Source organism: Nocardia sp. NPDC047654, from assembly GCF_043205035.1.
Taxonomy (GTDB): domain Bacteria; phylum Actinomycetota; class Actinomycetes; order Mycobacteriales; family Mycobacteriaceae; genus Nocardia.
Genome location: NZ_JBIDDF010000016.1, coordinates 1 through 180,406 on the forward strand (window position 1 = coordinate 1; position 180,406 = coordinate 180,406).

At 69.1% G+C, this 180,406-nt stretch carries 166 protein-coding genes, 1 tRNA gene, 1 other RNA gene and 2 pseudogenes; 82 read left to right on the forward strand and 88 right to left on the reverse strand.

The window, feature by feature from the left end; all coding sequences use genetic code 11:
* The 4 genes from ACGF7Y_RS29370 to ACGF7Y_RS29385 form a co-directional block, all read right to left on the reverse strand.
* Window positions 1-680, reverse strand: a 680-nt coding sequence (locus ACGF7Y_RS29370) for a cytochrome bc complex cytochrome b subunit (RefSeq protein WP_393239332.1), incomplete at its 3' end; no start/stop codon positions are given.
* Window positions 677-1,852 (reverse strand): ubiquinol-cytochrome c reductase iron-sulfur subunit, encoded by a 1,176-nt coding sequence (locus ACGF7Y_RS29375; RefSeq protein ID WP_393239696.1) that lies wholly within the window; start codon window positions 1,850-1,852, stop codon window positions 677-679. The genes ACGF7Y_RS29375 and ACGF7Y_RS29370, both read right to left, overlap by 4 nt.
* Window positions 1,853-1,948: 96 nt before the next feature.
* Complete coding sequence (locus tag ACGF7Y_RS29380; RefSeq protein ID WP_393239335.1) at window positions 1,949-2,812, reverse strand: c-type cytochrome; 864 nt, start codon at window positions 2,810-2,812, stop codon at window positions 1,949-1,951.
* Window positions 2,813-2,897: 85 nt separating this feature from the next.
* Complete coding sequence (locus tag ACGF7Y_RS29385; RefSeq protein ID WP_393239338.1) at window positions 2,898-3,509, reverse strand: heme-copper oxidase subunit III; 612 nt, start codon at window positions 3,507-3,509, stop codon at window positions 2,898-2,900.
* A 201-nt stretch (window positions 3,510-3,710) separates the two neighbouring features.
* Between ACGF7Y_RS29385 and ACGF7Y_RS29390 the strand changes: the two genes are divergently transcribed.
* The 3 genes from ACGF7Y_RS29390 (at window position 3,711) to ACGF7Y_RS29400 (ending at window position 5,718) form a co-directional block, all read left to right on the forward strand.
* Window positions 3,711-4,142, forward strand: coding sequence for a hypothetical protein (locus ACGF7Y_RS29390; RefSeq protein ID WP_393239341.1), 432 nt, complete (start codon window positions 3,711-3,713; stop codon window positions 4,140-4,142).
* A 68-nt stretch (window positions 4,143-4,210) separates the two neighbouring features.
* A complete protein-coding gene (trpD, locus tag ACGF7Y_RS29395; RefSeq protein ID WP_393239344.1) occupies window positions 4,211-5,272 on the forward strand; it encodes an anthranilate phosphoribosyltransferase in 1,062 nt (353 codons plus the stop codon).
* A gap of 155 nt (window positions 5,273-5,427) precedes the next feature.
* Window positions 5,428-5,718: a hypothetical protein gene (locus tag ACGF7Y_RS29400; protein WP_393239347.1), complete on the forward strand. Its 291-nt coding sequence runs from the start codon at window positions 5,428-5,430 to the stop codon at window positions 5,716-5,718.
* Window positions 5,719-5,724: 6 nt separating this feature from the next.
* Here ACGF7Y_RS29400 and ACGF7Y_RS29405 read toward each other — a convergent pair whose 3' ends face one another.
* Both ACGF7Y_RS29405 and ACGF7Y_RS29410 read right to left on the reverse strand, forming a co-directional pair.
* Entirely contained in the window at window positions 5,725-6,000 is a 276-nt protein-coding gene (locus ACGF7Y_RS29405) for an Lrp/AsnC family transcriptional regulator (RefSeq protein ID WP_040865888.1), read from the reverse strand.
* Between the two features lie 5 nt (window positions 6,001-6,005).
* Window positions 6,006-7,802 (reverse strand): DEDD exonuclease domain-containing protein, encoded by a 1,797-nt coding sequence (locus tag ACGF7Y_RS29410; protein WP_393239350.1) that lies wholly within the window; start codon window positions 7,800-7,802, stop codon window positions 6,006-6,008.
* 595 nt (window positions 7,803-8,397) lie between these two features.
* Between ACGF7Y_RS29410 and ACGF7Y_RS29415 the strand changes: the two genes are divergently transcribed.
* The 14 genes from ACGF7Y_RS29415 to ACGF7Y_RS29480 all read left to right on the forward strand — a co-directional run bounded on the left by ACGF7Y_RS29415 (window position 8,398) and on the right by ACGF7Y_RS29480 (window position 22,498).
* On the forward strand, window positions 8,398-8,967 hold the full coding sequence (locus tag ACGF7Y_RS29415; protein WP_357038085.1) for a C40 family peptidase: 570 nt from the start codon (window positions 8,398-8,400) through the stop codon (window positions 8,965-8,967).
* Between the two features lie 217 nt (window positions 8,968-9,184).
* A complete protein-coding gene (locus ACGF7Y_RS29420) occupies window positions 9,185-10,249 on the forward strand; it encodes an NlpC/P60 family protein (protein WP_393239353.1) in 1,065 nt (354 codons plus the stop codon).
* Between the two features lie 156 nt (window positions 10,250-10,405).
* Window positions 10,406-11,398: a hypothetical protein gene (locus ACGF7Y_RS29425; protein WP_393239356.1), complete on the forward strand. Its 993-nt coding sequence runs from the start codon at window positions 10,406-10,408 to the stop codon at window positions 11,396-11,398.
* Between the two features lie 897 nt (window positions 11,399-12,295).
* Window positions 12,296-13,423 (forward strand): glycosyltransferase family 4 protein, encoded by a 1,128-nt coding sequence (locus ACGF7Y_RS29430; protein WP_393239359.1) that lies wholly within the window; start codon window positions 12,296-12,298, stop codon window positions 13,421-13,423.
* A 29-nt stretch (window positions 13,424-13,452) separates the two neighbouring features.
* On the forward strand, window positions 13,453-13,836 hold the full coding sequence (locus tag ACGF7Y_RS29435; RefSeq protein WP_391469806.1) for a polyketide cyclase / dehydrase and lipid transport: 384 nt from the start codon (window positions 13,453-13,455) through the stop codon (window positions 13,834-13,836).
* Between the two features lie 37 nt (window positions 13,837-13,873).
* Window positions 13,874-14,311: an SRPBCC family protein gene (locus ACGF7Y_RS29440; RefSeq protein WP_357132001.1), complete on the forward strand. Its 438-nt coding sequence runs from the start codon at window positions 13,874-13,876 to the stop codon at window positions 14,309-14,311.
* A gap of 23 nt (window positions 14,312-14,334) precedes the next feature.
* Window positions 14,335-15,618, forward strand: a complete 1,284-nt coding sequence (locus ACGF7Y_RS29445) for an ArsA family ATPase (protein WP_393239699.1) — start codon at window positions 14,335-14,337, stop codon at window positions 15,616-15,618.
* Window positions 15,608-16,024 carry a hypothetical protein gene (locus ACGF7Y_RS29450; protein WP_393239363.1) on the forward strand — a complete coding sequence of 139 codons (417 nt, stop codon included), beginning with the start codon at window positions 15,608-15,610 and terminating at the stop codon, window positions 16,022-16,024. The genes ACGF7Y_RS29445 and ACGF7Y_RS29450 overlap by 11 nt, the downstream gene beginning before the upstream one ends.
* Entirely contained in the window at window positions 16,021-17,031 is a 1,011-nt protein-coding gene (locus ACGF7Y_RS29455) for an ROK family protein (protein ID WP_393239366.1), read from the forward strand. Before ACGF7Y_RS29450 ends, ACGF7Y_RS29455 begins: the two co-directional genes overlap by 4 nt.
* 178 nt (window positions 17,032-17,209) lie before the next feature.
* Window positions 17,210-17,941 (forward strand): lysophospholipid acyltransferase family protein, encoded by a 732-nt coding sequence (locus ACGF7Y_RS29460; RefSeq protein WP_393239369.1) that lies wholly within the window; start codon window positions 17,210-17,212, stop codon window positions 17,939-17,941.
* Between the two features lie 48 nt (window positions 17,942-17,989).
* Window positions 17,990-18,649, forward strand: coding sequence for a phosphoribosylanthranilate isomerase (locus ACGF7Y_RS29465; RefSeq protein WP_393239371.1), 660 nt, complete (start codon window positions 17,990-17,992; stop codon window positions 18,647-18,649).
* Window positions 18,650-18,757: 108 nt separating this feature from the next.
* Complete coding sequence (locus ACGF7Y_RS29470) at window positions 18,758-19,522, forward strand: sporulation protein (RefSeq protein WP_393239373.1); 765 nt, start codon at window positions 18,758-18,760, stop codon at window positions 19,520-19,522.
* Between the two features lie 74 nt (window positions 19,523-19,596).
* On the forward strand, window positions 19,597-21,162 hold the full coding sequence (locus ACGF7Y_RS29475) for an alkaline phosphatase D family protein (RefSeq protein ID WP_393239375.1): 1,566 nt from the start codon (window positions 19,597-19,599) through the stop codon (window positions 21,160-21,162).
* A gap of 52 nt (window positions 21,163-21,214) precedes the next feature.
* Complete coding sequence (locus ACGF7Y_RS29480; RefSeq protein ID WP_393239378.1) at window positions 21,215-22,498, forward strand: FAD-binding oxidoreductase; 1,284 nt, start codon at window positions 21,215-21,217, stop codon at window positions 22,496-22,498.
* A 149-nt stretch (window positions 22,499-22,647) separates the two neighbouring features.
* Here ACGF7Y_RS29480 and ACGF7Y_RS29485 read toward each other — a convergent pair whose 3' ends face one another.
* Entirely contained in the window at window positions 22,648-23,064 is a 417-nt protein-coding gene (locus ACGF7Y_RS29485; RefSeq protein WP_040865876.1) for a cytochrome c oxidase subunit 4, read from the reverse strand.
* 14 nt (window positions 23,065-23,078) lie between these two features.
* A complete protein-coding gene (locus ACGF7Y_RS29490; RefSeq protein WP_357038051.1) occupies window positions 23,079-24,170 on the reverse strand; it encodes a cytochrome c oxidase subunit II in 1,092 nt (363 codons plus the stop codon).
* Window positions 24,171-24,534: 364 nt separating this feature from the next.
* Between ACGF7Y_RS29490 and asnB the strand changes: the two genes are divergently transcribed.
* Entirely contained in the window at window positions 24,535-26,478 is a 1,944-nt protein-coding gene (asnB, locus tag ACGF7Y_RS29495; protein ID WP_393239702.1) for an asparagine synthase (glutamine-hydrolyzing), read from the forward strand.
* Window positions 26,479-26,535: 57 nt separating this feature from the next.
* Here asnB and ACGF7Y_RS29500 read toward each other — a convergent pair whose 3' ends face one another.
* Window positions 26,536-27,504 (reverse strand): carbohydrate kinase family protein, encoded by a 969-nt coding sequence (locus ACGF7Y_RS29500; RefSeq protein ID WP_393239381.1) that lies wholly within the window; start codon window positions 27,502-27,504, stop codon window positions 26,536-26,538.
* A gap of 191 nt (window positions 27,505-27,695) precedes the next feature.
* Entirely contained in the window at window positions 27,696-28,046 is a 351-nt protein-coding gene (locus tag ACGF7Y_RS29505) for a HesB/IscA family protein (RefSeq protein ID WP_393239384.1), read from the reverse strand.
* A 210-nt stretch (window positions 28,047-28,256) separates the two neighbouring features.
* Here ACGF7Y_RS29505 and ACGF7Y_RS29510 point away from each other — a divergent pair, with 210 nt between their 5' ends.
* The gene (locus ACGF7Y_RS29510; RefSeq protein ID WP_040865872.1) at window positions 28,257-28,928 is read left to right on the forward strand and encodes a DUF3043 domain-containing protein; all 672 of its coding nucleotides are present in this window, start codon (window positions 28,257-28,259) and stop codon (window positions 28,926-28,928) included.
* Window positions 28,929-29,339: 411 nt separating this feature from the next.
* On the opposite strand, the gene ACGF7Y_RS29515 is transcribed toward ACGF7Y_RS29510, so the two are convergent.
* Complete coding sequence (locus ACGF7Y_RS29515) at window positions 29,340-29,501, reverse strand: hypothetical protein (protein WP_393239387.1); 162 nt, start codon at window positions 29,499-29,501, stop codon at window positions 29,340-29,342.
* 85 nt (window positions 29,502-29,586) lie between these two features.
* Between ACGF7Y_RS29515 and ACGF7Y_RS29520 the strand changes: the two genes are divergently transcribed.
* From ACGF7Y_RS29520 to ACGF7Y_RS29540, 5 genes are all read left to right on the forward strand, one after another.
* On the forward strand, window positions 29,587-30,555 hold the full coding sequence (locus tag ACGF7Y_RS29520; RefSeq protein WP_393239390.1) for a helix-turn-helix domain-containing protein: 969 nt from the start codon (window positions 29,587-29,589) through the stop codon (window positions 30,553-30,555).
* Window positions 30,556-30,781: 226 nt separating this feature from the next.
* A complete protein-coding gene (gene cobU, locus ACGF7Y_RS29525) occupies window positions 30,782-31,339 on the forward strand; it encodes a bifunctional adenosylcobinamide kinase/adenosylcobinamide-phosphate guanylyltransferase (RefSeq protein WP_393239393.1) in 558 nt (185 codons plus the stop codon).
* A 328-nt stretch (window positions 31,340-31,667) separates the two neighbouring features.
* A complete protein-coding gene (cobT, locus tag ACGF7Y_RS29530; RefSeq protein ID WP_393239396.1) occupies window positions 31,668-32,747 on the forward strand; it encodes a nicotinate-nucleotide--dimethylbenzimidazole phosphoribosyltransferase in 1,080 nt (359 codons plus the stop codon).
* A 199-nt stretch (window positions 32,748-32,946) separates the two neighbouring features.
* Window positions 32,947-33,702: an adenosylcobinamide-GDP ribazoletransferase gene (locus ACGF7Y_RS29535; RefSeq protein ID WP_393239399.1), complete on the forward strand. Its 756-nt coding sequence runs from the start codon at window positions 32,947-32,949 to the stop codon at window positions 33,700-33,702.
* Window positions 33,703-33,836: 134 nt separating this feature from the next.
* On the forward strand, window positions 33,837-34,550 hold the full coding sequence (locus ACGF7Y_RS29540; RefSeq protein ID WP_062975155.1) for an MBL fold metallo-hydrolase: 714 nt from the start codon (window positions 33,837-33,839) through the stop codon (window positions 34,548-34,550).
* A gap of 1 nt (window position 34,551) precedes the next feature.
* Here ACGF7Y_RS29540 and ACGF7Y_RS29545 read toward each other — a convergent pair whose 3' ends face one another.
* The 3 genes from ACGF7Y_RS29545 to ACGF7Y_RS29555 form a co-directional block, all read right to left on the reverse strand.
* Complete coding sequence (locus ACGF7Y_RS29545; RefSeq protein WP_357038030.1) at window positions 34,552-35,649, reverse strand: branched-chain amino acid aminotransferase; 1,098 nt, start codon at window positions 35,647-35,649, stop codon at window positions 34,552-34,554.
* A gap of 102 nt (window positions 35,650-35,751) precedes the next feature.
* Window positions 35,752-36,852 (reverse strand): glycine cleavage system aminomethyltransferase GcvT, encoded by a 1,101-nt coding sequence (gene gcvT, locus ACGF7Y_RS29550; protein WP_393239402.1) that lies wholly within the window; start codon window positions 36,850-36,852, stop codon window positions 35,752-35,754.
* Between the two features lie 43 nt (window positions 36,853-36,895).
* Window positions 36,896-37,498: a GNAT family N-acetyltransferase gene (locus ACGF7Y_RS29555; protein ID WP_393239405.1), complete on the reverse strand. Its 603-nt coding sequence runs from the start codon at window positions 37,496-37,498 to the stop codon at window positions 36,896-36,898.
* A gap of 108 nt (window positions 37,499-37,606) precedes the next feature.
* On the opposite strand from ACGF7Y_RS29555, the gene ACGF7Y_RS29560 reads away from it, so the two are divergent.
* Window positions 37,607-38,413: a TetR/AcrR family transcriptional regulator gene (locus ACGF7Y_RS29560; protein WP_393239407.1), complete on the forward strand. Its 807-nt coding sequence runs from the start codon at window positions 37,607-37,609 to the stop codon at window positions 38,411-38,413.
* 9 nt (window positions 38,414-38,422) lie between these two features.
* A complete protein-coding gene (locus tag ACGF7Y_RS29565) occupies window positions 38,423-39,934 on the forward strand; it encodes a leucyl aminopeptidase (RefSeq protein WP_393239410.1) in 1,512 nt (503 codons plus the stop codon).
* Window positions 39,935-40,081: 147 nt separating this feature from the next.
* On the opposite strand, the gene ACGF7Y_RS29570 is transcribed toward ACGF7Y_RS29565, so the two are convergent.
* Window positions 40,082-40,444, reverse strand: a complete 363-nt coding sequence (locus ACGF7Y_RS29570) for an oxidoreductase (RefSeq protein ID WP_393239412.1) — start codon at window positions 40,442-40,444, stop codon at window positions 40,082-40,084.
* 259 nt (window positions 40,445-40,703) lie between these two features.
* Here ACGF7Y_RS29570 and sucB point away from each other — a divergent pair, with 259 nt between their 5' ends.
* From sucB to ACGF7Y_RS29605, 7 genes are all read left to right on the forward strand, one after another.
* Window positions 40,704-42,479, forward strand: coding sequence for a 2-oxoglutarate dehydrogenase, E2 component, dihydrolipoamide succinyltransferase (gene sucB / locus ACGF7Y_RS29575; RefSeq protein WP_393239415.1), 1,776 nt, complete (start codon window positions 40,704-40,706; stop codon window positions 42,477-42,479).
* A 19-nt stretch (window positions 42,480-42,498) separates the two neighbouring features.
* Entirely contained in the window at window positions 42,499-43,407 is a 909-nt protein-coding gene (locus tag ACGF7Y_RS29580; RefSeq protein ID WP_393239417.1) for a TIGR01777 family oxidoreductase, read from the forward strand.
* A complete protein-coding gene (locus ACGF7Y_RS29585; RefSeq protein WP_393239420.1) occupies window positions 43,404-43,940 on the forward strand; it encodes a GNAT family N-acetyltransferase in 537 nt (178 codons plus the stop codon). The genes ACGF7Y_RS29580 and ACGF7Y_RS29585 overlap by 4 nt, the downstream gene beginning before the upstream one ends.
* A gap of 616 nt (window positions 43,941-44,556) precedes the next feature.
* On the forward strand, window positions 44,557-45,303 hold the full coding sequence (lipB, locus tag ACGF7Y_RS29590; protein WP_393239423.1) for a lipoyl(octanoyl) transferase LipB: 747 nt from the start codon (window positions 44,557-44,559) through the stop codon (window positions 45,301-45,303).
* A gap of 10 nt (window positions 45,304-45,313) precedes the next feature.
* On the forward strand, window positions 45,314-46,354 hold the full coding sequence (gene lipA / locus ACGF7Y_RS29595) for a lipoyl synthase (protein WP_393239426.1): 1,041 nt from the start codon (window positions 45,314-45,316) through the stop codon (window positions 46,352-46,354).
* Window positions 46,355-47,288: 934 nt separating this feature from the next.
* Entirely contained in the window at window positions 47,289-47,873 is a 585-nt protein-coding gene (locus ACGF7Y_RS29600; protein WP_393239429.1) for a transglycosylase SLT domain-containing protein, read from the forward strand.
* 655 nt (window positions 47,874-48,528) lie between these two features.
* Window positions 48,529-49,047, forward strand: coding sequence for a DUF5666 domain-containing protein (locus ACGF7Y_RS29605; protein WP_393239432.1), 519 nt, complete (start codon window positions 48,529-48,531; stop codon window positions 49,045-49,047).
* 15 nt (window positions 49,048-49,062) lie between these two features.
* Here the strand turns inward: ACGF7Y_RS29605 and ACGF7Y_RS29610 are convergent, their stop codons facing one another.
* The gene (locus ACGF7Y_RS29610; protein WP_393239435.1) at window positions 49,063-52,512 is read right to left on the reverse strand and encodes a phosphotransferase; all 3,450 of its coding nucleotides are present in this window, start codon (window positions 52,510-52,512) and stop codon (window positions 49,063-49,065) included.
* Window positions 52,513-52,660: 148 nt separating this feature from the next.
* On the opposite strand from ACGF7Y_RS29610, the gene ACGF7Y_RS29615 reads away from it, so the two are divergent.
* Both ACGF7Y_RS29615 and ACGF7Y_RS29620 read left to right on the forward strand, forming a co-directional pair.
* Window positions 52,661-54,085, forward strand: coding sequence for a WGR domain-containing protein (locus ACGF7Y_RS29615; RefSeq protein ID WP_393239438.1), 1,425 nt, complete (start codon window positions 52,661-52,663; stop codon window positions 54,083-54,085).
* A gap of 578 nt (window positions 54,086-54,663) precedes the next feature.
* Complete coding sequence (locus ACGF7Y_RS29620; RefSeq protein ID WP_393239441.1) at window positions 54,664-56,859, forward strand: elongation factor G-like protein EF-G2; 2,196 nt, start codon at window positions 54,664-54,666, stop codon at window positions 56,857-56,859.
* A 60-nt stretch (window positions 56,860-56,919) separates the two neighbouring features.
* Here ACGF7Y_RS29620 and ACGF7Y_RS29625 read toward each other — a convergent pair whose 3' ends face one another.
* From ACGF7Y_RS29625 to ACGF7Y_RS29640, 4 genes are read right to left on the reverse strand one after another with little or no spacing between them, the layout of a single operon-like run.
* Window positions 56,920-59,001 (reverse strand): hypothetical protein, encoded by a 2,082-nt coding sequence (locus ACGF7Y_RS29625; protein ID WP_393239443.1) that lies wholly within the window; start codon window positions 58,999-59,001, stop codon window positions 56,920-56,922.
* The gene (locus ACGF7Y_RS29630; RefSeq protein ID WP_393239446.1) at window positions 59,001-61,001 is read right to left on the reverse strand and encodes a type VII secretion target; all 2,001 of its coding nucleotides are present in this window, start codon (window positions 60,999-61,001) and stop codon (window positions 59,001-59,003) included. The genes ACGF7Y_RS29625 and ACGF7Y_RS29630 overlap by 1 nt, the downstream gene beginning before the upstream one ends.
* Window positions 61,002-61,035: 34 nt before the next feature.
* Window positions 61,036-61,425 (reverse strand): hypothetical protein, encoded by a 390-nt coding sequence (locus ACGF7Y_RS29635; protein ID WP_174371799.1) that lies wholly within the window; start codon window positions 61,423-61,425, stop codon window positions 61,036-61,038.
* Window positions 61,426-61,435: 10 nt separating this feature from the next.
* Entirely contained in the window at window positions 61,436-62,473 is a 1,038-nt protein-coding gene (locus ACGF7Y_RS29640) for a hypothetical protein (protein WP_393239449.1), read from the reverse strand.
* A 377-nt stretch (window positions 62,474-62,850) separates the two neighbouring features.
* Between ACGF7Y_RS29640 and ACGF7Y_RS29645 the strand changes: the two genes are divergently transcribed.
* On the forward strand, window positions 62,851-63,789 hold the full coding sequence (locus ACGF7Y_RS29645) for a hypothetical protein (protein ID WP_393239452.1): 939 nt from the start codon (window positions 62,851-62,853) through the stop codon (window positions 63,787-63,789).
* Between the two features lie 245 nt (window positions 63,790-64,034).
* Here the strand turns inward: ACGF7Y_RS29645 and glnA are convergent, their stop codons facing one another.
* A complete protein-coding gene (glnA, locus tag ACGF7Y_RS29650) occupies window positions 64,035-65,471 on the reverse strand; it encodes a type I glutamate--ammonia ligase (protein WP_040865778.1) in 1,437 nt (478 codons plus the stop codon).
* Window positions 65,472-65,723: 252 nt separating this feature from the next.
* Here glnA and ACGF7Y_RS29655 point away from each other — a divergent pair, with 252 nt between their 5' ends.
* The gene (locus ACGF7Y_RS29655; protein ID WP_393239455.1) at window positions 65,724-66,179 is read left to right on the forward strand and encodes an RDD family protein; all 456 of its coding nucleotides are present in this window, start codon (window positions 65,724-65,726) and stop codon (window positions 66,177-66,179) included.
* A gap of 112 nt (window positions 66,180-66,291) precedes the next feature.
* Here ACGF7Y_RS29655 and ACGF7Y_RS29660 read toward each other — a convergent pair whose 3' ends face one another.
* From ACGF7Y_RS29660 to ACGF7Y_RS29670, 3 genes are all read right to left on the reverse strand, one after another.
* Window positions 66,292-67,026 (reverse strand): DUF4191 domain-containing protein, encoded by a 735-nt coding sequence (locus ACGF7Y_RS29660; RefSeq protein ID WP_063049043.1) that lies wholly within the window; start codon window positions 67,024-67,026, stop codon window positions 66,292-66,294.
* 61 nt (window positions 67,027-67,087) lie between these two features.
* Window positions 67,088-67,531, reverse strand: a complete 444-nt coding sequence (locus ACGF7Y_RS29665) for a hypothetical protein (protein ID WP_393239458.1) — start codon at window positions 67,529-67,531, stop codon at window positions 67,088-67,090.
* 355 nt (window positions 67,532-67,886) lie between these two features.
* Window positions 67,887-68,054: a DoxX family protein gene (locus tag ACGF7Y_RS29670; protein ID WP_393239461.1), complete on the reverse strand. Its 168-nt coding sequence runs from the start codon at window positions 68,052-68,054 to the stop codon at window positions 67,887-67,889.
* A 218-nt stretch (window positions 68,055-68,272) separates the two neighbouring features.
* Between ACGF7Y_RS29670 and ACGF7Y_RS29675 the strand changes: the two genes are divergently transcribed.
* Genes ACGF7Y_RS29675 through ACGF7Y_RS29690 form a run of 4 tightly spaced genes read left to right on the forward strand, consistent with a single transcriptional unit; the run spans window position 68,273 to window position 72,653 of the window.
* Window positions 68,273-69,940, forward strand: a complete 1,668-nt coding sequence (locus ACGF7Y_RS29675) for a CocE/NonD family hydrolase (protein WP_393239464.1) — start codon at window positions 68,273-68,275, stop codon at window positions 69,938-69,940.
* Entirely contained in the window at window positions 69,937-71,307 is a 1,371-nt protein-coding gene (locus ACGF7Y_RS29680) for a M20 family peptidase (protein ID WP_393239467.1), read from the forward strand. The genes ACGF7Y_RS29675 and ACGF7Y_RS29680 overlap by 4 nt, the downstream gene beginning before the upstream one ends.
* A complete protein-coding gene (locus ACGF7Y_RS29685; protein ID WP_393239470.1) occupies window positions 71,304-72,191 on the forward strand; it encodes an alpha/beta hydrolase in 888 nt (295 codons plus the stop codon). The genes ACGF7Y_RS29680 and ACGF7Y_RS29685 overlap by 4 nt, the downstream gene beginning before the upstream one ends.
* A 9-nt stretch (window positions 72,192-72,200) precedes the next feature.
* On the forward strand, window positions 72,201-72,653 hold the full coding sequence (locus ACGF7Y_RS29690) for a 6,7-dimethyl-8-ribityllumazine synthase (RefSeq protein ID WP_393239472.1): 453 nt from the start codon (window positions 72,201-72,203) through the stop codon (window positions 72,651-72,653).
* A gap of 3 nt (window positions 72,654-72,656) precedes the next feature.
* Here the strand turns inward: ACGF7Y_RS29690 and ACGF7Y_RS29695 are convergent, their stop codons facing one another.
* Both ACGF7Y_RS29695 and ACGF7Y_RS29700 read right to left on the reverse strand, forming a co-directional pair.
* Complete coding sequence (locus tag ACGF7Y_RS29695; protein ID WP_393239475.1) at window positions 72,657-74,096, reverse strand: metallopeptidase; 1,440 nt, start codon at window positions 74,094-74,096, stop codon at window positions 72,657-72,659.
* Window positions 74,097-74,247: 151 nt separating this feature from the next.
* Window positions 74,248-75,192 carry an endonuclease/exonuclease/phosphatase family protein gene (locus ACGF7Y_RS29700; protein WP_393239478.1) on the reverse strand — a complete coding sequence of 315 codons (945 nt, stop codon included), beginning with the start codon at window positions 75,190-75,192 and terminating at the stop codon, window positions 74,248-74,250.
* A 110-nt stretch (window positions 75,193-75,302) separates the two neighbouring features.
* On the opposite strand from ACGF7Y_RS29700, the gene ACGF7Y_RS29705 reads away from it, so the two are divergent.
* Window positions 75,303-75,629 (forward strand): hypothetical protein, encoded by a 327-nt coding sequence (locus ACGF7Y_RS29705; RefSeq protein ID WP_393239481.1) that lies wholly within the window; start codon window positions 75,303-75,305, stop codon window positions 75,627-75,629.
* Between the two features lie 76 nt (window positions 75,630-75,705).
* On the opposite strand, the gene ACGF7Y_RS29710 is transcribed toward ACGF7Y_RS29705, so the two are convergent.
* Window positions 75,706-76,353 carry a cysteine hydrolase gene (locus ACGF7Y_RS29710; RefSeq protein WP_393239705.1) on the reverse strand — a complete coding sequence of 216 codons (648 nt, stop codon included), beginning with the start codon at window positions 76,351-76,353 and terminating at the stop codon, window positions 75,706-75,708.
* Between the two features lie 2 nt (window positions 76,354-76,355).
* On the reverse strand, window positions 76,356-76,682 hold the full coding sequence (locus ACGF7Y_RS29715; RefSeq protein WP_040865768.1) for a hypothetical protein: 327 nt from the start codon (window positions 76,680-76,682) through the stop codon (window positions 76,356-76,358).
* A 106-nt stretch (window positions 76,683-76,788) separates the two neighbouring features.
* Here ACGF7Y_RS29715 and ACGF7Y_RS29720 point away from each other — a divergent pair, with 106 nt between their 5' ends.
* Complete coding sequence (locus ACGF7Y_RS29720; protein ID WP_393239484.1) at window positions 76,789-77,124, forward strand: winged helix-turn-helix transcriptional regulator; 336 nt, start codon at window positions 76,789-76,791, stop codon at window positions 77,122-77,124.
* A gap of 33 nt (window positions 77,125-77,157) precedes the next feature.
* On the opposite strand, the gene ACGF7Y_RS29725 is transcribed toward ACGF7Y_RS29720, so the two are convergent.
* The 3 genes from ACGF7Y_RS29725 to ACGF7Y_RS29735 all read right to left on the reverse strand — a co-directional run bounded on the left by ACGF7Y_RS29725 (window position 77,158) and on the right by ACGF7Y_RS29735 (window position 83,324).
* Window positions 77,158-80,220: a bifunctional [glutamine synthetase] adenylyltransferase/[glutamine synthetase]-adenylyl-L-tyrosine phosphorylase gene (locus tag ACGF7Y_RS29725; RefSeq protein WP_393239487.1), complete on the reverse strand. Its 3,063-nt coding sequence runs from the start codon at window positions 80,218-80,220 to the stop codon at window positions 77,158-77,160.
* A gap of 57 nt (window positions 80,221-80,277) precedes the next feature.
* Window positions 80,278-81,615, reverse strand: coding sequence for a glutamine synthetase family protein (locus tag ACGF7Y_RS29730; RefSeq protein ID WP_393239489.1), 1,338 nt, complete (start codon window positions 81,613-81,615; stop codon window positions 80,278-80,280).
* 164 nt (window positions 81,616-81,779) lie between these two features.
* On the reverse strand, window positions 81,780-83,324 hold the full coding sequence (locus ACGF7Y_RS29735; protein WP_393239491.1) for an alpha/beta hydrolase: 1,545 nt from the start codon (window positions 83,322-83,324) through the stop codon (window positions 81,780-81,782).
* Between the two features lie 181 nt (window positions 83,325-83,505).
* Between ACGF7Y_RS29735 and panB the strand changes: the two genes are divergently transcribed.
* The 5 genes and pseudogenes from panB to ACGF7Y_RS29760 all read left to right on the forward strand — a co-directional run bounded on the left by panB (window position 83,506) and on the right by ACGF7Y_RS29760 (window position 87,622).
* On the forward strand, window positions 83,506-84,363 hold the full coding sequence (gene panB / locus ACGF7Y_RS29740) for a 3-methyl-2-oxobutanoate hydroxymethyltransferase (RefSeq protein ID WP_357126856.1): 858 nt from the start codon (window positions 83,506-83,508) through the stop codon (window positions 84,361-84,363).
* A 77-nt stretch (window positions 84,364-84,440) separates the two neighbouring features.
* Entirely contained in the window at window positions 84,441-85,238 is a 798-nt protein-coding gene (locus ACGF7Y_RS29745; protein WP_393239493.1) for a phosphotransferase, read from the forward strand.
* Between the two features lie 91 nt (window positions 85,239-85,329).
* Complete coding sequence (locus tag ACGF7Y_RS29750; protein WP_393239496.1) at window positions 85,330-85,779, forward strand: hypothetical protein; 450 nt, start codon at window positions 85,330-85,332, stop codon at window positions 85,777-85,779.
* A 13-nt stretch (window positions 85,780-85,792) separates the two neighbouring features.
* Window positions 85,793-86,740: pseudogene (pip, locus tag ACGF7Y_RS29755) on the forward strand (prolyl aminopeptidase); the annotation flags it as partial.
* Window positions 86,741-86,761: 21 nt separating this feature from the next.
* The gene (locus ACGF7Y_RS29760) at window positions 86,762-87,622 is read left to right on the forward strand and encodes a CHAD domain-containing protein (protein ID WP_393239710.1); all 861 of its coding nucleotides are present in this window, start codon (window positions 86,762-86,764) and stop codon (window positions 87,620-87,622) included.
* A 156-nt stretch (window positions 87,623-87,778) separates the two neighbouring features.
* On the opposite strand, the gene ACGF7Y_RS29765 is transcribed toward ACGF7Y_RS29760, so the two are convergent.
* Both ACGF7Y_RS29765 and ACGF7Y_RS29770 read right to left on the reverse strand, forming a co-directional pair.
* On the reverse strand, window positions 87,779-89,230 hold the full coding sequence (locus tag ACGF7Y_RS29765) for an RNB domain-containing ribonuclease (RefSeq protein WP_393239499.1): 1,452 nt from the start codon (window positions 89,228-89,230) through the stop codon (window positions 87,779-87,781).
* Between the two features lie 15 nt (window positions 89,231-89,245).
* Window positions 89,246-89,560 (reverse strand): hypothetical protein, encoded by a 315-nt coding sequence (locus tag ACGF7Y_RS29770; protein ID WP_245660131.1) that lies wholly within the window; start codon window positions 89,558-89,560, stop codon window positions 89,246-89,248.
* A 453-nt stretch (window positions 89,561-90,013) separates the two neighbouring features.
* Between ACGF7Y_RS29770 and ACGF7Y_RS29775 the strand changes: the two genes are divergently transcribed.
* Window positions 90,014-90,409, forward strand: a complete 396-nt coding sequence (locus ACGF7Y_RS29775) for a hypothetical protein (protein WP_393239502.1) — start codon at window positions 90,014-90,016, stop codon at window positions 90,407-90,409.
* 53 nt (window positions 90,410-90,462) lie between these two features.
* Here ACGF7Y_RS29775 and rnpB read toward each other — a convergent pair.
* Window positions 90,463-90,878: RNase P RNA component class A (gene rnpB, locus ACGF7Y_RS29780), an RNA gene on the reverse strand.
* Window positions 90,879-90,914: 36 nt separating this feature from the next.
* Here rnpB and ACGF7Y_RS29785 point away from each other — a divergent pair.
* The 4 genes from ACGF7Y_RS29785 (at window position 90,915) to ACGF7Y_RS29800 (ending at window position 93,156) form a co-directional block, all read left to right on the forward strand.
* A complete protein-coding gene (locus tag ACGF7Y_RS29785) occupies window positions 90,915-91,802 on the forward strand; it encodes an alpha/beta hydrolase (RefSeq protein WP_393239504.1) in 888 nt (295 codons plus the stop codon).
* Window positions 91,803-91,894: 92 nt separating this feature from the next.
* On the forward strand, window positions 91,895-92,044 hold the full coding sequence (locus ACGF7Y_RS29790) for a hypothetical protein (protein ID WP_393239507.1): 150 nt from the start codon (window positions 91,895-91,897) through the stop codon (window positions 92,042-92,044).
* 32 nt (window positions 92,045-92,076) lie between these two features.
* Window positions 92,077-92,646: an NUDIX hydrolase gene (locus tag ACGF7Y_RS29795; protein WP_393239510.1), complete on the forward strand. Its 570-nt coding sequence runs from the start codon at window positions 92,077-92,079 to the stop codon at window positions 92,644-92,646.
* A gap of 48 nt (window positions 92,647-92,694) precedes the next feature.
* Window positions 92,695-93,156 carry a GNAT family N-acetyltransferase gene (locus ACGF7Y_RS29800; protein WP_393239513.1) on the forward strand — a complete coding sequence of 154 codons (462 nt, stop codon included), beginning with the start codon at window positions 92,695-92,697 and terminating at the stop codon, window positions 93,154-93,156.
* 6 nt (window positions 93,157-93,162) lie between these two features.
* On the opposite strand, the gene ACGF7Y_RS29805 is transcribed toward ACGF7Y_RS29800, so the two are convergent.
* The 3 genes from ACGF7Y_RS29805 to ACGF7Y_RS29815 form a co-directional block, all read right to left on the reverse strand.
* The gene (locus tag ACGF7Y_RS29805; RefSeq protein ID WP_393239516.1) at window positions 93,163-93,912 is read right to left on the reverse strand and encodes a hypothetical protein; all 750 of its coding nucleotides are present in this window, start codon (window positions 93,910-93,912) and stop codon (window positions 93,163-93,165) included.
* Complete coding sequence (locus tag ACGF7Y_RS29810; RefSeq protein ID WP_393239519.1) at window positions 93,909-94,496, reverse strand: GNAT family N-acetyltransferase; 588 nt, start codon at window positions 94,494-94,496, stop codon at window positions 93,909-93,911. The genes ACGF7Y_RS29805 and ACGF7Y_RS29810 overlap by 4 nt, the downstream gene beginning before the upstream one ends.
* A 330-nt stretch (window positions 94,497-94,826) precedes the next feature.
* Window positions 94,827-95,234, reverse strand: a complete 408-nt coding sequence (locus tag ACGF7Y_RS29815; protein WP_393239522.1) for a hypothetical protein — start codon at window positions 95,232-95,234, stop codon at window positions 94,827-94,829.
* A gap of 129 nt (window positions 95,235-95,363) precedes the next feature.
* On the opposite strand from ACGF7Y_RS29815, the gene ACGF7Y_RS29820 reads away from it, so the two are divergent.
* Entirely contained in the window at window positions 95,364-96,179 is an 816-nt protein-coding gene (locus ACGF7Y_RS29820; protein ID WP_393239525.1) for a helix-turn-helix domain-containing protein, read from the forward strand.
* Window positions 96,180-96,186: 7 nt separating this feature from the next.
* On the opposite strand, the gene ACGF7Y_RS29825 is transcribed toward ACGF7Y_RS29820, so the two are convergent.
* From ACGF7Y_RS29825 to cobC, 7 genes are all read right to left on the reverse strand, one after another.
* The gene (locus tag ACGF7Y_RS29825) at window positions 96,187-103,428 is read right to left on the reverse strand and encodes an amino acid adenylation domain-containing protein (protein WP_393239528.1); all 7,242 of its coding nucleotides are present in this window, start codon (window positions 103,426-103,428) and stop codon (window positions 96,187-96,189) included.
* 173 nt (window positions 103,429-103,601) lie between these two features.
* Complete coding sequence (locus tag ACGF7Y_RS29830; RefSeq protein WP_393239531.1) at window positions 103,602-106,073, reverse strand: FAD-dependent monooxygenase; 2,472 nt, start codon at window positions 106,071-106,073, stop codon at window positions 103,602-103,604.
* A gap of 307 nt (window positions 106,074-106,380) precedes the next feature.
* Window positions 106,381-107,568 (reverse strand): bifunctional RNase H/acid phosphatase, encoded by a 1,188-nt coding sequence (locus tag ACGF7Y_RS29835; protein ID WP_393239534.1) that lies wholly within the window; start codon window positions 107,566-107,568, stop codon window positions 106,381-106,383.
* Between the two features lie 31 nt (window positions 107,569-107,599).
* Window positions 107,600-108,337 (reverse strand): zinc ribbon domain-containing protein, encoded by a 738-nt coding sequence (locus ACGF7Y_RS29840; RefSeq protein ID WP_393239537.1) that lies wholly within the window; start codon window positions 108,335-108,337, stop codon window positions 107,600-107,602.
* A gap of 72 nt (window positions 108,338-108,409) precedes the next feature.
* A complete protein-coding gene (locus tag ACGF7Y_RS29845; RefSeq protein ID WP_393239540.1) occupies window positions 108,410-109,054 on the reverse strand; it encodes a hypothetical protein in 645 nt (214 codons plus the stop codon).
* Between the two features lie 136 nt (window positions 109,055-109,190).
* Window positions 109,191-110,300, reverse strand: coding sequence for a Nif3-like dinuclear metal center hexameric protein (locus ACGF7Y_RS29850; RefSeq protein WP_393239543.1), 1,110 nt, complete (start codon window positions 110,298-110,300; stop codon window positions 109,191-109,193).
* Between the two features lie 234 nt (window positions 110,301-110,534).
* The gene (gene cobC, locus ACGF7Y_RS29855) at window positions 110,535-111,575 is read right to left on the reverse strand and encodes an Rv2231c family pyridoxal phosphate-dependent protein CobC (protein ID WP_393239546.1); all 1,041 of its coding nucleotides are present in this window, start codon (window positions 111,573-111,575) and stop codon (window positions 110,535-110,537) included.
* Window positions 111,576-111,619: 44 nt separating this feature from the next.
* Between cobC and ACGF7Y_RS29860 the strand changes: the two genes are divergently transcribed.
* Window positions 111,620-112,138, forward strand: coding sequence for a low molecular weight protein-tyrosine-phosphatase (locus ACGF7Y_RS29860; protein WP_393239549.1), 519 nt, complete (start codon window positions 111,620-111,622; stop codon window positions 112,136-112,138).
* On the forward strand, window positions 112,138-113,031 hold the full coding sequence (locus ACGF7Y_RS29865; protein ID WP_393239552.1) for an SURF1 family protein: 894 nt from the start codon (window positions 112,138-112,140) through the stop codon (window positions 113,029-113,031). The genes ACGF7Y_RS29860 and ACGF7Y_RS29865 overlap by 1 nt, the downstream gene beginning before the upstream one ends.
* Window positions 113,032-113,085: 54 nt before the next feature.
* Here the strand turns inward: ACGF7Y_RS29865 and ACGF7Y_RS29870 are convergent, their stop codons facing one another.
* Both ACGF7Y_RS29870 and ACGF7Y_RS29875 read right to left on the reverse strand, forming a co-directional pair.
* On the reverse strand, window positions 113,086-113,484 hold the full coding sequence (locus ACGF7Y_RS29870) for a VOC family protein (protein ID WP_393239555.1): 399 nt from the start codon (window positions 113,482-113,484) through the stop codon (window positions 113,086-113,088).
* A 108-nt stretch (window positions 113,485-113,592) separates the two neighbouring features.
* On the reverse strand, window positions 113,593-114,510 hold the full coding sequence (locus ACGF7Y_RS29875; RefSeq protein ID WP_393239558.1) for a cobalamin biosynthesis protein: 918 nt from the start codon (window positions 114,508-114,510) through the stop codon (window positions 113,593-113,595).
* A gap of 146 nt (window positions 114,511-114,656) precedes the next feature.
* Here ACGF7Y_RS29875 and sigJ point away from each other — a divergent pair, with 146 nt between their 5' ends.
* A complete protein-coding gene (gene sigJ, locus ACGF7Y_RS29880) occupies window positions 114,657-115,610 on the forward strand; it encodes an RNA polymerase sigma factor SigJ (RefSeq protein ID WP_393239561.1) in 954 nt (317 codons plus the stop codon).
* On the opposite strand, the gene ald is transcribed toward sigJ, so the two are convergent.
* Together ald and ACGF7Y_RS29890 are read right to left on the reverse strand one after the other, a co-directional pair.
* Window positions 115,611-116,720, reverse strand: coding sequence for an alanine dehydrogenase (gene ald / locus ACGF7Y_RS29885; protein WP_393239564.1), 1,110 nt, complete (start codon window positions 116,718-116,720; stop codon window positions 115,611-115,613).
* 129 nt (window positions 116,721-116,849) lie between these two features.
* On the reverse strand, window positions 116,850-117,617 hold the full coding sequence (locus tag ACGF7Y_RS29890) for an MBL fold metallo-hydrolase (protein WP_393239567.1): 768 nt from the start codon (window positions 117,615-117,617) through the stop codon (window positions 116,850-116,852).
* Between the two features lie 71 nt (window positions 117,618-117,688).
* On the opposite strand from ACGF7Y_RS29890, the gene ACGF7Y_RS29895 reads away from it, so the two are divergent.
* The 3 genes from ACGF7Y_RS29895 (at window position 117,689) to ACGF7Y_RS29905 (ending at window position 119,527) form a co-directional block, all read left to right on the forward strand.
* Entirely contained in the window at window positions 117,689-118,636 is a 948-nt protein-coding gene (locus tag ACGF7Y_RS29895; RefSeq protein ID WP_393239570.1) for a GlxA family transcriptional regulator, read from the forward strand.
* A gap of 23 nt (window positions 118,637-118,659) precedes the next feature.
* Entirely contained in the window at window positions 118,660-119,175 is a 516-nt protein-coding gene (locus ACGF7Y_RS29900; RefSeq protein ID WP_040865743.1) for a gamma carbonic anhydrase family protein, read from the forward strand.
* 166 nt (window positions 119,176-119,341) lie between these two features.
* Complete coding sequence (locus tag ACGF7Y_RS29905) at window positions 119,342-119,527, forward strand: hypothetical protein (RefSeq protein ID WP_040865840.1); 186 nt, start codon at window positions 119,342-119,344, stop codon at window positions 119,525-119,527.
* 24 nt (window positions 119,528-119,551) lie between these two features.
* Here ACGF7Y_RS29905 and ACGF7Y_RS29910 read toward each other — a convergent pair whose 3' ends face one another.
* Both ACGF7Y_RS29910 and ACGF7Y_RS29915 read right to left on the reverse strand, forming a co-directional pair.
* Window positions 119,552-120,547 (reverse strand): GAF domain-containing protein, encoded by a 996-nt coding sequence (locus ACGF7Y_RS29910; RefSeq protein WP_393239574.1) that lies wholly within the window; start codon window positions 120,545-120,547, stop codon window positions 119,552-119,554.
* Between the two features lie 107 nt (window positions 120,548-120,654).
* On the reverse strand, window positions 120,655-121,467 hold the full coding sequence (locus ACGF7Y_RS29915; protein ID WP_393239577.1) for an SDR family NAD(P)-dependent oxidoreductase: 813 nt from the start codon (window positions 121,465-121,467) through the stop codon (window positions 120,655-120,657).
* A 341-nt stretch (window positions 121,468-121,808) separates the two neighbouring features.
* Here ACGF7Y_RS29915 and ACGF7Y_RS29920 point away from each other — a divergent pair.
* A pseudogene (locus ACGF7Y_RS29920) lies at window positions 121,809-122,165 on the forward strand (TetR/AcrR family transcriptional regulator); the annotation flags it as partial.
* On the opposite strand, the gene ACGF7Y_RS29925 reads toward ACGF7Y_RS29920, so the two are convergent.
* Window positions 122,133-124,070: an Eco57I restriction-modification methylase domain-containing protein gene (locus ACGF7Y_RS29925; RefSeq protein WP_393239580.1), complete on the reverse strand. Its 1,938-nt coding sequence runs from the start codon at window positions 124,068-124,070 to the stop codon at window positions 122,133-122,135. The pseudogene ACGF7Y_RS29920 and the gene ACGF7Y_RS29925 sit on opposite strands and share 33 nt — an antisense overlap.
* Before the next feature lie 174 nt (window positions 124,071-124,244).
* On the opposite strand from ACGF7Y_RS29925, the gene ACGF7Y_RS29930 reads away from it, so the two are divergent.
* Entirely contained in the window at window positions 124,245-124,931 is a 687-nt protein-coding gene (locus tag ACGF7Y_RS29930; RefSeq protein ID WP_393239583.1) for a nitroreductase, read from the forward strand.
* An 82-nt stretch (window positions 124,932-125,013) separates the two neighbouring features.
* On the opposite strand, the gene ACGF7Y_RS29935 is transcribed toward ACGF7Y_RS29930, so the two are convergent.
* The 7 genes from ACGF7Y_RS29935 to aceE all read right to left on the reverse strand — a co-directional run bounded on the left by ACGF7Y_RS29935 (window position 125,014) and on the right by aceE (window position 134,107).
* Entirely contained in the window at window positions 125,014-125,499 is a 486-nt protein-coding gene (locus ACGF7Y_RS29935) for a winged helix-turn-helix transcriptional regulator (RefSeq protein ID WP_393239586.1), read from the reverse strand.
* 189 nt (window positions 125,500-125,688) lie between these two features.
* Window positions 125,689-127,122, reverse strand: coding sequence for an acyl-CoA carboxylase subunit beta (locus ACGF7Y_RS29940; protein WP_040865737.1), 1,434 nt, complete (start codon window positions 127,120-127,122; stop codon window positions 125,689-125,691).
* A gap of 122 nt (window positions 127,123-127,244) precedes the next feature.
* Window positions 127,245-128,495, reverse strand: a complete 1,251-nt coding sequence (locus ACGF7Y_RS29945; RefSeq protein WP_393239589.1) for a KasA/KasB family beta-ketoacyl-ACP synthase — start codon at window positions 128,493-128,495, stop codon at window positions 127,245-127,247.
* Between the two features lie 10 nt (window positions 128,496-128,505).
* Complete coding sequence (gene acpM, locus ACGF7Y_RS29950) at window positions 128,506-128,805, reverse strand: meromycolate extension acyl carrier protein AcpM (RefSeq protein ID WP_040865735.1); 300 nt, start codon at window positions 128,803-128,805, stop codon at window positions 128,506-128,508.
* Between the two features lie 120 nt (window positions 128,806-128,925).
* Window positions 128,926-129,840: an ACP S-malonyltransferase gene (locus ACGF7Y_RS29955; protein WP_393239593.1), complete on the reverse strand. Its 915-nt coding sequence runs from the start codon at window positions 129,838-129,840 to the stop codon at window positions 128,926-128,928.
* Window positions 129,841-129,968: 128 nt separating this feature from the next.
* Window positions 129,969-131,303 carry a PucR family transcriptional regulator gene (locus ACGF7Y_RS29960; RefSeq protein ID WP_393239595.1) on the reverse strand — a complete coding sequence of 445 codons (1,335 nt, stop codon included), beginning with the start codon at window positions 131,301-131,303 and terminating at the stop codon, window positions 129,969-129,971.
* An 11-nt stretch (window positions 131,304-131,314) separates the two neighbouring features.
* Entirely contained in the window at window positions 131,315-134,107 is a 2,793-nt protein-coding gene (aceE, locus tag ACGF7Y_RS29965) for a pyruvate dehydrogenase (acetyl-transferring), homodimeric type (protein ID WP_393239713.1), read from the reverse strand.
* Window positions 134,108-134,443: 336 nt separating this feature from the next.
* Between aceE and ACGF7Y_RS29970 the strand changes: the two genes are divergently transcribed.
* The 4 genes from ACGF7Y_RS29970 (at window position 134,444) to ACGF7Y_RS29985 (ending at window position 136,181) form a co-directional block, all read left to right on the forward strand.
* The gene (locus ACGF7Y_RS29970; RefSeq protein ID WP_062969634.1) at window positions 134,444-135,001 is read left to right on the forward strand and encodes a hypothetical protein; all 558 of its coding nucleotides are present in this window, start codon (window positions 134,444-134,446) and stop codon (window positions 134,999-135,001) included.
* A 126-nt stretch (window positions 135,002-135,127) separates the two neighbouring features.
* A complete protein-coding gene (locus ACGF7Y_RS29975; RefSeq protein ID WP_063049243.1) occupies window positions 135,128-135,550 on the forward strand; it encodes a DUF3052 domain-containing protein in 423 nt (140 codons plus the stop codon).
* A 77-nt stretch (window positions 135,551-135,627) separates the two neighbouring features.
* Window positions 135,628-136,092: a peroxiredoxin gene (locus tag ACGF7Y_RS29980; RefSeq protein ID WP_040865836.1), complete on the forward strand. Its 465-nt coding sequence runs from the start codon at window positions 135,628-135,630 to the stop codon at window positions 136,090-136,092.
* A 17-nt stretch (window positions 136,093-136,109) separates the two neighbouring features.
* Window positions 136,110-136,181, forward strand: a tRNA-Val gene (locus tag ACGF7Y_RS29985).
* Window positions 136,182-136,346: 165 nt separating this feature from the next.
* On the opposite strand, the gene ACGF7Y_RS29990 is transcribed toward ACGF7Y_RS29985, so the two are convergent.
* Both ACGF7Y_RS29990 and ACGF7Y_RS29995 read right to left on the reverse strand, forming a co-directional pair.
* Complete coding sequence (locus tag ACGF7Y_RS29990; RefSeq protein WP_393239598.1) at window positions 136,347-136,874, reverse strand: hypothetical protein; 528 nt, start codon at window positions 136,872-136,874, stop codon at window positions 136,347-136,349.
* 104 nt (window positions 136,875-136,978) lie between these two features.
* A complete protein-coding gene (locus ACGF7Y_RS29995) occupies window positions 136,979-137,455 on the reverse strand; it encodes a hypothetical protein (protein ID WP_063049092.1) in 477 nt (158 codons plus the stop codon).
* A gap of 116 nt (window positions 137,456-137,571) precedes the next feature.
* Between ACGF7Y_RS29995 and ACGF7Y_RS30000 the strand changes: the two genes are divergently transcribed.
* Together ACGF7Y_RS30000 and ACGF7Y_RS30005 are read left to right on the forward strand one after the other, a co-directional pair.
* Window positions 137,572-138,153, forward strand: coding sequence for a GNAT family N-acetyltransferase (locus tag ACGF7Y_RS30000; protein ID WP_393239601.1), 582 nt, complete (start codon window positions 137,572-137,574; stop codon window positions 138,151-138,153).
* A 93-nt stretch (window positions 138,154-138,246) separates the two neighbouring features.
* Window positions 138,247-138,969: a hypothetical protein gene (locus ACGF7Y_RS30005; RefSeq protein WP_393239604.1), complete on the forward strand. Its 723-nt coding sequence runs from the start codon at window positions 138,247-138,249 to the stop codon at window positions 138,967-138,969.
* A 131-nt stretch (window positions 138,970-139,100) separates the two neighbouring features.
* On the opposite strand, the gene ACGF7Y_RS30010 is transcribed toward ACGF7Y_RS30005, so the two are convergent.
* A complete protein-coding gene (locus ACGF7Y_RS30010) occupies window positions 139,101-139,919 on the reverse strand; it encodes a class I SAM-dependent methyltransferase (protein ID WP_393239607.1) in 819 nt (272 codons plus the stop codon).
* A gap of 335 nt (window positions 139,920-140,254) precedes the next feature.
* Between ACGF7Y_RS30010 and ACGF7Y_RS30015 the strand changes: the two genes are divergently transcribed.
* Window positions 140,255-141,097 carry a methyltransferase domain-containing protein gene (locus tag ACGF7Y_RS30015; RefSeq protein ID WP_393239610.1) on the forward strand — a complete coding sequence of 281 codons (843 nt, stop codon included), beginning with the start codon at window positions 140,255-140,257 and terminating at the stop codon, window positions 141,095-141,097.
* Window positions 141,098-141,109: 12 nt separating this feature from the next.
* Here ACGF7Y_RS30015 and ACGF7Y_RS30020 read toward each other — a convergent pair whose 3' ends face one another.
* The 6 genes from ACGF7Y_RS30020 to ACGF7Y_RS30045 form a co-directional block, all read right to left on the reverse strand.
* Window positions 141,110-141,451 (reverse strand): hypothetical protein, encoded by a 342-nt coding sequence (locus tag ACGF7Y_RS30020; protein WP_393239613.1) that lies wholly within the window; start codon window positions 141,449-141,451, stop codon window positions 141,110-141,112.
* Entirely contained in the window at window positions 141,448-141,684 is a 237-nt protein-coding gene (locus ACGF7Y_RS30025) for a hypothetical protein (RefSeq protein WP_393239616.1), read from the reverse strand. Before ACGF7Y_RS30025 ends, ACGF7Y_RS30020 begins: the two co-directional genes overlap by 4 nt.
* Window positions 141,685-141,951: 267 nt before the next feature.
* Window positions 141,952-143,127 (reverse strand): helix-turn-helix domain-containing protein, encoded by a 1,176-nt coding sequence (locus tag ACGF7Y_RS30030; RefSeq protein ID WP_393239619.1) that lies wholly within the window; start codon window positions 143,125-143,127, stop codon window positions 141,952-141,954.
* A gap of 45 nt (window positions 143,128-143,172) precedes the next feature.
* Window positions 143,173-143,397: a hypothetical protein gene (locus tag ACGF7Y_RS30035; protein WP_062969653.1), complete on the reverse strand. Its 225-nt coding sequence runs from the start codon at window positions 143,395-143,397 to the stop codon at window positions 143,173-143,175.
* Window positions 143,398-143,493: 96 nt separating this feature from the next.
* Entirely contained in the window at window positions 143,494-144,027 is a 534-nt protein-coding gene (locus ACGF7Y_RS30040) for a DUF3145 domain-containing protein (RefSeq protein ID WP_040865831.1), read from the reverse strand.
* A 95-nt stretch (window positions 144,028-144,122) separates the two neighbouring features.
* Window positions 144,123-144,956: a serine hydrolase domain-containing protein gene (locus ACGF7Y_RS30045; protein ID WP_393239623.1), complete on the reverse strand. Its 834-nt coding sequence runs from the start codon at window positions 144,954-144,956 to the stop codon at window positions 144,123-144,125.
* 42 nt (window positions 144,957-144,998) lie between these two features.
* Between ACGF7Y_RS30045 and ACGF7Y_RS30050 the strand changes: the two genes are divergently transcribed.
* Window positions 144,999-146,192, forward strand: a complete 1,194-nt coding sequence (locus ACGF7Y_RS30050) for a serine hydrolase domain-containing protein (RefSeq protein WP_393239625.1) — start codon at window positions 144,999-145,001, stop codon at window positions 146,190-146,192.
* Between the two features lie 108 nt (window positions 146,193-146,300).
* A complete protein-coding gene (locus ACGF7Y_RS30055) occupies window positions 146,301-146,648 on the forward strand; it encodes an iron chaperone (protein WP_393239628.1) in 348 nt (115 codons plus the stop codon).
* Window positions 146,649-146,654: 6 nt separating this feature from the next.
* Here ACGF7Y_RS30055 and ACGF7Y_RS30060 read toward each other — a convergent pair whose 3' ends face one another.
* The 3 genes from ACGF7Y_RS30060 to ACGF7Y_RS30070 form a co-directional block, all read right to left on the reverse strand.
* Window positions 146,655-147,785 carry an NDMA-dependent alcohol dehydrogenase gene (locus tag ACGF7Y_RS30060; protein WP_062969657.1) on the reverse strand — a complete coding sequence of 377 codons (1,131 nt, stop codon included), beginning with the start codon at window positions 147,783-147,785 and terminating at the stop codon, window positions 146,655-146,657.
* A 144-nt stretch (window positions 147,786-147,929) separates the two neighbouring features.
* Window positions 147,930-148,460 carry a DinB family protein gene (locus tag ACGF7Y_RS30065; RefSeq protein ID WP_393239631.1) on the reverse strand — a complete coding sequence of 177 codons (531 nt, stop codon included), beginning with the start codon at window positions 148,458-148,460 and terminating at the stop codon, window positions 147,930-147,932.
* A 72-nt stretch (window positions 148,461-148,532) separates the two neighbouring features.
* Window positions 148,533-149,588: a phosphotransferase family protein gene (locus ACGF7Y_RS30070; RefSeq protein ID WP_393239634.1), complete on the reverse strand. Its 1,056-nt coding sequence runs from the start codon at window positions 149,586-149,588 to the stop codon at window positions 148,533-148,535.
* A gap of 89 nt (window positions 149,589-149,677) precedes the next feature.
* Between ACGF7Y_RS30070 and pabB the strand changes: the two genes are divergently transcribed.
* On the forward strand, window positions 149,678-151,894 hold the full coding sequence (gene pabB / locus ACGF7Y_RS30075; RefSeq protein WP_393239636.1) for an aminodeoxychorismate synthase component I: 2,217 nt from the start codon (window positions 149,678-149,680) through the stop codon (window positions 151,892-151,894).
* Between the two features lie 19 nt (window positions 151,895-151,913).
* On the opposite strand, the gene ACGF7Y_RS30080 is transcribed toward pabB, so the two are convergent.
* A complete protein-coding gene (locus ACGF7Y_RS30080; protein WP_393239639.1) occupies window positions 151,914-152,414 on the reverse strand; it encodes a hypothetical protein in 501 nt (166 codons plus the stop codon).
* 85 nt (window positions 152,415-152,499) lie between these two features.
* Here ACGF7Y_RS30080 and ACGF7Y_RS30085 point away from each other — a divergent pair, with 85 nt between their 5' ends.
* Window positions 152,500-154,536 (forward strand): TerD family protein, encoded by a 2,037-nt coding sequence (locus ACGF7Y_RS30085; protein ID WP_393239642.1) that lies wholly within the window; start codon window positions 152,500-152,502, stop codon window positions 154,534-154,536.
* 7 nt (window positions 154,537-154,543) lie between these two features.
* On the opposite strand, the gene ACGF7Y_RS30090 is transcribed toward ACGF7Y_RS30085, so the two are convergent.
* The 5 genes from ACGF7Y_RS30090 to ACGF7Y_RS30110 all read right to left on the reverse strand — a co-directional run bounded on the left by ACGF7Y_RS30090 (window position 154,544) and on the right by ACGF7Y_RS30110 (window position 160,176).
* On the reverse strand, window positions 154,544-155,269 hold the full coding sequence (locus tag ACGF7Y_RS30090; protein WP_357037744.1) for a TetR/AcrR family transcriptional regulator: 726 nt from the start codon (window positions 155,267-155,269) through the stop codon (window positions 154,544-154,546).
* 8 nt (window positions 155,270-155,277) lie between these two features.
* Entirely contained in the window at window positions 155,278-156,507 is a 1,230-nt protein-coding gene (locus tag ACGF7Y_RS30095; protein ID WP_357129020.1) for a cytochrome P450, read from the reverse strand.
* Window positions 156,508-156,684: 177 nt separating this feature from the next.
* On the reverse strand, window positions 156,685-158,091 hold the full coding sequence (locus ACGF7Y_RS30100; protein WP_393239645.1) for a DUF1254 domain-containing protein: 1,407 nt from the start codon (window positions 158,089-158,091) through the stop codon (window positions 156,685-156,687).
* Window positions 158,092-158,256: 165 nt separating this feature from the next.
* Complete coding sequence (locus ACGF7Y_RS30105) at window positions 158,257-159,666, reverse strand: DUF1254 domain-containing protein (protein ID WP_393239648.1); 1,410 nt, start codon at window positions 159,664-159,666, stop codon at window positions 158,257-158,259.
* A 216-nt stretch (window positions 159,667-159,882) separates the two neighbouring features.
* Window positions 159,883-160,176, reverse strand: a complete 294-nt coding sequence (locus tag ACGF7Y_RS30110) for a hypothetical protein (RefSeq protein WP_040865713.1) — start codon at window positions 160,174-160,176, stop codon at window positions 159,883-159,885.
* A 294-nt stretch (window positions 160,177-160,470) separates the two neighbouring features.
* Between ACGF7Y_RS30110 and ACGF7Y_RS30115 the strand changes: the two genes are divergently transcribed.
* On the forward strand, window positions 160,471-160,746 hold the full coding sequence (locus ACGF7Y_RS30115; protein WP_040865712.1) for a hypothetical protein: 276 nt from the start codon (window positions 160,471-160,473) through the stop codon (window positions 160,744-160,746).
* A 110-nt stretch (window positions 160,747-160,856) separates the two neighbouring features.
* On the opposite strand, the gene ACGF7Y_RS30120 is transcribed toward ACGF7Y_RS30115, so the two are convergent.
* The 3 genes from ACGF7Y_RS30120 to ACGF7Y_RS30130 all read right to left on the reverse strand — a co-directional run bounded on the left by ACGF7Y_RS30120 (window position 160,857) and on the right by ACGF7Y_RS30130 (window position 164,741).
* Window positions 160,857-162,152 carry a VWA domain-containing protein gene (locus tag ACGF7Y_RS30120; protein ID WP_393239651.1) on the reverse strand — a complete coding sequence of 432 codons (1,296 nt, stop codon included), beginning with the start codon at window positions 162,150-162,152 and terminating at the stop codon, window positions 160,857-160,859.
* A 96-nt stretch (window positions 162,153-162,248) separates the two neighbouring features.
* Complete coding sequence (locus tag ACGF7Y_RS30125) at window positions 162,249-162,929, reverse strand: hypothetical protein (RefSeq protein WP_393239654.1); 681 nt, start codon at window positions 162,927-162,929, stop codon at window positions 162,249-162,251.
* Between the two features lie 345 nt (window positions 162,930-163,274).
* Complete coding sequence (locus ACGF7Y_RS30130) at window positions 163,275-164,741, reverse strand: SDR family oxidoreductase (protein WP_393239657.1); 1,467 nt, start codon at window positions 164,739-164,741, stop codon at window positions 163,275-163,277.
* A gap of 128 nt (window positions 164,742-164,869) precedes the next feature.
* Here ACGF7Y_RS30130 and ACGF7Y_RS30135 point away from each other — a divergent pair, with 128 nt between their 5' ends.
* From ACGF7Y_RS30135 to ACGF7Y_RS30145, 3 genes are all read left to right on the forward strand, one after another.
* Window positions 164,870-166,012 (forward strand): AI-2E family transporter, encoded by a 1,143-nt coding sequence (locus ACGF7Y_RS30135; protein ID WP_393239660.1) that lies wholly within the window; start codon window positions 164,870-164,872, stop codon window positions 166,010-166,012.
* An 84-nt stretch (window positions 166,013-166,096) separates the two neighbouring features.
* A complete protein-coding gene (locus ACGF7Y_RS30140; protein ID WP_393239663.1) occupies window positions 166,097-166,612 on the forward strand; it encodes an OsmC family protein in 516 nt (171 codons plus the stop codon).
* Window positions 166,613-166,660: 48 nt separating this feature from the next.
* Window positions 166,661-167,956: a bifunctional o-acetylhomoserine/o-acetylserine sulfhydrylase gene (locus ACGF7Y_RS30145; protein ID WP_393239666.1), complete on the forward strand. Its 1,296-nt coding sequence runs from the start codon at window positions 166,661-166,663 to the stop codon at window positions 167,954-167,956.
* A 99-nt stretch (window positions 167,957-168,055) separates the two neighbouring features.
* Here ACGF7Y_RS30145 and cutA read toward each other — a convergent pair whose 3' ends face one another.
* On the reverse strand, window positions 168,056-168,388 hold the full coding sequence (gene cutA, locus ACGF7Y_RS30150) for a divalent-cation tolerance protein CutA (RefSeq protein ID WP_393239669.1): 333 nt from the start codon (window positions 168,386-168,388) through the stop codon (window positions 168,056-168,058).
* A 345-nt stretch (window positions 168,389-168,733) separates the two neighbouring features.
* On the opposite strand from cutA, the gene ACGF7Y_RS30155 reads away from it, so the two are divergent.
* The gene (locus ACGF7Y_RS30155; protein ID WP_393239672.1) at window positions 168,734-169,552 is read left to right on the forward strand and encodes a hypothetical protein; all 819 of its coding nucleotides are present in this window, start codon (window positions 168,734-168,736) and stop codon (window positions 169,550-169,552) included.
* A gap of 203 nt (window positions 169,553-169,755) precedes the next feature.
* Window positions 169,756-169,929 (forward strand): CsbD family protein, encoded by a 174-nt coding sequence (locus ACGF7Y_RS30160; RefSeq protein WP_040865702.1) that lies wholly within the window; start codon window positions 169,756-169,758, stop codon window positions 169,927-169,929.
* A 216-nt stretch (window positions 169,930-170,145) separates the two neighbouring features.
* Here the strand turns inward: ACGF7Y_RS30160 and ACGF7Y_RS30165 are convergent, their stop codons facing one another.
* Window positions 170,146-172,260 (reverse strand): MMPL family transporter, encoded by a 2,115-nt coding sequence (locus tag ACGF7Y_RS30165; protein WP_393239675.1) that lies wholly within the window; start codon window positions 172,258-172,260, stop codon window positions 170,146-170,148.
* An 86-nt stretch (window positions 172,261-172,346) separates the two neighbouring features.
* Between ACGF7Y_RS30165 and ACGF7Y_RS30170 the strand changes: the two genes are divergently transcribed.
* Window positions 172,347-172,841 carry a MarR family winged helix-turn-helix transcriptional regulator gene (locus tag ACGF7Y_RS30170; protein WP_393239678.1) on the forward strand — a complete coding sequence of 165 codons (495 nt, stop codon included), beginning with the start codon at window positions 172,347-172,349 and terminating at the stop codon, window positions 172,839-172,841.
* Between the two features lie 16 nt (window positions 172,842-172,857).
* Here ACGF7Y_RS30170 and ACGF7Y_RS30175 read toward each other — a convergent pair whose 3' ends face one another.
* The 4 genes from ACGF7Y_RS30175 to ACGF7Y_RS30190 all read right to left on the reverse strand — a co-directional run bounded on the left by ACGF7Y_RS30175 (window position 172,858) and on the right by ACGF7Y_RS30190 (window position 175,353).
* Window positions 172,858-173,667, reverse strand: coding sequence for an RNA polymerase sigma factor SigF (locus ACGF7Y_RS30175; RefSeq protein ID WP_393239680.1), 810 nt, complete (start codon window positions 173,665-173,667; stop codon window positions 172,858-172,860).
* On the reverse strand, window positions 173,660-174,097 hold the full coding sequence (locus ACGF7Y_RS30180; protein WP_062969679.1) for an anti-sigma factor: 438 nt from the start codon (window positions 174,095-174,097) through the stop codon (window positions 173,660-173,662). Before ACGF7Y_RS30180 ends, ACGF7Y_RS30175 begins: the two co-directional genes overlap by 8 nt.
* Before the next feature lie 229 nt (window positions 174,098-174,326).
* Complete coding sequence (locus tag ACGF7Y_RS30185; protein WP_393239683.1) at window positions 174,327-174,818, reverse strand: DUF4254 domain-containing protein; 492 nt, start codon at window positions 174,816-174,818, stop codon at window positions 174,327-174,329.
* 109 nt (window positions 174,819-174,927) lie between these two features.
* On the reverse strand, window positions 174,928-175,353 hold the full coding sequence (locus ACGF7Y_RS30190; RefSeq protein ID WP_393239716.1) for a VOC family protein: 426 nt from the start codon (window positions 175,351-175,353) through the stop codon (window positions 174,928-174,930).
* Between the two features lie 108 nt (window positions 175,354-175,461).
* Here ACGF7Y_RS30190 and ACGF7Y_RS30195 point away from each other — a divergent pair, with 108 nt between their 5' ends.
* Window positions 175,462-176,466 carry a GlxA family transcriptional regulator gene (locus ACGF7Y_RS30195; RefSeq protein ID WP_393239685.1) on the forward strand — a complete coding sequence of 335 codons (1,005 nt, stop codon included), beginning with the start codon at window positions 175,462-175,464 and terminating at the stop codon, window positions 176,464-176,466.
* Between the two features lie 130 nt (window positions 176,467-176,596).
* Entirely contained in the window at window positions 176,597-178,477 is a 1,881-nt protein-coding gene (locus tag ACGF7Y_RS30200; RefSeq protein WP_393239719.1) for a potassium transporter Kup, read from the forward strand.
* Between the two features lie 43 nt (window positions 178,478-178,520).
* Here ACGF7Y_RS30200 and ACGF7Y_RS30205 read toward each other — a convergent pair whose 3' ends face one another.
* From ACGF7Y_RS30205 to ACGF7Y_RS30215, 3 genes are all read right to left on the reverse strand, one after another.
* Window positions 178,521-179,726, reverse strand: coding sequence for a fatty acid desaturase family protein (locus ACGF7Y_RS30205; protein ID WP_393239688.1), 1,206 nt, complete (start codon window positions 179,724-179,726; stop codon window positions 178,521-178,523).
* Between the two features lie 69 nt (window positions 179,727-179,795).
* A complete protein-coding gene (locus ACGF7Y_RS30210) occupies window positions 179,796-179,969 on the reverse strand; it encodes a hypothetical protein (protein ID WP_393239690.1) in 174 nt (57 codons plus the stop codon).
* Window positions 179,970-180,058: 89 nt separating this feature from the next.
* A partial coding sequence (locus ACGF7Y_RS30215) for a TetR/AcrR family transcriptional regulator C-terminal domain-containing protein (RefSeq protein WP_393239693.1) occupies window positions 180,059-180,406 on the reverse strand: 348 nt, incomplete at its 5' end.

A 180,406-nucleotide genomic window follows, 5' to 3' on the forward strand; every position in this document is an offset into this window, starting at 1 on the left:
CACACCAGCGCCACGTGCGCGGCGATCAACGCCAGGATGATGCCCGGGAACAGCAGCACGTGCGCGATGTAGAGCCGCGGGATGATGATCTCGCCGGGGAAGTCACCACCGAAGATCAGCCAGTGCATCCAGGTGCCGATGATCGGGATGCTCATCGTGATGCCGCCGAACGCGGCCCGCAGGCCGGTGCCCGACAGCAGGTCGTCGGGCAGCGAGTAGCCGAAGAAGCCCTCGAACATCGCCAGGATCAGCAGCAGCGAACCGATCACCCAGTTCGCCTCACGCGGCTTGCGGAACGCGCCGGTGAAGAAGATCCGGAACAAGTGGATGATGATCGAGGCCGCGAACAGCAGCGCCGCCCAGTGGTGGACCTGCCGTACGAACAGACCGCCGCGGACCTCGAAGGTGATGTTCAGGGCGGTCTCGTACGCCCGCGACATCGTCACACCGCGAAGCGGCTGATAAGCGCCGTTGTAGACGACCTCGCTCATCGACGGGTCGAAGAACAGGGTCAGGTACACGCCCGACAGCAGCAGGATGATGAAGCTGTAGAGCGCGATCTCGCCGAGCAGGAACGACCAATGGGTCGGGAAGACCTTGTTGATCGACCGCTTCATGAACGCGGCGGCGCGGTACCGCTCGTCCGCCTCGCTGGCTTGGGCTGCGACTGAAGGACTCATGAACGGCGCTCCCAGTAGGCCGGGCCGAGCGGCTCGATGAAGTCGCCGTTGGCGACCAGGAAGCCCTCAGCGTTGACGGTGATCGGCAGCTGCGGCAGCGCGCGAGCGGCGGGACCGAAGACCGGCTTGCCCCACTCGGTCGCGGAGAACTGCGACTGGTGGCAGGGGCACAGGATCCGGTTGGTCTGCTGCTCGAACAGCGAGGTGGGGCAGCCGAGGTGGGTGCAGATCTTCGAGTAGGCGAAGTAGTCGCCGTAGTTGAAGCTCTCCTGGCCCTTGCGCTTGATCGCCTTCTGCGCGTCTTCGGTGCGCAGACGGATCAGCATGACGGCGTTGCGGATGCCGCGCAGCGACTGCAACGTCGCGTGCTCGTCACCGCGCCACTTCTCCTTCCACGGGAACACCGTCTCCATGGCGCCCGCGTCCAGGTCCTCCGGACGCACCAGCACCACGTCCTCCGGGCGACCGGTGTCGCGGCGGATGTAGATGGTCTCGCCCGGGAAGTCCGGAGTCCAGCCGGAGACCCACAGCGGCGACTTGTCGCCCTTGGCCCACGGGTTCTTGATCATGCCGCCGACGAACACCAGCAGCGCGCCGATGCCGAGCACGCCGACACCCGCGCCCGCGGTGCGGGTGATCATCTTGCGGCGGCCCAGGGTGGAGGTGTCCAGCGCGTCCTGCAGCTCGGCGACCAGGGTGCGGCGCTCGACCTCCGGCGACGGACCGTCGTGCCGCTGCTGGATGGACAGCTCGGCGGGGATGAACAGCTTGCGGATCAGCACCACCGCGACGCCGATCACCAGCACCGAGATGCCGAAGGTCAGGCCGACCAGCGGGGTGAACAGCGAGTAGAGCCCGTGGCCCTCCTCCTCCTTGCCCTTGAACTCCCACGGCCAGAACAGGAACACGCCGACCAGTGCCGCGGCCGCGATGCCGGAAACGGCGAACCAGAAGGTGACCGCGCGCTCGGCGCGCTTCTCCGCCCGGGTGCCCGGGATCGGGAAGCGCTCGCGGCGGTAGGCGACGTCGACGCCGTCGCGCTCGGTGCCGAGCTTGACCAGTTCGTCGCGCGACAGCTTGTCGAGCTCCGCCTCGGTGGGCTCCACCGGAGTGGCGTTCACCGCGTGCTCGTTCGACGGTTGCGCGTCGTGGCCCTCATCCGGGCGACCCATGTCGTCTCGCTCCTTACTGCTCATGACCTGTGTCCTTTCGGCATGGCCGGGCGCCATCCGTGGCCACGCTAGCTACCGCCTCGAGGCGCTGACCGGTCATGACCGGGATCCGATCCACATCGCGGCACCGACCACGAGCGTGATACCGACCACCCAGATGGCCAGGGCCTCGGTCGCGGGACCGAAGCCGCCGAGATCCCAGCCGCCGGGGCTGTGCTCCTCGGTCGCGTTCTTGACGTAGGCGACGATGTCGCGCTTCTCCTCCGGGCTCAGCTGGCGGTCGGAGAACTTCGGCATGTTCTGCGGGCCGGTGAGCATCGCGGCGTAGATCTGCTGCTCGCTGGCCGGTTCCAGCGGCGGCGCGAACTTACCGGAGGACAGCGCGCCGCCGCGTCCGGTGAAGTTGTGGCAGGACGCGCAGTTCATCCGGAACAGCTCCGAACCGCGGGCGATGTCGTCACCGCGCAACGACTCCTGGGCGATCTCGCCGTCGGCGTCGCGGATCACGGTCGGGCCGCCGCCGTTGGCCGCCACGTACGCGCTCAGCGCGTCGGTCTGGTGGGCGTCGAACTTCGGGGGCTTGCGCTGCGCCTGGGCCTCGTTACGCGCCATCGGCATGCGCCCGGAGGACACCTGGAAGTACACCGCGGCCTCGCCGACGCCGATCAGGCTGGGACCGCGATCGGCGACACCCTGCAGGTTCGCGCCGTGGCAGGTGATGCAGGACGTGTCGTAGAGCTGCTGACCCTCGCGGATGAGCGCGGACTGGTCCTCGTGCGCGGTCGCGCGCTGCGGGTCCGGCGTGAGGGCCGATGCCAGGAAGCCTGCTCCGACGAGGCCCACCAGCAGCGCAAGCCCGCCCGCGATGCGACGGCGAACGCGGCGCTGCCTGCGCGTCTTGCTGGCCTGGCCGTTCCCGGGGCTGGCGGGCTCTGGCGCTGACGGGGGAGATGAACTCATCTGTGTCCCTTTGGAGTAGACGGAACCGACTTCTGCGAAAGATCCTGGGTCGCACCGCGCGCGTTCGGCAGCGCGGCGGCCACGATCAGCGGACGAAGTAGATCGTGGCGAACAGCCCGATCCACACGATGTCGACGAAGTGCCAGTAGTAGGAGACGACGATCGCCGCGGTGGCCTGCGCCGGGGTGAACTTGCTGACCTTGGTGCGCGCCAGCAGGAACACGAACGCGATCAGACCGCCGATCACGTGCAGGCCGTGGAAGCCGGTGGTGATGTAGAACACCGAGCCGTAGGAGCTGCCCGCGATCGACGTGCCCTCGTGCACCAGGTTCATGTACTCGTAGCCCTGGCCGCCGACGAAGAACGCGCCCATGATCAGCGTGACGACATACCAGCGGCGCAGGCCGAACACGTCGCCCTTCTCCGCGGCGAACACGCCCATCTGGCAGGTGAACGACGACGCGACCAGCACGGCCGTGACCGGCACCGCGAGCTTCAGGTTCAGCTCGGTCGGCTCCGGCGGCCAGTTACCGTGCGCCTGGGCGCGCGCGACGAAGTACATCGCGAACAGGCCTGCGAAGAACATCAGCTCGCTCGACAGCCAGATGATGGTACCGACGCTGACCATGTTGGGCCGGTTCAGCGAATGCACACGCTGGGTAATGGCCGATCCTGGGGTCCCTACTGCGGTCGTCACGGGGGTAAGTATGACTCGTCGTAGTACGACAGCCGAACCCGGGTACGAAACTCGTTCCTCCGTGTCCGAAAACGCAGGAAGGGACAGGCTCTCGACCAGGCGGGGGCAGGGGGCGAGCGGGGTCGGCGACCCCCGGAACGGGTCGCATAGCGCGGACGAACGCCCGGCCAGCATGGCAGGCGAGGGTAAGGAGAAGCTGAGATGAAGACGAATATGGGACCGCGGCTGTGGCGGCGGCTGTTCCGGCGGGACCGGCCCGCCGCACTGGACCCGGCGCGAGCGGATCTGGTCGTGGTCGCGGCCTGCTTCGACGACACGGAGGCGTGCTCGGCCGTGCTGGCGCGCGCGACCGGTCTGACGCCGGACGCGCCGGCGGTGCTGCGGCACCACCTGCGTATCCCGCCGCGGCACGTGCCCACCGTCTGCGCGATCGCCGCACAGGACGGCTACTCCCCCGCGCCGCAGGTCGGCGGCCCGGGCAGCGACGAACTCGAGACGGTGATCCTCCAGCGGGTCCAACTGCTGGACGCCCTGCACTGCTCCCAGGAACGCTCGCGCATGGCCGGCCTCGCCCAGCGCCACGACGGCACCGCCGACGGCTGGGACGCCCTGCAACCGGGCCCTTCGGCATAACCGGTCGCGCACTAGGCTGCGTGCGGACAAACTGGTGCGTGGAACCGGTGTGACGGGAGAAGTGTGGAATGAGCGTGCGCAGCTGGCCTCAGGTGCTCGGAGTCCTCGCCGACGGTGGCGACCTGGCCGCGGACGACACGTCGTGGGCCATGAACGAGATCATGTCCGACAACGCCACTCCCGCGCAGATCGCCGCATTCGGCGTCGCCATGAAGATCAAAGGCCCGACGCCCGCCGAACTGACCGGCTTGGCCGCGGGCATGCTCGACCACGCCCGGCTGGTGCGCATCGATGGCGACGCGGTGGACATCGTCGGCACCGGCGGTGACCGGTCCGGTTCGGTGAACATCTCCACCATGTCCTCGATCGTGGTGGCCGCGGCCGGTGTTCCCGTGGTCAAACACGGCAACCGGGCCGCGTCGTCGAAGAGCGGCGGCGCGGATGTGCTGGAAGCGCTCGGCGTGAAGCTCGCGCTCGGTCCCGAGGCGGTGGCGCGCTGTGTGCGCGAGGTCGGCATCGGCTTCTGCTTCGCGGCCGTGTTCCATCCCGCCCTGCGCTATGCGGGGGCGGCCCGCAGCCAGATCGGCATACCGACGGTGTTCAACGTGCTCGGACCGCTGACCAACCCCGCGCAGCCGCGCGCCGGACTGGTCGGCTGCGCGTTCGCCGACCTGCTGCCCGTCATCGCGGGGGTGTTCGCCGAACGCGGTGCGAGTGCCCTGGTGGTGCGCGGCAACGACGGGCTCGACGAGATCACCACCTCGGACACCACCGAGGCGTGGATCGTCTCGGGCGGACGGACGCGTCGGACCACCATCGACCCCACCCGCGTCGGCATCCCCCGGGTCGAGTTGGACGCGCTGCGCGGCGGCGACGCCGAGGTGAACGCGGGCGTGGCGCGCGACGTGTTCGCCGGTCGCGGTGGAGCGGTCCGCGACGCGGTGCTGCTGAATTCGGCGGCGGCGATCGTGGCCTACGACTGGTCGCGCGGCGCGGGCGATCCGGACGCGGATCTGCACGCAGCGCTCGCCGCGGGCATCGACCGTGCCGCCGAGGCGATCGATGCGGGCAACGCGGCCGCGCTGCTGGAGCGCTGGGCGAAGCTGACGCAGACACTCGGTGACAACTGACGCGGGTCGGTCGATGCGTGCGGGTCGACACGCTGACCTGAACGAAGGCCCTGATCGGCGCTGTCGCGGCCGGTAACGTTCGAGGCGGCAATCCGGCGCATCGCCGAGTTCGTCGGGCACCGCGCCGGCCGGTTCGACCGACGAGGAGCACAGATATGCGACCCACCGTTCCGGCGCTACTCGCTGTCCTCGCCACCGCGGGTATCGCCGCCGCCGCGCCAGGAGCGAACGCGGCCGAAGGCGCCTTGTTCGCCGCGGGCCTCAGCTACGAGAACCCGGCGGGCTGCCTCGATGTCGGCGACGGGTCCGATGTGGAGGTCCGCAACCGCACCGACGGCGTCGTGCACCTGTACGACGTGCCGGGCTGCTCGGGCGATGTCGTCGAAGTGCTCGCGCCGAACGACGCCGCCTATTTCGCGGTGCTCAGCGTCCGGATCGAGGACTGAACGGGACTAGTCGCCCAGCGAGAACGCGGCCTCCACTTCGGCCCGCGAGTACGACTTGAACGCGATGTGCGTCGTGGTGCGCAGGACACCGGGCGTCTTGTCGATCCGGGCGGTCACCACCTCGGCGATCTGCTCGTGGTCGCGCACCCGCACGATCGCGATCAAGTCCACGTCGCCCGCGCAGGAGTAGACCTCGGCGACGCCCTCGGTGTCCGCGACCGCCTGCGCGGTCTCGGGGATGCGGCCGTTGTCGGCGTGAATCAAGACGATCGCGGTAATCATGACGCTCAGCCTAAGCGGTCGAGATAGCCCTGCTCGGTCGGTTGCGCGCGGACCGCCGCGTCGGCCAGTTCCGCCCAGCCCAGCCACCGCGCGGCGCCGAACAGCGGCTCTCGATACCCCTCGGTGGTGCGCACGATCCGCACTCCCGGCCGGGCCAGCCAGCGCGCGACCAACGCCACCTCTTCCGGTGAAGCGCCCCGCAACGGCGGCGCGTCTTCCGTGATCGGCGCTTCCCCCTCCCGCAGCGGATGCTCGGCGAGAATCCCCGTCGGAATCACCGTTTCGGCGGCGGCGACGATCTGTTCCACGAGGGGCATCGGCGGCACACCGCGCCGTGCCGTGCCGGAACCGGCCAGGCGGCCGTACCGGATGACCGCAAACTCCCACCCGCCGTCGCCGTCGGGATGCGCGGCGATCAATTCGGCTATGCGTGCCAGCGCGGCCAGCCGTTGCGTACGGCGCAGCGCCCGCACCACCCGCGCCGCACGATCGCGCAGCCGCGCGGCCGCCTCGAAATGCTGTGCACGCGCGTGGTTTTCGATGCGATCGAGGATGGACCGGATCGGCGCGTCGCTGTGCCCGGCGAACAGTGAACGCACGAGCGCGGGCGCAGCGGCGTACTGCGCCATATCCAGCGGGTTGCCCGTGGACCCCGCCGGACACCCACCGACGAGGGCGGGCGGGCACTCGTGCACCGCCCTGCGCGACAGCCGCGTCGTGCAGGTGCGCAGTCCGGTGAACTCGGCGATGATCACGCCGAGGTCGGCGGCGTCGTTGCGGGAGCGGAACGGCCCCAGCGCGTCCCGAGTGGGTTCGCGCACCACCGAGAACCGCGGGAACGGCTCGTCGGTGAGGGTGAGCCACCAGGCCCGCTTCGGGAATTTCGACCGGCGATTGTACGGCGGAGTGTGCGCCACCAGCAGCCGCAGTTCGCGCACCCCCGCCTCGAGCGCGTGCGCGCACACCACGTGGTCGACCCGAATCGCCAGGGACACCATCTCTTTCATCCGGCCCCGGGTCTCCGAACCGGTGAAGTAATTACGGACACGACGGCGCAGGTTCACGGCCGTACCTATATATAGGACTTCGTCGGAAGGACCGCGGAACAGATACACACCGGGAGCAGCGGGGAGATCGGCCGCGAGGACGCGCTTGGAGCGCTGCCGGGGCGTGACGTCGGGCAGATAGTCCAGCAGCTCGGTGAGGCTGTGGACGCCCTGGTTCCCGACTCGTCCGATCAGCGCGTGCAACACGTCGACGGTCGCCCTGGCGTCGTCCAGTGCGCGGTGGGTCGGTTGGGTGGAGGCGCCGAGCAAGCGCGCCAGCGAGCCGAGCCGCACGGAGGGGGCCTCGTCGCGCCCGAGCACCCGTCGCGCCAGTTTCACGGTGCACAGCACCTGCGCGGCCGGCCACGGGGTGTCGCACTGCGCCGCGGCGGCGCGCAGGAACGCCATGTCGAACCGGGCGTTGTGCGCGACCAGCACGGCGCCCGCGGCGAATTCCAGGAAGCCGGGCAGCACCGCCTCGATCCCCGGCGCGGCGTACACCATCGCGGTGGTGATGCCCGTGACGTGCACTATCGCGGGCGGAATCGCGCGTCCCGGGTTGACCAGCGTCGCGAATTCGCCGAGCACCTCCCCGCCGCGCACCTTCACCGCGCCGATCTCGGTGATGCCGTCGGCTCCGGGACTGGTCCCGGTGGTCTCCAGGTCCACGACCACGAAGGTGGTGTCGTACAAGGGGGTGTCGAGCTCGTCGAAAGCCAGCTGCTGGACGGCCGGGCGCGGCGCGGGGTCGGACACGGCGAGCAGCGTAGGGCCACGGTCCGACAGGAACCGGGCACGCGAATCCGCCACGAAATGTCCGAATTACACCGTGGGGATTCTCGGGCGATACCCGGGAAATGATCTAGGAATGCGGAAAAGAGACTCAGATCACAAAAGGAACAAAACTGTATCAAACATTGCCGCGAGTCTTGCGAAGCGCAGTCGATCACCAGCAGGCGAGCCCGCCACCCTCGGCTCTACAGTGTACGAACGAGCGACCATGCCGTGCCCTACGGTGTTTTAGGGCCACCTACCTGGCAAAACGCTGGTCGAGGCAATCCAGGGTCGCCGACCGGTCCGACCCGCTCCAGCAGACGGCCGAAACCGGACTTTTCCTGGGATTTCGGCACCGTTATCTTTTCGTGATTCCGTGGGACGTATCTCACAGCCTTTGGACCGCGCAATTGTTGAGCAGACGCTTTTCGCATTGCCCGGCCTTTACAAATCACCGTGATGTGTTCGTAACCTTTTCGAGACCTCACGGAGTCCGCCGCGCCAACCGGTGCGGCCCAGACGAAGTCCGCGGCACCACCGGGTGCGGCGTCGTGAGGCAGATTGGGAGTTCCGCATCATGACGACCAACGCCGTCAAGCGTCACGCACAGCGCGCTGTTGCCGCCGGGGCCGTCGGCGCTGCCACTCTCGGCGCGTTCCTGCTGCCCGCAGCCCCCGCGTCGGCCCAGCCGGTGACCATCCCCGGCGTGGGAACCTTCGACGTTCCCAACGAGATCCCGGTCCCGCAGGCCCTGCCGGGCCTCGAGCTGCCCGGTCCCGCTCCCCTTCCTTTCGCCGCCCCCAAGAGCTCCGGCGAGATCGCCTTGGACGCCGCCATGAGCAAGGTCGGCTCCCCGTACGTCTACGGCGCCGCGGGCCCCAACTCGTTCGACTGCTCCGGCCTGGTCCAGTGGTCCTACCGCCAGGCGGGCGTCGAACTGCCCCGCACCAGCGGCGCGCAGCTGTCCGCGGGCAGCCCGGTGTCGCTGAACGATCTGCAGCCGGGCGACCTCGTCTCGTTCTACGGCGGCAGCCACTCCGGCCTCTACGCCGGTGACGGCAATGTCGTGCACGCGTCCACCTCGGGCCAGCCCGTGAAGGTCGCGCCGATCTCCTCCATGCCGGTCGCGGGTGCTCGCCGCTTCTGAGAAGCAGCTGGTCGGGCCGCTGTATCGCGGCCCGACCGCACCAACGGCCCGTGATCGTTCCGTGCTCTACTGGACATCGATGCGGGCCGTTCCGTAACCTAACCGAGACCTTCCACCGATTACCCGCGGTTCGCCGGCGCAAACCTCGGTTTCGGCGAAGGACTCTGCGTCGGTTTCACGAGAGATCGCTTCACGAGAGAACGGGGCACCGCGGGCTGTGGCTGAACATCACCGGAGACAGCAGACCAAACGTCTGGTGGGCGGGACGCTGGCAGCCGGAATCCTGGCCGCGGGCCTCTACGGCGGCGGTCCGGCCGGAGCCGATCCGGTAGCACTTCCCTCGACGGCCACCGAAGCCGTGCAGCGGATGATCGATCTGTCTCATCAGTCCGAGCAGCTCAACCAGCAGGCACTGGGAGCGGAGGCCGAGCTGGAGGCGAAACTCGCCGTGCAGCGCGACGCCGACGCCCGGCTGGCCGCCAGTACCGACATGGTCAACCGTGCCCGTGACGAGGTCCGCCGGTACCAGCCGGTCATCGACCGGACCGCGATCGCCGCCTATCAGGGCGCCCGCACCAACCGCCTGTTCGCGGTGCTGGTCAGCGACTCACCGCAGCAACTGCTCGACCAGATGTCCACGCTGGATGTGGTATCCGCGCAGACCTCCGAGCAGCTCGACCACTACGAGAAGGCCACGGACGCCGCCACCGCGGCCGAATCGGCGGCCCGCGCCGCCTCCGACGCGGCCCGCTCCGCCGCGCAGAAGGCCGAGGCGGTGCGCATCGATCTGGAACACAAGCGCAGTGATCTCGGTGGCGCCATCGCGCAGGTGGTGCAGGCCTGGGGCACGCTGTCGGCGAAGGACAAGTCCGCTCTCGCCGGCTCGCCGTTCCCGCCCGGATTCGACCGCGACACCCTTTTGCAGGGTCTCGTTCCCGGCAGCGGCACCAGCGCACTGGCGGCGGGACTCACGCGGATCGGCGACCCCTACGTCTGGGGCGCCACCGGCCCGAACCAGTTCGATTGCTCCGGCTTGGTCCAGTGGGCCTTCAAGCAGGTCGGCAAGAACGTGCCACGAACCAGTTCGCAGCAGGCCACCTACGGCACCCCGGTGGCCAAGGACGATCTGCAGCCCGGCGACGTCGTCTTCTTCTACTCCGACATCTCGCACGTCGGCATCTACGCGGGAAACGGACTCATGTTGCACGCCTCGACCTTCGGCGTGCCCGTCGCGGTCGCGCCCATGGGCTCGACACCGTTCCATTCGGCTCGGCGATACTAGACCCTGTGAGCGAGCCAAACAGCGGCACCGCACTACTCCAGGCACGACCGACCGGCTACGGACGACCGTGAGCGACCTTCGCGGTCGACACGGCGCCTCAGCCACCGCACGGCACCGCGGCGCCATGTCGCCGGACGGCGTGCGCCGATGACGGGCATGCGGAAATCGCGCGACTGGTGGTCGGCGCGGCGGCGATTCGAGTTCTGCCTCACCGTCGCGATGGTGGTGGCGCTCACCGGGGTGTGTGTCGCACTGATCATGTTGCCGAACACGGTGCTACCGAAACTGCGAGCCGCCGAACCGGGGACGACCGAGGCGGTGGGTCAGGCGGCGGCCACCGATCCCAGGCTCGCCGAGGTGCGGCGCATCGTCGAGCCGTTCGGTTCCATCGTCGCCCGCCAGGTGCCGACCGGCGACGGACGGCAATCCCTGGTCGTCGGCCATTCCGACCAGCGGATCGAAATCGACGTGCTGGAGCGCGAACTCGCCGACGCCACCGCCGCGGTGACCGATGTCTGGGGCCCCGGCTGGGCGCAGTCCGCGCTCGTCGTCGTCGCCTCGTCGCCTTCGGAGTTCGCGGCTCTGCTGCGTTCGCCCGACCTCCTGCCCGCCGAAGTCGCCGCCGCATCGGTCGCCGACCCGTTCACCCAGGGCAGCAGCCCTACCGGCCAGCGTGTCGTCTTCGGTCCCGACACCGGACGCCGCCTCGATCCCGAAGGCATGGCCACCCTGCTGCGGCACGAACTCACCCACATCGCCGCGCGTGCGGACACCGTCGACGGCGCACCGCTGTGGATGCTGGAAGGCTTCGCCGACTACACCGCGCACCACGGCGAAGGCCAGCGGTTCGCCGACATCGCCCCCACCCTCACCGCGCATGCCCACGCCGGGCAGATCCCCGCCGATCTACCCGCCGACGCCGAGTTCTCCGGCCACGACGCCGCCTTCACCTACGAAAAGGCCTGGTCGATCTGCGCATTCGTCGCCGAGAAATACGACCGTCCTCACCTGGTGCAGCTCTACCACCGCATCGCGGCGGGCAAACAGGACCCGACCACCGAAGACGGCATCCTCCGCGAAGTCCTCGGCACCACCCGCACCGAGTTCGTCGACGACTGGCGCGAGTGGGTACGAGCCCGGACCGCCTGACCCTCCCTCCCCAACCCGCGAATCGCGCGCTGCTTCTACGCCGCGCCCCGCCGTTAGGCAGGGTCGGCGGACGGCATAGGCAACGGAAGGCGCCGTGTCGAGCTGGGACTGGTCGGCCGAGCCACCCGCCCGAACCGACCCGCCCCTGCGCAAGCGTTGACCAGCGAATACCGCCAACTGGAAAGACAGCCGCCCCAACCCGCGTGCACTATGCCGGCGAGCCCCAATGCCGACGCACCCAGCTCCCCGTTTAGCGAAGCATGCGCCGTTCGCGGCCCGCCCCGTTCGCACGGCCGTCGCGGATCGGTCCTCAGGACGACCACTGCGAGCCGCGTACACGATGTCCAGCGCTCCCCCCGACGCGCCCAGCGCACCCCGACTCCCGGTTCGAGCGAAGCGAGACCGAGCATCCGCCATCCGCGGCCCGGCTCCCGTTCGCGCGCCCACCACGTACCCGGCCGATCACCGGTCACATACGACCACCCACCACTGCGAGCCGCGTACACGATGCCCAGCGCTCGCCCCCCACGCGCCCGCCCAGCGCACCCCAACTCCCGGTTCGAGCGAAGCGAGACCGAGCATGTTCCGTTCGCGGCCCGGCTCGCGTTCGCGCGGCCGCCACGTACCCGACCGATCACCGGTCACATACGACCACCCACCACTGCGAGCCGCGTACACGATGCCCAAGCTGGCGCCCCCACGCGCCCAGCGCACCCCAACTCCCGGTTTTGAGCGAAGCGAGACCGAGCATGCGCCGTTCGCGGCCCGGCTCGCGTCCGAGTGGCCGCCGCGTACGCGACGAAGGAGCAAGCGGCGGTCACTCGGACGCGAGCCACAAAGGGGCCGCGAACACGCCGCGACGCAGTCGCGGCCAGAAGACACAGTATTTTGTTGCGCATGGCCCGAACTTTGCTGGTTACCAATGATTTCCCGCCGCGGCCGGGCGGTATCCAGTCGTATCTGCAGGCGTTGGCCGGTGAGCTGCCGCCGGATGACCTGGTCGTCTACGCTCCGCGCTGGCGCGGCGACAGTCATCTGAAGTTCGACGCCAGGCAGAAGTTCCAGGTGATTCGCCATCCCACCACGCTGATGCTGCCGACTCCGCTCGTGCTGCGCCGCGCCGCGCGACTGCTGCGGAGCGAGCAGTGCGACACGGTGTGGTTCGGGGCGGCGGCACCGCTGGCGCTGATGTCGCCCGCGCTGCGTCGCGCCGGCGCCGAACGCATCGTGGCCAGTACGCACGGCCACGAGGTCGGCTGGTCGATGCTGCCCGGAGCCAGGCAGGCGTTGCGGGTGATCGGCGAGCAGACCGACGTCGTCACGTATGTCAGCCGCTATACCCGCCGCCGGTTCGCGTCCGCGTTCGGGTCGAACGCGGCGCTGGAGTATCTGCCGCCCGGGGTGGACACCGAGGTGTTCCGCCCGGATCCGGGGGCGCGTGCCGAGCTGCGCGAGCGTTACGGCTTGGGCGACCGTCCGACCATCCTGTGCCTGTCGCGGCTGGTGCCGCGCAAGGGGCAGGACGCACTGATCCTGGCCATGCGCGATATCCGCGAGCGAGTGCCCGGAGCGGTCCTGGTGATCGCGGGTGGCGGCCCCTTCGAGGACAAGCTGCGCGCCCTCGCGGTCGCCGCGGGCGTCACCGAGGACGTGGTGTTCACCGGCCGCGTCCCGTCCGGTGAGCTGGCCGCGCATCACACGCTGGCGGACGTCTTCGCGATGCCCTGCCGGACCAGGGGCGCCGGCTTGGACGTGGAGGGGCTGGGCATCGTCTACCTGGAGGCCTCGGCGTCCGGCGTCCCGGTGGTGGCGGGCAATTCCGGCGGCGCGCCGGAGACCGTGATCGAGGGCAGGACCGGGCGGGTGGTGGACGGCCGCTCCGTGCAGCAGATCGCCGACGCCCTGGTGGAGATCCTGTCCGATCGGGACGCGGCCGCGCGGATGGGCGTGGCGGGCCGGGCGTTCGTCGAGCAGCAGTGGCGCTGGGACACCCTGGGCGCGCGCCTGCGACAGCTGCTGCGGTGATCCGCGTCGCATCTACTACGCTCAGCGGAGTGAGCAGTATCCAGGTCGCAGATCAGACCTTCGTCGCCGCATCGGGGGCCGCCGTGGCCGACCTGCTGGCCGGCCCGAACCAGTGGCGCCGCTGGTGGCCGGACCTGGACTTGGAGGTCCGGGAGAACCGGGGTGAGAAGGGCATCCGCTGGTCGGTGTCCGGGGCGCTGACCGGAACCATGGAGGTGTGGCTGGAGCCCTCGCTCGACGGGGTGATCCTGCACTACTTCCTGCACGCCGAACCGCAGCCCGCGCTGCCGGTGGGCAAACTCGCCGCCGCCAACCGGGCGCGCCGGGTCGCGGGCAAGAACATGTCGTTCGAAGTGAAGTCCCGACTGGAGTCGGGTCGCCCGGCCGGCGTCGCTCCCGCGGCCCTGTCTTGATCTACCAGCACCGACGCCGAAAGGAATCGCTGTCCGCATGGCCGACAGGACCCAGAGATCAATCGTCATCGAGGCCCCGTCGCAGCAGGTGATGTCCGTCATCGCCGATCTGGAGTCCTACCCGGAGTGGGTATCGGCGGCGAAGTCGGTGGAGGTGCTGGAGACGGGACCGGACGGCTTGGCCGAGACCGCCCGGTTCGTGCTGGACGCCGGGGTGGTCAAGGACACCTACGTCCTGTCCTACGACTGGCGCGCCGACCGTAAGGCGGTCAGCTGGCGGCTGCTCAGCGGCGAGTTGCAGAAGGCCCAGAACGGCACCTACGAGTTGATCGATCGGCCGGACGGCGGCACCGAGGTGGTCTACACGCTGACCGTCGATCTGAACATCCCGATGATCGGCATGTTCAAGCGCAAGGCCGAGAAAGTGATCACCGACACCGCGCTGAAGGAACTGAAGAAACGGGTCGAAGGCTGACCGCGCACAAGACCCGGGTCGAACTGTTCATCGGCAAGGGTGGGGTGGGCAAGACCACGCTCGCGTGTGCCACCGCCATGGCCGAGGCCAGATCGGGCCGTCGCGTGCTGATCGCCTCGCTCGATCAGGCGCATTCGCTGGGCGACGCGCTCGGCTTCCGTTTCCCGCACGATCCCGGCACTGTCACCGGCGTCGCCACCGTGCTGCCGGGCTTGGACGTGATCGAGATCGATTCGCTCGCGCTGCTCGAGGACAGGTTCCGCGATGTGGTGCGGTTGATCTCCACCGGCCGCGGGCACGAGCACGGTTTCGACCTCGCCGCGCTGGAGCCGGCGGAGCTGACCGGATTGCCCGGCGTGCAGGAACTGCTGATGCTGGTGGAGATCACCCAGTTCGTCGCCGAGGACGACTGGGATCTGATCGTCGTCGACTGCCCGCCATCGGCGGACATGCTGCGCCTGGTCACCGCGCCCGCCACCCTGCTCGGTTACCTGGAACGGATGTGGCCGCCGCACGCGCGGACGATGAGCGCCATCGGCACCGACCTGCGCCGCGCCGTGCTCGCGGCCACGGTCGAACGGATCGTCAAGGCGGTCACCGAGGTTCGCGACCTGCTCACCGACCACCGGCGCACCGGGGCGCGGCTGATCACGGTCGCCGAGCGGGTGGCGGTGGCCGAATCGGAGCGGGTGCGTTCCGCAGCGGCGCTGCTGGGCCTGCGACTGGATGCCGTGGTGGTGAACAAGGTGCTGCCCGATCTCGCGCCGCTCGCCGAACCGAGTTCGGCCGAACATCCGGCGGTGCACTGGTATTCGAACCGGCGCGGTGAGCAATCGGACGTCATCGCCGATTTGCGGCGCAAGATGCCGGGTATCCCGGTGGTGATCGCGCAGCACACCGGCGCCGAGCCGATCGGGCTGAACTCGCTGGCCGCGCTGTCGTACGCGATGGACTCGGCGGGCGACACCGGTGACGCTGCGCTTATGCTGAGCGACAATCAGACGGAGGTCGACGCGAGTTCCGGCGAACCGCTGGTTCTGCGGGAATCCGGCACCGGATTGCAGTCGGTGTACGCGCTGCGCATGCACCTGCCGGTGGTCGACGCCGCCACGTTGCGCCTTGGCCGAGTGGAGGACGATTTGATCGTGGGAGCGGACGGTGTCCGGCGGCGGGTGCGCCTGGCGCCGGTATTGCGGCGGTGCACGGTCGACGGCGCCGAGCTCGATGACGGGTATCTGGTGGTCCACTTCCGGCCCGATCCGCGGGTGTGGGCGCAGGCGTCCGAAAGCCACGACCATGACCGGTGATCCGCACCCGCCCGAGGGACACGAGGCAGGCGGCCACAGCGCGCCGGACGGCATCAGCGAATTCGCCGAGGAGTTGAAGCTGCTGGCCAAAGCGGTACTGGAAAGGGTCGAGCCGGTGCTGCGGCGCGCTGCCGACGGCCAGGCCGAGTGGGCCGGCTGCAGCTGGTGCCCGGTGTGCGCGGCCGCGGCGCTCGTGCGCGGGGAGCACCACGACGTGCTGGCCGCGGTCGCCGAGCACGGCACCGCGATCGTCACCGTGCTGCGCGAGGCGCTGGCGGGGGTGCCGGTCGAGCCGGTCATGCCCACCGACGCCGACCAGGAAACCGGTGCGCCGCACCGGCACGGTCCGGGCGAGGACGGCGATGGCCCCCGTTACGTCGACATTCCCGTGACGATCAAGGTATGACGCAGCAGATGGCCGGTACACGACCGCTGACCGTCGGAATAGACGTCGGCGGCACCAACATTCGGGCGTCGGTGATCGACGACAGCGGCGAGGTGCTCGACACGGTCCAGGCGCCGACGCCGCATTCCGCCCGCGCGCTGGAAGACGCGCTGGACCGGGCCGTGCGCGACCTGTCCGGCCGGCATTCCATCGGCGCGGTCGGCTTGGCGGTCGCCGGGTTCATCAACGGTGATCGCTCCACCGTGCGGTTCGCCCCGCACCTGCCCTGGCAGGACGCGCCGGTCGCCCAGCGACTCACCGAACGGCTGGAGTTGCCGGTGATCCTGGAACACGACGCCAACGCGGCGATGTGGGCCGAATACCGGTTCGGCGCCGCGGCGGGCGGGCACAACGTGGTGCTGATCGCGATCGGCACCGGCATCGGCGCCGCCTTGTTGATCGACGGCCAGTTGTACCGGGGCACGCACGGTGTCGCGCCGGAACTCGGTCATCTGCAAGTCGTTCCGCAGGGGCGGCCCTGTCCGTGCGGCAAGCACGGCTGCTGGGAGCGCTATTGCAGCGGAACCGCGCTGGCCGAGACCGCGATCGAGATGCTGGCCAGCGACACGGTGCACTCCGTGCTCGCCAGGGACGTGGCGCGCGATCCCGGCTCGCTGACCGGACGGCGGGTCGCGGGCGCCGCGCAGGACGGCGATCCGCTCGCGGCGCGGGTGATGGCCGACTTCGCGCGCTGGCTCGGCCTCGGGCTGGCGTTCGTCAGCGACATCTTCGATCCCGACCTGGTGGTCATCGCGGGCGGGGTCAGCAGTTCGGCGCCGCTGTTCCTGGACGAGGCGCGTGAGGAATACGCGCGCACGATCACCGGTGCGGGTCACCGGCCGCTGGCCCGCATCCGGACCACTCAGCTCGGCGAGGCGGCGGGCATGATCGGCGCCGCCGATCTCGCCAGGGCCGCCCTGCCCTCCGGCGCGGGCAAATCCGCCCGCATCGCGCGGACCGGCCGTTGACACCGCAGGCCACGAGGATCGTGGTCCGGCGCGACACGCCGATGCTCGCCATCGGTCGGCGTCGGCGCCGAAGTGCGGTGAGATTCGCCGCTGCGGTTGGATGTGATCTTGTACCAGCGGTAAAGTCGGGATTTGAAGCAGGTGCCCGCAACTATCCCGGTCCCGGGGGAAGGACGTCATGTTCTACTGGCTGCTGAAGTTCGTGCTGCTGGGACCGTTCATTCATCTCTACAACCGGCCTACGGTCGAGGGTGTGGAGAACATTCCGGCGGACGGGCCGGCCATCATGGCGGGTAACCATCTCTCCTTCGCCGACTGGCTGTTCGCTCCGTTGCTGAGTCCGCGGCGGATCAACTATCTCGCCAAGGCCGAATACTTCACCACCCCGGGCATCAAGGGCCGGTTCCAGAAGTTCTTCTTCAGCGCCTCGGGTCAGTACCCGATCGACCGCAGCGGAGCCGACGCCGCCGAGGACGCGCTGAACGCCGCCCGCAAGCTGCTCGACGAGGGCCGTCTGGTCGGCCTCTACCCGGAGGGCACCCGTTCCCCCGACGGCAGGCTGTACAAGGGCAAGACCGGCTTGGCCCGCTTGGCGCTGGAGACCGGCGTCCCCGTCATCCCGGTCGCCGTCATCGGCACCGACGAAGTCAGCCCGCCCGGACCGTTCCGCTGGCGCCGCAGGAAGGTGACGGTCAAGTTCGGCAGGCCCATCGACTTCTCCCGCTACGAAGGCATGGGCGGCAACCGATTCGTCGAACGCGCCGTCACCGACGAGGTCATGTACGAGCTCATGCAGCTCACCGGCCAGGAATACGTCGACGTCTACGCCCACAGCCTGAAGAAGGGCGTCCCCAGCGGCAGCCGCCCCGAGGCCGTGCCCGTCCGTATCCCGGACACCGCCGCCGGCTGATTCCGCCCTGATCCCCTCGTAAACACCAGGCCTTCCTTCGTGCGCCCGATGACCATGCGGTCGAAGATCTGTGGCATCCGGTCGGAGGCCGATCTGCGCGCAACCGTCGCCGCAGGCGCCGACGCGATCGGATTCATCTCGGGTGTCACACATGTCAGTGAGGACGCGCTCGATCCGCACCGTGCCGCCACACTGTCGGCGGCCACCCCGCCATTCGTCACCCGCGTGCTGGTCACCCATGTGACGGAGGCTACGGCGATCATCGATCTGGCCGACCGGATCGGCGTCGACGCGATCCAGATCCATGGGCTCGTTTCCGTCGATGTGCTGGCGCGGGTGCGTGAGCGTGCCGCCGAACGGCCGATCCTCGCCGCCGTGCACGTGACCGGCCCGGAGGCCGTCGACGCGGCACGGGCGGTGGCTCCGTATTGCGATGCCGTGCTGCTCGATTCACGGACTTCGGACCGCCTGGGCGGCACCGGTCGCCCACACGACTGGTCGATCAGTGCCGCCATCGTGGACGTGCTGGCCGGGTTCGACCGTCCCGTCGTGCTCGCCGGCGGCCTCACCCCCGCCACGGTCGCCGCGGCGATCCGGCAGGTGCGCCCGTACGCCGTCGACGTCAACAGTGGTGTGGAAACCGCAAGCGGCGACAAGGATCCCGCTGCATGCGCCGCTTTTGTCGCCGCCGCTCGATCCACGCCTTGACCGGAGCGGCGCTGCTTCCGCCGGCCGGTGCCATACACTCGGCCGAGTCGTCCAGGGCGACAAGATAATGACAAGCCTTCGGTAAGACGGCGCGGCGAAAGTACGAGCATGTTCAAGAAGTTGCTGGCGGCGGCCGGGGTCGGTGGGGCCGAGGTGGAGACCGAGTTGTTCACGCCGGGTGTGCAGCCCGGGGGCACGGTCGAGGGTGTGATCCGGTTGCGGGGTGGGGCGGTCGCGCAGGAAATCGCTCAGGTTGCGGTCGAGTTCGTGACCAGGGCCGAGCAGGAGTACGAGGATCACGAAGGCCTGCGCGACATCGCGTTCGGCCGTATCGGGGTGCACGGGCCGTTGCATCTGCCCGTGGGTGCGGTGCCGGAGTTCCGCTTCGCGGCCCGCGCGCCGATGGAAACGCCGATCACGTTCTACAACGGCAGGCACCTGCCCGGCACGGTGGTGTCGCTGCGCACGGTCGTGGAGATCCACGGCGCGGTGGACGCCGCCGACACCGACCCGATCGGCGTCGGCGCGCTGCCCGCCCAGCACGTGCTGCTGGAAGCGGTGGAGCGCTTGGGATTCCACCTGCGCAGCGCGGATGTGGAATCGGGACGGGTGCACAACACACCTCAGACGCTGCCGTTCTACCAGGAGATCGAGTTCGCCGGTTCGCCGCACTACCCGCGCCTGAACCAGCTCGAGGTGACTTTCGTCCCGACCGAGACCGGCATGAGTGTGGTCCTGGAGGCGGACAAGCGCGGCGGATGGATCTCCGAGGGCCGCGACGTCTTCGACGCGCTCTGGGTGGACTACCAGCACCTGGGCGGCGTCGACTGGGCGGGCGAGCTGCACCACCGGCTGGAGCGACTCGCGCACTGAGGTCCCGTTGCTTGTTGGCCGCGCGGACCCGACGAGTTCATGTGACGTTGACGTAATTGCGCCAGAGTTTCCTCATGAGCGGCTCGGCCTCAGGACCCTCCCGGCGCACCGTCTTACGCGCCTGCGCACTCGGACTCGTGGCGGCCCCTGCGCTGGCGGCCTGCTCGCCGGGCAACGGCCCGGCGCTGATCCGGCAGCGGCCGGTGCTCACCCACGGCGTGGCGGTGGGTGACCCACGCACCGACGGCGCGCTGATCTGGGCCCGCGCCGATCGCCCCGCCACGTTGCTCGTGGAAACCGCCGCGACGGAATCGTTCACCGATCCCATGCGCTTCACCGGGCCACTGCTCACCCCGGATTCCGACGGCACCGGCCGGGTGCGGGTCAACGGCCTGCCCGCGGGACAGCAGGTGCACTACCGGGTGACGCTGCGCGGCGAGGACGGCGCCACCTCCCAACCGGTCACCGGCGTCTTCCGCACCGCGCCCACCGCCGCGGCGGACATCCGGCTGCAATGGTCCGGCGACGTCGCGGGTCAGGGCTACGGCATCAACCCGGAACTCGGCGGCATGCGGATCTTCGCCGCGATGGCCGCCCGCGACCCGCATCTGTTCCTGCACTCCGGCGACTCCATCTACGCCGACGGACCGTTGAAGGAATCGGTCACGCTGCCCGACGGCCGGGTCTGGCGCAATCTGGTGAGCGAGGCGAAAAGCGCTGTCGCGCAGACCTTGGATCAGTTCCGCGGCAACTACGCCTACAACCTGACCGACGAGAACTACCGCCGGTTCAACAGTTCGGTCGCCCAGGTGGTGCAGTGGGACGACCACGAGACGGTGAACAACTGGTACCCGGGCGGACTCGTCGCCGAGTCCAAGGGCTACACCGAACGCCGCATGGACACCCTCGCCACGCGCTCCTGGCAGGCATTCCACGAGTGGATGCCGCTGGAACCGAGAGAAGCGGTGGACGGCCGCCTGTATCGCAAGATCGCCTACGGTCCGCTGCTGGACGTCTTCGTGCTCGACATGCGCGCGAACAAGGACGCCAACGACGTCAACAACGGGCCCAACGGCCGCATTCTCGGTCCGGCGCAGACGAAATGGCTGATCGACGGTCTGCGCGAATCCACCGCCACCTGGAAGATCATCGCCAACGACCTGCCGCTCGGCGTGATCGTCCCGGACGGCGAACAGAAGAACGCCACCGCCTACGAAGGTCCCGCCAACGGCGATCCCGGCGCGCCGTCGGGCCGGGAACGCGAGATCGCCCAGGTGCTGTCGTCGATCCGGGCGAACAAGGTGGCGAACGTCGTCTGGCTCACCGCCGACGTGCACTACACGGCCGCCCACCGCTATTCGCCCGAGCGCGCGGTCTTCACCGACTTCGACGAGTTCTGGGAGTTCGTCTCCGGTCCGCTCAACGCGGGCGCGTTCGGCCCGAATCAGCTGGACGGCACGTTCGGCCCGGAAGCGGTCTACGTCCACGCGCCGCCGGTGCACAACAGCTCGCCGCTGGACGCCTTCCAGCATTTCGGCGAGGTCCGCATCGACGGAAAGTCGAGGGAATTGACCGTCGACCTGTGCGATGCCGCCGGATCCGTCCTGTTCGGCAAGAGCCTTGCGCCCGCGTCGCGGTGACTCCCGGATTCGGGGAAGCGGGGCGGGCCGCGCTGTGGTTAGCTTTTGGGCCATGAGCACGCCGCAAACTGTCTCCAACGCCGAGGAATACCTCCCGCGCGATACCGCCGATGTCGTTCGCACGGTGCGGGATTCACGCGGGCGAACGGAACGGCTGATGGTACGCGGCGGCGAGCTGCTGGACGAGGGGCTCACGCTGCCCGCCCAGCCGACCGTGGTGTCGCTGCGCCGGATGAACCAGGTACTGGACATCAACCTGGGCAGGCGCACCGTCCGGGTGCAGGCGGGCGCCAAATTGTCCGACATCGACCGCAGGCTCGGCGCCCACGGCCTCGGCCTGCCGATCGTCGGCGACCACCGCGACATCACCGCGGGCGGCTTCGCCTCGGTCGGCGGCGTCAGCGCGGCGTCGCACAAGCACGGCCTGTTCATCGACCAGATCGTCGATCTGGAGTACGTGGACACCGACGGACGTATCGGTACCTGCGGGCGCACCCACCACACCGAGCGATTCCAGCGCATCCTCGGCGCGGGCGGTCGCGCGGGCATCATCACCGCGCTCACTTTGGACGCCATCGAGATCGACAAGGAGCGCACCTGGCTGACCACCGACGCCGACCGGTTCCTCGACTTCGATTCCTTCGTCGAGCACGCCTACGCCGAGATCACGCGGCCCGGCAATGCCGAACTGCAGGTCGGCCGCTGGGTCGACACCGCGCCGCTGAAGGTGGCGCGTCCGGTCGGCACCGGCCACGTGCAACTGGGCACCGTGCGCTTCGGGCAGTGGTCGAGCCTGTACCCCACCGCGCCCACCCGGGGACTGCGTGCCCGGCGCGAGGTCGGGTCGCGGGCACGGAAATCGCTGGGCGCCATCGCCTCGGCCGCGCCCGGCAAGGCGGGCATGCCGGTGCGCAACGCGGCCGCGGGCGCGGTGCTGTTCGCGCCGAAGGTACAGACCCTGCGCGATGCCGAGTATCTGGCCGATACAGCGCTCAGTTCGTCCGAGCGTGGTCCTGCCTACCGGGTGGGCGTTTTCGCGCCCCTGTCGAGCTATGCGTCGGTGTTCTACCGCCTGCACGACCTGTTCTCGGGCCACCGGGAACGCACCGGCTGCTTCACCGTCATCTCAGCGATGACCTACGGCGTGCGCTCACGCTACCTGCGCGCGGAATCCGCCGCCCGCGGCCTGCCCCCCGAAGACCACGGCCTGATCACCTTCACCTGCCGCCTGCGCCCCGCCGCACTGCCCTCGGAACTGCTGCGCGACATCGTCTCCGGCATCGAGGAGATCTGCCGCTCGGAGAACGCGCTGCGGTACGAGGGCGGCAACGGCTGACGCGGGCCGCGCGCCGCGATCCCTCGCCACGGATCCGTAGCACCGCACCCTGCGTGGCAACGCCGGTGCTACGGAGATCCGGGCCGCCGAGTCCCCCATACGCGAAACGCCCCACCGGATTCCGGTGGGGCGTTTCGCGAGTCGACAGGTCAGTGCTTTTCCGGCCCGAGGTAGTACTCGAACACCAGACCGGCGGCGGCCGCGAGCACGCAGACGACGCCGATGCCGATCAGCCAGAACTGGAAGAACGCCAGGCCGAGGGCGGTCACGGAACCGGCGGCGGCCAAGGTGATCGGCCAGAAGCTGCCGGGTGAGAAGAAGCCCAGGTCGCCGGCGCCGTCCACGATCTCGGCGTCCTCGTAGTCCTCGGGGCGCAGGTCGAGACGACGGGCGACGAACCGGAAGTAGGTGCCGATGATGAGCGACAGGCCCGCGGTCAGCACGGTGGCCGTGGTACCCGCCCACTCGACGCCGGTGCGCGACTGGCCGGTGAAGAAGCCGTAGACCACCGCCACGATGATGAAGAACACCGTGAGCAGTTCGAAAATCCGCGCTTCGATCTTCATGTCAGATCAAATCCTCACTTGCTCTCGGCCGAGGCCGCGCTCTTGGTGTCGCGCCTGGTGTTGAACGGCGTGGTGGACGTGGCGACAGGGGACTCACCGATGGCCTCCAGCGCCTCGGCGTTGGTCTTGCCCGCCTGGCGCGCGTCCAGGTACTTGGTGAACTTCTCCGGCGTGACCGCGCGGACCTCGAAGTTCATCATCGAGTGGAAGGTGCCGCACATCTCGGCGCAGCGGCCGACGAACGCGCCCTCCTTCTCGATCTTGGTGATCTGGAAGACGTTGTCGGAGTTGTTTTCCTTCGGGTTGGGCATCACGTCGCGCTTGAACAGGAACTCCGGCACCCAGAAGGCGTGGATCACGTCGGCGGCGGCGAGCTGGAACTCGATGACCTTGCCGGTCGGCAGCACCAGCACCGGGATCTCGTTGCTCGAGCCGATCGTCTCGACCTTGTCGTAGTGCAGGTAGGACAGGATGTCGTTCTCCGGCTTGCCGTGCACCGGGCCCGGCTGCGGGTGGCCGTCCTTGGTCCGCTCCTCGTACTGCTCGAGCTGTTCCTGGTTCACCGTCTCACGCGCGGTGTCGATGCCGTCGAACTTGTAGCCGTCCTTGAAGTCGACTTCGCGGTAACCGAACTTCCAGTTCCACTGGAAGGCGGTCACGTCGACCGTGACATCGGGGTCGGCCACCTTCTCGTGCACGTAGTTCTGCACGACCACGGTGAAGTAGAACAGCACGGCGATGATGACGAACGGGATCGCCGTGTAGGTCAGCTCCAGCGGCACGTTGTAGCCGGTCTGGCGCGGGAACTCCGGGGAGTCCGCCTTCTTGCGGTGGAACGCGACGGTCCAGAAGGTCAGGCCCCAGACCAGCACGCCCATCGCCAGCGCGGCGATGACCGACCAGGTCCACAGTTCCCGCATCCGGGTGGCCTGCGGCGTGATACCCGACGGCCAACCGAACCGCAACCAAACATTGTCGATCGAGCAGCCCGAGACGAGCAGCGCGGTGATCCCCAAGGACACCGCCAGCCCGGCCCGCCGAAGGATGCGGCCCTGCCGACCCCGGGCGGGTCGTGCCCCGATCTCTTCGCTCGCCTTGTGCGCCACGCTCACGCCTTCCTGGTCGCCACACATTCCGACAGTGCATCGTTCGGGGCTGCGATAGGCCCCGACGATACGTCCTAAGCTCGTTCAGGACGCCCTCCGGGCCAGCGCGTTGCGCGCGGGTCGCCTGAGAGAGACCTGAGTACTACGCAGCGTAGACCAAACGCACCCCCGGTTCGTCGTCGGGTCGGCTTCGGCACCTCACCGAGCGCGCACCGATCACCGTCACCAGCGATTCCGTCCCGGACGTGGTGCGCACGACGCGCGGATCCCGTGGGTGCGGCATACTCGGACACTAGATTTCGCCCCCTTGCGCCCCATCCGGTGCGCGCGTATCCCGACTGTGAGAAATGAGGTTGCCGACGCCGTGTGTGGACTGCTCGGATTCCTGGCATCTGACGAGGCGGCACCTGGCACGGTGGAGCAGGTCTACGAAGCCTTGCACTGTGTACGTCACCGCGGCCCGGACGAGCGCGGCACCTGGCACGACGACCAGGTGATCTTCGGCTTCAACCGCCTGTCGATCATCGACATCGAGCACTCGCACCAGCCGCTGCGCTGGGGCCCGCCCGAGCAGCCCGACCGCTACGCGCTCACCTTCAACGGCGAGATCTACAACTACCTGGAGCTGCGCGCCGAACTCGCCGAGGCGCACGCCGCCGAGTTCCCGGACGGGAAGATGTTCCACACCGAAGGCGACAGCGAGGCCATCGTCGCGGCGTTCCACTACTGGGGCCCCGAGGCGGTGCGGCGGCTGCGCGGCATGTTCGCCTTCGCGATCTGGGACACCGAGACCAAGGACCTGTTCCTCGCGCGCGACCCGTTCGGCATCAAGCCGCTGTTCCTGGCCACCGGGCCGGGCGGCACCGCGTTCGGGAGCGAGAAGAAGAGCCTGCTGGAGCTGCTGCCCGCGCTGGAGCTGAGCGACGCACTGGACCCGCGGGCGCTGGAGCACTACACCGTGCTCCAGTACGTGCCGGAACCGGAGACGCTGCACAAGGACGTGCGCAGGCTGGAATCCGGCAGCTACGCCACCGTGCGGCCCGGTGCGGCTCCGGTCATCACCCGGTATTTCACCCCGAAGTTCCCGGTGCGCCCGTTCACCCCCGGTTCGGCGACGGCGCGCTACCGCGAGATCGCCGCGGCGCTCGAGGACTCCGTCGCCAAGCACATGCGCGCCGACGTGACGGTCGGCTCGTTCCTGTCCGGCGGCATCGACTCCACCGCGGTCGCCGCGCTGGCCATGCGGCACAACCCGAAGCTGATCACGTTCACCACCGGGTTCGAGCGGGAGGGCTACTCGGAGGTGGACGTCGCCGCCGAGAGCGCCGAGGCGATCGGCGCGCGCCACGTGGTGAAGGTGGTCTCCCCGGCCGAGTTCGCCCAGGCGATCCCCGAGATCGTCTGGTACCTCGACGACCCGGTGGCCGATCCGGCGCTGGTCCCGCTGTATTTCGTCGCCAAGGAGGCGCGCAAGCACGTCAAGGTGGTGCTCTCCGGTGAGGGCGCCGACGAGCTGTTCGGCGGATACACCATCTACCGCGAGCCGCTGTCGTTGCGGCCTTTCGAGAAGCTGCCCCGCGGCCTGCGCAGGCTGGCGGGCAAGCTGTCGGAGCGGATCCCGGAAGGCACCAGGGGCAAGAGCCTGCTGCACCGCGGCTCGCTCACCCTGGAGGAGCGCTACTACGGCAACGCGCGCAGCTTCAGCGACGCCCAGCTGCGCGCCGTGCTGCGCGAGTTCCGGCCGGAGTGGACCCATCAGGACGTCACCGCGCCGCTGTACGCCCAGTCGCGCGGCTGGGACCCGGTGGCCCGGATGCAGCACCTCGATCTGTTCACCTGGCTGCGCGGCGACATCCTGGTCAAGGCCGACAAGATGACCATGGCGAACTCGCTGGAACTGCGCGTGCCGTTCCTGGACACCGAGGTGCTGAAGGCGGCCGAGGGGCTGCCGTTCGATCAGAAGATCACCAAGGAGACCACGAAGTACGCGCTGCGCCAGGCGCTGGAGGGCATCGTGCCCCCACACGTGCTGCATCGCGCCAAGCTCGGCTTCCCGGTCCCGCTGCGGCACTGGCTGCGCGGCACCGAGCTCTACGACTGGGCACAGCAGCAGATCGCCGAGTCGCAGACCGGCCACCTGCTGAACAAGGCCGCGATCAGCGAGATGCTGGTCGCGCACCGGGCCGGAACCGCCGATCACAGCCGCAGGCTGTGGACCTTGCTGGTGTTCATGGTGTGGCACGGCATCTTCGTCGAGGACCGGATCAAGCCGGAGATCCAGGAACCCGCGTACCCCGTTTCGCTGTAGCGCGCGAACATGCGAAAGGCGCGCACCCGGCCGGGTGCGCGCCTTTCGTCGTGACGATCAGAGCAGGGTCTTGATGTCCGCGGCGGACTCCGGGCCGTAGGCCTGCGTGAGGCGCTCCAGCGCGGACTCCTTGCTCAGCGTCCACTCCTGGGTGCCCATGGTCTCCAGGACGAGCACGGCGATCAGTGAGCCGAGCTGCGCGGAACGCTCCAGGCTCAGTCCGGCGGTGTGCGCGGTGAGGAAGCCGGCGCGGAAGGCATCGCCGACACCGGTCGGCTCGACCTTCTCGACCTCGGGTACGACGCCGACGGTCACCTCGGTGCCGTCGCGGTCGACGATCCGCACGCCTTCCGCGCCCAGGGTGGTGACGCGGACGCCGACCTTCTTGGCGACCTCTTCCTCGCTCAGACCGGTCTTCTGCAGCAGCAGCGCCCACTCGTACTTGTTCGTGAAGAGGTACGCGGCGCCATCGATGAGCTGCACGGACTGGTCACCGTCCAGCCTGGCCAGCTGCTGGGAGGGATCGGCGGCGAACGGAATGCCGAGTTCGCGGCACTCGGCGGTGTGCCGCAGCATCGCCTCGGGGTCGTTGGCGCCGACCAGGACGAGATCCAGATCCCTGGTCTCGGCGAGTTCGGCGATGGAGATGTCGCGGGCCTCGCTCATCGCGCCGGGGTAGAACGACGCGATCTGGGCCATGTCGTCGTCGGTGGTGCAGACGAAACGCGCGGTGTGGGCACGCTCGGAGACCAGCACCGTGGAGCAGTCGACGCCGTGCTTCTCCAGCCAGGCGCGATACTCGCCGAAGTCGGCGCCGACGGCACCGACGAGCAAGGGGGTGCGATTGAGCAGGCCCATGGCGTAGGCGATGTTGCCGCCGACGCCACCGCGACGGATCTGCAGATCATCGACGAGGAAGCTCAGCGACACGTGGTCGAGCTGATCGGCCAGCAGTACGTCGGCGAACCGTCCGGGGAAGCGCATGAGGTGGTCGGTCGCAATGGACGCGGAAACGGCTATGGACACGTGGCTGGGCCCTTCAACTGTAGGCGGCAGGCGGTCAAGACCGGGACGACAAAGGTCCCGGTCTCACCGTAGCGGATCCGCCGCACCGATCCGGGCGCAGCCGCGCACCTACATGTCCGGACGGGACAACCGATTTCGCGAGCCCACGTCACCCGACTCGCACGGCCCGAAAGCCAGGAGCGGTGGCAGCCTCAGTTGAAGGAGTCGCCGCAGGCGCAGGAGCCGGTGGCGTTCGGGTTGTCGATGGTGAAGCCCTGCTTCTCGATGGTGTCGACGAAGTCGATCGAGGCGCCCTGCACGTACGGCGCGCTCATCCGGTCGACGGCCAGCGTGACGCCTGCGAAGTCGACGGTGAGGTCGCCGTCGAGCGAGCGGTCGTCGAAGAACAGCTGGTAACGCAGGCCTGCACAACCACCCGGCTGCACCGCGATCCGCAGCGCCAGGTCGTCGCGTCCCTCCTGGTCCAGCAGTGCCTTCGCCTTCGTGGCGGCGGCGTCGGTCAGAGTCACACCGTGGGTGGCGGTCTCGTTCTGCACAGTCATGAACTCTCCTCGAGGAACCTGTGGTCTACCCGAACTGGTCTACCCGAACAGCGCACGGGGTCGTGTCGGTCAACACCACTCGGCCGGCTGCTATTCCTCCATCTTGCCACCACCCGCTCCGCGGCGACACGCAACCTGCGTGACACCGCACACTCCGGGCGAATCGGACCGCATTTCTCGCCGCGCTACCCATCGAATAGCCTGGTCTGTGTGAAGTTGTTCCGTCGCGGCGAGTCCAGCAGCACCGACGCGACCGCCGAATCGACGGTGGTCACGGACGGTGGCTCGGCCGCGGGCACCACCCGCGCGGCGGCCACGGCCACCGCGGGCAAGGGCCGCCCCACCCCGAAACGCCGTGACGCACAAGGCAAGCGCCGTGGTCCGATAGCGCCCGCTCCGCTCACCGCGAAGGAGGCCCGCGCCCGCCGCAAGGCCGCGCGGGGCACCAGAGCGGAACGCAAGGCCGCCTCCGCCAGACGGCGCGAGGCCGCCGCGGATCGACGGGAACGCATGCTCGCGGGCGAGGACAAATACCTGCCGCCCCGCGACCAGGGCCCGGTCCGGGCGTTCGTGCGCGACATCGTCGACGCCCGGCGCAACCTGGTCGGCCTGTTCATGCCGATGGCGCTGGTGCTGATCCTGTCGATGTTCGTCGCGCCCGCGCTGCAGACGATCGTGACCCTGGCCATGCTGGTGATGATGCTGTTCATGGGCGTCGAGGGCGTGCTGCTCGGCCGGGTGGTGAACAACCGGGTCAGGGAGCGTTTCCCGGAGACCACCGACGGCGGGTACCGGCTGGGCTGGTACGCATTCGTCCGCGCCTCACAGATCCGCAAGATGCGCGCCCCCAAGCCGCGCGTCAGCCCCGGCGACGCTGTGTAGTTTTTCCAGCGCCTGCGGCGCTGGGTGTTCGCGGCCCCCTTGTGGCTCGCGTTCGAGCGACCGCCGCTTGCTCCTTCGTCGCGGACGCGGCGGCCACTCGGACGCGAGCCGGGCCGCGAACGGAACATGCTCGGTCTCGCTTCGCTCGAAACCGGGAGTCGAGGTGCGCTGGGCGCGTAGGTGTCGAAGCTCGATCTCGCGTCCTTGGTCGATAGACGCGGCTGTCGACTCGAGCCGACAGCCGCTTGCGTCCCTGTCACCAACGCGGCAGCCGCTCCGACGGGCGTCGGGCCATGCTCGATCCTGCTTCGCCCGGACAGCTGTGGTTGAGCCCGGGCGGTGCACGGTCGCCCTTCGTCCGACTTGCCTGGGTGGGCCGCTGCGCGATGCCGGAGGGAAGCGCGACGTTGCTCAGCGGTGATGGGTGTCGCGGCCGAGCATCGCCGTCAGTTCGGAGTGCAGGCGCTGCGCGTCGCGGTCGACCACGTTCGAGGAACCCGCGCGAGCCGTTCCGCGGGCGACGAGGGTGGCGAAAGCCACGATGACTGCCAGGGAGACGAGGAAAGTAACCATGGCAGTAATTTTTCGTTCAGTTATTTACGGCCGAAAGTGGCGGTGCTGACATTGTTCGTAAAAATACGGCCACTAGACTGACGGCATGTTGTCGAAGGTCGCCGTGGTGCTGTCCGAACGCATGGCCATGTTCGAATTCGGGGTCATCTGCGAGGTTTTCGGCCTGGACCGCACGGCCGACGGGCTGCCGGGCTTCGATTTCCGGGTGTGCGGGGCCGAGCCGGGCGTCCCGCTGCACTCGACCAGCCCCGGGATCACGGTCACACCGGAGTACGGGCTCGCGGAGCTGGCGGCGGCCGATCTGGTGGCCATCCCCGCCGCCGCGGCCGACCAGGGATTCGATCCACGGGTCGTCACGGCCGTCCGGGAGGCGGCGGCAGCCGGGGCGACCGTGCTCACCGTGTGTTCCGGCGCCTTCCTGGCCGGGGCGGCCGGGCTGCTCGACGGCCGCAAGTGCACCACGCACTGGCGTCATGTGGAGCAACTCGCCGCCGCGTACCCGGCGGCGACCGTCGATCCGGACGTGCTGTTCGTCGACGAAGGCGATCTGATCACCAGCGCGGGCACCGCCGCGGGCATCGACGCCTGCCTGCACCTGGTGCGGCGTGAACTCGGCAGCGGCGTGGCCAACGCGATCGCGCGGCGCATGGTGGTCCCGCCGCAGCGCGACGGCGGGCAGCGGCAGTTCATCGAACGCCCCGTCGCCGCCTGCACCTCCGACAGCCTCATCCCCACTCTGGAGTGGATGAACGAGCACCTCGACCTGCCACACACGGTGGAAGACCTCGCCACGCGCGCCAACATGTCCACCCGCACCTTCGCGCGCCGATTCGTCGCCGAGACCGGAACCACGCCCGTGAAATGGCTCACCAACCAGCGCGTGCTACTGGCCAAGCATTTGCTCGAGGACACCGACCTCGGGCTGGAGCACATCGCCGCCCTCTCCGGCTTCGGCTCCGGCGCACTCCTGCGCCACCACTTCCAACGCCTCGTCGGCATCGCCCCCACCGAATACCGTCGCCGCTTCGGCCGCAGCCCGGAAGCCTCGATTTGAACGGGGAAACGAGACAGTTGTAACCGCGCCGCCGAGCCTCATCCATGGCCACCCCCACACCAATCGGCGAGCCCGCATCGGATGCCGACCGGCCTACCGCAGCCACTCAGAGGTCTCCCGGTCGGCGCGTCGCAGTTCGGTGCGGGACGCATCCGCCTGGGCGGCCCTCGAGCGCGGATCCGCAGACACGCGTGGCGGTGTGCTCTTCGATTGATACCGTGCACCCGTGTCACAAACTTCCTCGTCGGCAGCGCCACGCAGCACCCTCGTGCTCGGTGGCGCGCGGTCAGGGAAGTCGGCGTTCGCCGAGGACATCGCGGTCCGGGCGGGCGGTCCGGTGCGTTATCTCGCCACCGCGGTGCCCGACCCCGCCGACCACGACTTCGCCGAACGCATCGCCACGCACCGCGGCCGACGCCCGGCAGGCTGGTCGACCGTCGAGAGCGCCGATCCGGCCACAATTCTCGCCGAACCCGCGCCGCCGCCCGCCCTCACCCTGATCGACGACATCGGCACCTGGCTGACCGCCCGCATCGATGCACGCGACGCGTGGGATGCCCCGCGCGGCACGGTCTGCCCCGACACCGACGCACTGGTGGCAGCCGTCGCCGCCTACACCGGCGATCTGGTGATCGTCAGCCCGGAGGTCGGCATGGGCGTCATCCCCGCCACGCGCTCCGGCCGCCTCTTCCGCGACGAGATCGGCATCCTCAACCAGCGCCTCGCCCAGGTCTGCGACGAAGCCTTCCTCGTCGTCGCGGGGCTCCCGCTGCGCCTCAAATAGCGCCACGCGCTGCACTGCCGCCACCGCGCGGGGGCGCGAGGCCCGCTCGAAGAAATCCGACCCACTGTGCGGGTGGGTCGTAGACCCCTACTGCCGCCTGCGCGAGGAGTGGCGCGGCTGACAGGTTGCTCGCAAGCGGCGCGGACGCGGCCGCTCATCCGGAGGACGGTATATGCCGTGAACCGGGGATGCGCTCGGAGGCGCAACGAGCGGGCGAGCACGCGCGGGCCACTGCCGCGAGACAGGTCACGGGCGGACGGCGCGAAGGGGGCAATGGCAAGATTGGGCGGCGTAGTCGGCGTAACCGCCATGACCGAAAGGCTCGATAGTGACGCACGAATTCGGACCGGTAGCGCCTCCGGACACACGGTTTCGTGCGGCCGCCGAGCAGCGGCAGGCGCAGCTGACCAAACCCGCCGGGGCGCTGGGCCGGTTGGAGGAACTCGGCAACTGGGTGGCGGCTTGCCAGGGCACGTGCCCGCCAAAGCAGTTCGAGCGCGCCAGAGTCGTGGTCTTCGCCGGGGATCACGGCATCGCACGGCACGGAGTATCGGCGTACCCGAGCGAGGTCACCGCGCAGATGGTCGCGAACTTCATCGGTGGCGGCGCCGCGGTCAACGCGCTCGCGGCCGTTGCGGGCGCGACGGTCCGGGTGGCGGACATCTCCGTGGACGCCGACACCGACCCGCAGGTGTCCAAGCACAAGGTGCGTCGTTCCAGCGGGGCGATCGATCGCGAGGACGCACTCACCGCGGAAGAGGTTCGCGCGGCGCTGGAGGCGGGTCGCGCCATCGCCGACGAGGAAATCGATGCGGGCGCCGATCTGCTGGTCGCGGGCGACATGGGCATCGGCAATACCACCCCGGCCACGGTGCTCGTCGCGAGCCTCACCAACACCGAACCGGTGGCCGCCGTCGGCCGCGGCACCGGCGTGGACGACGCCGGATGGATCCGTAAGGTCGCCGCGATCCGGGACGCGATGCGCCGGGCCCGCCCGGTGGTGAAGGAGCCGGTCGAACTCCTTCGTGTCGCGGGCGGCGCCGACTTCGCCGCGATGGCCGCTTTCCTCGCCCAAGCCGCCACCCGACGCACGCCCGTCGTCCTCGACGGCGTCGTCGTCACGGCGGCGGCGATGGTCGCCGAGGATCTCGCCGCGGGCGCGAGCGCCTGGTGGCTGGCCGGTCACCGCTCCACCGAACCGGCCCACGATCTCGCGCTGCGTCACCTGCGCCTGGACCCTCTGATCGATCTGACCATGCGCCTCGGCGAAGGCTCAGGAGCCCTGACCGCCCTCCCCATCCTCCGCTCGGCGGTGGCCACCCTCGCGGAGATGTCCACCTTCGGTGAAGCGGGTGTCAGCACCGCCGACCGGGAACCGGCAAGCCCCGCACCGAACCTGCGCAAGTGACGCCGTCCCGCACGACAGGCCGACGGCGGATCGTCCGCGCTTCCGAGCAGGCGCGGGCGGATCTCCCTCACCACGTCCATCCACCTGCGGGCTGTATTCATCAGCCGTCGACGGTACGCAGGCGGAACTCGACGCCGCAGCCGGTCATCTCCCATATCGTCAACCCGCGCGAAGCACCGGTCGCCGCCCGAGGTCCGGCATGAACGGTGTCCGGTTGGCGATTTCCTGGCTCACCGTGCTGCCGGTCCGCGGGCCGGATGCCGTGGATCGACCGGCGGCGGGGCGCGCGATCTCGCTGGCGCCACTGGTCGGGGCCCTGCTCGGCGCCGGGGCGGCGGCCCTGCTCGGGGCGCTGTCCCGGGCCGGAGCAAGCACCGCGCTTGCGGGGCTACTGGTGGTGGGCGCGCTGGCGTTGATCACCAGAGGCATGCACCTCGACGGCCTGGCCGACACCTTGGACGGGCTCGGCAGCTACGGGCCGCCGGAGCGGGCCAGGGAGATCATGAAGAGCGGCGGGGCCGGCCCGTTCGGTGTCGCGGGACTCGTCTTCACCATCGGGGTCCAAGCGTTTTCGTTCGCGGCCCTCGCCGATTCGGGCAGATGGCTCGCGGTCGCCCTCGCCGTGGCGACCGGCCGGATCGCGGTAATCCTCGCCTGCCGAGGTATCCCGGCCGCGCCCGGCACCGGTTTCGGCATTCTGGTGGCCGACACGCAGTCGGCCCTCGCCGGGGCCGCCTGGTCCGCGATCGCGATCGGCCTCGCTGTACTCGCCGTCCCGGGCTGTGCGTGGCTCGGCCCCCTCGCTGTGGTGCTCGGTCTGGCCGCCTCGGCGATTCTGGTCCGGCACTGCGCCCGTCGCTTCGGCGGACTCTCCGGTGACATCCTCGGCGCCGCGGTCGAGACCACCGTCGCGCTCACGGCGGCCGTGCTGTCGCTCGCCGTCCACACCGGCTGACCCGCCCGCGGCGGCAGGCCCGGCATGGCGATTTGAACATTGGTCCAGTTCGAACGCGGGCGAGAGTCTGGGTCACTGGAATTTTTCCGGCCGTGCCGCGCGGATCGTCTGGGTCGGGCAATAAGGTGTGCGGTATGTCTTCTGAGCGCCTGTATTTTCGCCAGCTGTTGTCGGGACGCGACTACGCCGTGGGCGATCCGATCGCGACGCAGATGCGCAACTTCGCGTATCTGATCGGCGATCGGGAAACGGGCGAGTGCGTGGTGATCGATCCGGCCTACGCGGCGGGTGATCTGGTGGACATCGCCGAGGGAGACGGCCTGCGACTGAGTGGCGTGCTCGCCACCCACCATCACCCTGATCACGTGGGCGGCACGATGCTCGGCTTCACCCTGCGCGGAGTGCGTGAGCTCCTCGAAAAGACAAGCGTCCCAGTGCATGTCAACGCCAAAGAGCTGCCGTGGGTAGCCAACGTCACCGGGATCGCCGAGAGCGAGCTGACCGGCCACGAGCACGGCGACAAGGTCGGCGTCGGGACCTTCGAGATCGAGTTACTACACACGCCCGGCCACACACCGGGAAGTCAATGCTTCCTGTTCGACAATCGCCTGATCGCCGGCGACACCTTGTTCGTCGACGGCTGTGGCCGAACCGATTTCCCGGGCGGCGATTCGGACGAAATGTTCCGCAGCCTGCGCTACCTGGCCGGACTCGCCGGCGATCCGGTCGTCTACCCGGGCCACTGGTATTCGCAGGAACCCAACGCCGCACTGTCCACTGTCCGGGACAAAAATTACGTCATGCGTCCACAGACGCTGGAGCAGTGGCACATGCTGATGCCGGGCTGAGTCACATCGGCCGCATCCACCCGTGCTTGTCGGCGAAGGTGCCGCGCTGGATGCCGGTGAGGGTGTCGCGCAGGGCCATGGTGACCACGCCGGGCTCTCCGCCGCCGATGGTGAATTCGCCGTCACCGGAACGGACCCAGCCGACCGGGGTGATCACCGCGGCGGTGCCGCACGCGAAAACCTCGGTGATCTCACCGGATTCGGCGCCCTTGCGCCATTCCTCGACCGAGATCTTGCGCTCCTCGACCGGGAAGCCGGAATCGGCGGCGAGGGTGAGCAGCGAGTCACGGGTGATGCCCGGCAACAAGGAGCCGGACAGTTCCGGCGTGACCAGCCGCGCCTCGGAGCCGGAACCGAAGACGAAGAACAGGTTGTTGGTACCCATTTCCTCGACATAGCGGCGCTCACACGCGTCCAGCCACACCACCTGGTCGCATCCCTTGGCCGACGCCTCGGCCTGCGCGAGCAGCGACGCCGCGTAGTTGCCCGCGACCTTCGCCTCGCCGGTGCCGCCCGGCGCGGCGCGCACGTATTCGGTGGACAGCCAGACCCGCACCGGCTTCACGCCACGGGGGAAGTACGCCCCCGCCGGGGAGCCGAGCAACAGGTACTTGTACGCCGCGGCGGGCTTCACCCCGAGCCCGGCCTCGGTGGCGAACATGAACGGCCGCAGGTACAGCGATTCCTCGCCGCCCGCCGCGGGGACCCAGTCCCGGTCCACCTCCAGCAGTTGCCGGACCGACTCGATGAACAGCTCGTCCGGCAGCTCGGCCATCGCCATCCGGCGAGCCGACCGGCGGAAACGCGCGGCGTTGGCATCGATACGGAAACAGGAGACGCTGCCGTCGCTCTGCCGGTAGGCCTTGAGTCCCTCGAAGATGGCCTGGCCGTAGTGGAACACCATGGTCGCGGGATCCAGCGCCAGCGGTCCGTACGGCTCCACCCGCGCGTTCGTCCACGTGCCGCCGGCGTAGTCGATCGAGACCATGTGATCGGTGAAGTGGCGCCCGAACCCCGGCTGCGCCAGTACCTCTTGTCGCCGCTGCGCTGCGAGTGGCGCGGGATGCGGAACACGGGTGAACTGTGCGGCAGCGGTCATGCCGACGATCCTATCCGGCCCCATCCGCGCCATTTCGCCACGGTCCGCGCCCTCCCGCGCCGCGCCGATCTCAGCCGATGCCGGCGTCCGGGCGCTGGGCGGTCACTTGGTGTTGGTCCGGACGAACGGCGGACGGACGGTCTCGCAGCGCAGGCGGCGGCCGCGCACGTCGACCTCGACCTCGGTGCCGGGTTCGACGTCGGCCGAGGTGTCCAGCAGGGCCAGCGCGATGCCGACCTTGAGGGTGGGCGAGAAGGTGCCGGACGTGGTTTCGCCGACCGGTTCGCCGTCGCGCAGCACGGTTTGCCCTTGCCGGAGCACACCGCGGTCGAGCGCCCGCAGGCCGAGCAGGATTCGGCGCGGACCGTCCGACTTCTCCTGTTCCAGAGCGGCCTTCCCCCAGAACTCCGGTTTCGTCCAGCCGACCGCCCAGCCGCAGCGCGCCTGCACCGGCGAGATGTCCGGCGAGAGTTCGTGTCCGTGCAAGGGATAGCCCATCTCGGTGCGCAGGGTGTCGCGGGCGCCGAGCCCGGCCACCTGCCCTTCGGCCGCGCGCACCCGCTCGGCCAAGGCGCGGAACAGCGGCTCGGCGTCGTCCCAGCGCGGCAGCAACTCGTAGCCGTGCTCGCCGGTGTAGCCGGTGCGGCAGACGCGGACGGGGCGGCCGCCCCAGTCGGCGTCGGCGTAGGCCATGTACTCGAGGTCGGTGGGCAGACCGAGCGCGCTCAGCACCTCGGTGGAGCGCGGCCCTTGCACGGCGAACACGGCGAAGTCGCGGTGCTCGTCGGTGACCGTGACGCCTTGGGGCGCCGCCTCGCGAAGTTCGGCGACCACCGCCGCCGTGTTGGCGGCATTCGGCACCAGGAAGATCTCGTCGTCGGCGACGTAGTAGGCGATCAGGTCGTCGATCACTCCCCCGTCCGGGGCGCAGCACAGCGTGTACTGCGCCTTACCCGCTCGGATCCGGCCGAGATCGTTGGTCAGCGCCGAGTTCACGAACGCCGCGGCGCCCGGACCGCGCACCGTCGCCTTGCCGAGATGACTGACGTCGAACAGCCCCACCGTCGTGCGAACCGCCTGGTGCTCGGTCACCGTGCCCGCGTACGACACCGGCATCTCCCAGCCCCCGAACGGCGCGAAGGTCGCGCCCAGCTCGACGTGCACGGCGTGGATGGGTCCTTGCAGGAGGCTCGTCTCGGTCACCAGCCGAGCTTATCCGGGACCGATGCCCAGGTCCTCGCCCCGCTCACGCCCCGAGACCGAACCACATCGGGATCAGGGTCGGACCGTTCTCCGGCAGCGTGTGCGTCGTTCCGGTCGGGACGAACCCGCACCGGCCGTAGAGCCGAGCGGATCGTTCGGTGCTCGCTTCGAGAAACACCGGGACGACCGATTCCTTCAGCCGGTCGGCGAGGATCGCCGCACCGGCTCCTTTGCCGCGATGCTCCGGCCTGGTCACGATCACTTGCAGGTACCGGTGCGGGAACTCGCGGGGATGTTCGCGGGCGAGCAGGTCGGTGACGATCGCGGCGCGTCGCAGCGCCCGCACACCGGGCGCCTGTTCCACCATGGCCCGCGCCTCGGCGGCTTCCGCGGCGAATCGCTCGATCGAGGTGACCTGCTGCCAGATCGAGATCGACCAGATCTCCGCGCCCGCGCCCGCGACCCAGATCTCGTCGTCCCGCAAGGCGCGATCGACCAACCCCGGCACGAACGCGGTGCGGAACCCGGTGTCGGGTTGATCCTCGAGGATCCACGCCGTCACCACCTCGTCCGCACTGGCCGCGACGAACGCCTCGATCAGCGGGTCACGGTCGCGCCCGGTCGCCCGGCGAACAGTGATCTCCATTGCGCTCCCTTTCGATGTGAACACCGTATCCGTCCGAAAATTTATGCAGTTCAGCGCCATCTGGCTACAATTTCGTCACACCTGTTCGTGTGTCGAAATGGACTTCCGATGACGTGCGCGATCTGCCGGAACGAACTCGCCCAGCCCGCCAGGGGCCGACGGCGCAAGTACTGCTCGCGCTCTTGCCGAGCCCGCGCCTACCGCGCCCGCCGCACGGCCGTTCCGGTGCGCCGCGCCGGCCGCCCGACCCGGCTCACCGCGGTCGGCATCGCCCGCGCGGCGGTGGAGCTGGCCGACCGCGACGGGCTCGACGGGCTCACCATGCGCCGCCTGGCCAGTGCACTCGGCGTCGCGACCGCCGCGCTCTACCGCCACTTCCCCGACCGAGAAGCGCTCCTGGCGAGCATGGCGGAGCTGGTACTCGGCGAGATCCCGCCCCCGGCCGCCTCCTGCGCCGGCTGGCGCCTTCGGCTGCGGCACGAGGCGCACGAGGAGTGGCGCCTCTACCGCAGGCATCCGTGGATGCTGCCGCTGCTGGCGCGCACCCGCCCGCCGCTGGGCCCCGCGCTGCTGGACGTGCTGGAACGGAATTTCGCCGCCCTCGATCACCCCCGCCTGTCCCGGCAGACGGGATTCGCGATCTACCTCGCACTCTCGGGCCTGGTCCAGGGACTGGCGTTGCTGTGGAGTTCCGAGCGCGCCGACCGCTTCGGCGATCCCCGCGAGGCCGCCGAGGCGACCGCACTGCGCCACGAGTTCGCCGAGTTGCTCGACCCGCGGACCCGTCCCGTCCTGCACCGCTTCCTCGCCGAGCTGGGCTCCGGCTTCGAGATGAACTTCGACGAGCTGCTGCGCGACGCGGTGGAACTGCTGCTCGACGGCGTCGCGATGCGATATCCGGAACGGACCGAATAGCCTGTGCCCATGACCGCTGTTGCAGATCGCTCGCTCGGACCGGAACTGGCACGCACCGAGACCATCGGCGCGGACACCGATGTGCTCGTCATCGGGTTGACCTCCTCGGAGGAGGGCCCCGCCATCGTGCCCGAGGACCTGTTCGGCGACGTGCTCACCGCCGACGTGCGCGCGGAACTGCTCGATCAGCTGGGAGCGGTCGGCGCGAAGGGCAAGGCCGAGGAACTGACCCGGATACCGGCGCCGCCCGGACTGGACGGGGTGACCAGCGTGCTCGCCGTCGGCCTCGGCTCCGCCGACAAACTCGACGCCGAGCAGATCCGCCGCTCGGCCGGTGTGGCCGCCCGCTCGCTGTCCGGCACCGAACTGGTGGTGACCACGCTGTCGGGACTGGACATCGGTGCCGCCGCGGAAGGCTTCTACCTGGGCGCCTACTCGTTCACGCCGTTCCGTTCGGACAAGTCCGCGCCCAAGCCGGACGAGCGCCCCGTGGCCCGCGTCGAGTTGCTGGTGCCCGAGCCCGGATTCGGCGAAGAAGCCCTGTTCCGCGCGCAACTCACCGCCGAGGCGGTCGCCACCGCACGGGATTTCGTGAACACCCCGCCCAGCCACCTGTTCCCGGCCGAGTTCGCCGCGCGGGCGGAGGAACTCGCCGAGGCCGCGGGCCTCACCGTGGAGGTGCTCGACGAGAAGGCGCTGGAAGCGGGTGGTTACGGCGGCGTCCTCGGGGTGGGCAAGGGTTCCTCGCGCCCGCCGCGCCTGATCCGGATCACCTACGCGGGCGGTCCGAAGAAGGTGGCGCTGGTCGGTAAGGGCATCACGTTCGACACCGGCGGCATCTCCATCAAGCCCGCGCAGAACATGGAGAACATGACCTCGGACATGGCGGGCGCCGCCGCCGTGATCGCCGCGACGCTGCTGGCCGCGCGATTGAGTCTGCCGATCACGGTCACCGCCACGGTGCCGATGGCGGAGAACATGCCCTCGGCCACCGCGCAGCGCCCCGGCGACGTGCTCACCCAGTACGGCGGCACCACCGTCGAAGTGCTCAACACCGATGCCGAGGGCCGGTTGATCCTGGCCGACGCGATCGTTCGCGCGAGCGAGGACGAGCCGGAGTACCTGATCGACGTGGCCACCCTGACCGGCGCGCAGATGGTCGCGCTCGGCACCCGCACGCCCGGCGTGATGGGCACCGACGAGTTCCGCGACCGGGTGGCCCGCATCTCCCGCGAGGTCGGGGAGAACGGCTGGGCGATGCCGCTTCCCGCCGAATTGCGCGGTGACCTGAACTCCAAGATCGCCGACCTGGCCAATGTCGCGCCGCACCGCTGGGGCGGCATGCTCTCGGCCGGACTGTTCCTCAAGGAGTTCGTCCCGGAGGACGTGCAGTGGGCCCACCTCGACGTGGCCGGTCCGGCCTACAACACCGGCGGCCCGTTCGGCTATATCGGCAAGGGCGGCACCGGCGTGCCGGTGCGCACCCTGATCGCCGTGTTGCAGGACATCGCCGCGGAGTGAGTGCCGAGCGCGTCGTCCGGGGTGACTCCCGGCCGACGCGCTCCATGCGACCTGGGCGGATCAGAAGGCGGCCGACCGCTCGGAAGGACGCGTCGTCACAGACCCGCACACACCATCGAAAACCGGACGGAACGGACGATTCGACGCTCAGAGGTCGTACAGATCCCGCTCCATCTCGCGTTGACGCTCCACCCGCTTGCGAGCGTCGTAGTCGCGCATCCGCTGCGGATATCCGGTCTTGCGGACGTCGTAGACGGGGATGTGCAAATCCTTGGCAAGCCGCTGCGCCCCGCGCTCGCCGACGATCCGCCGCGTCCATTCACCATCCGCGGCAATAAGGACAACTGTGACATCTGTCACCGTGGTCTTCGGTTCGATGTAGCCTTCGGCGCCCACGTGCGTGCGCACCCAGTCGGCCAGGTAGCGAGCATCCCGCCCATCCACCGAACGCCCACGTAGAGTGCCGCCACCCCGGGTCGCGCCGCCGCGGAAACGATCCAGCAAACCCAACGACGCCGACCTCCTTTCCTGCACCGGAGAATGTTCACCGCCGGTCTTCCCATACTGCCAGCTCCGCGCAGTACGCCGCCCTGTGCTACATGGCTTGCGCGCGAGTGCAAGGATGGACCGCGGTACAAGAACCACACGGATCTCCGGCGCCACCACAATGATCGGTGGCTTACGGACTCCCGGCGCGACCCGCGGCGGGCGTCCGCAGCGAGATCAACTGTTGTAGAACCCCGTCGAGCAGTCAGAGGAGTCAACGGACATGGCCTTCTCCGTCCAGATGCCCGCTCTTGGTGAGAGCGTCACCGAGGGAACGGTGACCAGGTGGCTGAAGCAGGAAGGAGACACGGTCGAGGTCGACGAGCCGCTGCTCGAAGTCTCCACCGACAAGGTCGACACCGAAATCCCGTCCCCCGCGGCGGGTGTGCTGTCGAAGATCGTCGCGAACGAGGACGACGTGGTCGAGGTCGGCGGCGAGCTCGGCGTCATCAGTGAGGCCGGTGAGGCGGAATCGTCCGCTCCCGCGCCCGCTCCGGAAGCCGCCGCGCCCGCGCAGGAGACTCCCGTCCCCGCGGAGGAGGCGCCCGCGGCTGAGCCCGAGGCCGCTCCGGCCGAGGAGTCCGCGCCCGCCGCCCAGGCCGCGCCCGCGTCGTCCGGTGACGGCACGCCGGTGAAGATGCCGGAACTCGGCGAGTCGGTCACCGAGGGTACCGTCACCCGCTGGCTGAAGTCGGTCGGCGACGAGGTCGCCGTCGACGAGCCGCTGCTCGAGGTCTCCACCGACAAGGTCGACACCGAGATCCCCTCGCCCGTCGCGGGCACCCTGCTGGAGATCACCGCCCAGGAAGACGACGTCGTCGCGGTCGGTGGACAGCTCGGCGTCATCGGCAGCGGTTCCCCCGCGGCGGCCGCCCCGGCTCCCGCGCCCGCCCCGGCTCCCGAACCCGCGCCTGCTCCCGAGCCCGCACCGGCCCCGAAGCCGGAACCGGCCCCGGCCGCCGCCGCGCCTGCTCCGGCAGCTGCCCCCGCTCCGGCGCCCAAGCCCGCTCCGGCCCCCGTGCCCGCCGCCGCTCCGGCTGCCGAATCCTCCAACGGCGCAACCCCTTACGTCACTCCGCTGGTCCGCAAGCTGGCCGAGGAGAACAAGGTCGACCTCGCCGCGATCACCGGTTCCGGTGTCGGAGGCCGCATTCGCAAGCAGGACGTGCTCGCCGCCGCCGAGGCCAAGAAGGCCCCTGCTCCGGCCGCCGCGCCTGCCGCTTCCGCTCCTGCCGCGGCGAAGGCGCCCGCGGTGGCGAGCCCGGAACTGGCCCACCTGCGCGGCACCGTGCAGAAGGCCAACCGCATCCGCCAGATCACCGCGACCAAGACCCGCGAGTCGCTGCAGACCACCGCGCAGCTGACCCAGGTGCACGAGGCGGACGTCACCAAGATCGCGACGCTGCGCAAGCAGGCCAAGGCGGCGTTCAAGGACCGCGAGGGCGTCAACCTGACGTTCCTGCCCTTCTTCGCCAAGGCCGTGGTCGAGGCGCTCGGTGTGCACCCGAACGTCAACGCCAGCTATGACGAGTCCAGCAAGGAGATCACCTACCACGCCTCGGTGCACCTCGGCATCGCGGTCGACACCGAGCAGGGCCTGCTGTCCCCGGTGATCCACAACGCCAGCGACCTGTCGCTGGCCGGCCTGGCGCGCGCCATCGGCGACATCGCCAACCGTGCCCGGACCGGCGGACTGAAGCCCGACGAGCTGGCCGGTGGCACCTTCACCATCACCAACATCGGCAGCCAGGGCGCGCTGTTCGACACTCCGATCCTGGTGCCGCCGCAGGCGGCCATGCTGGGCACGGGCGCGATCGTCAAGCGCCCGGTCGTGGTGACCGACGAGACCGGCAACGAGTCCATCGGCGTCCGCTCGATGTGCTATCTGCCGCTCACCTACGACCACCGCCTGATCGACGGCGCCGACGCCGGACGCTTCCTGACCACGATCCGCCACCGGCTCGAGGAAGCGGCGTTCGAGGCCGATCTCGGTCTGTGAGGAAGGTCCCGCGGCACCTATGAAGGTCGTGATCGCCGGCTCGTCCGGGTTGATCGGGACAGCGCTCGTCGCGGCACTGCGCCGCGACGGGCACGAGGTCGCCCGGTTGGTGCGCAGAAAAGCGGCGGGCGCGGACGAATTCGCCTGGAACCCGGCTCGTGCCCACCTGGACGAGCGGGCGCTTCGCGGCGCCGACGCCGTGGTCAACCTCTGTGGTGCGAGCGTCGGGCGGCGCCGCTGGACCGGCAGCTTCAAACAGGAGCTGCGCGACAGCCGCATCACACCGACCGACGTCCTGGCCGGTGCGGTGGTCGCCGCGGGCGTACCCGTGCTGCTCAATGCCAGCGGCGTCCATTACTACGGCGGCGACACCGGCGACCGAGTGGTGGACGAGACCTCCCCCGCCGGTTCGGGTTTCCTGGCCGCCCTGTGCCGGGACTGGGAGAAGGCAACCGAACCCGCCGCCACGGCCGGTGTGCGCACGGTGCTGTTGCGCAGCGCCGCGGTGCTGTCCCGGACCGGAGGCGTGCTCGGCGTGCTGCATCCGTTGTACGCGCTCGGCTTGGGCGGGCGGCTGGGCAACGGCCGCCAGTACACGCCATGGATTTCGATGGCCGACGAGATCGGCGCGATCGTCTTCGCGCTCACCCACGACACGGTCTCCGGCCCGATCAACGTGGTCGGCCCCGCACCGGTCACCAACGCCGAGTTCAGCCGCGCGCTCGGCCGGGCGCTGCATCGCCCCACTCCCCTCGTCGTCCCGGCATTCGCGCTGAATGCGCTGGTCGGCGAGATGGCGCAGGAGGCGATCCTGCGCGGGCCGAGGGCCCTCCCCACCGCCCTCGAGGAAGCGGGTTACCAGTTCCACCATCCCACCATCGGCGCCGCGCTGACCGCCGCGGTGGGGCGACCCGGAGATGCTCGATGACCGACCGACTCGACACCAGGCCCGACACGGCCATCCGCGACGCGACCACCGATGATCTTCCGGCGATCCTCGACATCCACAACGCGAATATCGCCGCGTCCACCGCGATCTGGGACACCGAGCGGGTCGGCCTGGACGAGCGCCTCGGCTGGTTCCGGGCCCGCACCGGGGCGGGGCTGCCCGTGCTGGTCGCCGAGATCGACGGTGCGCTGGCGGGTTACGCGAGTTACGGCCCGTGGCGTACCAAATCCGGCTACCGCTACACGGTCGAGAACTCCGTGTACGTCGATGACCGCTTCCAGCGTCGCGGCATCGCCACCGCCCTCCTCACCGAGCTGATCGAACGTGCTCGTCGCGCGGGCACGGTGCACGCCATGATCGCCGCCATCGAATCCGGCAATGCCGGTTCGATCCTCCTGCACGAACGCTTCGGCTTCCGCACCGTCGGCGTCCTGCCCGAGGTGGGGCACAAATTCGGCCGCTGGATGGATCTGACGCTCATGCAACTCACCCTCCCCGTCGACGTCGACTGACGCACTGCCCCGGTCGCCGATGTACCGCGTTCCCCACTCGCGGACGTACCGGGTGGTGGGACCTACGCGGGTCTACGCAGTGGAGGACCGTGCCGCAGTCGGATGCTCGGATGACGGTTGCTCGACGCCCTTACGGGGCTGGGCGTATCCGGGGTGACGCGGTGCATTTCAGCACGTGACGCCAGGTCGTTCCGAGGAACACGATCGACGCGAGCACTCTTCGACGTCCGCCCGAAGCGGTGAGGCCTTCAGCTCGGCATACGGCGATCGGACAATCGACGCCATGGAAGACGTCGCACTCTTCGCGCCGGAAACGCGCGCTCGCGCCGTACCTCACATCGGGCAAGACCGTCCGACGAGGCGGTGTGTGGATGCTCGCGCCGTATCTCCCAACCGGGGCAAGACCGTCCGGCGCGGTGGCTCACGAAGGCGGCGTGGGTGCTCGCCGCCGCTACCGGGCTCCGCTCACGCCGGTGACCCACGCGACGCGGGGACGTGCCCACGGTTCGCGACCGCGCAACCTTCCAGCTCTCCCCCTGGCTATCCGTTCCGCCCGTGCGAATTCCCCCATCGAGGTGCTGGAACGGGCTGCCCCCGTGGGCGTACCGTCATCGCTGTGAACGACACGCGCACCACCCTGTCCGCCCGATTCGACACGACCCCGGTCATGGTCGAGGATCTCGGACTCATCGACTACCACGCTGCCTGGGAGCTGCAGCGCAGCATCGCCGAGCAGCGCGCCGAGGGCAACGGATCCGATCATCTGCTGCTGCTCGAGCACCCGTCGGTATACACCGCGGGCCGCCGCACCGAGACCGACGATCTGCCGATCGACGGCAGCCCGGTGGTGCAGGTCGATCGCGGCGGCAAGATCACCTGGCATGGTCCCGGCCAACTGGTCGGCTACCCCATCGTGCGGCTCGCCGAGCCGGTCGACGTGGTCGGCTACGTGCGCCGCCTCGAGGAGGCGTTGATCACCGTCTGCACCGGGCTCGGCCTCGTCTGCGGCCGCGTCGAGGGCCGTTCCGGCGTCTGGCTGCCCGCCACCGAGCTGTACGCCGAACGCAAGATCGCCGCGATCGGTGTGCGTGTGCAGCGCGGCGTGGCCCTGCACGGCCTCTCGCTCAATTGCAACGCCGCCATGGACGGTTTCCAGGCCATCGTTCCGTGCGGCATACGCGACGCGGGCGTCACCACGCTGACCCGCGAACTCGATCGCGAAGTGACCGTCGCCGAAATCAAGCCGCTGGTGGCCGACGCCCTCCTCCGCGCGCTGGACGGCGACCTGCCGGTCGCCGAGCACAATATTCCGCGTGTCACTCCTGGTGACACCACCCCGCAGTCCCCGAGCGCGACGGCGTAAGGTCGATCGAGTGACCTCAGTCGACACCCCGACACCACACAACGCCGCCGCACCCAGCGGCCGCAAGCTCTTGCGCATCGAAGCCCGCAACGCGGAAACCCCCATCGAGCGCAAACCCAAGTGGATCCGCACCCGCGCCACCATGGGCCCCGAGTACTCCGAACTCAAAGGCTTGGTGAAGCGCGAAGGCCTGCACACCGTGTGCGAGGAAGCGGGTTGCCCCAACATCTTCGAGTGCTGGGAAGACCGCGAGGCCACCTTCCTGATCGGTGGCGAACAGTGCACCCGCCGCTGCGATTTCTGCCAGATCGACACCGGCAAGCCCGCCGCCCTCGACCGTGACGAGCCCCGCCGCGTCGCCGAAAGCGTCCAGGCCATGGGCCTGCGCTACTCCACCATCACCGGCGTCGCCCGCGACGATCTGGACGACGGCGGCGCCTGGCTCTACGCCGAAACCGTCCGCGCCATCAAGCGTTCGAACCCGCACACGGGCGTGGAACTGCTGATCCCCGACTTCAACGCCGACCCCGATCAGCTCGCCGAGGTCTTCTCCGCCCGCCCGGAAGTGCTGGCGCACAACCTCGAAACGGTCCCCCGCATCTTCAAGCGCATCCGCCCGGCTTTCCGCTACGAGCGCTCCCTCGCGGTGCTGACCGCCGCCCGCGAAGCAGGCCTGGTCACCAAGTCCAACCTCATCCTCGGCATGGGCGAAACCCCCGAGGAAGTCACCCAGGCCATGCGCGACCTGCACGAGGCGGGCTGCGACATCCTCACCATCACTCAATACCTGCGCCCGTCCCCCCGCCACCACCCGGTCGACCGCTGGGTGAAGCCGGAGGAGTTCGTCGAGCACTCCAAGACGGCGGAGGAAATCGGCTTCGCAGGCGTGATGGCCGGTCCGCTGGTCCGCTCCTCCTACCGAGCGGGTCGGCTGTACGCCCAGGCGATGGCCCACCACGGCCGCGAGATCGCCCCGGAGATGGCCCACCTCGCCGAGGAAGGCACCGCCTCCCAGGAAGCCGGCGCCGTGCTGGCCCGCTTCGGTAGCTAGTCGCTCACCGAACGAATTCGGCCCTCGCCCGCATCGTCGTCGGCGAGGGCCGATGCATGCCACCGAGGGTTTTCGGGCTGATCACGCTCCCCGGCGGGTCACTCCACTGAGTGGCACGTGAATCTGCGGCCGTGGCGATGTCGCGCTGAATCGAACGGTCATGGCGTGGACGTTCTGTCGAACCGTTGATCCGAGAATCCCTCATGCGCCTGCTGCCCGATGAGCAATGGCCCGACACCCAGGCGGTCTACGACAGCCTCGCCCGCTCGCTTGTCACGGTCCACGGCACCGATCACGACACGCCGCTTGTAGCTGCTTCCTGATCCGGCCTCACAGAGAACTCGCCGCTGGCGAAGCATCGGGAACCACCTTACGGGTCGCTACTTTCAACGACATCGCCTCCGCAGAGGCGAACAGCCTTATCCCAGGCCGCTCGAAACGAGGCCCGGATGTCGACGCCTCGCGCCACTGCCGCTCCCCGATTCGTGCCTTCGCCGTAATCGCATCGAGATAAAGCGTCGCTCGTTACAACGACAGCGAATATGTGTCACAAGTCACGTTTACTGAAGAAATAGCTGGTCACGGGCGCCAATTCGAGGCCGTATAGACCCCTCCAAGATCGGCAGTTTCTTCCATTAACTGCTTGTTTGCCGGGTGTTCACCAGCTGTGATCAAGCTGAGATCAGGTCCGGAAGAGACCCGAGAAACCAGCTCCACAGCATACGGCTTGTTTCTCTTCGGGTACGGCAGCGGCACCGACGGGCACCGCCCTAGATGTTCACCGCGTCGCGCCGCCAGGAAATCGCACCCTGGCTTTCACAACGAAATCCGAAAATCGCACACGAGCCGAGACGGCGGATCCGCCCTGGTGCCCGCCGTAGATCCGCTCTGCCTCGGAGCCGGATCGCCGCACGATCAAGGAACTGATTTCTCGATGCCTGATGCACGCCTCTCTTCTTTCCGCCATCTATCGCTTCGAAAGGGGGCCGCTGTCGCGGCCACCGTCGGCGTCATCGCCGTGGGCTTCTCCGCCGGGGTCGCGGTGGCCGATGACAGCGCTCCGGCCCCGGTCGCGCCGGTCGCCGCCGCCGCGCCCATCGACGGCCTGGCCTTACCCGCACTACCCGAGCTGCCCGCTCTGCCCGCGTTGCCCGGGCTGCCGCCCCAAGGTTTCCTGCCCGCGCCGCCGCCGGTTTACGAGGACAACCTCGACGGCTGGATTCGCCAGTCCCTCGACGTCATGCGCGTTCACGGCATCCCGGGTAGCTACGAAGGCATCCACCGCAACATCATGCGCGAATCCGGCGGCAACCCCCGGGCCATCAACCTGTCGGACTCCAACGCCGCCAAAGGCACCCCCTCCAAGGGCCTGCTCCAGGTGATCGACCCGACCTTCAACGCCTACCACGTCGACGGCACCGCCTTCGACATCTGGGACCCGGTCGCCAACATCACCGCCGCCTGCAACTACGCGGCGCACCGCTACGGCTCGATGGACAACGTCAACGGAGCTTACTGAGCCCGGCCGGAATCGAACAGCGCCTCCTCGTCTCATCGACGGGGAGGCGCCGCCGTTTTCGGGCGGCTTCACCGAGCCGCTCCGGCATTTCCCTGCCGCAGCGGCAGACGTTTCAGCGGCTCGGTCGAGGATATTCAGCACCACCGCCGCGAGCATCAGGGCGAACAAAACGTCCGAGGACACCGCTGCTGTCGACAGTCGGCCGGAACCGCCCTGCCGCAAACCAACCAGACGCTCGCCGCCACCGCAATGCAATGTATCTGTCGCACAACACTATCGGGGCGGTTTGCGATCTCTTGCACGACCGCATAGCCCGCGCGAAACCAGTCGATCACCCGTCGATGCTGGTCATGCCGGTACTCCCCGCCAGTGACAACAAGCACACGAAAGGCACACCTACCCTTGCCATATGCCTCGCTGGAGTACGCACAGTGGGAAGTCGGCGAGAGTGGGCCGGCTCGCACGGCTCGGGGGAGATCCCGAAACGCTCTCGGCGACAACGATTTCGATGGCGAGGACTAGATCCAACTCCACGCCTTCGAGCGCGATCGGATCGCGCCCCCGCGTCGACGGCGAAGCCTCGCGTCCGGTCCGGTCCGGAGTGCATCCGGGTGCGCTCGCACCGAGGTCCGAAATCGTCTCTCGAACAACGGCGATGGGAATGCCGCCGCTGCCGCAGCGACGTCGGGACGACGAGCCGCATCGGCTGCACAACACGGGAGCGGCCGCATTCGTCGGGCTCTGCATCGGCCTGGTGATCTTGGTAGTGTCCGGGTGCCTATTCGTCGGCGGCCCAAAGGAAACGGCGGCCTCATCGACGACGACACCGGCGCGCACCAGCACCCCGAGCACCCCGCCACCTTCGTCCACCGTGCGCGCGACGACGCCATCGGTCCCCGCTCCCGCTCCCCCCGCCGGCCGCTCGGGCATCGGGGTCACCTTCGGGAAAGTCACCGCCAACGACGGCACGACCATGGTGGTGCGCAACGCGTTCACCAGCAACAGCGTCAAGGTCCGTACCGACACCGGCACCAAGGTGCAGGTTCTGCTCGCCAAGCGGGCGACCGAGATCCGCGTGGGCGCCCTGATCGCCGTCTACGGGCGGCAATACGCCGATGGTGTGATCGTTGCCGATGTCATCACCGGGATCTCGATCGGCGCTCTGCCCAAGTGATTTCGGCTTGCCGTGTCAACGTCGCCCGCGTAGCGCCGCTTCCACCATCCCGTCGTCGACCGGCTCGCTCTGCCCCCACACCTCGCGCGCCAACCGCAACTTCCCGGCCATGCTGTCCACCAACGCCGCCTCCGCCGCCGCGTCCCGCGCTCCCTGCCTGAGCGCCTTGCTGTAGCGAACCGCGTCGACGATGACAGATTTGACCCGCTCGTGATCGAGGTACGTTCGCAAGTCGCGTCGCCACTCGCCGGTCGCGGCCTCGGGTTCGGCGGCGATCCACTCGGCCAGGAACGCGTCTTGCTCCTGCGGGAGGTAGCCCATTTTGTGCAGATGGGTGGCCACGTCGTACACCGGGTCGCCGTACAGTGCGAATTCCCAGTCGAGGAACACGACCCGGCCGTTCCGCACGATCATGTTCTTGCGGTGCACGTCGGCGTGCACCATCCGAAAGGGCCTGGCCTCGAGGGTGTCCCACGACGCGACGATCCGCTCGAGCGGCCGATCGGGGACGCCCAGCCGACGGTACAGTTCACCGAATTCCGCGCTGCTTTCGCGGTGCACCCGCGCGGTGACGGCGGACAATCGGCGGGCGAACCCGGCGGGATCGTCGTCCCCGTCCGATTCGATCGGCGGCAACAGTTCCCGGGGAATACGGCGGAGTTCCGCGAACAACGCCGCCACGTCCGGCGGTACATGAGCCGGAACAGGCACACCGCGGGGCGCGAGGCGATCGAGCAGGTCGCCGTCGATGTAGTCGTGGATCTGATAGGCGGGACGTACCGATTCCCAGCGCAGCTTCGGCGCCGAGGCGACAAAGGGCTCGATCGCGATCAAGATCGCGGGTTCGGGCCATTGCCGCAGATCCATCGCATCGGCGCCCTCGACGGGAATCCGCACGTTCACCGCGCCCGCGATGCCGTCGACCCGGACATTGTGGTTGTAGTACCCGGCCGCCGACTGCGAGCGGGACAGCGCGTCCTGGTACATCGCCGCCGCGTCGACACCGAGTACCCGTGCGATCACCCGTGCCGCGTCGCGGTCCACGCCCGATCCTGGCGTCGGCGGCTGGATGCGCGACCGCGCGGCCGCGGCGGCTCTCGAGATGTCCGGTTCGGTCCAGCCGTACAGCGCCAGGACCGCTCGCGCCACGAGCACCAGCCCCGGGTAGACATTCGCGCCCTCGAATTCCGCGATGGCCCAGCGCGCACTGCGGACGGCATCGTCACGTAAGCCGCGGCGGGCGAAGACGCCTGCACGGAACAGCTCCGCCCTGGCGCGGCCCGACCGGTACCCGGCTTGTTCGAGAATCTCGCATGCTTCGGCGAGCGCGTGCTCGGCGGCGTCCAGTTCTCCGAGCGACAGCCGCGCCGAACCGAGTGCGGTGTACGCCTTTCCCAGTTCGTGCAGCGCACCCAGCTCACGCTGTTGCACGATCGCGGCTCCGGCGGCCGCGATCGCCCGCGACGGGTCGGTGAGCGCCAGCAGCTCGGCCACGTTCGTCGCGATATTGGCCTGTCCGACGACGCTGCCCGCGGCGCGGTAATGGGTGTCGGCTTCGGCCAGATACTGTGCGGCGCGGTCGGTGTCGAACGCCAGCCGGTAGGCGAGGTGCCGCAACCGCGCCACATCGCCCAGGAACTCGCGGTCGTCGCCGTCGGCCATCGTCACGAGTTCCTCGCACATGGTCAAGGCCTGACCGAATCGGCCCTGGCACATGTGCAGGTCGGCCGCCCACTGACCGGCGACGAGCCGGGCCCGCCCCGATCCTCGCGCCCACACGTCCTGGTAGATGGTCAACGCCTCGTCGGTGTCACCGAGGATGCGGCGCGCGTTCGCCGCGGCGACGGCCAACCGCTCCGCGATCGGCCCGGTCCGATCCAAAGCGACGTCCCGAGTGAGGCGATCGGCTTGCTTGGCGTCGCCGAGCAGCACCGCCGCTTCCGCTTCCAGGCACCGCGTGAGTTCCGACAGTTCCGCCATACCTGCCAGGTTCTCATGCGGATCGCTCAGGTAGCGGTCCAGATCGCTGATCACTCCGCCGATACCCTGGCTGCCACCTGCCGCTTCGATCCGGTCGACGTAGTGCAGCAACGTCACCGCGGAAAGCATGCCCGAACGAACACCGTGGTATCCCGCCTCGCGCAGAGCGGTGACCCGGCCGGTCGGCCGTTCGGCACGGATGAACCACAGGTTGTGCAGCACCGCATGCAGGGTGCGCCGAACATCCGGATCCAAGCGCCGCTGCAGCGCGTCCACCATCAGCTGGTGCAGCTGAAAGCGGTCGCCTTCGCCGCTTTCGTCGGCGGCGTACACGAACGAGTACGCGATCAGGGATTTCCATGCCGCGATGTGATGCGGTAGCTCGAACTGCTCCGCGACAGCGGCGAAGATCTCCCGATCGAACGTACGAGGTAGCCCCAGCAATTCCAGCAACCGGACTTCGTCGAGGCGCACATGTTGTAGGAAGCGCTCCAGAATCGTTTCGGGCGAGACCAATTCGGCGGGCGTCACCCAGCCGGCCCGGGTACGGGCATCGATGGCCAGATGCAGATAGAACGGGACGCCCGCGCTCGAAGCGGCAATCGCCGCGCGCTCGGCGGGATCCTCGATACCGGACGAGTCGAGCAGCTCGAAGCGGGCGTCCATCGGCAGGTCGTCGACCGGCACGGCGCGAATCCGGGTCGACCACTCCGGGTCGTGCCGCTCCCAACCGAGCGGCTCGCGGCAGGCGATCACCACCAAGCCGGTGTCCAGCTGCGCGACCACATCGCGCAACCAGGCGTCGGACGCCGCCGCGCGGCCTTCGCGATCGGTGCCGCCCATCAGCGCTTCGTAGGCGTCCAGGAAGACCACGTAGGGCTTCTTGCCCTCCGTCCCGCTCTTGAGATCTTCGGCGAACAGGTAGGAGACGGCTTCTTCCAGGCCCCCGAGACTCAATCGATCGAGTTCCTGGAGGACGGGGTCGTGGCGTATCCGGTGGGTGCGGATGGCGCGGCGCGCACCGAGGTCGAGCAGCCGGGTCGCGGTGCCGAAGACCGGGATACCGGTGGCGTCGTTGAGGATCTCGGTCAGGATCTCGCTGTGCTCGGCCAGCGCCAGCGAGTCCGAGGTCAGGCGCAGATGTGGGTGCATGCGCTGCCACAACACCGCGCAGGCGATGTCGAAGCGGTGGAACTTGATCTTCTGCGCGCCGAACTGGACGCGCAGCACGGCGAGCCCGTCCGCGGCCTGCCGATGGCTCGGCACCTGCAGATCGAGCACAGCCGCTGGATGACGCTTCTCGACCCGCGCCCGCAGTTCGGTGACCAACCGGGACTTGCCGATCCCGCCGACCCCACTGAGCAGCATGACCCGGGGTTGCTCGGCGGCGTCGGCCAGCAGTTCCTCGAACCGCGTCAAGACCGGCTCACGGTCGACGAACGGACGACTGGTCGATCCCGGCTGGAATCGTGCGGTCAACACCATGGTGTGTCCCCCCTCGTGACGAGCCGGGCACGATTCTGCCAGACCCAGTTACCGCTCCGGTCGGGCGACCGCGCCGGCAACCGCTGAATGTCGGTGCCTCTTGCTAACTTTCGTCTCGTTCTGATCTGACGAAAACAGGCGAGGCACTATGACAATCGGGGGAACCACCTATCTCGAACTGTCCGAGGACAGTGGGACCGCGCACAAGTTCTACGAGGTGATCGTCGCGGGCACGCAAGTGAGTGTCCGTTTCGGCCGCATCGGCGAGCAGGGGCAGACGAAGGTCAGTTCGTTCGCCACCGAGGAGAAGGCGCAGGCGGCCGCGACGAAGAAGGTCGGCGAGAAGGTGCGGAAGGGCTATGCGCCCGCCGTGATGGGGGCGCGGGGCAGGCGTCCGGTGACCAGGCGGGCGATCAGCAGCGGCCGCTCGACCGCGAAGGCCGCGCCCGTGCTGTGGAGTTTCGACTCCGGCGCCGCCGCCTTCGGCATCTTCGTCGACGAGCGCCGCTGCTGGGTGGGCAACGAGAGCGGCGACGTGTTCACGCTGACCCCGGACGGCGTGGTCACCGGCCGGTACCGCCTGCCGGACGCCGTCAAATGCATTGTGGCCGACGATTTCTGGATCTACGCCGGATGCGACGACGGCCGCGTCTACGACTTGTCGGGCAAGGTGCCGCGGGCGGCCTACGACATCGCGGCCGATGTCGACATCTATTGGCTCGACATCCACGACGGCATCCTCGGCGTCTCCGACCGCCAAGGCGGCATCACCGTGATCGATTACGAGGAAGAGTCGCTGTGGACCCGGCGCAGCACCGGCGATTCGGGCTGGATGGTGCGCATCGACGCGCACGGCGTCTACCACGGGCACTCCACGGGCGTCACCAAGTACGACCTGGACACCGGGAATCCCCTGTGGCAGGCGGGCACCGGAGGTGACGTCCTGTTCGGCTGGCAGGAATCCGACGCCGTCTACGCGGGCACCTCCCGCAACCAGGTCCGCATGGTGGCCAAGAACGGCCGAGCCGAGCACATCTACCAGTGCGATGCAGCGGTCTTCTCCTGTGCCACCTCGCCCGACGGCCGTTACGTCTTCGCCGGTGACAACTACTCGTCGGTGTACTGCTTCGACGCCGCGGGGAACCGCGTGTGGAAGCTGGCCACCGGCTGCGGTTCGGCCTATTCCATGCAGTACCACGACGACAAGCTGTACCTGGTCACCACGACCGGCACGCTGGCCTGTCTCGACGTCGGCGAAGCCGCCATCCGCGATGCCGAGCAGGGCGTGCTGCCCCAGACGGTGTCGGTGAAAGCACCCGAGATCTCGGCGGTGGTGCCCAGCGACACCGTCGAAATCACCTCCGACGCGGGCACCGGCGTGATCGTGGAATGCGTGAGTCACGGCACTTCGCTGCGCGTGCGTGTCGTCTCGCCCGGGTTCCGCCAGGGCTGGAATGTGCAGTTCCCCAAGGACATCCGACGAGCGGGTGCTCGCTACGTAGTCGACGGCATCGCCGAGTCGGCACGCGGCGGTTTCTACCGCGTCCGTGGAGACATCCGCCGGCTGTCCTGACCGAACCCGCATCGGGTTCTCGCCTCGCCGCTGGGAGCCCGCTTCGAGCGGTCCTGGCAGACCGGCGATGGATCGCCCCCGCTGGGGGCCACCGCCTCCACCATCTGGTCCGGCATCGTCAGGCAGCTGTATCCGGGCACGGCGCCCGACCGACCGGCGACTGCTCAGCCCAGCCCATCCCCGCGCTCGCCACCCCGGGCGAACAGTGCGGTGGACGCTACACGCAGCGGTCCCGGCGGCGATGAAGCCACTGCGGCCCGGAGCAGACGACGGGACCCGGAGTTGATCGCCCGCGTCGCGCGAGCCATCAATCCGGTCACTGCGACGGTGATCGAGGTGACCGTCACCGGCCCCGGTCCCGGGGAGCCGGTTCCGAACAGCGTGCCGCTCGTCTCGCGTGACGGCTCGTGGCGGCGGCGCCACGGGCCCGACCTGCGAGGCGACCCTCGCACCGACGAGCCATCCCTCCGCCCGCGAAGGACCGCCCGTCCACACCCTGATCTGCCGAATCGTCGGCGGAACGCAACGCCCGGTGGGAAGGTTGACGTACGGCAGGTGTCAGCAGAGGAGCGAGACACATGGTGGACAAGACCAACGGAGCTGCCGCGGGCAACGGCGGCGTAGTGACCGCGGACCGGCCCGAGCAGATCCGCAACGTCGTCCTGGTCGGGCACAGCGGGTCGGGCAAGACCACGCTCGTCGACGCCATGGCGCTCACCGCACGGGCCGTCAACCGGGCCGGACGGGTGGAGGACGGCACCTCGCTGTCGGACTACGACGAGATCGAGCATCGCCAGCACCGGTCGGTGCAGCTGTCGGTCGTGCCGGTGGCATGGGCCGGGATGAAGGTCAACTTGGTCGACACCCCCGGATACGCGGACTTCGTGGGCGAGCTGCGGGCGGGGCTGCGCGCGGCCGACGCGGCGCTGTTCGTCATCTCGGCGGCCGAGGGCGCGGACGGAATCGCGGGCGCGACCAGGGCGCTGTGGGAGGAATGCGCCGCGGTCGGGATGCCGCGCGCGATCGTGATCACCCACCTGGACACGGCGCGCGACGAGTTCGACGTGATGACCGAGACCTGCCGGACGGTGCTGGGCGGCGGATCGTCGGAGAACATCCTGCCGCTGCATCTGCCCGTGTACGGCCCGAAGAACCCGGACGGCCACCGGCCGGTCACCGGCATGGTGGAGCTGCTGCCGCATTGCGTGGGCGACTACTCCTCCGGGGAGGAGGTGCAGGGCGACCCTTCGCCCGATCAGGTACCCGCTCTGGAGGAAGCGCGCAACCGTCTCATCGAGGGCATCATCGCGGAGAGCGAAGACGAGACCCTGATGGAGCGCTATCTCGAGGGCGAGGAGATCAGCCTGGCGACGCTGGTCGCCGACCTGGAGCGCGCGGTCGCCCGCGGCAGCTTCCACCCCGTGCTGTTCGCCGCGCCCGCGCCGGAGGGCGCCAAGCAAGGCCTGGGAACGGTCGAGTTGCTCGACTTGATCACCGGCGGCTTTCCGACACCGGCCGAGCACGCCATCACCGCCAGCAACGGCGCCGAACCGCATCCGCTGCGCTGCGACCCGGACGGAGAGCTGGCCGCGGAGGTCATCCGCACCGCCTCCGACCCGTACGTCGGGCGGGTCTGTATGGTCCGCGTCTTCTCCGGCACCTTGCACGCCGACGACACGGTGCACGTCAGCGGACACGGCCTGGAGGATCGGGGCCACGAGAGCCACGAGCTGGACGAGCGGGTCGGCGCGATCTCGGCACCCTTCGGCAAGCAGCAACGCCCGCTGCGGCAGGCGATCGCGGGCGACATCGCCTACGTCACCAAACTGGGTCACGCCGAAACCGGCGACACGCTGTCGTCCACCGACAGCCCCCTGCGGATCGAGCCGTGGCCGATGCCGGACCCGCTGCTGCCCATCGCCATTCGCGCGCACAGCAAAGCCGACGAGGACAAGCTCTCCCAAAGTCTTGCCCGCCTGGCCGCCGAAGATCCGGCACTGCGACTCGAGCACAACGCGCAGACCCATCAGCTGGTGCTCTGGTGTCTCGGCGAAGCGCATCGCGACGTCGCCTTGGAACGGTTGCGGACCCGGTTCGGCGTGCAGGTCGACGTGACCGATCACCAGGTGGCGTTGCGGGAGACGTTCGCGGGCAAGGCCACCGGACGCGGCAGGCACGTCAAACAGTCCGGCGGGCACGGGCAGTACGCGGTGTGCGAGATCGAGGTCGAACCGCTGCCCGAAGGGGCCGGGATCGAGTTCGTGGACAAAGTGGTCGGTGGAGTTGTTCCGCGCCAATTCATTCCGTCGGTGGAAAAGGGCGTTCGAGCGCAGGCCTCCCGCGGGTTGACCGCCGGATATCCCCTCGTGGACGTGCGCGTCACCCTGTTCGACGGCAAAGCCCACTCCGTCGACTCCTCCGACGCCGCGTTCCAGACCGCAGGCTCCCTCGCCCTGCGCGAGGCAGCGGCGGCCGCGGGGCTCAGAGTGCTGGAGCCGCTCGCCGAAGTCTGGGTACTGGTCTCCGACGACTACGTCGGCCCGGTGCTCAGCGACCTGTCCAGCCGCCGCGGCCGCGTCCTCGGCACCGAGCCGCACGGCACCGGCCGCACCCGCGTCCACGCCGAGGTCCCCGAACTCGAACTCAGCCGCTACGCCATCGACCTGCGCTCGATCTCGCACGGCACCGGCGATTTCACCCGCACCTATGCCCGCCACGAACCGATGCCGAACCAAGTCGCCGCGTCGGTGCGCGGGGAGAAGGCGCGCGCGTAGTCCGCTCCGCTCGCTGCCTACCACCAATGGCACCGTCCATGCGGATTCCGCTCCGGCCGTTCAGACCTGAGGCGGTGGTCCCACGGGCGGCGGACCGGAAGGCTGCGCCGTGCTCAACGTCGGCGGAGGCGGTGCCGTGGCTCCGGGATCGGCGGTATTGGAACCGACATCCAGACCCGTCGGGTGGACGAAGCCCGTGAAATTCCCGTACTTTTCCGTCAACGGGGGGTTGTTGGGATCCAAGGGAATGAGCTGGCCACCGTCCAGGACGAACAGTCCGTCCATCCCGTTCGGGTTCCTGACGACCAGCGCACTGAACTTCTCCCACTGAAGAATGTCGCCCGTCTTCAAGTCGCCGGGACCGTTGACCACCGCAGGCGGATGTTCGGCCGTGATCTCACCCGCGGTCCCCTTGTACGCGGATATCGCATCGAGAGCGACGTTCTGCGTCTGTTTCTGCAAAGCCTCGGCGACCGGCGGCGATGCCTGCACCGTCGCATTCCCGATCTGAACCGCCGGCGTCGTGCCGGGTGCGTTTATCGGCGGCGGAGCGCCCGCGTACGTCGGCGCTGTCACGCCGGGAGGAGCCCCCTGCTGAACTGCTTGATTCGCAGTGGCCGTCTGGGCGTTGCGCTTCCGCTCGCGCTCCTCACGCCGCTCCCGCTCCTTTTCCCGATCCCGCTCCGCGTAGGCTCGATCGTCGTCGGGCTGACGATTCCCCTGGTTCATCATCCCGCTCATGGCGCTCATCATCGCCATTTGCTGCATCGCATTGGCCATACCGTTGTCGCCGGTATTGCTGGCGGGCGCGACGCTGCCGGTATTCGCGCCGGTGTTCGTACCCGTCGTTCCCGATCCGGTCCCGGTCTGCAACCCTGCTTGAGTCGCGCCCGGGTACGCGCCCGAGGAGGACGTATCCACACCGCCGCTGTCGGAGATCGGCTGGGTGCCCGTACCCGTCTCGGTCGCCGAGGTGTCGGTAGACCCGTCGATCAGGTCGTCGTAGGTGGAACTCCAGTCGTCGTTCGTGGCGCCGGTCTGCTGCGTTGTCGAGTTACCCGTTGTGTTCGGCGGCACATAGGTGTTGTTGTTGCCGTTGTTGGGATTACCGGTGTTGTTATTGTTGTTTGCGTTGTTATTATTGTTGTTGGCGTTGTTGTTGTTGTTCGCGTTGTTGTTGTTATTGTTATTTTGATTATCGATATTCTCGGATTTCTTTTGAAACTCCTTCGTCGCCTGCTCGTATTCCTTGTCCCAATTTTCGGCAGCAGCATCGATATGTCGCACGTAGTACGACTGCTCCGCTTCCGCGGTCAGGAAATAGTTTCCCGATTCTTTGTTCTTCTCATAAGCCACGATCTCTGTCATAGAATTATCGGCGTCTTTGAAGCTGTACTTCATCTTGCCGTCGACCACTTTCGCGCCCGGGAACGCGAATTGGAGCTTCTCGTTGAGGTCTTCGGTGATCCGCTTGAGCTTCTTGAAGGTATCCGAGTTCAGCACCGCCGAGTCGTCTGTGTCTACCTTGACGTTTTTGTGCGCGTCGGAGTACTCGGTCTGCCGCTTGCTCAACTGCTCTTTCAACGTGTCGTGCTTGTCTCTGACCTGCGACCACCCGTCCGCACTCGTGACCTGCTGGCCGTCGAGCACGTTGGTGAAGTCGGGAGCGGCTTTCGGATCACGAGCGCCCAGCGTGTCGAAGCCCCACTGCATCGTGAACTCGGTGTCCTCGATCAGGCTGATCAGGGAGGCGCTGGCGCCCTTCGGCTGATACAGGTCGACCCGATACAAATGTTCTTTCTCGTCGGGCAACTCCCAGCCGTAACCGTCCGCGAACTTCGGCGTGGCAGCCTCGTCTTCCTTCGTCTTCTTCGCGGTGACGACATCTTCCGGGTGTCCGGTTTTCAGCGCATCGATGATCTTCGGGTATTTTTCGGCGACACTGCCGGACGTGTCCCTGGCGAGCATTTCTCGCACCTGGGGCTCCAGCTTGTCGAAGGCTTCTTTGAACTCGGTCGAATTCAGTCCGTCCAGCGCCTTCAACGAGTCTTCGGCTTGGCCGTCCTGAAAACCGGCCCCGTCCCACGTGGTCGACTCGTAGTGCTTGTTGATCTTGTTGACGGCGTCGTCTACGTTGCTCATCAGGCGCTCCTCTGCTCACTGGAGCCCTTGGACCCAGCCGAACCGTTCAACAATTCTGTGATGCGCGGGGGCGCCCCGTCGGAGCCGATGGGACTGACGCTTACGCCGTGCGAATCCGTCCCGGCATCCCGCGTCCTTCCAGCGTGGGGGTGCGCAAGGGCGGTGTCGGTCGCCTCCACTGTCACGCGCGCGACCGCTGGTAGCTGAGGGTGATCAGCGATTTGGCCGTACACATAGAGCGCGTCGCGCAGCGTCTGCCGATCTGGTTCGCCCGCGACGGCCAGCGACAGCAGTTCGTTGGCACGACGCTCGAAAACCATGGCCCGCAGCGTTTCCGCGCTCGACACGTCCGAGGGAGGCCCCCCGGGCGGAGCGTAGGAAATCCCCATCTGCCGCGACCGCAATTCCGCTGCCGTCCTGCTGTCGGCGGCGAGTATCTCCTCCAACCAGATCGCCGGAACAGGCCGACCGGCGTGCATCGCGTCGAAGATCTGCTGCCGCGCGGCACGGTAGGCAGGAAACCCACCACCGATGTGCGGGACGGCGGCGCGGACCCGGGCATCCGCCACTCGGGCCAGTTCGAGACACTTTGCCCGGATTTCGTTTTCGGGCACCGCATCCGCCTGTAGCAGCAATTCGCTCGAACCGGCAAGTGTCAAGCGATCCACGAGTCCGACCCCGGGGGTGGTGAAGTCGACGGCGGACTCGGCAGGCGATACCCCGCCCTCGACAGCGACATCCTCGCCGAGGATGGCGAACAGGTCGTCCGAGATGGCCGTAGACGAGACCATCGCACTGATTCGAGCGCTCCTGAGGCGGCCTACCGAGCCGAACTCCGCCAGCATCCGGGCCGGATCCGCTGTGCTCTCCAGCGCCGCGGTGGCTCTCCGGGCCGCGTTGTCCAGCACGGCGTCCCATTTCCACGGGAGGGTGACCTCGGACGGCAGGAACAGACCGGACGGCAGCCAACCACGGCCCTCGGTGGAAGTCAGCAGAATGATAGGCCCGATCGGAGTCCGCATCACCGCCACGGCCCATTCCAGACCATGCGCCGATTCGGCTACGGCAGCGAGAGTAGCGGCGAGCAAGGTACGGGCGAGTGCCAGATCCTCTCCGATCTGTCCACCCACTACCAACGACGGGAGGCGCCGCCTGTTCTCGGACGCATGGGCCACCGACGCGAAAGGACCTGTTGCCAGGGGCGCGGGCATCCCCGTGGCCATTCCCGCGGCATCGCCGGCAGCGTTCGCCGGGAGCGGTTCCAACACCGGTGGCGCACCCAGCCCGCCGACTGCACTTGCGGCACTACCCGAATCACCGGCCATGCCGACCATGCCGGGCGTGCTGCTCGAGCCGTCGACGGCAAGAACTGCATCGGCCCGATCGCCGCTGTCCGGCTCCGATCCACTGACCGAATGCGGGATCGTCCCGCCCGGCGCGGTGATCCCGGTGGATGCGGTGTCGGACGCCTGCGGCACCGAGGAGACCGACGGCGGAAGCGGCTGGTCGGAGCGTCCGACGTCACCGTCGGGCGCGCCCGGCGCACCTGCCGCGTCGGGCTCGATGGAAGGACGAGGCAGCGGCTGGGTGCCGTTCGTGGAGGGCGTGTCCCCGCTGTCTCCCACCGGGGCCGTGTGATCCGTAGGCGCGCCGGGTGTCGGGCCGACACGAGGGACTGCGTCGCCGAAACCATCACCGGCGCCTCCGATCCGATGTCTGCCGGACTGATCGGCAGCCTCGAGCGCCCTCGCGGCGGCGATCAGTTCGTCTCGCGACCGTTCATGATTGGTGGCGAGACGTTCGGCGGTGTCATGGCGCCTGTTGTAGTAGTCCACCAGAGCCGCTCGCACTGGATCGGCGATCATGCCGTAGGTGGGCTCGAAGTCCGCGAGCCACTGGTGCGGGATTTCACCCCACTTCCGGATGTTCGCGGCGGCCAGACCGTGCTGCTCGGCGATCGCGCGCAGCTGATCCGGCTCGACATCCAGGTAATTCGGCATGCTCGGTCGATCCCTCCCGCCAGCTATCTCAGGCTCATTGTTCCGCCTTCCCAGAGGTGGGGGCCTGCTGGTCCGGCCCCTTTTCGCCTTGCCATTCCCGCATGACCTCCGACAGCGGCCGTGGCAGATTGTCGGTGTCGTTCATCGCGATGTGGTATTGCCGCCGGGCATCCTCCACGCTCTCGGTGACGGCAGCCATGATTTCGGCGGCCAGCTCTCCGTTGTCGAAACGGGCGCAGGTGCCGGGCGCCAGGTAGAGGTCCAGCAACCGGCCGGTCGCGTCGACTTCGGGAATGACCAAGCCGCTCGGGGACGGTCGGCGTGCGACGATCCCGTCGGACCGTTCGCGCATTGCGGCGATGCGGTGCCGCAGTTCTCGCCCCAGGCCGAGTGCGGCGCGTACGTTGGGGTGAATTTCTCGCATGGATCCTCACTCATCCGCCGGCAGGACGCCCGCCTGCACTGCGACTGACCGACGATCCTACGGGCTCGGCCGTCGGCGCAGCGGTCGTAGACCTCTCTGTCGTGGCGAGCCCGAGCCGTGCTGCGCGCGCGACATCCGTCAGGGCCAGCACAGCCATTGCCGTGCTGAGTAGCCTGCGATCATCGGCGAACATCTCGGTGGTCGGCGTGCGTTGACCCGGAACGAGCAGCCCCATCGAGGCCGGCCAGCCGCCATCCGGTAGCCGCGCCGCCAGCAGCGCCTGACATAGCAGGGCGACGTAGCCAGATGCCTCTAGCCGCACGGCTGTGATCAGGCGCTGAGCGAGGTCGAAGGATGGTTCACAGCCGGGATCAAGGCATCCGTCCGCCGGGCCGACAGCTTCACTCAAGCGCTCCTGCTCCGCTTCGGCGATCCCCCGTGGTATGCCGCCGGAAAGTGCCAGAAACGTCAGGTTGTGTGCCGCGACGTATGCGTCCGAGCGCCACCAGAACGAATCCCACTTTCCGTTGTCCAGGTGGCGGCGCACAGTATGCGCGCGGATGTTCTCGATCGTGAGCGTGTCACCCAGTGCGAGAAGCGCAAGCCCTGCCATGGGAGCAACCTCGTCGTGTTCCTCTGCCCACGAACCGAATACCGGCGACGGAAAGGTGCGCACCGCGCCGACCGGTGTGATGTAGTCGGTAAAAACATCCGCCGTCAAGGGATATCCAGTATCGCGAGTGGCCATCAATCGCACCACCCATGAGGTCGTGTCGGCATCGCACGACACTGATCGGTTGTATCCCCACCCGCCCGGTCGTTGCGAGTCACGCAACGCCGCGACGGCACGGTCGAGCGCCAGGGTACGGCGGGGATCGGGTACGAAGAGATCCTCGGCCGAGTTCAGCGCGACACCCACACATCCGGTGATCCAGGATTCGGATCTGCCAGGGGGCAATTCATAGTCGCGCCAATAGCCATCGGCATCTTGGTGGCTCACCAAGAACTCGCACGCCGCGGCGATCATTTCAGTGACATCACTGTCCACGACACCCTGCTTTCCCTCTGAGATCGGACCGGCTAGGCCAGGCCGCGCGCAAGCCGCCCGGCGGTGTACGCGAACATCGGCGGCAGGCTCCCACCACCCGGCAAGGTCGCGCCCCTGCCGATCGAAAGACATGCCACTTCCGAGCACAGCAGGCCGCACGGACTCACAATTCCCAGAATTGGGAACAGTGCCGTGAGGAGGCGCGGCGCTGGAGTGAGAGAGTCTGCCGATATGGATAGAAGTGCCGCAGCGCCGTCCGCAGGCCCCGTCCACGCCGGGCGATCCTGACGATCTCGATGACTGGACCTGCCGGAGAATTCCTGGTCGACGTGGCCGATCGATTGTCGCCGGGTAGCGACCCATCGACCATCCGCGCCATGCTGGAACAAGCCTGCGGAGGTCGACTCGACCCGCGGGGGCCGGATGGTCACCGAGCCAGCATGTTGACGATTTCCGGCACGCCGTTCGAAGCCAGTGTCAGCGGTGGCCGGGGGAAATTCACGCCCGCCGTTCGCTACATCACCGAGATCGCGACGCAGGAGACGCAATTCGCCTCTCGTGTCGCCGCTCACCTGGCCTCGATACGCGATCTGGTCGCATGGCTGCCCAACGGTGATGAGAGCGTGGTCGAGATGCTGCGGTCATTTGTCACGACGCTGTATCCGGACCCTGCCAAAGTGCCCGCGCAGCATCGTTCGGCGACGTGGACGGGGATTGTTCATCATGTCGCGGCACCACGTCATGCGGCTCGCCTCAAGGTTTACGGCGGCCTCAAGATCGTGCCGGGGGCACTGGACAGGCTGTGCAGCACTTGGCCCGGCTTCGCCGGATTGGTCCCCGTGCCCGATCACGAGAAGCTCATCACCCCGGTGGCCGCCGCGCTCGAGGTGGATGCACGCGGCGATGTGAACCACAAGATCTACTTGAAGGCACGCTACGACGACGTGGGTGTGCCGATGAAACTGTCTCGATATTTCGGGCATCCGGCCTGGGAACTGTTGTCCGAGTTCGTCCGGAGTGGCATCGAGGCAGCCGAACTCCACCGACACGACTGGTTCGTCTGCTGTTCGAGAAGCGCGGGCGGCACCGGTTTCGGGCTCTCACTCGGGTCGCGGCAACACACCGACTTCGGCAATCTCGTGACCGAACTCGCATCCCGCCACCACGGCACCACATATGCCGTAGACGCACTCGCCCAGGCTGCTAAGTCGTCCGGTGCCGCCTGGCGCTACTCGGCGGTCGGACTGGGCTTCTCCGCCGACCACGGCATCGACAAACTCAACGTCTACGGCACACCCACGTGGAGCGCTGTGTAGGCCGCCGACGCCAGAACGAACTTGCGGCTTACACCTCGAAGTACAGCTCGAGGTCTTGCCGTGTCACGACTCGAGTGAGCCTGCTGCGGTCAAGAGGCGGGTCACTTCACGCAGACGAGTCCACCCGTTCGGCAATCGGTGAAGTGATCGCCGAACGGATGGACTCGCGGGAACCTACTGCGGACGGACTACGGACGGAGGATCTTGGTTAGACGCTCCGCCGCAGGTCAGAAGCCCGGAAAGGCTTACACGTCGAAGTACAGCTCGAACTCGTACGGGTGCGGCCGCAGGTTCACCGGGGCGATCTCGCCCTCACGCTTGAGGGTGATCCAGGTCTCGATCAGGTCCTCGGTGAAGACGTTGCCTTCGGTGAGGTAGTCGTGGTCCTGCTCGAGGCGGTCGATGACCGACGCCAGGCTGGTGGGGGCCTGCGGGATGTTCTTGGCCTCCTCCGGCGGGAGCTCGTAGAGGTCCTTGTCGACCGGGGCCAGCGGCTCGATCTTCTTCTTGATGCCATCCAGGCCCGCCATCAGCATGGCGGCGAAGGCCAGGTACGGGTTGCCCGAGGAGTCCGGTGCGCGGAACTCGATGCGCTTGGCCTTCGGGTTGTTGCCGGTGACCGGGATGCGGACCGCGGCGGAGCGGTTGCGCTGGGAGTACACCAGGTTGATGGGGGCCTCGTAGCCCGGCACCAGACGGTGGTAGGAGTTCACGGTCGGGTTGGTGAACGCCAGCAGCGACGGCGCGTGGTGCAGGATGCCGCCGATGTAGTGGCGGGCGATATCGGACAGGCCGCCGTAGCCGGCCTCGTCGTGGAACAGCGGCTTGCCGTCCTTCCACAGCGACTGGTGCGCGTGCATGCCCGAGCCGTTGTCACCGAAGAGGGGCTTCGGCATGAAGGTGACGGTCTTGCCCTCGGCCCACGCGGTGTTCTTCACGATGTACTTGAACAGCTGCAGGTCGTCGGCCGCGCCGAGCAGGGTGTTGAACCGGTAGTTGATCTCGGCCTGACCGGCGGTGCCGACCTCGTGGTGGCCGCGCTCGAGCTCGAAGCCCGCGTTCTGCAGGTTGGTCGAGATCTTGTCGCGCAGGTCGACGTAGTGGTCGTACGGCGCGACGGGGAAGTAACCGCCCTTGTTGCGGACCTTGTAGCCGCGGTTCAGGGTGCCGTCCGGGTTGAACTCGGCACCGGTGTTCCAGGAACCGGAGACCGATTCGATCTCGTAGAAGGCGCCGTTCATGGACGAGTCGTAGCGGATGGAGTCGAAGATGTAGAACTCCGCCTCGGCGCCGAAGTACGCGGTGTCGGCGATACCGGTGGAGCGCAGGTACTCCTCCGCCTTACGCGCGATGTTGCGCGGGTCGCGGGAGTAGGCCTCACGGGTGAACGGGTCGTGCACGAAGAAGTTGAGGTTCAGCGTCTTGGCGGCGCGGAACGGGTCGACGCGCGCGGTGGAGAAGTCGGGCAGCAGGAGCATGTCCGACTCGTCGATGGACTGGAACCCACGAACGGAGGAGCCGTCGAACGCTAGCCCTTCCTCGGCGAGGTCGGTGGTGAAGGCCTTACCCGGGATCGAGAAGTGCTGCTGCACACCGGGCAGGTCGCTGAACCGGATGTCGACGTACTCGATGTCCTCATCAGCGATGAATTTGATGACCTCGTCGGCCGTGCTGAACGTCACTTGTTCTCCTTACGGATCGGTTCCCAGCCAGTGTCGCTTGCATGGGTTCGTCGCGACCAGACGCTATGGATGCCGTGTTTCCCCGCAGTCAAGGATGTGTTTCGCCGGTGTTACACGTGCGTCCGGCCGCGTGGTACTGACCACCCGGACTCGACTTGCATGGTAGTCCGGCCTCCGCCGACATGCTCGCCGACGCTGAACTCCGCTTATGCGATCCCGGGCACAGGTCCGTCCGCGCCTATTCTGGGGGGCATGGCACGCATCACCGGCTCCTGGCTCTCCGGACCTCCGGCCGACTCCGGCGGCCCGGCAACCCCCGAGTTCCCCGGTGCGGAACTCGGGCTGCCGAAGACCGGGGCGGGCTCGCTGGCAGGTATGGGGCGCCGCATCGCCGCCCTGTTCGTGGACTGGATGATCGCGCTCGGCATCGCGGCGCTGATCGTCCGCGGCAGTTCGGCGTCGAGTGTGACGTTGCTCATCTGGTTCGTCATCGGCGTCGGCGCGGTCACGCTGTTCGGGTTCACGCCGGGGCAGTATTTCCTGCGGTTGCGGACGGTGCGCATCGACGCGGACGCGCCGGTCGGGTTCGTCCGAGCGCTGGCCAGGCAGGTTTTGCTGCTGTTCGTGGTGCCCGCGCTGTTCACCGACGCCGACGGGCGCGGCATGCACGACCGAGCGACCGGCACCGCGCTGGTGCATGCGCGCTGAACGCCGGGTCGCTCGGTAGCGCGAACCGGCCACGACTCGAGCCGCGTCTTCGCGAAACGTTGACAGACGAAAGGCCCGCGTCCTCGGACGCGGGCCTTTCGACCGAGCAGGATCAGCGGCGGCGAATGGTCCGCTGCACGCCGCGCATCTTGGCGCCCGCGGGCATCGGCCCCTTCGGCAGGGCGGGCCCGCCGCGCGCGCTGAGGGCGGACAACCGGCCTTCGATGAGGTCCATCCGCTTGGTGTCGATGTTGCGCGGCAGCTTGGTGAGGTAGCGCTGCAGGTCCTTGAGCGGAACCTGGCCCTCGTCGTTCCCGATGACGACGTCGTAGATCGGGGTATCGCCGATCAGCCGGGCGGTGCGCTTCTTCTCCTGGGCGAGCAGCGACTTGACCCGTTGCGGGGAGCCTTCTGCGACCAGCACCACGCCGGGCAGGCCGATCACCCGGTGCACCGCGTCCAACTGGGTGGTGGCGGCGATGCCGTTGCTCACCCGCCACTTGCCCTGGAGGTTGTCCAGCACCCAGGCCGCGGCGCCCGCCTGGCCCTCGGCCTTGCGGTAGACGCTCTTCTGCACCCGCCTGCCGAAGATGATGAACGCCACCAGCGCCCCCAGCACCACGCCCAGCGGAACCAGGAACCAGGTCAGCCCGAAGACGAGGCCGATCACGACGAAGACGGCGGTGATGCCGACCAAGGCGCCGATCATCAGCGGCAGCAGCAGCTTGTCTTCCTTGCGCTGCATCTGGAACGCCTGCCACAGCTGTTTGCGGCGTTCTCTCGACTGCTGCTTGCGGGCCGCTTTCGCCGCGGCCTTCGCTTCCTTGGTGGGCTTGCCTGCTGCCATGTCTCTCAGGATAGTGCCCAGGTAGTCGCGGCTTTGCCGTGGGACAGCGGCCTGGTCGGTTCTACCCGCGCCGGGCGATCGGGCCGAGCACCGTGAGATCCAGGTCGCCCGAGGCCTCGGTCCAGCCCATCGCGCGCAACTCGACGGGGGTCGCCACGCCGAGGGCGTCGCGCAGGCCGACCGCAACCGAGCGGGCGAACTCGAGCAGGCCGTTCGGCGAGATGGGCCAGAAGAGGATCCTGGTCCAGTTGTCCGCGTCGCGCCGCACCGCGGGCTCGTGCCAGCCCAGTGCACGCAACTCCTGCGCGGCGGTCTCCGGTATGGGATCGCTCAGGTAGTGATCGCCGGCCAGTTCAGCGGACAATTTGATGTCGTATTGGACAAATTGGACATAGCGATTTCCGGGGGCGGCGATGATCAGGGTCGCCCGCGAGGGCAACTCCGAGAGACAGTGCGCCAGCGCTTGCACGAACCGTTCCCAGTCCGCCGCAGCCGGCTCGCTCATTCTTCCCCCCGGGTATCGACAACGGCCCGATCATACGCCGCACCCGTCGGACACCAGATGGATTACATTGCGCCACCGGCGTGTTGGGCCGAACCATAGCCGTTCGCCATAGCCGGGCTACACCATCCCGCGGCCGCCGAAGCACGTGGCGCCTCTCCCACCCGGGTGACCTGCCCATATCGGCGGAACACCGGCGCGCTCAGCGGGTGGCTCGCCGGGCGCAACGCCCAGGACGCGACCGCGCAGAGCGCGAAGCTTGCCGTGTAGAAAAGATGGACGACCGCCGATCCGTGCGCCATATGCGAGACGCATTTACCGGCAAGGTCGAAAAACGTTCCGGCCTAGGCTCATTCCTTCACCAGCGGAAAACGCGGTGCCGCAATCGCCATCGCGCCGAGAATTTCCAGAATCCCAGAATGGCCATCACGTGGGCCGGATATCCCAGCTCGGTCATGCCCGCTCGGGTGCTCGGCGCGTGCAGCAGGTCCGCGACGCCGCCGGAGCCGAGAATGAAGATCGTCACCGAGGGCGGGGATGCGCCCCCGGGCGACCGTGAAGCCGAAGACGATCCACGGCGTGCCGCACACCGCTCACACCGCACCCGGGCGACCGCCGATCAGGATGAGTCATGCGGCCTTGCCCCGCCGGCGAACGTCTGCGCCACCGCTCGGCGCGAGCGCACCCGCCGCGATACCCCGGTTCCGGGGGCTGGACGACTGTCCCGGCAAACTCGATAGTCCTATGGTGACCGAACGAGCCGTCCTGCCGCGTGCCGTGTGCGGCCTGCTGTTGCTGCTGGCGGCGTTCACCCCGGTGACCGCCGCCGCCGAGCCGCTGCCGGTGCCCTATCAGTGGAAGCAGACGTTCATCGACGGCAAGGACGGCACCCGGCTGCACGCGGACATCCTGCGACCGGCCGGTGTCTCCGACGACACCCGCACACCCGTCATCCTCACCGTCAGCCCGTACCGCGCGCACCTGGCGTACCTGAGTGAGCCGCGCCTGACCGGGGGCCCGTCCACCGACAATCTCACCGCCGAACTGTTCCTGAACGCGGGCTACACCTACGTCATCGTCGACCTGCGCGGGTTCGGCGGCTCCGACGGCTGCCCGGACTTCGGCGGCCCCGGGGAACGCGCGGATGTCGCCGCCGCAGTGGAGTGGGCGGCGGGTCAGCCTTGGTCCACGGGGAAGGTCGGGTTGTTCGGCACGTCGTACGAAGCCTGGACCGGTCTCATGGGCTCCGCCATGGCCCCTGAGGGCCTCGCCGCCGTGGGCGCGTTCGAGCCGGTCGTCGACCCGTACTCCTACCTGTACATGCAGGGCGTCTCGTGGAAGTTCTCCGGCAAGCCGATCACCGAGAGCGGTGTGCGCCCCGCCGACTTCGCGGGGCTGGAGCACCTGCTCATCGCGTCGACCCCACCGCGCCCGGAGGACTCCGGCGAATACCAGGCGAACGCGACGCAATTGCCCTGGCAGTGCTATCGGCAGTACCTGGCCGAGATCGGCGACCACAATCCGGACACCGCCTTCTGGCGCGACCGCGACCTCGTCGCGCGACTGCGCGGCAACACGATCCCGCTGTTCCTCGGTCAGGGCTTCGTCGACTACAACACCCGGGCCTACCGCGTGTTCGACTTGTGGAACGGCCTCGGGCCCGGCGAGCACCGGGCCTGGTTCGGTGAGTGGGGACACCGCACCTGCCACGACAAATGCGGCACACCCCACTTCGACACCGAGCTGCTCGCGTTCTTCGACAAGCACGTCGCGGGTCGTGACGTAGTGGTTCCCGGACCGCGGATCACCGTCGGCCAATTCGACGGCCGCTGGCGCGCGGAGACCGCGTGGCCGCCCGCCGACGCGCGGCGAGTCCCGGTCGAACTGCGAACCGGCGAGTACACCGACCGGGGCCTGATCCCCGGGCACGACCGGGAACTCTGGTCGGTCTCCGCGCCGCTGACCGGGGACCAGCATCTGTCCGGCATCCCCACCGCCACCCTGCGGCTGAGCGGCCCGGCGAGCGCGACGGTCGCGGTCGAGATCTACGACATCGCACCCGACCTGCGCGCGACCGTGATCACCCGCGGGATCGCACCCGTCCGCGACGTCGCCGAGGTCCGCCTGCTGGCTCAGGATTGGCCGATCGCGGCCGGTCACCGGATCGGCGTGCGGGTCACCGACGTGGTCGACGACGTGTGGTCGCACTCCCCCGCCTTCGCCTCCGTCACGGTGACGTCGGCGCGCATCGAACTGCCCCTGCTGACCGGAACGCGCCGTCCCGATCTGCCGGGTGGGCTCACCGAAGGCATCGTGAAGTGGCGAAACGAGAAGACGATCGCCCTGGACCCGAGCATGTTGAACAATGCAACGGTGTCCATGAATCTGCCCGACCGCACCGGTGACCGATGACGGAACCGGTCGACGACCTGACCGCCGAACGCCTCGCCGCCGCGCTGCGATGCGCGACGGTGTCCACCGACGACCCGCGTGACGCCGACACCGCGGCGTTCGAACGCCTCGACGCGCACCTGCGGGCATCCTTCCCCCGGGTGCACGCCGAACTCGAACTGCGACAGTTCGCGCACAGCAGGCTCTACCGCTGGCCGGGCGTCGAACCGGACCGGGTGGCCGCCATCCTGCTCGCGCACCAGGACGTGGTGCCGGTGGACGACCTCGAGCGCTGGACCCACCCGCCGTTCGCCGGCGTGGTCGACGACGAATACATCTGGGGCCGTGGCGCGATCGACGACAAGAGCCGGGTGTTGGCCATCCTGGAGGCGGTCGAGTCCGCGCTCGCCGCGGGCCTGCGGCCCCGGCACACCGTGTACCTGGCGTTCGGGCACGACGAGGAGGTCTTCGGCGGCGACGGCGCCGAGCGGATGGCCGGCCACCTGCGAGAGGCGGGCGTGCGCGCGGATCTGCTGCTGGACGAGGGCGGGGTGATCACCTCGGGCATCGTCGACGGCGTGCGCCAGCCGGTGGCGACGATCATGCTGGGTGAGAAGGGCTACGCGACGGTGCGGTTGTCGGTCACCGAGGTGGGCGGGCATTCGTCCATGCCGGGCAAGCAGACGGCGGTCGGCCGGATCGCGCGGGCCGTTGCCCGCATCCAGGACAATCCGATGCCACTGCGCCTGACCCCGGTGATCGCGGACATGCTGGCCAGGATGCGCCAGGTCATGCCGGGCCCGCGGCGGCGCCTGCTCGGCCTGGCGGGCGTCGCCGCGCCGGTGATCACCCGGGTGATGGCGGCCAGGCCACAGACCGAGGCGATGGTGCGCACCACCACGGCGCCGACGGTGATCCGCGGCGGCGTGCGGGCGAACGTGCTGCCCCAGCGGGCCGAGGCCATGGTGAACTTCCGCATCCTGCCCGGCGACACGGTCGCCTCGGTGCTCGCGCACTGCCGGAAAGTGGTGCGCGACAAAGGAATCGGTTTCGAGCTGATCGGCATGTCGTCGGAGCCGTCGCGAATCACGGGGCCCGGCCCCGCCTTCGAGCTGATCGCCGGTATCGCCCGTGTCGTCGTCCCGGGTATCGCGGTGACCACCGGCATCGTTCCCGGCGCGACCGACTCCAGGCACTACGACGACCTGGCGGGCACCCGGTGCAATTTCGCGCCGATCGTGCTGGAGGCGGGCGACCTGGCCTCGATCCACGGAACCGACGAGCGCCTCTCCCGCGTCAACTACGCTCGACTCATCGAGTTCAACCGGCGGCTGATCGAGCATTTCGCGACGGTCGGCGCGCCAGAAACGTCAGGAGCCGAGGCATGACGACCAAGCCGACGGCGGGCGACGCCACGCCCACCGAGCCGCCCGCGATCCGCACCGAGTCCGGTGAGTTCGACGGAGCAGACGGCACGGTCGCCTGGCGCGCGTGGCTGCCGGAGGGCGCCGCGCGGGGCGTGATCGTCTTGGTGCACGGCGTGGCCGAGCATTCCGGCCGCTACACCCACGTCGGCCGGCGGCTGGTCGGCGCGGGTTTCGCGGTCTACGCCCTCGACCACATCGGGCACGGGAAGTCCGCGGGCGGCAAGGCCAACATCGGCTCCATGGCGGCTGCCGCCGACAACGTCGCCGCCATGCTGGCCATCGCGAGCCGTGAGCAGCCCGGCGTGCCGCGCTTCGTGGTCGCGCACTCGATGGGCAGCCTGATCACCCTGTCTCTGGCCACCCGCGAGCCGATCGACGTCGCGGGCATCGTGCTGTCCGCACCGCCGCTGGACATCCCGGTGGGCAATCCGGTGCAGCGCGCGCTGGCACCGGTGTTGAGCCGGTTCACTCCGAATCTGGGTGTGCTGAAGCTGGATTCGTCGCAGATCAGCCGCGACCCTGCGGTGGTCACGGCCTACGACAGCGATCCGCTGGTCTACCGGGGCAAGCTGCCCGCCCGCACCGGCGCGGAGATGCTGAGCGCGACGGATACGGTCAAGCAGCGACTGGCGCGGCTCACCGTGCCGGTGCTGGTGCTGCACGGCACCGCCGACGCGATCGCCGCGCCGTCCAGCTCCGATCTCATCGAGCGCGGCGCGGGGTCGACCGATCTCACGGTGATCCGCTACGAGGGCCTCTACCACGAGGTGTTCAACGAGCCCGAGCAGCAGAAGGTCCTCGACGACGTGGTCGGCTGGCTGGAAGCGCACCTTACCGGAAAGTAGTATCTCGACATGAGTACAACCGGATCCATCGCGTTCATCCGCGCCAGCTGGCACAGCTCGATCGTCGGCAAGGCCTACGAGGGCTTCCGCACCGAATACACCGACCTCGGTTTCGATCCCGCGGGCATCGACGTCTACGAGGTGCCGGGCGCCTTCGAGATCCCGCTGCACGCCAAGCGCCTCGCGCACTCCGGCCGGTACGCGGCGATCGTCGCGTCCGCGCTGGTGGTGGACGGCGGCATCTACCGGCACGACTTCGTGGCGTCGGCGGTGATCAACGGGCTGATGCGAGTGCAGCTGGACACCGACGTGCCGGTGTTCTCGGTCGTGCTCACCCCGCACCACTTCCACGAGCACAGCGAGCACGTCACGTACTTCACCGAGCACTTCCTGACCAAGGGCGCCGAGGCGGCCCGCGCGCTGGCGGGCACGCTCAGCTCGCTGCGGTCGCTGCCGGTGTAGCGCCTACCGGAACCGGGCCAGGCAGGCGCTCTCGCCGTCCAGGACGCCGGTGCGGAAAGCTTCCAGCCGCTGGTAGCCGCTCGGCACGACCTTGCCGTTCACATCGGCGGCCGCCGCGCCGTCGGCGAGCAGGCCGGAGACCGCTTCGTCCAGATCGCCCGCGGACAGGTGCGGATCGCTGCCCGGCCGGCTCAGCATGGTGGTCACCACGCCGCTGAGGCAGGCGGTGCGCAGACCGGCCGTCTCCGCGCCGGTCAGCGACAGCTTTCGATCCTGTTGCACCGCGAGCACATACCGCGACACGAAGACGACGAACGCGTTGTAGTCGCCGTCCACCACCGCCGACAGCGGGTCGTCGCCCGCCATCGGTCCGCCGCGGCGGGCGAGGGCGGGGACGTCGGTGCCGATCCGGTTGGCGGCAGGGCAGTACGACACCGGCCGGGTGACGGTGACGTCCGAGCAGCCACGACCGACACCGGAGTAGTCGAATTGCGGCGGCCGCGTAACCGGGAAGATCTCGGTCAGCGCCTGGCTGAGACTGGTCAGCGCGGCGGCATCCACCGGGAGCTGGGCCTGCTCCTCGCCGGGCTCGAAGGTGGTGGGCAGATTGCCGCGGCGCTGCGCGATCTCCTTCCTGGAGATCTTCTTGCATCCGTCGGCGCCGTCGGTATAGCCGATCTGCACCGCGGTCACCCGCTCGAAGGCCGAGCCGTGCACGTTCTCCGGATCGTTCGGGTCCCGGTCGCGCACGGCCACCGTAGCGCCGAGCACGGCGTTGAGGCCGTCGGTGGTGTTGAGCGCGAAGTGCGCCGAATTCCCTTCGGCCACGTGGCGCAGGAACACACCGGCGAGGCAATCGGCCTGCTGTTCCTGCACGAGCGGCGGGGTGAGCAGACCCGCCAGCTTCGCCTGCCCTTGAATGGCGTGCCCGTACTCGTGGGCCAGCACCATCACCACCGCCATCTCACCGTATTTCTGCACCAGTTTCGGCAGCAGGACGCCCCGATCCCAGCCGATGGTGTGGTCGCCGCCGCAATAGGCGGCGTTCACCACCTGGTAGGTGTCGGACTTGCAGAACTCGACCGACTGGACCTTCGGCGCCTTGGCGTCCCAGGAGATGTACTTGATCACCGGCTCGAACGTGCCGGGGAAGTACTCGGGGTACTCGGTCGCCCAGAAGTCCTGAACGTCGGCGATGGCATTGAGGGCCAGCTTGTCCATGGCGCCGCCGTCGCCGTTCACCGCCGTGAGCGGCGCGTCCGCCACGCCCTTGCGCGGGCCGTTCGGGCCGGAAGCCGTCATGGATCCGGCCAGCTCCCAGGTGTCGGCCGGCGTCGAGACATGCCGCGCCGCATGATCGTTCGTTTCCGCTGCGCAACCGGCGAGCACGGCGGTCACCACCGCGAGCACGGCCACCGCGCCGAATCGCCTGTTCTTCGTCATCGAACTCGCCTCCCCGAGTACCGCGTCTCGGGCCCGCCGAGCGCTCACATCGTAATCGCCGCGAACCGGCTTCGCGCATCATCGCGGCCACGATTGCCGTCGGCTTCGCAAGGCGCGCAACGTCTTCGCGCAGGTGAGTGCGAACTCCCGTTCAGTGCAGGCGGATGCGAGAGACCAGCGCTCGATGATCCGAGCCGGGGATGGAGAGCGTCCGCAACTCCTCGGCGGCGGCGTCGGCCAAGAGGATGTGATCGATGCCGATCACCGGGCCCCAGACGCGGTCCTCGGGAAAGGTGGGCAGCAGGCCTGCGCCGGTCTGGTCGGCGGCCGAGGCGAAGCGGCCGCGCAGGAGGTCACGATAGGCAGCGTGGTCGCGAGTCGCGTTGAAGTCGGCGCCCACGATGGCGGGACCTCGGTGCGCGTCGAGGATTTCGCGGGTTCTGCGCATTTCCGCTTGCCACGCCGGGAAATCGAACGGCGGCGGGACGGGATGGAACGCGAAGACGGTGATCGGCCCGCGCTCGGGGTGATCCATCGTCGCGGAGACATTGTTGAGGATGTAGCCGTCGTACTTTCGGTTGTCGCGCAGCGGGTATCGGCTGTAGATGCCAGTGCCGCCACCGCCGTCGCGGGTGGGCTCGGTGTAGTGATAGGGCAATTCGCCGAGCAGGCCGGCGTCCGCCAGCCGCTCGACCGCGGCACCGGTCAGTTCGTCGACCGTCAGCACGTCGACGTGGTTGTCCCGCACCGCGCGCACCACGGCGGCCGGATCGGCGCCGCCGAACAGCAGATTCGACTGCATGACGGTGAGCTGCGGCCCGTTCGCGGCCCGCCCTTCCGGTACGAACGCGGGCACCAGCGTCCACAGTGCGGCCGCCGCCAGCACCCCGGCGACGGCCGCACTGCGCCACCCGCGCGCGATCAGCAGCAGCACCACACCCGCGATGGCGCCGATCATCAAGTACGTCGCCCCCGAGGCGAGCAGCACCAGCCCGCGCCGCTGCCACGCGCCGAAATGCAGCACGAGTCCGACGGCGCCCGCAGCGACAGCGCACCACCCCACACCGAGCAATACCCGGCCCATCCATTCACGCATGTGGTCGAGCCTAGGCAAGATCCGCGAAGACGCGATGGAGCGCAGGTGAGCGTTCGGTGTGGTCCGAGCGGATTCCGGCCCGGCTACACTGGCTCACCACCGTCGGCGACGTGACGAGGTCGAGGATGTACGTCGAGGAATTTCCCGCGCAGGGGCCGCTCACGGCCGAGATCGCCCAAGAGCTGGCCTGGATTCCGGGTGTCTGCCGTTCGTCCATCACGGTCAGCGGTAACGGGCGCAGTGTGCACGCGCCCGTCCTGCCGGTGGCCTGGGACGTCCTGCGGATCGACTCCGGCACCATGGTCACCGTCACGGCCGCGAACGGGCTCGGTGACGAGGACCGGTGGGCGATCCGCCGGTTCGTCGACCGTTTCCAATCCTTGACCGGTGCTGCGAGCACCCCGCCGCAAGGCGGCCTCGCCCACAGGTATCGATGAGCCTAAATGCGACCTGGCGAGCGAGCTTACGGCCACATACCTGGACCGGTGGGCGGCGCGCAACGGTTCGACGGCGTCAGCGGGAGGACCGACTCATGGACTCGATGAGTACAGCGGTGTCCGTTGTGAGCGAGCCACCCGCGAATCGCAATGTGGCGAACGATCTTTCGGCCGCTTCCCGATGCCCGGCACCGCACGCGTCGGTGACGACGATCGGCAGATAACCCAGATCGAGGCTGTGCCGGACGGTCGGCTCGATGCCGACCTCCATGGCGATGCCCGCCACGGCGTAGGTGTCGATGCCGCAGTCGCGCAGCGCGAAATCCAGCGGGGTCGCCGCGAACGCCGACATGGTGATCTTGTCGAACACCACCTCGTCCGGGCCGGGCGTCAGCTCGGGTACCAGCTGGAACTGCGCGGAGCCCTGCGGGAAGCTGGAGCGCAGCTCGGCGGGGTCGTCCACGCGCTGCCAGGACATGGCGGTGCGCAACTGGGCGACGCCCGAGGCCGCGACCGGCAGCGACATGTGCCGGGTGTAGAAGACGCGGAAACCGCCCGCCCGCGCGGCGTCGCGCAGTCGCACGCAAGCGCGCACGATCTTCTCGCCGTCCGGTATCTGCCGCACGATGCCGACCTGCATGTCGTAGATGAGCAGCGCCATCCGCGCGGGATCGCAGGCCTCGGGTACGGTCCCCGGGATGCTCAGGCCGAAGGCGTGTCGCATGCTCACGCGGTCCGGTCGTAGGGCTCGGCGACGTCGACGGCCGGGTCCATCAGCGCCTCCAGCGGCAACGGCGCCTGCACCGGCACGAAGGTCCACTCCAGGTACCCGGCCTTGGTCAGTGGGAAGTCCGCGACGTACTTGCGCGCCTCCTCGACGCTGTCGACCTCGAAGACGATGACCACGCCGGGCTCGTCGGCGCGGGCGTAGTTCTCCCGGACGATGCCCGCCTTCCACAGCCGCCACACGTTGGCGACCTCCTCGGGCAGATAGGGGTTGATCGTCTCCAGTGTGACGCCGGGCTTGAATCGGTCGAAAACGATGACCTTCATGAATTTTCACTCCATGTCCGTGATGGTTCCGCTGAACGGCATCCATGGAATCGCGATGATTACAGTGTTACAAGAACGCACTTTTCAGTGAGTACCCGGAGGACACGTGCCCGACAAGCGCTACCACTGCGCCGTGGAGGTGACCGTCGACCTGATCGGCGGCAAGTGGAAGCCGGTGATCCTCGCCCATCTGAAGGAGGGCGTGCACCGCTACGGCGAGCTGCGCAGGCGGATGCCGACGACCAGCGAGAAGATGCTGGTCCAGCAGTTGCGCGAACTGGAAGCCGACGGCCTGGTCCGGCGTACCGTCTTCGACACGGTTCCGCCGCAGGTCGAATACACCCTCACCGACGAAGGCCACACTCTCGTGCCTGTCCTCACCGCGCTCTACGACTGGGGCGAACAACGCGCGGCCCGCACCGGCCTCACCCTCGGTTCGTGACACCGGACGAGTGAGAGCCCGCGCGGTACGCGCTTACGCGCCGAAGACTCGTTCGACGACGGCTTTGGCGCGCCGGGTGACGCGCATGTAGTGATCGAGGAATTCGCTGCCGTCGTCGTTGGGCCACCCCGCGACGCGTGCGACGGCGGATAAAAGGCGGCCGGGCCCCGGAAGCTGATCGGTCGGCTTGCCGCGCACCAGCACCAAGGCGTTGCGGGCGTTGGTGGCGGTCAGCCACGCGTCGCGCAGCAACGCCACGTCCTGCCCGTCCAGCAGGCCGGTCTGCTCGATCACGTCCAGCGCTTCCAGCGTGGAGGTGTTGTGCAGGCCGGGCACCTCGTGGGCATGCCGCAGCTGCACGAGCTGGACCGTCCACTCGATGTCGGCCAGCCCCCCGCGTCCCAGCTTGGTGTGCGTGGCCGGATCGGCGCCGCGGGGCAGCCGCTCGGCGTCCACCCTGGCCTTGATCCGGCGGATCTCGCGCACCGCCTCGACCGACACACCGCCCGCCGGGTACCGCACCTTGTCGATGACATGCAGGAATCGCACCCCGAGTTCCTCGTCACCGGCCACCTGGTTGGCGCGCAGCAGCGCCTGCACCTCCCAGGGCTGCGCCCACTGCTCGTAGTACGCGGCGTAGGCGGCCAACGTGCGCACCAGCGCGCCGCTGCGCCCCTCCGGACGCAACCCGGCGTCCACGTGCAGCGGCGGGTCGGTGCTCGGCGCCCCGAGCAGCTGCTGCACCCGGTCGGCAACCCCGGTCGCCCATTTGACGGCCTTGGTCTCGTCCTCCCCCGGCCTCGGGGCGCAGACGAACAGCACGTCCGCGTCCGAGCCGTAGCCGAGCTCCATGCCGCCGAGCCTGCCCATGCCGATCACCGCGATGTCGGCGGGCGCTGGCGCACCCCGCTCCGCCTCACTCGCCCGGATCACCGCGAGCAACGACGCCTCGAGCACCGCGACCCACACCGACGACAACGCCCGGCACACCTGCGGCACTTCGAGCATGCCGAGCAGATCGGCCGACGCCACCCGCGCGAGTTCGTGCCTGCGCAGCGAACGCGCAGCGGCTACCGCGCGTTTCGGGTCGTCGTAGCGAGCGGCGGCGGTGAGGATGCCGCGAGCCACCTCCTCGGGCTGCGGGCCCAGCAGCAGCGGACCACCGGGCCCGTCGGCGTACATCCGGATCGTCTCGGGCGCGTTGATCAGCAGATCGGGCAGATACTCCGAGGAGCCGAGCACGATCATGAGCCGCTGCGCGATCGCGCCCTCGTCGCGTAGTTCGCGCAGGAACCAGATCTGATCGGCCAGCCCCTCCGACACGCGGCGGTAGGCCAGCAGGCCCGCATCGGGATTCGGTGTGTCGCCGAGCCATTCGAGCAGCGTCGGCAGCAACAGGGCTTGGATGCGACCTTTGCGAGACACGCCGCCGGTCAAGGCCTTGAGGTGGCCGAGGGCGTGTTCGGGCGCCGCGTAGCCGAGCGCGGCCAGCTGCCGGATGGCGGCCTCTGGACTCAGGCGCAGCGCATCGGAGTCCAGTCGCGCCACCGATTCCAGCAGCGGACGGTAGAACAACTTGGCGTGTAATCGCCGCACGCGCACCGCGTTCCGGCGGATCTCGCTGTCCAGCACGCCCACCGCGTTCTGCCTGCCGTCGGGGCGGATGTGCGCGGCGCGGGCCAGCCAGCGCATGCCCTCCTCGTCGTCGGCGGCGGGCAGCGTATGGGTGCGACGCAGCCGCTGGAGTTGCAGCCGGTGTTCCAGCAACCGCAGGAATTCGTAGGACGCGGTGAGATTGGCCGCGTCGTCGCGGCCGACGTATCCGCCCGCGGCCAGCGCGCCGAGCGCCTCGACGGTGCCCTGCACGTGCAGTGTCTCGTCCACCCGCCCGTGCACCAATTGCAGTAGCTGCACGGCGAACTCGACGTCCCGGAGGCTGCCGCGCCCGAGCTTGAGTTCGCGTTCGCGCAGATCGGCGGGCACCAGATCTTCCACGCGCCTGCGCATCGCCTGGACGTCGGCGACGAAATCGGGGCGCTCCGACGCCGACCACACCATCGGCATCAGCGCGGCGCGGTACTGCTCGCCGAGCGCGAGATCACCCGTCGCCGGACGGTTCTTCAACAGCGCCTGGAACTCCCAGGTGCGGGCCCACCGCTTGTAGTAGGCGATGTGCGAATCCAGCGTTCGCACCAGGGCACCGGCTTTGCCCTCCGGCCGCAGCGCCGCGTCGACCTCGAAGAACGCCTGGCTCGCGACGCTCATCATCTCCGCGGCCAAGCGCGTGGCGGTAGCGTCGGCGGGCTCGGCGACGAACACCACGTCGACGTCGCTGACATAGTTCAGCTCGCGCGCGCCGCACTTGCCCATCGCGATCACGCCCAACCGCACCGGCACCGGCTCGTCCTTGCAAACTCGCGCCACCGCGACCGCCAGCGCCGCGGTCAGGGCGGCATCGGCCAGGTCGGTGAGGTGACGGCCCACCACCTGGTAGGGCAGCACGGGCTCGTTCTCCACCGTTGCCGCCAGATCCAACGCGGCCAGCAGCATCAACTGGTCGCGGTACCGCTTGCGCAACGACGCCACCACGTCGGGTCCCGAGAGCCCGGCGCGAAACAGCAGCTCGCCCGCCTCCCGAGCGCCACCCCCGATCGAGTCGCGCTGCGACGCTGCCTCGGCTGCGCGGGGTCCTCGAGCGGGCTCGGCCTCGACCACCGCGAGCAGGTCGGCGATCAGTTCGTCGCGGTCGGGTAACTCCTTGCGACGCAAGACCTCCCACGCCGACGGGGCCGCCACGAGATGATCGCCCAGCGCGCTGGACGAGCCGAGCAGCGCGAACAGCCTGCCCCGCAGGGAGCTATCGGTGCGGATCGCCGAATCGATGGCGTCCCAGCCGTCGGCGATGCTCTCGCGCAACCGCATCAGCGTGCTCAACGCGAGGTCGGCGTCCGGTGCGCGGGACAGTGCCCACAACACGGGAATGCTCTCGACGTTGTCCCAGCCCAATTCGCGCAGCGACGCGGCGGCGGACGGCTCGAGCAATCCGAGCCGGCCGACACCGGGGACGGCGGAGCGCGCAGACGGGGGCCGGACCATGGTTCTCAAATTACATGGCCGCGACCGGGGGCACGCCGCCCCCGGACATCGCCCGGATCACAACCCCAGGTATTCCTTGAGCTCGAACGGGGTGACCTGACTGCGGTAATCCGCCCACTCCCGGCGCTTGTTGCGCAGGAAGAAGTCGAACACGTGCTCACCGAGGGTCTCGGCGACCAGTTCGGAGCGCTCCATCGCCTGCAGCGCCTCGTCCAGCGTGCCGGGCAGCTCGCGGAAGCCCATCGCGCGCCGCTCCGCGACGGTCAGCGCGAACACGTCGTCCTCCGCCTCCGGCGGCAGCGTGTAGCCCTTCTCGATGCCCCGCAGACCGGCCGCGAGCAGCACGGCGAAAGTCAGGTAGGGGTTGCACGCGGAATCAGGACTGCGGATCTCCACACGGCGCGAGGACGACTTGTTCGGCGTGTACATCGGCACGCGCACCAGCGCGGAGCGGTTGGACCGGCCCCACGAGGCCGCGGTGGGGGCCTCGCCGCCGTGGATGAGGCGCTTGTAGGAATTCACCCACTGGTTGGTGACCGCGCTGATCTCCGAGGCGTGCTCGAGGATGCCCGCGATGAACGCGCGCGCCGTCTCCGACAGGTTCTGCGGATCGTCGGGGTCGTGGAAGGCGTTGGTCTCGCCCTCGAACAGGCTCATGTGCGTGTGCATCGCCGAGCCGGGGTACTGGGCGAACGGCTTGGGCATGAAAGTGGCGCGCACACCCTCGTCGATGGCCACTTCCTTGATCAGGTAGCGGAAGGTCATCACGTTGTCGGCCATCGACAGCGCGTCGGCGTAGCGCAGGTCGATCTCCTGCTGGCCGGGAGCGCCCTCGTGGTGGCTGAACTCCACGGAGATGCCCATGGACTCCAACGCGTCGATGGCGTGGCGGCGGAAGTTCGGCGCCGAATCGTGCACGGCCTGGTCGAAGAAGCCGCCGCTGTCGGCGGGCACCGGCGCGCCCCCGTGCGGACCGTTCTCCAGCAGGAAGAACTCGATCTCGGGGTGCACGTAGCAGCTGAAGCCGACATCGCCCGCCTTGTTCAGCTGGCGGCGTAGCACGTGGCGCGGGTCGGCCCAGGACGGCGAGCCGTCGGGCATGGTGATGTCGCAGAACATGCGCGCGGAGTGCTGGTGGCCTTTGCTGGTGGCCCACGGCAGCACCTGGAAGGTCGACGGATCGGGCCGGGCGACCATGTCGGCCTCGGAGACCCGGGCGAAGCCCTCGATGGCCGAGCCGTCGAAGCCGATACCCTCTTCGAACGCGCCTTCCAGTTCGGCGGGCGCGATCGCGACGGACTTCAGGTAACCCAAGACGTCGGTGAACCAGAGACGTACGAAGCGGATGTCCCGCTCTTCGAGCGTCCGCAGCACGAATTCCTTCTGGCGATCCATGCCCGCGAGCGTAAGCATCCGGCGTTAAATCTGTGTTACATACACGCTTAAGATTGCTGACCTGGACGTTTTCGGAAGACTCCGCACAGCCGGATCGTCCCGTTTGTGAGTTTTTCCGGACCGGGCCGGACGATGTCACCGACCAGCAACCGCGCCCGCGCGGCTCAGCAGGTGAGACCGGGAGCGGGTTCGGTCAGGTCGACCAGATAGGCGATGACCGCGTCGTCCACGCACGGCACGCCGCCGGCCAGCGCCACCGTGTGCCGGTTGCCCTGGTAGGTGATCAGCGCGGCCCCCAGCTGCCCGGCCAGGTCGACTCCGGCCTGGTACGGCGTCGCCGGATCCTCGGTCGTCGAGACCACCACCATCTTCGGCAGCCCGGGCACGGAGATGCGGTGCGGTTCACTCGTGTTCGGCACCGGCCAGGCGGTGCACAACTCCAGCGGCGCGGCGCCGGTGGCGCGTCCGTCGTCCAGGAACGGGGCGGCCTTACGGTATTGCGCGTCCTGGCGCCCGGTCACCTCGCGATCGGTGACGCGCGGATCGTCCACGCAGCGAATCGCGTTGAACGCGTCGGTGGTGTTGGCGTAGCTGCCGTCGTCGCGGCGGCCGTCGTAGAGGTCGGCCAGCGCCAGCAACGTATCGCCGCGCCCGTCGCGCAACTCCGACAGCCCCAGCGTGAGCACCTTCCACAACTCGTCGGTGTAGAGCGCCTGGCGCACGCCGGTGAGCGCGTCACCGTAGGTCAGCCCGCGCGGATCGGTGGTCTGCGCGGGCTTGTCCCACAGCGGGTTCACCAGCGCGCGGAACCGCGGCACCGCCTGCGCCGGATCGGCGCCCAGCGGGCAGTCCGGCTGCTGCGCGCAGTCCGCGGCGTAGGCGTCGAACACCTTCTGGAAGCCCGCCGCCTGCCGCAGCGATTCCTGCACCGGGTCCTGGGAGGAGTCGATGGCGCCGTCCAGCACCATCGCGCGCACCCGGTCGGGGAACTTCTCCGCGTAGGCCGAACCGATCTTGGTGCCGTAGGAGTACCCCACGTAGGTCAGCTTCGCGTCGCCCAGCGCGGCGCGCATGACGTCGAGGTCCTGGACGACCTCGCGGGTGCCGACATGGGCGAGGAAGTCCTTTCCGGTGCGTTCGGCGCAACGGTCGGCGTACCGGCGGTTGTCGGCCTCCGCGTCGGCGATACCGGACGGGGTGTAGTCCTCCTCCGGCTCGGCGCGCTCGGCGTCCTGCTCCTGCGGCGTCTGGCAGACGATCACGGGCGTGGAGGAGCCGACACCGCGCGGGTCGAATCCGACCCGGTCGAAGCGCTCGGCCAACTCCGTCTTGTTACCCAGCGACGACAGGCCGAGGCCGGACTCCCCCGGTCCGCCCGGGTTCATCACCAGCGAACCCACCCGCCGCCCGGTCGCCCGGATCCGGGAGACCGCGATCTGCGCGGTCGGCCCGTCGGGCGCCGCGTAGTCCACCGGCACGGTGACCCGCGCGCACTCGGTGCTCGGCGGGAGCCGGTCGTCGGGTCCGCCGAATCCGGCGCAGTCGCCCCACTGCACCGTCTGCCCGTAGAACTTCTCCAGGCCGCTGGGCGGCGCGGTCGTAGGCTGCCCCGATTCGGTGCGGGTGACGGCGCACCCCGACATCAGGACAGCGACCGAGGCCAGCACCGCCACCGGGAACGCACCGCGTCCACTTCGCACCGTCGACATGCTGTCGATATTGCCATCGAGCCACCGCGGGCACCGCCCCGGGCGAACCAACGAGCGCTGTGACCAATTGCACCGGTCATCGGCCTTAATCCGCCTCGGTGGCGAGTGGCACACTGATTCTCGTCAGACAATCCCGGGGACCCGGACGGGCCCCGAGGCGACACAGACGAAAGGGACGATGATGTCCGTATCCGATTCGGAAACCCCTGCCTACGGTGCGGTGCCCGGCAAGACCGAGAAGGTCGTGCGCAAGACCCGGGTGCACCACTTGCAGCAGATGAAAGCCGACGGCGAACGCTGGGCGATGCTGACCGCCTACGACTATTCCTCGGCGCGGCTGTTCGAAGAAGCAGGCATTCCCGTGCTGCTGGTGGGCGACTCCGCGGCCAATGTCGTGTACGGCTACGACACCACCGTGCCGATCACCGTGGACGAACTCATCCCGCTGGTGCGCGGCGTGGTGCGCGGCGCGCCGCACGCCCTGGTGGTGGCCGACCTGCCGTTCGGCACCTACGAGTCCTCCCCGCAGCAGGCGCTGGCCACCGCGACCCGGTTCATGAAGGAGGGCGGGGCGCACGCGGTGAAGCTGGAAGGCGGCGAGCGCGTCGCCGAGCAGATCGCGCTCATCACCGCGGCGGGCATCCCGGTCATGGCGCACATCGGCTTCACCCCGCAGAGCGTGAACACGCTGGGCGGATTCCGGGTGCAGGGCCGCGGCGACGGCGCCGAGCAACTGATCGCCGACGCCATCGCGGTCCAGGAGGCGGGCGCGTTCTCCGTGGTCATGGAGATGGTCCCGGCCGAACTGGCGGGACAGGTCACCCGCAAACTGACCATTCCCACCGTCGGCATCGGCGCGGGCGCGGACACCGACGCGCAGGTGCTGGTCTGGCAGGACATGGCCGGCTACACCAGCGGCAAGACCGCGAAGTTCGTCAAGCGCTTCGGCAACGTCGGCGACGAATTGCGCGCCGCCGCCGCGGCCTACGCCGACGAAGTGCGCCGGGGCAGCTTCCCCGGGCCGGAACACAGCTTCTGACCGGCGATTCCCCGGCCGGCACCGGCCGGGCAGCGCACGCCCCCCGCACGCTGCTCGGCCAACCGCTGGAACCCCTGGTGAACTGGGCGCGCACCATCCTGCGTGCCCACGGCATCGAAGTCACCGGCATCGCGGTGGAGACCAAGCGGCGAGCGTGGTCGCTACTCGCCCGTGTTCCCACCGATGCCGGCCCGATGTGGGTGAAGGCCAACGCGCGCGCCTTCGTCCACGAGGGACCGCTGTTGCGTCTGCTGGCCCACCTGCGTCCCGGCAGCGTGCTGGAACCGCTCGCGGTGCACCCGGACAACGGCTGGCTGCTCAGCCCGGACGGCGGCGCCACCGCCGACGGCTTCGACGCAGGATGGCCCGCTTTGATCCGCCACTATGCCGATCTCCAGCGCGCGCTCGGCACGCACGTGGAAGACTTGCGCGCCACCGGCACACCGTACTTGCCGCCGGGCGAATTGATCAGCGTCTACCGCCATTTCGAGCCGCGCGTGCCGGGGCTCGGCGGCGGCATCGAAGCGGCCGCCACCGTGCTGACCGCGTCCGGTCTGCTCAGCATCGAGCACAACGATCTGCACCCGGGCAACGTCTTCGCGCGTGGTGCAGGGCCCGGCCTGCTCTTCGACTGGGGCGATGCCGTGATCACCCACCCGTTCCTGTCCCACCGCGTGCTGAACAGTCCCTATCGCGCGGAGTATTTCGCCCGCTGGCGACAGGTGGGGGACGTATCCGAGGCCGAGATCGCCGCAGCCGACCGCCTGGCTCCATTGGTCGCCCTGCATCCGTGGCGGACCGTGGAAAGCGCCGAGCCGGCCTTCGATCGGGTACGCCAGGATCTGCTCGACGAGCTCCGCGCGCACTTCCAGTGACCTATTCCCACCGAAAACGGCCGGTTCGGGCCGGTCGCCGAAATCAATGGCAGACTCGATGCCGACATTGCCGACACGACCAGAGGTACCCATGCCGTACAGCCGTTGGATTTCACGCAGCACCCTGCTGGTGGCGGGCGTACTCGCCGCCGGGGCGTTGACCGCTTGCGGCAGCGACTCGGACCCGGCCCCCACCGGCAGCTCGAGTTCGACCACGGTGTCGGCCACCGGCGCGCCGGGCACGACCTCCGGCCGCGTCACGCCGACGGCCCCGGAGATCTCCGACGCGGCCGCGGCCCAGCTGTGCGACATGATCCGGCCGGAGCTGTCCAACTGGCGAATCCAGGGCGGCACCCTGGGCAAGATCGGGCTGAACGCCCTGGTGCACGAGTGGGCGCTGCGCAACGGCGGCATCAACAGCGCGGTGCTGGCCGACAAGCCGATCGTCGACCGCCTCACCACCAAGAGTTGCCCAGACGTGCGTCAGCAGGCCGTGGAGGCACTCGGCATCCCGGATCTGGCCTCCGGTCTGGCGTTCTGAGCCGGGCGGTCGGATGCGCACCCGCTATCCCGCGATCGAGCCGTACGACTCCGGCATGCTGGCGGTCGGCGACGGCCAGTCGGTGTATTGGGAAGTCAGCGGCAATCCGGAGGGCAAGCCGGTGGTGTTCCTGCACGGTGGCCCCGGCGGCGGGACCGCGCCGTTCCATCGGCAGTTCTTCGATCCGGCCGCCTATCGGATCGTGCTGTTCGACCAGCGCGGGTGCGGCCGATCCACCCCGCACCTGGCCGACGGCGCGAGTCTGGAGTACAACACCACCGGCCATCTGATCTCCGATATCGAGGCGTTGCGCGAACATCTCGGCATCGATCGCTGGCAGGTGTTCGGCGGCTCGTGGGGGTCCACGCTCGCGCTGGCCTACGCGCAGCGGCATCCCGACCGCGTCACCGAAATGGTGCTGCGCGGGATCTTCCTGTTGCGGCGCAAGGAAATCGACTGGTACTACAACGGCGCTGCCGGCTACGTCTATCCGGACGAGTGGGAGAAGTTCCTCGCGCCGGTGCCCGAGGACGAACGCGACGGGGACCTGGTCGAGGTCTACCACCGCCTGCTGCACGCACCCGACGAGCAGCTCGCCCGCACGGCGGCGATCGCCTGGTCCAGCTGGGAGGGCGCGACGAGTTCGCTGCTGCCGCACCCGGATCGGGTGGCCGAGACGTCCGATCCCCGATTCGCCCTCGCGTTCGCGCGCATCGAGAACCATTACTTCCGCAACGGCGGATTCCTCGACGAGGGCCAGCTGCTGCGCGATATCGGCGCCATCACCCACATTCCCGCCGTGATCGTGCAGGGCCGTCACGACATCGTCTGCCCGGCGGTCAGCGCGTGGGATCTGCATCGCGCCTGGCCCGGCTCGGTCCTGCACATCGTCGACGACGCCGGGCACGCGGCGAGCGAGCCCGGCATCACCCACCACCTGATCGAAGCGACCGACCGATTCGCGAAAGCAGCGGTCCGCCCGGTGGTCACAGCCGGGAACGCACTGGTCGCCGCATTGCGCGAGGACATCGACCGGCTCTTGGCCGCCGAGCCCGAGGTCCGCGCCGACGCACCGGATTCGGTCCATCAGATGCGGGTGGCCACCCGCAGGCTGCGCAGCGTGTTGCGGTCCTACGGCCGACTGCTCACGAAGAAACCCGCCGCCGCGATGGGCGCGGAACTCAAGTGGCTTGCCGGATTGCTCGGCGCGGCGCGAGACGCGGAGGTGCGCGCCGATCGGTTCGCCGAACTGCTCACCGAGCATGCCGAACGGGCCGGCCTCGACGCCGTCACCGAGCGTCTGGTCGACAGCGAGCGCGATCGCTATCGTGCGGCGCACGACGAGGTGCTGGCCGCGCTGGACGGCGCGCGCTACCGCGAGCTGCGCGACGAACTGGCCGGCTGGCGCACCGATCCGCCGCTGCGCCACTCCCGCGCCGCGGCGTCCGCGACGGACGTCTTCGGAGAGGTGCTGCGGCGCGACCTCGACCGGGTGCAGTCCCTGGTCCGCGCCGAGGCCACCGTCGACCCGCTGCACCGGGTGGAGTTGCTGCACGATATCCGCAAGAGCGCCAAGCGGCTGCGGTACGCGTGCGAGGCGGCGGAGCAGGTGATCGGGGACGAGGCCGCCGAGCGCGGCAGCCGCGCGAAGAAGCTCCAGACCGTGCTCGGCGATCACCGGGACGCGGTGGAGTCGCACGAGGCGATCCTGCACCACGCGGCCGAGGCCGCCGCCGCGGGCGAGGATGCCGGTCTCTACGAGATTCTCGCGGCCGCGGAGGACGCGGCGGCAGGTCGCGAGCTGAGCCGCTACCCGGCCACCGCCGCCACACTGTTCGGGTGAGTCGGACTCGCGACGCACGAAGCCGGTCGCGGCAAGCCCTGAACCGAACACCGCTTCGGTGGCCGGGCTCGACGAGCGGGGCCTCCCGGTCGGTGCCATAGTCGGCTCGGAGTGCCCGCTCCTCGGTGCGGCGCGGCGACTCTCGGCCGTACCCGTTCACGCCGGGTACTCGAACGACACTTTCCGCTCCACCGGGTCGGCCGACAGCAGCCGGACCCGCACCGTCTCGCCTTCCGGCGGTTTCCCCACGCACGGCCCGAGCACCGGCGGGTCGGCGACGAAGACCACGGCGGGCCGGTTGCCGTTGGCCTCGCGCACCACCACGGCGTCGAACTCCGCGCCGGTCCGCGGCGCCAGCAGGCTCGACTCGGTCAGGTCGATACAGGCCCGTTCGATCTTGCCCGCGACGTTGTCGCTGCGCCGCATGGCGTCGGCCGCGCCCGCCAGCCCCTCGCGCACCCAGCGCGGCACCTCGGTTCCCGCGCACCTGGCCAGGCAGATCTCGGTCGTGAACCGGTCCGACAACCGTCGCAGCGGGGCGGTGACATGCGCGTACGGGGCGCCGATCGCACTGTGCCGCAGATTTTCCGGCGCGGGCGGCTCCCCGAACACCCCGTCGACCACGGTGTAGGAAGCGCCGCGCAGCAGGGTTGTCGCCTCGGACATGAGTACCAGCGCCGCGGGCGTGCCGGAATCCAGCCCGGCCAGCATCCGCCCGACCGATTCGCCGTCGGACCACGCCACGCCCAGCGCCGCCGCGGTGCGGCGCATCGAATCGATCGCGGATACCGACGGTGGCGGCATGGTGCGCAGCAGCGCGACCCGCTCCCTGGCGGGCGCGTCCGCGTCCAGCATGATCCGCGCCGCGCACATGCCCGTCAGCAGCGAGACCTGTTCGTTCCAGTCGTCGGCGGCGGTGCGCGGTTCCACCACCAGCCGCCAGTGCCCGTCGGCGTGCTCGTCCTCGACCACGGCTTGCGCGGGCAACCGCAGCCCGATCGCGCCGCGCGCCAGCCCCGCCTCGATGCGCCGCGTGCCGAATTCCGGCAGGGCCGCGATGGAGGGGTGCAGCCGACCGGAGTCCGCGTCGGCCTGCACGCGGAAGTAGTCGAACCGGGCCCGCGAGCGCACCAGGGCACGGACCACCGAGAACCGCACCGGTTCGGCCTGCTCGTCGAGTTCGATGGTCCACAGCGCGGCCGGGCGCGTCCGCTCGGGAAGCAGGCTCGCGGAGCCTTCCGACAAGGCGGGCGGGTGCAGCGGCACGGTGCCGTCGGGAAGATAGAAGGTCTGTCCCCTGGCGCCGGACTCTTCGGCCAGCGCGCCGTCGGGGGTGATCACGGCGCCTACATCGGCGATGGCGTAATGCACGATGAAACCGCCGGAGGTGCGTTCGATGTGCAGGGCCTGATCCAGATCCATGGCCCCGGGCGGGTCGATCGTCACGAACGGGATGTCCGTGCGATCGACCCGGATGCCCGCGAACGCGTCCACCGCGTCGCGGGCTTCCAGGCTGGCCTCGGCGGGGTACGCCGAGGCCAGGCCGAACTCGGAACGTATGGCGCCGAAATCGACCGGCGCCGACACGATCCGCGGGTGGAGTTCCACGCTGAGGCGCCGGTCCTACTGGAGCGCCAGCATGGTGCCGTTCAACTGATCGAACGGACCGTAGACGGTGAAGGTGACCCGGCCACCGGGCACCGAGGACGAGACCCCGGCCGCGGCGTCCAGCGCCTCGCCGAAGGAGGCGGCGGACGGATGCGGCAACCCGGCGAGAGCCAGGCCGACGTGATTCTGGTGCACCCACACCGTGTCGGCGGGACTCAGGTCGACCTGAACTCCACCTTGCAGCGGGGTCACCGCGACGGCGCTTGCGGAACCCGCACCCAGCACCGCGAAAACCGAAGCGGCGCCTGCGACCAATGCGCCTGCGACCATGGAGCGAACTACTCGCATATGTGTTGAGACCTGCTTTCCCGCGATCGAAGTATGAATGGCCCGGTGCTGCCCTGCGCCGGGCCTTGCCAACGGCGACTACTTTATGACGTCGATCACGATCAGGGCCAGTTCCGCACGAATCGGGCAGCGGAAATTCTCGCCCCGAGACACGAGCGCGCCCGCGCTGCTAACGTGGCCCGCCGTGACGGGCGTCGGGTTCGCCCGCGCCTTCGAAATGTCCCGCACGTCGACAATTTGGGAGCTCCATACCTATGTCATCGATTTTGTTCGACTACCTGTTGCCTCTGCTCGGCCCGGAGCAGGCCGCCTATTGGGCGCAGGTTTTCGTGATCAACCCGATCTGACCGCGCGATTCTTTTCTCCCACTACTCGTCGCCTCCCGTTCACCTGACGGGAGGCGACGGTGGTTACAGGCCGCTAGCATGCCGCTGCGTGACCAGAACTACCGCCGCGCTCGCGGCCAGAACCACGGCCGCGCTCGCGGCAGGCGCCACCCTCCTCGCCCTGCTCCTCACCGGTTGCGGGGACGACAAGACCAACGATGCCGGCTCGCAGGCCACCACCACGGCGGCGCAGGCCGCCGCGCAGGTCGACAGCGTGAAGGCGGGCGCGTTCCTCGTCAGCTTCCGCGGCGCGTTCCCCAAGCTGTCCGAAGGCAAGGACGACGCGAAGATCGCGAGCATCCTGACCGAGACATGCGGGGACATCAAAGCCGGTAAATCGGAGGACGACGTCGTCGCGAACATCACCAAGCGCGCGGGCGGCGCCACCCAGCCCAGCTCCGAAGAGGCCAAGGCGATCTATCAAATGGCCAAGCTCATGTGCTGACCCTGCTCTGCGCAGGCGTGCTTCGCACGTGCGAAGCACGCCCGGCGGGCGGGCGGACGAGTTGGTCTGTAAGCCGGATCCTGTCCCCGGCCCTGGGGCCGGGAGGCGACCATCCATCTGGGCACTCCGTCGCCGGGTACCTCGAGCGGTCCACCCGCAGGCTCGGGCGAGCAGCCCTCGAGCGCCTGCGCAGCCGCACCGCGAACGGTGCGACCTTCGACCTTGCTCCGGGCGGGGTTTACCCAGCCGCCCCGGTCACCCGGGGCGCTGGTGCGCTCTTACCGCACCGTTTCACCCTCACCGCACGGCCCGGAGGCCGTGGGCGGTCTGTTTTCTGTGGCACTTTCCCGCGGGTCACCCCGGGTTGCCGTTAGCAACCGCCCTGCTCTGTGGAGTCCGGACTTTCCTCGGCGCCGGGCGGCAGCACAACCGTGCCCGTTCCCAGCGCCGCGGCCGCCCGACCAACTCGTCCGCCGTCCCAGGATACTGGGTACGGTTGGTGGCCATGGAACGTGTCGAGGTCGGCTTCCCATCCGGAAGCGAACAGTGCGCGGCGTGGCTATATCGCCCGGACGGCGCACCCAAACCCCGCCCGCTAGTGGTGATGGGACACGGCCTGGGGGCCAATCGGGAAATGGGACTGGATCGGTACGCGCGGCGTTTCGCAGCCGCGGGGATGGCGGTCCTGGTATTCGACTATCGGCATTTCGGCGCCAGTCAGGGCACGCCGCGCCAGTTGCTGAGCATCGCGCGGCAACGCGAAGACTGGCACGCCGCCATCGCGTACGCGCGCACGCTGCGCGGCATCGATGCGACCCGGATCGCGCTGTGGGGCACGTCGTTCGGCGGCGGGCACGTGCTCTCGGTCGCGCCGGACGACGCCTACATCGCTGCCGTGGTCGCGCAGGTGCCGTTCACCAGCGGACTGTCCTCGGCGCTGGCGAAGGGGCCGATCAGCCTGATCAAGGTCTCCACCATCGCGGCCGCCGACCTGCTGCTCGGGCCGATCCGGCGTAAGCCGGTCCGCATCCGGCTCGCCGGGCGCAAGCGGGCCGCGGCGCTGATGAGCGCGCCGGACGTGCCGGACGGCTTCCGCAGACTGACCGACGAGAGCGAGACCTACGAGCCGAAAGTGGCCGCGCGCGTGGCATTCTCCGCACTGTTCGACGCGCCGGGGCGACGCGCGAAGGCCCTGAAGATGCCGGTGCTGTACGCACTGTGCGACGACGACTCCGTCGCGCCGGTGAAATCGGCGCTGAGCGCCGCCGAACGCACCAAGCACGCGGTGGTGAAGCGATATCCCGCAGGACATTTCGATATCTATTTCGACGAGGTCTTCGAGAAGACCGTGTACGACCAGACCGAATTCCTGGTGTCGGTACTGCGACCGTGAATCGTCCGCGGCCCGGCCGTGCGCCGGGCCGCACGAAACAGCCGCGCTCGAGAGATTGCGGGTGAACACTCGTCGATCGGAACGAGATACCGATGATCGATCCATTGATCCTGGAGGAACGGTGCGGCCGATTGCCGCGCCGGGCACGCTGGTTGCGGTGTGACCTCGCCGCGTCGGCCGACGCGCTCGACCGCGCCACGACGTACACCGCCCGGCTCGAATCCGCGGTACTGGACGGCTGAAGCTGTCGGTGCCCGGCACTACAGTCCGTGCCATGCACTCCGCCACCGCCGCGGTCGCCGATGTCGTGCAGCGGATCACGCCGCTCGACGAGCTCGAGCGACAGCACGTCGACACGACGCTGGATTGGCTCGCGTCGACCGACGACATCTTCCGGCGGGCCAAACCGGCCACGCCGCCGCGACACCTGGTCGCCTATGCCGTGCTGGTCGATCCGGCAGCGCGGGCGGTGCTGCTCGGCAGGCATCGCCTCGCCGGGCTGTGGCTGCCGACCGGAGGGCATGTCGACCCCGGCGAGCATCCGCTCGACGCGGCGCGGCGCGAAGCGGCCGAGGAGATCGGCGTCGAGGCACGGTTCGACGTCGTCGGGCCCGACCCGCTGTTGCTCACCCTCACCACCACCGTCGGCTCCGACGCGCACGAAGACGTCAGCCTCTGGTACGTGATCCGCGGTGACCGCGCCCGCGGCCACGCCCTCGACCCACGTGAGTTCGACGGTGAACATTGGTGGGACGTAGCCGGTTTCGACCTTCCCGACACCGATCCCCACTTCGCGCGTTTTCTCACCAAACTGGACACCGCTCTGCGAGCCACCGCAAGCTGAGGTCGCTTCGAGTCGACGCGGCCGACCGATGCTGTCACGATGGCGCGGATGATTGTCAGGCTTGCGCGAGAGGACGACCTCGCCGGTTTTCTCGAACTGGCGGGGCAGGTCGAGCACTGGTTCGGGGCGTCCGCCGAGGACGCCGAGTTTCGTGCCGCGGTGCTGCGGCACATCGGGCGCGGGACGGCGCTCGTCGCTCGGTCCGCGGGGGCGGAGGTGCTCGGCGGCATCCTGTTCGGGTCGAACCCGCCGGTCTACCGGGTGCGCTGGCTGGTCGTCGCGGAACAGGCTCGCGGGCACGGCATCGGCCGGGCGCTCATCGCGGACGCGATTCGCCGGTACGTGCCGGCCCCGGGGACGCTGGAAGCGGTCACCTTCGGGCCCGATCACCCCTGCGGGGTCGCCGGCGGTGCGCGCGCGTTCTACGAGAAGTTGGGTTTCCACCCCGCGGAGCAGGCGGCTCCCGGGCCGGAGGGTGGATCCCGGCAGGTCTATCGACGGCGCGTGTGAACCGGATCAGCGGCGGTGGAAGGCGCGCCAGAGGATGAAGGCGAGGGTGGATGCCGGGATCGCGGCGAGGATGGGCTTGTCGCGAAGCATTTCCAGAAGGGTGCGGCCAGGGCCGCTCACCGGTCCGGGGATTCCCGCGGCGCCGCGTTCGGCGGCGGTGGCGGCGTCCGCCTGTACCTGCTCGGCACGCTCGGCGGCGCGGCGAACCGACTCGTATATCGGTGTTTCCTTCCGGCTGCCCTCCGCGGCCGCATGCCGCACGGATTCCGGATCCGCATTTCCTCTCGCGCCCGAGCCTTCCGGTGCCTGCGCCGAGGCCACCGTCTCCGGTTTCCCCGTAGCGCCGCCCGCTGCCGCGGGCACATCCTCCGAGATCTGAGCCGAACTCACCGACTCTGTCCTTCCTCCCGCACCAGCGCCATCAGCCTCCGCGGACGGGCCCTCCGACAACCCCGAAGTCACCGTCTCCGGCTCCCCCGCCGCGCCTGCGGCGCCGCCCGGCCGCACAGCGGCATCCTCCGAGATTGGTGCCGAGGCAGCCGGCTCCGACTTCTCCGCCGGACCGCCCGCCTCAGCAGGCGCATTCTCCGAAACCTGGGCCGAACTCACCGACTCGGCCTTCCCGCCGGCACCAGCGGCACCGCTCGGCACCGCCGTGTCCGCCGCACCCTTGGACGGCTGCCCGGTTTCGGCAGGCACATCACCGGTGCCCCGCACGTCGTCGGTCCCCTTGTCCGCGGAATTGCGATCGGTCATGGCTGCCTCCTGTGCTCGGCGTCGCGGTACGGGACGGATGTCTCGGATGCCGTCGCGGCCCGGATACCCTGCGGATGGGCGGGCAAACCGGGCCTCGGCGGCCGCCACGCCATCTCGAATTCCACTCGCGGGTCGCCCGGTGCGATCGGCCCGCTGCCCCCGGTCCGCACGAAGCCGTTGCGCAGATACACCCGCTCGGCGAAGGCATTGTGCTCGGCGAACTCCAAGTGGACGACGTCGTGCCCGCCCTCGACCGCCCAGTCGAGCACCGCGCGCACCAGCCGGTCGGACACCCCGGTCCCCCGCGCCGACGGCGCCACCCACATCGAGATCAGGTGCACCCCGCCGCGTTCCGGGTCGGGCATGCCCGCGACGGTCCCCACTTCGGTGCCGTCCCACCGGGCCACGAACTGCGCTCGATCCGACAGCGCGCGCCGCCAGCCGCTCTCGGTCCGGGCCTGGGCCTCGGCGAGGGTGCTACCGAAGAACTGCGGCGCGTCGGTCAGCGCCGCGAGCCGGATACGCCGGAATACCGCCCAGTCATCGGGCACGAGCAATCCGATCTCGGGCATTGAGACGTCCATCCGCATGTCTCTACCCGGTCGGTGGAGTCGGGCACAACGAAATTCCGTCGAGCCGTCGAGGACGCAGAGTCCCCCTCACCCGTGACCGCCACGATTCTGTGTTCCGGGACGGGGTGAACAGCCACCGTCGGGCCTGCCATCCTGATCCGGACGGCACTCGTCGCTGTCCCTGCCCAGCCCGCACCGCTGCTCGCTCACCAGTTCCGCGAAATCCGCGAGGGGACCGAATGCCGTGACCGCATCACCGGCCCGCCCACGTGATCCGCGCGTCGAGCAAGCGGCCGAGGCCGGACTCGTCGGCGAGGCGGGGTCGGTCGGTCCCGTGGGTGCTCACCCGAGCCTGCGGAGCCCGGCCGATTCCAGTCCGGCGAAGATCGCGACCGCTGCCGCGCCGACGAGCAGGAAAGCCACGCCCGGACCGGTCAGCGCGAGGACGTTCGTACCGGCCAGTCCGATCATCCCCGCTGCCGACAGCGCGTTGACCGCGACGACCGCCCGCGCGTGGCGCGCGGACACCACGGGGCGTCGCGCGAGCGTCAGCAGTGCGAGCGCGCCACCGACCATGACCACTCCGAACGCGATACTCCAGCCGACCGGCAGCCCGAGCGGGTCGCGCAGCACTCCTGCTCCGGCCAGCAGCACCCCGCCGAAGATCCCGGTGCTCCAACCGTCCACGCGCAGCGCGGTTCGCAGGAACGCGGCGCTCCCCTCGCGGCGAGCCAGGGTGGCTGGTCTCATATCGCACTCCGTTCATCGATCCGGCGGGGCCTATCGGCTCCCGCTGCCAACCCTGCTGGCCGGAGGTCGGTGTCGCAATGACCTCGGAGGTCATGGCAACACCGCGCGAGCGAGTGCTTAGCTGGTCGAATGACAGCGGTGCGGACACCATCGAGAGCGGGCATCCTGCTGCGTGAATGGCGGCAACGGCGCAGGCTGAGCCAGCTCGATCTGGCGTTGGCCGCGGACAGTTCGGCGCGGCACCTGTCGTACCTGGAGACCGGCCGCGCCGCGCCCAGCCGGGCGATGGTGCTGCGGCTGTGCGACGCGCTGGAGGTGCCGCTGCGCGAACGCAACACCCTGCTGGTGGCAGCCGGTTTCGCCCCCGCTTACCTGGAGAGCGGTTTCGACGACGCCCATCTCGCGGCGGTCCGCACCGCGCTGAACACCATGCTGACGGCGCACGAACCGTACCCGGCGGTGGTCATCGATCGGCTGTGGGATGTGGTGACGGGCAACGCGGCGATGGGCGTGCTGATGGACGGCGTTCCCGAACACGTGCGGGCGCCGCGGCTCAACGTCTACCGGCTGGTGCTGCACCCCGACGGGCTCGCGGGCCGGTTGGCCAACCTCGCCCAGGTCCGCGCCCTGTTCCTGGAGCGGCTCGGCAGGCAGGTCAGCGCGAGCGGCGACGCGGAACTGGCCGCGCTGCACGACGAGGTGGCGGCCTATCCCGAGCCGGCCGGAATCGACGAGTCGGAAGCGGGGGCAGGCGCACCGCCCGGCCCTTTCGAGGTGCCGATTCGGATCCGCACTCCGGCCGGCGAACTGTCGATGTTCAGCACGATGGCCACCTTCGGCGCACCCGCCGATGTGACGCTGTCGGAGCTGGCCATCGAATTGTTCTATCCCTTGGATGATTTCACCGCGGCCGTACTGCGCGGGGCGGCCGCGGCGAAGGCGTGAGCGAACCTCAGGCGTCCAGCATGGATTCGTCCCATTCACGGTCCAGATCGGGGTCGGCGGCCGACAGCACCTCGTCCAGCCGCAGGCCCAGCTCGCCGATGTTCGGCTCGGACATCATGTTCAGGTGATCGCCAGGAACGTCGATCACCGTGAACCGGCGCGCCGCGTACTGTTTCCACCCGTTGTCGGCGCTGTCGAACATGCTGCCGACGGTCTTGTGCGCCAGGTCGACGCCCGGCGGCAGTCCCTCGGTCGCGCGCAGCAGCGTGATGTCGCGGTCGTAGGGCTCGAGTTTGTAATCCAGCATCGATGAGTAGTTGGCGAAGAACACCTCGTAGAGCCGCCGGATCGCCTGCGGGGAGCTGTCGGCGGGCAGGATGCCCGAGCGCACCGACTCCGCCAGCATCGCCGCGAACAAATCCTCGGAATTGTGCACGTCGGGCTCGAAATCGACCAGCGCCGACTGGCTTCCGCGCGCGTACCACAGCAGTTCCAGGAAGAACCACCGGATGAGTTTCTCCTCCGGGATCGGTGTTCGCGTACGCGCGCGCAGCGCCATCGTGTCCAGCAGCGTCACACTGGACACCTCGTCCTCGGGGAGCCTGCGGGCCATTTCCAAGGCGACATAGCCGCCGAACGACCAGCCCGCCAAGTGATACGTGCCGGTCGGATGCACTCGCCGCACCGCCTCCAGGTACGACTCCGCCATCGCGGGAATGGACTTCTCCGGCGCGCTGCCCGAATCCGCGCCCGCCGCCTGCAGCCCGTACACCGGGCGGTCCGGATCCAGGTGACGCGCGAGAGCCAGGTAGCACAGCACATTGCCGCCGATCGGGTGCACCAGGAACAGCGGCGGCTTGACCCCGCCCACGCTGATCGGCACCAGCGGGTCGAACGTGCGCTGCACGTCGCCCGCGCGCACCAGCGTGGCGAGCCCGGCGGCGGTGGGCGCGCCGATGAACGCGTCCAGCGGCACCTCGACGCCCCATCGGCGCGACAGCGCCATCACCACGCGCATCGCCCCGATCGAGGTGCCACCCGCCGCGAAGAAGTCGTCGTCCACGCCGATCGAGCGCAGGCCCGCGTACTCGGCCAGTAGTTCGACCGCCGACCGCTCGTAGTCGTCGGTGGGCTCTCGCCGCGCCGACACCGACTCCGCGGCGTCCGCACCGTAGGCGCGCAGCGTCGCGTCGTCGCGCTTGCCGCTGGGCGTGCGAGGCAGTTCGTCGAGCCAGGCGAACCGCGACGGCACCATGTGCGCGGGCAGCATCGAGCGCAGGTCGTGCCGCAGTGCGGCGAGGTCGGTCTGCTCGGCCGCGCCGACCAGGAACGCGATCAGCGAGCCGTCGATACCGCCGAAACCGCGGGCCACGACGGCGGCCTCGGTGATGCCGGGGAACTTCTCCGCCAGGCTCAGGATGCACAGCTCGACTTCGGCGGGTTCCACCCGGAACCCGCGGATCTTGACCTGGCTGTCGCTGCGGCCCAGACAGACGATGTCACCGGAGAACAGCCGGACACCGAGGTCGCCGGTGCGGTACCGGATTCCGCCCGCGTGCGTGGCGACGAACCGCTGCGCGGTGAGCGCGGGCCTGCCCTCGTAGCCGCGAGCGATGCTGCGGCCGCCGAGATAGATCTCGCCGATCACGCCATCCGGCACCGGCCGCAGCGCGCTGTCGAGCAGTTCCACGGTGTCACCGTCGACGGCGCGGCCGATGGGCGGCAGCGCGGGGAACTCGTCGGCCGGACCGGTGAGCGTGAACTTGGTCGCGACGTGGGATTCGGTGGGACCGTATTGGTTCTCCAGTACCAGGCCCGGAACCACTTTGCACAGCGCGCGGATCTCGTCGGTGATGCGCAACTGTTCGCCGGAGGAGATCAGCACCTTCAGTTCGGTCGGGAACATCCGGTGCCCCACGGCGGCCTCGGCGAACGCCTGCAAGGCCACGTACGGCAGGAACAGCCGTTCGATGCCCTCCTCCACGACGGTGTTCAGCAATTGCTCGACGTTCGATCGCAGATCGGCCGAACTCACCCGCAGGGTGGACCCGGCCGCGAGGGTGGTGAAGATCTCCTGGAACGACACGTCGAAACTCAACGGCGCCAACTGGAGTGTGCTCAGCAGACCGGTGCCGGTGGCCGCGCGATTCTGCCAGTCCACCAGGGAGGTCAGGCCGCGATGCGGCATCGCGACGCCCTTGGGCTCACCGGTCGACCCGGAGGTGAACAGCACATAGGCCACCGCGTCGGGCGACACGTGGTCGGGCAGTTCCACTTCCGGCTCGGGCGCGGAGTCGTCGAAGAGCGCGGCGCTGTCCAGGACCAAGGCGGCGTCGTCGACGATGTCGCGGTAGGCGCCATCGGCGATCACCCGGTGCGGGCGGGCGCGGTCGATCATCAGGTTCAGCCTGGCCCGCGGGTAACTGACATCCAGCGGGACGCACGCGGCCCCGAGCCTGGTCAGGGCGAGCACGAGCAACACCAGTTGCGGACGACGCCCCATCAGGATGCCGACCCGGTCGCCCGGTGACACGCCGAGTGCGGCCAGGCGCCGGGCCAGCCGATCGGAGCTTTCGATCATCTCGTCATAGCTGACCGATTCGTCGTCGCCGGCCAGAGCGACGCGGGCGGGATGCAGCGCCGCCGCCTCGGCCACCAGAGTGCCCACGTCGTGGGCGGTCGCGGGGCCGGCGCCACGGTCGATCACCGCGTCGGGGTCGGCGACGATGCCTGCCAGCATGCGCAGCTGGGTGAGCGCCACGGTCTCGCACTGTTCGGCGGTCAGCGTGTGATCACCGTCGACCCGCAACCACATCCGGCCGTCGCGCGGGTCGGTCGCCGCGGTCACCAGCAGCTGGAAGTTGGTCTCCTCGCGGGCGTCGAAATCCAGCAGGCGCACGCCGTCCAGCACCAGCATGGGCTGGAAGACGTGATAGTTGACGAAGTTGAACGCCGTCTCGAAGACCGGCCCGCCGTCGGCGAGGATCGATCGCAGCGGGTAGCGACGGAACGGATAGGCCTCACGCTCGCGTCGCGCGAGCTGCTCCACCGCGGCGCGCCACGTGGTCGCGGTGCTGTCCAGCCGGATCGGCAGCGTGTTGAGGAACAGCCCCGCCACGCGTTCGGCGCCGGCGCGGTCCGGGCGACCGTGGCTCACCACGCCGGTGGTGACGTCCGTGCGGCCGGTGAGCGCCCGCAGCGCCAGGCAGTGCGCGGCCAGATAGACCGCCTTCTCCGGCACCTGGTGGCGCGCCGCGAACGCGGAGACCCGTTCGGCCAGCCTGCGCGGCACCAGCGCCCGTGCTTGCGGCACGCCCGCGACCACGGGCTGGTGCACCCCGAGCGCGGTGAGCGCGGTGGGTTCCGCCCCGGCCAGGGCGGTCGACCAGTATTCGCGTGCGGCGGCGTCGTGCGCCGCGCCCTGCTCGGCCTGCGCGTACTCGGCGAGCACGGTGGCCGGATGGGCAGTGGCCTCCACCTGGGTCCGGGTCATGCCGATGTGGTTGAGGTAGTCCAGTAGCAGTTCCAGCACCGACGTGGCCACACTCCAGCCGTCCAGGATGGCGTGGTGGAAGCTCAGTACCAGGTCCACCGTGCCGACCGGCTCCTGCGGGCCGGGGCGGACGAAGACCCGGATGGCGAACAGCGGAGCGAGCGCGATGTCGTACTGCGCGTGGGCGCGCTCCTGGAGATAGATCTCGATCAGGTCTTCGCCGTCCGCCTCGTCCATGTCGCCGAGGTCGACGATCTCCAGCTCGTAGTGCGGGGCGGCGTGCACGATCTGCAGCGGGACCGAATACCTGCTCAGCTCGAACGACGAGCGCAGCGCGGGTTGCCGCCGCACCAGCCGGTCCACCGCGTCCCGGAATTGCGATTCATCCCAGGGGATTTCGAGCCGATAGCGGAACACGTCCTTGTAGGTGACCGAGTCGGCGCGCTCGATGCTGTGATACAGCATGCCCAGTTGCAGGGCCGTCGCCGGGAACGCGTCCTCGGCCTGGTGCAGCGCGGCGCGGTCGATCAGCGGCACCGTTTGCAAGGGGGCCACGATGCGCCCTCGCTCATCGTGGCGGTCGTCGCGCACGACCCTGGCCAACTCGGCGATGGTCGGCGCCTGGTAGAAGGCGTCCACGTCGAAGTAGAGCCCGGCGCGTTCGGCGGCGGTGCGCACGGCCAGCGCGAGGATGGAATCGCCGCCGTGAGTGAAGAAGTTGTCGTGCACGCCGATCGACTCGACGCCCAGCACGGTGCGCCAGACCTGCGCGAGCCCGGTCTCCGCCGCGGTGCGCGGCGCGCCGCCTGCCGCCTGCTCGGCGCCGTGGCCGAGGACGAGTTGCTCGGCGAGTGCGCGCCGGTCCAGTTTTCCGTTGCGGGTCAACGGTATCCGCTCCACCCGGATCAACCGGGACGGCACCATGTAGCGGGGCAGCCGGGCCGCGAGTTGCTCGGCGATCTCCTCGCCGGAGACGTCGGCGCCGACGAAATAGCCGACCAGTTGCACGCCGTGCACCTCTGAGACTTCGTCCACCACGGCCGCCGCGCGCACCCCGGCGCAGCCGAGCATGGCGTTCTGCACTTCGCCGAGGGTGATCCGGTTGCCGCGGATCTTCACCTGGTCGTCGAAGCGGCCCAGGTACTCGAGGTTGCCGTCGGGCAGCCATCGCGCCAGGTCGCCGGTGCGGTAGCGGCGGCGGCCCGGCACCCCGCGGTCGTCGACGAACGCCGCCGCGGTCAGCTCGGGCCTGCCGCGATAACCGCGGGCCACGCCCACACCCGCGATGTTCAGCTCCCCCGGCACGCCGACGGGCACCCGGCGGCCGATGTGGTCGAGCACGAGCAGGTCGATGTTGGCGATCGGACGGCCGATCGGCACCACGTCCAGCGACTCGTCGGCCGGGCAGTCGAAATAGGAGACGTCGACGGTGGCCTCGGTCGGGCCGTAGAGATTCACCAGCTGCGGCGCTGTGGCCCCGGCCGCGGCGAAGACGGCGTGGAACCGGCGTACCAGCGCCGGCGGTAACGCCTCGCCGCTGCAGAACACCCGGCGCACGCTGCCGATCCGCGCGACCGTCGCCGGGTCGGCGGCCAGCTCGTCGACGAACGCGGCCAGCATGGAGGGCACGAAATGCAGCACCGTCACGTGGTGCGCGCCGATCGCGTCGGCGATGCGGCGCGGATCGCGCTCCCCGCCGGGTTCCAGCAAGGCCACCCGAGCGCCGGTGATCGCCCACCAGAACAGTTCCCACACCGACACGTCGAAGGTGGCCGGCGTCTTCTGGAGGATCACGTCCGCGGCGTGCAGGGGGTAGCGCCGCTGCATCCAGGTCAGGCGGTTGACCACCGACCGGTGCTCGATCATCACGCCCTTGGGCACGCCGGTGGAGCCAGAGGTGTAGATGAGGTAGCCGAGATCGGCCGGGTGCGAGACGCTTTCGACGCCGCGCGCCGGGACGGTGTCGGCCACCGCGATGCTGGTGACGCCCAACTCGTCGTAGACCGCTCGATGCCGCGGCCCCGCCACCACGAAGCGCGCCCCGCAGTCGGCGAGCACGGTTGCGATGCGGGCGGCCGGGAAGTCCGGGTCGAGCGGCACGTACGCGCAACCGGCCCGCAACACGCCGAAGATCGCGACGAGCATCTCGGTCGAGCGGGGCAGCACGACGGCGACGCACTCGTTGCCGGTCGCGCCCAGCGCGTGCAATCCGGCGGCGAATCCATCGGCGAGCGCGGACAGTTCGGCGTAGCGCAGCGGCTGTTCCCCCGAGCCCGCTATCGGTTCGATCGCGATCCGCTCGGGATGCCGGGCGGCCACGTCGGCGACCAGCCGGTCGATGGTCGTGTACGGGAACTCCTCGCGCGGGCCCGCTTCGAACGCGGCGATGGCGGCCTGCTCCCGCGCGGGCATCAGCGGCAAGGCCGAGATCGGCACTCCGGGCCGGTCCAGCGCCGCCACCAGCAGCGCGCCGATGCCGCGCACGACCGACTCGAACGGGAAGTTCTCGTCGAAGACGTCCTTGTCGTAGTAGAGCTGGAGGTTCAGCGAACCGTCGCGGGCGTGCTCGACGCCGAGGATGTTCAGCGCTTCGAGCACCGTGCCGGGATTGACGATGTCGAGGGTGCCGAGGATCTTGTCCAGGTGATCCGACGGCGGCATCTTGATGTAGGAGTACGCCACGTCGAACAGCGGCGGCGCCGTCGGGTCGCTGCTGAGCGCACGCGCCAGGTCGCCGTACGGAAAACGCTCGTAGCGCTTGAGTTCCCGGATCTGCGCGGCCACCTCGGTGGCGACCGCCGACAGCGGCTGGTCCGGGTCGACCCGGATGCGCAGGGGCACCACGTTCGTCCGGTGCCCGGCGGTGCGGAAGGTCTCTGCGCTGTGCCGGTTGAGCATCGGGACCCCGATCACCACCTCCTCGGAGCGGTGAATGGTGGTCAAGTAGGCGGCCAGCGCCGAAACGGTGAACGCGAAGACGGAGAAGCCGGTGGCCCGAATGCGGTCGAGGAACGCGGGTTCCACCACTACGCGCCGGCGGCCCCGGTTGACGTCGGGGGTGCTCGCACGGCCGGAAAAGAGCGCGGGGACCACGCCTTCGAAGCGGCGCAGCAGCGCGTCCCGATCCGCCACCCACTGCGCCGAGGACAGATACTCCTCGTGCTCGGCGGCGATCTTGCGATAGGTGGCCGCGCCGCGATCGGTCTGCGCGGTGACCGGATCCGGCTCGGCGAGCTGTTCGAGCGACAGGTCTTTGCGGCTGTAGTTGTCAACCAGGGCGCTCCACAGCGCGTTCACGCCCCAGCCGTCGATCATCGCGTGGTGCATCGCCACGTAGAGATGGAAACGGTCGGGCCCGTCCACCAGCGCGGCGATCCGGAACGGCTGGCGCGGCGGGGAGGGCGTCACATTCGCCCGGTTCACCCAGTCGCGCCGCGCCGCGGCGGGATCCGATGCCCAACTGAGATCGACCAGCTCGACCTCGGGTAGCTCGTCGCAGACCCACTGCCAGAAGCGGCCTTCGGAGAACTCGAACCTCAGGCGCAGCGCGGCGTCACCGAGCAGCGCCCTGCGGACCACCGCGCGCAACCGGGCCATATCGAATGGCTCGTCCATGAACGCGCAGTAGGCGTTTCGGGTGACCGGTGCCGGGGCATACCGGTAGGAGACCGACAACACATCGCGCTGATAGGCGCTGACCGGCCAGGCTTCGGGGGGTCTTTCGGAAGTAGCACTCGGTTCGAATGGCACAGTCACTCCTATCGCGACAGTCGCGGCACCGGCCGTGCGCAGATCTACCCAAGCCCACCCTGATCACTGTCACGCAAAGCTGCTACCACGCTTATCAAGTTATCGATATCGCGAATCACGGCATCGGCTCTGCCGATGCCGCGACTCTGCTTTTGTTATCGCGGTGTATGCGCGGCCGGTCAGCAGGCCGACAGCAGCGCGCGCACGCTTTCGTCGGCGAGACGGTCGGCCCGGTCGCGTGATACGGCGGGCTCGACGTAGCCGATATTGAGGGACAGCTCGTTGTGCGTCGCGTTGGCGGTGGCCATGATGAAACCGCTGACGGACATGCCGGAGACGAACTGCGCGCCCTCCAGCTGCCAGGAGCCGATCTTGTCCGGGAAGGGGTAGTCGCCCAGGTAGGTCATACAGAGATGACCCGGGCCACGGGTGTCCATGAGTTTCACCGTGGACGCACTGGCCGACACCGACTTCGGCGCGGCCACCTTCAGCAGGTTCAACGCGGACAGATGGTCGCGCCGATCCATCCGCGCACCGTACTCCCGCTCGATCTCGGCGGCGATCTCCCACAGCGACGCCCACGGCGCGTACTTCGCCGGGGTGGCGATCATGCCCTGATAGGTGCCGACCTCGGTGTCGCCCGCGGCGCCGTCGAGATGGTCGCGGAAGTTGACCGAGCTGCCGACGGTGTACCAGGTGGCCTTCTCGGTGCCCGCCTCCCTGGCCGCCGCGATCAGCAGGGCGGCGGAGAGGGCGGCCTGCAGGCCGACGCCGTGGCGATCACAGCCCGCGGTGAGCGCGTCGAGCCGGTCGGCGTCGAGGCTGCGGTGCACCACCCGGCTGCGCCGCTGTGCGGGCGGCGCCAGCGTGGTGGGCTCCAGCCTGTGCGGCTTGCGCAGCTGCGACTTCTGGTCGCGCAGGAACGAACCCGCGGTGCGCAGCGCACCGCCCGCGCCCTGGAAGCGCGGTGGGAACAGCTCCTCCGGGCCCGGCCGCACCGGGGCGGGCGAGAAGTCGGCCGCTTCCCCGGCGGCGACTTGGAGCACCTGCTTCGCCACCGACAGCGCGCTCTCGCCGTCGGCGATGGCGTAGTGCAGCGTGACGATCAGCTCGTTGGTGCCATCGGTCTCCTTGATCAGCACCGCCCTGGCCAGCGGGCCGGTGCGCCAGTCGAACGGCTCGCGCAGTTCCACCTCGTCGGCCTCGGCCAGCCAGTTCGTGCTGTCCTCGGATTCGATCACACGCAGCGGAATCGGCGCCTGCGCCGGCACGAAACGCGGTGCGGTGCCGTCGGATTCGGCGGCGACGGCGACCCGCAAGAGCGGATGTCGGCGCTGCACCTCGTCCAGGCCCGCGCGGATCTGCTCGACCTCGACGTGCCCTCGGATCCGCACGCGCGACAGGATGTGCAGCGGCGCCAGCTGATCGGCGATCCAGTGCCAGCGTTCGACCGGCGAGAGCGGGCGCGGCAGCCGCGCGGTCGGCCCGTCCGGCGCCGGGAAGGACATCGGCTTGCCGAGTTCGCGCAGGAAGAATTCGGTGGGCGCGTGCCGGAAGTAGGTGTCGCGCACCCGCACCAGGCGCGGGTCGGTGGTCTGCTCGATCTTGGCCAGCGAAGCCGAGCCGTTGACGAACATGGCGGTGCGGTCGGCGCGCAGTTTCTCGTAACGACGCAGTCCCGCGACCGGATCCAAGGAGTTGCGCAGCACACCGGCCAGCACCACCGCGTCCTCGATGGCAGCGTTGGCGCCCTGGCCGAGGCTGGGCAGCATCGGGTGCGCCGCGTCGCCGAGCAGCGTCACCCGGCCGCGGCCCCATTGGGCCAGCGGCGGACGGTCCTGCGCGGGCACGGCCAGGATCGCCGCCTCGTCGGTCTGCTCGATGCAGGCGCGCACCTCCGGCGCCCAGTCGGCGTAGAGGCGCAGCAGCTCCTCCTTGCCGCCCTGCCAGTTCGCGGCCTCCTCGGCGGGCAACGTCTTGGTGCCCCACCAGTACACCCGGCCGTGGCCGATGTCGTGGATGCCGAAACGCATTCCGGTGCCCCAGAAATGCGCCGAGAGGCCGCGGGCGACGTTGGGATGCTCGAAGGGGATGCAGGCCAGCCAGCACACGAAATTGCCGGGTCGCGGCTCGGCGCGGCCGTGCAATTGGGCCCGCACCACCGAGTGGATGCCGTCGGCGCCGACGAGCAGATCGCCCTCGGCGACCCGGCCGTCGGCGAACTCGACGCGCACGTGCTCGCCGTCGTCGACGAAGCGGGTGGCTTGCGCGCCGACGAACGTCGGTGTGTCACCGATCTCGCGCAGCAGCACGTCGTGCAGGTCGGTACGGTGCAGCGCGACGGCGGGAGCGCCGAGTTGGGCGTCGAGCCGGTGCACGGGGAGCACCCGGATCGGGCTGCCGTCGGGGTTGCAGAAGCGGAAGGTCTCTACCCGGCCGCCGCGTTCGAGCAGTTGCTCGTCGAGCCCGAGGCCGAGGGTGCGCAGTGCGTTGATTCCGTTGGCCTGCACGGAAAGTCCGAAGCCCTGAGCCCGCAGCTCGGGACCCGCTTCATACAGTTCGACGCCGAAACCCGCCTGCCGCAGAGCAGCCGCGGTGGTCAGTCCTCCGATCCCTGCCCCGAGAACGACAACCTTGATCGGACTGCTCATCGAACCTGCACTCTCATCGAACCACTCGACGGCACAGGGGCTTCCTACCGCGACGCGGCGCGAGCGACACTGCCCGCGCGAAACCGCCCCACCGAGCAGCACTGATCGAGGCCACTGCGGCGACCCCGACCAGGCAGCTGGACGCCTGTGCCTGACCGACCGGAAGCCTACCGCTACTCGCCGCGCAAGGCAGAGTTGAAGTGAGATTCACCGCATCGCGCGATTGTGAAACGCAAATGTGTTGCAATGGGGCATAATTCGCCCTCCGCGCACCACATTCGCCCTCGATTCGGGCGCGGCGGCGGCCTCAGAGGTAGGACGTATCGTTCACCAGACGCACCGAAGACCCGCCGTCGAGATAGAACTCCGCTATCGATAGCGACGCCAGATCCAGATGCAACCGGTACAGCAACGCGGGGCCGACATCGAGGGCCAGCCGAAGCAATGTCTTGATCGGAGTCACGTGGCTGACCACAACCACATTGGCGCCGGGGTAGCGTCCGAGCAGATCGCGCAGCACGGCCTCAACCCGCTCCAGAACCTCCTCGAAGCTCTCCCCGCCGGGTGCCGCGACGGTTGGATCGCCGATCCAGCGGGCGTGCAGGCCGGGATCGCGCTGCGCGGCCTCGGCGAAGGTCAGCCCCTCCCACTCGCCGAAGTCGGTCTCGATCAACCCGTCGTGAACCTCCACCGGGACCCCGAGCGCGGCGGCGGCAGCCTCCGCGGTCTCCCTGGCCCGGCCGAGCGGAGAACTGATCACCGCGGCGATACCGCCTTTGGCGGCGAGCATTTTTGCGGCCCGCGCGGCCTGCTCCCGGCCCAAGGCGGTGAGGGGCGGATTGCCGCGCCCGGAATATCGGCGCTGCAACGACAACTCGGTTTGACCATGGCGAAGCAGCAGCAACCGGGTGGGACGACCGGTGGCACCGGTCCACCCCGGGCCGTGCTGTGCGGATTCGGATTGCTCGGCGTTCGCGTCCCTGGCTTCATCGATCCGGCTCGGCAGATCGCGTTCGGTGACCGCGAGGGCCGGGTCCGCGGCCTCCCGCGCGTCCGCGGCCTGCGCGGCAGCCGCCGCGACGCCGGTGCCCTCGTCCATGGCCTCGTTCGCCAGCCGGTCGGCGTGCGAGTTCTCCGCGCGGGGAATCCAGCTGTAGGTGACTCGGCCCAATCCGGCGGCGATCCTGCGGGCTCGATCGGCGAGCGGGATCAAGGCCGCGTGCTTGATCTTCCAGCGACCGGACATCTGCTCGACGACCAGCTTGGAGTCCATGCGCACCAGCACCGACTCGGCGCCCAGTTCCGCGGCCGCCTCCAATCCGGCGATCAACCCGCGATATTCGGCGACGTTGTTGGTGGCGATGCCGAGGAACTCCCGGCGCTCGGCGAGCACCCGGACGCGGCCGGCGTCGTAGACCACCGCACCGTATCCGGCCGGACCGGGATTGCCCCGCGATCCGCCGTCGGCTTCGACGATCACCTCGGGCAAGCTCATCGCTGTGCCCGGACAACCGGTCGCGGCGAGCTCACAGCCCCGATTCCTTGGTCCGGACCAGGATCGCACCGCACTCCGGGCAGCGCACGACCACGTCGGGTGCGGTCTTGGCGATCCGCGCGATCTCGCCGCGATCGAGTTCGATGCGGCACGCGCCACAGCGGCGAGCCTGCAGCAGCGCGGCACCCGCACCGTGCTGTTCGCGCTGTCGGTCGTAGATAGCGAGCAGTTCGCCGGGCAGCTTCGCCACTGAGCCCGCGCGATCGGTCTCGCAGCGTGTCTGCGCCACGTCCAGATCAGCGAGCGCCTCGTCGCGCTGACGCAAGGCGACGGCGAGTTCCTCCTCGGTCTTGCTCAACCGCGCGCCCGCGTGCTCGTAGTCGGCGGCGGAGGCTTCGCGCCGCTCCATCACCTCGAGCAGTTCGTCCTCCAGCACCGAGCGGCGCCGCTCCAGGCTGCCCAGCTCGTGCTGGAGCTCCGAAAGCTGTTTGGCGTTCACCGTTCCCGCGGCGAGCATGGCCTTGTCGCGCTCCTCGCGCTTGCGCACGGCCTCGACCTCGCCCTCCAGCTTGCGGATGTCGCGGTCGAGATCGTCCAGCGCGATCTGCACGGCCACCGCGGCGTCGGAGTGCGCGTTGCGCTCGGCTTCCAGTCGCGCCACCTCCTGCTGCTCGGGCAGCACGGTGCGGCGGTGCGCGATCCGGGTCAGCTCGGCGTCGACGGCGGCGAGCCGCAGCAACTCGGCCTGGAGCGGGGGTTCGACATTCAACGCGGGCAAACTCCTGGACGGGGTGGACGGGACTGGTGTTCAACCGTACCCCGCCGGACCGGCGGACCCGCGTCAGCCGCCGACGGTGCGGGTTTTGATGGCGTCGCGGGAGATGTAGACGTCGTACTCGCCGGGCACCGCGATCACCGCGTTGCCGTAGGCCGAGCGCACGAACGGCTGGGTCCACCAGCGGCCCTCGCGCATGTCGGCGAAGAAGTCCTTGTCGCCGTCGTTGAGGAAGATCTGGTTCTGCTGGGTCGCGACGCCGTCGAGGCGCTGTCCGTACAGGCGGCTTATCCGGTAGCCGGAGTGGAAGCCCAGGGCGTTGACCCACGGCTCCAGCTCGACGATGCCCGCTTGCAGCACCCACATGTCGCCCTCGACGCGGTAGGTCTCGCGCTGTTCGGGATGGTCGTCGTCGCCGTACAGGATGAGATCGACGTCGAGCTGGTGTTCCTGCCCCGCCACCGGCTCGGCCACCACGTGGGCCGCCTTGATCTCCCCGGTCAGGCCGAGGTACGTCTGCACCAGGGTCGCGATCCACAGCAGCACCGCCGCGACCAGCAGCAGCGCGAGCCCGCCGGTCCCGCGCGCGAGCAGCGGCCGCATCCCGACCCTGCGCGCGGCGATCAGGCCGGAGACGATCAGCGCCACACCGGCGACCAGCAGCAGGATCAGCCCGATCTGCACGAGCCCGAAATCAACCGGGAAGTTCATGCGGTAGTTGTACCCCGCAGGAACTACTCGATTCACCCGAACCGCCCAACCTTTTCCGGCACGGCGCGGATACGCCCCGACACGCCGTTGCCGGTTCGTCGCCGCGACAACGGTTTCGGACGCGGACGTGCGGCGCTCAGCCCGGCGCGCGCACCGTCCACGGGTCGGTGCGCAGCGTGGACACCCTGGTCTCCAGACCGGGCAGGGCGGTTCGCACCACCGTCTCGGCCTGCGCGCACCAAGGGAATTCGGTGGCCCAGTGCGCGGCGTCGACCAAGGCGGGACCGCCCTTGCGCAGGTGCTCGTCGACCGGATGGTGGCGCAGGTCGGAGGTGAGGTAGACATCGACGCCGAGCCCCGCGGCCCTGCCCAGGTAGGAGTCACCCGCTCCCCCGCACACCGCCACGGTGTAGACGGTGCGGTCAGGATCACCCGCGGCGCGAACACCCCACGCGGTGGGCGGGAGGGCGCGGCCTACGCGTTCGGTGAAGGCGCGCAACGATTCCGGTTCCGGCAGGGTGCCGACACGGCCGATGCCGAGCGACGACGGCAGCTGGGCGCGTTCACTGATGTGATAGGCCGGGTCCGCGCTCGGATGGGCGGCGCGCAGCGCGGCGAGCACGGCCGAACGCGCCGCGGGCGGTGCTGTCACCTCCACCCTGTCCTCCTCGACGTGCTGGAGTTCGGTCAGGGAGCCTTGCTCCGGAGTCGGCCGGAACTGCCCTGTCGCGGGCACCCGCAGCGCACAGTCGCAAGCGTGTTCCCGCCTACCCGCTCCGGCGGCGAAAAGCGCGGCGAGCACCGCGTCGGTGTGCGTGCGTGGCACCTGGATCACCCAGTGATCCACGGCGGATTCGGGTTTCGCGTCCAGTGGGCCGGTCACCGTGAGGCCGAGCGCCGCGGCGAGCGCGTCGGACACGCCGGGGTCGGCGGAGTCGGCGTTGGTGTGCGCGGTGAACAGCGCGCAACCGGAGCGGATCAGCCGGTGCAGCAGCGCGCCTTTCGGCGTGCTCGCCGCGACGGTGTCGACGCCGCGCAGCAGCAGCGGATGGTGCACCACCAGGGCCTGCGCGCGCCAGTCGATCGCCTCGTCGACGACCGCCGCGGTGGCGTCGACCGCGAACAGCACCCGGGTCAGTTCCTCGGCCGGGTCACCGCAGACCAGGCCGACCGAGTCCCACGGCTCGGCCAGCGCGGGCGGGTACGCCGTGTCGAGCGCACCGATGAGATCCGCGAGCGTGGTCATCGTCCACCTTCCTTCGCTTCCGTTCTGTACTGCCGCACTGGTTCTTTTCCGGATCGGCATCGATTCCGGGCACTCGCCCATGTCCCGAGCGCGCGATCGCCGTATGGCTGACGCGAGTCCGGAGACGACGGCGATTCCGGCCGAGACCTCCGCCGCGGGGGGAACGCCGTATCCGGTGCACAGCCGGGGCGAAGCATCGAACCCATACTCCCCCGCCTGATCGAAGTCGTGTGCCTACCGGACATCGGCCGACCGGATCGCGGCGACCAGCCGATCGACCTCCTCGACGCCACGGACCGCGACGCGCAGGTGGTCCGGGCCGAGACCGGGGAAGGTGTCCGCACGACGGACCGCGATGCCCTCGGCAGCCAGGTGTTTGCGCAGCAGTTCACCGTCCGCCACGCGGAGCAGCAGGAACGGGCCCGCCGCCGGCGTGTGGACTTCGACGCCCAGGCCGGTCAGTCGTTCGATCATCGCGGCGCGGTGCACGGCGAGCGTCCCCGCCCGGCGCTCGGACTCCGCCACGGCCGCGGGACTCGCGGTGGCGATGATGGCCTCCAGTTGCAGGGTGCCCAGCGGCCAGTGCGGCCGCCCGTGGTCGAGGCGCGCGAGCACCTCCGGCGCGCCGAGGAAATAGCCGCAGCGCAGCCCCGCCAACGCCCACGTCTTGGTGAGGCTGCGCAGCACGAGCAGGTCGGGCGCGGAGTCGGCGGCGAGGGATTCCGGCTCGCCCGCCACCGCGTCGGCGAAGGCTTCGTCGACCACGATGACGCGGCCCGGCCTGCGCAGGGCGCGGATGGTGGCGGCGGGATGCAGCACCGAGGTCGGGTTGGTCGGGTTGCCGAGCACCACGAGGTCGGCCTCGGCGGGCACCGTGGCGGGATCGAGCCGGTAAGGCGATTCCAGTACGACCCTGATGACCGGGACGCCCGCCTCCCGCAACGCGAGTTCCGGCTCGGTGAACGACGGGTGCAGCACCGCGGCCGAACGCGGCGCCAGGCGGGGCAGTAGCGCGAACCCTTCCGCCGCGCCCGCCAGCAGCAACACCTCGCCGGCACCACGGCCGTGCCGGGCCGCGACCGCGCGACGGGCCGCGTCGGCGTCCTCGGCGCTCGGATAGCGGCCCAGCTCGGACAACCGCTCGGCCAGACGCCGCCGCAGCCACTCCGGTGGTGCGAGCCCTTGGACGTTGACCGCGAAATCGAGCATGCCCGCCCGTGCGTCCACGTCGCCGTGGTGACGCAGTTTCGCGCGATCGACGGTGTCCTCGGCCACGAGAGCACACCCTACGTGGCGGTCCCGGAGCAGAACCGGCCAGAATGGCAGGCGTGGGTCAGCTGCACGTCTCGTTCGTCTGTACCGGCAACATCTGCCGCTCTCCGATGGCGGAGAAGATCTTCGCCTCGCACCTGTACCGGGCCGGGTTGGCCAACCGGGTCCGGGTGAGCAGCGCGGGCACCGGTTCCTGGCACGTGGGCGCCGACGCGGACCCTCGCACCAGCGCCACCCTGCGCAAATACGGATACCCGACCGGGCACGTCGCCGCCGTGTTCGGCGCCGAGCACAGCGACGCCGACCTGGTGGTCGCCCTGGACCGCTCCCATCAGCGTGACCTGGCCCGCCTCGGCATCCCTGCCGAGCGGCTGCGGTTGCTGCGCGCCTTCGACCCCGACGCCGACGACCACGACGTGGCCGACCCCTACTACGGCGACGCGGCGGACTTCGAACTCGTGCGCGCCCAGATCGAGGCCGCCGTCCCCGGCCTGCTCGACTGGGTGCGCGCCGAACTGGCCGCCGAACCGCCCGACCTGCGACCCGTCCCCGACGAGCGACACTGATGCGCAGGCTCGCGTTCCTGTTGCGCCCCAGCTGGCTGATCCTGGCCGTGCTGGTCGCCGCGTTCGCCTATCTGTGCTTCACCGTGCTAGCGCCGTGGCAACTCGGCAAGAACACGGCCACTTCGCACCGCAACCAGCTGATCGCCGACTCGGTGCGAGCCGATCCCGTCGACGTCACCACCGTGCTCTCCGACACCGGGAGCGGCGCGCACACCGAATGGCGGCGGGTCACCGCCACCGGCAGTTACATGCCCGACTCGACGGTGTTGGTGCGGCTGCGCCACCTCGACGGCGCTCCGGGGTACGCGGTGCTCGCGACGTTCCGCCTGGCCGACGGCCCCCTGCTGCTCGTCGACCGCGGTCTGGTTTCCGCCGTCGACGGGACACGCCCGCCGCAGATCCCCGCACCGCCCGCCGGGCCGCAGCGCGTCGAGGCCAGGGTCCGGATGTCCGAGGGCGTCACGCCGGGTAAGGATCCGAGCGTCCAGGACGGCTATCGCCAGGTGTACTCCATCGACACCACGCAGGAATCGACGGTCCTCCAGCAGCCCCTCACCCCCGTGCCCACCGGCGGCGAGCGCGGCGGTTACCTCCAGCTGGGCGAGAACCAACCGGGCGCGTTCACCCCCACCCCGCTTCCCCAACTCGACGCGGGCCCGTATCTGTCCTACGGCCTGCAATGGCTGGCCTTCGGCATCATGGCTCCCCTCGGCCTCGGCTACTTCGTCTACGCCGAGATCCGGGAAAGAAGGAAAGAGAAGGCCTCCGCCGCGCCACCCCGCTCGCCGTCGCCCACCGAGCCGGCCCGGTCCGGGTCGATCCCCTCGCCGGCTCCGGCCGCGCCGACTACGGAAGCCCGCCTGGCCGACCGCTACGGCCGCGGCCGCGGTTGATCCCGGCGCCGCGGCCATTCGGCATTACGCGGCTCGACGCCGTCCGAGTTCGCGTCAGGGCTGATGCGGCCCGAGCAGATCCCAGCGGTTCCCCGCGATGTCCAGAAAGACCGCGACCCGCCCATACGGCTCGGCGCGCGGCGCGCGCACGAACTCGACACCGAGGGAAACCATCCGGTCGTACGCCGATTGGAAGTCCCCCACCTGCAAGAAGAACCCGACCCGCCCCGCGACCTGCTGCCCGATCACCGCGGCTTGCGCCCTACCGTCGGCTCGGGCGAGCAGAATGCCCGTCTCGGCACCGGGCGGCCGCACGACCACCCAGCGTTTCGGGCGGCCGTCGTTCGTGAGCGCCGCCGAGTCCTCGACCAGCTCGAATCCCAGGGTGTCGACGAAGAATTCGATCGCGGGGTCGTACTCCGCCACGACGATGGTGATGAGCCCGATCCGCACCGCGAAAGCCTATCCCGCCCCGTCGACCGCACCCGAAGACGTCGCGGTCCTCGGGAGTTTCGGCTCGGGGTGGTCGCGCCCGGCGGCAGCGACCCCACGTCGGATCACTCAGCGCCGGGTCGCGGCGAGGGCGGCGGCGAGCAGAGTGGCGGTGAGTTGCACAGCCTCGGAAAGACGAACGGCGCGGCGCAGGTCGTGCGCGGTGGGAGCCGGGCCGTCTCCGAGCACCGGGCGCATCTCCACACCATGCGGGTACTCGGTACGGCCGCCCAGCCGGACGCCGAGCGCCCCCGCCATCGACGCTTCCACGACTCCCGCGTTGGGGCTCGGATGCCCGGCCGCGTCACGCCGCCATGCGGCCAGGACGGCAGCGGCCCGCCCGCCGATCAACGGGGCGAGCGCGGCGGTGAGCACGCCGGTGACCCGCGCCGGGATCAGATTGGCCGCGTCGTCGACGCGCGCGGCGGCCCAGCCGAAGCGCCGGTAGCGCAGGTTGCGGTAGCCGATCATCGCATCGAGCGTGTTGATCGCGCGGTACCCGAGCAGACCTGGGACGCCCGCGACCGCGCCCCAGACCACCGGGGCCACGGCCGCGTCGGAAGTGTTCTCGGCGATGGACTCCAGGGCCGCGCGGGCGAGCCCGTCCGCGTCGAGCGCCTGCGGATCGCGGCCGCACAGCGAGGGCAGCAGCGCGCGAGCCCCCTCGATGTCGCCACCCTCCAGTCGATCGGCCATCGCGTGCCCGGCCCGGGCCAGGCTGCGTCCACCCAGCACGGTCCAGGTCGCGATCGCGGTCGACGCCCACCCGCCGCGCCGCACGGCCACGCCGAGCCCGACCACTGTGCCGACGGCCAGCGCCTCGTGCACCAGCCCCGCCGCGCGCCGGTCGGCGTAGGTCACCGATTCCAGAGCCGCCACCGCCGAGCCGAATCCGGCCACCGGATGCCACCGCCGCGGATCGCCGAACGCCCGGTCGAGCGCGAATCCGAGCAGCAACCCGAGCGCGGTAGAGGTCCCCTTCTGCACCCGGTGAGGCTATCGGTCGGGTGACCGGCCCCACGCAGACGGCTCACCGCTCGAAGCCATGTCACACTCTTTTCCCCTGCGTCGTCGATCCGGTGACGCACCATAGACTCGCCCCGGCAGGGGCCGAACGACGAACAGGCGACCAAGTGACTTCCGAACAGCGTGAGCCCCTCGACCAAGCCGAGCTGGCCCGGCAGTTCGAGGAGCACCGCGGGTATCTGCGCAGGCTCGCCTACAGCACGTTGGGCAGTCTCAGCGACGCCGACGACGTCGTGCAGGAGGCGTGGCTGCGGTTGCAGCGCCAGTACGAGGCCGGCGCCGCGGGCGAGATCGACAACCTGCGCGCGTGGCTGTCCACCGTGACCGGCCGGCTCGCCCTCGACCACCTCGGTTCCGCCCGCGTGCGCCGCGAACAGTACGTCGGCGAATGGCTGCCGGAGCCGGAGGTGACCAGCTGGGAGGATCCCGCCGACCGGATCACCCAGGACGAGCGGGTCACCACCGCGCTGCTGGTCGTGCTCGAGTCCCTGTCGCCCGCCGAGCGCACCGCGTTCGTGCTCCAGGACGTGTTCGGCATGAGCGGGCCGGAGGTCGCCGAGGTGGTCGGCCGCACCCCGGCCGCCGTCCGCCAGCTCGCCTCCCGGGCTCGCAAGCACGTCGAGCAGGGCACTCCGCGCTTCCCGGCCTCTCCGGACGAGCAGCAGAAGGTGGTGTCGGCCTTCGCCCTGGCCTGGCGGTCCGGCGATCTGAGCGCTCTGCTCGGTGTGCTCGACGCGAACGTCAGCCTCACCGCCGACGGCGGCGGCAAGGTGCCCGCGATCCGGCAGCCCGTGCACGGCGCCGAGATCGTGGCCAAGCTGCTGCTCGGCTGGTACCACGCGCCGTCCGCGGCGGGCGCCTGGGGCCGCGCGGTGCTGGTCAACGGCCAACCCGGGCTGGTTGTCTTCGACGGCACCCACACGGGCGTCTTCGCCTTCACCGTCGACGACGGTCACATCGTGTCGATCGACGTGGTCCGCAACCCGGACAAGCTGCGTGACCTGCCCACCAGCGGCGAGCCGGACTGGTACCTGGGCGAGGGCCTCGCCGGGCAGGAGTAGTCAGCCCGCGACGCCGAGCGGCCGCGAATACCCATGCGCGGCGGCGACTTCCGCCGACAGCAGCCGCCCGGCGTCCGCGGTGAGCCCGTGTGCCAGATCCGGGTGCGTGGCGCATGCCTCCTGCCAGCCGAGGTCGGCGATCGCCCGTACGTAGGGCAGGGTCGCGTTGGTGAGCGCGATCGTCGAGGTGTGCGGCACCGCGCCCGGCATGTTGGCGACGCAGTAGAACAGCGAATCCGCCACCCGGAAGGTGGGATCCGCGTGCGTCGTCGGGTGCGCGGAGGCGAAGCAACCACCCTGGTCGATCGAGATGTCCACCAGCACCGCGCCGGGGCGCATCCCGGCGACGAGGTCGTCGGAGACCAGTTCCGGCGCACGCGCGCCGGGAACCAGCACCGCGCCGATCACCAGGTCGGCCGACAGCACCGCCCGCCGGATCTCCGTGGCATTCGACGCGACGGTGGTGATCCGCCCGTCGAAGCGGGCGTCGAGTTCGCGCAACCGATGCAGGTTGGTGTCCAGCACGCTGACGCGCGCGCCCATGCCCATGGCGACCGCGGCCGCGTTCGATCCCGCGACGCCGCCGCCGAGCACGACGACCTCCGCGGGACGCACGCCGGGGACGCCGCCGGGCAGCAGCCCCGCACCGCCGAGCGGGGCCATCAGGTGATACGCGCCCACCTGGGCGCCGAGCTTGCCCGCGATCTCGCTCATCGGAGCCAGCAGCGGCAGCGAGCCGTCGGCGGCGCGGACCATCTCGTAGGCGATCGCGGTGATGCCCGAGCGCAGCACGGCGTCGGTGCACTCGCGCGACGCGGCCAGGTGCAGGAAGGTGAACACCACCTGATCGCGGCGCATCCGCGGATACTCCGGCGCGATCGGTTCCTTCACCTTCAGCACCAGCTCGGCTTCCCGCCACACCTGGTCGGCGTCCGGGACCAGGCGGGCCCCCACCGCGGCGTAGCCGGCGTCGGGGAATCCCGATCCGACGCCCGCGCCCGCCTGCACCAGCACCTCGTGTCCGTGCCCGACCAGCTCCCCGGCGCCTGCCGGAGTCAGGGCTACCCGGAACTCTTGCTCCTTGACCTCCCGTGGAACTCCGATCCTCATACCGTCATCGTCGCCCCGCCACCGCGCCCGCGCCACGACCGACGCGCCGAACGCGCACGGCGACCACCCGCGCCCGCGCCGCAGGCGAGTTTCTCGGCACGTTGCCCAGCTGAGCGCGGACGGCATTGCTCACACGATCGCGGCGCGGCCCAGCGGCGGTATCCGCAACTGCTCGGCGCGGCCGCCGTCGCGGAAGACGTGCCCCAGGTAGTCGAGTGTCTCGCTGAAGTGCGCCCAGCCCTCGGCGTGGACCGGCACGATCGCCGCGTCGCCGAGCAACTCGGCCGCCCGCAGCGCGGTGCGCGCGTTCAAGGTGACGTCGGCGTCGCCGAAACGGCCGATGTTCGCGGCGCCGATGTTGAGTACGGCGATGTCGATGCGGCCGATCCGCTCGACGATCTCGCGCACCACGTCGACGGAGGCGTTGTCACCGGAGACGTACACCGTCGGCTGTCCCTCGGCGCGCAGCACGAAGCCGGTGACGATCCCGGTGAACGGCTCACAGCCCTCGGGACCGTGCAGGGCGGGCACGCCGGTCACCCGCACGCCGTGCACCGTCACGGTCTCCCAGTTCTCCAGTCCGCGCACACCTTCGATCCGGGTCGCGGCGCCGGGCGTCGACAGTACGGTCGGCACCGTGGTCAGCAGTTTCCGGCCGGAGTCGTCCAGATTGTCGGCGTGTTCGTCGTGCGAGAGCAGCACCACGTCCACCGGACCCACCTCCTCGGCCGACACCGCGGGGCCGGTGAGTTTGTGCAGTGTGACGGCGCCCGGGTAGTCGCCCGGCTCGTCGAAGGTGGGGTCGGTCAACCAGGTGCGGCCCGCGTAGCGGAACCGCAGTGTCGGACCGCCGATGTGCAGGACTTCCAGGCCGGTGCGTTCGATCGTGTCGCTCATGCCGTTGATCTTGTCCCGCGCAAGTACCGGAAAACAGTGGCCCGCGAGCCGCTTAACGTTAAGATCGGGCCATGCGCACGGTGGCCGTCTTGGCGTACGACGGAATCAGCCCGTTTCACCTGTCGGTGCCCAGCCTGGTTTTCGGCCGCGTCGGCGTCGAAGGATCCGCGCCCTATCGGGTGGACGTGTGCGCCGAGCGGCCCGGAAGCCTGGGCACCCCCGCCGGATTCGACATTCATGTGCGGCACGGACTAGAGACGCTGACCCGCGCCGACACCGTCGTGATCCCGAGCTGGCGAGCAGGCGAACCGCTGTCCAGCGAACTGAGCGCCGCCCTGCGCGCCGCCCACGCGGGCGGCGCCAGGATCGTCGGGTTGTGCCTCGGCTCGTGGGCGGTGGCCGCCAGCGGACTGGCCGACGGACGGGAAGTGACCACGCACTGGGCCTCCGCCGCCGAACTGGCCCGCGCGTTCCCGGCTGTCCGGGTCCGCGCCGACACGCTGTGGTCGGATCTGGGCGACGTCGTCACCTCGGCGGGCGTGGCCGCGGCGCTGGACTGCTGCCTGCACCTGGTCCGCGGTGATCTCGGCAGCAAAGCGGCCACCGAACTGGCCAGAGCACTGGTCACCGCTCCGCACCGCAGCGGCTCCCAGGCGCAGTACATCCCGGTCGCGGTCCCCGACGCCGCCGACGACGATCCGATCGAGCGCGCCATGGTCTGGGCGCGAACCCATCTCGGCGACCCGGTCGACCTGGATCGCTGGGCCCGCGTCGCGCTCATGTCGCGGCGCACCTTCACCCGCCGCTTCCGCGACCGCACCGGCACCAGCCCGCAGCAGTGGCTGCTGCTCCAGCGCACCGACCGGGCACGGCTGCTGCTCGAGTCCACCACCGACACCGTGGAACGCATCGCCGTCGACACCGGCTTCGGCACGGCGGTGAGCCTGCGCCACCACTTCCATCGCATCCTCGGGACCAGCCCCGCCGCCCACCGCACCAGCTTCCAAGGGCAGTGCTGAGCGGTTGCACTAAGTTCGTGACCATGCGGATTCAGCTGGGCGAGCATGCGCCGGAGATCGAGGAGAGCGCGTGGATCGCGCCGAACGCCACCGTAATCGGCCGCGTGCGGCTCGGCGCCGAGGTGAGCGTCTGGTACAGCGCGGTGCTGCGCGGCGACTTGGAGACGATCGAGGTCGGCGCGCGCAGCAATATCCAGGACGGCTGCGTGCTGCACGCCGACCCCGGCTTCCCGCTCACCGTCGGCGCGGGGGTCTCGGTGGGCCACAACGCGATCCTGCACGGCTGCACCATCGGCGACGACGTGCTGGTCGGCATGGGCGCCACCATCCTCAACGGCGCCGTCGTCGGGCCGGGCAGCCTGATCGCGGCCAACGCGCTGATCCCGGAAGGGGCGCGGATTCCGCCCGGTTCCCTTGTGGCGGGAGTGCCCGGCAAGGTGCGCCGGGAGCTCGGCGCCGAGGAGCAAGATCGCATTCGCCTGAATGCGACTGTCTACCTAGCAAATACAGCTCAACATCGCACGGGAAATCAGGTGTGAAACAGGACACATTGATCAAGTGTCCAGTCAAGATCGCTGATAGCATTCAGCCAGCGTGCCCGGCGACCCGGGCTCTCCTGTCGACACGGTTGTCGTGCGACTTGTAGCGCAGTGGTGAACCCACCCGGGTCGGTGGGTGGGCGAGCGTGAGGCAGGAGGTATCACGGTGTCGTACGTGCAGTCGGGTGTGCACGGGCCCAAGGGCCGGATCAGCGTCGCCGACATCGCGGCCCAACCCGGCGGAGTCGAGGCACTCCAGCGCCGGGTTCATGAATTGCGTTCCCGCGGTGTGGATTTCGCCGCGAACGCGATCGAGAAGGAGATGGCCGAGCTGGACCTGCCGTGCCGATGACTCCCTTACCACGGTCACCGCGGTTCACGATTCCGCGGTGACCGTGGCCAGTCCGGCCGTGGTGTGCTGATCCAGCGCCATCAACGCGGCCCGTATCCGTACCGGTTGCCAACCACCGTCGAGCCTGCGCAGACGCACCGTTCCCTCGGTGCGATGCCGCGCCAGGTCCTGTGACATGGTCTTCGCGGTGGCCAGATCGTCCGGATGGATCTGCGGCCTCGGCTGCCCCGGCCGGTCCTCCCAGGCGATGTCCGGCATGGGCGCGCCGATCCACCGGATCAGCCGCAACGAGCGCAGATTGACGATCGCGCGGTACTCGCCGGGTTCGGTGGCGGCTTCCAGCAGCGTGTACTCCAGGATCGCGGGCGGCGGCGCCGCGGAGACCGCGGTAGCCGCGCCGATGTCCTGGGTCACGCCGCGCAGCAGCACGTGACACTCGCCGCGGTCATCGGGCTCGGCGACGATCCGGCAGGCGAAATGCGCGGCGCGCAGCGCGTCGTCGTCCCGCCGGACGGTCCATACCGCCTGGTGCTCGGTGCCCGGCGCGGAGTTGACGATCTTGGCCAGCGCTTCGCTCTCGTCGCGGTTGGTCACCAACCGGGTGAACGCGCCCGCGATGGCCAGCTCGGCGGCGCGGTTCTCCGGCGCGACGCCGTACAGGTCCAGCAGGTCGGGGCTGCGCACCGAGCGGTTGGTCGTGAGATCGAAGTACCACGCCCCCATCGGGTCGGCCGCCGTGACCGGCTCCCGCCGCGGGCCTACCCACAGCCGGACCGCATGCGCCCGCCGCGGCGAGATGAGCAGCGGCTCGGCCAGCACCGTGCGCCGCCCGTCAGCGGAGACTTCCGCCACCGGCACACCGGTCGCGCATGCCCGCCCGAGTGCCGCCTCCGCGTCGGCCAGCGACAGCGGATTGCGCACGATGTTGGTCAGCGGCACGAACGACTTCGGCGCGGACCCCACCGCGATCACTCGTCCCGGAGAACCCGAGAAACACTCGACGAGAACCCATTTCGTCACCACTCTGGTCCCCGCGCTCCACTACCGCGCGACCCGTCCGGCTTCCCCCATAGAGTGAAATATGTTCGGCTGGTTGTCATTTCGTCAATCCCCATCCCTGACCGCGATCAGGAACGGAATACCATGTCCAGCACCTTCTCGTGGTACGACCCGGCGATTCTTGTGACCAGGTCCACAGCGATGGCGTCCAGTCCGACCAGAATCTTGGCCTCGCCCCGCGCGGCGCCACGCAGGATCGTCCGCGCCGCGGCGGCGGGACTGGTCCGCGCCACGTGCCCTTCGAATCGGCGCACCACCTCCTCCGCGTCGATCCCCGGCGCGACGCTGGCCGACCGGGCGATCCCGGTGAGCACGCCACCGGGGTACACCCCGGTGACCCGCACCGAGCCGCCCGCCGCACGCATGTCCTGGCGCAGCGAGTCGGTGAAACCGCGCACGGCGAACTTCGCCGCGTTGTACGGCGCGTGCCGCGCCACGGCCACCAACCCGAAGGCCGAGGACATGTTGACGACGTGCGCGCGATCGGCGGCCAGCAGATGCGGAAGGAAGGCCTTGGTCCCGTTGACCACACCCCAGAAGTCGACAGCCATCACTTGTTCGAAGTCGCTGAACGGCGACTCGAGCACGCTGCCGACGTGCAGGATGCCCGCGTTGTTGAACAGCGCCTCCACCCGGCCGAAGCGCGCGACGGTCCGCTCCGCGTACGCGAGCACGGCCGCGCGGTCGGTGACGTCCACGGCGCTCACCTCCGGCTCCCGGCCGGTGGCCGCGCACAACGCCCCCGTCTCGGCAACAGCCTCCGCCGACTTGTCCGACAGTGCCAGCCACGCCCCCGCACCGGCCAACGCCACGGCCAATTCCCGGCCGATACCGGAGCCCGCGCCGGTGATCGCCACGACTCGATCCGCGAAATATCCCATGGCTCAACCCCTTTCCGCACCGGCCGAGGGTCAGGGCCGGACGCCGACCACAGGCTAGCCAGTCGAACATGGACACGCGACCTACTCGGCGGGACCGGCCGTCCGGCGATGCCCGCTCACGCTTCGCCCACTCGATGAAATAATGGACGTTCCCGTCCGCACCGTCGCGACGCCGCGCCCACCGGCCACGGCCCGGCCGCCGCGCCGAACCCACTGGAGATCCGATGCCAACCATCTCGCCCATGCTGCAACGCATCCTCGAGAAACCGGTCGCCGACGGCGAGAAGCTCCTGGAAAGCGCGCTCTCGGCGTTCCTGGACTTCGGCATCAAGCGGACCAGCATGGGCGAGATCGCCCGCCGCGCGGGGATCAGCCCGGCCACGCTGTACCGGCGCTACGAGTCCAAGAACGATCTGGTCGAGGCGGTCAGCGTGCGGGAGGCGCAGCGCTTCGTCGCCTCGATCGAAAAGCAGGTGCGCACCGTCTCGGGCAACGACGATCAGCTGGTGGAGATCTTCGTGGCGTTCATCGGAGCCATCGCGGGCAACGAACTGCTGCGCAGGTTGCTGCGGACCGAGCCCGACCTGATCCTGCCCCGGCTGACCACCGAGGCGGGGCCGATCCTCGCCGTCGGCCGCGACTACCTGGCCGAGAAGCTGCGTGAGCTACGGGATGCCGGTGGCACGCACGACTTCGATGCCGATCTGGTCGCCGAGATCATGGCCCGGCTGGCGCTGTCGCTCGCTCTCACCCCCGACGGCCTGATCCCGGTCAGCGATCGCGGCGCGGCGCGCGAATTCGCCCGCCGCACCCTGCTGCCGATGGTCGGCGTCGGGGTCCGCGCGTAAGCCGACGCCGAACGCGGCGGCCACCCGCTCGTCCAGCTCTGCCTGTGCCGCGAGATCCGGCACCCGGCCCTCCACGAACTCACGGACCAGATCGATCACACCCGCCGACCGGCTGGCCGCCGGATCGGGCACCGGCAGCCGCGACACGTACTGCGTGATCCACCGACGCCTGCCCGAGTACAGCCGATTGCCGCAGACCACGTCGTAGAACCGCAACCCCAGCGCCGAATTGGCCACCCCCATCAGCAGATACGCCAAGCGCGTCGCCTCGGCGGGCAGATCGGCCAGATCGGGCAGCGAGATCCAGTAACAGTCGCCGTTGACCACCGCGCCCGAGCCGTCCAGCGCGAAACGCGGCCGGTCGCTGATGTCGGGGAAGACCAGCTTCGGCTCGCGCCACAGGTGCGGCCGCTGCGGGACCCAGATCTCGTACCAGGCGCGACCGCTCTCGGTGACGTAGCGGCGTCCGGCCAGCGTCTCCCGATGGGAACGCAGATACGCGGCCGCGGCGGGATATTCGTCGAGATCGATCGGCGTGCGGCGTGCACTGGTCAGGTCGTAGGGATACAGCACGCGCACCTCGCGGGCGCGGGTAGTCCGCCACGGCGCGAGATCGTGGTGGGTGATCAGGTCGAGCAGCAATTCGGACTCCGGACACGGCTCGGCCTGAGCCCAGCGGTCGGAGATGAACACGCGGTCGGCGGTCGTCTTGATGCCCACTCGGATGCGCGCCACATCGCCGAAAGTGCGCCAAGTCGTCTCCGCTATCCGCTCCAGCCAGGAATCGATCGCGTCGTGCGACATCCGCCACGCGACCTCCGGTTCCCGCGCCACACCCCGGCGAGTCCTTCGTTCCGCCGTGAACTCCGGTGGCCCGTCGCGTCCGCGACCGGCTCCGGCGGTGTCCGGGGACGTCGACTCCCGGGGTTCGGTCGCCAGCTCACCGACCTCGATGACGAAGGTCCGGCCGTTGTACTCGACGATCGAGCCGCCCGGGTCGACCAGCGCCTCGAACAGCGTCTTCTCGCCGGGTGTTTCGCCGGTGGCCTCGTAGGCGGAGACGTAGCGGCAGCCGTCACCGTGCCCGGCGCGCCGCGCGATGGCGATCGCGGGGAGCACGGCGGCGGTGAACAGTTTGGTGTCCCCCAGGTCGTACAGCTCGACCGGAGCCAGGTCGGTCACCAGCAGCCGCCGGATGTTCGCGCCTGCCTTGGTGGTCAGGAACCGGTTGGCGCACAACAGGCCGAGCACGCCTCCCGCGGCCAGCAGCCGCGGCAGCGTCGCGACGAACGGATGGGTGAGGTCGATCCGCCCGCGCAGGCCGAACCGCTTGCTCAGCAGCTGCGCCGTCGATCCGCCCAGCTGCTGGGTGCGCACATATGGCGGGTTGGTGATCACCGCGTCGAACGAGCCGTCCGCGAGCTGGGCCTCCACCGCGAGGAAGTCGGCCCTGCGCCATTGCGCGGCGATCCCCGCCGCCCGTGCGCGCTCGCGGGCGACCGCGAGTGCTCGGCCATCCAGGTCGTAGCCGACCAGCACCAGGCGGAGGCCGGGAAACCGGATCGCGACCTCGTGGTGCACGGCGAACAGCAATTCGCCGTCACCGCAGGCCGGATCGAGCACACGCAGGACACCGGCGTCCGAGAACTCGGCATGGCGTAGCAGCCGTTGCGCCAGGAACCGGGCCAGCACAGGGGGCGTGTAGTGCCTGCCGTGCCGTTTGCGGTCCCGCGCGGCGGGAGCTTCGGACGCCATATCGGGATTCTGCCTCGTCGCGCCGCGCCGATCGCCGTAACTCGGACAACAGGATCGCGGAACCGCGCGCGTCGCGGCCGACTCGCCCGTCCCGGGTGACCGCCCGGCTTTCGCGGCGGGGTGTTCGATGCTAGCGTCTGGTCTCGAAATAAGACTGACAAAGGAGGCGGGGGAATGACAGTGACGACAGACGACTTCACGGCGCTGAGCCGGGTGCTCGACGAACGGTGGACCTGCAGGCAATTCCATCCGCAGCCGGTCGAGCGCGACACTATCCATGCCCTGTTGCGGCTGGCCCAGCGCACGCCGTCGTGGTGCAACACCCAGCCCTGGCAGGTCGTGGTGACGGAGGGGGCCGGCACGGATCGTTTCCGGAAGGAACTCGTCGAGCACATCGCGACCGCCACGCCCGCACCGGATTTCGAGTTCCCGGCGCAATACACCGGGGCGTACCGGGACCGCAGGCGGGAATGCGGAAAGCAACTCTACGAAAGCGTCGGCATCGCCAAGGGCGATCACGAGAAGACCATGCGCCAAGCCGTGCGGAATTTCGAACTCTTCGACGCGCCGCATGTGGCGATCGTGACCAGCGAAGCCGATCTGGGCATATACGGAGCGGTGGACTGCGGTCTCTACATCGGCAGTTTCCTCTTGGGCGCCCAGAGCCTCGGCCTCGGCGCGGCGCCGCAGGCCGCGCTGGCCACCTACTCCCCCTTCATCCGGGAGTACTTCGGTATCCCGGAGCAGCGCAAGGTCGTCGCCGGAATCTCGTTCGGATACCCCGACCTCGAGCATCCCGTCAACGGCTTCCGCACCACCCGGGCCGAGCCCGACGACGTCGCCACCTGGTTCGCCGACTGATGCGGCCGTGCGCGGGGCTCGCCCGGCGAGGTCGCGCCGACGGAGTATTCCGCTGCGCCCGCCGTCGATCACCGCGCTTTCGCTAGCGCGCGCGACCCGCGGCGGCCTCGCTACCGGTGACGCCCAGCAAACCTGGTCCCGGTTCCGGGGTGACCTCCCGTGCGGTGAGTTCGGTTCCACACGAATCGCATTCGAGCTTGACGTGCGCCTCGCCCGCGCAATCGCGATGGGCGTAGCGCACCGGAGGCCCTTCGGGCGCCATATAGGTATCGCCCCAATCGCGGATGGCCAGCAGGATCGGGTAGATGTCGTGACCTTTGGGGGTGAGGCGGTACTCCTCGTGCGCGCCCACGGCGGCCTTCTGTTTGACGAGGATGCCGTTGTCGATCAACCGGTCCAGACGATCCTGCAGCCTGCTGCGCGAGATCCCCAGTGCGCTCTGGAAAGCGTTGAACCGCCGGATACCGGAGAAGCAGGACTTGAGGATCAGCAGAGTCCAGCGATCACCGAAGATCACGAGCGGGCGCGTGATCGAGCACGGCACGTCGGCCAGTTCTTCGTAGCGCACCTCCCGATGCTACCGACCACCGAGCCACCCTCGCCCCGTGAAACTTCACGACCTCCGCCTGCCCGGGCACGGACACCTTCCAAGCCACCGAATCGACGCACGCCACCGCCGATTCGCCGGCCCGCTTTACGGGCACCGGGAAACGCGAAGCGGGCCCCGGGAGTACCGGGGCCCGCTTCGGTGGGTGGATCAGAGCGGGATGTTCTTGTGGTGGCTGGCCCTGGCCGGCGCCGCCGCGAGGGCCGCGGCGATGACGCTGCGGGTCTTCGCCGGGTCGATGACCTGGTCGACCACACCGATGGCGATGGCGCGCTCCACGCCGCCCGCGATGCGCTCGTGTTCGGCGGTGAGCCGCTCGTGCAGCGCTTCGCGCTCCTCCTCCGGCGCGGCCGCCAGCGCCTTCTTGTGCAGGATGCCGACCGCGGCCTTGGCGCCCATGACGGCCACCTCGGAACCGGGCCATGCGTAGACCGCCGTCGCGCCGAGCGAACGGGCGTTCATCGCGATGTAGGCGCCGCCGTAGATCTTGCGGGTGACCAGGGTGACCCGCGGTACGCGCGCCTCGGCGAACGCGTGCAGCAGCTTCGCGCCGCGCCGCACGACGCCTTCCCATTCCTGGCCGACACCGGGCAGGTAACCCGGAACGTCGGTGACCACGATCAGCGGGATGCCGAACGCGTCGCACAGCCGCACGAAACGCGCCGCCTTCTCCGCGCTTTCGGAGTTCAGGCAGCCGCCGAGGCGGATCGGGTTGTTCGCCAGCACGCCGACGGTGCGTCCGCCGAGACGACCGATGCCGGTCACGATGCTGCGGGCATACAGCCCCTGCAACTCCTCGAACGACGACTCGCCGTCGACGTTGTCGAGCAGCTCATGGATGATCGGCTTCACGTCGTAGGCGCGCTTGGCCGATTCCGGCAGCATGGCCTTCAGGTCCACGTCGCCGTGCTCGGCCGCGACCAGGTCGAACTCGCCCTGCTCGGCGAACATCGACACCAGGCGGCGCGCGCGGTGCAGCGCGTCGGACTCGTCGTCGGCCACGATGTGGGTGACGCCGGACTTCTTGCCGTGCGTCTCCGGGCCGCCCAGGGTGGCCATGTCCACCTGCTCGCCGGTCACGCTGCGCACCACGTCCGGGCCGGTCACGAAGACGCGGCCTTCCGGAGCCATGATCACGATGTCGGTCAGCGCGGGACCGTAGGCGGCGCCACCGGCGGCGAAGCCGAGCACCACGGAGATCTGCGGAACCAGGCCGGACGCGCGGACCATGGCCTCGAAGACCAGGCCGACCGCGTGCAGCGCCTCGACGCCCTCGGCCAGGCGAGCGCCGCCGGAGTGCCACAGACCGACCACGGGGACACCGGAGTCGATGGCGGTGTCGATGGCGTCGACGATGTGCTTGCAACCCTCCACGCCCATCGCGCCGCCCATGACGGTCGCGTCGGAGCAGTAGGCCACGGTGCGGACGCCGTCCACCTCGCCGATGGCGGCGAGCACGCCGGACTTGTCGCGCGGGTGGAGCGGAAGAATGGTCCCGGGATCGAAGAAGCGCTGGAGTCGACCGAGCGGATCACGCGGGTCGGTCGCAGTCTCTTGATGCAACGCGGGAGCGATGATTGTCATCGCGTGGTCTCCTCACCTCGATGAGTGTGCCGCTGCTGCGGCTGCGTATGTCGAACCACGGCGGGGCCGGGCCAGTTCAGCTGGCCGACCCCGCCGGGATCGTTGTGCAGTCGATCGCGCGGCTATGCCCGACCGAAGGCGAGCGCCACATTGTGCCCACCGAATCCGAAGGAGTTGTTGATCGCGTACTCGATCTCCTGACGACGGGCTTCGCCCTTCACCACATCGAGGTCGATCTCCGGATCCTGGTTCTCCAGGTTCAGCGTCGGCGGAACGATGCCGTCGCGGATGCTCATCACGGTCAGCACCGACTCGAGGGCGCCGACGGCGCCGATCGAGTGGCCGAGCGCCGACTTGGGCGCGTACACCGAGGCGTGGCTGCCCACGGCCTTGTTGATCGCGTTCGCCTCGGCGGTGTCGCCGATCGGCGTCGCGGTCGCGTGCGCGTTGATGTGCGTGATGTCCTTCTTGGTCAAACCCGCGGACTGCATCGCCCTGGTCATCGCCCGCGCGGCGCCGTCACCCGTGGGATCGGGGGCGACGAGGTGGAAGCCGTCGGAGGTGATGCCCGCGCCGAGCAGGCGCGCGTGGATGGTCGCGCCACGGGCCTTCGCGTGCTCTTCGGTCTCGATGACCATCAGCGCGCCCGCCTCGCCGAAGACGAAGCCGTCGCGATCCTTGTCGAAGGGACGCGACGCGCCCTTGGGATCGTCGTTGCGGGTACTCATGGCGCGCATCATGGTGAACGCCGCGATCGGCACCGCGTCGATGAAGCCTTCGACGCCACCGGTGACGACGATGTCCGCGTCACCCATGACGATCATGCGCCAGGCGTTGGCGATGGCCTCGGAGCCGGACGAGCATGCCGAGACCGGAGTGACCACTCCTGCCCTGGCCTTCAATTCGAGACCGACAACGGCCGAAGGGCCGTTCGGCATGACCATCTGCACAGCCAACGGCGAGATCTTGCGATAGCCGCCGTTCTTCAGCTTGTCCACCGAATCGATGAGGGCGTCGCCGCCTCCCAATCCGGTGCCGATGGCCACACCCAGCCGCTCCGGGTCGACTTCCGGGCTGCCCGCGTTCCGCCAGACCTCGCGACCGAGCACGGTCGCGAGCTGCTCGACATAGGCCATGCGCCGGCATTCGACACGAGACAGCAGGGTGTCGGGCCGGACCTTCAGGTGGCCGCCGATGCGGACCGGAAGATCGTATTCCTCGACGAAGGAATCCTCGAGAACGTCGATGCCGCTCTCGCCGTTGAGGAGTCCCTTCCACGTCGCATCGACGTCACCCGCGATCGACGTGGTCGCCGCAAGGCTGGTTACGACGACGTTGGGGAAATTCCCGTTCAAGGTGGAAGGAGTGGTCACTGTTTCGGCCCTACTCGGCGTCGAACTTGGCCTTGAGCTCGGCCGCCGCGTCAGCGTTCTCGGCCTCGAGCTTCTGGATGTAGGCGACGGCGTCGCCGACCGTCTTCAGGCTGGCGAGATCCTCGTCGGGGATCTTGACGCCGTACTTGTCCTCGGTCTGCACCGCGATCTCGACCATGGACAGCGAGTCGATGTCCAGGTCATCGACGAAGGACTTCTCGACCGTCACCTCGGAGGGCTCGATGCCGGTCACCTCTTCGATGATCTTGCCGAGTTCCTCGACGATTTGTTCCTGGGTCAGAGCGGCCACTTCGTGGCTCCCTTCTTGATACTTTGTAGGGCTCTACTGGTTTTTTTCGGATCGAGCGCGGAAATGGTTACCGCCTCTCGGTCACGACCTCGCATCTGAATGCATGGTCGCGGAGGAAAGCTAGCCGGATACGGTCAGCTCAGCCAACGCGGGGAGGTCTTGCGGGGTCTTCAGGGCCAGCGTGGGCGTGCCCTTCAGCTCCCGTTTCGCGATGCCGACGAGGGTGCCCGCCGGCGGAAGCTCCGCCACTGCCGAGACGCCGGCTTGCCGGACGGTCTCGGTGCACAGGTCCCAGCGAACTGGCCGAGTGACCTGCGCGGCGAGCTTATCTATCGCGTCACGTCCGGACGCGACAGGCTTGCCGTCGAAATTCGAGAGCAAGGTCCTGGTCGGCTCGTTCGGCGTGATCTTCGTTATGGCATCGGTCACAGCATCCTGCGCCGAGGCCATGAACGCCGTGTGGAACGCGCCCGCGACGGGCAGCGCGCGAACCCTGGCCTTCTCCGGGGGGTTCGCGGCGAGCTCGGCGAGAGCGTCCAACCGACCCGCGGCCACGATCTGACCCACCGCGTTGCGGTTGGCCGGGACGAGGTCGAGTTCGGTGAGCCGTTCCAGCACGACGGCTTCGTCGCCGCCGAGCACCGCGGACATCCCGGTCGGCTCCAGTGCGCACGCCTTGGCCATCTCCGCTCCGCGGATGGCGGCCAGCCGGACCGCGTCGTCGGCGGAGATGACTCCGGCGACCGCGGCGGCGGCGAGTTCACCGACCGAGTGCCCGGCCACGATGGTAGCGGCGGGAAGCTCGTCGGGCGAGATCTCCGAGAACGCGAGCAGCGCCGCGGCGACCACCAGCGGCTGGGTAACGGCCGTGTCGGTGATCTCTTCGGCCGTCGCGGTGGTACCGAGACGGACCAGGTCGAGGCCGGAGGCCTTGGACCACAGCGTCAGGCGCTCAGCCGCGCCGGGAAGGTCGAGCCAAGGCGCGAGCATGCCGGGTGTCTGAGAGCCCTGTCCAGGGGCGAACAACGCGATCACGCCTCTAAGAAAACACTGTGAGGCGGGCCGCACGAGATGTCGACGCGAATGAAGGTTCGGAAGCGCTTTTGTGGGGGTTCCACAAAAGACCACGTGGGCTGTCCGAATCGACCGATTCCGCGGAGGCGTTACAAGCCCTCGGGGCTGAACGCGACCGGAGTTACCTCTGGGGCAGGAGACGACGATTCGTTACGGGTTCGTGTCAAACGACCTACGGTGGCGGCGATCCGGAGCACATACGCGTCTCTCGGATTCAGCGGATCACGGCCCGTGATCTCGCCGATGCGCTTGAGGCGATACCGGACCGTATTTGGATGGACGTACAGCTGACGCGCACACGTCTCGACCGCACCGCCGCAATCCAGATAGGCGTCGAGAGTGTCCGCCAGCGACGACCCCGCCGCGGCCAACGGTAGGACAAGGTACTCGTTCAGCGCGTCGATCGCAGCTCGATCACCCAACAAAGCGCGTTCCGGCAGCAATTCCGCCGCGTGCACCGGCCGGGGAGCCCCGCGCCAGCCCACCACAGCCTCCATCCCGGCCAGCGCTTCCACCGCGCTGGCGTGCGCCGCGCCGAGGGTGCGGGTGGTCGGCCCGATCACCACCGGGCCGTCGGAGAACACCTCGGCGAGCAGATCGGCCAGGAACGGGGAGACATGCGAGGTCTCCCCCAGGTGCCCGGAGACGACCATCACCAGCCTCGCGCCCTGCACCACCGCGAGCGCGGCCCGCCCGTGCCGCGCCGCGATGGAATGCACCGACCCCACCGACGAGACGCCCTGCTCGCCGGGCGGGGTGCCCACCAGCACCGTTGCCGGTGCGGTGGCGTCCCAGTTCAGCGTCGCGGCCCGGGAGAGCATGTCCGGACCGGTGTCGCCGCGCACCACGGCGTCGACGACGAGCGCCTCCAGCCGGGTGTCCCACGCGCCGCGCGACTCGGCGGCGCTGGCGTACACCGAGGCGGCGGCGAACCCGAGCTCGCGCCCGTACCGCAGCACCGCCTCGGTCAAGGCGACCAGCTGCCGGTCGTTGCGCGCGAGCGCGGGCAGCCACTGCTCGAAGAACTCCATGGCGACGCGCACCATGTCCACGGTCTGGCGCAGCGTCAACCGCCGCGCCAGATCCTGCGGAATGACCTGGAAGGCGTCCAGGCTGAACCGGATGTCGCTGTCCGGGTCCTGGAGCCATTCCAGGAAGTTCACCACCGCGGTCTGCACCAGCATCTGCACGCCGGCCCGCTGCGCGGCGTCCAGATCGGCGAAGAACGGCAACCGATCCTGCATCGACCCCACCGCCTCGGTGGAGAGGCGGCCGGAGAACTGCTTCACGCGTTTGAGCAGCGTGTCCGGAAGGGGGTCGCGGGTCTGCCGGTTCGGGGAGAGCGCGCCCGTCGGCAGATACACCTCGTGCTCGGAAGAGCCTTCGGAGATCCGTCGCGGCCGCGGCGGTTTACGGTCCACCATCCAATATTCCGCTACGCGAGGTCTTCGTCCGAACTCACCGCTGCCTTCGGCGCGGCGTCCACGTCGGCGATCCCGTACTTCGCCGCCGCTTCCACGGCCTTGGCCGGGTCGAGCTTGCCGGTGCGGCCGAGCCCGGCCAGCGCCGCGACCACGATGGACTGCGCGTCGACGTTGAACACCCGTCGCGCGGCCGGGCGGGTGTCGGAGAAGCCGAACCCGTCCGTGCCGAGCGTGGTGAAGTCGCCGGGCACCCACTTACGGACCTGGTCGGGCACCGCGCGCATCCAGTCGGTGGCGGCGACGTACGGGCCCTCGGCGCGCGAGAGCGCCTCGGTGACGTACGGGAGGCCGGGATCGCTGCCCGGATCGCGCAGTGCGGCGATCTCCTTGTCGATCGCGTCCTTGCGGAGTTCGCCCCACGAGGTCACCGACCATACGTCCGCCTGCACGCCCCACTCCTGCGCGAGCAGCGCCTGCGCGCGCAAGCCGTCCGGCACGGTGACGCCGGAGACCAGGATCTGGGCGCGCACCTGGCCCTCGCCTCCGCGCTTGTACAGGTAGACGCCCTTGAGCAGACCTTCGACGTCGATGCCTTCCGGCTCGGCAGGCTGCGGGTACGGCTCGTTGTAGAGGGTGATGTAGTAGAAGATGTCCTCGCCGCCGAACTCGCCCGCGCTGCCGTGCGGATGGGTGCCGGGCAGCGGCGCGGCGCCCTTCGGCGCGGCGCCACCGCCGTACATCCGGCGCAGGCCGTCGCGCACGATGTGGGCGATCTCGAACGCGAACGCCGGGTCGTAGGTCACCACGGCCGGGTTGGTCGAGGCGAGCAGCAGCGAGTGCCCGTCGTTGTGCTGGAGGCCCTCACCGGTCAGCGTGGTGCGCCCGGCGGTCGCCCCGAGCACGAAGCCGCGGGCGAGCTGGTCGGCCGCCGCCCACAGGCCGTCGCCGGTGCGCTGGAAGCCGAACATCGAGTAGAAGATGTACAGCGGGATCATCGGCTCGCCGTGCGTGGCGTACGAGGTGCCCGCCGCGGTGAACGAGGCCGTCGACCCCGCCTCGTTGATGCCCTCGTGCAGGATCTGCCCGACGGTGCTCTCTTTGTAGGCAAGCATCAATTCCGCGTCGACCGATGTGTACAACTGGCCGTTGCGGTTGTAGATCTTCAACGATGGGAACCACGAGTCCATACCGAAGGTCCTGGCCTCGTCGGGGATGATCGGCACGATCCGCTTGCCGATCTCCTTGTCCCGCAACAGCTCCTTCATCAGCCGCACCAGGGCCATCGTGGTGGCGACGTTCTGCTTGCCCGAACCCTTGCGCACCGAGCGGTAGGCCTCGTCACCGGGCAGCTTCAGCGGCTTGGCCGCGGCGCGCCGCTCGGGCAGGAACCCGCCGAGCGCCTTGCGCCGGTCGAGCATGTACTGGACCTCGCGAGCCTCCATACCGGGGTGGTAGTACGGGGGCAGGTACGGATCCTTCTCCAGCTCGGCATCGCTGATCGGGATCCGCTGCAGGTCGCGGAAGTCCTTGAGGTCCTGCAGGGTCAGCTTCTTCATCTGGTGCGTGGCGTTGCGGCCCTCGAAGTGCTTGCCGAGGGTGTAGCCCTTGATGGTCTTGGCCAGGATCACCGTCGGCTGGCCCTTGTGCGCCATCGCGGCCGCGTAGGCCGCGTACACCTTGCGGTAGTCGTGGCCACCGCGCTTGAGGTTCCAGATCTCCTGGTCGGACAGGTCCTGCACCAGCGCCTTGGTGCGCGGGTCGCGGCCGAAGAAGTGGTCGCGCACATACGCGCCGTCGTTGGCCTTGTAGGTCTGGTAGTCGCCGTCGGGGGTGCTGTTCATCAGGTTCACCAGCGCCCCGTCGCGGTCGGCGCCGAGCAGCGCGTCCCACTCGCGGCCCCAGATCACCTTGATGACGTTCCAGCCCGCGCCGCGGAAGAACGACTCCAACTCCTGGATGATCTTGCCGTTGCCGCGCACCGGCCCGTCCAGGCGCTGCAGGTTGCAGTTGACGACGAAGGTCAGGTTGTCCAGACCCTCCATGGCCGCGACGTGCGCGAGGCCGCGCGACTCCGGCTCGTCCATCTCGCCGTCGCCGAGGAACGCCCATACGTGCTGGTCGGAGGTGTCCTTGATCCCACGGTCGTTCAGGTAGTGGTTGAAGCGCGCCTGGTAGATGGCATTCATCGGGCCCAGGCCCATGGACACCGTCGGAAACTCCCAGAAGTTGTTCAGCAGCCGCGGGTGCGGATAGGACGGCAGCCCGTGGCCGGGACCGCCGTGGCTGTACTCCTGCCGGAACCCGTCGAGCTGATCGGCCGACAGCCTGCCCTCCAGGAACGCGCGGGCGTAGATGCCCGGCGAGGCGTGGCCCTGGATGAAGATCGAGTCACCGCCGCTGGGATGGTCCTTGCCGCGGAAGAAGTGGTTGAAGCCGACCTCGTAGAGCGCCGCCGAGGACGCGTAGGTCGAGATGTGGCCGCCGACGCCGATGCCGGGGCGCTGGGCGCGATGCACCATGATCGCGGCGTTCCAGCGGATCCAGGCGCGGAAGCGCCGCTCCACCTCCTCGTCGCCGGGGAACCACGGCTCGTTCTCGGTGGGAATGGTGTTGACGTAGTCGGTGGAGGTCAACGACGGGATGGCGACACGACGTTCACCGGCCCGCTCCAGCAAGCGGAGCATGAGGTAACGCGCCCGGCCGGGGCCCTCCCGGTCGAGCATCTCATCGAACGACTCGAGCCATTCGCTGGTTTCCTCCGGGTCGATGTCCGGTAGGTAGGACGCCACCCCTTCGCGGATCACCCGCACCCGGCCGCCCGGCTGCGGCGCGTGCGACCCGTGGGGATCGCTGCTCGCGGCGGGCGCGGGGGCGGAGCTGTTTCCGGCGGATTTCGCCGGTGCGGAAGAGTGGATCAGGTCGGTCAAATCTGCTCCTCGTACAGGGGTGGACATGCTGATGGCGTCGGTATCCCCGGGCGGGTTCGCTGGTTGGCGGACCGCCCGTTTACGAAAGGTTCGGGCGCACCATCCATCCTTGCCGATGGCGCGTCCCAAATCATCATGTCAGCCGGAAATCCAGTACCGTTCGACAGGCAAGGTGAGCATGAGAGCGTGGCAGCCCTGAGGAGCGGGAGGACGATGAAGCTGCTGAACCCACGCGGGTTCGGAATGGTGTGCGCCACCGGCGCGGTCGCTATCGGGGTGGTCGTCGCGGGATGCGCCAACCGGGTGGACGGCGTGGCCGGTCCGAACGCGAGCGATCTGGCGGCGTACAAGACCGAGGCGGCGTCCTCGTCGGCGGCGGCGACATCCTCCCGGCGCGCGGCGGCCCAGGGTAAGGCCATCGCCGACAACTGTGGTCAATTCCCCACCACCACCGGAGCGGGCGTAAGCAAGTACAACGACTTCGTCGACGCGCACGATTCGAACGCGCCCGACTACGACGCCAAGCGCGACTCGGCGGTGCAGACCCTGGAGGACGCCGCCAACAAGGTGGAAAGCGGCGTGAACTCCGCCAGGGACGCACTGCCCGTGGACTTGGCCGGCCTGTTCACCGAGTACGTGAACGCGGCACGCGCGCTGGCCGCCGAGACGCGCAAGATGACCTACACCGCCCCCGTCGCGGCGCTCAACGACGCCAGCAGGCGGGTCAACGACGCGCGCAACGCCGTCCGCGACTCGTGTCCGAAGCGCTGAGAAAGCCCTTGACACACCATCGCAACGCGACATTCGGTAGCTATTTCGCCGGATCGGCTTGCGCTGAAGCCCATAACCATGTTCGCTTGCAACTATCTACTGTCGGGAGTTGAGGAGGACACCACCGTGGTCGCCGCGGCGGACGCGCAGAACTACGCTCAGAAGCTTGGCATTTCACACGGCTTGGTTGTCCAGGAATTGGGCTGGGACGAAGACGTCGACGACGACCTGAGGGCCGACGTCGAGGACGCGATCGGCGGTGAACTCGTCGACGAGGACTCCGACGAGGTGATCGACGTCGTGCTGCTGTGGTGGCGCGACGGGGACGGGGATCTGGTCGACGCCTTGATGGACGCCATCGCCCCCCTCGCCGACGAGGGTTTCGTGTGGGTGCTCACCCCCAAGACCGGACAGCCGGGCCACGTCGAGCCGAGCGAAATCGCCGAATCCGCACCGACCGCAGGTCTGACCCAGACCTCGGCGATCAGCCTCGGCTCATGGACGGGTAGCAGGCTGGTACAGCCCAAGGCGCCCTCGAAGCAGCGCTGAGCCACCGCGCTATGGTTTCCACCAGGGCGGTGTCGCACGCCCGCCCGGTGGAGACCCGACACGATGGAGGATTCGCTATGCCGCTCGAGGTTGGCACTGTCGCGCCGGACTTCACGCTGAAGGACCAGAACAACCAGGAAGTCAGCCTGTCGGACTTCCGCGGGAAGAAGAACGTCCTCATCGTCTTCTACCCGCTCGCCTTCACCGGGATCTGCCAGGGCGAGTTGTGCAAGGTCCGCGACGAGCTGCCCAAGTTCCAGAACGACAACGCGGAGATCGTGGCGATCTCGGTCGGCCCGCCGCCCACGCACAAGATCTGGGCCGCCGAACAGGGCTACACCTTCCCGCTGCTGTCGGATTTCTGGCCGCACGGCGCGGTGGCCCAGGCCTACGGCGTCTTCAACGAGAAGTCCGGCTACCCCAACCGCGGCACGTTCGTCGTCGACCGCGAGGGCTTCATCCGCTTCGCCGAGATGAACGGCCCCGGGGAGCCCCGTGACCAGGCGGCTTGGGAGAAAGCGCTCGCCGCGCTAGATTCATAAGCCGCCGGTAACGGTCCGGGCGTATAGCTCAGCGGTAGAGCACTGGTTTTACACACCAGCGGTCGGGGGTTCGATCCCCTCTGCGCCCACAGGAGACAAGCTTGCGGCGGTAGCGGCACCCCTGCTGCCACAACGACGCTTCGATTCGAGGTCTCACCGAACCGGCCCCGATTCGCACCTCTCGGGTGAACTCCGTCGGCACTACACGGGCAACGCATCAATCGGCCGTACCCGAGGCGGGAACCCGGTGGATGTCAGGTGACGTGGAGTGTCAGTTCGGTTCGGCCCGCGGTGACGACCTCGACATGGATGTAACCCCGGGCCGCCGTGTACTTGCCGGTGCCGCCGGTGATCGCGATGTCGTAGGCGCTCGCGCCGGGCGTGCGGGGATCGGTCACCGTCGCCTTGGTGGTGATCCGGCCCTCGGGCAGGGACAGCGCGCCGTCACAACGCATCTGTACCGAAGCGTTTTCGGCGATGGACACGACCGTGCAAACCCCGGAACCGCGGCCGAACCCGGCCTCGTCGCGCCGAAGATCGTCGATGTGAGTCACCTGATCGCCCGGACCGAGTCGCTGGTCGCCATCCCGGTCGAAAAACGAGGAACTCGTCTCGATCGCGGTCAACTCGATCACCTCAGCGGCCGCCGATGCCGCCGCCGGGCCGGTGACCACCGCGGCCGCGACCACGGCGATCGCCCCGCCCTGAATCCTGTTCGCCACTCGCAGACCTCCCGGTGCGGTTCGGTTTGAAGCGGTACAGCCGCACAAGATATCCGGCACCCGCCGCCCCCGGCCGCCACCGCGGCATGTGACGGCGTTTCTTGTCTCATCCGGCCTCGCGAGACCGCCGTGCTGGCAGGATCGGCGGGTGCGCCGCCGTCGTCTCAGTCCACCCTGATGGGGCTGCCGCCCTCGAAGGACGAGCCGTAGTGGATTTCGCCGATCCCGATCGGCTTCGCGGGATCTCCATAGGTATGCCCGGCGGTCACTTTCAGCCGCGAGGAGCGGGCAAGCCCACCCAACTGCCGATGTCCCGGAAAGTAGAGAGCGACCCGATCTTCCAACTCTTCGACGGGCCCCACGTCGTGAGTATGCGTGTAGAGGATGCCGAGCGGGCACCCCCAGTGCGGCCAACCCTCGCTACCTGCCGAGATCCAGCCGGCGTGGGTGTCGTCCGAATCGATGAAGAGCTCCCAGTGGTGAACGCCGGGCAGCCGCGGCACATAGTGCGAAGCGATCCAGACCACCAAGTCGGAGATCGTGGATGTGGCCGGGAACATCCAGCGTTGGCCGTGCGGGAGCGCGTCGTCGCCGGCGTTCAGCGACCCACGATCGAGGAGCACTTCCACCCAGCCCGACACGAACCGAATACTTCCAAAGGCAGGCGGCGATGCGGAACAGGCGCGCCGCGCGTTCGCGGCTCGTTCGGCGCGTTCATTGCCATGATCGCAGGTAGCGGGGTCGGTATCGTCGCGATATGCCCGCGTTGATCGCTCCGACGACACGTCTGCATACGGCCTGGCTCGAGGCGCATGAGGAATGGGGGCCCGGCCCACACGAGGACGGCTTCGGACTGCGGCCGTCCGACGAGGTGAAAACGCCGACGGGTTTCGCGGCCTGGGTGGCTCGGCTGGACCACGAATCGAATCGGGCGGTGGACGAGACGGGCCGGGCGCGGTGCACCTACCGATGGATCGTCGAGGGTGACCGAGTACTCGGCGGGATCGCCTTGCGGCATGGGTTCGACGACTTCGTGCGGTGGGCCGGTCACATCGGCTACGGCATCCGGCCGTCCGCGCGGCGGCGCGGGCTGGCCACCTGGGCTCTGGGCCGGATGCTGGACGAGGCGGGGAAACTCGGCATGGATCGCGTGTTGATCGTCTGCGCGGCCGACAACATCGCCTCGGCGAAGACCATCGAGCGCCGAGGCGGCGTTCTCGAGCGCATCGTCGATACCCAACTCGGTCCGGCACGGCGTTATTGGGTCGATATCGGGGCTCGTGACCGGGGGGCCGCCCGCCATGGCCGACAACAGACAACGGCCACACCGGGGCAGTGAGGAACACCCCTCGGTCGGGGTCGAAATTTTCCTGCCCTCCCGTCTGCGGTCGTAAAATGATCGGCACGAGTCCACTCCTCGAGGAGGTCGGCGATGACCGACAGCCCACGATCGATTGCCGCGACCGACAAGGCGCTCCCTTCGGGTACGGATGAGGAGCGATTCTCCGGCTACGGAGTGATGGGAATGCCGTTCGCCAGCGGTCACTACCTGGCGCTGCGGCACTTCCCTGCCAGCTCGGTCGGCGCGGGGTACGACGCGGTGTGGCATCGTGACCCCGACGGCAAATGGGTGATCTACAGCAGTGTTTCCCCCGCGACCAGCTGCGCCCGCTATTTCGGATCAGCGCTCGAAGACGCTCGGACCGAGGATATCTCGGTGGATTGGACCGGGCCCGCGACCTTCACAGTGCGGGTGGGCGACAAGATCGTGTGGGATCTTCAGCTGGGACGATCGGTGGCGACAGCCGCGATGACGAGTCTCGGCCGCATGATGCCCGCCGCTCTGTGGCGACGTCCCGCCGTCTTGTCGCTCATGTCGCGGGTGGCGGGGCCGGCGCTCGGCGTCGGGCGGGTCCGGCTCAACGGCACGTCCCCGAACGGTCAATGGTTCTCCGCCAATCCCCGGATGCTGTGGACCGTCGAGAACAGCACTGCCCGGATCGACGGAATAGATATCGGCCCTCCGGGACCGCTGGCCGAGCAGGCCAAACTCGGTGACTTCTGGCTGCCGCAACGCGGAATGTTCGCCGTGGGCGAGTCCTATTTCGAACAATACGATCCGACGCGCCATCATCCGGCCCGCCCCGGTGCATGACGGTCGCGCCGGTTCCGCTGCTCAACGGTTTCACCGGACCGCCAGACACGTGCGGTCGGCGCATCGCGGCCATGCCCGGGTAGACCTCAGCGTTCCGGGCGCGGACGCCGAACGAATAGCCGGTGGAACAGTCAGCCCGCTCGACGTCCGGTGACCAACAGGTACTCCCACTCCATCCGCCCGTCGCCCAGGTCGTGCTGGGACGCGAGTTCCGCGAGAGCCCGGTCCAACTGCGCGATCTTGTCGGGTTCCCCCGCAATGGCCTTGTACACCGCGACCGTCGGTCCGTAGTACGTCTTGAAGAAGTCGCGGAACTCGGCGGCGTCGGCGAAACGGTCGATGACCGCGTTCTCCCGGCGTAGCTCCAGGTCGGCGACGCGATCGCCGAGCAGCGACCGGACATGCGCTTCGTCGCCCCAGAGCGGGGGCGGCTGCGCGCCGGGCGGGGGCGGCGGAGCGAACGGTTTCATCGTGGCGAACATCTGCCCGATGAATCCGGAGGGCGTCCAGTTGATCAGCCCGATCGTGCCGCCCGGTTTGGCCACGCGTACCAGTTCGTCCGCGGCCGCCTGGTGGAACGGCGCGAACATGACACCGACGCAGGAGATCACCGCGTCGAACTCGGCATCGTGGAACGGCAACGCCTCGGCATCGGCTTCCTGCCACTGGAGGTCGACGCCCCGGTCGGCGGCGATGCGCCGACCCGCCTCGAATAGTTCCGGCGTCAGATCGCTCGCCACCACATCCGCACCGGCCTCGGCAGCCGGGATCGCGGCGTTCCCCGACCCGGCCGCGACGTCCAGCACCCGTTGACTCGGGCCGATACGGCAGACCTCGACAAGCCGACGGCCCAGCCCAGGGATGACTTCGGCGGCGATGGACGAATAGTCGCCCAGGGCCCACATCTCGCGATGCCGCCGCTTGAGATCAGCGGAGCCGGATTCGGTCATCTGACGCTCCCTCTGTAGTCGGCCGTGAACACTGCCGCGATCGCCATCGAATCTTCCGCGCCGGCCACGATCGCTCTCGCTGACTGTGGGCGAGCGCATTCTCACGAATCAGCGCGGCTCATCGAAACCGTGAGCCGAGCGAGTGTTACCCGGCAAAGGTCACAACAAACGGGGTCACCTGCCGCGACAGGTCAGCTACTGCCCGTCGAGTCGCTGTCGGCAGAGTTCGTGCGGCCCGTTGGAAGATATCCGCCCCGGTCGAGGGCCACGGCAGCCGCCGGGCGACGCGAAGGACGTGTTGCCATTTGCCAGGGTGCCGGGATTACTGTCGGGATATGCCGAGCGAGCCCCCGCCGTCCATCCCGTCATTCCATGTGAACGCGATTCCCGACGCTTCGCACCCTACTACCGACGATCCGATAGGCGCGCTGGTCGGCATCCTGGATCTCCAAGCGGCGCTGCCGGGTATTCGGCGCATGCGCGCGTGGGCGCACGAGGTTTTGGCCATCCGACCCGGCGAGCGCGCACTGGATATCGGCGCCGGAACAGGCACCGAGGTGATCGAACTGGCCCGCCGAGTCGGGCCGGGCGGCGAAGCGGTCGGCGTCGACCCGAATCCCGCGATGCTCGCGATCGCCCGTGGGCGCGCCGAGACGGCGGACTCTCGGGCCCGTTTCGTCGAAGGCACCGCCTATCACCTGCCGTTCCCGGACGGCTACTTCGACGCGGTGCGCTGCGAGCGCGTCTACCAGCACCTCGACGACCCGGCCGCCGCCACCGCCGAGATCGCTCGAGTCCTGCGGCCGGACGGGCGCGTGCTGCTCATCGACAGCGACTGGCAAACAGCCATCGCGCATCCCGGCGACGACGATGTGATGGCCCGCCTGTCCACGTCGCTGCTCGCGACCACCCCGAATCCCAAATCGGGCCGAAGCCTGCGCGGCCTGCTCACCGCCGCCGGTTTCGCTATCGACGACATCGGATCGGAGGCGGTGATCTGGGATCCGCAGACCATCCGCCCCCTCTTCGCCCAGATGACCGAGCGCGCCCGCGCCGACGGCGTGATCACCGAGCGGGAACGCGACGACCTGGCCGCCACCATGGAGGCGGGCATCGCCAAAGGCGACTACCACCTCTCGGTCACCATGTTCGCTGTGCTCGGCCACCGAGGAGAGTGAGCCGCCCGGCTCTCACCGTTGCCGCCCCGCATCCGGCCGGATACGCCCTGCCTCCACGAGGACCCGCCACGCAGCCGTCTTGCGCGGACATTCCCCCACGCGACAAGCACGGTGCCGCTGCATGGTCATCTGCGCCTCCCCCACGCCCATCGCGTGATCAGGGGCGTCATGCGGGAAACCCATCGGCCAAACCGTCGTGTCCATGTCTCCGCGCTCCCGTTCCACTCGCCGGGTGATCTCGTCCACGCTGCGCCCCTCCGGCAACCGAACAGGCCACAGCCACAAGGTCATGCCGACCAGCGAGGTGAGCAGCACCGCACCGATCGCGACCGTCAACAGTTGCCACCCGGTCACGGCAACCTCCGGTACGGGTGATCGATGGGCAGCAGCGACGGCCACCGATACCCGCGCGGATACGTCTGCTCGAGAGTGATCAAGTCGCATAGTTCGGTGACCGCACGGGCGAACGGCTCGACATGAGCCAGCCCCGGCACGATCACCGCGACCGCATCCGCCACCCGGATATGCTCGACCGCCAGTAGAGCCGTCGCCCGGACCGCCGTAGCGAAGACGATCAGCTCCACCACGAAATACCCACGTGCAGTGGCTATTTCACGGATCAACCACTCATCGCGTTGCTCGTCCGCACCGGAAACCTCGCGCCGAATGAAGCCAAGCGCGTTCGGCCCCGTCGATGTGGCGCTGGTACAACCGCCTTTACCGTCCATCCCCTGTCACTCCCCTGCTCGCTGTGTTGTTGAGCACCCGCCGCCGAGGAGTGTGAACGGCATCGACTCGGCGGCGAGGCTGGGCACCAGCGTGCCCGCCGAGCGGGAAGTGACGATTACAGAGCGCTATACCGGGTGTGGATCAATGCCGAGGCTATTCGCCAACGTCAGAAGGCGACTGTCGATCGCCTTGCGGTGCGCGCGGCGAGCAATCGCCGCCACGGAATCGAGAACCATCGGGTCCATTCGGGTTCGTTGCGGGTCGACCATTTCAGCCTCCGAGAAAGCCCGCACCGCCTCGGCATCATTGCCTGCGGCGGTGAGAGCGTGGCCGTAGTCGGTCCAGAAATAGACGACTCGATTCGGCGCACGAACCGGCCGTGGATCCACGGTGCGAGCCACCCTGATCGCCGTATCGCTGTCACCGAGTTCACTCGCCACCGACACATGCCAGATCGCCGCGCTGGTCGGGCCGAACCACAGCCGACCGAACCCACCGTCCTCGGTCTCACCGAGCGAGCGCGCCTCCGAGTACGCCTCATCGAGCAGGTCGGAGGCGGTACCGCTCTGTCCCGCAATCGCATTGGCGATGGCCCCCCTGCACAGCAGGTTCCCGTATGCCTGCCGAACCGCGGTCGCACCGAGGAAAGGCTGCATCTCTGCCGCGGTACGGGACGCCAATCGACCAGCCAATGCCGCGTTCTCCGGCGGCATCGCGTTCAGTCTGGAAATCTCCGCCAAACCGATCCACTCGGAATGTTCCAGATTCCGAGCACACCGAAGCCCTGCATCCGCGATCCCCGAGGCAAGGTCAGGAAACCCCACCCCCTTGACCAGGAATCTGGCGTTGAACGTCAACTCGACGAACTCCGGCCCACCGAAGTAGAAAGCATCCCGCAGCAGGTCGGCCATGCCCGGGGCAAGCGCGGCGTAGTCCGCGTTATTGCGCAGGATCGTCGAACGGGCAACCGCTTCGCGTACAGCCTCCCGTGGCCGTTCCGGCTTCCGGCGTTCTTCCACCGAGATCTCGACGTAAGCCGACCTGATCTCCGGAATCGCCGCCATGGCAACAGCCTTGGCCGGATCCGTCGGATCTCCCGGTTGCCCCAGCAGCTGCGCGACGGTGACGTTCAGCGCACGAGCGATGGCAACCTGCGTCGCCCGCCGATCCAAAGCCCGCTGCCCACTCTCGATCTGCGAGATATAGCCCTGCGTCAACCCGGCGCGATCAGCCAGCACCTTCTGACTGATCCCACCCCGCCGCCTGCGCCAGTACCGGATGCGTTGCCCGGTGTGCTCCATGTCTCGAGGGTAGGTCGTTGCCGGCAGGGGTACCAGCCCGAACCCTCAGAACAAATGACACTGGTCGGGCGGCAGGACGCGCACCACGCACAGGCCGACGATGCCGAAGAACAAAACGCTCGCGATCGCGCCGCGTACCGCGTCGACGACGCCCGGGGGCACTTCCACGGCCGCCGCGACCGGTTCGGCGGTCGCCGTCGCAGGTGCGGCGGTCGCGGCCGTCAGGGCGATCGCCGCTGCGGCGATGATGCGCATACCGGCATGCTTCATGGTCGACTCCTCGTGCTCGGCCCCGACCGTGTCACGACCCTATCCCCGTCGGCGAAACCCGGGCAGACGCCACTTCCGGTGGCACAACGGTGATACCTACCCCACGTCCCGGCGCAGCCAAGTGACCTCGGCGCCGGTTTCCGTTCCGTAGCGGTAGATTTCGAGGTCCTCGTCCCATGCGGTGCCGAGGGCGCGGTCGATTTCGGCGGCCAGGTCGTAGGCGGAGTACTTGCCGAGTTCGCGGGTGGCCTGGAGCATGGCGCGCAGGCGCATCTCACCGACCATGACGTCGCCGTTGGCGCTCGTGGAGCCATGCCACAGACCGAGGCCGGGGACGAAGCTGTAGCGTTCGCCGTCCACGCCGTCGCTGGGGTCCTCGGTCACCTCGAAGCGCAGAACGGGCCAGGAGCGCAACGATTGGGCGATCTTCGAGGCGGTGCCGACCGGACCGATCCACTCACTGGTGGCGCGCAGTTGGCCGTCGGCCGGTTGGGCGGTCCAGCGCAGCTTCGCCGGGGCCCCCAGGGCCGAGGTGAGTGCCCACTCGACATGCGGGCACAGCGCGGCAGGCGACGAGTGGATGTAGACCACACCCGCCGTCGCGTCCGCGAACTGACTCGATGCGCGCACCACCAATACCTCCAGCTTCGACGAGGACCGTCTTCCCCAACGATTCGTCGGACTGGCGTTGCCTGAGTGTACTGGAGTGCCCGAAGTTACACGTGTTACTTCGCGACCGTGTTGCGACCGGCTGTCGCCTCCGCGATCACGGCGTCGCTCAGTGGTGGCCAGGCCGCCCGCGCCCAGTCGCCGAAATTCTCGTCGCTCAAGGCGAGACACGCCAACCCCGTTTTCGGGTCAACCCATAAAAATGTCCCGGATTGGCCGAAATGTCCATAGGTTTGTGGCGAATTCGTGCCACCGGTCCAGTGCGGAGACTTGCCGTCGCGGATTTCGAAGCCGAGACCCCAGTCGTTGGGGCGCTGCGAACCGTATCCGGGCAGCACGCCGTTGAGGCCGGGGAACTGGACGGAGGTGGCCTCCGCGTGCGTCTGCGCCGAGATCAACCGGGGATCCAGCAATTCGGCGGCGAAGCGGGCCAGGTCCGTCGCACTGGACCGTCCCGCATGCCCGGCCGGACCGGCCAGGACCGAAGCGGTCATGCCCAGCGGTTCGAACACGGCGTCGCGCAGGTACTCGTCGAACGCGATCCCGGTCTGCGCGGTGAGGAATTCGGCGAGCACTTCGAAACCCGCGCTGGAGTAGATCCGCCGCGACCCGGGCGACGCCTGGATGTCGGTGGTGTCGAACGCGAGTCCGGAGGCGTGCGCCAGCAGATGACGCACCGTGGCGCCGGGCGGTCCGGCGGGCTGGTCGAGGTCGACCGCGCCCTCCTCCACGGCGACGAGCACGGCGTAGGCGACCAGCGGCTTGGTCACCGACGCGAGCGGGAACACCCGCTCGACATCGCCTTCGCTCGCGACGCCGCCGTCGGCGGTGACCACCGCGGCCGCCGCGTGCCGAACCGGCCATTCCCGAATCTGCTCGAGTGAACGCACCCTGCGAGCCTACGAGAACCGGGTAGCTACCATCGACTCGCCATGAGTGAAAAGCCCACTGTTCACGGCGAGGTCGCATCAGGTTTCGAACCGGTCGCCGACGCCTTCCGCCGCAACTTCGAGCGCCACGGCGAAATCGGCGCCGCCGTAGCGGTCTACGCCGGTGAGCGCCCCGTGGTGGACTTGTGGGCCGGCTTCCGCGATCGCCGGCGCACGTTGCCCTGGGAGCGGGACACGATCGTTCCAGTGTTCTCCTCGACCAAGGGCATGGCGGCGTTCACCCTCGCCACCGCGGTAGCCAAGGGTCTGCTCGACTACGAGCAGCCGGTGGCGAAGTACTGGCCGGAGTTCGCCGCCCACGGCAAGGACGCGATCACGGTGCGCCAGTTGATCGACCACCAGGCCGGGCTGTCCGGCCTCGGCGAGATCGTGCGGCTGCCCCAGATCGCCGACCTGGACGGCCTCGCACGCATTCTCGCGGCGCAGAAACCGGCCTGGCGGCCCGGCACCAGGCACGGTTATCACGCGATCACCCTCGGCCTGTATCAGGGCGAGCTGCTGCGCCGCGTCGACCCGCACCGCCGCACGCTCGGACGGATCTTCGCCGAGGACATCGCCGCACCGCTCGGTGTCGATTTCTGCATCGGTCTGCCCGCCGAGCAGAGCATGGACCGCATCGCCGCGATGTCGGCCACCCGCGGCCTGGACGTGTTGCGCTACGAGCGCGATCTCCCGCTGCGGATCGGCGCGGAGATCTACGCCGGACGCGGGCTGTCGCACGCGGCGCTGACCAACCCGCGCTGCGGGGCTCCGGCCCGGGCGACCCGGCGCGAGTTCCTCGAGGTGGAACTGCCCGGGTCCAATGGGGTGGGCAACGCCCGCGCGCTGGCCAAGGTCTACGGCGCGGCCGCCGGTCGCACCGGGGTGCTCCCGATCGACGACGCGCTGCTGGACCGGCTCGCCACCGACCGGACCGCCGACGACGTCCCCGCCGAGGACTTGGTGCTGCACACCAAGAGCCGCTACCACCTCGGCTTCCGCAAGTCGCGCGGTAGCTTCCGCTTCGGCTCCGACAAACGCGCCTACGGCACCACGGGCCTCGGCGGTTCGTTCGGCTTCGCCGACCCGGCCACCGGCTTGGGCTTCGGTTACACGATGAACCGGCTGGGCCTTGCCGTCCTCGACGACGTCCGCAGCCGCAACCTGCGCGAAGCCCTGCTGCGCTGCCGGATCTGAACTCCGGCGGCACGCCGGGCCTCTCGCCAACCGCTGTCCGGCGCGCGGGCTGCCTACACTCGGGAGGCACCCGCCGACCTGCTACCGACCGTGGAATCGAGGGAGCTCGTGGCAGACCGACCGGCCACCGTGGACGCGTATCTCGCCACGTTCCCCGACGACGCGCGCGGCATCCTCGACGCGATCAGGCGCACCATCCAGGACGCCCTGCCGGAGGCCACCGAGGCGATCAGCTACGACATCCCCACCTTCCGGTTGCACGGCCGCAACGTCGTGCACTTCGCGGGGTGGAAGCAGCACGTCAGCCTCTACCCGATCCCGGACGGCGATCCCGCGTTCGCACGCGAGCTCGAGCCGTACCGGGCGGGCAAGGGAACGCTGCGGTTCCGGCTCGGCGAACCGGTGCCGTACGACCTGATCGCACGGATCGTCACCGCGCTCGCCGAGCGGCGGTGAGGCGCTCTACCAGTCGGCTTCGGTGTACTTGATGATCCCGCGGATGTTCTTGCCGTCCAGCATGTCCTGGTAGCCCTGGTTGATCTCCTCCAGGGAGTAGCTGCGGGTGACCATGTCGTCCAGGTTGAGCTGGCCGGCCTTGTACAGCGACAACAGGCGCGGCGCGTCCTGGCGGGCGTTGCCGCCGCCGAAGATGCAGCCTTTCACCGTCTTCTGCAACATCGACAGCAGGAAGCTGTTCAGCTTGACGTCGTTCTCGTCCATCCGGCCCATCGAGGTGACCACCAGGGTGCCCGCCTTCGAGGTGAGGATCAGGCCCTCCTCGATGTACTCGCCGTGCATCTCGCCCATGGTCAGGATGACCTTCTCGGCCATCCGGCCCTCGGTGGCCTCCAGCAGCGGCATGATCGCGGCGGCCATGCTCTCGTAGGTGTGCGTGGCGCCGAACTTCTGCGCCTGCTCGCGCTTCCACGGATTCGGGTCGATGGCCACCACCTTCGACGCACCCGACAGCACCGCGCCCTGTAACGCGCTCATGCCGACGCCGCCGATGCCCGCAATCACCACGGTCTCGCCCGGCGCCACCTGCGCCACGTGGGTGGAGGAGCCGAAGCCGGTGGGGACGCCACAACCGACCAGGCAGGCCACCTCGAACGGAATGCTCGGATCGATCTTCACCACGGAGGTGTGGTGCACCGTCATGTACGGCGCGAAGGTGCCCAGCAGGCACATCGGGATGACGTTCTCGCCGCGGGCCTGGATGCGGTAGGTGCCGTCGCTGATCGCCTGCCCCATCAGCAGGCCGGCGCCCAAGTCGCACAGCGCCATGTGTCCTGCCACGCAGGCCGGACAGCGGCCGCAGGCGGGGATGAACGACAGGATCACGTGGTCGCCGACCTGCAGGTCGGCCGGGCAGTTCGGGCCGAGCTTGGTGATCACGCCCGCGCCCTCGTGCCCGCCCATGACGGGGAAGGACGGCATCGGGGTCGCGCCGGTCACGATGTGGTGGTCGGAGTGGCACATACCGGCGGTTTCCATCCGGATCTGCACCTCGCCGGCGACCGGGTCACCGACCTCGATCTCCTCCACCGACCACGGCTGGTCGATCCCCCACAGGATCGCGCCCTTCGTCTTCATTCCTGTCGACCCTCTCGCATGCACGTGCTTTCATGTGACTGCACCCACAGTACGAGAAAAATGTAACGCGTTCTAGTACCGGTCGGAAAATTCGTCGGCAAAGCGTGACAGCATCGCCGAACGCGTTACAGTTCGGCGATGCGTTCACCCCCGCACATCGTGTACGTGGTGCAGGAGATCATGGAGGATGTACCGGGCGAACGACTCCACCGTGAACTCCGCTCCGTCACTGCGCGCACCGCGCAGACCGCGCCGCTCGGGTGGCACCGATTCGAAAGCCAGCGCCGCCCGCTCGGCGGCCTCGGCCAACTCCCCGGCCACCACGGCCGGATCCTGCTCGTTGTAGCGGTCGGTGACCGCGGCCGCGTCCTGATCCCAGTTCGGGAAACGCGGCGGCTCCCCCTCGGGGTCATCGGTCAGCATCAGGCCCAGGCGAGTGTCGGACATGCGGCACACGTCGCGCACGTGCGCGCCGTACTCCAGCGCCGACCAGGTCGATTCGTCCGGCCGCACGCGCACGCCGGGGCGGTCGAGCACCGCGGCGAAACGGACGGCCGTCTCCCGGATCAGCGCGGGCACGGCTTCGTAGGCGGTCGCGGCGGCGTCGAAACCGCATTCGGGACAGGGGCGGCTCAACACCCAGGTCCAGTCCTTGACATCGGGAACGATCGGCATGCGCTCAACCTAGGCGCGGCCGGACAGCGCCTTCCACCGATATCCGGTCAACTATCGGGCACATCCCGACAGTCACTCCATCAGCCGCCGCGCCCGCTCGAAGAGTTCCAGCGTGATCGCGTGCAGGAAGTCGCCGACCTGCTTGGGGGCCTTGCCCGCGAAAGCTCGGGCGTGCGTGCCCTCCAGGACGATGCCGAGCTTGAAGCAGGCCAGTACGGTGTACCAGGGCATCGCGCTCAGGTCGCGATCGGAGAACCGCCCGTAGTGCGCGATCATCTCCTCGGCCGTCGGCAGACCGCCGACCGCGCCGAGCTTGCCCACCAGCGCCGCGCCGGTGGTGCCGGGCTCCGGGCGGGTGGCGATCTGCCAGCCCAGGTCCAGCAGCGGGTCGCCGATGGTGGACATCTCCCAGTCGACCATCGCCGCCACCTGCGGGCCGTCGAACTCGAACATCATGTTCGCCAGGTGGCAGTCACCGTGCAGGATGCCGGGAGTCCACTGCGCGGGGCGATTGCGGTCCAGCCACTCGCCGACCGCCGCCACGCCGGGAATCTCCGGACCGGGGTAGCCCTCGTTGGCCGAATACGACTCCAGCTCACCGAGCCAGCGCGGCACCTGGCGCTCCAGGAAGCCCTCCGGCTTGCCGTAGTCGGCCAAGCCGAGCGCCTGGTAGTCCAGCGCACCGAGCCGCGCGATGGCTTCGACCGCCGATAGGCCCATCTGCCTGCGAACTTCCGGATCGCCCGCGTGCAACTCGGGCAGTTCGTTCTGCGGATTGAAACCGTGGATCGGCTCCATCAGGTAGAAGACCGCGCCGAGCACCGACTCGTCGGCGCAGGCCGCGATCACCCTGGGCGCGCGGACCTCGGTGCCGCCCAGCGCGCCGAGCAGCCTGGCCTCGCGCCGGATCACGTCGTTGCTCTTGGCGCGCAGATGCTTCGGGCCACGGCGCAGCACGTACGTGCGGCCACCGCGCGTGAAGCGGAGCATGATGTTCTGCGTTCCGCCACCGAGCGCGATCACATCCTCGAACTCACCCCCGGACAGACCCTGCTCATCCATCCACTTTCCGACGACGGCGAAGTCGACGACCGCGGGATCCACATCGACCGGTTGCGCAACAGACATGTCCCACATTGTGCACCACCCGCCGACCCGAACTGAAGGCAGACGACAACAGTTAGCTCCGACCGGTGCGGCGTAGGGTTTCCAGAACCATGCACACGCTGTTGATCGACAACTACGACTCGTTCACCTACAACCTGTACCAGCTGATCAGCGAGGTGAACGGCGTCGAGCCGACGGTCGTGCGCAACGACGAGGCGCGCACGGTCGCCGAACTCGATCTGGGCCGCTTCGACAACGTCGTGGTCTCGCCCGGACCGGGGCGGCCGGACGTGGCCCGCGACGTCGGAATCTCCGCGGCGGTGATCGGCGAGAGCGACCTGCCGTTGCTCGGGGTGTGCCTGGGCCACCAGGGCATCGTGGTCGCGGCGGGCGGCGTGGTCGCCGAGGCGCCCGCCGCCAGGCACGGGTATCTCGATCGCATCGAGCACGACGACCGCGACCTGTTCGCCGGGATTCCGCAGGGTTTCACCGCGGTGCGCTATCACTCCTTGTGCGCGCTGCGACCGCTGCCGGACGATCTGGAGGTCACCGCGCTGTCCGGTGACGGCGTCGTGATGGGTGTGCGGCACCGCGCGCGCCCGCAGTGGGGCGTGCAGTTCCATCCCGAATCGATCGCGAGCGAGTTCGGCGCGGCGCTGCTGCGTAACTTCGCGAAGCTCACCGCCGCGCATCGAAGCGGGCGTGCTTCCTTGGTGGGGAACCCGTCGGTCGCCCCGGCGCGTGATCGCGTAGCGGAGCCGGTCCCGGCACGACCCGCCCTTCCCGACGCGGCCTCACCCGTGCCGCTCGCGGCCGCGCAGTTCCCCGCCGCGGCCGTCGAACTCGATCGGGCGTCATCCGCTGGGCGCACCGGTCCGATCCGCTCCGTGCCGCGGACCTACCGGCTCCAGCGGGCCGTGCTCGAACGGCCGATCGATACCGAGCGCGCGTTCGTGCAGTTGTACGGCAACTCCCCGACGGCGTTCTGGCTGGACAGCGAGCATGTTGAGCCCGGAGCCGACCGGTTCTCCTTCCTGGGCGACGCGAGCGGTCCGCTGGCCGAGGTGCTGCGCTATCGCGTGGGCGACGGCGATGTGACCGTCGAGTCCTCCGACGGGCATCGGCGCACCGCGCCCGGCGGCATCCTCGATTTCCTGGCCGCCGAGCTGCGCACGCGCCGGCTCGAATTACCCGATCTGCCCTTCGATTTCGTCGGCGGCTACGTCGGTTATCTCGGTTACGAGGTGAAAGCCGACTGCGGCGGGAACGCGGTTCACCGCGCCCCGACCCCGGACGCTCAGTGGATCTTCGCCGACCGGATGGTGGTGGTCGACCACGTCGGCGGGCGCACGCACCTGCTGGCGCTGAGCGATGACGTGGAGACCGCCCGATCCGCCGCCGACTGGCTGCGCGACACCCGCGAAACCCTGAACACCCTCCCGACCTGGACGAATCCGCCGCCGCTCGAGGTGCCGCCGGACGATGACGCCGTCGAGCCGCTGCTCACCCGCGGCCGGGAGCGCTATCTCGCCGATATCGCGGTCTGCCAGGAGCGACTGCACGCCGGCGAGTCCTACGAGATCAACTTGACCGACAGCGCCACGATCCCCGCCTCCGCGGCCGACGGCCTCGATTTCTACCGCACGCTGCGCCGGTGCAACCCCGCCCCGTACGCCGCCTACCTGCGCTTCGACGACCTCGAAATCGCCTGCTCGTCGCCGGAGCGCTTCTTGAAGGTCGACCGGCGCCGCATCGTGGAGAGCAAGCCGATCAAGGGGACCGCGCCGCGCGGCGCGACACCCGAGCAGGACGAGCGCCTGCGCCGCGAGCTGGCCGACAGCCCGAAGACCAGGGCGGAGAATCTCATGATCGTCGATCTGCTGCGCAACGATCTGGGCCGGGTCTGCGAGATCGGCAGCGTGTATGTCCCGAAGCTGATGGCCACCGAGCAGTACGCGACCGTGCACCAACTGGTCTCGACGGTGCGCGGCAGGCTGCGCCCGGAGGTCGGCGTGGTCGATTGCCTGCGCGCCTGCTTTCCCGGCGGCTCGATGACCGGCGCGCCGAAGCTGCGCACCATGGAGATCATCGATGCGCTGGAAACCGAAGCGCGCGGCGTCTATTCGGGCACGATCGGTTTCCTCGGGCTCGGTGGCACCGCGGACCTCAACATCGTGATCCGCACCGCCGTGCGCTACGGCGGACGCTGGCGGATCGGAGCGGGCGGCGCCATCGTGCTCGACTCCGACCCGGCCGACGAGTACCACGAGGTTCTGCTCAAGGCGGCCGCCACGTTGCGCGCGGCCGCCGACCACGCGCGCCGCTGAACGCGAGCGTCCTTCTCGACTATTTGCGCCGCTTCGTCGGCTTTCGCCGGGCGGGCTGCTCGGCGGGTTGTTCTTCGGCCGCACTCAGACCGGCCAGCTTGCCGAGCAGGGCGATTCCGGGCAGTTTCGCCAGACGCCCGAACACGTCCTCACCCAGCGAGATCATCGCTTCCAGCCGGGGCAGCAGCCGGTCATAGGCCGCGAAGGCCGGATCGGCCAGGGCCAGGGTGCGGTCGAGCCGATCGATGGTGGAGTTGAGCCGCTCGATCGCGGTCGAGAGGTTCTCGATGAGGCCGGGCAGTTGCGCGGCCAGCTGCGCGGACGCGGGCGGCAGCCGCACCGCCGTGTCGAACGCCGAGGTCGCGGTGAGCTGGGCGGCTTCCAGCGCTTGGCCCGCGGCCGTCTGCGCCGCTTCGACCGCCGCCTGGGCGGCGGCGAGCACGTCGGCGGGGCCGGGCACGCGCCCGCTGGGCAACTTCGGGGTCGGCGGCTTACGACCCGGGCGTTTCGGGTTCGTCATGGGGAACACTGTGCCGCACGCCCCGCCGAAGGACCTCCCCTCGCGCGTTCGGCGTGTCGGAGGGGCGTGGCATAGTTCGAGCACAATGAAACTCAGCAAGGGCGCGAACGCAGCGGTACCGACATCCCTTCTAGCCGTGGTTGTTTCATGGCGATCGGAGCACGCGGTGGACGCGCACGCCTTGCTGCTGGACGCGAACGGCACGGTCCGCTCTGATCGAGACCTGGTGTTCTACAACGCGCCGCGGCACGTCTCCCAGGCGGTCACGCTCGATCAGGAACCCGCGCCGGGCACCGCGCGGCTGAGCGTCTCGCTGCCGCGCACCGAAGCGGACGTCGAGCGCATCGTCGTCTCCGGGTCGGTGGAGGGAAGCACCTTCGGCGACATCCAGGAGTTGTCCGTCGCCGTGCACTCGGTAGACGGGGTGGTCGCGGCGTTCGAGATCGATGACGCGGAGGCGGTCTCGGCGCTGATGTTCGGCGAGTTCTACCGTCGCGACGGGCAGTGGCGGTTCCGCGCGATCGGCCAGGGCTGGTCCAGCGGGCTGGCCGGGTTGGTCGGCGAGTTCGGCGTGCGGGTCGACGACCCGTCGGCGCCCGCCCGCACCACCCATCCCACCAACCCGTTCCGGGTGCACCGATCGGCCGCGGCGGCACCGGCTCGAGAACGACTTCAGGCCACCGCCGACTCCGGCCTCGGCTCGGCCGAACGGGCCGATCGCCACGACTTCGCCCAGCCCCGGCACGTCCCGCACGGGTCGTTCTCCTCCGGCCAGTCGCGCAGGAACGGCGAACCCGCCGCGGCCGAGCGAACGAACGCGTCGAACGCGTCGAACGCAGCCGCCGAACACGCTCCGACGCAACGCGTCCGCGAGCACGACCACCAGGCCGAGAACCCATCCGGGCGATCCGAAGGGTCCGAAGCGCCACGCCGCGGCACACCCGCATGGCCACGCACCGAAGTGCTCGGCCGCGCGGACACCGCTCCCCTCCCGCACACTCCCCGTCCGGTCGATCTCAACCGCTACACCCCCGAAAGCGCACCTCCCCCTCCGCCCCCGGACCCCGAACGCGCGGACTGGCACCCGGATCCGGAGAACCCGCAGCGCATGCGCTGGTGGGACGGCGCAGGATGGACCGAGGACCGGTATCTGCCCCCTCCGCGCGGCGACCGCCACTGCGCTCGCTGCGCAAGCCCGCTGCGCCGCAAGTTCTTCGGCGGGTTCGCCCCGTGCCAGAGGTGTGCCGAGGAGATCGAGGAATACCTCGTCCATTGGCACACCCGGGCCTGGCGGGTGCTCACCGGCCACGGTCCGCGTGGTCCCGAGTGGGCGGCGCTGTGGGCGTCGTTGCGTTATCAGCGGATCGACGCCGAAGCCGGACGCGCGGCGTTGCGCGACGCGGCGCTCAGCTATGTGGAGCGGCTGGTCACCTTCGCCTTCGCCGACGGCGAGGTCAGGGACGCGGAGCTGGAACTGTTCGAGCAGGCGGTCACCGAACTCGGCCTCGGCGGACCGCTGATCGATGATCTGCGCAGACGGATGCATCGCGGCAACACCCTCTATCGGTTGCGCACGGGCGACCTGCCGGTGGTCCGCACGCCCGGACTGCACTTGGACCCCGAGGAGAAGGTGCACCTCGACCTGCCCGCGACGCACGTCCGACAGCTCGCGCGCGGCCCGAAGCTCACCGAGGGCAGGCTGATCGGCAGCAACAAGAAGCTGCGTTTCGTCGGCGCCGACACCGGTATCGAGATGCCTTGGTCACGGGTGGTTTCCGTGCACGCGGAGCAAGGCGCGGTGGTGATCGCGGCCACCTCGGCGCGCGGCGGCGCGACGTTCGCCGTCGACGATCCGGACTACGTCTCGGCCGCGCTGGAAGGCGCGCTGCGCGTGGCCAAACGTCTCGTCCTCACTCCGGGCCAGCGTGATACCCGCAGCATCTCGCAGGAAGTGAAGGCGCAGGTGTGGCAGCGCGACGGCGGCCGGTGCGTCGAATGCGGCGACGGGCACTACCTGGAGTTCGACCACATCATTCCGCTCAGCCGCGGTGGCGCGACCAGCGCGGCGAACCTCCAGATCCTGTGCCGCGCGTGCAACCGGGCCAAGGGCGCCCGCATCTAGCCCGGTCTCACTCGGTGAGCAACCCCGCCGTGCGGCCCAGATCGGCGAGCATCGCGTCGAACAGGATCTCCGGATTGTCCAGCGGGATCGGGTAGTTACCGAAGACCTCGAGTGTGACGTGCCCGTAGAGCCGCGCCCAGATCTGGATCATCAGATACGTCACCCCGAGATCCAGTTTCTCGGCGGGGAATTTCTGGCTCGACTCCGACAGCGCGGCCAGCAGTTCGGTCTGGAAGTGCACCAGGTCCTCGCGCAGTTCCGGCGGAATGACGTCGGTGGACGGCGTGACGATGTCGTAGGTGGCCAGCAGCCTGCCCGCCGTGGCCAGGAAGACCCGGCCGAAGGGCTCGTCGAAGCGGCGCAGCGCGCGGGCCTGCCCGGCGCCGGGCGAGGCGAACACCAGGGTGAACTCCCTGGTGTGCGTCAGCGCCCAGCGCCGGAAGCCACGGCAGATGGCGAAGAACTGCACGGCGCCGTCGTCGGGCAGCGTGGCGATCTCGGCGGTCAGTTCCGCCGCCAGGTCGGCGCAGAAGTCAAGCCGCAGTCGCTCCAGCAGGTCTTCCAGCGAGTTGTAGTACCGGTACAGCGCGGGCGCGGTGACACCGAGTTCGCGCGCGATGGCGCGCAGGGTGACCGCATCGGGCCCGCGTTCGACCAACAGCGCGCTGGCCACCCGCCGGATGTCGGTGTCGGTCACCACCGGCGCGCGACCGCGTGGTTTGGACTGTTGCACCGATCGATTCAAGCGTATTCGACTTCCCAGCGCTTGATTCCGTTCAGCCAGCCCGACCGCAGCCGCACCGGCTCGGCGACCTGCCGCAGGTTGGGCATCACGTCGGCGATGGCGTTGAACATCAGATCGATCTGCAGCCTGGCCAGGTTCGCGCCGACGCAGTAGTGGGTGCCGGTGCCACCGAAACCCACGTGCGGGTTGGGATCGCGCAGCACGTCGAAGGTGAACGGATCCGCGAAGGCTTCCTCGTCGAAATTGGCCGAGCTGTAGAACAATCCGAGCCGCTGCCCTTTCTTGATCTCCTGGCCGCCGAGCACGGTGTCCTGGGTCGCGGTGCGCTGGAACGCGGTGACCGGCGTGGCCCACCGGACGATCTCGTCGGGCGCGGTGCGCGGGCGCTGCTGCCGGTAGATCTCCCACTGCTCGGGGTGGTCCACGAACGCTTTCATGCCGTGGGTGATCGAATTGCGCGTGGTCTCGTTGCCCGCGACCGACAGCAGGATGACGAAGAACGCGAACTCGTCCGAGCCGAGGTGCTCGCCGTCGATGTCGGCGTTGACCAGCTGGGTGACGATGTCCTCGGCCGGGCAGGCGCGCCGCTGCTCGGCCATGTTCCAGGCGTAGCCCATCACCTCGGCGGTGGCGGCGTGGTGATCGCCATCGAACTCGGGGTCGTCGTAGGAGATCATCTGGTTGGACCAGTCGAAGATCTTCTTCCGGTCCTCCTGCGGGATGCCGAGCAGCTCGGCGATGGCCTGCAACGGCAGTTCGCAGGCGACCTGTTCGACGAAGTCGCCGCTGCCGGACTTCTTCGCCTCGTGCACGATCCGCGCGGCGCGTTCGGTCAGCGCGGCGCGCAGGCTCTCCACCGCGCGCGGGGTGAAGCCCTTGGAGATGATGCGGCGGGTCTTGGTGTGCTTGGGCGGATCGAGATTGAGCAGCAGCATGTCGCCGAGCATGTCGATCTGCTCGCGCGTGGTCTCCTCGTTGAACCGGATGATGGCGGTGTTCTCGTGCGAGGAGAACACCTCGGGATTCTTCGAGATCTCCTTGATGTGCGCGAGCTTGGAGACGACCCAGTAGCCACCGTCGTCGAACCCGCTGGCCCGATCGGGCTGCGCACACCACCACACGGGGGCGGTGCGGCGCAGTTCGGCGAACTCTCCGATGGGCAGGCGGGTGGCCAGCAGGTCGGGGTCGGTGAAGTCGAATCCCGTCGGGATCGAGGGCGTGGTCACGGTCACGGCTAACTCCTACGGCGGTCTGGGCGCAGACCTGACAACGATGCAGGGGACACGGTCAAGGAGATGCAACCACAGAACCAGGCTTCGTGAACAGTGTTTAGTAAAACCTGTTTACTTTTTTCGGCGCATCCCTCGGCCCCGCCTCCCCGGGGTGACACGCAGACCGGCTCGTCAGAGCATGATCAGCGGCGGTGGCTGCCAACGCCGCTGCAAGACGGCCGCTTTCGGTGCGAACAACGCCAGTGTCAGCGAGAACGGGTCCGATTCCGGGATGGGCAGCCAGTTGCCCCCGGGGACGCCGGAACCCGGATCATCGTGCTGGAGCGTGAGGTCGAGGGAGCCGTCCGGGTTGAGCACGACGGGCACATGGTGACCGATCGAGTAGATCTCGGCCGGATTGGACACCAGGTAATCGGCGGCATCGTAGACGGCCAGCGACCAGAACGCGTCCACCGGCGGCAGCTCGCCCGAGGCGAAGTGCAGCCGGAAAGGACCGGAGCCGGCGGGGACCGCCGTGAAGAGGTAATGCGCGTCCTCGGGCAGCGGGATGCCGAGCGCGCCGAACGCGGTGACCGCTCGCAGCAGATAGTCGGTGCCGTACCGGCCCGCCCCGAGGTCGGAGACCCAGCCGTTGTCGTTGACCGTATTCGCTCCCAGCGTCACCGGGAGCTGCTGCTTCACGGTGTCGGCCGCGGCGGTCAGTTCACCTTCGGAGATGCCTTCGACCGCGCCGCCGGGCCGGATGCCGATCGCCGCGAAACGGCGCATGGCGGGCTCGTCCACGGGAGCGGGCGGATCGACCGCGAGCACCGCGCACATCCGATCGAAGAAATCGCGCGCGTCCATCCCCATGACCTGATCGACCGGGCGTCGCATCTCCGATTGCCCACTGGGCGGCGCGCTCGCGGGCGGCTCGGCGCCCGCCGTCCACGCACTCAACGGAACCAGCCGCAACCTCTCCTGCACCGAGCGCACGACCGAGAGGTCCTTCTCGCCGTCGACCTGGATACGCACGATCAGCCACACCGTCGGCGTGGGCATCGGCAAGGGCATGAGACCTTCTGGCAGGGCACCCGACCAGCCCGGGCCGGTCACCACGTAGGTGAACGGCGCCGACGCCGACCGGGCCTGCGGCCGGACACTGCTCGGGTTGTGCACGTTGTTCGTCCAGGCGTCCAGCACCTGCGCCAGCCAGAACCGGCCCCCTTCCATCGGGGGGACGCTCAGCACCATCGGCTCGTTCGTCACGTCGAGCCACGCGGTCGAGTGCAGCGTGTCCGGGTCCGGGCGCGCCACGTTCCGTTGTGCGTGGGTCGGCAACGAGGTCGCGTGCTCGAACCGGTTGACGGGCGTGGACGCCTCCGCCGCCATCCGGGCGACATCCATCAGCACCAGCGGAAAGCCGAACACATAGGCGTCCTTGGCGATCGCTCCGGCCGCACTGGTCACCGTCGGATGGGCCGAGTCGTCCTCGTCCGATCCGCCGCACGACGCCACGCCGAGCGCGGCCACCGACGCCGCCATCCCCAGCACGGTGCGCCGCGACAGCGCGGATTCACGGTAGGTCCGGTCGTCCATGATCCTGTTCCGTCTCCGATCCGATCGGTCGCCGAGCCGGGTCCGTTCCGGAGTATAACCGCCTCCGGCGGGAAAATAGCTGGTCAGCGCCCTGAGCGGTCCTCGGGCCGCAGCGCGCCGAGCATCGGCGAGCGGCCGGGAACGTGCGGAGGGGCGGAGTGCGGGTCAGAGCACCGGCACCAACGGCGGCGGCCGCCAACGGCCGTGGATGGCCTCCTGCTTCGGCGCGTACATCCGCAGGGTCAGCGAGAATTGACCGGCTTCGGGGATGGGCAGCCAGTTCCCGGCGGGAACAGAAGGGCCGGGATCGGTGTACTGCAACGCGATGTCGGTGGACCCATCGGGGTTGAGCATCACCGGCTCCGGATGGCCCACCGCGTAGATCTCCGCGGGGTTGGGCACCAGGTAGCTGTCGGCGTCGTAGGCGGTCAGCGACCAGAAGTTGTCGACGGGCGGTAGCTGCCCCGGTGCGAAGTGCAGCCGGAATCGGCCCGTGCCGCCATCGCCGGTGCCGGTCGAGGCGAACAGCGTCGGATAGAAGGCGTTCTCCGCCGGAGTCGCGCCGAGAGCCACCCTCGCGATGGCGGCGCGGAGCAGGTAGTTGGTGCCGTACCGGCCGACGTCGGGGTCGATGAGCCAGCCGTTCTCGTTGACCGTCCGCGCGCCCAGATAGACCGGGATCTGCTGCTGAGCGGTGTCCACCGCCGCGGCGAGCTCCGCGTCCGAGAGGCCTTCGACCGCGCCGCCGGGCCGGATGCCGATCGTCTCGAACCGCCGCATGGCGGGGTCGTCCGCCCGCGCGGGCGGATCGACCGCCATCAACGCGCACATCCGATCGAAGAACACCTTCGGGTCCATCTCGTCGACCCACTCCGGCGGTGGCTGCGCGATCCCCTCCCTGGGTGGCGCGGCGGGCGGCTCGGTGCCCGCCACCCACGCGCTCAACGGAGCCAGCCGCAACCGCCGCTGCAGGGAGCGCACAGCGGGCAGATCGCTCTCGCCGTCGACCTGGATCCGGACGATCAGCCACACCGTCGGCGTCGGCATCGGCAACGGGGTCAGCCCGGCAGGCAGGTCCCCCGACCAGCCCGGGCCGGTCACCGCGTAGGTGTACGGCGGCAACACCGATCGCGCCTGCGGACGGCGACCGCTGGGGTTGTGCACGTTGTTCGTCCAGGCGTCCAGCACCTGCGCCAACCAGAACCGGCCCCGGTCCATCGCGGGCACGCTCAGCACCATCGGCTCCTTCGCCAGATCGAGCCACGCGGTCGACCGCAAGGTGTCCCGGTCCAGCCGCACCACCTCGCGCTGCGCCGGGGTGGGCAACGACGACGTGTGCTCGAACCGGTTGACGGGCGTGGACGCCTCCGCCGCCATCCGGGTGACGTCCATCAGCACCAGCGGGTACCCGAATTCGTAGGCGTCCTTGGCGATCGTGGCGGCGTCCCTGGGGACAGGATTCCTGTGCTCGGCCTCGCCACATGCCGCCAATCCGAACGCGGCCACCGATGTCGCCGCGATGCCAAGCGCCGTGCGCCGCGACACCGTGAGCTCGCCCTCGGTCCAGTCGTCCATGATCCTGCTCCGCCTCCGATCCTATCGGGCACCGCGAGATCCGCACCGGAGTATAACCGCCCTCCGCAGCGAAAATCGCAGGTCAGCGGGGCAATCGCAGGAGGGGGAGCCGAGTTCGGCGGAGTCCCCGGCGAGTGCCGCGGGCGGCGATCCCTCGCGGCACGCTCGTCGTCACCGACGAAGGCGCGCCGCCAGGATCGCCGCGAACGCCTGCGGTCAGAACTCCAGAACGGTGTTCATGATGGTGCCCGCGCTCGTGGCGACCACCCCGCCGAGCATCGCCCCCGCGATCATCTTCGGCGATTGCAATCCGCCGCCGCTCCACTTCTCCCAGGCGAATCTGCCGCCCGCGTAGATGATGCTGACGATGCCGGACGCGAGCGCGAACCAGGTCAGATACCGCACGAACTGTAAGAGCTTGTCCGCCAAGGGCGGAGCCTCCGGGGTCGGATTGCCGATCTGCGCCAACGTCGTGAACGAATCGCCGACCGACGCCAGAATGATGCTCACCGTCTACTCCCTCTACGCTCGAATGCAACCCTGCGTCGACCAGTCGCTATGCGAAAACTGTTCGACCACCGATGAATTCGGCCACGCCCAGGATACGGGCATGTGGCCCGCCGCGGTGTGCGCACGGTGCGGATCCTCCGCGGCCGGACACGAGTTCGGCTACCCGGGTGAGGGCAGGGGAAACACGAACTTCCCTGCGCTGCACCGACCTGACTGCATCGGGGCGAGCGAACGGATACGATCTTCTCAGCGATTCACTTGCCCCTGTCCCGAATCCAGAATGAGCGAACGACGATGATCATGGCCGCCGCTTTCGACACCTTGGCGCAGATCGGCAATCCCACCCCAGAAGCGCCGCCGATCTCCGACAAGTTCCTCCAACTGGTCCGCTACCTGACGTGGTTCGTACTCCTGTCGGGCATCTGCGGCATCATCTACGCCGGTGGGCGCTTCGCCTGGGAGAAGTGGACCGGCGGCGGGCTCGAGTCGCCGAAGATGGTGGCGGGAGCCATGATCGGCGGGGTGATCGCCACCAGCGCCGGCACCATCATGAACGCTGTCATCGGCTGAGCCGCGGCGGAGCGATCACCGCCTGCCATAGCTTCTCGCTATGACAGGCGGGGGATGCTCCGTGGGCAGGGCAGCTGCGGGCTCGTTGCGGCGATGACGCCCACGCGCGTTCAGCGCAGGATGTTCGCGTTTCGCGCGGCGCGCAGCCAGTCCGGGAACTCGCCGAGCAAGCGGGCGTACAGCTGCGCGTCGTCGACCTGATCGATGTCGTCGAGTGCGAAGAACCCCGCGTTGTCGACCGCCCGGTCGGACAATTCGTCCAGGGTGCGCAGCAGACCGTAGTTGGCGCGCCCGAGGCCGACGAACTGCCAGAACGCGGGCAGCCGCGACGCCTCCCGCATGAGCGCGGCGATCTCGCGCTTCTTGGCGAAGCCCCCGTCGGTGAAGAACAGCACGAGCGTGGGGCGACCGCCGGGGCGCAACGAGTCGATGATGTCGCGCATGATCGGCAGCTCCTCGTTGCGGGCGCCGAGCGCGTCGTAGTCGATGCCGCCGTGGGTGCCGGTGAGGTGCAGATAGGTTCGTGCCCACTCCTCACCGTGCTCGACCGTGATGTCGGGCAGCTTGGCGAAGGAGCGGGCGTAGAGATACGCCTCCAGAGTGCCGTCGTCGTCGAGCTGGGTGGCCACCGGAATCATCCGCTGCACGACGCGATGCACCACCTGGTCGCGATACTGCCGGTTCATGCTGCCGGTCTTGTCGACGACCAGAACGACGCGCGCGCGGATGCCGAAAGCGTTCCTGTCGATGAGGACTTTCGCGACCTCCCGCTTACGCAGGTCCAGCTTCGCCCGCTTCTCGAAGGAGAGCTGCGCCTCGCCGGGGACGGTGAACACGTCCGTCGCCGGGGTGGACCCGGCCGCCGGGCCCGGCTCGGCTCGATTCGCGGACGAGGCCTCCACCGCCGGGGCGTCGTCCACGCTCACGCCGTGATCGGTGACCAGCGCGGCGAATCCGCCCGCGTAACCTTGCCCGACCGCTCGCACCTTCCATCCGCCCTGGCGGCGATACAGTTCGAGCGCGATCACCACGGATTCGCTGCCCAAGCCCTCGATGCGGTACTCGTAGAGCACGTTTCCCGCCGCGTCGGCGACCGTGGCGACCGGAGGCGCGACCCCGCCGAAGGTCTGCGCCGGATCGTCGAGAGTGAGCACCGCGCGTACTTGCGCGATGTCCACAGGCAGGTCGCTCAGCGAAACCGACAGCGCGCCGGGCGTTCCCTGCCCCAGCGACACGCCCGGTGCGCTCGGCTGATTGAAGAACACGAAATCCGCGTCCGAGCGCACCCGTCCCGCTTCGGTCACCAGCAGCGCCGACACATCGACCGCGGCCTCGGTGCGCACCGCCACCTGCACGCGCGCCACATCCAATGCCCCGTTCTGACCTTTGACCAATGCCGCGCCCACCGAGACTCCCAGCCGTCGTCACTCCGAAATCGCCACCGGGATCAGCGTAAGTCCACCACCGGGAGGATGCGGAGTGTTCGCCGCGCCGAGACCGGCTCATGCTCCGACGAACTCGCGATCGCCGTAGCGCACCCTGGCGAAATCCCAGCCCCCGCCGATTCGCTCGACGAACTGGCGGGTTCGCTCCAGATCGGCGAGATCGGCGACCAGGATCAGCGTGCCGTCATCGGTGACCGAACCGCCGATCAGTCGCTCGCGTACCTGCGGGTCCGCGACCAGGCCGTCGTGGAAACGCCGCACGTCGACCCCGGCGACGTCCACCGTGAACGCGTCGACCCCGGCCGCGCCCGCGGCGCGGTGTTCGAACGTCAGCACCGACTCCTGCCCGAACCGCACCCGCACCTCATCGGCGATCCGGCGCAGATCGCCGCCCACCGCGCAGGCCAGATGGAACGCCCGGGAGCGCTCGTAGGTCGCCAGCTGCCGCTCCTGCGACCAGAACACGCCGCTGACCAGCGTCGACCCCACCGGAAGCGCGACATTGCGCAGCGTGATCGCCCCGACCTCGAATGCGAAGTCCGTCAACCCATCCCGCAGAAGCGGATCCGCCGGATCGGTGATGGTCCCGGTGTTGCCGGTCGCGAACAGCTCGGCGGTGGGGCGCAACGGGTCGCCCGGCACGCACGCGCCGGGCGCGGCATGGACGGCTCCCACCGCCCCCGCCGACACGATCGCCGACACCGCCACAACCACCGCAGCAACCCGTGACCTGATCATCCGCTTCTCCTGGCTCGACACCGCCGACGGCCCATCCCCTCCACCTGGACCTATTCCAGCAGAGCGCGCACACCGCCGTCATCGAATACCGCGGACCGGTGTTTCTCAGCAGAGAACTGCCGGCACCATCGCCGGAATCTCCATGGCGGGCACCGGTATTCCAGCTCGTCTCGGCCGCCGCCGGGCTCTACCGCATCGTGGGGCTCCTACAGCGGGTGCCTCCGCACCAGCGACCTGCAAGGCCAACGCACTCCTGGGGTTACTGGCAGCGACCTGCACACTCCTGGCCGGTGATCGCCGCGGCGCTGGCGATCGAGGACTCCCCCGCTCCCGGTTAGCGGGTCATCACGTCCGGGACGATTCCGCGGCGCCGGTGATGTTGCGCGCCATCCCGCCGAAGATGACCGCGTGGAACGGCGCGATGGATTTCCAGTACAGGTGCCCGGCCAACCCGTGCGGTTCGAACAACGCGCACTGGTGATAGGTGGCGCCCGGGCCGTCCGGTTCAACCGTGAGCTCGAGCCATGCGCGGCCCGGCACCCGCATCTCGGCGCGCAAACGCAGCATCCGTGGTCGCTCCAGCCGCTCCACCCGCCACCAATCCAGCGCCTCCCCCTCGTGCAACCGGTGCGGGTCGCGGCGGCCACGGCCCAGACCGACGCCGCCGGCCAGCCGGTCTATCCATCCGCGCAGCGACCAGGCCAGCGGGAACGAATACCAGCCGTGTTCGCCCCCGATCGCCTCGATCACCCGCCACAGCGTCGCCGGGTCGGCGTCGGTGTGCCGTTCGCGCACATCCCGGTAGAGCGAACCGCCCGACCACTCCGGGTCGGTGGGCAGTGGATCCGACGGTGCGCCCGGCGAACGGGCGTCCGACCACCTGGTCGGCACGTCCAGATCGCGAATCTTCTGCAACGCCAGCGTCACCGCCCGCCGATAGCCGGTCGGCCCTTCCGGCGGGTCGGGGATGAGGTCGGCGATAGCGTGGTCGTGACAGACCACGTCGTTGATCAGCGATTCCATCAACGGCACGGCGATCGCGCGGGGCACCGGGGTCACCAGATTCACCCACTGCGCGGACAACCACGGCGTCAGCACCGGCACCGGCACGATCAGCCGTCGCGGCAGCTGAGCCACTTCGGCGTAGCCGCGCATCATCTCCATATAGGTCAGCACGTCCGGACCGCCGATGTCGAACGCGCCGCCGGCGCCTTCGGGCAGCGCTGCCGCCTCGGTCAGGTAGTACAGCACGTCGCGCACCGCGATCGGCTGGATCCGGTTGCGCACCCAGCGCGGGGTGACCATCATCGGCAGACGCTCGGTCAGGTAGCGCAGCATCTCGAAACTGGCCGAGCCGGAACCGATGATCACCGCGGCCCGCAGCACCAAGGCTGGCACCGAGCCCGCCCGCAGGATCTCGCCGACCTCGGCGCGGGAGGCCAGGTGCCGCGACAACCGCTGCGCCTCCGGGACGATGCCGCCCAGGTAGACGATCCTGGTCAGCCCGGCGTCCGCCGCCTCGGCCGCGACCAGCGTGGCGGCCTCCCGGTCCACGGTGGCGAAGTCGGCCCGGGTCAGCGAGTGGATCAGGTAGTACAGCACGTCCTGGCTGTCCAGTGCGGCGCGCACGTCGGCGGCGGAGGTCGCGTCACCGGCCACCACCTCGACCCGATCACGCCAGGGCGCGTCGGCGAGCTTGCCCGGTGTGCGAGCCAGCACCCGTACCGTGTGCCCGGCGCGCAGCAGCTCCGGCACCAGGCGGCCGCCGATGTAGCCGGTCGCACCGAACACCACACACCGCACGGCAACCACCCTTCCGATGACCTGCTCAGGTGATGACCCCGGGCTGCCGGGTCAAACAGCGCGTTCCTGAGCCGTGTGGCGCGGGCGGGCCGCCGCGAGCCCTGATCGATCGGGTCCGCACGTGCCAGACTGGGCCGGTGAGCGAACGTAGCAAAAGCCACGGACCGGACAAGCCCGCACCGCGGGATCGCGGCGACGTCATCGGTGCGGGCCTGGTGTGGCTGGCCAAGTGGGCGCTGTGCATCGTCGCCATCGCGGCGGGCGCGTGGGTGCTCGGATTCCTGGTCGCCCGGCTGTGGGTGGTGATCCTGCCGGTGGCGCTGGCGATCGTCGTCGCCACCGTGCTGTGGCCGCCCGTGCGCTGGCTCACCGCACGGGGCCTGCCACCCGCGGCGGCCGCCTCGATCGCGGTGCTCGGTTTCATCGGGGTGCTGGCCGGCATCATCGCGCTGATCGTGCCGTCGGTCGTGGATCAGGCGCCGGAACTGGCCGACAAGTCGAGCGCGGGCGTCGAGCAGGTGCGTGACTGGCTGCAAGGCCCGCCACTGAGAATCCGGGACGAGCAACTGGATTCGGCGGTGGACGCGATCGTCTCCCGGCTGCAGTCGAGTTCGGCTCAGATCGCGAGCGGTGTGTTCAGCGGCGTGACCACCGCGACGTCGGTGCTGGTCACCCTGTTCCTGGTGCTGGTGCTGGTGTTCTTCTTCGTCAAGGACGGACCGCGTTTCCTGCCCTGGTTGCACGGCGTCTCCGGCAGCCGCGGTGGCAAGCACCTGGAGGAGGTGCTCGGCCGGATCTGGGTGGTGCTCGGCGGGTTCATCCGCACGCAGGCGCTGGTCAGCCTGGTCGACGCGGTGTGTATCGGCGCCGGGCTGGTCATCCTCGGAGTGCCGCTGGCACTGGTCCTCGCGGTGATCACCTTCCTCGGCGGATTCGTCCCGATGGTCGGCGCGTTCGTCGCGGGTGCGCTGGCGGTGCTGGTCGCGTTGGTGGGCAACGGATTCGTGACCGCGCTGATCGTGCTCGGCATCGTCATCGCCGTGCAGCAGCTGGAAGGCAACGTGCTGCAACCGGTGCTGCAAAGCCGCAGCATGCAGCTGCACGCGGTCATCGTGCTGCTGGCGGTCACCGCGGGCGGCTCGCTGTACGGGATCGTCGGCGCGTTCCTGGCCGTCCCCGTGGTCGCGATGGCCGCGGTCGTCCTGCGGTACGTCGGCGAGCAGATCGACGCGGCAACCGCGCCGCCGGAGCCGGAGCCGGAGAGCGAGACCGCGGACTGACCGCGTCGCGGGAAACGCCATCGTTGCATTCAGTCCGAATGTAACTCTCGCCGTCGCCCGCCGCGGTTCCTAGCGTCACTGGACATGACAACTGATGTGAGCACCCCGCTCAACGACATCGCCGACGCGACGGCCAGGGCCGTCGCGGACGACGCGGCGAACGCGCTGGTGGTGTTCCGTGCCTCCGGAACCACGGAGGGGACGGTGGGCAGTGCGATCACCCTCGGCAAGTACACCGTGCGCGTGGACGAACCGCCCGCGCTCGGCGGCGCGGACACCGCGCCCAATCCGGTCGAGGTGTATCTGGCGGCGCTCATCTCGTGCCAAGTGGTGACCTATCGGTTCTGGGCGCAGCGCCTCGGCATCACGATCGATGATTTGTCGGTGAGCGCCGAAGGCGATCTCGACGTACGCGGATTCTTCGGCTTGGATGACAACGTCCGCGCCGGTTTCCAAGCGGTGCGGGTGACCGTTCGCATCAGTGGACCCGACACCGAGCAGCGCTATGCCGAACTCCGGCAGGCCGTCGACGCGCACTGCCCCGTACTGGATCTCACCACCGGGCGCACCCCGGTCGACACCACCCTGATCACCGATTAGCCGCCGCCCCACCCCGATCGATCACCCACCAGAAGGAGGACCTCCCCGATGACCGAACCCGACCTGTCCCAGAACTGGAGCTTCGAGACGAAGCAGATCCACGTCGGACAGATTCCGGACGGCACGACCAACGCCCGCGCGCTGCCGATCTACCAGACCACCTCCTACACCTTCCGCGACACCGCGCACGCGGCGGCGCTGTTCGGTCTGGCCGAGCCCGGCAACATCTACACCCGGATCATGAACCCCACCCAGGACGCGGTGGAGCAGCGCATCGCCGCACTGGAAGGCGGCGTCGCCGCACTGCTGCTGGCCTCCGGGCAGGCCGCGGAGACCTTCGCGATCCTCAACATCGCCGGAGCGGGCGACCACATCGTCTCCAGTCCCCGGCTCTACGGCGGCACCTACAACCTCTTCCACTACTCGCTGCCCAAGCTCGGCATCGAAGTCTCCTTCGTCGACGATCCCGACGACCTCGAGCAGTGGAAGGCCGCCATTCGCCCGAACACCAAGGCGCTCTACGGCGAAACGATCTCCAACCCGCAAAATCACATCCTCGACATCCCGGGCATCGCGGGCGTCGCCCACGACAACGGCGTCCCGCTGATCGTGGACAACACCGTCGCCACGCCGTACCTGATCCAGCCGCTGGCCCACGGCGCCGACATCGTCGTGCACTCGGCCACCAAGTACCTCGGCGGACACGGCGCGGCCATCGCGGGCGTGATCGTGGACGGCGGCAAGTTCGACTGGACCGGTGGCCGGTTCCCCGGCTTCACCGAACCCGACCCGAGCTACCACGGTGTCGTGTACGCCGAGCTCGGCGCGCCCGCCTACGCCCTCAAGGCGCGCGTGCAACTGCTGCGCGACCTCGGCGCGGCGGTCTCGCCGTTCAACGCGTTCCTGATCAGCCAGGGCTTGGAGACACTGAGCCTGCGGATCGAACGGCACGTGCAGAACGCCCAGGCGGTGGCCGAATTCCTCACCGGCCGTTCGGAAGTCACCTCGGTGTCCTACGCGGGCCTGCCGTCCTCCCCGTGGTACGAGCGCGGCCGCGCCCTCGCACCCAAGGGCACCGGCGCGGTGATCGGCTTCGAACTCGCCGGCGGCGTGGACGCGGGCAAGCGATTCGTCGAGGCACTGCGGCTGCACAGTCACGTCGCCAACATCGGTGACGTGCGCTCGCTGGTGATCCACCCCGCCTCCACCACCCACTCACAGCTGACGCCGGAAGAGCAGCTGAACGCGGGCGTCACGCCGGGCCTGGTCCGCCTCGCCGTCGGCATCGAGGGAATCGACGACATCCTCGCCGACCTGCGCGCCGGATTCGCCGCAGCCTCCTGACGCGGTGCGCCCCGGGGTGATCGGCCCCGGGGCGTCGGATGACCTCTGGTCAAGCCGCGAGCGGCCAGCTGTGAGAGCGGGCCGTCGCCGCGCGGGTTCCTACTCCGGCGCGTTTGCAGAGCGGTCCACCCACTCCGCGTACTCATCGGGGCACCATGCGATGGGCTGGCCGGTCAGCTCCGGGTTGTCCCAAGGGTGCAGTTCCTTGATCCTGGCGGCGAGCTTGTCCCGGGTGGTGTCGGAGGTTCGCAGCTCGACGCGCCACTCCTGGCCTTCACCGGATTCGCCGAGGTGCCAGAACACCGACTTGATCGGGCCGGTGATGAACGCACCCGCCGCCAGCTTCTCCGTTACCGCGGCGCGAGCGATGGATTGGGCAGCGTCTTCGGTGGGGGTAGTGGTCGTTACGGTCCACACACTCGGAGTTGCCATTCCGACAGATTATGGGACAGCACGCGTCACGGCCCGGCGATCAGTGGTGGTCGACCCGGGGCACTCTGCTCGGCCGCGATGCGGACCGGAAGCCGTGCAGCGGGACGGAAACCCGTTTCCCCGCCGGTTTTCCTGAACTCCGTCAGCAATTGGGCCGCAATCGCGAACGTCATCGGTTGCCGTACGAGCCACCGATATTCGATACCCGCCGCACGGATTCGATTGGCACGTGCAGCGGTTCCCCGCTATCGGAAAAGAAATCCGAATTTCGCGCATCCGTAGGGCTTTCTGAATCGAACTAGAAAGGTAGGTATATGTCCTCTTCAGAATGAGGTGGGTAAGTCCATGGGCATAGCAGTACCCGAAACTCCAGCACACCCCTTCTTACGCCGCGCCGCCACTCTGGTCGTCGCGGGCGCCATCCCGTTGTCCGTGGTCGGCGCGGCGACCGCCACCGCTGATCCACTGCTGCCGGAGATCTCCGTCCAGCTCCCGTTCGCTCCGGCGCCCGCCGTCGGCGTCGTCACCCCGGCGGCGGATCCCGCGGACCCCGGAACCCTTCCCGCCGAGGCTGTTCCACCCGCGCCTCCGGTTTCGGCAGGCCGCAACGACCTGAGCGTCAACCGGCCGATGCCGGATCCCAACGTGCTCGCACCCATCGAACCGCAGCGGCTGCACCTGCCCAACCCCGCCGCTCCGGCTCCCGCGGTCGCGCCGATCGAGGCGCCTCCCGGGACACTGCGCGTCGGTTCGGTGGTGATCGGCCGGCCGGACTTCCTGACTCCCGAGCAGGGCAAGATGTTCAACGACGCGATCGCGGGCCCGGAAGCGAGCATCGCGCAAACCCTGGATTCGGCAGGCTTCGAGCCGTCGCGCTCCGATCGCATGGCCGCCGATCTCATCGGTTCCACCGCCATGGGCGCCTCGGTGGGCAGCATGGTGGCTTCGCCGGTCGCCTCGATCGGCGCGGTCATCGGCGCCGTCTGCGGCGCCATCGCGGGCCTGCCGATGTTCCCGACCGGGACGGTAGCCGTCATGGCCTTCGGCGCCGCCATCGGGTACGGGTTCGTCGCGTCCCCGGCCATCGCCGTCGGCGCGGCTGTCGGCGCGGGTGTCGGTGTGCTTCAAGGGCTTCTCACGCCGCCTACGGTTCCGGCCTCGTAAATTCGCTTTTCCGGCGGCTCCGGCACCGCAACGCACCGCGCGGACTCGCCGATTTCCACTGCGCACGTTTTCGCGAAGACCCGGTTTCGACCGGGTCTTCTGCTTCGCGAGGAATTCCGGATGTTTGGCCGTGCTCTATCGGGCTACTGCGCAAAAGACCGGTTGAAGATGGTCGGCCGGTCTCTTCACAAGGAGGTTGTGACATGAGCACAGTCGACAAGGCGAAGAACAAAGCCGATAAAGTCGCTGGTCAGGCCAAAGAGAAGGTCGGCGAGGCGACGGGCGACCGGGGGAAGCGCGACGAAGGCCGCACCGACAAGGTCAAGTCCGACCTGAAGGACGCCGGCGAAAAGGTCAAGGACGCCTTCAAGCACTGACCGCTGCTGAACAGCGCCGCGGATGTAGTCCGTCCGCAGCGCGGCGCATGGCAGGTGCGAAGGCGGAGGTACGCCTCCCCGAGCGGATGACCGCACATGCGGTCATCCGCTTTTCTTCGGCCGCCTCCCGCGCTCCACCCCGGGCGAGGCGGCCGCCTGACGAGTTCACCTCGATCCGGGGACCTGCTCGACGCCACCCTGGCGCGCCCGCTGCGGCTACTTGTTCAGCGACTTCGGCTGGTCAGCGGCCCGCTGAGCAGCGCCGGAGGTCGCGCCGTCCTCCTCGACGAGCCGCAGTTCGCTCGGCCACCAGAGCTTGCGCCCGATCAGGGCGAACAGCGCCGGGATCACCACCGTGCGCACGACGAAGGTGTCGAGCAGGATGCCGAGGCCCACCACGATGCCGACCTGGGTGAGCGTGATCAGCGGGAGGACGCCGAGCACGCAGAACACCGCGGCCAGCACGATGCCCGCACTGGTGATCACCGCGCCGGTCACCGACACCGCCCGCACCATGCCGCTCGTGGTGCCGTGCCGCGGCGTCTCCTCGCGCGCCCTGGTGACCAGGAAGATCGTGTAGTCGACGCCGAGGGCGACCAGGAACAGGAACGCGAACAGCGGCACGCTGATATCCAGCGCCGGGAATCCGAACACGTGCTCGCTCATCCAGCTGCCCAGCCCGAGCGCGGCCAGCGCGCTCAGCACGGTGACCGCGACCAGCAGCAGCGCGGCGGGCACCGCGTGCAGCAGCGCGAGCAGCACCACGAGCACGACGACGAGGATGAGCGGGATGACCACCTCGCGGTCCCGGCTCGCGGCGGTCTGCACGTCCAGCGCCTGGGCGTCGGTGCCGCCGACCAGCGCGTCGGCTCCGGGCACCCGCGCGACCGACGCGCGCAGCGCCTCGATCGTGTCGAAGGCGCGCGCGGAAGACGGAGGCGCGTCGATCACCACCGACCACCGGGTCAGTCCGGTCGGCGAGGTCCCCGTCTGCGAGGTCAGCACCACGCCATCGGTGCGGCGCAACGCCTCATCGATCCCCGCCGCCGCCTCGCTGCGAGCGAGGACGATCGCGGGATCGGAAGCCCCGGAGGGGAAATGCCGCGCGAGGGCGTCGAATCCCTCCACCGACTCCGCGCGGACCCGGAACTGCTCGGTCTGCGAGAGTCCCACCTGCGTCGACAGCAATCCGGTCGCGCAGACCGCGAGCACCACGATCGCACTGCCCGCGACCAGCGCGGGCCTGCGCACCACCCGCGCGGCGATCGCGTGCCAGACGCCTTCCTCCGCCGTGTCGCGGTCGTCTGCCTGCGGCACGAAGGGCCAGAACACCTTGCGCCCGCACAACGCGAGCACGGCGGGCAGCGCGAGCAGGACGAACACCACCGCCACCAGCAATCCGAGCGCGGCCATCACACCGAGACTGCGTGTGCTCGGCACCGAGGCGAGCAGCAGCACGAGCAGCGCGGCGACCACCGTCACGTTGCTGGCCAGGACCGCGGGCCCGGCGCGCCGCACCGCCTGCCGCAGCGCCGCGCGGTGGTCGGATTCGTGGTGCAGTTCGTCGCGATAGCGCGATACCAGCAACAGCGCGTAGTTGGTGCCGGCGCCGAACACCAGCACGCTCGTCACACCGGAGGTCGAGCCGTCGAAGGTCAGGTCGGTCAGGCGCGCCAGCGCGGTTCCCGCGCCGGTGGCCACCCGGTCGGCCGCACCGACCACCGCGAGCGGCACCAGCCACAGCACGGGTGAGCGATACGTCGCGATCAGCAGCACCGCGACGACCACCGCGGTCACCGCCAGCAGCGTGACGTTGGCGCCGGAGAACGAGTCGGCGATGTCGGCGCCGAAGGCCGGACCACCGGTGACCTGGAGAACGAGCCCGTCGGGCAAGCCGTCCCGCGCGGCGGAACGGATCTCGTCGATGCGGTCGGTCAGCGCGAATCCGTTCAGGTCGGCGTTCACCGGAACCTGCCCGATCGCCGCCTTCCGGTCCGGCGCGGCGAGTAGGTCGCCCGGACCGGGCGGGCGTCCCGACGCGCGGGAAACCGCCGCGGCGGTGGCGTTGCGGTCGTCGTCGGTCAGTTCGCCGTCGTCGGCACGGGTGACGACGACGATGGCGGCGGCCGTCCCGGCGTCCGGGAACTCCTCCAGCGCCTGTTCGACGTGCGCCGCTTCCGCCGAGGACGGTAGCGCGGTCGGGGCCTGCCCGGCGGACTCGTTCTCACCCACCGCACCGATCAGGCCTACCGAGGCGGCGGCGAGCACCACCAGCAGCACCCACGAGGTCCGGGCGGTCACCACCGACGCATAGCGATCCCAAGCGCTCACCCCGCAACTCTCTCAGAAACTGAAATATTAAGCAATCGAGACACCGACTGAACTACGCTGACCCCCGTGTGGAAAAGGATGCGCCGTTGACCCCTGAGCCGAACGCGGACCGGCCGGACCGTGATGGATTGGAAGCCGGCATCGCTGCCGACATCCGCGCTCTCACCGCGATCTCCGAGCAGATCGGCCAGGTCTTCGCGCGAACACACCAACTGCGCGCCAACGACTTTCGCGCGCTCATGCACGTGGCGACCGCCGAGATCGAGGGCGCGCCGCTCACCGCGGGCGGGCTCGGCAAATTGATGGGGATCTCCTCATCAGCGGTGACCTACCTGGTCGAGCGCATGATCGACTCCGGTCACCTGCGCCGCGCCGCCGACCCGACCGACCGCAGACGGGTCATCCTGCACTACGACGAGAACGGCATGGACGTGGCCCGCGGCTTCTTCACCCCGCTCGGGCGGCAGACCCGCGCCGCGATGGCCGAACTGCCCGACGCGGACCTGGCCGGCGCGCACCGCGTCCTGGTCGCCGTAGTCCGGGCGATGCGCGAGTACCACGACGAGCTGACCGGCGAGTGAACGCCGCGCGCGTGCGTCAGTCCCGCAGAGCCTGCTCGCGCAGCGATTTCAACGTCTTCGACAGAATCCGCGAGACCTGCATCTGCGAACAGCCGATCCGCTGGGCGATCTGCTCCTGGGACATCGAGTCGAAGAAGCGCATGACCAGCACCTGCTTCTCGCGCTCCGGCAACGCGGCCAGCAGCGGCTTCACCGCCAGATAGTTCTCCACGGTGCCGAAGTCCGGGTCCTCGGCGCCGAGCGAGTCCAGCAGCGAGGGGCCGCCGGATTCCGAATCGTCGGTGTCGGAGGCGGCATCGATCGAGGAGGTCTGGTAGGCGTTGCGGGCGATGAGCGCCTGGGTCACCTCGTTCAGATCGGCGCCCAGTTCCTCGGCGATCTCCCGCGCCCGTGGCATCCGGCCCAGCCGCTGCGACAGGATCTCCACCGTGGGACCGATGGTGGACTGGATCTCCTTGAGCCGGCGCGGCACTCGCACCGACCAGGCGTAGTCGCGGAAATGCCTGCGCACTTCGCCCATGATCGTCGGCACCGCGAACGACAGGAAGGTCGCGCCGTGGCCCGGATCGAAGCGGTCGACGGCGGCGAGCATGCCCACCCGTGCGATCTGCAGCAGGTCCTCGAAGCTCTCGCCGCGCCCGCTGAACTTGCGCGCGATGTGTTCGGCCAGCGGCAGGCAGCGCTCGATCAGCTCGGCGCGCACGGCCTCCCGGCGCGGATCGTCCGGGGCAAGCGCGGCCAGTTCGGCGAAGAGCGGCTCGATATTGTCGTAGCTGTCTCCGCGCGATTTGCGCTTGGCACCGGCCTGATTCGACTCGCTACGCATTATTCGAGCCGCCGCGGACCCAACGGAAGTCGACGACAGTCGGGTAGCCGCCCGCGGCGGAGTCGTGTGCGCCTCGGGTGGCCGAGACCGAATCCGTCAGCGTCGCGACGATGTGCCAGCCGAACCCGGACTCGTCCGGGCTGGTGTCCGACACCGTGACGGTGGACACACGCACCTCCACCGCGTCGTCCTCGAAGCCGAACCCGCACTCGAGCTCCGCCCCGTCCACCGCGTCCAGCACCAGCGCGCTGGCCACCTCGTCGAGGGCCAGCCGGATATCGGTCACCTCGTCGATGCCGAAATCGGCCATGAGCATGACGGTCTCGGCCAAGGCACGCAGCATCGCCAGCTGTTCGGAGACCGCGGGCACCCGCACGCTGATCGTGCCGGTCCGCGTAGTAGCGGGAGGAGTCCCCTCACCCTTGCTCATGCACCGCTCCCAGAAAGTCGCGCCGTCCGTCGGAGCGCTCAGCCTACGCCCTCTCGTCCACTCGCTTCGATCGGCCACGGCACAACGCGTGCGTCTTCGCCCGCGGCGACAGGTCACAACGGCCCGCGCCGGCTCCCCACCACGGTCGACAATGCGGATGACCTGCACTTTCCCCCAGGGTGGCAGACTCCGCCTCCTCGGGTCCGGTGCTCGATTACTCCCGCCCGGATCATTCGGTTCCCGGGGCCGGCAACGGCCCTACCCGTTTCGGCGGAAGCCGACGACGTCCGTCACCGACCGCACGCACCAGATCGGTGTAGGCGATCTCCAATTCCGCCAGCCGGGTCCATGCCGCGTGCATGCGCTCGCCACCCGGATCGTCGTTCATCAGCAGATGGAACGCCTCTTCCGCCACGGCGGCCATCCGGTCGATCATCACGCCCAGGCTGACGTCGTGCAGCCGCACACCCGGCGCGGCGGACGGCAGCTGCAACGTCGCCCACGTGTCGATCCGGTCGACCAACTCGGCACGGCGCCGCTCCAGCTCGGCCAGGTCTCGCGCTTGCTCACGGCGCTGCCGGTGTAGTTCGGTCAGCTCGCGCGCCCACCGGCTCACCGGGCCCTGCACGTGCTGACCGCCCAGCGCGCACAGCAGAGCGCTCGGGCTCGGCAATGCCGAGTTCTCGGACAGCTTTCGTGGTCGCGCACGCTGGACCAGCATCGGCTACCTCCTCGGCACGACCACACCGGTGCCGCGGCCGGTCGTCGAAGCCTTCTTCAGGACAGCGTTCATTCCGGATCGGGCATGCCCGCGCTGGGCGCAGGCAAACTCACAGTGGCGCAGTGAGTTCGAGATGTATGCCGTCGGGATCGGAGAACGAGAGGATCGCGATGCCGAAATCGGCCATTTCCTTGATCTCGCCGTGTTCGATGCCCGCCTCGGACAGGCGCGCGGCCGCGGCCACCAGATCGTCCCGCGCGGGGACGGCGAAGCTGAGGTGGTCCAATCCCACACGCTCGGAATCGAATCGATCCGTCGCGGCGGCCACCGGGCGCAGGCCGAGCAACATCCCGTTGGCCTGGAACACCACCCCGCCGAACAGGCGCATCGGGTCGGCGCGCACCGCCGGATCGTCCGGGCTGCCAGGCGATTCGGCGGCGATCGGGAAGCCGAGCACATCTCGGTAGAAAGCGCGGGAGCGCTCGATATCGGTCACTGTCAACCGGATGTGGTGCGTCCCGGTGGTTTCGATCATGGTCACGCGAACTCCCAAGCGTCGAGGTACTGCGGGCTCGAACGACTCCGCGGGCGGCGAGCCGTCTCGCGATGACAGTAGGACAGAACTTGCGCGGAACGGAGTGTCGTGAACGACATCTTCGGTACCGTTTCCGACATGGACGTCGTCGTCTTCGTGGTGGACGGCGTAGCCGATTTCGGATACGCCGCCTTACTGGAAACCTTCAACACCGCCAACGCCGTGCGCACCGAACTCACCGACCCGCCGCAGCCGTGGCGGATCCGCAGCGCGTCGTTCGGCGCCACGGTGCGGTCGGGCAACGGCAACACCGTGCCGACGATCCCGCTCGACGAACTCGGCGACGAATTCGAGCTGATGATCGTGCCCGCGGTGAACGTGCTGGAGGCCGCGGCGCTGATCGAGCTCATCTCCGCACCGGCCAGCCGTCCCGTGCTCGACCGGCTCGTCGCCGCACGGGATCGGGGAGCTCATCTGGCCGCCGCCTGCACCGGAACGTTCTTCCTGGCCGAGGCGGGCGTGCTGGACGGTTCCGCCGCGACCACGAGCTGGTGGCTCGGCCCCAGCTTCCGGCGCCGTTATCCGCGCGTCGAACTGGACGAGGGCCGGACGCTGTGCCGCGGCCATGGCGTCACCACCGCGGGCGCGGCGCTGTCGCACATGGACCTGGCGCTGTCGCTGATCGCCTCCAGGAGCCCGGCGCTGGCCGAGCGCGCGATGCGCTATCTCGCGGTCGGCGCGGGACGACCGCAACGCGAGTTCATCGTTCCCGAGGTCATCGCCAGGGGCGATTCCGTCACCGCCGCCTTCGAACGCTGGGTTCGCGAACATCTCGGCGAGCATTTCCGGATCGCCCACGCCGCCCGCGCCATCGGTGTCACCGAACGCAGCCTGCAACGGGCCACGCACGCCGAACTCGGCATGTCCCCCACGGAGTTCGTGCACGACATCCGCCTCGAACGGGCCGTGCACCTGCTGCGCACCACAGCGCTCACGGTGGACGCGGTGGCCGCCAAGGTGGGCTATCTCAACGCCGGAACCCTGCGCGGATTGTTCCGCCGCCGTCGGGGCATGTCGATCTCCGAGATCCGCATGACGCGCGTGTCGTATTGAGCCGAGCGCCGGAAGCGGCCGAGGAACCCGCGCGAGGAGGATCCCCGTGACCGATCAGCAGTACACGACCACATCCGACGAGCCACGATCCCCCGCGTCCGCCGGGCCGAACACGCACGACACCGCGCGGCTGAGCGTGGTGATCGCCGCACTGGGCGTGGTATTCGGCGACATCGGGACCAGCCCGATCTACACCATCCAGACCGTGTTCAACCCGCGCGACCCGCATCCGGTGCCCGTCACCACGGACAACGTGTACGGCGTGGTCTCGCTGATCTTCTGGTCGGTGACCATCATCGTCACCGTCACCTACATCCTGCTGGCCCTGCGCGCCGACAACGACGGCGAGGGCGGCATCATGGCGCTGATCACGCTGCTGCGCCGGTGGGGCTCGCAACACGGGCGGCGCCGGACCGCGGTGCTGGCGGCGCTGGGCATCTTCGGCGCTTCGCTGTTCTTCGGCGACAGCATGATCACTCCGGCGATCTCGGTGCTGTCCGCCGTCGAGGGAATCGAGGTCGTCGAGCCGTCGCTGCGGGAGTTCGTCGTGCCGATCACCGCGGTGATCATCGTGACTCTGTTCCTGGTGCAGCGCCGGGGCACCTCCGCGGTGGGCCGGGTGTTCGGACCGGTGATGATCGTGTGGTTTCTGACCATCGGCGCGTGCGGGGTGGCGGGCATCGCCGCTCACCCGCAGATCCTGCGGGCCCTGTCACCGACCTACGCGCTGGGTTTCCTGTTCGGTCATTTCGGCACCGCCTTCTTCGCCTTGGCCGCGATCGTCCTCGCGGTGACCGGAGCCGAGGCGCTGTTCGCCGACATGGGTCACTTCGGTCGCCGCTCGATCACCCGGGCCTGGCTGATCCTGGTGTTCCCGGCGTGCATTCTCAGCTATTTCGGCCAGGGCGCGTTGATCCTCGGCGATTCCCGCCACGTCAGCAGCCCGTTCTTCCTGCTCATGCCCGCATGGGGCCGGCTGCCGCTGGTGCTGCTGGCCACCGCGGCGACGGTGATCGCCTCGCAGGCGGTGATCACCGGCGCGTACTCGGTGGCCTCCCAAGCCGCCCGGCTCGGCTACCTGCCCCGGCTGCGGATCGCGCACACCTCCGAGGCCACCGTCGGCCAGATCTACGTCCCGTGGATCAACTGGCTGCTGATGGTCTCGGTGCTCACCCTCGTGTTCGCCTTCCGCAGTTCGGCGGCGCTGGCCTACGCGTTCGGTATGGCGGTGACCGGCACGATCACCATCACGACTCTGCTGTTCTTCTACATCGCCCGCATCAGATGGAACATCCCGCTGTGGCTGCTCGCCGTGGGCGCCGTCCCGTTGGTGTCGGTGGACCTGCTGTTCGTCGCGGCGAATCTGACCAAGCTGGTGCACGGTGCGTGGCTGCCGCTGCTGATCGCGCTGACCGCGTTCACCGTCATGACCACCTGGCAGCGCGGACGCGAGATCGTCAGCGCCGAACGCGAACGGCGGGAAGGGTCGCTGCGCGAATTCATCGATCACCTGCACGCGGGCGACGACCCGTCGATACGCCAGGTCCCCGGCACGGCCGTCTTCCTCAACCGCGGCAAGCGAACCGCGCCGCTGGCCATGCGGGCCAACGCCGAACACAATCACGTACGCCACGCGCACGTCGTGATCATGTCGATCGAGACCGAGCCCGTACCCCGCGTTCCGGCCGATCAGCGGATCAGCGTCGACTCCCTGGGCTACACCGAGGACGGGATCATCCACGTCCGCGCCCGCTTCGGCTACATGGAGGCCCAGGACGTGCCCGGCGCGCTGGCGCTGCTCGACCCCGCCGTCACCGAGGGGCCCTTGCAGCTGGACCGGGCGTCCTACTTCCTGTCGAAGATCGAGCTGCGCGCCGGTGCCGAACCGACGATGGCCGCGTGGCGCAAGCGGCTGTTCATCGCCACCTCCTACATCACCGCCGACGCCGCCGAGCAGTTCGGCCTACCGCGCGAACGCACCGTCATCATGGGCGCGCACATCGAGATCTGAACGCTCCGACCACGGCGTCCTCAGACGGCGGACCTCGGGCGCTTCACGAGCGCAGTCGGCCCGTGAGCAGGAGCGCGGTGCGCAGGCCGCGCCGGGGAGTCGCGCCGGCTCCGGCCGCCGCGCGGGCGTCGAACTTGCGTTCCGAGGCGGTCTCGGGGGCGTCGTCGGAGGTCGCGGTCAGCAAGCTGTCCGGGAGGGCCAGCTTGTGGATGGTGCGCAGGGTGAGCAGGTACTGCCGGATCAGCGGCCCGGTGGTGTAGGGCAGATCGTATTTGTCGCATATCGCGCGCACCCGCACGGCGATCTCGGCGTACCGGTTGCTGGGCAGGTCCGGAAACAGGTGGTGCTCGATCTGGTGGCACAGATTCCCGCTCATGAACGCCAGGACTGGTCCGGCCTCGAAGTTCGCGCTGCCGAGCATCTGCCGCAGATACCACTCGGCCTTCGTCTCGTGCTCCACCACGGCCGCGGTGAATTTCTCCGCGCCGTCCGGGAAATGACCACAGAAGATCACCACATATGCCCAGAGATTGCGCAGAAGGTTGGCGGCGGTGTTCGCAGTGAGCGTGCGTCGCCAGCGCCGCCCGCTCAGCGCCGGAAACAGCACGTAGTCCTTGCCCGCCTGCCGCGCGATCTTCCGGATCAGTGCTCTGCCCTGGTCGGCCTCCTCCGCCGGCCCGGGCGCGCGGGCACGCTCGGAGGCCAGGTCGTGCAAAGCGATGCCCCATTCGAACGTCACCGCCAGGAACAGGTTCTGCAACGGTTGCAACAGCAGTCGCGGCTGCCATCGTTGATCGCGGGTCACCCGCATCACGCCGAAGCCGATATCGTCGTCCATGCCGAGCACATTGGTGTACACGTGATGGCGATAGTTGTGCGCGTAGCGCCATTGAGACGACACACCGGCCATATCCCATTCCCAGGTCGTGGAATGAATTTCCGGGTCGTTCATCCAATCCCATTGGCCGTGGCATACATTGTGGCCGATCTCCATGTTCTCGATGCTCTTCGCCACCGCCAGCGCCGTCGTCCCCAGCAGCCAGCCGCCTTTCGTTCGAGTACCGGCGATCACCAGCCGGGACGCGGCGTCCAGGATTCGCTGGAACGCGATCGTCCGGCGGATATAGGCGGCGTCCCGGGCTCCGCGTCGTTCGAGGATGTCCCGGCGAATCGCATCGAACTCCCGCCCCATCGCTTCGATATCCGTCTCGCTCAGATGCGCGTAAGCCGCGACCTGCGTGATTGCCATTCGTCAGTACCTCGTCTCTGGAGCACTTCGCCGCGACGAGCAGACATCTCCGGACGGTCGAGTTCGGAGTCAGTGGGTGAACGCCTGCTTCAGCTTGCGCCCGGCCAGTGCGATGGTGCCGCCGGGACGTCTGCCTCCGGCGTCCGTCCTGCGACGGCTGTCTTCGTCGGTCTTGGCCAGCAGCGTCCGTAGATGCGAGCGGCCCGACCGAACCTGGTGCGCGATTCTGTTCTTGATGGTCATCGAAGGTTCCCGTCTTCCGGTTGCGCGGCGACGGACTCGTTCGATCGGCCGACAGCGGATGCGCGAACCGGTTGTCACCAGTCTACGGTTTATACCGACTCGGGTCTACAACGTAGATGTACGTCGTTGACAACACACTTCCGCCCGGGCTGGAGCAGTGTGACGCTCAACCCGGCGAGCAGGATGTCGATGCCGCGTTCGAGTTCGGCTTCGCCGTCGTAGGCGGCCAGGACGGGCGCGAGTTCGCGCAGCAGGGGGAACTCCGCCAGCGGGAGGCGGTACAGCCCGAGTCGCAGTACGTCGTCGGTCTCCTCGGGACGCTCCACGATCTCCTGCAGCTCGTTGAGAACGTGCCCGTACAGGAAGCCGAACACCGCACGGTAGACATGCAGCGCGTCGGCGCCGGAGAACCCGGCACGGGTGAGCAACTGAAGGAT

Excerpts from the sequence above, each read along its gene's own strand:
- ACGF7Y_RS29375 (WP_393239696.1), bottom strand. The coding sequence starts at position 1,852 with ATGGGTCGCCCGGATGAGGGCCACGACGCGCAACCGTCGAACGAGCAC.
- ACGF7Y_RS29380 (WP_393239335.1), bottom strand. The coding sequence starts at position 2,812 with ATGAGTTCATCTCCCCCGTCAGCGCCAGAGCCCGCCAGCCCCGGGAAC.
- ACGF7Y_RS29390 (WP_393239341.1), top strand. The coding sequence starts at position 3,711 with ATGAAGACGAATATGGGACCGCGGCTGTGGCGGCGGCTGTTCCGGCGG.
- trpD (WP_393239344.1), top strand. The coding sequence starts at position 4,211 with ATGAGCGTGCGCAGCTGGCCTCAGGTGCTCGGAGTCCTCGCCGACGGT.
- ACGF7Y_RS29400 (WP_393239347.1), top strand. The coding sequence starts at position 5,428 with ATGCGACCCACCGTTCCGGCGCTACTCGCTGTCCTCGCCACCGCGGGT.
- ACGF7Y_RS29405 (WP_040865888.1), bottom strand. The coding sequence starts at position 6,000 with ATGATTACCGCGATCGTCTTGATTCACGCCGACAACGGCCGCATCCCC.
- ACGF7Y_RS29415 (WP_357038085.1), top strand. The coding sequence starts at position 8,398 with ATGACGACCAACGCCGTCAAGCGTCACGCACAGCGCGCTGTTGCCGCC.
- ACGF7Y_RS29425 (WP_393239356.1), top strand. The coding sequence starts at position 10,406 with ATGCGGAAATCGCGCGACTGGTGGTCGGCGCGGCGGCGATTCGAGTTC.
- ACGF7Y_RS29430 (WP_393239359.1), top strand. The coding sequence starts at position 12,296 with ATGGCCCGAACTTTGCTGGTTACCAATGATTTCCCGCCGCGGCCGGGC.
- ACGF7Y_RS29440 (WP_357132001.1), top strand. The coding sequence starts at position 13,874 with ATGGCCGACAGGACCCAGAGATCAATCGTCATCGAGGCCCCGTCGCAG.
- ACGF7Y_RS29450 (WP_393239363.1), top strand. The coding sequence starts at position 15,608 with ATGACCGGTGATCCGCACCCGCCCGAGGGACACGAGGCAGGCGGCCAC.
- ACGF7Y_RS29455 (WP_393239366.1), top strand. The coding sequence starts at position 16,021 with ATGACGCAGCAGATGGCCGGTACACGACCGCTGACCGTCGGAATAGAC.
- ACGF7Y_RS29460 (WP_393239369.1), top strand. The coding sequence starts at position 17,210 with ATGTTCTACTGGCTGCTGAAGTTCGTGCTGCTGGGACCGTTCATTCAT.
- ACGF7Y_RS29465 (WP_393239371.1), top strand. The coding sequence starts at position 17,990 with ATGACCATGCGGTCGAAGATCTGTGGCATCCGGTCGGAGGCCGATCTG.
- ACGF7Y_RS29470 (WP_393239373.1), top strand. The coding sequence starts at position 18,758 with ATGTTCAAGAAGTTGCTGGCGGCGGCCGGGGTCGGTGGGGCCGAGGTG.
- ACGF7Y_RS29475 (WP_393239375.1), top strand. The coding sequence starts at position 19,597 with ATGAGCGGCTCGGCCTCAGGACCCTCCCGGCGCACCGTCTTACGCGCC.
- ACGF7Y_RS29480 (WP_393239378.1), top strand. The coding sequence starts at position 21,215 with ATGAGCACGCCGCAAACTGTCTCCAACGCCGAGGAATACCTCCCGCGC.
- ACGF7Y_RS29485 (WP_040865876.1), bottom strand. The coding sequence starts at position 23,064 with ATGAAGATCGAAGCGCGGATTTTCGAACTGCTCACGGTGTTCTTCATC.
- ACGF7Y_RS29505 (WP_393239384.1), bottom strand. The coding sequence starts at position 28,046 with ATGACTGTGCAGAACGAGACCGCCACCCACGGTGTGACTCTGACCGAC.
- ACGF7Y_RS29515 (WP_393239387.1), bottom strand. The coding sequence starts at position 29,501 with ATGGTTACTTTCCTCGTCTCCCTGGCAGTCATCGTGGCTTTCGCCACC.
- ACGF7Y_RS29520 (WP_393239390.1), top strand. The coding sequence starts at position 29,587 with ATGTTGTCGAAGGTCGCCGTGGTGCTGTCCGAACGCATGGCCATGTTC.
- ACGF7Y_RS29535 (WP_393239399.1), top strand. The coding sequence starts at position 32,947 with ATGAACGGTGTCCGGTTGGCGATTTCCTGGCTCACCGTGCTGCCGGTC.
- ACGF7Y_RS29540 (WP_062975155.1), top strand. The coding sequence starts at position 33,837 with ATGTCTTCTGAGCGCCTGTATTTTCGCCAGCTGTTGTCGGGACGCGAC.
- ACGF7Y_RS29545 (WP_357038030.1), bottom strand. The coding sequence starts at position 35,649 with ATGACCGCTGCCGCACAGTTCACCCGTGTTCCGCATCCCGCGCCACTC.
- ACGF7Y_RS29555 (WP_393239405.1), bottom strand. The coding sequence starts at position 37,498 with ATGGAGATCACTGTTCGCCGGGCGACCGGGCGCGACCGTGACCCGCTG.
- ACGF7Y_RS29560 (WP_393239407.1), top strand. The coding sequence starts at position 37,607 with ATGACGTGCGCGATCTGCCGGAACGAACTCGCCCAGCCCGCCAGGGGC.
- ACGF7Y_RS29565 (WP_393239410.1), top strand. The coding sequence starts at position 38,423 with ATGACCGCTGTTGCAGATCGCTCGCTCGGACCGGAACTGGCACGCACC.
- sucB (WP_393239415.1), top strand. The coding sequence starts at position 40,704 with ATGGCCTTCTCCGTCCAGATGCCCGCTCTTGGTGAGAGCGTCACCGAG.
- ACGF7Y_RS29580 (WP_393239417.1), top strand. The coding sequence starts at position 42,499 with ATGAAGGTCGTGATCGCCGGCTCGTCCGGGTTGATCGGGACAGCGCTC.
- ACGF7Y_RS29585 (WP_393239420.1), top strand. The coding sequence starts at position 43,404 with ATGACCGACCGACTCGACACCAGGCCCGACACGGCCATCCGCGACGCG.
- ACGF7Y_RS29600 (WP_393239429.1), top strand. The coding sequence starts at position 47,289 with ATGCCTGATGCACGCCTCTCTTCTTTCCGCCATCTATCGCTTCGAAAG.
- ACGF7Y_RS29605 (WP_393239432.1), top strand. The coding sequence starts at position 48,529 with ATGGGAATGCCGCCGCTGCCGCAGCGACGTCGGGACGACGAGCCGCAT.
- ACGF7Y_RS29610 (WP_393239435.1), bottom strand. The coding sequence starts at position 52,512 with ATGGTGTTGACCGCACGATTCCAGCCGGGATCGACCAGTCGTCCGTTC.
- ACGF7Y_RS29615 (WP_393239438.1), top strand. The coding sequence starts at position 52,661 with ATGACAATCGGGGGAACCACCTATCTCGAACTGTCCGAGGACAGTGGG.
- ACGF7Y_RS29620 (WP_393239441.1), top strand. The coding sequence starts at position 54,664 with ATGGTGGACAAGACCAACGGAGCTGCCGCGGGCAACGGCGGCGTAGTG.
- ACGF7Y_RS29625 (WP_393239443.1), bottom strand. The coding sequence starts at position 59,001 with ATGAGCAACGTAGACGACGCCGTCAACAAGATCAACAAGCACTACGAG.
- ACGF7Y_RS29630 (WP_393239446.1), bottom strand. The coding sequence starts at position 61,001 with ATGCCGAATTACCTGGATGTCGAGCCGGATCAGCTGCGCGCGATCGCC.
- ACGF7Y_RS29635 (WP_174371799.1), bottom strand. The coding sequence starts at position 61,425 with ATGCGAGAAATTCACCCCAACGTACGCGCCGCACTCGGCCTGGGGCGA.
- ACGF7Y_RS29645 (WP_393239452.1), top strand. The coding sequence starts at position 62,851 with ATGCTGGAACAAGCCTGCGGAGGTCGACTCGACCCGCGGGGGCCGGAT.
- ACGF7Y_RS29655 (WP_393239455.1), top strand. The coding sequence starts at position 65,724 with ATGGCACGCATCACCGGCTCCTGGCTCTCCGGACCTCCGGCCGACTCC.
- ACGF7Y_RS29660 (WP_063049043.1), bottom strand. The coding sequence starts at position 67,026 with ATGGCAGCAGGCAAGCCCACCAAGGAAGCGAAGGCCGCGGCGAAAGCG.
- ACGF7Y_RS29665 (WP_393239458.1), bottom strand. The coding sequence starts at position 67,531 with ATGAGCGAGCCGGCTGCGGCGGACTGGGAACGGTTCGTGCAAGCGCTG.
- ACGF7Y_RS29675 (WP_393239464.1), top strand. The coding sequence starts at position 68,273 with ATGGTGACCGAACGAGCCGTCCTGCCGCGTGCCGTGTGCGGCCTGCTG.
- ACGF7Y_RS29680 (WP_393239467.1), top strand. The coding sequence starts at position 69,937 with ATGACGGAACCGGTCGACGACCTGACCGCCGAACGCCTCGCCGCCGCG.
- ACGF7Y_RS29685 (WP_393239470.1), top strand. The coding sequence starts at position 71,304 with ATGACGACCAAGCCGACGGCGGGCGACGCCACGCCCACCGAGCCGCCC.
- ACGF7Y_RS29690 (WP_393239472.1), top strand. The coding sequence starts at position 72,201 with ATGAGTACAACCGGATCCATCGCGTTCATCCGCGCCAGCTGGCACAGC.
- ACGF7Y_RS29695 (WP_393239475.1), bottom strand. The coding sequence starts at position 74,096 with ATGACGAAGAACAGGCGATTCGGCGCGGTGGCCGTGCTCGCGGTGGTG.
- ACGF7Y_RS29700 (WP_393239478.1), bottom strand. The coding sequence starts at position 75,192 with ATGCGTGAATGGATGGGCCGGGTATTGCTCGGTGTGGGGTGGTGCGCT.
- ACGF7Y_RS29710 (WP_393239705.1), bottom strand. The coding sequence starts at position 76,353 with ATGCGACACGCCTTCGGCCTGAGCATCCCGGGGACCGTACCCGAGGCC.
- ACGF7Y_RS29715 (WP_040865768.1), bottom strand. The coding sequence starts at position 76,682 with ATGAAGGTCATCGTTTTCGACCGATTCAAGCCCGGCGTCACACTGGAG.
- ACGF7Y_RS29725 (WP_393239487.1), bottom strand. The coding sequence starts at position 80,220 with ATGGTCCGGCCCCCGTCTGCGCGCTCCGCCGTCCCCGGTGTCGGCCGG.
- ACGF7Y_RS29730 (WP_393239489.1), bottom strand. The coding sequence starts at position 81,615 with ATGGATCGCCAGAAGGAATTCGTGCTGCGGACGCTCGAAGAGCGGGAC.
- ACGF7Y_RS29735 (WP_393239491.1), bottom strand. The coding sequence starts at position 83,324 with ATGTCGACGGTGCGAAGTGGACGCGGTGCGTTCCCGGTGGCGGTGCTG.
- panB (WP_357126856.1), top strand. The coding sequence starts at position 83,506 with ATGTCCGTATCCGATTCGGAAACCCCTGCCTACGGTGCGGTGCCCGGC.
- ACGF7Y_RS29750 (WP_393239496.1), top strand. The coding sequence starts at position 85,330 with ATGCCGTACAGCCGTTGGATTTCACGCAGCACCCTGCTGGTGGCGGGC.
- ACGF7Y_RS29770 (WP_245660131.1), bottom strand. The coding sequence starts at position 89,560 with ATGGTCGCAGGCGCATTGGTCGCAGGCGCCGCTTCGGTTTTCGCGGTG.
- ACGF7Y_RS29785 (WP_393239504.1), top strand. The coding sequence starts at position 90,915 with ATGGAACGTGTCGAGGTCGGCTTCCCATCCGGAAGCGAACAGTGCGCG.
- ACGF7Y_RS29790 (WP_393239507.1), top strand. The coding sequence starts at position 91,895 with ATGATCGATCCATTGATCCTGGAGGAACGGTGCGGCCGATTGCCGCGC.
- ACGF7Y_RS29795 (WP_393239510.1), top strand. The coding sequence starts at position 92,077 with ATGCACTCCGCCACCGCCGCGGTCGCCGATGTCGTGCAGCGGATCACG.
- ACGF7Y_RS29800 (WP_393239513.1), top strand. The coding sequence starts at position 92,695 with ATGATTGTCAGGCTTGCGCGAGAGGACGACCTCGCCGGTTTTCTCGAA.
- ACGF7Y_RS29805 (WP_393239516.1), bottom strand. The coding sequence starts at position 93,912 with ATGACCGATCGCAATTCCGCGGACAAGGGGACCGACGACGTGCGGGGC.
- ACGF7Y_RS29810 (WP_393239519.1), bottom strand. The coding sequence starts at position 94,496 with ATGGACGTCTCAATGCCCGAGATCGGATTGCTCGTGCCCGATGACTGG.
- ACGF7Y_RS29815 (WP_393239522.1), bottom strand. The coding sequence starts at position 95,234 with ATGAGACCAGCCACCCTGGCTCGCCGCGAGGGGAGCGCCGCGTTCCTG.
- ACGF7Y_RS29820 (WP_393239525.1), top strand. The coding sequence starts at position 95,364 with ATGACAGCGGTGCGGACACCATCGAGAGCGGGCATCCTGCTGCGTGAA.
- ACGF7Y_RS29830 (WP_393239531.1), bottom strand. The coding sequence starts at position 106,073 with ATGAGCAGTCCGATCAAGGTTGTCGTTCTCGGGGCAGGGATCGGAGGA.
- ACGF7Y_RS29835 (WP_393239534.1), bottom strand. The coding sequence starts at position 107,568 with ATGAGCTTGCCCGAGGTGATCGTCGAAGCCGACGGCGGATCGCGGGGC.
- ACGF7Y_RS29845 (WP_393239540.1), bottom strand. The coding sequence starts at position 109,054 with ATGAACTTCCCGGTTGATTTCGGGCTCGTGCAGATCGGGCTGATCCTG.
- ACGF7Y_RS29850 (WP_393239543.1), bottom strand. The coding sequence starts at position 110,300 with ATGACCACGCTCGCGGATCTCATCGGTGCGCTCGACACGGCGTACCCG.
- ACGF7Y_RS29860 (WP_393239549.1), top strand. The coding sequence starts at position 111,620 with ATGGCAGGCGTGGGTCAGCTGCACGTCTCGTTCGTCTGTACCGGCAAC.
- ACGF7Y_RS29865 (WP_393239552.1), top strand. The coding sequence starts at position 112,138 with ATGCGCAGGCTCGCGTTCCTGTTGCGCCCCAGCTGGCTGATCCTGGCC.
- ald (WP_393239564.1), bottom strand. The coding sequence starts at position 116,720 with ATGAGGATCGGAGTTCCACGGGAGGTCAAGGAGCAAGAGTTCCGGGTA.
- ACGF7Y_RS29890 (WP_393239567.1), bottom strand. The coding sequence starts at position 117,617 with ATGAGCGACACGATCGAACGCACCGGCCTGGAAGTCCTGCACATCGGC.
- ACGF7Y_RS29895 (WP_393239570.1), top strand. The coding sequence starts at position 117,689 with ATGCGCACGGTGGCCGTCTTGGCGTACGACGGAATCAGCCCGTTTCAC.
- ACGF7Y_RS29900 (WP_040865743.1), top strand. The coding sequence starts at position 118,660 with ATGCGGATTCAGCTGGGCGAGCATGCGCCGGAGATCGAGGAGAGCGCG.
- ACGF7Y_RS29915 (WP_393239577.1), bottom strand. The coding sequence starts at position 121,467 with ATGGGATATTTCGCGGATCGAGTCGTGGCGATCACCGGCGCGGGCTCC.
- ACGF7Y_RS29925 (WP_393239580.1), bottom strand. The coding sequence starts at position 124,070 with ATGGCGTCCGAAGCTCCCGCCGCGCGGGACCGCAAACGGCACGGCAGG.
- ACGF7Y_RS29930 (WP_393239583.1), top strand. The coding sequence starts at position 124,245 with ATGACAGTGACGACAGACGACTTCACGGCGCTGAGCCGGGTGCTCGAC.
- ACGF7Y_RS29940 (WP_040865737.1), bottom strand. The coding sequence starts at position 127,122 with ATGACAATCATCGCTCCCGCGTTGCATCAAGAGACTGCGACCGACCCG.
- ACGF7Y_RS29960 (WP_393239595.1), bottom strand. The coding sequence starts at position 131,303 with ATGGTGGACCGTAAACCGCCGCGGCCGCGACGGATCTCCGAAGGCTCT.
- ACGF7Y_RS29970 (WP_062969634.1), top strand. The coding sequence starts at position 134,444 with ATGAAGCTGCTGAACCCACGCGGGTTCGGAATGGTGTGCGCCACCGGC.
- ACGF7Y_RS29980 (WP_040865836.1), top strand. The coding sequence starts at position 135,628 with ATGCCGCTCGAGGTTGGCACTGTCGCGCCGGACTTCACGCTGAAGGAC.
- ACGF7Y_RS30000 (WP_393239601.1), top strand. The coding sequence starts at position 137,572 with ATGCCCGCGTTGATCGCTCCGACGACACGTCTGCATACGGCCTGGCTC.
- ACGF7Y_RS30005 (WP_393239604.1), top strand. The coding sequence starts at position 138,247 with ATGACCGACAGCCCACGATCGATTGCCGCGACCGACAAGGCGCTCCCT.
- ACGF7Y_RS30010 (WP_393239607.1), bottom strand. The coding sequence starts at position 139,919 with ATGACCGAATCCGGCTCCGCTGATCTCAAGCGGCGGCATCGCGAGATG.
- ACGF7Y_RS30015 (WP_393239610.1), top strand. The coding sequence starts at position 140,255 with ATGCCGAGCGAGCCCCCGCCGTCCATCCCGTCATTCCATGTGAACGCG.
- ACGF7Y_RS30030 (WP_393239619.1), bottom strand. The coding sequence starts at position 143,127 with ATGGAGCACACCGGGCAACGCATCCGGTACTGGCGCAGGCGGCGGGGT.
- ACGF7Y_RS30035 (WP_062969653.1), bottom strand. The coding sequence starts at position 143,397 with ATGAAGCATGCCGGTATGCGCATCATCGCCGCAGCGGCGATCGCCCTG.
- ACGF7Y_RS30050 (WP_393239625.1), top strand. The coding sequence starts at position 144,999 with ATGAGTGAAAAGCCCACTGTTCACGGCGAGGTCGCATCAGGTTTCGAA.
- ACGF7Y_RS30060 (WP_062969657.1), bottom strand. The coding sequence starts at position 147,785 with ATGAAGACGAAGGGCGCGATCCTGTGGGGGATCGACCAGCCGTGGTCG.
- ACGF7Y_RS30065 (WP_393239631.1), bottom strand. The coding sequence starts at position 148,460 with ATGCCGATCGTTCCCGATGTCAAGGACTGGACCTGGGTGTTGAGCCGC.
- ACGF7Y_RS30070 (WP_393239634.1), bottom strand. The coding sequence starts at position 149,588 with ATGTCTGTTGCGCAACCGGTCGATGTGGATCCCGCGGTCGTCGACTTC.
- pabB (WP_393239636.1), top strand. The coding sequence starts at position 149,678 with ATGCACACGCTGTTGATCGACAACTACGACTCGTTCACCTACAACCTG.
- ACGF7Y_RS30080 (WP_393239639.1), bottom strand. The coding sequence starts at position 152,414 with ATGACGAACCCGAAACGCCCGGGTCGTAAGCCGCCGACCCCGAAGTTG.
- ACGF7Y_RS30085 (WP_393239642.1), top strand. The coding sequence starts at position 152,500 with ATGAAACTCAGCAAGGGCGCGAACGCAGCGGTACCGACATCCCTTCTA.
- ACGF7Y_RS30100 (WP_393239645.1), bottom strand. The coding sequence starts at position 158,091 with ATGGACGACCGGACCTACCGTGAATCCGCGCTGTCGCGGCGCACCGTG.
- ACGF7Y_RS30105 (WP_393239648.1), bottom strand. The coding sequence starts at position 159,666 with ATGGACGACTGGACCGAGGGCGAGCTCACGGTGTCGCGGCGCACGGCG.
- ACGF7Y_RS30115 (WP_040865712.1), top strand. The coding sequence starts at position 160,471 with ATGATCATGGCCGCCGCTTTCGACACCTTGGCGCAGATCGGCAATCCC.
- ACGF7Y_RS30125 (WP_393239654.1), bottom strand. The coding sequence starts at position 162,929 with ATGATCAGGTCACGGGTTGCTGCGGTGGTTGTGGCGGTGTCGGCGATC.
- ACGF7Y_RS30140 (WP_393239663.1), top strand. The coding sequence starts at position 166,097 with ATGACAACTGATGTGAGCACCCCGCTCAACGACATCGCCGACGCGACG.
- ACGF7Y_RS30145 (WP_393239666.1), top strand. The coding sequence starts at position 166,661 with ATGACCGAACCCGACCTGTCCCAGAACTGGAGCTTCGAGACGAAGCAG.
- cutA (WP_393239669.1), bottom strand. The coding sequence starts at position 168,388 with ATGGCAACTCCGAGTGTGTGGACCGTAACGACCACTACCCCCACCGAA.
- ACGF7Y_RS30155 (WP_393239672.1), top strand. The coding sequence starts at position 168,734 with ATGGGCATAGCAGTACCCGAAACTCCAGCACACCCCTTCTTACGCCGC.
- ACGF7Y_RS30160 (WP_040865702.1), top strand. The coding sequence starts at position 169,756 with ATGAGCACAGTCGACAAGGCGAAGAACAAAGCCGATAAAGTCGCTGGT.
- ACGF7Y_RS30175 (WP_393239680.1), bottom strand. The coding sequence starts at position 173,667 with ATGCGTAGCGAGTCGAATCAGGCCGGTGCCAAGCGCAAATCGCGCGGA.
- ACGF7Y_RS30180 (WP_062969679.1), bottom strand. The coding sequence starts at position 174,097 with ATGAGCAAGGGTGAGGGGACTCCTCCCGCTACTACGCGGACCGGCACG.
- ACGF7Y_RS30185 (WP_393239683.1), bottom strand. The coding sequence starts at position 174,818 with ATGCTGGTCCAGCGTGCGCGACCACGAAAGCTGTCCGAGAACTCGGCA.
- ACGF7Y_RS30190 (WP_393239716.1), bottom strand. The coding sequence starts at position 175,353 with ATGATCGAAACCACCGGGACGCACCACATCCGGTTGACAGTGACCGAT.
- ACGF7Y_RS30205 (WP_393239688.1), bottom strand. The coding sequence starts at position 179,726 with ATGGCAATCACGCAGGTCGCGGCTTACGCGCATCTGAGCGAGACGGAT.
- ACGF7Y_RS30210 (WP_393239690.1), bottom strand. The coding sequence starts at position 179,969 with ATGACCATCAAGAACAGAATCGCGCACCAGGTTCGGTCGGGCCGCTCG.